This is a genomic window from Flavobacterium sp. IMCC34852, assembly GCF_030643905.1.
Lineage (GTDB): Bacteria > Bacteroidota > Bacteroidia > Flavobacteriales > Flavobacteriaceae > Flavobacterium > Flavobacterium rivulicola.
In genome coordinates this window covers 173,014-403,699 of record NZ_CP121446.1, presented here as the reverse complement: position 1 = coordinate 403,699, position 230,686 = coordinate 173,014, and the positions used below count along the sequence as shown (strand labels likewise).

Annotated in this window: 181 protein-coding genes and 2 tRNA genes (1 of these 183 cut by a window edge); 103 read left to right on the top strand and 80 right to left on the bottom strand. The window is 38.0% G+C overall.

The window, feature by feature from the left end; all coding sequences use genetic code 11:
* Positions 1 to 128 precede the first annotated feature (128 nt).
* The 3 genes from kbl to P7V56_RS01720 all read right to left on the bottom strand — a co-directional run bounded on the left by kbl (position 129) and on the right by P7V56_RS01720 (position 5,076).
* The gene (gene kbl / locus P7V56_RS01730) at positions 129 to 1,319 is read right to left on the bottom strand and encodes a glycine C-acetyltransferase (protein WP_171221396.1); all 1,191 of its coding nucleotides are present in this window, start codon (positions 1,317 to 1,319) and stop codon (positions 129 to 131) included.
* Positions 1,320 to 1,405: 86 nt separating this feature from the next.
* A complete protein-coding gene (locus tag P7V56_RS01725; RefSeq protein ID WP_171221397.1) occupies positions 1,406 to 4,558 on the bottom strand; it encodes a UvrD-helicase domain-containing protein in 3,153 nt (1,050 codons plus the stop codon).
* Positions 4,558 to 5,076, bottom strand: a complete 519-nt coding sequence (locus P7V56_RS01720; protein WP_171221398.1) for a GNAT family N-acetyltransferase — start codon at positions 5,074 to 5,076, stop codon at positions 4,558 to 4,560. The genes P7V56_RS01725 and P7V56_RS01720 overlap by 1 nt, the downstream gene beginning before the upstream one ends.
* 107 nt (positions 5,077 to 5,183) lie before the next feature.
* Between P7V56_RS01720 and P7V56_RS01715 the strand changes: the two genes are divergently transcribed.
* On the top strand, positions 5,184 to 6,389 hold the full coding sequence (locus P7V56_RS01715; RefSeq protein ID WP_171221399.1) for an MFS transporter: 1,206 nt from the start codon (positions 5,184 to 5,186) through the stop codon (positions 6,387 to 6,389).
* 101 nt (positions 6,390 to 6,490) lie between these two features.
* Positions 6,491 to 7,099, top strand: coding sequence for a superoxide dismutase (locus P7V56_RS01710; protein ID WP_171221400.1), 609 nt, complete (start codon positions 6,491 to 6,493; stop codon positions 7,097 to 7,099).
* 633 nt (positions 7,100 to 7,732) lie between these two features.
* On the opposite strand, the gene P7V56_RS01705 is transcribed toward P7V56_RS01710, so the two are convergent.
* The 4 genes from P7V56_RS01705 to purN all read right to left on the bottom strand — a co-directional run bounded on the left by P7V56_RS01705 (position 7,733) and on the right by purN (position 11,773).
* Entirely contained in the window at positions 7,733 to 9,631 is a 1,899-nt protein-coding gene (locus P7V56_RS01705) for an amidophosphoribosyltransferase (RefSeq protein ID WP_171221401.1), read from the bottom strand.
* Between the two features lie 79 nt (positions 9,632 to 9,710).
* Positions 9,711 to 10,637: a PfkB family carbohydrate kinase gene (locus P7V56_RS01700; protein ID WP_171221402.1), complete on the bottom strand. Its 927-nt coding sequence runs from the start codon at positions 10,635 to 10,637 to the stop codon at positions 9,711 to 9,713.
* A 75-nt stretch (positions 10,638 to 10,712) separates the two neighbouring features.
* Positions 10,713 to 11,192, bottom strand: a complete 480-nt coding sequence (gene rnhA, locus P7V56_RS01695; RefSeq protein ID WP_171221403.1) for a ribonuclease HI — start codon at positions 11,190 to 11,192, stop codon at positions 10,713 to 10,715.
* Positions 11,193 to 11,203: 11 nt separating this feature from the next.
* Entirely contained in the window at positions 11,204 to 11,773 is a 570-nt protein-coding gene (purN, locus tag P7V56_RS01690; protein WP_171221404.1) for a phosphoribosylglycinamide formyltransferase, read from the bottom strand.
* Between the two features lie 177 nt (positions 11,774 to 11,950).
* Here purN and P7V56_RS01685 point away from each other — a divergent pair, with 177 nt between their 5' ends.
* The 6 genes from P7V56_RS01685 (at position 11,951) to P7V56_RS01660 (ending at position 17,215) form a co-directional block, all read left to right on the top strand.
* Positions 11,951 to 12,187 carry an acyl carrier protein gene (locus P7V56_RS01685; protein WP_007137004.1) on the top strand — a complete coding sequence of 79 codons (237 nt, stop codon included), beginning with the start codon at positions 11,951 to 11,953 and terminating at the stop codon, positions 12,185 to 12,187.
* A gap of 181 nt (positions 12,188 to 12,368) precedes the next feature.
* Positions 12,369 to 13,622, top strand: coding sequence for a beta-ketoacyl-ACP synthase II (fabF, locus tag P7V56_RS01680; RefSeq protein WP_171221405.1), 1,254 nt, complete (start codon positions 12,369 to 12,371; stop codon positions 13,620 to 13,622).
* Between the two features lie 6 nt (positions 13,623 to 13,628).
* Positions 13,629 to 14,372: a ribonuclease III gene (rnc, locus tag P7V56_RS01675; protein ID WP_171221406.1), complete on the top strand. Its 744-nt coding sequence runs from the start codon at positions 13,629 to 13,631 to the stop codon at positions 14,370 to 14,372.
* Between the two features lie 113 nt (positions 14,373 to 14,485).
* The gene (locus P7V56_RS01670) at positions 14,486 to 14,971 is read left to right on the top strand and encodes an IPExxxVDY family protein (RefSeq protein ID WP_171221407.1); all 486 of its coding nucleotides are present in this window, start codon (positions 14,486 to 14,488) and stop codon (positions 14,969 to 14,971) included.
* Positions 14,972 to 14,976: 5 nt separating this feature from the next.
* Positions 14,977 to 16,407: a pyruvate kinase gene (gene pyk / locus P7V56_RS01665; RefSeq protein WP_171221408.1), complete on the top strand. Its 1,431-nt coding sequence runs from the start codon at positions 14,977 to 14,979 to the stop codon at positions 16,405 to 16,407.
* 43 nt (positions 16,408 to 16,450) lie between these two features.
* A complete protein-coding gene (locus P7V56_RS01660) occupies positions 16,451 to 17,215 on the top strand; it encodes a Bax inhibitor-1/YccA family protein (RefSeq protein ID WP_171221409.1) in 765 nt (254 codons plus the stop codon).
* Between the two features lie 51 nt (positions 17,216 to 17,266).
* Here the strand turns inward: P7V56_RS01660 and dinB are convergent, their stop codons facing one another.
* Together dinB and P7V56_RS01650 are read right to left on the bottom strand one after the other, a co-directional pair.
* Complete coding sequence (gene dinB, locus P7V56_RS01655; protein ID WP_171221410.1) at positions 17,267 to 18,349, bottom strand: DNA polymerase IV; 1,083 nt, start codon at positions 18,347 to 18,349, stop codon at positions 17,267 to 17,269.
* 1 nt (position 18,350) lies between these two features.
* Entirely contained in the window at positions 18,351 to 20,378 is a 2,028-nt protein-coding gene (locus P7V56_RS01650; RefSeq protein ID WP_171221411.1) for a site-specific recombinase, read from the bottom strand.
* Between the two features lie 89 nt (positions 20,379 to 20,467).
* Between P7V56_RS01650 and P7V56_RS01645 the strand changes: the two genes are divergently transcribed.
* Positions 20,468 to 20,935, top strand: a complete 468-nt coding sequence (locus P7V56_RS01645) for a CYTH domain-containing protein (RefSeq protein ID WP_171221412.1) — start codon at positions 20,468 to 20,470, stop codon at positions 20,933 to 20,935.
* Here P7V56_RS01645 and P7V56_RS13740 read toward each other — a convergent pair whose 3' ends face one another.
* The 11 genes from P7V56_RS13740 to uvrC form a co-directional block, all read right to left on the bottom strand.
* Positions 20,936 to 21,487, bottom strand: coding sequence for a septal ring lytic transglycosylase RlpA family protein (locus P7V56_RS13740; RefSeq protein WP_240976563.1), 552 nt, complete (start codon positions 21,485 to 21,487; stop codon positions 20,936 to 20,938). It abuts the gene before it with no gap.
* A gap of 83 nt (positions 21,488 to 21,570) precedes the next feature.
* The gene (locus P7V56_RS01635; protein WP_171221413.1) at positions 21,571 to 21,993 is read right to left on the bottom strand and encodes a hypothetical protein; all 423 of its coding nucleotides are present in this window, start codon (positions 21,991 to 21,993) and stop codon (positions 21,571 to 21,573) included.
* 82 nt (positions 21,994 to 22,075) lie between these two features.
* Positions 22,076 to 23,719 carry a glucose-6-phosphate isomerase gene (gene pgi, locus P7V56_RS01630; RefSeq protein WP_171221414.1) on the bottom strand — a complete coding sequence of 548 codons (1,644 nt, stop codon included), beginning with the start codon at positions 23,717 to 23,719 and terminating at the stop codon, positions 22,076 to 22,078.
* A gap of 94 nt (positions 23,720 to 23,813) precedes the next feature.
* Positions 23,814 to 25,055: a M23 family metallopeptidase gene (locus P7V56_RS01625; protein ID WP_370529617.1), complete on the bottom strand. Its 1,242-nt coding sequence runs from the start codon at positions 25,053 to 25,055 to the stop codon at positions 23,814 to 23,816.
* A 6-nt stretch (positions 25,056 to 25,061) separates the two neighbouring features.
* On the bottom strand, positions 25,062 to 25,997 hold the full coding sequence (locus P7V56_RS01620) for a tryptophan 2,3-dioxygenase family protein (RefSeq protein WP_171221416.1): 936 nt from the start codon (positions 25,995 to 25,997) through the stop codon (positions 25,062 to 25,064).
* Positions 25,997 to 26,773, bottom strand: coding sequence for a DUF3108 domain-containing protein (locus P7V56_RS01615; RefSeq protein WP_171221417.1), 777 nt, complete (start codon positions 26,771 to 26,773; stop codon positions 25,997 to 25,999). Before P7V56_RS01615 ends, P7V56_RS01620 begins: the two co-directional genes overlap by 1 nt.
* Positions 26,774 to 27,062: 289 nt before the next feature.
* The gene (gene hppD / locus P7V56_RS01610; RefSeq protein ID WP_171221418.1) at positions 27,063 to 28,223 is read right to left on the bottom strand and encodes a 4-hydroxyphenylpyruvate dioxygenase; all 1,161 of its coding nucleotides are present in this window, start codon (positions 28,221 to 28,223) and stop codon (positions 27,063 to 27,065) included.
* A 124-nt stretch (positions 28,224 to 28,347) separates the two neighbouring features.
* Positions 28,348 to 29,505 carry a homogentisate 1,2-dioxygenase gene (locus P7V56_RS01605; RefSeq protein WP_171221419.1) on the bottom strand — a complete coding sequence of 386 codons (1,158 nt, stop codon included), beginning with the start codon at positions 29,503 to 29,505 and terminating at the stop codon, positions 28,348 to 28,350.
* Between the two features lie 405 nt (positions 29,506 to 29,910).
* A complete protein-coding gene (locus P7V56_RS01600; RefSeq protein ID WP_171221420.1) occupies positions 29,911 to 31,392 on the bottom strand; it encodes an amino acid permease in 1,482 nt (493 codons plus the stop codon).
* An 89-nt stretch (positions 31,393 to 31,481) separates the two neighbouring features.
* Positions 31,482 to 33,695, bottom strand: coding sequence for a patatin-like phospholipase family protein (locus tag P7V56_RS01595; RefSeq protein WP_171221421.1), 2,214 nt, complete (start codon positions 33,693 to 33,695; stop codon positions 31,482 to 31,484).
* A gap of 9 nt (positions 33,696 to 33,704) precedes the next feature.
* Positions 33,705 to 35,504, bottom strand: a complete 1,800-nt coding sequence (gene uvrC, locus P7V56_RS01590; RefSeq protein ID WP_171221422.1) for an excinuclease ABC subunit UvrC — start codon at positions 35,502 to 35,504, stop codon at positions 33,705 to 33,707.
* 105 nt (positions 35,505 to 35,609) lie between these two features.
* On the opposite strand from uvrC, the gene P7V56_RS01585 reads away from it, so the two are divergent.
* On the top strand, positions 35,610 to 36,848 hold the full coding sequence (locus P7V56_RS01585) for a pyridoxal-dependent decarboxylase (protein ID WP_171221423.1): 1,239 nt from the start codon (positions 35,610 to 35,612) through the stop codon (positions 36,846 to 36,848).
* Positions 36,841 to 37,407, top strand: coding sequence for a 5-formyltetrahydrofolate cyclo-ligase (locus P7V56_RS01580; RefSeq protein WP_171221424.1), 567 nt, complete (start codon positions 36,841 to 36,843; stop codon positions 37,405 to 37,407). Before P7V56_RS01585 ends, P7V56_RS01580 begins: the two co-directional genes overlap by 8 nt.
* Here P7V56_RS01580 and P7V56_RS01575 read toward each other — a convergent pair.
* Positions 37,382 to 38,011 (bottom strand): lipoprotein signal peptidase, encoded by a 630-nt coding sequence (locus P7V56_RS01575; RefSeq protein ID WP_171221425.1) that lies wholly within the window; start codon positions 38,009 to 38,011, stop codon positions 37,382 to 37,384. The genes P7V56_RS01580 and P7V56_RS01575 overlap by 26 nt on opposite strands.
* A 188-nt stretch (positions 38,012 to 38,199) precedes the next feature.
* Between P7V56_RS01575 and P7V56_RS01570 the strand changes: the two genes are divergently transcribed.
* Complete coding sequence (locus tag P7V56_RS01570) at positions 38,200 to 39,444, top strand: LVIVD repeat-containing protein (protein ID WP_171221426.1); 1,245 nt, start codon at positions 38,200 to 38,202, stop codon at positions 39,442 to 39,444.
* 57 nt (positions 39,445 to 39,501) lie between these two features.
* Here P7V56_RS01570 and P7V56_RS01565 read toward each other — a convergent pair whose 3' ends face one another.
* The 5 genes from P7V56_RS01565 to gdhA form a co-directional block, all read right to left on the bottom strand.
* Complete coding sequence (locus P7V56_RS01565) at positions 39,502 to 39,882, bottom strand: TraR/DksA family transcriptional regulator (RefSeq protein ID WP_121312043.1); 381 nt, start codon at positions 39,880 to 39,882, stop codon at positions 39,502 to 39,504.
* Between the two features lie 12 nt (positions 39,883 to 39,894).
* Complete coding sequence (ileS, locus tag P7V56_RS01560; RefSeq protein WP_171221427.1) at positions 39,895 to 43,296, bottom strand: isoleucine--tRNA ligase; 3,402 nt, start codon at positions 43,294 to 43,296, stop codon at positions 39,895 to 39,897.
* A gap of 130 nt (positions 43,297 to 43,426) precedes the next feature.
* On the bottom strand, positions 43,427 to 44,140 hold the full coding sequence (gene recO / locus P7V56_RS01555; protein WP_171221428.1) for a DNA repair protein RecO: 714 nt from the start codon (positions 44,138 to 44,140) through the stop codon (positions 43,427 to 43,429).
* 27 nt (positions 44,141 to 44,167) lie between these two features.
* Positions 44,168 to 46,459 (bottom strand): type IX secretion system anionic LPS delivery protein PorZ, encoded by a 2,292-nt coding sequence (gene porZ / locus P7V56_RS01550; protein WP_171221429.1) that lies wholly within the window; start codon positions 46,457 to 46,459, stop codon positions 44,168 to 44,170.
* A 160-nt stretch (positions 46,460 to 46,619) separates the two neighbouring features.
* Positions 46,620 to 47,963 carry an NADP-specific glutamate dehydrogenase gene (gene gdhA, locus P7V56_RS01545; protein WP_171221430.1) on the bottom strand — a complete coding sequence of 448 codons (1,344 nt, stop codon included), beginning with the start codon at positions 47,961 to 47,963 and terminating at the stop codon, positions 46,620 to 46,622.
* 265 nt (positions 47,964 to 48,228) lie between these two features.
* Between gdhA and P7V56_RS01540 the strand changes: the two genes are divergently transcribed.
* Positions 48,229 to 49,011 carry a THC0290_0291 family protein gene (locus tag P7V56_RS01540; protein ID WP_171221431.1) on the top strand — a complete coding sequence of 261 codons (783 nt, stop codon included), beginning with the start codon at positions 48,229 to 48,231 and terminating at the stop codon, positions 49,009 to 49,011.
* A gap of 2 nt (positions 49,012 to 49,013) precedes the next feature.
* Here the strand turns inward: P7V56_RS01540 and hflX are convergent, their stop codons facing one another.
* Entirely contained in the window at positions 49,014 to 50,234 is a 1,221-nt protein-coding gene (gene hflX, locus P7V56_RS01535) for a GTPase HflX (RefSeq protein ID WP_171221432.1), read from the bottom strand.
* Between the two features lie 190 nt (positions 50,235 to 50,424).
* On the opposite strand from hflX, the gene P7V56_RS01530 reads away from it, so the two are divergent.
* Genes P7V56_RS01530 through P7V56_RS01520 form a run of 3 tightly spaced genes read left to right on the top strand, consistent with a single transcriptional unit; the run spans position 50,425 to position 59,854 of the window.
* Complete coding sequence (locus P7V56_RS01530; protein WP_171221433.1) at positions 50,425 to 57,006, top strand: choice-of-anchor J domain-containing protein; 6,582 nt, start codon at positions 50,425 to 50,427, stop codon at positions 57,004 to 57,006.
* 38 nt (positions 57,007 to 57,044) lie between these two features.
* On the top strand, positions 57,045 to 57,965 hold the full coding sequence (locus P7V56_RS01525; RefSeq protein WP_171221434.1) for a PorP/SprF family type IX secretion system membrane protein: 921 nt from the start codon (positions 57,045 to 57,047) through the stop codon (positions 57,963 to 57,965).
* Positions 57,966 to 57,985: 20 nt separating this feature from the next.
* Positions 57,986 to 59,854 (top strand): OmpA family protein, encoded by a 1,869-nt coding sequence (locus P7V56_RS01520; RefSeq protein ID WP_171221435.1) that lies wholly within the window; start codon positions 57,986 to 57,988, stop codon positions 59,852 to 59,854.
* Positions 59,855 to 59,932: 78 nt separating this feature from the next.
* On the opposite strand, the gene P7V56_RS01515 is transcribed toward P7V56_RS01520, so the two are convergent.
* Positions 59,933 to 60,403, bottom strand: a complete 471-nt coding sequence (locus tag P7V56_RS01515; RefSeq protein ID WP_171221436.1) for a DUF6252 domain-containing protein — start codon at positions 60,401 to 60,403, stop codon at positions 59,933 to 59,935.
* Between the two features lie 394 nt (positions 60,404 to 60,797).
* On the bottom strand, positions 60,798 to 63,971 hold the full coding sequence (locus P7V56_RS01510; protein WP_171221437.1) for a reprolysin-like metallopeptidase: 3,174 nt from the start codon (positions 63,969 to 63,971) through the stop codon (positions 60,798 to 60,800).
* Positions 63,972 to 64,186: 215 nt separating this feature from the next.
* Here P7V56_RS01510 and P7V56_RS01505 point away from each other — a divergent pair, with 215 nt between their 5' ends.
* Positions 64,187 to 65,302: an NAD(P)/FAD-dependent oxidoreductase gene (locus tag P7V56_RS01505; RefSeq protein ID WP_171221593.1), complete on the top strand. Its 1,116-nt coding sequence runs from the start codon at positions 64,187 to 64,189 to the stop codon at positions 65,300 to 65,302.
* Position 65,303: 1 nt separating this feature from the next.
* On the top strand, positions 65,304 to 65,984 hold the full coding sequence (mtgA, locus tag P7V56_RS01500; protein ID WP_171221438.1) for a monofunctional biosynthetic peptidoglycan transglycosylase: 681 nt from the start codon (positions 65,304 to 65,306) through the stop codon (positions 65,982 to 65,984).
* A gap of 51 nt (positions 65,985 to 66,035) precedes the next feature.
* On the opposite strand, the gene P7V56_RS01495 is transcribed toward mtgA, so the two are convergent.
* Positions 66,036 to 66,410, bottom strand: coding sequence for a DoxX family membrane protein (locus tag P7V56_RS01495; protein WP_171221439.1), 375 nt, complete (start codon positions 66,408 to 66,410; stop codon positions 66,036 to 66,038).
* A 182-nt stretch (positions 66,411 to 66,592) separates the two neighbouring features.
* Between P7V56_RS01495 and P7V56_RS01490 the strand changes: the two genes are divergently transcribed.
* Positions 66,593 to 67,393 (top strand): TIGR00266 family protein, encoded by an 801-nt coding sequence (locus P7V56_RS01490; protein WP_171221594.1) that lies wholly within the window; start codon positions 66,593 to 66,595, stop codon positions 67,391 to 67,393.
* Positions 67,394 to 67,422: 29 nt separating this feature from the next.
* On the opposite strand, the gene P7V56_RS01485 is transcribed toward P7V56_RS01490, so the two are convergent.
* The 6 genes from P7V56_RS01485 to P7V56_RS01460 all read right to left on the bottom strand — a co-directional run bounded on the left by P7V56_RS01485 (position 67,423) and on the right by P7V56_RS01460 (position 74,930).
* A complete protein-coding gene (locus P7V56_RS01485; protein WP_171221440.1) occupies positions 67,423 to 69,642 on the bottom strand; it encodes a TonB-dependent receptor in 2,220 nt (739 codons plus the stop codon).
* An 80-nt stretch (positions 69,643 to 69,722) separates the two neighbouring features.
* Positions 69,723 to 70,076, bottom strand: coding sequence for a hypothetical protein (locus tag P7V56_RS01480; RefSeq protein WP_171221441.1), 354 nt, complete (start codon positions 70,074 to 70,076; stop codon positions 69,723 to 69,725).
* Between the two features lie 113 nt (positions 70,077 to 70,189).
* Positions 70,190 to 71,179, bottom strand: a complete 990-nt coding sequence (locus P7V56_RS01475; protein ID WP_171221442.1) for an aspartate-semialdehyde dehydrogenase — start codon at positions 71,177 to 71,179, stop codon at positions 70,190 to 70,192.
* Between the two features lie 191 nt (positions 71,180 to 71,370).
* Positions 71,371 to 71,787 (bottom strand): large conductance mechanosensitive channel protein MscL, encoded by a 417-nt coding sequence (gene mscL / locus P7V56_RS01470; RefSeq protein ID WP_171221443.1) that lies wholly within the window; start codon positions 71,785 to 71,787, stop codon positions 71,371 to 71,373.
* A 73-nt stretch (positions 71,788 to 71,860) separates the two neighbouring features.
* Positions 71,861 to 74,305 (bottom strand): bifunctional UDP-N-acetylmuramoyl-tripeptide:D-alanyl-D-alanine ligase/alanine racemase, encoded by a 2,445-nt coding sequence (locus tag P7V56_RS01465; protein ID WP_171221444.1) that lies wholly within the window; start codon positions 74,303 to 74,305, stop codon positions 71,861 to 71,863.
* 4 nt (positions 74,306 to 74,309) lie between these two features.
* Positions 74,310 to 74,930 (bottom strand): thymidine kinase, encoded by a 621-nt coding sequence (locus P7V56_RS01460; RefSeq protein ID WP_171221445.1) that lies wholly within the window; start codon positions 74,928 to 74,930, stop codon positions 74,310 to 74,312.
* Positions 74,931 to 75,129: 199 nt separating this feature from the next.
* Here P7V56_RS01460 and P7V56_RS01455 point away from each other — a divergent pair, with 199 nt between their 5' ends.
* The 3 genes from P7V56_RS01455 (at position 75,130) to recJ (ending at position 78,527) form a co-directional block, all read left to right on the top strand.
* Positions 75,130 to 76,059 carry a DUF8457 domain-containing protein gene (locus P7V56_RS01455; RefSeq protein WP_171221446.1) on the top strand — a complete coding sequence of 310 codons (930 nt, stop codon included), beginning with the start codon at positions 75,130 to 75,132 and terminating at the stop codon, positions 76,057 to 76,059.
* The gene (gene rsmI / locus P7V56_RS01450; protein WP_171221447.1) at positions 76,060 to 76,737 is read left to right on the top strand and encodes a 16S rRNA (cytidine(1402)-2'-O)-methyltransferase; all 678 of its coding nucleotides are present in this window, start codon (positions 76,060 to 76,062) and stop codon (positions 76,735 to 76,737) included. It abuts the gene before it with no gap.
* An 89-nt stretch (positions 76,738 to 76,826) separates the two neighbouring features.
* Positions 76,827 to 78,527 (top strand): single-stranded-DNA-specific exonuclease RecJ, encoded by a 1,701-nt coding sequence (gene recJ, locus P7V56_RS01445; protein WP_171221448.1) that lies wholly within the window; start codon positions 76,827 to 76,829, stop codon positions 78,525 to 78,527.
* Position 78,528: 1 nt separating this feature from the next.
* Here recJ and P7V56_RS01440 read toward each other — a convergent pair whose 3' ends face one another.
* Genes P7V56_RS01440 through P7V56_RS01425 form a run of 4 tightly spaced genes read right to left on the bottom strand, consistent with a single transcriptional unit; the run spans position 78,529 to position 80,723 of the window.
* Complete coding sequence (locus tag P7V56_RS01440; protein ID WP_171221449.1) at positions 78,529 to 79,281, bottom strand: UDP-2,3-diacylglucosamine diphosphatase; 753 nt, start codon at positions 79,279 to 79,281, stop codon at positions 78,529 to 78,531.
* A gap of 9 nt (positions 79,282 to 79,290) precedes the next feature.
* On the bottom strand, positions 79,291 to 79,743 hold the full coding sequence (locus tag P7V56_RS01435; protein WP_171221450.1) for a 6-pyruvoyl trahydropterin synthase family protein: 453 nt from the start codon (positions 79,741 to 79,743) through the stop codon (positions 79,291 to 79,293).
* A gap of 38 nt (positions 79,744 to 79,781) precedes the next feature.
* The gene (locus P7V56_RS01430) at positions 79,782 to 79,955 is read right to left on the bottom strand and encodes a hypothetical protein (RefSeq protein WP_171221451.1); all 174 of its coding nucleotides are present in this window, start codon (positions 79,953 to 79,955) and stop codon (positions 79,782 to 79,784) included.
* Positions 79,956 to 79,958: 3 nt separating this feature from the next.
* Entirely contained in the window at positions 79,959 to 80,723 is a 765-nt protein-coding gene (locus tag P7V56_RS01425; protein WP_171221452.1) for an enoyl-CoA hydratase/isomerase family protein, read from the bottom strand.
* Between the two features lie 99 nt (positions 80,724 to 80,822).
* Here P7V56_RS01425 and P7V56_RS01420 point away from each other — a divergent pair.
* Positions 80,823 to 80,896, top strand: a tRNA-Ala gene (locus tag P7V56_RS01420).
* Between the two features lie 41 nt (positions 80,897 to 80,937).
* Here the strand turns inward: P7V56_RS01420 and P7V56_RS01415 are convergent.
* Positions 80,938 to 81,510 (bottom strand): DUF3109 family protein, encoded by a 573-nt coding sequence (locus tag P7V56_RS01415; protein WP_171221453.1) that lies wholly within the window; start codon positions 81,508 to 81,510, stop codon positions 80,938 to 80,940.
* Between the two features lie 87 nt (positions 81,511 to 81,597).
* On the opposite strand from P7V56_RS01415, the gene P7V56_RS01410 reads away from it, so the two are divergent.
* From P7V56_RS01410 to P7V56_RS01400, 3 genes are all read left to right on the top strand, one after another.
* Positions 81,598 to 82,173 carry a MarC family protein gene (locus tag P7V56_RS01410; protein WP_171221454.1) on the top strand — a complete coding sequence of 192 codons (576 nt, stop codon included), beginning with the start codon at positions 81,598 to 81,600 and terminating at the stop codon, positions 82,171 to 82,173.
* A 38-nt stretch (positions 82,174 to 82,211) separates the two neighbouring features.
* Positions 82,212 to 82,409 carry a hypothetical protein gene (locus P7V56_RS01405; RefSeq protein ID WP_171221455.1) on the top strand — a complete coding sequence of 66 codons (198 nt, stop codon included), beginning with the start codon at positions 82,212 to 82,214 and terminating at the stop codon, positions 82,407 to 82,409.
* Between the two features lie 123 nt (positions 82,410 to 82,532).
* The gene (locus P7V56_RS01400; protein WP_171221456.1) at positions 82,533 to 83,141 is read left to right on the top strand and encodes an FAD-dependent oxidoreductase; all 609 of its coding nucleotides are present in this window, start codon (positions 82,533 to 82,535) and stop codon (positions 83,139 to 83,141) included.
* Between the two features lie 3 nt (positions 83,142 to 83,144).
* Here P7V56_RS01400 and P7V56_RS01395 read toward each other — a convergent pair whose 3' ends face one another.
* From P7V56_RS01395 to P7V56_RS01385, 3 genes are all read right to left on the bottom strand, one after another.
* On the bottom strand, positions 83,145 to 84,713 hold the full coding sequence (locus tag P7V56_RS01395; RefSeq protein WP_171221457.1) for a S41 family peptidase: 1,569 nt from the start codon (positions 84,711 to 84,713) through the stop codon (positions 83,145 to 83,147).
* A gap of 21 nt (positions 84,714 to 84,734) precedes the next feature.
* A complete protein-coding gene (locus P7V56_RS01390; RefSeq protein ID WP_171221458.1) occupies positions 84,735 to 85,163 on the bottom strand; it encodes a deoxycytidylate deaminase in 429 nt (142 codons plus the stop codon).
* A gap of 154 nt (positions 85,164 to 85,317) precedes the next feature.
* A complete protein-coding gene (locus tag P7V56_RS01385) occupies positions 85,318 to 85,911 on the bottom strand; it encodes a HupE/UreJ family protein (protein ID WP_171221459.1) in 594 nt (197 codons plus the stop codon).
* A 149-nt stretch (positions 85,912 to 86,060) separates the two neighbouring features.
* Here P7V56_RS01385 and P7V56_RS01380 point away from each other — a divergent pair, with 149 nt between their 5' ends.
* Positions 86,061 to 86,492, top strand: a complete 432-nt coding sequence (locus tag P7V56_RS01380; RefSeq protein ID WP_171221460.1) for a tellurite resistance TerB family protein — start codon at positions 86,061 to 86,063, stop codon at positions 86,490 to 86,492.
* A 230-nt stretch (positions 86,493 to 86,722) separates the two neighbouring features.
* Here P7V56_RS01380 and fbp read toward each other — a convergent pair whose 3' ends face one another.
* Positions 86,723 to 87,730 (bottom strand): class 1 fructose-bisphosphatase, encoded by a 1,008-nt coding sequence (fbp, locus tag P7V56_RS01375; RefSeq protein ID WP_171221461.1) that lies wholly within the window; start codon positions 87,728 to 87,730, stop codon positions 86,723 to 86,725.
* Between the two features lie 107 nt (positions 87,731 to 87,837).
* Between fbp and P7V56_RS01370 the strand changes: the two genes are divergently transcribed.
* The 10 genes from P7V56_RS01370 to P7V56_RS01325 all read left to right on the top strand — a co-directional run bounded on the left by P7V56_RS01370 (position 87,838) and on the right by P7V56_RS01325 (position 100,335).
* Positions 87,838 to 88,311 (top strand): GNAT family N-acetyltransferase, encoded by a 474-nt coding sequence (locus P7V56_RS01370; RefSeq protein WP_171221462.1) that lies wholly within the window; start codon positions 87,838 to 87,840, stop codon positions 88,309 to 88,311.
* Complete coding sequence (locus P7V56_RS01365) at positions 88,311 to 89,564, top strand: aspartate kinase (RefSeq protein ID WP_171221463.1); 1,254 nt, start codon at positions 88,311 to 88,313, stop codon at positions 89,562 to 89,564. Before P7V56_RS01370 ends, P7V56_RS01365 begins: the two co-directional genes overlap by 1 nt.
* Positions 89,565 to 89,661: 97 nt before the next feature.
* Positions 89,662 to 93,060, top strand: coding sequence for a DUF8818 domain-containing protein (locus tag P7V56_RS01360; RefSeq protein WP_171221464.1), 3,399 nt, complete (start codon positions 89,662 to 89,664; stop codon positions 93,058 to 93,060).
* Between the two features lie 64 nt (positions 93,061 to 93,124).
* Positions 93,125 to 93,634, top strand: a complete 510-nt coding sequence (locus P7V56_RS01355; RefSeq protein WP_171221465.1) for a hypothetical protein — start codon at positions 93,125 to 93,127, stop codon at positions 93,632 to 93,634.
* Positions 93,635 to 93,979: 345 nt separating this feature from the next.
* Complete coding sequence (locus tag P7V56_RS01350) at positions 93,980 to 94,957, top strand: ribonucleotide-diphosphate reductase subunit beta (RefSeq protein WP_171221466.1); 978 nt, start codon at positions 93,980 to 93,982, stop codon at positions 94,955 to 94,957.
* Between the two features lie 198 nt (positions 94,958 to 95,155).
* Positions 95,156 to 97,588 (top strand): ribonucleoside-diphosphate reductase subunit alpha, encoded by a 2,433-nt coding sequence (locus P7V56_RS01345; protein ID WP_171221467.1) that lies wholly within the window; start codon positions 95,156 to 95,158, stop codon positions 97,586 to 97,588.
* A gap of 161 nt (positions 97,589 to 97,749) precedes the next feature.
* Positions 97,750 to 97,974 carry a hypothetical protein gene (locus tag P7V56_RS01340; protein WP_171221468.1) on the top strand — a complete coding sequence of 75 codons (225 nt, stop codon included), beginning with the start codon at positions 97,750 to 97,752 and terminating at the stop codon, positions 97,972 to 97,974.
* A 4-nt stretch (positions 97,975 to 97,978) separates the two neighbouring features.
* Entirely contained in the window at positions 97,979 to 98,500 is a 522-nt protein-coding gene (locus P7V56_RS01335) for an RDD family protein (protein WP_171221469.1), read from the top strand.
* A 1-nt stretch (position 98,501) separates the two neighbouring features.
* Complete coding sequence (locus P7V56_RS01330) at positions 98,502 to 98,954, top strand: GNAT family N-acetyltransferase (RefSeq protein ID WP_171221470.1); 453 nt, start codon at positions 98,502 to 98,504, stop codon at positions 98,952 to 98,954.
* A 46-nt stretch (positions 98,955 to 99,000) separates the two neighbouring features.
* Positions 99,001 to 100,335, top strand: a complete 1,335-nt coding sequence (locus P7V56_RS01325) for a deoxyguanosinetriphosphate triphosphohydrolase (RefSeq protein WP_171221471.1) — start codon at positions 99,001 to 99,003, stop codon at positions 100,333 to 100,335.
* Here the strand turns inward: P7V56_RS01325 and P7V56_RS01320 are convergent.
* Positions 100,332 to 102,125: a 1-deoxy-D-xylulose-5-phosphate synthase gene (locus P7V56_RS01320; RefSeq protein ID WP_171221472.1), complete on the bottom strand. Its 1,794-nt coding sequence runs from the start codon at positions 102,123 to 102,125 to the stop codon at positions 100,332 to 100,334. The two genes, P7V56_RS01325 and P7V56_RS01320, sit on opposite strands and share 4 nt — an antisense overlap.
* A gap of 37 nt (positions 102,126 to 102,162) precedes the next feature.
* Here P7V56_RS01320 and P7V56_RS01315 point away from each other — a divergent pair, with 37 nt between their 5' ends.
* From P7V56_RS01315 to tnpA, 4 genes are all read left to right on the top strand, one after another.
* Positions 102,163 to 102,606, top strand: a complete 444-nt coding sequence (locus tag P7V56_RS01315) for a nucleoside deaminase (RefSeq protein WP_171221473.1) — start codon at positions 102,163 to 102,165, stop codon at positions 102,604 to 102,606.
* Positions 102,607 to 102,778: 172 nt separating this feature from the next.
* The gene (locus P7V56_RS01310; RefSeq protein WP_171221474.1) at positions 102,779 to 108,454 is read left to right on the top strand and encodes an alpha-2-macroglobulin family protein; all 5,676 of its coding nucleotides are present in this window, start codon (positions 102,779 to 102,781) and stop codon (positions 108,452 to 108,454) included.
* Between the two features lie 116 nt (positions 108,455 to 108,570).
* Positions 108,571 to 110,946 (top strand): penicillin-binding protein 1C, encoded by a 2,376-nt coding sequence (gene pbpC / locus P7V56_RS01305; RefSeq protein WP_171221475.1) that lies wholly within the window; start codon positions 108,571 to 108,573, stop codon positions 110,944 to 110,946.
* Between the two features lie 168 nt (positions 110,947 to 111,114).
* Complete coding sequence (gene tnpA / locus P7V56_RS01300; protein ID WP_171221476.1) at positions 111,115 to 111,576, top strand: IS200/IS605 family transposase; 462 nt, start codon at positions 111,115 to 111,117, stop codon at positions 111,574 to 111,576.
* A 293-nt stretch (positions 111,577 to 111,869) separates the two neighbouring features.
* Here tnpA and P7V56_RS01295 read toward each other — a convergent pair whose 3' ends face one another.
* Together P7V56_RS01295 and P7V56_RS01290 are read right to left on the bottom strand one after the other, a co-directional pair.
* Positions 111,870 to 113,414, bottom strand: a complete 1,545-nt coding sequence (locus tag P7V56_RS01295) for an Rne/Rng family ribonuclease (protein WP_171221477.1) — start codon at positions 113,412 to 113,414, stop codon at positions 111,870 to 111,872.
* 404 nt (positions 113,415 to 113,818) lie between these two features.
* Positions 113,819 to 114,142, bottom strand: coding sequence for an HU family DNA-binding protein (locus P7V56_RS01290; protein WP_262886121.1), 324 nt, complete (start codon positions 114,140 to 114,142; stop codon positions 113,819 to 113,821).
* A 103-nt stretch (positions 114,143 to 114,245) separates the two neighbouring features.
* Here P7V56_RS01290 and mutY point away from each other — a divergent pair, with 103 nt between their 5' ends.
* The 4 genes from mutY to gldD all read left to right on the top strand — a co-directional run bounded on the left by mutY (position 114,246) and on the right by gldD (position 117,707).
* Positions 114,246 to 115,286, top strand: a complete 1,041-nt coding sequence (gene mutY / locus P7V56_RS01285; RefSeq protein ID WP_171221478.1) for an A/G-specific adenine glycosylase — start codon at positions 114,246 to 114,248, stop codon at positions 115,284 to 115,286.
* Between the two features lie 85 nt (positions 115,287 to 115,371).
* Positions 115,372 to 115,809, top strand: a complete 438-nt coding sequence (locus tag P7V56_RS01280; RefSeq protein WP_171221479.1) for a single-stranded DNA-binding protein — start codon at positions 115,372 to 115,374, stop codon at positions 115,807 to 115,809.
* Between the two features lie 25 nt (positions 115,810 to 115,834).
* Entirely contained in the window at positions 115,835 to 117,130 is a 1,296-nt protein-coding gene (locus P7V56_RS01275) for a gliding motility-associated protein GldE (RefSeq protein ID WP_171221480.1), read from the top strand.
* Between the two features lie 7 nt (positions 117,131 to 117,137).
* Positions 117,138 to 117,707 carry a gliding motility lipoprotein GldD gene (gene gldD / locus P7V56_RS01270; RefSeq protein WP_171221481.1) on the top strand — a complete coding sequence of 190 codons (570 nt, stop codon included), beginning with the start codon at positions 117,138 to 117,140 and terminating at the stop codon, positions 117,705 to 117,707.
* A gap of 71 nt (positions 117,708 to 117,778) precedes the next feature.
* Here the strand turns inward: gldD and P7V56_RS01265 are convergent, their stop codons facing one another.
* Positions 117,779 to 118,156, bottom strand: a complete 378-nt coding sequence (locus P7V56_RS01265; protein ID WP_171221482.1) for a heavy-metal-associated domain-containing protein — start codon at positions 118,154 to 118,156, stop codon at positions 117,779 to 117,781.
* 110 nt (positions 118,157 to 118,266) lie between these two features.
* Here P7V56_RS01265 and P7V56_RS01260 point away from each other — a divergent pair, with 110 nt between their 5' ends.
* Positions 118,267 to 119,133, top strand: coding sequence for a DMT family transporter (locus tag P7V56_RS01260; protein WP_171221483.1), 867 nt, complete (start codon positions 118,267 to 118,269; stop codon positions 119,131 to 119,133).
* Positions 119,134 to 119,256: 123 nt separating this feature from the next.
* Here P7V56_RS01260 and P7V56_RS01255 read toward each other — a convergent pair whose 3' ends face one another.
* Together P7V56_RS01255 and P7V56_RS01250 are read right to left on the bottom strand one after the other, a co-directional pair.
* On the bottom strand, positions 119,257 to 121,311 hold the full coding sequence (locus P7V56_RS01255; protein ID WP_240976567.1) for a M16 family metallopeptidase: 2,055 nt from the start codon (positions 121,309 to 121,311) through the stop codon (positions 119,257 to 119,259).
* A gap of 13 nt (positions 121,312 to 121,324) precedes the next feature.
* Entirely contained in the window at positions 121,325 to 122,650 is a 1,326-nt protein-coding gene (locus P7V56_RS01250; RefSeq protein WP_171221484.1) for a M16 family metallopeptidase, read from the bottom strand.
* A gap of 224 nt (positions 122,651 to 122,874) precedes the next feature.
* On the opposite strand from P7V56_RS01250, the gene rplU reads away from it, so the two are divergent.
* Together rplU and rpmA are read left to right on the top strand one after the other, a co-directional pair.
* Positions 122,875 to 123,285 (top strand): 50S ribosomal protein L21, encoded by a 411-nt coding sequence (gene rplU / locus P7V56_RS01245; RefSeq protein WP_171221485.1) that lies wholly within the window; start codon positions 122,875 to 122,877, stop codon positions 123,283 to 123,285.
* A gap of 24 nt (positions 123,286 to 123,309) precedes the next feature.
* Positions 123,310 to 123,570, top strand: a complete 261-nt coding sequence (gene rpmA, locus P7V56_RS01240) for a 50S ribosomal protein L27 (RefSeq protein WP_171221486.1) — start codon at positions 123,310 to 123,312, stop codon at positions 123,568 to 123,570.
* Positions 123,571 to 123,812: 242 nt separating this feature from the next.
* On the opposite strand, the gene ahcY is transcribed toward rpmA, so the two are convergent.
* A complete protein-coding gene (gene ahcY / locus P7V56_RS01235; protein ID WP_171221487.1) occupies positions 123,813 to 125,129 on the bottom strand; it encodes an adenosylhomocysteinase in 1,317 nt (438 codons plus the stop codon).
* A gap of 139 nt (positions 125,130 to 125,268) precedes the next feature.
* On the opposite strand from ahcY, the gene P7V56_RS01230 reads away from it, so the two are divergent.
* The 6 genes from P7V56_RS01230 to P7V56_RS01205 all read left to right on the top strand — a co-directional run bounded on the left by P7V56_RS01230 (position 125,269) and on the right by P7V56_RS01205 (position 131,611).
* Positions 125,269 to 125,940: a 4'-phosphopantetheinyl transferase family protein gene (locus tag P7V56_RS01230; protein ID WP_171221488.1), complete on the top strand. Its 672-nt coding sequence runs from the start codon at positions 125,269 to 125,271 to the stop codon at positions 125,938 to 125,940.
* Entirely contained in the window at positions 125,940 to 126,653 is a 714-nt protein-coding gene (locus P7V56_RS01225; protein ID WP_171221489.1) for a geranylgeranylglyceryl/heptaprenylglyceryl phosphate synthase, read from the top strand. Before P7V56_RS01230 ends, P7V56_RS01225 begins: the two co-directional genes overlap by 1 nt.
* Positions 126,653 to 127,267: a nicotinamide riboside transporter PnuC gene (pnuC, locus tag P7V56_RS01220; RefSeq protein ID WP_171221490.1), complete on the top strand. Its 615-nt coding sequence runs from the start codon at positions 126,653 to 126,655 to the stop codon at positions 127,265 to 127,267. Before P7V56_RS01225 ends, pnuC begins: the two co-directional genes overlap by 1 nt.
* Positions 127,234 to 128,835 carry a DUF4301 family protein gene (locus tag P7V56_RS01215; RefSeq protein WP_171221491.1) on the top strand — a complete coding sequence of 534 codons (1,602 nt, stop codon included), beginning with the start codon at positions 127,234 to 127,236 and terminating at the stop codon, positions 128,833 to 128,835. Before pnuC ends, P7V56_RS01215 begins: the two co-directional genes overlap by 34 nt.
* Positions 128,825 to 129,226 carry an alternative ribosome rescue aminoacyl-tRNA hydrolase ArfB gene (gene arfB / locus P7V56_RS01210; RefSeq protein ID WP_171221492.1) on the top strand — a complete coding sequence of 134 codons (402 nt, stop codon included), beginning with the start codon at positions 128,825 to 128,827 and terminating at the stop codon, positions 129,224 to 129,226. The genes P7V56_RS01215 and arfB overlap by 11 nt, the downstream gene beginning before the upstream one ends.
* 219 nt (positions 129,227 to 129,445) lie before the next feature.
* Positions 129,446 to 131,611 carry a TonB-dependent receptor gene (locus P7V56_RS01205; RefSeq protein ID WP_171221493.1) on the top strand — a complete coding sequence of 722 codons (2,166 nt, stop codon included), beginning with the start codon at positions 129,446 to 129,448 and terminating at the stop codon, positions 131,609 to 131,611.
* A 34-nt stretch (positions 131,612 to 131,645) separates the two neighbouring features.
* Here the strand turns inward: P7V56_RS01205 and P7V56_RS01200 are convergent, their stop codons facing one another.
* Positions 131,646 to 132,065: a Rieske (2Fe-2S) protein gene (locus tag P7V56_RS01200; protein ID WP_171221494.1), complete on the bottom strand. Its 420-nt coding sequence runs from the start codon at positions 132,063 to 132,065 to the stop codon at positions 131,646 to 131,648.
* Positions 132,066 to 132,224: 159 nt separating this feature from the next.
* On the opposite strand from P7V56_RS01200, the gene greA reads away from it, so the two are divergent.
* On the top strand, positions 132,225 to 132,701 hold the full coding sequence (gene greA / locus P7V56_RS01195) for a transcription elongation factor GreA (RefSeq protein WP_171221495.1): 477 nt from the start codon (positions 132,225 to 132,227) through the stop codon (positions 132,699 to 132,701).
* 56 nt (positions 132,702 to 132,757) lie between these two features.
* Positions 132,758 to 133,147 carry an HIT family protein gene (locus P7V56_RS01190; protein ID WP_171221496.1) on the top strand — a complete coding sequence of 130 codons (390 nt, stop codon included), beginning with the start codon at positions 132,758 to 132,760 and terminating at the stop codon, positions 133,145 to 133,147.
* 30 nt (positions 133,148 to 133,177) lie between these two features.
* Here the strand turns inward: P7V56_RS01190 and P7V56_RS01185 are convergent, their stop codons facing one another.
* Entirely contained in the window at positions 133,178 to 134,320 is a 1,143-nt protein-coding gene (locus P7V56_RS01185) for a sensor histidine kinase (protein WP_171221497.1), read from the bottom strand.
* A 177-nt stretch (positions 134,321 to 134,497) separates the two neighbouring features.
* Here P7V56_RS01185 and P7V56_RS01180 point away from each other — a divergent pair, with 177 nt between their 5' ends.
* The 3 genes from P7V56_RS01180 (at position 134,498) to aat (ending at position 136,517) form a co-directional block, all read left to right on the top strand.
* Positions 134,498 to 135,373, top strand: a complete 876-nt coding sequence (locus P7V56_RS01180; protein ID WP_171221596.1) for a flavin reductase family protein — start codon at positions 134,498 to 134,500, stop codon at positions 135,371 to 135,373.
* 2 nt (positions 135,374 to 135,375) lie between these two features.
* Positions 135,376 to 135,753, top strand: a complete 378-nt coding sequence (locus P7V56_RS01175; RefSeq protein WP_171221498.1) for a DUF3127 domain-containing protein — start codon at positions 135,376 to 135,378, stop codon at positions 135,751 to 135,753.
* 122 nt (positions 135,754 to 135,875) lie between these two features.
* Complete coding sequence (gene aat / locus P7V56_RS01170) at positions 135,876 to 136,517, top strand: leucyl/phenylalanyl-tRNA--protein transferase (protein WP_171221499.1); 642 nt, start codon at positions 135,876 to 135,878, stop codon at positions 136,515 to 136,517.
* A 3-nt stretch (positions 136,518 to 136,520) separates the two neighbouring features.
* Here aat and P7V56_RS01165 read toward each other — a convergent pair whose 3' ends face one another.
* The 7 genes from P7V56_RS01165 to rplM all read right to left on the bottom strand — a co-directional run bounded on the left by P7V56_RS01165 (position 136,521) and on the right by rplM (position 144,550).
* The gene (locus P7V56_RS01165; protein ID WP_171221500.1) at positions 136,521 to 137,081 is read right to left on the bottom strand and encodes a DNA-3-methyladenine glycosylase I; all 561 of its coding nucleotides are present in this window, start codon (positions 137,079 to 137,081) and stop codon (positions 136,521 to 136,523) included.
* Positions 137,071 to 137,721 carry a queuosine precursor transporter gene (locus P7V56_RS01160; RefSeq protein WP_171221501.1) on the bottom strand — a complete coding sequence of 217 codons (651 nt, stop codon included), beginning with the start codon at positions 137,719 to 137,721 and terminating at the stop codon, positions 137,071 to 137,073. The genes P7V56_RS01165 and P7V56_RS01160 overlap by 11 nt, the downstream gene beginning before the upstream one ends.
* A 2-nt stretch (positions 137,722 to 137,723) precedes the next feature.
* Complete coding sequence (locus P7V56_RS01155; RefSeq protein ID WP_171221502.1) at positions 137,724 to 141,371, bottom strand: TraB/GumN family protein; 3,648 nt, start codon at positions 141,369 to 141,371, stop codon at positions 137,724 to 137,726.
* Positions 141,372 to 141,641: 270 nt separating this feature from the next.
* Entirely contained in the window at positions 141,642 to 142,610 is a 969-nt protein-coding gene (tsf, locus tag P7V56_RS01150) for a translation elongation factor Ts (protein WP_171221503.1), read from the bottom strand.
* A 113-nt stretch (positions 142,611 to 142,723) separates the two neighbouring features.
* Positions 142,724 to 143,533, bottom strand: coding sequence for a 30S ribosomal protein S2 (gene rpsB, locus P7V56_RS01145; protein WP_171221504.1), 810 nt, complete (start codon positions 143,531 to 143,533; stop codon positions 142,724 to 142,726).
* A gap of 175 nt (positions 143,534 to 143,708) precedes the next feature.
* On the bottom strand, positions 143,709 to 144,095 hold the full coding sequence (gene rpsI, locus P7V56_RS01140; RefSeq protein ID WP_121311954.1) for a 30S ribosomal protein S9: 387 nt from the start codon (positions 144,093 to 144,095) through the stop codon (positions 143,709 to 143,711).
* Positions 144,095 to 144,550, bottom strand: coding sequence for a 50S ribosomal protein L13 (gene rplM / locus P7V56_RS01135; protein WP_171221505.1), 456 nt, complete (start codon positions 144,548 to 144,550; stop codon positions 144,095 to 144,097). Before rplM ends, rpsI begins: the two co-directional genes overlap by 1 nt.
* A 270-nt stretch (positions 144,551 to 144,820) precedes the next feature.
* Here rplM and P7V56_RS01130 point away from each other — a divergent pair, with 270 nt between their 5' ends.
* The 3 genes from P7V56_RS01130 (at position 144,821) to P7V56_RS01120 (ending at position 149,901) form a co-directional block, all read left to right on the top strand.
* Entirely contained in the window at positions 144,821 to 145,843 is a 1,023-nt protein-coding gene (locus P7V56_RS01130) for a LacI family DNA-binding transcriptional regulator (protein WP_171221506.1), read from the top strand.
* 111 nt (positions 145,844 to 145,954) lie between these two features.
* Positions 145,955 to 148,591 (top strand): DUF5916 domain-containing protein, encoded by a 2,637-nt coding sequence (locus P7V56_RS01125; protein ID WP_240976569.1) that lies wholly within the window; start codon positions 145,955 to 145,957, stop codon positions 148,589 to 148,591.
* A 224-nt stretch (positions 148,592 to 148,815) separates the two neighbouring features.
* Positions 148,816 to 149,901, top strand: a complete 1,086-nt coding sequence (locus P7V56_RS01120; protein ID WP_171221508.1) for a glycosyltransferase family 4 protein — start codon at positions 148,816 to 148,818, stop codon at positions 149,899 to 149,901.
* Here P7V56_RS01120 and P7V56_RS01115 read toward each other — a convergent pair.
* The 9 genes from P7V56_RS01115 to polA form a co-directional block, all read right to left on the bottom strand.
* Complete coding sequence (locus P7V56_RS01115) at positions 149,889 to 150,935, bottom strand: glycosyltransferase (RefSeq protein WP_171221509.1); 1,047 nt, start codon at positions 150,933 to 150,935, stop codon at positions 149,889 to 149,891. The genes P7V56_RS01120 and P7V56_RS01115 overlap by 13 nt on opposite strands.
* Positions 150,928 to 152,613 (bottom strand): ATP-binding cassette domain-containing protein, encoded by a 1,686-nt coding sequence (locus P7V56_RS01110; RefSeq protein WP_171221510.1) that lies wholly within the window; start codon positions 152,611 to 152,613, stop codon positions 150,928 to 150,930. Before P7V56_RS01110 ends, P7V56_RS01115 begins: the two co-directional genes overlap by 8 nt.
* Positions 152,610 to 153,593, bottom strand: coding sequence for a glycosyltransferase (locus P7V56_RS01105; RefSeq protein ID WP_171221511.1), 984 nt, complete (start codon positions 153,591 to 153,593; stop codon positions 152,610 to 152,612). The genes P7V56_RS01110 and P7V56_RS01105 overlap by 4 nt, the downstream gene beginning before the upstream one ends.
* Positions 153,586 to 154,293 carry an FkbM family methyltransferase gene (locus P7V56_RS01100; protein ID WP_171221512.1) on the bottom strand — a complete coding sequence of 236 codons (708 nt, stop codon included), beginning with the start codon at positions 154,291 to 154,293 and terminating at the stop codon, positions 153,586 to 153,588. The genes P7V56_RS01105 and P7V56_RS01100 overlap by 8 nt, the downstream gene beginning before the upstream one ends.
* A complete protein-coding gene (locus tag P7V56_RS01095) occupies positions 154,290 to 155,657 on the bottom strand; it encodes a B12-binding domain-containing radical SAM protein (protein WP_171221513.1) in 1,368 nt (455 codons plus the stop codon). Before P7V56_RS01095 ends, P7V56_RS01100 begins: the two co-directional genes overlap by 4 nt.
* Positions 155,654 to 156,421 carry a class I SAM-dependent methyltransferase gene (locus P7V56_RS01090; protein ID WP_171221514.1) on the bottom strand — a complete coding sequence of 256 codons (768 nt, stop codon included), beginning with the start codon at positions 156,419 to 156,421 and terminating at the stop codon, positions 155,654 to 155,656. The genes P7V56_RS01095 and P7V56_RS01090 overlap by 4 nt, the downstream gene beginning before the upstream one ends.
* Positions 156,411 to 157,874, bottom strand: a complete 1,464-nt coding sequence (locus tag P7V56_RS01085) for a B12-binding domain-containing radical SAM protein (RefSeq protein WP_171221515.1) — start codon at positions 157,872 to 157,874, stop codon at positions 156,411 to 156,413. Before P7V56_RS01085 ends, P7V56_RS01090 begins: the two co-directional genes overlap by 11 nt.
* Complete coding sequence (locus tag P7V56_RS01080; protein ID WP_171221516.1) at positions 157,867 to 158,769, bottom strand: nucleotidyltransferase domain-containing protein; 903 nt, start codon at positions 158,767 to 158,769, stop codon at positions 157,867 to 157,869. The genes P7V56_RS01085 and P7V56_RS01080 overlap by 8 nt, the downstream gene beginning before the upstream one ends.
* A 555-nt stretch (positions 158,770 to 159,324) precedes the next feature.
* Positions 159,325 to 162,183 carry a DNA polymerase I gene (gene polA, locus P7V56_RS01075; RefSeq protein WP_171221517.1) on the bottom strand — a complete coding sequence of 953 codons (2,859 nt, stop codon included), beginning with the start codon at positions 162,181 to 162,183 and terminating at the stop codon, positions 159,325 to 159,327.
* Between the two features lie 132 nt (positions 162,184 to 162,315).
* Between polA and P7V56_RS01070 the strand changes: the two genes are divergently transcribed.
* Positions 162,316 to 163,548, top strand: a complete 1,233-nt coding sequence (locus P7V56_RS01070; RefSeq protein ID WP_171221518.1) for a metallophosphoesterase — start codon at positions 162,316 to 162,318, stop codon at positions 163,546 to 163,548.
* 75 nt (positions 163,549 to 163,623) lie between these two features.
* Positions 163,624 to 163,920 carry a thioredoxin family protein gene (locus tag P7V56_RS01065; RefSeq protein ID WP_171221519.1) on the top strand — a complete coding sequence of 99 codons (297 nt, stop codon included), beginning with the start codon at positions 163,624 to 163,626 and terminating at the stop codon, positions 163,918 to 163,920.
* Here the strand turns inward: P7V56_RS01065 and P7V56_RS01060 are convergent.
* Positions 163,917 to 164,558, bottom strand: a complete 642-nt coding sequence (locus P7V56_RS01060) for a polysaccharide deacetylase family protein (protein ID WP_171221520.1) — start codon at positions 164,556 to 164,558, stop codon at positions 163,917 to 163,919. The two genes, P7V56_RS01065 and P7V56_RS01060, sit on opposite strands and share 4 nt — an antisense overlap.
* Positions 164,559 to 164,628: 70 nt before the next feature.
* Positions 164,629 to 167,907 carry a glycosyltransferase family 117 protein gene (locus P7V56_RS01055; protein ID WP_171221521.1) on the bottom strand — a complete coding sequence of 1,093 codons (3,279 nt, stop codon included), beginning with the start codon at positions 167,905 to 167,907 and terminating at the stop codon, positions 164,629 to 164,631.
* Positions 167,908 to 168,168: 261 nt separating this feature from the next.
* Here P7V56_RS01055 and P7V56_RS01050 point away from each other — a divergent pair.
* A tRNA-Gln gene (locus P7V56_RS01050) sits at positions 168,169 to 168,239 on the top strand.
* Positions 168,240 to 168,355: 116 nt separating this feature from the next.
* Here P7V56_RS01050 and P7V56_RS01045 read toward each other — a convergent pair.
* Positions 168,356 to 169,180 (bottom strand): universal stress protein, encoded by an 825-nt coding sequence (locus P7V56_RS01045; RefSeq protein WP_171221522.1) that lies wholly within the window; start codon positions 169,178 to 169,180, stop codon positions 168,356 to 168,358.
* A 171-nt stretch (positions 169,181 to 169,351) separates the two neighbouring features.
* Here P7V56_RS01045 and rimP point away from each other — a divergent pair, with 171 nt between their 5' ends.
* Genes rimP through infB form a run of 3 tightly spaced genes read left to right on the top strand, consistent with a single transcriptional unit; the run spans position 169,352 to position 173,844 of the window.
* A complete protein-coding gene (gene rimP, locus P7V56_RS01040) occupies positions 169,352 to 169,819 on the top strand; it encodes a ribosome assembly cofactor RimP (protein ID WP_171221597.1) in 468 nt (155 codons plus the stop codon).
* An 8-nt stretch (positions 169,820 to 169,827) separates the two neighbouring features.
* The gene (gene nusA / locus P7V56_RS01035) at positions 169,828 to 171,069 is read left to right on the top strand and encodes a transcription termination factor NusA (protein ID WP_171221523.1); all 1,242 of its coding nucleotides are present in this window, start codon (positions 169,828 to 169,830) and stop codon (positions 171,067 to 171,069) included.
* 36 nt (positions 171,070 to 171,105) lie between these two features.
* Positions 171,106 to 173,844 carry a translation initiation factor IF-2 gene (gene infB / locus P7V56_RS01030; protein ID WP_171221524.1) on the top strand — a complete coding sequence of 913 codons (2,739 nt, stop codon included), beginning with the start codon at positions 171,106 to 171,108 and terminating at the stop codon, positions 173,842 to 173,844.
* A gap of 37 nt (positions 173,845 to 173,881) precedes the next feature.
* Here the strand turns inward: infB and P7V56_RS01025 are convergent, their stop codons facing one another.
* Positions 173,882 to 174,271, bottom strand: a complete 390-nt coding sequence (locus P7V56_RS01025) for an SPOR domain-containing protein (protein WP_171221525.1) — start codon at positions 174,269 to 174,271, stop codon at positions 173,882 to 173,884.
* Positions 174,272 to 174,489: 218 nt separating this feature from the next.
* Here P7V56_RS01025 and P7V56_RS01020 point away from each other — a divergent pair, with 218 nt between their 5' ends.
* From P7V56_RS01020 to queG, 10 genes are all read left to right on the top strand, one after another.
* The gene (locus tag P7V56_RS01020; protein WP_171221526.1) at positions 174,490 to 175,836 is read left to right on the top strand and encodes a c-type cytochrome; all 1,347 of its coding nucleotides are present in this window, start codon (positions 174,490 to 174,492) and stop codon (positions 175,834 to 175,836) included.
* A 32-nt stretch (positions 175,837 to 175,868) separates the two neighbouring features.
* Complete coding sequence (locus P7V56_RS01015) at positions 175,869 to 178,931, top strand: TAT-variant-translocated molybdopterin oxidoreductase (RefSeq protein WP_171221527.1); 3,063 nt, start codon at positions 175,869 to 175,871, stop codon at positions 178,929 to 178,931.
* 39 nt (positions 178,932 to 178,970) lie between these two features.
* Entirely contained in the window at positions 178,971 to 180,380 is a 1,410-nt protein-coding gene (gene nrfD, locus P7V56_RS01010; RefSeq protein ID WP_171221528.1) for an NrfD/PsrC family molybdoenzyme membrane anchor subunit, read from the top strand.
* An 8-nt stretch (positions 180,381 to 180,388) separates the two neighbouring features.
* A complete protein-coding gene (locus P7V56_RS01005) occupies positions 180,389 to 180,916 on the top strand; it encodes a DUF3341 domain-containing protein (RefSeq protein WP_171221529.1) in 528 nt (175 codons plus the stop codon).
* 8 nt (positions 180,917 to 180,924) lie between these two features.
* Positions 180,925 to 181,488 carry a c-type cytochrome gene (locus P7V56_RS01000; protein ID WP_171221530.1) on the top strand — a complete coding sequence of 188 codons (564 nt, stop codon included), beginning with the start codon at positions 180,925 to 180,927 and terminating at the stop codon, positions 181,486 to 181,488.
* Positions 181,489 to 181,515: 27 nt separating this feature from the next.
* A complete protein-coding gene (locus P7V56_RS00995; RefSeq protein ID WP_171221531.1) occupies positions 181,516 to 183,048 on the top strand; it encodes a ribonuclease E domain-containing protein in 1,533 nt (510 codons plus the stop codon).
* Positions 183,049 to 183,067: 19 nt separating this feature from the next.
* Positions 183,068 to 184,255 (top strand): cytochrome c oxidase subunit II, encoded by a 1,188-nt coding sequence (locus tag P7V56_RS00990; protein WP_171221532.1) that lies wholly within the window; start codon positions 183,068 to 183,070, stop codon positions 184,253 to 184,255.
* A 22-nt stretch (positions 184,256 to 184,277) separates the two neighbouring features.
* Positions 184,278 to 186,077, top strand: a complete 1,800-nt coding sequence (locus P7V56_RS00985; RefSeq protein ID WP_171221533.1) for a cytochrome c oxidase subunit I — start codon at positions 184,278 to 184,280, stop codon at positions 186,075 to 186,077.
* 81 nt (positions 186,078 to 186,158) lie between these two features.
* Positions 186,159 to 187,181, top strand: coding sequence for a Holliday junction branch migration DNA helicase RuvB (gene ruvB / locus P7V56_RS00980; RefSeq protein ID WP_171221534.1), 1,023 nt, complete (start codon positions 186,159 to 186,161; stop codon positions 187,179 to 187,181).
* Between the two features lie 89 nt (positions 187,182 to 187,270).
* Positions 187,271 to 188,194 (top strand): tRNA epoxyqueuosine(34) reductase QueG, encoded by a 924-nt coding sequence (gene queG / locus P7V56_RS00975; RefSeq protein ID WP_171221535.1) that lies wholly within the window; start codon positions 187,271 to 187,273, stop codon positions 188,192 to 188,194.
* On the opposite strand, the gene P7V56_RS00970 is transcribed toward queG, so the two are convergent.
* Entirely contained in the window at positions 188,178 to 189,203 is a 1,026-nt protein-coding gene (locus P7V56_RS00970; protein WP_171221536.1) for a LacI family DNA-binding transcriptional regulator, read from the bottom strand. The two genes, queG and P7V56_RS00970, sit on opposite strands and share 17 nt — an antisense overlap.
* Positions 189,204 to 189,357: 154 nt before the next feature.
* Between P7V56_RS00970 and P7V56_RS00965 the strand changes: the two genes are divergently transcribed.
* The 21 genes from P7V56_RS00965 to P7V56_RS00865 all read left to right on the top strand — a co-directional run bounded on the left by P7V56_RS00965 (position 189,358) and on the right by P7V56_RS00865 (position 216,712).
* A complete protein-coding gene (locus P7V56_RS00965) occupies positions 189,358 to 191,988 on the top strand; it encodes a TonB-dependent receptor domain-containing protein (RefSeq protein WP_240976571.1) in 2,631 nt (876 codons plus the stop codon).
* A 112-nt stretch (positions 191,989 to 192,100) separates the two neighbouring features.
* A complete protein-coding gene (locus tag P7V56_RS00960; RefSeq protein WP_171221537.1) occupies positions 192,101 to 192,451 on the top strand; it encodes a glutaredoxin family protein in 351 nt (116 codons plus the stop codon).
* 3 nt (positions 192,452 to 192,454) lie between these two features.
* Positions 192,455 to 193,837, top strand: coding sequence for an MFS transporter (locus P7V56_RS00955; protein ID WP_171221538.1), 1,383 nt, complete (start codon positions 192,455 to 192,457; stop codon positions 193,835 to 193,837).
* Complete coding sequence (locus P7V56_RS00950; RefSeq protein WP_171221539.1) at positions 193,830 to 195,005, top strand: glucosidase family protein; 1,176 nt, start codon at positions 193,830 to 193,832, stop codon at positions 195,003 to 195,005. The genes P7V56_RS00955 and P7V56_RS00950 overlap by 8 nt, the downstream gene beginning before the upstream one ends.
* A gap of 1 nt (position 195,006) precedes the next feature.
* The gene (locus P7V56_RS00945) at positions 195,007 to 195,936 is read left to right on the top strand and encodes a carbohydrate kinase family protein (protein WP_171221540.1); all 930 of its coding nucleotides are present in this window, start codon (positions 195,007 to 195,009) and stop codon (positions 195,934 to 195,936) included.
* 155 nt (positions 195,937 to 196,091) lie between these two features.
* Positions 196,092 to 198,383: an NADP-dependent malic enzyme gene (locus P7V56_RS00940; protein WP_171221541.1), complete on the top strand. Its 2,292-nt coding sequence runs from the start codon at positions 196,092 to 196,094 to the stop codon at positions 198,381 to 198,383.
* Positions 198,384 to 198,465: 82 nt separating this feature from the next.
* Complete coding sequence (gene ruvA, locus P7V56_RS00935) at positions 198,466 to 199,047, top strand: Holliday junction branch migration protein RuvA (protein WP_171221542.1); 582 nt, start codon at positions 198,466 to 198,468, stop codon at positions 199,045 to 199,047.
* Between the two features lie 39 nt (positions 199,048 to 199,086).
* Positions 199,087 to 206,373 carry a T9SS outer membrane translocon Sov/SprA gene (sov, locus tag P7V56_RS00930; protein ID WP_370529622.1) on the top strand — a complete coding sequence of 2,429 codons (7,287 nt, stop codon included), beginning with the start codon at positions 199,087 to 199,089 and terminating at the stop codon, positions 206,371 to 206,373.
* A 126-nt stretch (positions 206,374 to 206,499) separates the two neighbouring features.
* Positions 206,500 to 206,880 carry a glycine cleavage system protein GcvH gene (gcvH, locus tag P7V56_RS00925; protein ID WP_171221543.1) on the top strand — a complete coding sequence of 127 codons (381 nt, stop codon included), beginning with the start codon at positions 206,500 to 206,502 and terminating at the stop codon, positions 206,878 to 206,880.
* A 73-nt stretch (positions 206,881 to 206,953) separates the two neighbouring features.
* Positions 206,954 to 207,244 carry a VanZ family protein gene (locus P7V56_RS00920; RefSeq protein WP_171221544.1) on the top strand — a complete coding sequence of 97 codons (291 nt, stop codon included), beginning with the start codon at positions 206,954 to 206,956 and terminating at the stop codon, positions 207,242 to 207,244.
* Between the two features lie 219 nt (positions 207,245 to 207,463).
* Positions 207,464 to 208,207 (top strand): deoxyribose-phosphate aldolase, encoded by a 744-nt coding sequence (deoC, locus tag P7V56_RS00915; RefSeq protein WP_171221545.1) that lies wholly within the window; start codon positions 207,464 to 207,466, stop codon positions 208,205 to 208,207.
* Positions 208,208 to 208,226: 19 nt separating this feature from the next.
* The gene (gene remB, locus P7V56_RS00910; protein ID WP_171221600.1) at positions 208,227 to 210,341 is read left to right on the top strand and encodes a gliding motility outer membrane protein RemB; all 2,115 of its coding nucleotides are present in this window, start codon (positions 208,227 to 208,229) and stop codon (positions 210,339 to 210,341) included.
* Between the two features lie 296 nt (positions 210,342 to 210,637).
* Positions 210,638 to 211,258 (top strand): fasciclin domain-containing protein, encoded by a 621-nt coding sequence (locus tag P7V56_RS00905; RefSeq protein ID WP_171221546.1) that lies wholly within the window; start codon positions 210,638 to 210,640, stop codon positions 211,256 to 211,258.
* A gap of 253 nt (positions 211,259 to 211,511) precedes the next feature.
* Entirely contained in the window at positions 211,512 to 212,414 is a 903-nt protein-coding gene (cyoE, locus tag P7V56_RS00900; RefSeq protein ID WP_171221547.1) for a heme o synthase, read from the top strand.
* Between the two features lie 2 nt (positions 212,415 to 212,416).
* Positions 212,417 to 213,007, top strand: a complete 591-nt coding sequence (locus P7V56_RS00895) for a cytochrome c oxidase subunit 3 (RefSeq protein ID WP_171221548.1) — start codon at positions 212,417 to 212,419, stop codon at positions 213,005 to 213,007.
* 43 nt (positions 213,008 to 213,050) lie between these two features.
* The gene (locus P7V56_RS00890; RefSeq protein WP_171221549.1) at positions 213,051 to 214,079 is read left to right on the top strand and encodes a cytochrome c oxidase subunit 3; all 1,029 of its coding nucleotides are present in this window, start codon (positions 213,051 to 213,053) and stop codon (positions 214,077 to 214,079) included.
* Between the two features lie 24 nt (positions 214,080 to 214,103).
* Positions 214,104 to 214,454, top strand: a complete 351-nt coding sequence (locus P7V56_RS00885) for a cytochrome C oxidase subunit IV family protein (RefSeq protein ID WP_171221550.1) — start codon at positions 214,104 to 214,106, stop codon at positions 214,452 to 214,454.
* 76 nt (positions 214,455 to 214,530) lie between these two features.
* Positions 214,531 to 215,187 carry a hypothetical protein gene (locus tag P7V56_RS00880; RefSeq protein ID WP_171221551.1) on the top strand — a complete coding sequence of 219 codons (657 nt, stop codon included), beginning with the start codon at positions 214,531 to 214,533 and terminating at the stop codon, positions 215,185 to 215,187.
* Positions 215,188 to 215,198: 11 nt separating this feature from the next.
* Complete coding sequence (locus P7V56_RS00875; RefSeq protein ID WP_171221552.1) at positions 215,199 to 215,882, top strand: SCO family protein; 684 nt, start codon at positions 215,199 to 215,201, stop codon at positions 215,880 to 215,882.
* Complete coding sequence (locus P7V56_RS00870) at positions 215,875 to 216,468, top strand: DUF420 domain-containing protein (RefSeq protein ID WP_171221553.1); 594 nt, start codon at positions 215,875 to 215,877, stop codon at positions 216,466 to 216,468. The genes P7V56_RS00875 and P7V56_RS00870 overlap by 8 nt, the downstream gene beginning before the upstream one ends.
* On the top strand, positions 216,458 to 216,712 hold the full coding sequence (locus P7V56_RS00865) for a CAMCR motif-containing small membrane protein (RefSeq protein WP_171220808.1): 255 nt from the start codon (positions 216,458 to 216,460) through the stop codon (positions 216,710 to 216,712). The genes P7V56_RS00870 and P7V56_RS00865 overlap by 11 nt, the downstream gene beginning before the upstream one ends.
* A 59-nt stretch (positions 216,713 to 216,771) precedes the next feature.
* Here the strand turns inward: P7V56_RS00865 and P7V56_RS00860 are convergent, their stop codons facing one another.
* A complete protein-coding gene (locus tag P7V56_RS00860) occupies positions 216,772 to 218,163 on the bottom strand; it encodes a DUF4403 family protein (RefSeq protein ID WP_171221554.1) in 1,392 nt (463 codons plus the stop codon).
* A gap of 164 nt (positions 218,164 to 218,327) precedes the next feature.
* On the opposite strand from P7V56_RS00860, the gene P7V56_RS00855 reads away from it, so the two are divergent.
* From P7V56_RS00855 to tsaB, 3 genes are read left to right on the top strand one after another with little or no spacing between them, the layout of a single operon-like run.
* On the top strand, positions 218,328 to 219,707 hold the full coding sequence (locus tag P7V56_RS00855) for a TolC family protein (RefSeq protein WP_171221555.1): 1,380 nt from the start codon (positions 218,328 to 218,330) through the stop codon (positions 219,705 to 219,707).
* A 3-nt stretch (positions 219,708 to 219,710) separates the two neighbouring features.
* Positions 219,711 to 221,009, top strand: a complete 1,299-nt coding sequence (locus tag P7V56_RS00850; RefSeq protein ID WP_171221556.1) for an efflux RND transporter periplasmic adaptor subunit — start codon at positions 219,711 to 219,713, stop codon at positions 221,007 to 221,009.
* Positions 221,010 to 221,012: 3 nt separating this feature from the next.
* Positions 221,013 to 221,678 carry a tRNA (adenosine(37)-N6)-threonylcarbamoyltransferase complex dimerization subunit type 1 TsaB gene (tsaB, locus tag P7V56_RS00845; protein WP_171221557.1) on the top strand — a complete coding sequence of 222 codons (666 nt, stop codon included), beginning with the start codon at positions 221,013 to 221,015 and terminating at the stop codon, positions 221,676 to 221,678.
* On the opposite strand, the gene P7V56_RS00840 is transcribed toward tsaB, so the two are convergent.
* The 4 genes from P7V56_RS00840 to P7V56_RS00825 form a co-directional block, all read right to left on the bottom strand.
* Positions 221,675 to 222,502 carry a mechanosensitive ion channel family protein gene (locus tag P7V56_RS00840; protein WP_171221558.1) on the bottom strand — a complete coding sequence of 276 codons (828 nt, stop codon included), beginning with the start codon at positions 222,500 to 222,502 and terminating at the stop codon, positions 221,675 to 221,677. The genes tsaB and P7V56_RS00840 overlap by 4 nt on opposite strands.
* Positions 222,503 to 222,580: 78 nt before the next feature.
* Positions 222,581 to 222,940: a hypothetical protein gene (locus P7V56_RS00835; RefSeq protein WP_171221559.1), complete on the bottom strand. Its 360-nt coding sequence runs from the start codon at positions 222,938 to 222,940 to the stop codon at positions 222,581 to 222,583.
* A gap of 45 nt (positions 222,941 to 222,985) precedes the next feature.
* Positions 222,986 to 225,010 (bottom strand): thioredoxin domain-containing protein, encoded by a 2,025-nt coding sequence (locus P7V56_RS00830; protein WP_171221560.1) that lies wholly within the window; start codon positions 225,008 to 225,010, stop codon positions 222,986 to 222,988.
* A 141-nt stretch (positions 225,011 to 225,151) separates the two neighbouring features.
* Positions 225,152 to 226,048 (bottom strand): NifU family protein, encoded by an 897-nt coding sequence (locus P7V56_RS00825; RefSeq protein ID WP_171221561.1) that lies wholly within the window; start codon positions 226,046 to 226,048, stop codon positions 225,152 to 225,154.
* A 130-nt stretch (positions 226,049 to 226,178) separates the two neighbouring features.
* On the opposite strand from P7V56_RS00825, the gene P7V56_RS00820 reads away from it, so the two are divergent.
* On the top strand, positions 226,179 to 230,686 hold the 5' portion of the coding sequence (locus P7V56_RS00820; RefSeq protein WP_304986232.1) for an FIDD domain-containing protein. 2,392 nt of this gene lie beyond the right edge of the window; the window shows 4,508 of its 6,900 coding nt (coding positions 1–4,508); the start codon lies at positions 226,179 to 226,181; the stop codon falls past the right edge of the window.

Genomic DNA, 230,686 nt, shown 5'->3' with positions numbered 1-230,686 from the left:
TTATTGTTAAAATATGGAAATTATATAATGAATTCGGTAAATTTTAAAAACCTGATGATAATTATTCAATAAACTTTGCTCTTTTTGTAGAACAATTAACATTGTACCGTAGAACTATCACTACTTCTTTAGATAATACGGAGTTCTTTTGCCACTTCTTCGAAGGCTTTTATAGCTTGATCAAGATGTTCTTTGGTATGTGCAGCAGAAAGTTGGACTCTGATTCGGGCTTTGTCTCTCGGAACAACCGGGAAAAAGAACCCGATTACATAGATGCCTTTTTTCAGTAATTCGTCGGCCATTACTTGAGATAATTTGGCATCATACAGCATAACCGGTACAATCGCTGAATCACCGTCGATGATATCTAAACCTGCTTTTTTCATTCCTTCTTTGAAATAGTTGGTATTCCATTCCAATTTATCTCGAAGTGTGGTGTCTTTTTCCAACAATTCAAAAACCTTGATAGACGCACCAACAATAGCCGGAGCCAATGAGTTGGAGAACAAATACGGACGCGAACGTTGACGCAAAATCTCTATAATTTCTTTTTTCGCAGTGGTATATCCGCCCATGGCGCCGCCTAAAGCTTTTCCGAGTGTTCCCGTAATGATGTCCACTCTACCCATTACGCCTTTGGCTTCCATCGTTCCTTTTCCTGTTGCTCCAATAAAACCGGCCGCATGACATTCGTCGACCATTACTAAAGCATCGTATTTATCGGCTAAGTCACAAATTTTATCTAATGGCGCTACTAATCCGTCCATAGAGAAAACACCATCGGTTACAATTAACTTGAATCGATGTCCGGCCTCTACCGCTTTTTTCAATTGGTTTTCCAAGTCTTCCATATTGGAATTTTCATAGCGGTAACGCGCTGCTTTACACAAACGAACACCGTCAATAATAGAAGCGTGGTTTAAACTGTCTGAAATAATACAATCTTCTTCTCCTAACAATGGTTCAAAAACACCACCGTTTGCATCAAAAGCTGCTGCATATAAAATAGTGTCTTCTGTTCCGTAAAAATCAGCTATCTTTTTTTCTAAAGTTTTGTGAATATCCTGCGTTCCGCAAATGAATCGCACCGAAGACATTCCGAATCCATGAGAATCCAAAGCATCTTTAGCGGCCTGAATCACCTCAGGATGTGAGGACAAACCGAGATAATTATTGGCACAAAAGTTCAAAACTGTTTTGCCGTTGACTGTAATTTCCGCGCCTTGTGGCGAAGTGATGATGCGTTCTCTTTTGAAAATACCGTTTTGTTCAATGGTATTGAGTTCATTTTGTAAGTGTTGTTGAATTTTCCCGTACATGTTGTAGTTTATGAATTTTAGTTTGTGTTTGATGTTTAGCTGTTAGCTGTTAGCTGTTAGCTGTTAGCTGTTAGCTGTAATTGAGATTACAAATTTACTATTTCCAAGCTTTCCCCAATATAAACCAAGGCTTTTTTAGTTACTTTAAAACCCATTTTTTCAATGACGTTCTGATAGTTTTCCAATTGCGTAGTGTATTTGGCCTGGTGTGCTCCGGTTTTGTAATCGAGTAAATAGATTTCTTGGTTCTGATTGATGACCATTCTATCAGGTTTGACCAAGTTGCCTTCTTTTTGAATGATGGTTTTTTCGTTTAGTATTTTGTTGCCGATGGCGAAATAAGAAGATAAATCGGGATGCGTTACGACTTGCTGAATCGTTTGCTCGACTGCTGCTTTTTGGGAAGCGACAATCAATCCGTTTTCGATGGCTTTGGTTAGGGCCAAATCGATGTCGTCTTTGGTTTTGACGAACGATAAAATTTCGTGAAGAATGTTCCCGAATTCAATCGCTTTCTGCTGTTGCGTGTTCCACATCAGACTTTCTTTTTGGGCAATTTTGATGTTTTTCGGATTCAAAGTGGCTGCCAATTGCGGAATGGTTTCGGTTTCGTCTAAAGTATCTTTGGTTTCGGATAGTTTTTTGGCTTCGCCAAATGAATAGTCGAATTTACTTTCGTCAAACCCTTTATCTTCTAAGAATTTGATAAAAAACGTCGCCATATTATTTGGGTATTCTCCAGTAGTTTTGCTTCTGCTTTGCATGCCCGAAATGATATACAACTGTTCTTCGGCACGCGTTAATGCGACATACAACACATTAATATTGTCGAGCAATTCTTCCTGTTTCTTTTGTTGGTAAATTACATTCGCCTCTTCGCCATAACCTTCTACTTTACTGCTTTTATCGACTAATGCTTTGGGTAAACCCGTGATTGCTTCATCGGCGTTGAGCCACATTTTTTCACGTGGTCCTTTGCTGTAATCTTCTTCGGCAAAAGGAAAAATCACCACCGGAAACTCCAAACCTTTCGATTTGTGAATCGTCATAATGCGAACGGCATCATTGCCTTCGGGCGACGGAATGCTGAGTTTCTCGGAATTATTGTCCCAATAAGCAAGAAAATCCGAAATCCCGGCTTGTTTTTTTAAATCGTGTTCCAAAATCAAATCGAGGAAAAACTGAATGTAAGCATTGCGTTTGTGCATCGGAATGACTTTGGCAATGATGATTTCGGTGGCTTCGTAAAGCGATTTTTTACGGATGTTTTGGAAAGAGAAATCAATTTGGAATGTCGTTAACCACTTTTGAAATTCGGGTTCCGACTTTTGTTCCATGCCTTGCGCAATGAAATCGTGAATCGGTAATTGATCTTGTTGCGAAGCCAAATAGTACAGGAAATTCGCTTTCGATTGTAAATCGTTATTGTTTTTCAGATAGCGCAAAATCTGAATGACACCTTGTACTTCCGACGAAGCGCCGAGCAACAAACTTTCAGAAGACAAAATCGGAATGCCGTTTTCGGTTAAATAATTGGCGACTTCTGTTCCGTGAGTTTTTTTTCGGGTTAGGATAACGATGTCTTTGTAGCGGAAACCGTTTTGTTTTACTTTTTCAATCGTGGCTAAAGTGGCTTGTAAATAGAGTTCGTTTTTGGCTACATTTTCTTCTTCATCGAAGTCTGCTTTTTCGACTTTTGGTACAAAAGCAATATTCACATAACCGCCCGTTTTGGTATTGAATTGTTGATGGCTGTGGTTTTGGTACAAATCTTTGTAATCTTCATGGGCAAATTCATTGGATAGAAAACCAAAGAGTTGGTTGTTGAAATCAATGATTTCGGAGTAACTGCGGTAATTGGTTCCCAAAGAAAATAACTGCTTATCCGGATTGACAAAAGGATTTTTGTCTTTACTGAGTTCGATAAATTGTTCGGCTTTTCCGCCGCGCCAACGGTAAATCGACTGTTTCGGATCGCCTACAATCATAAGCGAACCTTGTTCACCGTTCAAATCTTCGCTCGAAAGCGCGTTGTCAATCAGCGGAATCAAATTCTGCCATTGCATTTCGGATGTATCTTGAAATTCGTCGATAAAAAAGTTTCGGTATTTTTCTCCCAAACGCTCGTAAATAAATGGCGCCGGTTGGTTTTGAATTTGCTCGTTGATTAACTTATTGAATTCCGCTATCGAAAGTATATTTTGCTCTTTTTGAATTTTGCCCAATTCATTACTTACCGTATTCAGCAACGAAAGCGGCGTGATGTTTTTGAGAAACGCTTCGTAGAAATTTTTCTTTTCGAATTTTATATAAATCGAAGCTAATATTTCGAGTAAATCGGGAATGATGCTTTCGATGATTGTTCGGTCTGAAGCGGTTTTGTTGATGGCAATATCTTCAAATTGATGAAAGGTTTTATTTTTTGGGTTGAATTTTTTGTCAACGATGCTTTTCAAATGGTTTGGAAAAGTTTCTCTAGAAAAAGACTTAATATCGATTCCTTTTTTTTCAATCAACAGCAAAGCTTCCGAAGCCAATGCCACAGTTTCGGTTTCTAATTGCTCACAGAGTTCCTTTAGTTTGTTTTTGATTTCTATAAACTCGGCGATGGTTTTGTTTTGAAAATGGGTGATTTCTTCACGATTGTTTTCGTTTAGAATCAGTTTTCCGGTTTCCATGATTTCGCGTGAAATGTCCCAAGATTTATCGTCATCGGTTTTTTCCATCGTGAAATCGACCAACAAGTTGGTTAAGGTTTCATCGTTTCCGGCTTCGGCTATAATGGCGTCGACGGCTTCGGTCAATAGGTTTTCAGTATCCAATGAGACTTCAAACGTAATCGGCAAATTCAAATCGTGGGCAAAAGCACGAATGACTTTGTGTGTGAATTTGTCAATGGTAGAAATATCAAACGAAGCGTAATTGTGAATCAGGTTTTTGATGATGCTTTTCGCTTTTTCAGTAATGGTGGCCAATGATAAACCAGTTTCCAATTGAATGTCTTGCATTAATTGCAAAGCTTTGTCAGATGGTTTTTCTTTGGCAAACTCCGATAAACTTTCCACAACACGGCTTTTCATTTCGTGAACGGCTTTGTTGGTAAACGTAATAGCCAAAATATTCCGATACGCATCTGGTTTTTTGGATAAGAGAATAATTTTCAAATACTCTTTAACCAAAGTATAAGTTTTGCCCGAACCGGCCGATGCGTCGTAGATAGAGAAAGCAGTTTTCTGCATTAGTTTTTTTGGATTAAATAAACAAAATTCAACTTAGCCTCTTCGCCATAATATTCGACTTCAAATTCATCCACTTTAATGGCACCGATTTTTTCAATGGCTTTTTGCGAGCGAATGTTATGGGCGCCAATATGGAAATACACTTTATTTACCTCCTGAAAAGCATAATCGAGCATGATTTTTTTCAAAGCTTTATTGTAACCGTTGCCCCAAAATTTTCGCCCTATAAAAGTATAGCCGATTAGAATGGAGTTTTCCTTTTCATTAAAGTCATAAAACCGACTGCTGCCAACTGCTTCGTTGGTTTTAGTATCGCGAATTAAAAAGGCGCCTTTGGATAACATTGCGCCTTCAAAATAATTCTGAAAAACTTCTCTTTGGTATCGCAACTTGTTTGGATGTTGCTCCCAAACCAAAGGATCAGAAGCTATGGCATACAATTCCTCAAAATCTGTTTCTTGCAACGGAATCAATTGAATAAGTTCGTTTTTCAGATTTTTGGGTTGTAAATCAAACATGGAAACGATAGTTTTTATTTATGCTACTAATGTAATTAATTAATTCTTTATTAAGAAAAAGGAATTTTTCAATCCGTAATTTTGCGGCATCATTAAAATGTAATGCTTTGAAAAGAAATGAAGTTATTTTGGTAGCACTCATGGCGTTGCTCAATTTTACCCATATACTCGATTTTATGATCATGATGCCTTTGGGGAATATTTTGATGCCCAAATGGAATTTGACGACTTCTGAGTTTTCTATTATTGTTTCTAGTTATTCTTTGGCGGCTTTTGTGAGTGCTTTTTTTGCCATTTTCTTTGCCGATAAATTCGACCGAAAAAAATTGTTGCTTTTTGGGTATTCCGGATTTTTAATCGGAACTTTTGCTTGTGCTTTTGCCTTTGGCACTTATTCGATGATTTTAGCCAGAACCTTTACAGGGCTTTTTGGTGGTTTAATCAGTGCGCAAATCTTAAGTATTATTGCCGATGTTATTCCGTATGAGCGTCGCGGCAGAGCAATGGGCATGTTAATGGGCGGATTTGCTTTGGCTTCCGTAATTGGAGTACCGTTTGGATTATTTTTGGCCAATACGTACGATTGGTATTATCCTTTTTTAGTAGTAGCTATTTTTGGGGTATTGTTGTTGCCGTTTTTATTTCGATTTGTGCCCAATGTCAATGCGCATTTGACCAATCCGGTAAAATTGAAGGAGCGCATCTCCAATTTCTATGCTATTTTTAGCAACCAAGCCCAAATTACCGCTTTAGGCTTTAGTTTTTTATTGATTACGGGTCATTTTATCATAGTGCCGTTAATTAACCCGTATTTGGTTTATAATGTTGGAGTACCTCAAGAATACACGCCTTTGATTTATTTGGTTGGCGGAATTTGTTCGTTGATTTCTGCTCAAATTATAGGGAAATTAGCTGACAGCTACGGGAAAAGAACCGTTTTTGTTTGGGCTGCAGTGATTTCAACCTTTTTTGTGGTACTGATAACTAATATGCCGCATTGGCAACTTTTCATCGTGTTGGGTATTTTTGGATTTTGGTTTAGTTCCTCCACCGGAAGAACCGTTCCCGGACAAGCCATGATTACCCAAGCCGTAACCAGTCAAACCCGAGGCAGTTTTATGAGTTTGAATTCTTGTGTACAATCGTTGGGAACGGGTTTCGCTTCTTTAATGAGCGGTTGGATAACTTACAGCGATGCTAAATTCTCTATTCACAATTACAATTATTTAGGATATATCAGTATTACTTTGATTCTATTATGTGTCTTATTGTCTTACCAATTAGAACGAAAACTGCAATATGTTGAAGTATGATTTTTTGAAATGTTATAAATGATTGTGTGAATTTTATAAGTAAAAACGATTTATAATTTATAAATTTGAACATCAAATATTAATCTTTAAATACAATAACCATGGCTTTTGAATTACCGCAATTACCTTATGCATACGATGCTTTAGAACCACATATTGATGCCAGAACGATGGAAATACACCATTCAAAACATCACAATGCTTACACAACTAATCTAAACGCAGCTATTGCCGGAACAGATTTGGAAGGTTTAACTATTGAAAATATCTTAATCAATTTAGATATGAAAAATGCAGCCGTTAGAAATAACGGTGGCGGATTTTACAACCACAATTTGTTTTGGAGAGTAATGTCGCCAAATGGCGGCGGATTGCCAACAGGCGAATTAGCTGAAGCAATTGAAAGAGATTTTAAATCGTTTGAAGAGTTCAAAGCGCAATTTGCCAAAGCCGGTGCTACACGTTTCGGTTCTGGTTGGGCTTGGCTTTGTGTACACAAAGGAGGAAAGTTGGAAGTATGTTCTACACCAAACCAAGACAATCCTTTGATGCCTGATACAGCTTGTGGCGGATTTCCAATCTTAGGAATGGATGTTTGGGAACACGCTTACTACTTACACTATCAAAACCGTCGTCCAGATTATATTGAAGCTTTCTTTAATGTAATCAACTGGACAGAAGTGGCCAGATTATATGCTACAGAAAAATAAAAAGTAAAAGTTTTTATAAGACAAACCGATTGTGAAAGCAATCGGTTTTTTATTTGGTAATGGTATAAAAAATAAACAGGCGGAATTGCTTCCACCTGTTTGCCCCAAATCTACCATAAACTTAACCTACACTAAATACTATGGTAACGCAAATCTAATAACATCAAATAGAATATCGTGCTTTTTTAATGAAATTATATTGGAATGATAGGCAAATGAGAGTGAAATCTGTTTTTTTAGTGACTTTCAGGCCGGTAGAAAATAAAAAAGGCGAAAATTTCTTTTCGCCCTTTTTGCCCCAAATCTACCATAAACTTAACCTACTAATGCTATGGTACTTCAAATGTATAGGAGAAAGTATGTGTTTTAAAAAAAAAATAGACGAATAGCTATTTTAATCGTTAAAATCCTTTTTTGTTGATTTATCAAAGATTGGTCTTTGGTGTTGGATTTCAAGAGGGTAGAAAATAAAAAAGGTGAAAATTTCTTTTCACCCTTTTTGCCCCAAATCTACCATAAACTTAACCTACTAATGCTATGGTAAAGTCAAATGTAAGTTGATTAACAATTTTAAAACAAAAAATTCAGATGAACTGCATCAAAAATCGTTTAAAGACAAAAAATGTTAAAATTTTAGTAAGCACGTGCATCTTTCCCTTCGTAAAAATTCATAAATGCCTTGTTTACAACACGGTTACCTCCAGCAGTGGGATAGTCACCGGTAAAGTACCAATCCCCTAGATTTTTCGGACAAGCGATATGTAAATTGTCAACGGTTTGGAAAATGATTTTTACTTCGGCATTGATATCGCCCGGATGCAGCAAAGCTGCTATTTTGTTCGAAATTTCGGTATCGCTGAACGGTGCATAGATTTCGTTTACATAATTCACCACATCAGCATCTTTTAATTTTTCTTGTGATTTACATTTTTTGTAAACATCGTCTACAATTTTATAAAGATTTCGCTCTTTTAATAATTCAATTGCCGCTTGGAAAGCAATTAAGCCTTCTAATTTGGCCATGTCAATGCCGTAACAATCCGGATAACGAATTTGCGGTGCAGAAGAAACCACAACAATGCGTTTTGGATTCAATCGATCCATCATTTTTAAAATGCTTTTCTTCAAAGTAGTGCCGCGAACAATGCTGTCATCTATGATGACTAAGTTATCTGTTGGTTTGATTACGCCATAAGTCACATCGTAAACGTGCGCTACCAAATCATCGCGACTGCTGTCTTCGGTGATAAAGGTTCTCAGTTTGGCATCTTTAATGGCAATTTTCTCCGTTCTGATTTTGACCGAAAGGATTTCTTCCAGTTTTTCTTTGGTTAATGTTTTACGGTTGTTCAAAATGAACTGGTTCTTTCTTTGGTTCAAAAAATCATTCGCAGCTTCCACCATTCCGTAGAAAGAAGTTTCAGCAGTATTCGGAATAAATGAGAAAACGGTATTGTCAGTATCATTTTCAATTGATTCTAAAACGGCGGGTAAAATCAATTTTCCTAATTCTTTTCGCTCTTGATAAATTTCGGCATCACTGCCACGAGAAAAATAAATCCGTTCAAACGAACAAGCTTTTTTAATTGTAGGTGTAATGATTTCTTGCTGAGAAACATTCCCGTTTTTCTTGATAATTAAAGCATGACCGGGTTGTAATTCTTGTACTTTTTCGAATGGCACATTGAAAGAAGTTTGAATCACCGGTCTTTCAGAAGCAACGACTACAATTTCATCATCTTCATAAAAATAAGCCGGACGAATTCCTGCAGGATCGCGGAACACAAAACTATCGCCGTGACCTAATAATCCGGCCATGGCATAACCGCCATCCCAACCTTTAGAAGCGCGTTTTAATATTTTAGCAAGGTCTAATTTTTCGGCAATTACCGGAGAGGCTTCTCTTTTAGACAAACCGTTGTTTTTACATTCTTGGTACAAATCGGTTACTTCATCATCGAGGAAATGACCTATTTTTTCCATAACGGTTACTGTATCTGCCATTTCTTTTGGATGTTGGCCTAATTCTACCAAACTATTGAAAAGCTCGGTTACGTTAGTCATATTGAAATTTCCGGCAACAATAAGGTTTCGGTGCATCCAGTTGTTCTGACGTAGAAAAGGGTGAACGCTTTCAAGGCTGTTTTTGCCAAAAGTTCCGTATCGAACATGTCCTAAAAACAATTCGCCTATGTAAGGAATGTGGTCTTTTTGCAATTGAACGTTGTCTTGGTATTCGGGATGCAAAGACAGCTCTTCATTAATTCTTTCGTTGATTTGGGCAAAGATATCCTGAATCGGTTGCGCTTTGTTCGAGCGCACGCGGCTGATGTATCTTTCTCCGGGCTCGACATCAAATTTAATCGAAGCAAAACCGGCGCCATCTTGTCCGCGGTTGTGTTGCTTTTCCATTAACAGATACATTTTTTGTATGCCGTAAAAAGCCGTACCGTACTTTTCTTTGTAGAATGCTAACGGTTTTTTTAATCTTAAAAGGGCGATTCCACATTCGTGTTTAATTGCGTCGCTCATAATTGTTGTTGTGTTGTTGTAAGTTGTTTGTTTCGTGTATTTTATAATAAAAAATGCCCCGAAGTTTCGAGGCATAAAGTTATTGTAATTCTATTTCAAATTGTGTTAAAGCTTTGAATTGTTTCAATCGCTCGTTCACTTCTTCTTTTGTCAGTGAAAGCATTCTCTCAGTCCCGAATTTTTCTACACAAAAAGATGCCAAGTTGGAACCTTGAATGATAGCGGTTTTCATGGTATCAAAAGAAATATCGCCCTGTTGGGTAATAAATCCGGCAAAACCACCTGCAAAAGTATCGCCTGCACCGGTTGGATCATAAACATCAGCCAATGGTAAAGCCGGAGCGAAGAAAATATGCTCATCATGGAAAATCAACGCACCGTGTTCTCCTTTTTTAATTACCACGTATTTTGGTCCCATGGTATGAATTTTGGCTGCCGCTTTAACCAAAGAATATTCTCCGGATAATTGACGCGCTTCTTCATCATTGATAGTAATAACGTCAACACGTTTGATTACGTCTAATAATTCTGGTAAGGCACAATCCATCCAAAAGTTCATAGTGTCTAAAACTACTAATTTTGGTTTTTGGGTCATTTGATTCAAAACTCCCGTTTGTACTACAGGATGCAAGTTGCCCAACATTACTACATCGGCATCTTTAAAATGATTCGGAACAATTGGATTGAAATCAGCCAATACATTCAACTCGGTAGCCAAAGTATCTCTCGAGTTCATGTCGTTGTGATAACGTCCGCTCCAAAAGAACGTTTTGCCGCCTTTTACGATTTCCAAACCTGAAACATCAATGTTTCTAGCTGTTAATAAATCAATATATTCTTGTGGAAAATCGTCACCAACAACGGAAACAATGGCCGATTGTAAGTTAAAATGCGAGGCCGATAAACCAATGAAAGTTCCGGCACCGCCTAATATTTTGTCAGTTTTGCCAAATGGCGTTTCGATAGCGTCAAAAGCAACTGTTCCTACTATAAGTAATTTGTTCATTCTTAGGGATTCAAATTAAAGGTGCAAAGATAGGGTTTTAGTTTAAAAGTTTAAAATGGTTTAAGGTTTAAAGTTTTACAACAATTTTCCTTCTTCTCTTTCATAAAAAGTATCCACAGAGAGTTTCTCCAATCCTGAAGCATAAACCGCCAATTCATCACAACGTTCGTTTTGCGGATGGTTATTGTGGCCTTTAATCCATTTAAAATCGACTTGATGTTGGCGATAAATTTTGAGGAAACGCATCCAAAGATCAGGATTTTTTTTACCGGCGAAGTTTTTCTTTTCCCAACCAAAAACCCATTTTTTCTCGACGGCATCAACAACATATTTCGAATCGGAAATCACCAAGACTTTCATATTAGGGTTTTTGAGTTTTTCTAAACCTACTATAACTGCCAGTAATTCCATTCGGTTGTTGGTCGTATGGCGAAAACCTTCGTAAAACTCTTTTCGATAATTGGTGCCAACCATTTCCATCACTACGCCATAACCACCGTTTCCGGGATTTCCTTTGGCAGCGCCGTCGGTGTAAATATGGACTTGGTGACTCAATTGAAAAGGGATTAGGGATTAGGGATTAGGAGTTTTTCGATAACCTTCGGAAAATGTTGGTGTTCCAGTTCATGAACTTTAACAGCTATTTCTTCCGGAGTTTTGCAATCTTCGATGTTGACCGAAGTTTGAAAAATAAATTCACCTTCGTCATAATGTTCGTTAACGTAATGAATGGTGATTCCGGTTTCTTTTTCTTTATTTTCTAAAATGGCTTGGTGTACATGCATCCCGTACATGCCTTTGCCACCATATTTTGGTAATAAAGCTGGATGGATATTGATGATTTTATGGGGGTATTTTGAGATAATGTGATCAGGGAATTTGAGTAAGAATCCCGCCAAAACGATTAAATCGGGCTGCAATTCGTTTATTTTATCCAAAACAAATCCCTCATTTAGTTCAGATTTATTGAAAACAAAAGTCGGAATGTTGTGCTTTTGTGCTTTCTCTAAAACTTTGGCATGCAGATTGTTAGTAAGCACTCCGACTACAGAAAGCACATTACTGTTTTTGAAATACCAAATAATATTCTCCACATTAGAACCGTTTCCGGAAGCGAACAGCACAATTTTTTTCATTTATTCCGCAAAAATTTAGAGTACAAAAAAAAGGATATTTACGCGATTTTAAATCATAAAAATGTAAGATTTTGAAATTATTTTTTTACTTTCGTAGTCATATTTAGTAACAAAAAGGTTGTTATAAAATAAAGTTTTTTATTTTTGCCAACAATTTAAAATTAAAATTTAGAAATTATGTCAGACATTGCATCAAGAGTTAAAGCGATTATTGTAGACAAATTAGGCGTTGACGAAAACGAAGTTGTAACAGAAGCTAGCTTCACTAACGATTTAGGAGCTGATTCATTAGACACTGTTGAGTTGATTATGGAGTTCGAAAAAGAATTTGATATTCAAATTCCGGACGACCAAGCAGAAAACATTGCTACTGTAGGTCAAGCTATTTCTTACATCGAAGAAGCAAAAAAATAATAAATAAATCACCCGTGAAGAATCTGTAAGTTTTTCACGGGTTTTTATTATTTTTACTGAAAAGAATAAATCTTGATTGATATTCAATCTAAAAATATTGAAATACCCTTGTCTCTTTAATGATTAAATTTGAAGAAAACATGGGTATTATTTGTTTAAATACAATTGTAAAAAACACATTATGTCATTAAAGCGAGTTGTAGTAACAGGTTTAGGAGCATTAACCCCAATAGGGAATTCTATTGAAGAATATTGGGATGCACTGGTAAACGGTAAAAGCGGTGCCGCTCCGATTACCTATTACGATACTGAAAAACACAAAACAAAATTTGCCTGCGAAGTCAAAAACTTCAACATAGAAGATTTTATGGACCGCAAGGAAGCTCGCAGAATGGACAAATTTGCACAATATGCCATTGCTGCTAGTGAAGAAGCCATAAAAGATGCCGGAATTACCAATGACAATGTGAACAAACACAGAGTTGGGGTCATTTGGGGTGCCGGAATTGGCGGATTGGAAACTTTCCAAGAAGAAGTAATGAGCTATGCAGCCGGAGACGGAACGCCAAGATTCAATCCCTTCTTTATTCCTAAAATGATTGCCGATATTGCTCCCGCTCACATTTCGATGCGAAATGGGTTTATGGGACCAAATTATACTACTGTTTCTGCCTGTGCTTCTTCTGCCAATGCTTTGATTGATGCTTTCAATTACATTCGTTTAGGAATGTGTGACGTCATCATTTCAGGTGGTTCAGAAGCGGCTGTTACTATTGCAGGTATGGGCGGATTTAACTCTATGCAAGCTTTATCAACCCGAAATGACAGTCCCGAAACAGCCTCAAGACCATTTGATGCAACCCGTGACGGATTTGTTTTAGGCGAAGGTGCCGGTGCCTTAGTTTTAGAAGAATATGAACACGCCAAAGCACGTGGCGCGAAAATATATTGTGAAATCGGTGGCGGCGGAATGTCATCAGATGCCTATCACTTAACAGCACCACATCCTGAAGGAATTGGCGTAATTGCGGTTATGCAAAATACATTGCGCGATGCCGGAATGAAACCGGAACAAGTAGACCACATCAATACACACGGAACTTCAACACCGCTTGGAGATGTAGCCGAGTTGAAAGCAATTAGTGCCGTTTTTGGTGCTCATGCAAAAAACATCAACATCAATTCAACCAAATCGATGACGGGTCACTTACTGGGAGCAGCCGGTGCGATTGAAGCGATTGCGTCTATTTTAGCCATGAAACACGGTATTGTTCCTCCAACAATTAACCATACAGTGGTTGATGAAAACATTGATCCTTCTTTGAACCTGACTTTAAATAAAGCCCAAAAAAGAGAAGTTAATGTGGCGATGAGTAATACTTTTGGTTTTGGCGGACACAACGCTTGCGTTTTATTCAAAAAAATTGAAGACTAATATTAGATGAAAATTCTAAAAAATATATTTAATAAAAAATCCCGTTCATCAGAGGACGGGATTTTTTTTAATGAAATTCAAAAAGTAATAGGTTTTAAACCCCAATCCATCATTTATTACGAAAAAGCATTCACGCATCGGTCCACTAATCGCATGGATTTGAAAGGCAATCCGATGAATTATGAACGCCTGGAATTCCTTGGTGATGCGATGTTAAGTGCTGTAATTGCAGCTCATTTATACAACGAAGCACCGGCAGGAGATGAAGGTTATTTGACCAAAATGCGTTCTAAAATTGTCAGTAGAGAACATTTAAACGAATTGGGAAGAGACTTAAATCTAATCCGTTTTGTAGAGAGTAAAGTACCGACCCAACATTTCGGTGAAAACATCCATGGGAATATTTTTGAAGCTTTAGTCGGCGCTATTTTCTTGGATAAAGGGTATGAATTTTGTCAAAAATTTATCCAAAGAAGTGTTATTGTTCCCTATGTAGATATTGCCAAATTAGAAGGTAAAGTCATCAGCTACAAAAGTTTACTCATTGAATGGTGTCAAAAAGAAAAGAAAACTTTTCACTATGATGTTTTTGATGACAATGGGAATGACGGTCAAAAATACTTCGGCGTAAAATTGAGTATCGATAATAAAATTGTGGCCAAAGCCAGAGCAACTTCAAAAAAGAAAGCAGAAGAAAAGGCTTCCCAAAGAGCCTATTTTGCATTTCAGGAAAAAATTAACAAAAAATAATACAGATTCTCAAAAAACTACAACGTTTTCGTTCATAAAATAACGTTAACTCAATATTGAGTTGGTTAAAATCTGTGTCAGATATAGTATATTTACAACTTAAATTGCAAAATATGACTGTTCATAAATTGCCTATTGAAGAGTTTGATGAGATAGATTATCAACTGATTGCGATACATTCTCCGTTAGAAGATTATCGGTTAGCTTATTACATCAATCAAAATTTACCCATTAATCTCAAAAAAAGCAGTTGTGATATTCACATCAGCAACAAAGACGGGGAAACCCAATTAACGAGGTTTTTTTTTGAAGATGATAAGGACATAGCCTGGAGTTTGGTTCAAAATCAAAATGATGCTGTAGTTGCAGCGGAAAATAACAATCAAGGATTATTTGCCGAAAGCAGCAACGAATTTACGCCCAAAATCTATCTGATTCCCGAGTTTAAAAAAGTGGATTACTTTTTAAAAATCGAAAATGGCGAAGTAGCAGTTGATATTTCAAAAATAATCAGCAGTGTAAAAAAAATAGTCAGAGTGAGTACGGTTTACGCCGTAGAAGCTGAAAAAATAAAATCAAAAAATAATTTAATTTTTTAAGGATAATGCCAACAAGAAAAAAAACTAAAATTGTAGCCACGCTTGGTCCTGCTTGTAGTTCGAAAGAAGTGATTAAAAAAATGATTGACGCAGGAGTGAACGTATTTCGCATCAATTTCTCCCATGCCGATTATGCCGATGTAAAAGAAAGAATAGATATAATCCGTGAATTGAACGATGAGTTTGGATATACTACGGCTATCTTGGCCGATTTACAAGGTCCGAAACTTCGCGTGGGGGTGATGAAGGAAGATGTAGTAGTAAATCCGGGTGATATCATTACCTTCCAAACGGCCGAAGATGTTCCGGGAAGCAAGGAGCGCGTTTATATGAACTATTTATCTTTCCCTCAAGACGTGAATCCCGGAGAGCGAATTTTGTTAGATGACGGAAAACTCATCTTTGAAGCTTTGGAAACCAACGGTACCACCGAAGTCATTTGTAAAGTAATTCAAGGAGGACCGCTGAAATCCAAAAAAGGAGTAAACTTGCCGCAAACCAAAGTGTCTTTACCGGCATTGACCAAAAAAGACATTAAAGACGCCTTATTTGCTATCGAACAAGAAGTAGATTGGATAGCGCTTTCTTTTGTGAGAACGCCAAAAGATTTAGAAGAATTACAAGATTTGATTGCCAAACATTCTTCTTATAAAATTCCGATTGTGGCCAAAATTGAAAAACCGGAAGCGGTGGAAAATATTGATAAAATCGTAGCCTTTTGTGACGGTTTGATGGTAGCTCGTGGTGACCTTGGAGTAGAAATTCCGGCGCATGAAGTGCCATTGATTCAAAAGAAATTAATTCATAGAGCCAAAACAGCTCGTATTCCGGTAATTGTAGCTACACAAATGATGGAAACAATGATTACCAGTTTAACACCAACACGTGCTGAGGTAAATGACGTTGCGAATTCTGTTATGGATGGTGCCGATGCGGTAATGCTTTCAGGAGAAACGTCAGTAGGGAATTATCCGGTGGAAGTTATCGAAAAAATGACCCAAATCATTGAAGCGGTGGAAGATTCACCATTAATCAATGTGCCGCAAAATCCACCTCACGTTAGAACAAAACGTTTTATTACGAAGTCGATTTGTTATCACGCAGCGATTATGGCGAATGAAATTAAGGCGAAAGCAATTTCTACTTTGACTAATAGTGGTTATACGGCTTTCCAAATTTCGGCCTGGAGACCTAAAGCGCATATCTTAGTGTATACTTCAAATAAAAGAATCTTAACCCAATTGAATTTACTTTGGGGCGTAAATGCATTTTTCTATGACAAATTTGTAAGTACTGATGATACCGTAGGCGATGTTAATGATATTGCCAAAGAAAAGGGCTATGTAAAAAAAGGCGATATGCTCATCAACCTGGCCGCCATGCCGGTAGCCGATAAAGGAATGGTAAATACCTTGAGAGTCTCTGAAATAGAATAATTTTAGTATTTTTAGACTTTAATTTTTTTTAAAAACAAACACTATGAATTCAAATAATCCGTTTTTTAAAAACAAAACTTTTTCAAATACTTCTCGTGCCGATGAAGTAGTGCACGAAGCAAGAATTATTGATTACAGCCAAACCATGACCGTTTCCGGAACGATTAATAAGAGTTTCTTGATGTTGGTTTTATTGGTTGCCAGTGCTGCAATCACATGGATTATGACTTTTAATGGTCAGAATCCAATGATATTAACCATTGGCGGTGCCATTGTTGGATTCGTTTTGGTCTTGATTGCTACTTTCAAGCCACAAGCATCGACTTATTTAGCACCAGGTTATGCCATATTTGAAGGCCTTTTTATTGGAGGGATTTCGGCTATTTTTGAAGTGATGTATCCCGGAATCGTAATTCAAGCCGTGAGTTGTACGTTTGTTACGTTTATGGTTTGTTTCGGATTATACAAATACGGTATCGTAAAAGTGAATGACAAATTCAGATCGGTTGTTTTGGCAGCGACTTTAGCCATTGCGACTTATTATTTGATTTCATGGTTGTTGTCGATGTTTACCAGTTTTACACCGGTTCACCACGGGAATTCTATGATTAGTATCGGAATTAGTGTATTTGTAATTGTAATTGCCGCCTTAAATTTATTTTTAGACTTCGACCAAATCGAAAAAGGTGTTGAACAAAAAATGCCAAAATACATGGAATGGTATGGCGCCATGGGATTGATGATTACCTTAGTTTGGTTGTACATCGAATTCTTGAGATTGTTATCTAAATTGTCGAGTAGAGATTAATGCTCAACTTATATAAAAATAAACCAGCTTTCGGGCTGGTTTTTTTATGGCTTAAAACTCAAACTTCAATTGTACCACAACCGTCTTTTTGATTTCGGTATTTAAATTATTCAAAGAAATGCCAAGCAGTCGTACAGATTCTTTCATTCGTTCCTGAAACAACAGCTCTTTGGCGGTCTCTAACAGCAATCCTTTATCCGAAATAAAGTAAGGCAAAGTCTTACTGCGCGTTTGGGTTGTAAAATCGCTGTATTTGATTTTGAGTGTTACGGTTTTTCCGGAGATGTTGTATTTCTTTAATCGGTTTTCTAGCTCGTTGGCGATGCGTTCTAACTTTTCCACCATAAAGATTTCCGAAGTCAGGTTTTCGTTAAAGGTATGTTCGGCCGCAACTGATTTGGCGATGCGATTGGGTTTCACCGCACTGTTGTGAATGCCGCGAACAATGTTGTAAAAATGCAAACCGCTTTTGCTGAAATGTTCTTCCAGAAATTCGGCTGATTTTGATTTCAAATCCTTTCCTGTAAAAATGCCCAAATGGTACATTCTCTCCGTGGTAACTTTGCCAATGCCGTAGAACTTTTTGATGTCTAAGTTTTCCAAAAAAGATTCCACTTCTTCGGGATTGACCGTTTTTTGCCCGTTGGGTTTGTTGTAATCGCTGGCAATTTTGGCCACAAATTTATTCACCGAAATTCCCGCAGAAGCAGTCAAACCTACTTCTTCAAAAATACGTTGTCTGATTTCCTGAGCAATTAAAGTCGCGCTGGGATTGCCTTTTTTATTTTGGGTTACATCCAAATAAGCTTCGTCTAATGATAGCGGTTCGACCAAATCGGTGTATTCGTGAAAGATTTTCCGAATCTTTTTAGAAATTTCTTTGTAGCGGTCAAATCGGGGTCGGACAAAAATCAAATCGGGGCAATTGCGTTTGGCTTGAATCCCACTCATAGCCGATCGAACGCCAAACTTTCGCGCTTCATAACTCGCCGCTGAAACTACGCCACGAACTTCGCTTCCGCCAACAGCCAATGGTTTTCCTTTGAGTTCAGGATTGTCCATTTGCTCTACAGAAGCATAAAAGGCATCCATATCGATGTGGATAATTTTTCGATAAGTGACTTCGGATTCCATTTTATTTGTCTTTTACCGGAAAGAAAAAAGCAGTCGGACGACTTTTAAAATAAACCCAAGTCGAACTGAATAAAAAGCGCAATTCAGAGAGCGGAATATTTCGAGAACGAAAAGCCAGTCCGAGAGACAAAGAAAAACTGACCGCGAAATTGACAAAACCAATCAGCCCGATTCCGATAATTGCCCAAACAATAGTAGACCAATCCACAAAGAAATCGGCGCCGTACAAACCCAAAGCAAAATTGCCGCTGGCAAAAGTAATGTGGCGAATGTCAATGTTCAATCCGAGAAAAATGCCCAGTGAAGCCGTGCTGCCTAAAAAAACACCAAACCACCCATTGGATACCACACCGGGCCAATGGTTTTCAAACCATTTGGCAATAGCATTGGTTCTGACAATTCCTAAGTTTTGTTTTAAAACCGGATGTTCTTTGATGCGATAATACACTTGATTGTGCTTATTTCTGTTGGAAACATTCCCCGATATAATTCCGGATAAGAATAAAAATACACCTGCAATGGCTGCATGAAACAAAGCCGCAGAATGTATTGGCGACAAATCAAACAGTAGTTTTGAGGACTTTTCAAAAGCAATATTGTAGTCAAAAAAGTAATCAATCAACCAAATGCCCAACATCGAAACGGGGAAAGCCATAAAAACATTGCCTACAAAGGCTATAAATTGGGAACGGAACAAGCGCGCAAAGAGTTGGGCAAAAGAACCGTGTTTGTTTTCGGAGTTGTGGTGCTTTTTCATCCCACTTTCCAAGGCTTTTATTAAGGTTGCTGCGGTCATCGCCGGTTGTTTGGTGGCCAAAGTGTAACCCATCAAATAAATAGCGATAAAACCTAAGGAATAATTCAAGCTGTAGTAAAAAGCATGGCCAAAACCACTGGTTTCAATTTTAGAAAATAATAATTTAATGATGCACAAAATCCCTACTATGAATCCGCCACCAACCGCTGCCTTAAGCATGGCAAAATATTCAGAACGGCTTTCGGTTATGTAATGTTCTCCTGTTTTGGCAGTATGTTGTGTGATTTCATAAGATATCAATTGGGTACTTTCATTGATTAGCTGCCGTACATTGTTTTTCTGACAGTTGTATTTAATCAATCGCAATAACAATAAAATTGAATTGTTTTTTTTATCGGAAGGTTTGTTAACGACCAAAGTGGAAATCAGCACTTTCATTCGGTGTAACTGTTGGCGAATACGAAGCAAACTCTGATTTACTTTTAAAGAGATTCCAAATTTAGAACTGTTGCCAAAGGCTTTATCAACATAATCCTCACACTGTTTGTGAAGAAGCATCAATTGTTTGTAATTCAAATCTTCTGAAGCAATAAAATGATTTTCACCGTTTCTGATTTTGGCCAAAATAAAATTGAGCTCGTTCTCAAAAGCCACAAACGGACTTTCCAAATCGTCGTATTCCGGAACCATTTTGATGACATCGGTTTCCATCGCTCTGCCGCTCATTCTTTGGGAAATTAAACCCATTGCGTTCATAACTTCGGACAATACTGATTGTTCGGCGACCGATTCATAAATGGTTTCTAAACCAATAATATCAAAGAGTTTTTGTAATTCTTCAAACGGAATTCGGGCTATCCATATTGGGTCGGAACTTTTAAAGAATACTTGGTTCAGAACAAATTCCAAAGTGTCTTTTTCCGGTTGGAAAGGGAGTATTTTGGCAAAAAGGCGTTTTTTGACTTCGTAGGTAAAGTCGGAATCTCTTAAAATTCCGGTGTCAGAAAGCATTCTGCCGAATTTTCTTTGCAAAAGCACTTCGGCTAAATACAGTTTCAATTGCTCGGTCATGGCCGGATTCGCTTCTAAATAATCTAAAAGCGATTTTAAGGAAACAATATTTTCTTTCTTAGGATCATTGGGTCGAAAAAACTGCACCAAATCCACCAAAAACAACAAACGATCATTCGATTGATAACCGTTTTGGTCAAAGTACAAGCGAAATAAATCGGCTAAATTATAAATTGGCGTTTTATGGCGGTACAATTTCATTCCCAAAAATTTTGGCGATTAAGATTCTCGTAAAAATACAATTTTCAAGGTATATATTTATTAACTTGCTCCTAAAATATAAGCGAAGAATGATTGAAATAGAGCGTAAATTTTTAGTGCTTTCTAATGATTTTATTAACGAATCTTTTTCGCAAAAGCGAATAGTACAAGGTTATTTGAGTTCCAATCCCGACAGAACCGTTCGTATCCGAATTAAAGGCGATAAAGGGTATTTAACCATCAAAGGAAAAAGCAGCGCCAACGGCATGACGCGTTTGGAATGGGAAAGGGAAATCAGTTTGATAGACGCCGAAGCCTTACTGAAAATCTGTGAAAGCGGTATTATTGACAAAGTCCGTTACGAAGTCAAAGTCGGTCAACATATTTATGAAGTCGATATTTTTTCGGGAGCCAATGAAGGATTGGTTATAGCCGAAATCGAGCTCGAATCGGAATCAGAAACCTTTGAAAAACCAAATTGGTTGGGCCAAGAAGTAACCAATGACGAGCGTTATTATAACGCATATTTGAGCAAAAAACCGTTTGCTGATTGGTAGTTATTTGGGTTCTTCCACCACTTCGATTTTTACGATTACCATCCCTGATTTTTTGTTGCTGGCAATATCCATAAAAGCCCTGCGGCTTAAGTCGATTTCACGTACTTTGGAGAAAGGACCGCGATCGGTAATTTCTACTACAACTGATTTTCCGTTGGCCTCATTAGTTACTTTTACTATGGTGCCGAAAGGTAATTTTTTGTGAGCGGCGGTGTATTTATTGTTGTCAAAACGCTTGCCGCTGGCAGTTCTTCTGCCGTTGAATTTATTGTGATAGTAAGAGGCGTGAGCGTTTTTTTTATAAATTTTTAGTTTTGAATTTGGGTCAATTTGAAGCGTATCGGTTTCTTTAATCACCGGAACTTCTTTTGCCGCAACGGTGTCGGTTTTGATAACCGTTTTGGTTTTGTCTTTATTGTCTTTAACTGTGGTTGTTTTTTCTTTAGGTTTTTCCTGTGGCTTTTCTTTTTGTTGCGGATTTCGAGAAGAAAAGGCTAACAAAAAAAAGGAAGTCATCAAGACAAACAAGAAAGAGGTTATTTTGGTATTCATAAAGAATATTTTGATTAATAAATGGGTTTTTGCAAAAACCATACCTTGATAAAAAAAGTCCTTTTCAGGACTTTAGTTATTTTTTAGAACCACATTTTCCATGGGATTCGACTCAAAATCAAAAGCAATCCAATGCCGTAAAAAACAGCAATCGATTTGAATTTGGCCGTGTTAGTTTCTCCTTTTTTGTGTTTTGACCAACCTATAGTGATTAAAACAATAGCAATGATATTGATTAACGGATGTTCTAAAGAAGTTAATCGAGCAGCTGAATCTTTCATTTCGCCTAATAAAGCATGCCCAAGAGGAGAAACAAAATAAAGAATCAATCCAACTAATAATTGTACGTGAGTTGCAATCAAACCAAACAAGGCAATTTTTCGGTCTTTGGCAGTGAACTCTCTTTTTGAGGACATACCCATAAACGAATTAACAACAGCAAAAACTAATAATAACAGCGCTAAATAAGCCCAACCTGAGTGGAATTTTTGAATAAAGTGGTACATAGTTTATTTTTTAGAATAACAAATATAAAGAAAAGGCATAAAAAAACCTCACGAATTAGCGAGGTTTTGGGTTCTGTTTAAGCTATTTATTTTTTAAAAAGTGCTTTAGCAAAAATTCCGTAGAGCTGTCGTGTGGTTTCACCGTTCCGGAATGAATTTCGTCTAAGATAGAATTGGCCAATTGTTTACCCAGTTCAACACCCCATTGGTCATAACTGAAGATGTTCCAAATTACCCCTTGAACAAAGATTTTATGTTCGTAAAGCGCGATTAATGAACCCAATGATTTTGGGGTTAATTTCTCAATCAAAATAGTATTCGTGGGTTTGTTTCCGGCGAAAACTTTAAATGGTAAAAGATAGTCTGCTTTTGCGCCGGTGATATTTTGTTTTTCAAATTCGGCTTTCACTTGGGCTTCGGTTTTACCGTTTAGCAACGCTTCAGTTTGGGCAAAAAAGTTAGACATCAATTTATCGTGATGGTCTTGGTTACCGTATAAAGGTTTTACATAACCAATAAAATCCGTTGGAATCAATTTGGTGCCTTGGTGAATCAACTGGAAGAAAGCGTGTTGAGAATTCGTTCCCGGTTCACCCCAAATAATGGTTCCGGTTTGGTAGTTTACCGGTTTTCCGTCTCGACCGATACTTTTTCCGTTGCTTTCCATGATGCCTTGTTGCAAATAGGGCGCTAACTTTTGTAAATATTGGGTATACGGAATCAAAGCTTCGCTTTCGGCACCAAAAAAGTTATTGTACCAAATGCTTAATAAAGCTAAAACGACCGGAATGTTTTTATCAAAAGATTCAGTTTTGAAATGCTCATCCATTTCGTGAGCACCTTTTAATAAATTGTCAAAATGGTCGAAACCAATGGCTAAGCTGATAGACAACCCAACGGCACTCCAAAGTGAAAAACGACCGCCAACCCAATCCCACATTGGGAAAATGTTATCGGGATTGATGCCGAATTCGGTTACTTTTTGGATATTAGTAGAAACGGCAACGAAATGTTTGGCCACATCTTCTTGTTTCGCTGATTTCAAAAACCAAGCGCGAATGGTTTCAGCATTGGATAGTGTTTCTTGTGTGGTAAACGTTTTAGAAGCAATGACAAAAAGAGTCGTTTCGGGGTTGAGTTTTTTGATGACTTCATTCACGTGATCGCCATCCACATTGGACACAAAATGAACGGTTAATTGCGTTTTGTAAAACTGTAAAGCCTCAACGACCATGGCCGGGCCTAAGTCCGAACCGCCAATTCCGATATTAACCACATCAGTAAAGCCTTTACCGGTAAAGCCTTTTCTTTGTCCCGAAATCACTTCGTTAGAGAAAATTTTGATTTTATTTTTTACCGTATAAATCTCCGGAATAACATTTTCTCCATCGACTAAAACAGTAGCATTTTCGGGAGAACGCAAAGCGGTATGTAAAACGGCTCTATTTTCGGTTTGATTGATGGTATCACCGTTGAAATATTGTGCGATGGCTTCTTCCAAACGGGCTTCTTTGGCTAAGTCTTGGAGCAGATTTAAAGTCTCTGGATTGATGATGTTTTTAGAATAATCGACTAAAAAATCATGCCACTGAATGTTGAATTTTTCCGCTCTTGCAGTGTCATTGACAAACATTTCTTTTAAAGAAACGTGTTTCATTTGAGCGTAATGTTGGTTTAGTTTTTCCCAAGTGTTGGTACTTGTTGGATTGATTTGCGCTAATGCCATTTGTTTACATTTGATAGGCAAATTTACAAATATAGATTGGTAAAAAAACAGACTGTGTTTTACGCTAACGTTGTAGTACGCAAAAAAAATAAAATTATTTTCTGAATTTGGCTTCTGCAGTGCTGTCCAATACTTTTTTGAGTGGCGTAATGACTTCTAAGAATTTTTGTTTGTACTTAGCATCCATAGGTGTTGAAGTTGGTAGTTTTAAGCGCAAAGCATCTACTTGCACGCCGTTTTTCCAGAAGCGATAACATACGTGCGGTCCGGTGGCTAAACCGGTGCTTCCTACTTTACCGATAACTTGTCCTTGGGTAACTCTTTGGCCGCGACGGACCAAGATTTTGGACATGTGTAAGTATTGGGTGGAATAGGTTCGGTCGTGTTTTACTTTGACAAAATTTCCGTTTCCGGTGGTATAACCCGCTTGTTCTACTACGCCGGCAGCGGTTGACATGATTGGTGTTCCGGTTGGCGCTGCATAATCAGTTCCGTTGTGCGCTTTCCATCTTTTTTGTACGGGATGGAATCGGCTGCGGGAATATCTCGAAGTGATATTGACAAATTTTAACGGTGCTTTCAGGAAGAAGTTTTTTAAAGTTTTTCCTTCTTCATCGTAGTATTCTTGTTTTTTCGAATTTTCATTAGGAGAGAAAGGGAAAGCGTAAATTTTTTTGCCTTTGTATTCAAAAAAAGAGGCTTTTAAACTGTCAACGCCATCATAAATAGTATCGTTAATGTAGCGTTCGGTAAAAGTTAAGCCGAATTTATCGCCTTTTTGGAGCTTGAAGAAGTCGATGGACCAGGCGTAAATTTTGGCAATCTTGGAAGCTAATGCCGGATCAACGTTGTCTTTGGCCAAGGTTTCGGATAAAGAACCATTAAGCGCACCAGCGATTGTTCTCGTTTTAAAGGTCAAAGGTCTTGTTTTTTTATGGGCAACAATCGAATCTCTAAAATCGATGATATAATAGTTCATTCTATCCGGTTGGTAGATGAAATACTGTATTTTATTGGTTTTGTTTTTACTGCGAAGAATGGTGTAAGGTTTGCCTATTCTGATGCTTCTGACATCAAATGAGTCTCTTACTTTGGCTACAATGTCATACACTTCGTTGCCGTTTAAGTTTTGTTTTTCGATAAGGCTTCCGAAAGTATCTCCTGATTTTACAGTGTCATTGACCACATTAAAATCGTGCAGATTAAAGCCAAAATCCACCAATTTAGGTTTGGGCTTTTCTGCCATAAATGGTTCTTCTTTTGTTTTATCACAAGAGATTACAAAACAAAGGACAACCAAGGTCGGAAAAAGGATTCGAAAGATTTTTGACATCATACTTGCTTATAGTCCTTCGCCCCAATTTTTTAATTCTTCTTCACTCCACAATTCAGGGAAAAATATGCGGCGTTGGTATTTGGGATGCATGTATTTTTTCCAATCGCTTCCGCCGGTAGCTTCGCCTGAACCTTGACCGCTTTCGATGTATTTTTTGGCGGCGTTTAAATGACCCATTACCCAAGTGATATTTACGGTGTAATCGTAATGGCGCATGGCTTTAACTAATTCTGGATTTTGTTGGTCTTCTGACGGAAGTTGTTTGAATTTTTGCCAAATATTGATGGTGTTGTATTCTTCCATGTATCGAAGAAACTCTTCGCGGTATTTTCTTTCGAATTCTAAAATCAGGTATGATTTTTCACCGGTTTGATAATCTTTTCCGGCGGCTTGCCAATACAAGTGTTCGAAAGCATGAGAATAAGGTGTATTTCGGTCAATAGTTGCTCGGAATCTGTAATCAATTAAGTTGATTAAATCCGTTGAAGAGAATTCTATCAAGCGATATTGTGCACTTTGAAATCCGCTGGCCGGAGTTAAAGTGTTTCTGAATTTCATGTATTGTTCTACTTCCATTCCGTCGCCCATAATATCGAAAGAAGTGGTAAGCATATCAAAATAGCGGCTGATTCTTCGAAGTTTTTCAGTAAAAAAATCAGTTTTTGGTTTTTCGTTGTGACAAAGTTGTTTTATTTCCCATAAAATCATTTTGAATAACAATTCATTGACTTGATGGTACATAACAAAGACCATTTCGTCGGGCAAAACAGTTCTTTGGGTTTGCAGATTCAGAAGCGCATCGGTTTGAATATAATCCCAATAGGTTATGGGTTTAGCCCAAAGCAAACCTTCGAGATGGGTTTCGGTTTTTTGGTTTATGGCCTCAAATTTTTCTTCTAAATCAGTTAGGACTTGGTTGTAGTTTGTTGTTTTGTTGTTCATTATTTTTTTAATTTAACCATAAAAGGATTTTTTAATCCCTTGAAGCCGTCCAAATCAGCTTTGATGGAGCCAACGGCTAAACTGGCTTTGATTCGCAAAGGTATTTTATTTTCGTCATCGGATACCCAAACGGTCAGACTTTCTTCTTCTTTAAATACTCTACCTGATTGTACAAAAGGTCTAAAGATCATTGTTGATGCCGTTCCGAATTTTGTTTTTAATTGCTCTCTGCCGATAAATTTTAATTTGAATTTAAAAATTTCATCATCAAAAAACATATCTACCACGACAGATTCTCCCACTTTAAGCTTATCAATATTGGGATGATTTCTCAAATAATAAAAGGTTGATAAAATGTCTTGCACATTTTCAGTAACGGCAAATGTTTTTTCGGTATTGTTTTTATAGTTTTTAACCAATACTTTGTTAGTGGCCTGATTAAAAAAACCTTCCTGATTTTTAGTATAACCGCCTTCGTCTATTTTTCGGACAAATTGGTAGGGTTTATTGGTGATTTTGTCAAAATAAGTTTCGTAGTTGTCATCTACTTTGAAAAAGAAGCGGGACATTCCTACGGTGTAGCCTTTACCAATAACATGATATACCTTTTTATTTTCTCTAACGGCTTCTTTGATTTCCAGCGTAGCATATCCGGCGTTGATGAATCCGTAGTGGATTCTGAACTTGAACCATTCGCCAACGTCATAGGCCTCCGGTTTTTGAGTATCAAAACTGACAGTGATAAAAAACAAAATTAAAACGATAACTTTTTTCATTGAATTGTGATTTTTTAAAACTGTGATTGCAATATCTGTTCCAAAAGTATTAAAACAAAAAAACCCAATCAAATTAATGACTGAGTTTTTATGCTATTAACCAACCAAAAAACTATAAATTATGAAAATTTATCCAAAAGTTGAGGGAACCACCCCTCTTTTTTGATGCTGCAAAGATAATTCAACCAGTTGCATTATTGCAAGCAAAAAATCAACTTTAACAATAAATTAATAAAACACAGGTATTTTTAAGGCTATTTTTTAAATTATGTTTAACAAATTTTAATTTTTACAATGTTCCTCGCAACATTTGTTCCCTTTCGATAGATTCAAATAAAGCTTTGAAATTTCCTGCGCCAAAACCTCTGGCACCCATTCTTTGAATGATTTCGAAGAATAAGGTTGGTCTGTCTTCAACCGGTCTCGTAAAAATTTGTAATAAGTAACCCTCATCATCTGCATCAATCATAATCCCTAACTTTTGAAGTTCATTGATGTCTTCTTTGAATTTGCTCATATGGTCTTTCAATCTTTCCGGAATCGCATCATAATACGCTTGAGGCGGCGTGGTTAAGAACTCGATTCCTCTGGCACGCATATCGGCAACGGTAGTGATGATATCATCGGTAGCAACTGCTATGTGCTGTACACCGGAACCTTCATAGAAATCTAAATATTCTTCGATTTGTGAACGTTTTTTCCCTTCTGCCGGTTCGTTGATAGGAAATTTTATTCTTCCGTTACCATTGCTCATTACTTTTGACATCAAGGCAGAATATTCGGTAGTAATTTGTTTGTCGTCAAAGGAAAGGAAGTTTACAAATCCCATTACGTCTTCGTACCATTTTACCCAAGTATTCATCTCGTTCCAACCTACGTTACCTACCATGTGGTCTACATATTTTAAACCAACCGGCTTCGGATTGTAATCGGATTTCCATTCTTTGTAGCCCGGTAAGAATGCACCATGGTAATTTTTGCGTTCTACAAACATGTGAACGGTTTCACCATAAGTATAAATTCCGGCGCGAACTACTTCGCCGTGTTCGTCTTTTTCTACGGTGGGTTCCAGGTAAACTCTGGCGCCACGTTTGATGGTTTCTTCAAAGGCTGAGCGAGCATCTTCTACCCATAAAGCAATAATTTTTACGCCGTCTCCATGTTTTTTTACGTGTTCACCAATAGGAGAATCACTATTCAGCGCGGTTGTTAATACCAAACGGATTTTGTCTTGTTTTAAAACGTAAGAAGCGCGATCTCTCATTCCGGTTTCAAGTCCGGCATAAGCGTGTGATTGAAAACCGAAAGCGGTTTTGTAAAAATGGGCAGCTTGTTTGGCGTTACCCACGTAAAACTCTACATAATCGGTTCCTAAAAGCGGCAGAAAATCTTGTGCGCCTTCGAATATTTTTTCTAAACCGTATTCTACGGATTTTATTTCTTTACTCATGGTATTTGTTTTTGTCACGAATGCAAGGTTTTTGTATGCTTATCGTGAAGTTGTTTGTTTACTTTTTTTAGCCCCGATTGCAGCTGGCTACCATGTAGCGCGGAAAGCGGGAAACAGCTCCTAATTATTCTAACCAAGATTGATAATACTTATCGTCGGCAATTTTCATGGCTTCTTCGGTGACCATTAACGGTTTGAACGTGTCTACCATTACGGCCAATTCTTGGGTGTCTTTTTTACCGATACTTCTCTCGGCAGCTCCCGGGTGCGGACCGTGTGGAATTCCGGCCGGGTGAAGTGAAATGTGTCCGGCTTCGATATCGTTACGACTCATAAAATCGCCATCGACATAGTACAATACTTCATCAGAATCGATGTTGCTGTGGTTGTATGGTGCCGGAATGGCATCCGGATGGTAATCGTATAAACGCGGTACGAAAGAGCAAACCACAAATGCATCGGTTTCAAAAGTTTGGTGTACCGGAGGCGGTTGGTGGATTCTTCCGGTTAACGGCTCGAAGTCGTGGATTGAAAACGCATACGGATAATTGTAACCGTCGTAGCCAATAACATCAAAAGGATGTGTGGCATAAACCATATCGAAAATTTCGTCTTTCTTTTTTACTTTGATGACAAATTCTCCCTTTTCGTCATACGTTTCTAATTCGTATGGACGACGGATATCTCGTTCGCAGAACGGGGAATGTTCTAATAACTGTCCGAACCAGTTTCTGTAACGTTTTGGGGTATAAATCGGTCGGTGTGATTCTACGATGAACAAGCGATTGTCTTCGGTATCAAAATCTATTTTGTAAATGATACCTCGTGGGATGATTAGGTAATCTCCGTATTTGAAATCAATATTGCCCAACATGGTTCTCAATTTTCCGGAACCTTTGTGGATGAAAATCATTTCATCGGAATCGGTATTTTTATAGAAATACTCGGTGGTTGATTTTTTAGGTGCGGCCAAAACAATGTGACAATCCGAGTTGGTTAAGACGATTTTTCGGCTTTCCAAAAAGTCGTTTTCAGGATTGACCTGAAACCCGCGAAGGCGATAGGATTGAATGTTATTGGCTTTTGAAATCTTGGGTGCTACGCTGTATTGCCTTCTGATTTCCTTGACTTGTGTTGGACGGTGTTCGTGATAAGAATTGGTAGACATGCCGTCGAAACCAACGGTACCGAACAATTGTTCGTAGTACAAATCTCCGTTAGGTTTGCGGAAGATGGTATGTCTTTTTGGGGGAATATTTCCCAATTTATGATATAGTGGCATAATCTTTTAATTTAGCTTCGCTCAGTTCGGGCATTGCCCTCGAGTGAAAATTTGAAAATGAAATAATTTGAAAATGAATTCAAATTTGTAATTATTCGCATAAAAGAAACTTCGCTCACTCAGGATTTCTCTTGATGAGGAATTTTAAATGCGCCAATAAATCTTGCCAAGCCGAAGTCATGTCTGAGAGATTATTTGTCTTTAAGATTTTTACCTACAATGATTCCCATGCCAAAAGCGGCAATAATGGCCAATAGTATTATCATAACATGATTTTTTGCTATACAAATATCGTAATAATATAAATTCCAAAAATGATAATTATCAAATTTTTAAAAAAACAAAAAAGGATTAAAGCATTTTGAGTGATACTTTAATCCTTTTGAGGTAAATTTTATAATCGAATTATTCTTGATTATTTGGGTTGTTCAGCTTGCTTCTTTTTTTGCTGTAACCAAAGTAAACAATAAAGCCTAGGGCTAACCAACCAAGTAGTCTTAACCAATTGGTCCAACCTAAACCATAAATCATAGCCAAGCAAACTAAAATTCCTAATATTGGTACTAATGGTACCAAAGGTGTTTTGAATTCACGTTTCATATTCGGCTCTGTTTTTCTTAAAACAATTACAGAAACACAAACTAAGATAAAGGCGAATAGGGTTCCAATGCTGGTCATATCACCTACAATATCTCCGGGAACAAAGGCAGCAAAAAGGCCTACAATCACAAGGATAGCTAAGTTGGCTTTGTATGGTGTTTTGTATTTAGGATGTACTTCGCTGAAAGCTTTTGGCAACAATCCGTCATTACCCATAGAATAGAAAACTCTCGATTGGCCTAATAACATTACCAAAATAACAGAAGAGAATCCGGCTAAGATGGCCACAGTAACAAACTGACCTAACCATTCGTAACCCGGCATTGCTGAAGCAATGGCATTGGCAACAGAGGCTTCTTTTCCTCCTGTTCTGAAGAATTCTACTGATTCTAAACCGGTTAAAACGTGTGCAAAAAGAATGTACAAAACGGTACAAATAGCCAATGAGCCTAAAATACCGATTGGCATATCGCGTTTTGGATTTTTGGTTTCCTGAGCGGCTGTACTCACGGCATCAAATCCGATGAAAGCAAAGAATACTGTTCCCGCAGCACCGAGAATTCCTAAAATACCACCATAACTATGTCCGATTCCATGTTCATCAGTAAAAACGCTTGGTTCAGGAATGTAAGGCGTATGATTGGCATCATCAATAAAACTCCAACCAAAAACAATAATCATTACTACAATAGCCACTTTCACAACGACAATGATTCCGTTTACAAAAGCGGATTCTTGTGTTCCTTTGATTAGAAGTAAACTAATGGCTCCAACAATAAATAAAGCCGGTAAATTGATGATTCCGTTAACGCCATCTACAGAAGTTTGGAAAGGGGAATGACAAAACTCATACGGAATTGGGCTCACATGGAGCACATTGACCAGCAGGTTGTTGAGGTATTCACTCCAAGCAATACCTACAGTAGCTGCTCCAACAGCGTATTCTAAAATTAAATCCCAACCGATGATCCACGCCAAGAATTCACCCATAGTGGCATAGGTGTAAGTGTAAGCACTTCCGGCAATGGGAATAGAAGAGGACAATTCGGCATAACATAATCCGGCTAAAGCACAACCGATAGCGGCTACAATAAAACCAATGGTTACTGAAGGTCCGGCATTTTGAGCAGCAGCAGTGGCAGTTCTAACGAATAAACCGGCGCCAATGATAGCTCCGATTCCCAAGGCAACCAAAGACCAAGCGGTTAATGTTCTTTTCAATCCTTTTTCAGATTCTGACGCTTCTGCTAATAATAGCGCCATGGGTTTTCTTTTCCAAATTGACATAAATAGTTCGTTTAGTTAATAGCTTTCAAATATAGTTTTTTATGTTTCACGTATTGCAAAAATATATTTTTTGAGATGGAATTAAAATTTTAGAACCAAAAACCGACGCTGATAAAAGTATAGCCTCGGGTAAGTTCGGGCGACCAAGTATATTTTACTTCTACCGGACCGATGACTGATTCCAAGGCATAGCCAATGGCATAACCGTTGTAGGTGGGTTTGGAAAGCCAATTGCCTGTTCGGAACAAATCATCTTCCACATTGGCAAAATTGGCGGCAAAATTGATGTGGTTTTTTTTGAAAAACTCGTAATCAAAAGTAATACAAGACTTGATATAGCTATCAGCAGCCAAACTCAAAAAATCATAACCATAAAAATGTTTAAAGTTGTTGATTGTGTTGTAGCCATAACCACCAAGCACAAAATCAAAAAAGTGGACACTGTCATTGCCAAAAACAAATCCTAAATCAGATTGTAATTTGACCGTCGCTTTTTTGTAGAATGTTTTCACAATTCCAATTTCTCCTTTGGCGATGGAATACCGATTAAATTCTTGGGTATAATCGGAAGAATAGATAAATGATTGGATATCCCCTGAGAAGAACCATCCCTTTTTGGGGAATAATTTGTTGTCAAAAGAATCATATTTCATATACCCAAAAATGCTGGTGTAATTGCTTTTTTCGAAAGTTGGATTGGTTTCTCCCAGATTTTCGGATCTAATTTTCAGGTGTTTGAATTCCAATCCGGCGCCAATGAGAAACTTTTGTATAAAAACGGTTTGCATATAAGCTTGGTTGGTGAAATCTGAAAAGTCAATATTGATAGAGCTCAAACCCAATTGGCCTAAAACTTCTCCGTCTCTGAAATCGGTTTCTACATTGCGATTGAATTGATTGAATCTGGATTTGAGCCCGAAACTCCAATAAAATCCATTGTCAATATAGTAATCTAAATTGTAGCGAATATTATCGCCAAGTCCAACGTCAAGCGAAACAACATCGTTTTTGAAAAGCGACTTTTTCTGGGTAATGTTGGTCAATAATGCACTTTTATACAAGCCGTCGTAATGCAAACCAAATTTCAAAAAAGTTTTGGTGGTGTTTTCGGTCAGGTTTAATTTCAATTCATCGGCACCTTGATAAGGCTCAATGGTATAACTGATTCGGCTGAAATTTTGGGTTGCATTGATATTATTGATTCCGGTTTTCAAATCTTCGTAACTGATTTTTTTTCCGTTTTTAAAGCGTAGTTTACCCAATACATAAGCTCTGGTGTAATTGTCCAATTTGTTTAAACTGATGCTTTTTATGAATAAGGTGTCGTTATCGGTTAAGTGATTATTGAGTTTGAATTCATTTTCCGGGTTGGACAACTTTTTTATTTTATCTAATTCGAGCAACGCGGCTAATTCCCCTTTTTTGATGATTTCACGTCCTTGATCAAACGAAATCACGCCATAATTGGAAATGTCGGGTTTGATATAAATATCAGTGATTTTCTTTTTATCGTTCATGCTTTTGATCATGTCCAGGTTAGTGATTTGTACTAAAATCCGAGTAGCATCTTTCAACGCGTCACGATCTTTTAAATCATCTTGAACATCAACCCCAATAATAATGTCGGCACCCATTTTACGAACCTCTTCTACCGGATAATTGTTAACCACGCCGCCGTCAATTAAAACCCTGCCGTCAATTTCTACAGGAGAAAATAAGGAGGGAAAAGCAGAACTCGCTAATAAAGCTTGCGCCAAATAACCGTCTTTTAAGATGATGGCTTCTCCGGTTTCTATATCAGTGGCTAGGCATAAAAAAGGAATCGGGAGTTCGTCAAATTTTCTAACATGTCTGACTTTATGCGTTAGTTTTGACAATAAATTATAATTGTACATTCCTTTGGAAAGCGCAATGGGAATGCCGATTTTGAATTTGTGGAAAGGCAATGAGATAGCATACATTTCGTCATTTCGCTTCTCATAAAAATTTTTGGAAGAACGCGGAATGTAATCTTGCAACAATTCGTCAAAGTTAGTGTTGTAAAAAATAGAATCGATTTGAGCCGCGCTGTAACCCGACGCATACAAACCACCAACTACTGCGCCCATACTGGTGCCGCCGATGTAATCTATTTTAACTCCGGATTCTTCTAAAACTTTTAAAACACCAATATGAGCAAACCCTTTGGCACCGCCGCCACTAAGCACCAAACCGATTTTTGGTCTTTTGGCTTTAGTCGAATCTTGTGCCACAACCACTTGAAGAAAAAAGAGTCCAACAAGAAGTAGTATAGTTTTTTTCATAAATTGAGACTAGGATTTACCAATGTTGTAAAATTCGGAAATTTTTTTGGCTTTTGAGGCACCAATAACCTCAGAAATTTCTTTTTCGGTGGCCAATTGCAATCTTTTAACACTTTTAAAATGTTTTATTAAAGCCAACATGGTTTTTTCACCAATTCCCGGGATGGTTTCCATCGAAGTTTGCAAAGCCGATTTGCTGCGTTTGTCCCGATGATGGGTAATTCCGAAACGATGCGCTTCGTTGCGCAAATGTTGGATGATTTTTAAAGTTTCCGATTTTTTGTCCAAATACAAAGGAACTGAATCGCCGGGATAAAATAACTCTTCCAGTCTTTTGGCTATGCCAATGATGGCTATTTTACCACGTAAACCTAAATCGTCAATACTTTTTAATGCTGAAGATAATTGTCCTTTGCCTCCGTCAATAATGATGAGTTGTGGTAGAGGTTGCTTTTCGTCTAACATGCGTTTGTATCTTCGGTAAACGACTTCTTCCATTGAGGCAAAATCATTCGGTCCTTCAACAGTTTTGATATTGAAATGGCGGTAGTCTTTTTTGCTGGGCTTTCCATCTTTAAAAACCACACAAGCCGAAACCGGATTAGTTCCCTGAATGTTTGAATTGTCAAAACATTCAATATGTCGCGGTTCAATTGAAAGCCTTAAATCCTTTTGCATTTGTGCCATAATGCGGTTAGTGTGGCGTTCCGGATCAACGATTTGAATTTGTTTCAATTGTTCCAAACGCTGGTATTTGGCATTGCGCTGCGACAGTTCTAAAATTTGTTTTTTGTCCCCCAATTGTGGTACGGTGACTTTTATTTTGTCGCCAAAATCGAGTTCAAAAGGCAAAATAATTTCTTTAGTCGTCAGGTGAAAGCGTTCTCTTAATTCAACAACCGCTAATTCTAATAACTCTTCATCGGTTTCGTCTAGCTTCTTTTTGATTTCCAAAGTGTGCGAACGGATAATGGCACCGTGAGAAATTTGTAAAAAATTGACATAAGCCATCGTTTCATCAGAAACAATAGAAAACACATCCACATTAGAAATTTTCGGATTCAAAATCGTGGAGCGTGATTGATAGTTTTCTAAAACTTCAATTTTTTCTTTGACTTTTTGGGCAGCTTCGAATTTCATTTCCATGGCCAATTCCTGCATCAGTTTTTTGAAATCGCGCAAACTGTCTTTGAAATTGCCTTTTAGGATTTCGCGAATGGCATCGACTTGTTTTTGGTAATGTTCCAAAGTTTCATAGCCTTCACACGGACCTTTACAGTTGCCGATATGGTATTCCAAACACACTTTGTATTTCCCCGACTTGATATTGGCTTGGCTTAAATCGTAGTTGCAGGTGCGCAACGGATACAGTTCTTTAATTAAATCTAAAATCGTGTTGACTGTTTTGAAATTGGTGTACGGGCCAAAATATTCCGAACCGTCTTTGACCATTCTTCGCGTTGGGAAGATTCTGGAAAACGGTTCTTTTTTGATGCAAATCCAAGGATAGGTTTTGTCGTCTTTGAGCAGTACATTATAACGTGGTTGCAGTTTTTTGATGAGGTTGTTTTCCAACAAAAGCGCATCAGCTTCAGAGGTAACGACTATATGTTTGATTTCCACTATCTTCTTGACCAATACATTCGTTTTGGCATTGTCGTGGAGTTTGTTGAAATAGGAGGAAACCCTTTTTTTTAGGTTTTTGGCTTTGCCCACATATAAAATTTTCCCGTCTTTATCATAATATTGATAAACACCCGGACTATCGGGCAAGGTTTGGAGTTGGAGTTCTATAGATGGGATTTCCATAAAAACAAAGTTAACGGAATTCTACTTAAATACAAGAGGCGTAAAGCCTAACATTTATCATGTTTTTTCCTGGGTCAATCCTTTAGCTTTGCCAAAAAAATAGGGATGAAATTCTGGAAAAAACTGACCAACAACGAAAGAAAAGAGCGCATTGAAAAGGCATTACACAACAATGTCAATTTTTCAAAAGACACTTCCTTGGGTTATCCTGCATCAAAATTAGACAGCAGAGTATTTAACGATGACGCGCCATTTTTAAAAGACGCGCCTATTTTGCAAACATATGTAGCGAATCCGAATAACATTGGCTGTCACACTTTTGGGACTTCAGAGAAAGCCTTTAACGGAACACATGATATAGAACGTGAAGTGCTGAATGTGATAGCCGTGGATATTTTTAAGGCAGAGCCGAATGGTTTTGACGGTTACATTTCACCCGGTGGCACTGAAGCCAATATTCAGGCCATTTGGATGTTCCGCAATTTTTTCATGAATAATTTGGATGCCAAAGGAGAAGAAATTGCCATTGTGGCTTCAGAAGACACGCATTATTCGATTCCGAAAGCGTCTAATTTATTACAACTCGATTGGCTGAAAATTCCGGTTGATTTTGATACGCGTGCAATTGATAAAATCAAGTTGGAAGAAATAATCCTCAAGGCTAAAAACAAAGGCAAAAAGTATTTTATTGTCGTTTCAAATATGGGCACAACGATGTTTGGCTCAGTAGACAATCCGGAAGAATATATCACTGTTTTTGAAAAATACAATTTGCATTTCAAACTTCATATTGACGGTGCTTACGGTGGTTTTGTTTATCCGTTCAGCAACCAGCAATCGGATATTAATTTTAGTAATCCCAAGATTAGTTCCATCACTATTGATGCCCATAAAATGTTGCAAGCGCCTTATGGGACAGGCGTTTTTATTTGCCGAAAAGGCTATATCGAAAACGTGTTAACCAAAGAAGCGGAGTATGTAGAAGGAATGGATTTAACGTTGTGCGGTAGCAGAAGTGGTGCCAATGCCGTGGCGGTTTGGATGATATTATTTACTTACGGACCTAATGGTTGGTTTGAAAAAGTAAGCGTGCTGCAAATGCGAACCCAGTTTTTGTGTAACCAATTGGACGCGATGAATATTCAATATTTCCGCGAGCCGTATATGAATATCGTAACGATTAAAGCCGTATACATTCCGCAGGAAATAGCCGTGAAATACGACTTGGTACCACAGCAACACGACGAAAACAACAAGTGGTACAAAATTGTGTTGATGGATCACGTAGAAGTAGAACATTTGACTACTTTTATAGAAGATTTGATGGCTATCAATTATGCTTAAAAAAGACTTACGAAAAAAATACAAAGAACTAAGACAGCAACTTTCTGAAGAACAAACGGAAGATCAAAGTTTGGCCATCGCCAATCGCTTGTTGCAATTGGATGTTTGGGATAATACCTATTTTCATTTGTTTTTGACCATAGAAGAGCAAAAAGAAGTAGACACCGAGTTTATCCTGCAAATTTTAGCCGGAAAAGACAAAGAAATTGTGGTGGCCAAAAGTAATTTTGACACTCTAGAAATGACTCATTATTTGCTTACGGATAATACCAAGTTTCAAAAAAACGAGTACAATATCTACGAACCCGTAGATGGAATAGAAGTCCCAACTTCAAAAATTGACGTGGTTTTTGTCCCGCTTTTGGCTTATGATACAAAGGGAAATCGAGTGGGTTACGGAAAAGGATTCTACGATAATTTTTTATCGAAATGCAAGGAAGATGTAATCAAAGTTGGATTGTCGTTCTTTGAGCCTGAGGAAAGCATAGAGGATGTTTCAACAACTGATATTCGACTAGACTATTGTGTAACGCCTATGACTCTTTATAGTTTTCGATAGCCGTTCCTTTAGCGAAAGCTTTTTTGTTGAATACAATCAAAATACCAACACCGGTTGATATCGCCACATCAGCTACGTTAAAAATGGCATTGAAGAATTTGAAAGGTTGTCCACCCCAAATAGGCATCCAATCCGGGAAATGACCTTCGAAGATTGGGAAATACAACATGTCTACCACTTTTCCATGAAACCAAGTGCCATAAGGATTCTCTGTAAATAATGTGGCCACCTGATTATAGCTATGGTCAAAATAAACCCCATAAAAAACGGAATCAATAATGTTTCCGGCAGCACCGGCAAATATCAAAGCAATGGCGACCATCAAATATCTTGAGCTGTGCTTTGTACTGGCATCATACAACCAATATCCTATTCCGAAAACTGCCAAAATTCTAAAAAGAGTTAGAAACAGTTTGCCGTTTTCTCCCGGAATTTTAGTTCCCCATGCCATTCCTTCATTTTCTATCAGCAATATTTTAAACCAATTGGCTACGTCAATTTGACCTGCTTCACCATAAACAAAATTGGTTTTAATGTAAATCTTAGTGAATTGGTCCACCAATAAAATAATAGCGATGATTAAAATGGAATTGCGTAATGACATTCTTAGGGTTTTAATGGCGCAAAAATAGCAATATTATTATACAAAAAACATAATATTTTTATAGTTATAATTCTCATTCCATACAATTTACCGCTGATAACAAAAGAATTACTAATTTTACTGATGGAAGCAACCCAAGCGGTTTTTTCACATCCTATGAAACAAACCATAACCAATAAACTATTGACATGAAAAATATTTATTTATTGACCCTTTTTGCATTGTCTTTTTTGTCCTTTTCTTGTGATAATGACGATGCTGATGAGCAGGCTAAATTTGCTGTTCCGGTGATAAAATCATTGACTGAAATCAGAGCTGACATTTCGGTTACTGCTGCCAGACAAACCCAATCGAACGGAAAGATTTATGTGGCGGAAAATTATCTTTTTTACATTGCCCAAGAATCCGGGGTGCATGTTTTTAACAATTCGAATCCGGCGTCGCCTTTGAATATTGCTTTTATCAATTTGGAAGGTGTTCACGATATTTCGGTAAAAGGCAATTACCTTTATGCTGATAACTTTGTAGACTTATTGGTTTTTGATATTTCCGACATTCAGAATATCACCTTGGTCAGAACTATTGAAAATTCTGTAGCTTTTTCTCCGACCTATCCTGAAGATGCAGAGTTTTATGATTACACGGTTTACCCGACAGGAGATGAAATCATAACCGGTTTTTCCATTGAAATGAAAGACCGACCCGAAGGACAAGATCTGATTTTGGCCGGTGATGCCTTAGCTACTTTTGAGAGCTCTAATGCTTCTCAGGTTGGAACAGGCGGTTCTTATGCTCGTTTTCAAATTAATAATGATGCCCTTTACACCATTGATGCTTATAAACTAAATGTTTTCAATATTTCGGATCCGATTAATGCTTTTTTTGATAAAGAAGTGTATATGACCCAATGGTTTGGAGGTGGCGAATTTGAAACCTTATTTATACAGAAAGATATTTTATTCGTAGGTTCTACCACCGGAATGTATACGGTTGATGCTGAAGATGAATTCAACCCCTATTTTGTTTCAGGATTTTCGCACGCTACAGCCTGTGATCCTGTGGTGGTTTATCTAAACACAGCTTATATTACGGTTCGCGGCGGTTCAACTTGTGGCGCTATTGACGACCAAATCAATCTTATCGATGTCACTGATATTGCCAATCCAACTTTGCTTTCCACTTATTTATTGGATGAGCCATATGGGTTAGGGATTAAAAACAACGTATTGTATGTGGGTTGCGGCGCGAATGGATTAAAGATTTTTGACGCAGTCAATAGTGCTAATTTGACTCTGGAAAACACTTATCCCGGAAATGTAAAAGATATTATTCCGTTAGACAGTCACTTGATTGTAGTAGGGGATAATCATATCAAGCAATACAATTACGGTCCGAATTTCACTTTAACACTGATAAGCGAAATAGATTTATAATTAAAAAAGCCTCGAGAAATCGAGGCTTTTTTATACTTAGTAAAGTACAATCGTATCTTATCGTTGTAAATTTTTAGCTTCAATGCTCATCGTGGCGTGAGGAACAATTTTTAGTCTTTCCTTGGAAATTAGTTTGCCGGTTACTTTGCAAACGCCGTAGGTTTTGTTCTCAACACGAAAAAGGGCATTTTTTAAATCGCGGATAAATTTTTCTTGGCGTATAGCTAACTGTGAGTTGGCTTCTTTTGACATGGTTTCGCTTCCTTCTTCAAAAGCTTTAAACGTTGGCGATGTATCATCGGTACCATTGTTTAAATCGTTCATATAGGCGCTTTTTATCAAGTCTAAATCGGCTTTGGCTTTTTCAATTTTTGCTAAAATAATTTCCTTGAACTCTGCTAAATCAGCATCTGAGTATCTTAATTTTTCTTCTACCATAATCTTTCTTAATTATTTAGAAATTAATATTCGTGTTTTTATCTCGTCAAATTCTATTTCAGTACCATTGGAAACTTCGTTGTCTAAAACTAAGGTTTCGGTTAAGGTTTCTGATTTGATATAGTTTTCGTTTTCTTGAATGGCTTTCGCCAAAATGTCATTATGTTGTAACTGAACTTTAATTTTGTCGGTCACTTCAAATCCGCTGTCTTTTCTAAGGTTTTGGATTCGGTTGACCAATTCTCTCGCGATACCTTCGTTTTTCAATTCTTCGGTCAGTGTAATATCTAACGCAACAGTTATACCATTAGCATTGGCTACTAACCAACCCGGAATATCTTGCGAAGAAATCTCAACATCTTCTAAAGATAAAATTATACTTTTTCCCGAAATAACAAGCGTTAGTTCGCCTTTGGCATCTAATTCGTTGATTTGTTCCGGTGTAAAATTTTGTATCTCTTTGGAAATCAAACCCATGTCCTTTCCGAAACGCGGTCCGAGTGCTTTAAAATTCGGTTTAATTTGCTTCACCAAAACCCCGGAAGCATCATCTAAAAGTTCAATTTCTTTGACATTTACTTCGGCTTTTATCAGGTCGGAAACGGCCTCGATTTCAGCACGTTGTTGCTCGTCAAGTATTGGTATCATTACCTTTTGCAAAGGTTGACGCACTTTGATCATCTCCTTTTTGCGGAGCGATAAAACGAGTGACGAAACAGTCTGTGCTTTCATCATTTTACTCTCGAGCGATTTATCAACAAAGTTTTCAACTGAATTTGGAAATTTCGCCAAATGTACTGACTCAAATTCCTCTGTATGTGTTGCCTGCGTTAAGTCTCTGTAAAGTTTGTCCATAAAGAATGGCGCAATTGGCGCAGACAATTTGGCTACGTTTAACAAACAAGTATAAAGGGTTTGATAAGCCGCAATTTTATCGGTGCCGTATTCGCCTTTCCAGAATCTTCTTCGGCACAAACGAACGTACCAATTGCTCAGATTTTCCTGAACGAAATCGGAAATTGCACGAGCAGCTTTGGTTGGTTCGTAATCGGCGTAAGCTTCGTCTACGACTTTAATTAAGGTGTGCAATTCGGATAAAATCCAACGGTCGATTTCAGGTCTTTCGTTTAATGGTACTTCAGCTTCTTCGTATTTGAAACCATCGATGTTAGCATACAAACTAAAGAACGAATAAGTATTATAAAGTGTTCCGAAGAATTTGCGTCGCACTTCGGCTACACCTTCAATGTCAAATTTTAAATTGTCCCAAGGATTCGCATTGGCAATCATGTACCAACGTGTTGCATCCGGACCATATTCTGCCAATGTCGTGAACGGATCCACGGCGTTGCCTAAACGTTTAGACATTTTTTGACCGTTTTTGTCTAAAACTAAACCGTTCGAAACTACATTTTTATAAGCAATTTTATCAAAGACTAAAGTTCCAATGGCGTGTAAAGTATAAAACCAACCACGAGTTTGGTCAACACCTTCGGCTATGAAATCGGCCGGAAAATCTTTATTTTCGTCTATTTTATCTTTATTTTCAAATGGGTAATGCCATTGTGCATAAGGCATTGCGCCACTATCGAACCAAACGTCAATCAAATCGCTTTCGCGTTTCATCGGTTTGCCTGATGGAGAAATCAAGGTGATATTGTCGACCACATTTTTGTGTAAATCCACCAAATCATAATTCTCCTCGCTCATGTTTCCGATTTCGAAACCTTGGAACGGATTTGAGGTTTCTACACCGGCAGCAATGGACTTTTCTATTTCGTTATACAGTTCTTCTACCGAACCTATAATCATTTCTTCTTGTTTGTCTTCTGTTCTCCAAATTGGCAACGGAATACCCCAATATCTGGATCGCGATAAGTTCCAATCGTTGGCATTTTTCAACCAGTTTCCGAAGCGACCTTCGCCGGTGGCTTTTGGCTTCCAGTTGATGGTATCATTCAAATCAAACATTCTGTCTTTGATATCGGTTACTTTGATGAACCAAGAATCTAACGGATAATATAACAATGGTTCATCGGTTCTCCAACTGTGTGGATAACTGTGAACGTATTTTTCAACCTTAAAGGCTTTGTTTTCTTCTTTGAGCTGAATAGCAATTTCTACATCTACAGAACGCTCAGGAGCAGTTCCGGCGTCGTAGTATTCATTCTTTACGTATTTACCAGACAAATCGCCCAAACCTTGGATGAATTTTCCTTGTAAATCTACCAACGGTACCGGATTTCCGATTTCGTCTAAAACCAACATTGGCGGTACTTCCGGTGTTGCTTCTTTAGCCACTTTGGCATCATCGGCACCAAAAGTCGGCGCAGTGTGTACAATTCCGGTTCCGTCTTCGGTAGTCACGAAATCTCCTGAAATTACCCTAAAGGCATTTTCCGGATTTTGATATGGCAATACCAATGGCATTAGCTGTTCATAACGGATTCCGACTAAGTCAGCACCTTTGGCTTCGGTTAAGATTTGGTATGGAATTTTTTTGTCTTCGGCTTTGTAATTGGTAAAATCGGCCTCGCTTTCTGCTTCGAAATATTTACCGGCAAATTGTTTTCCGACTAAATTTTTGGCCAAAATCACATTAACCGGTTCGAAAGTGTATTGGTTGAAAGTTTTCACCAAAACATAGTCAATTTTTGGCCCGACTGTCAATGCTGTGTTACTTGGCAACGTCCATGGTGTAGTTGTCCAAGCTAATATGTGAATATCACCAAATCCTTGAAGGAAGCTTGGTAATGATTCGTTTTTGGTTTTAAATTGAGCTACAACGGTTGTGTCAGTTACATCTCTATAACTTCCCGGTTGGTTGACTTCGTGTGAAGATAATCCTGTTCCGGCTTTTGGAGAATACGGTTGGATAGTATAGCCTTTGTACAACAAACCTTTGTCATAGATTTGTTTCAATAGCCACCAAACACTTTCCATGTATTTGGATTTGTAAGTCACATACGGATCTTCCATATCTACCCAATACCCCATTTTTTCGGTTAGGTCATTCCATACGTCGGTGTAACGCATTACGGTTCTTTTACACGCTTCGTTGTATTCTTCGATGGAAATGGTTTTTCCGATGTCTTCTTTGGTGATGCCCAATTCTTTCTCGGTGCCTAATTCAACCGGCAAACCGTGGGTATCCCAGCCTGCTTTTCGTTTAACTTGGAACCCTTTTTGGGTTTTATAACGACAAAAAATATCTTTGATGGCGCGTGCCATTACGTGGTGAATTCCGGGTAAACCATTTGCAGACGGCGGACCTTCAAAAAACACATAAGGTGTAGCACCTTCACGAGAAGTTACACTTTGCTCAAAGACGTTATTTTTTTTCCAAAAATCAAGAACTTCCGTGGCCACAGTTGGCAAGTCAAGTCCTTTGTATTCAGTAAACTTAGTACTCATTTTTGTCATTTTCTTAAATCAGGTTGCGAAAGTAAGGAATTTTGAATAAAAGAGAGAAAAGAAGCAAGAAAAAAGAGGGCTGAGACGTGTTTTTTAAGAATAATTAAAAACAGCCTTCGTTTTTGGAAGATTAAGCAAAAACTTCCTTCAAAACTTCCAGCGATTTAGGTTTTTTGAAACCGTCGAGGTGAATGGTGTAGTAGTCTAGTAAGATTTTGAGTAATATTTGGCGTTCGATACCGGCAAAAACCTTTTGGTTGCTGTCGAATTTTAAGGAGATAAGTTTTTTGAACAGATAGGTTTCGTGTTCACTGAGACAGCTTGTGCCTAAAAACGGAGTAAAAATACCGTCATTCATTTCGAAATATTTGCCTTCAATTTCGGATGTATCGGGGTAAAATCCCAAGAATTTGGTGAATTCCAAAAGCAGAATCAGGTGAAAGTTGGCCGTTTCTTCATGATTGTCGAGCCAAAGTAGGGCCGATTCTAAAAATAGAAATAAGTTTTCATTTTTTTCCTCTTCCTGTATGCTGTGGTGGAGCATTTCGGAGAGAAAAATAACGATGGTACTTTTGATGATGTCGGTATTAATAGTTTGATAAGCGTGAGCTAATTTGATTTCTTTGAAATGTTCCAGAGTGCCTTTGTTCTTGTGGTTGGCTTCGATTTCAAGTAGCGTCAACGGTTGGAAATAGGCAATCTTTTGGTTGGATTTTTTGGTCGAAAAAGCACTTTGCACAAAATAACTTTTTAGTCCGTCACTTAGAGTAAAACACTTCACAATCAGACTTTTTTCCTGATATTTTAGAGAAGAAATGACAATCGCCTTGGTTTTGACCAACATTGGAACTTGGGATTTTAAGGTTGGATTTTACCTGATAATCATCACTTTTTTGACTGTGGTTTCTGAGGCATCTTCGGCGGCTATAAAAATCATGTAAACACCGGAAGCGACTTTGTATTTGCCAAAAGCAGTAGTATCCCATTCGATAGTTCCGCCTTCTGAAGTAGTTTCGTAAACCAAATTGCCTTCGATATCGGTGATTTTGATATTCGCATCGGCGATTAAGCCGGCTATTTTGACCGTTCCGACAAATTCAGGGCGTACCGGGTTTGGGTAAACATATACGTTTTTTAAATCGTCTGCCGGTTTGGTAGCAGTGCCTTGAAAAGAGACTAATCCTCTATCGGTAGCAAAGAAAACTTCTCCGGTTTCGGGATTGATATCGATGTCATTGATGACATTGCTGGGTAATGGGGAATTGTCTTTGGTGAAATGATAAATCGTTTCTTGTCCGTTAGGAGAAAAAAGAAAAACACCCGAATCGGCTGTACCAATCCATTTTTCATTTGAGCCGTTGACTACTATATCCGTAATAAATTGTTCGTATAAAAGTTCTTGTGCTAAATCATCTTCCAAAATAATGATGGCGTTGGCGCGCATTTGGGTTGTGCCATTATAACTGCTGGCGCTTGGTAATACGCGTAGCCCTTTGTTGGTACCAATCCAAACTTGATTTCGGTTGTCAATGGCAATGGCTCTTACGTCTTTTGAGGGAAGGTTACCTACTTCAGCACCTTCGGTTATTTTTTTAAAGACATTGGTATTTTCATTGAAGGCAATAACACCATCCAAATAGGAAGCAATCCATTTGGTTCCACTGTTGTCAATGGCTATTTTGTTCAAATGACTAAAACTGAAATTATCCAGGATATCATCCATGTTATAGGATTGCCATTGGCCATTAGTTCGGAGAACATTAAGTTGTTTTTGAACGTTGCTGTTGGTTACCCAAAGGTTTCCTGTTCGGTCAAAAACGGATTCATTTACCCTGATACCGGTTGTGGTTGCATTGTCTAAAGATTGTAATGAGCTGTTGGATGCGTTGTAAAGAGTGGTGGGAATGTCATTGGCAACTTCCAATAAACCATGGTGATAAGAGCCAATAAAGACTTGATTTTCGTTGTTGGGATTTATGGTTACTTTAGTTAAAGATTTAGCGCCTAAAACTTCGCTGTAAGGTATATTAAGCCATCCGGTTTCGGTGTATTTGCTTATTCCGAATGAAGCCAAATCAAAACCAACAAAAGTGTACGGATTATAAAAAATGTTGTAACCACCATATGTTGCCCATAAAGAGGAAGACGAGCTGTCTATGGCAAACATGTAATTTCTGATTGGTCCGTCGGGCATTATGAATTCAAAGTTTGTGGTGTTACTTAATGGTAAAGCCAGCAATCCGTTTTCTAAAGTTCCGATATAAATGGTATTATTGATTACCGTCCCGCAGGTAAATGAGACGGTTGGCGGAGAGATTTGTGCGTTCTGAACGTGAGCTATTTGGATTAAATCGGTATTGTAAACAAATACGTGGTTAGGAGAGGTGATGATTAAATGATTTGGCGTAGCCCTGATATCTAATCCGGGTTGACCTATATCAGTTAATTCCTCAAAAAAAGTGCCGTTGTATTTGTAGGCCTTGTTATTAGCATTTAACCCAATTAATTGGTTGTTGAAGGTAACTAAACCGGTCCAAAATCCACCGTCAAAGACTTGCCATTGTGCGTAATCGTTTAGGTTGGGGTTTGTGATTAAAGCTTTTCTGATACCGTGGTTTTGGGTATCGGCATAAATTTCACCATTGTAAATAGTGGTTTGATAAACTTTTATTTCCTGACCGTTTGGTCCGATAAAATAAGTATCTCCAAATTCTAAGGTAGCCAAATTGTATTGTACGATGCCAAAATCACAAGCAACATAAACAATTCCGTCTAACTCCATAAAATGATTGACTTTTTTAATATTGGCCGGGATGTTTTTATTGATGATATCTACTACATTCAACATTGATCCGTCGGTGTTGTTAATTACAATTATCAATCCGGTTTCATAGCCTACAATGGTTTTGTTAAAAGTGTCACTGTGATAGAGTGCAGAGATGGTTTGTCCCGATAAGCCATCAATAGAGTTTATAGTTTGGAGGTTATTAGTGACTGTGTTCTTAATGAACAGGGCATTTTCGGCAGCGGCATAAACCTTGTTTTCGGATTCGGAGAGATCTTTGATTTGGTTGTATGAAAAATAGCCTTTCCAATTTTGGTTTTGTTGCGCAAACCCAATTTGGAAGACAAGGATCAACAAGCATAACAGGCATTTTTTCATTTGAGAATAATTAGCATACAAATATAGTATAAACGCAAAAACTATCGTTTTGGTATTTAGCCAAAAAAAATGCCCTCATTAAGAGAGCATTTTTAAGTTTTTATTCCGCTGTCGCGCCATGAGGTTCGGCAGCGGTTTTTGGTGGTTGGTTGTATTAAAATTATACTATTCCTTGGGCTAACATAGCATCGGCTACTTTTACGAAACCGGCTACATTGGCTCCTTTTACGTAATCGGTATAACCGTTTGCATCAGTTCCGTATTTCACACAAGCAGCGTGAATGTTGGCCATAATGTCTTTTAATCGTTGATCAACTTCTTCAGAAGTCCAGCTCAAACGCAATGAGTTTTGTGACATTTCAAGACCTGAAGTTGCTACACCTCCGGCGTTAGAAGCTTTCCCGGGAGCAAAAAGAATTTTGGCATTTAAGAACACTTCAATGGCTTCAGGAGTAGAAGGCATATTGGCACCTTCAGCTACACAGATACAACCGTTAGCGACTAATGTTTTTGCTTCTTCACCGTTTAATTCGTTTTGGGTTGCACAAGGTAAAGCGATATCACATTTTACTTCCCACGGACGTTTTCCGGCTACGAATTTAGCGTTTGGATATTTGGCTACGTAATCAGAGATTCTGCCGTAGTTTACGTTTTTGATTTCCATGATGTAGGCCAATTTATCGGCATCAATTCCATCCGCATCAAAAATATAACCTGATGAATCAGAAGCAGTAACTACTTTTCCGCCTAATTGGGTTGCTTTTTGGATAGCGTATTGGGCAACGTTTCCGGAACCCGAAACCACTACTGTTTTTCCGGTGAAACTATCGCCTTTGGTAGCCAACATGTTTTGAGCGAAATAAACATCGCCATAACCCGTAGCTTCAGGACGGATTAATGAACCGCCAAAAGAAATTCCTTTACCGGTTAAAACGCCGGTGAATTCGTTTCTTAATCTTTTGTATTGGCCAAACATATAACCTACTTCTCTTCCGCCAACGCCAATATCACCAGCAGGAACGTCGGTGTCAGCACCGATGTGTTTAGAAAGTTCAGTCATAAAGGCTTGACAGAATTTCATGATTTCGATATCTGATTTTCCTTTCGGATCAAAATCGGAACCACCTTTTCCACCGCCCATTGGTAAAGTAGTCAAACTATTTTTGAAGGTTTGCTCAAAAGCCAGGAATTTTAGGATGCTTAAATTTACGGAAGGATGGAAACGGATTCCGCCTTTGTAAGGACCGATAGCGGAGTTCATTTGGATACGGTAACCACGATTCACTTGAGTGTTTCCGGCATCATCGATCCAAGTCACACGGAACATGATTACTCTTTCAGGCTCCACCATTCTCTCCAAAAGCATTTTGTTTTGGTATTTTTTATTTTGTTCAATAAAAGGAATTACCGTTTCTGCAACTTCCTTTACTGCTTGCATAAATTCAGGCTCATTGGCATTTCTTTTAGCAACCAATTCGATAAATTCGTTAATACTTTGTGACATAAAATATACTGTTTAATTTTTTTAAGAAAACGTTTTCGTAAATTCCGACAAATATACATTTTATTAAAAATATGGCGGAAAGTTTTTTAAAATTCTCAGAACTTTTGCGGTTATGTTAAGAAAATTTAAAGATAGTTGTTATAAATGTTGTCTTTTAAAACTTTTGTTGCTTTTTTTCGTATATAAATGAACAATTTTTTATTTTATTTTATAACTGAATGATGTTTTTATATATTTGTCGAGAATTGAACTTATTAGTATGCAAATGCCCAAAAAATTTATCATAACCACACTGATGTTATTTGCATTTTCAAATAGCATTTTCGCTCAATTTGGTTTTTCACATGAAATAGGAGCTATTGTAGGTCCTGTGGCTTTCCAGTCTGATTATGGAGAGCGACATGATTTCTCTACTAATGCCGGTAATACAGGATATGGAATCGGTATTATTCATTACCTGAACTTTTCATATAGAGCGGAATGTAATTGTTACACTCCCGAAACCTATTTCAATGATCACTTCAAATTGAGAAGTGAATTGTCTTACAATAAAACCGAATTGCAACATTTTGGAAGATGGGTTGATGACAGTAAAACTTCTTTAATAGCCAATCAGTTAAGAGGCATGCGCGGAAGTACTTCAGTTACAAATGTTGGAATGCAATTGGAATATTTTCCTTTAAGTATCAGAGATTTTAGTTCCACAATTGGAGCATGGGCGCCATTTATAAGTTTGGGTGGTCAGTTTAGTTTTTATGATCCCGAGGCTTATTCAACATTAGGAGATTTAAATACTCCAATTTCTACCCCTATAAAATATATGGGCGCTACCACCAACCAGGGTGGAACTGTTTGGTCAATTGTGGGAAGTGTCGGAACACGTTACAAATTAACAGAGCTTTCCGATTTGATGGTAGATTTACGTTGGCAATATTATTTTTCCAATTGGGTTGACGGGTTAAATCCTGACCCGGCTGTTTATTTAGAAAATAGGGCTAATGATTGGAATGTTTGGTTGAATGTAGGTTATATCTATTATTTACAATAGACCTAATCTTCAATTACATCTTTATAGTCTGGATACAAGAATTTATTGTAAGGAAATCTCGTGATGTGAATTTCTCTCACTGCTTCGTATACTTTTTCTCTGAACTCTTCAAAATTTTCTTTGTTAGTGGCAGAAATAAACAATGCATTTTTTTCTCCGACATTACCCATCCATGTCGATTTCCATTCTTCTAAAGTGTAATGTTTGGTAGTTTTTTCTGTAATCAAATCATCCGCCTCGATTTGTAAATGTTGGTAAGCGTCAATTTTGTTGAACACCATAATTGTTGGCTTATTATTGCTTTTGATGTCTTGTAAAATTTGGTTCACCGATTGAATATGTTCTTCAAAATCGGGATGTGAGATATCTACGACGTGTAATAAAAGGTCGGCTTCGCGAACTTCATCTAGAGTACTTTTGAATGATTCAATCAATTGGGTTGGTAATTTTCTAATAAAACCAACCGTGTCTGAAAGTAAAAAGGGTAAGTTTTTGATGACTACTTTACGAACGGTAGTGTCAAGGGTGGCAAATAATTTATTTTCTACAAAAACTTCACTTTTGCTGATTACGTTCATCAAGGTTGATTTTCCGACATTGGTGTAACCGACTAATGCAACACGAACCATAGCGCCACGATTGCTTCTTTGGACAGACATTTGTTTGTCAATTGTTCTGATTTTTTCTTTTAACAAAGCAATTCTGTCGCGAACAATTCGGCGGTCGGTTTCAATTTCAGTTTCACCGGGTCCACGTAGTCCGATACCTCCTTTTTGTCGTTCTAAGTGTGTCCACATTCCGGAGAGGCGCGGCAGTAAGTATTGGCATTGCGCGAGCTCAACTTGAGTTCTTGCATAAGAAGTCTCTGCTCTTTGGGCGAAAATGTCCAAGATTAAATTGGTTCGGTCAAGAATTTTACAATCTAAAATTTTGGAAATATTTTTTTGTTGAGAAGGCGATAATTCATCGTCAAAAATAACGGTTGATATGTTGTTCTCTTTGATGAATAAATGAATCTCCTCTATTTTACCGGTTCCCAAAAATGTCTTAGGATTTGGTTTTTCCAATTTTTGTGAAAATCTTTTAATTACTTCTCCTCCAGCAGTATAAGTTAAAAATTCTAGTTCGTCTAAGTATTCGTTTAACTTTTCTTCGCTTTGATTTTGTGTAATGATTCCAACAATTATGGTTCGCTCAAAATTGATTACTTCTTTTTCTAACATTGTGTCTTATTGAATTACAAAAATAGTGATTAGAAATTTAAGAAGGAATACAATTTGTTTACCAAATAGTAACATAACCTTCAATTATTTTGTCAAAAAAAATATAAATGTTATTTTTTTCATAATTTTTACTAAATTTGGAACTCAAAATCCAAAAAAAACTCAATTAAACAACTAAAATTTTCATTTCATGAAAAAAATTACTTTACTATTGGTGACATTATTTTTTTCTATGGTTGGTTATTCTCAATTAACGCCAGCTGTTGAAGGATTTGAGTCAACCACAGGACCTACTCCGTTACCATCGACTACATGGGCTTTAACAACGGGGAACTGGGCAGTATTTGATAACGGGGTTGGGCTTAACCAACGTTGGGGAATTAACTCCACGGCGGTTACACCACCAACGCCACCACTCGTTTATCAAGGGACAAATTCTGCTTATGTCAATAGAGAAAATATTGGCCAAGGAAACACTTCAGAAGATTATTTGTCAACACCATTGGTTAACATTCCTACCAATGGACAACTTCGTTTCTACACTCGTACTTTTACAACGGGTAATCAAGGGACTTTGTATCAAATAAAGGTAGCTCCATCAACGGCTTCGCAAACCGATCCTGCCGCCTATACTTTGGTACAACAATGGACAGAAGTTGATTTAACGACTACCTACAACATTTATGAAGAAAAATTAGTTGATTTGTCAGCTTATGCGGGTCAACAAGTTTATGTTTCGTTTGTGAAGGTTTATACACAACCCTTGACTGTTTTAGACGGGGATCGTTGGTTAATTGACAATGTTAGTATACTTGAAAGATGCTTAGACCCTATTAACCTTGCGGCTAACGGAATTACGCAAACTTCAGCTAACTTAAGTTGGGGTAATCCAAGCGGAGCGACTTCATGGGAAATTGAAGTTTTGCCTTTAGCTGGTGCTTTTACAGGATCTGGTGTAGTGTATAATGGGCTTTTACCATTTAATGCAACTGCAACTGCAACCGGAACACCTTTTACTCCTTCGACAGATTACAAATATTATGTAAGAGCTCTATGTGCTAACGGTGCGAATAGTGTTTGGGTAGGGCCGTTTAATTTTTCTACCACCTCTCCCGGGTTTAGTTGTGGAGCTCCCATTGTTATCGGATCAGTTCCTTACAGTACAACGGATAACACCGGTAACTATGGTGATACTACAGATGTTGCACAACCTGCGGCATGTGCGGGTACAGCAACCAATTATATGACAGGAAACGATGTGTTTTATTCCTATACTCCAACCACTAGTGGTGCAATTAGTGTGACTATGACGCCTACAGCAAACTGGTCAGGGATATTTGTATATCAGGGATGTCCTAATGTTGGAGTTACTTGTATTGCCGGTGTTGCTAACACTGGTGGTGCACCCAGAGTTATTCCTAGTATAGCGGTTACCGCGGGTCAAGAATATATTATTGTGATTTCGACAAATGCTGCGCCTCAAACTATAGGGTATACTTTGGTAATTCAAACAGTTAATTGTGCTGAACCAACCACATTATCAGTTAGTGGATTGACACAAACATCAGCTAACTTGTCTTGGGCAAATCCTGGAGGAGCTACTTCTTGGGAAGTAGCAGTTCAACCTGCAGGGTCACCTATTCCTTCAGGTCCAGGCGTACAAACAAATACTAATACTGCTTATCCGGTAACTAGTTTGACCGTTAATACTGCTTATCAGTATTATGTAAGAGCAGATTGTAATAATGGAACTTTCAGTGCATGGGCAGGACCTTTCTTATTCAATACTTTGTGTGATGCTTTCCCGGTTCCATTCCAAGAAGGGTTTAATACAGGGTCAACAACTGAAAACTGTTGGACAGTATTAAATTCGAATGGTGATACCGACTTGTGGAACATGAATTACGCAACAACTCCATTTGAAGGGAATCAATGTGCCGCTATTACAACTGACTTTAATGCAGGAGCAAATAACGATTGGTTGATTTCTCCACAAATTATTTTAAATGGTAACCAAAGATTGAAATTCCATTACAGAGTTCAATCTGCTGGTGAGCCAAATGATTTTAGAGTAATGTTGTCTCAAAACGGGACAAGTCCAACCGACTTTACAACAACTTTAATTCCTTTAGCATCTTACAACAATACTACTTACGTTCAAAGAATTCAAACTTTGGCAGGTATCACCGGTCCGGTAAATATTGCTTGGCACATTCCTGCAGGAGGTTTAGACGGGTGGAGATTGTTTATTGATAATGTAATTATTGAAGATATTCCAACTTGTCCAGAACCTACTTTGTTGGTTTCAAGTGGGGTATTGTCAACATCTGCTACTGTATCTTGGACTAATGGAGGTTCTGAAACAGCTTGGCAAGTTTTAGCTCTGCCTTGTGGTTCTCCTGCGCCTACAGCAAGTTCAACAGGATTTATTGATGTTACTTCAGGTCCGCCTTACACTTTGACTGGTTTATCACCAACAACGTGTTATGATGTATATGTAAGAGCGGTATGTTCTCCAACAGATATTAGCCCATGGACCGGACCTGCTTCATTCACTACTCAAGTAGCACCACCGGTTTGTGGAGGTACATTTACTGATCCGGGTGGACCGAATGGAGATTATGCAGGAAGTACAGATTCAACGGTTACTATATGTCCAGTGAATCCGGGCGATGTTGTTACCGTTACTTTTAACTCTTTTGAAACAGAGGCCAATTGGGATGCTTTATATGTTTTCGATGGGAATTCAATCACAGCGCCTCAAATTGCTAGTACTAATGGTGCAGGTAATGTGCCCGGAGGATTAGCAGGAGGATACTGGGGAACAGCTATACCTGGTCCGTTTACATCATCAAGTGCGGACGGATGTTTAACTTTCAGATTTAGAAGTGATACCTCAGTTCAAGATCCAGGATGGGTTGCTAATGTAACTTGTGGTCCTCCTCCAACTTGTAGAAGACCAACCGCAGTTACAACTTCAACAGTTACTTCGAATTCAGTTATATTGAACTGGACACAGCCTACAAACCCTGACAACAGTGTAGCTTCAGCATGGCAAGTTTTGGCTTTACCATGTGGTTCTCCTGCACCGGCAGCAGATGCAACAGGTTTTGTTGATGTGACCGCTGGTCCTCCTTACACCTTAACAGGATTGAATTCTTCAACTTGTTATGATATTTACATAAGAGCAGTTTGTAGTCCTACTGATAGTAGTATTTGGTCTGGTCCATCAACGATAACAACACAAGTAGCGCCTCCGGTTTGTGGCGGTCCATATGTTGACGCTGGTGGTCCTGCAAATTACCCAGGGAATTCAGATTCAACGGTTACTGTTTGTCCGGTAAATTCAGGAGATGTTGTAACTGTGACCTTTACCTCATTCAATACAGAGACCAATTGGGATGCTTTATACGTTTTTGACGGAAATTCAATTACTTCTCCTCAAATTGCCAGTACTAATGGAGCAGGAAACGTTCCTGGAGGTTTAGCAGGAGGATATTGGGGAAATACCATACCAGGTCCGTTCACCTCATCAAGTCCTGACGGGTGTTTGACCTTCAGATTTAGAAGTGATGGTGCTGTCAGCCTTGCCGGTTGGGTTGCTAGTGTAACTTGTGATCCGGCTCCGGAATGTCAAAGACCTAATACATTGACAGCAACAAATATTACTACAACTTCTGCTTATTTAGGATGGTCAGAGCCAAATCCGGCTATTGTACAGTGGGAAGTTATTATTTTACCATTAGGTTCTCCAGTACCATTACCTACTGCCACCGGAACAATTGTTTCAACTAATCCGGCATTGTTTACCGGTTTAGATTCAGGTACACAATACACTTTTTACGTAAGAGGAATTTGTCCGACATCAGGTACAAGTTTGTGGTCGACAGGATTTAATTTTAATACTTTGATTGAAAATGACAATTGTGATGGGGCCATATTTGCTCCGGTAAATTCTGATGCAGTTTGTCAATTAGTTACACCGGGAACTATTACAGGGGCCACGGCTTCGGTTGCACCTGGAATTGTAGCGCCATGTGTTGGAACACCTGATGATGATGTTTGGTTCGAATTTATTGCGACAAATGCTTATCTAAATGTTTCATTGCAAAATGTTGTAGGTTCAACAACCAACTTAAATTTTGCAGTATACTCAGGACAATGTGGAACTTTGACACAAGTATTTTGTAGTACAAATTTAGCGGGCGTATTGAATAACTTAACAGTAGGAGCTACTTATTACATTAGAGTATTCTCTAATTCAGCTACACCACAATCAGCTAATTTTAATTTATGTATCTCTACACCTTCAACATGTGCTACTAGCTCATCAATATGTAGTGAGGATGGTTTAAATTATGGAAATACCACAGGGGTAACAAGTTTGGGACAGATAGGATGTTTATTTACTTCTCCTAACCCAACGTTCTTTACTATTCAAGTGGTTACTTCAGGACCTATAAATTATTTATTGACGCAATCAACAACTCCTGGCGGAACACCTAATTTAGATGTTGATTACGCAGCATGGGGTCCTTTTGCTACTCAAGCTCAAGTTTGTGCGGCAATTGCAGGCGGACAAGCACCTTTAACAGGATTAACAACAGGTTGTAGTTATTCTGCAGCGCCAACAGAAAACTTTAATATACCTAATGCAGTGGCCGGACAGTTTTATGTAATTTTAATTACAAACTTCTCTAACCAACCAGGTTATATTACTTTAACACAAACTAATTTCGGCACTACTTCAGGAGCAACTCTTTGTTGTCCGGAAGCTGATTTTGCGTACTCATCATCTACTTATTGTATCGATCCAAGTATTGCTAATCCGATTCCAACTCTTCCACAAGGTTCAGTAGCCGGGGTATTCTCATTGTTGCCAAATACTCCAACAGGATTGGTATTTGCAAACACTGCAACTGGAGAGATTGATTTACAAAACAGTTTGCCAGGAAATTATGTAATAGTTAACACTTTGGCCGGAGACGTAACTTGTCCGGAAATACAATATACATTCACTTTAAGTCTTGTGCTTCCTGTGTCAGCAACCATTAGTTATAATGAAGCATTCTATTGTGAAACAGACACAATGGTTCACAATGTAAATCAATCCGGTACAACAGGTGGTACCTATTCAGCTTTACCAAACGGAGGTTTGTATATAGATGTTAATACTGGAGCTATCACGCCAAGTTTGAGTTCTCCGGGTATTTATACTGTTTCTTACACTTTGCCTGGTTCAGGTGTTTGTGTTGGGGCCAATCCATCTACTCAAGTAGAGATTGCTCCAATACCAAGTCTTACTCAGCCAGCAGATGTTCAAGCATGTAATAGCTATGCATTGCCGGCTCTATCTGTTGGAAATTATTTTGATGCGCCAGGAGGAACAGGAAATCAACTTAGTGCTGGTCATCAGGTAACGGCTACACAGACCATTTATATTTATGCGGTTAGTACTTTTGGTTGTATCAATGAAGTTTCATTTATAGTAAACATAATTACTACACCAACACCGACCGTAAATGTTACACAAACAACATGTGCTGTTCAAACAGGAACAATTGAAGTGACAAATCCAATAGGAACTAATTATGAGTACAGTATTGATGGTACCAATTATCAAACAGGTACTTCATTTACAGGTCTTATTCCTGGAACCTATAGTGTAACAACTCATGATTTAACATCAGGTTGTTATTCTCCGGCACTTCAAGTTGTAATAAACCCTGCTCCGTTTACACCAACAGTGGTAGATTTTTCATATAATCCAGCTGTAATTTGTCAAAATGCGGCGGCGACTATGTCACCTATTTTACCGACCGGATTTACAACTCCTGGTAGTTTTACCTCTCAACCTGCCGGATTAAATATTAATTCCAGTACAGGGGTAATTACCCTTGGAGTTGGCGGTTCTGCTTCAGTACCGGGTACTTACACGGTTACATACGAAGTATTGCCAAACAACGATATTTGTTTAGCAGGTGGAAGTTTTGACTTTGAAGTAGTTATTAATCCAATAATTACACCGGTAACTACTATAGGGTATGATGCTTTATATTGTTCAGACGGAGAAGATCCGCTACCTAATACAGACATACCAGGATTTACCACTGGTGGGACATTTACAGGAACTAATGGATTGTTGATTAACTCTTCAACAGGTTTAATTGATTTGTCTTCTCCAGCAGGCACTTACACTGTTACGTATACAGTTGACGATGATGCGGATACATGTAGAGTTGAAGGATCAAGTACAGCTCAAGTAGTGATTTCATCCCCAATTCAAATTGTTGCCTCCGGAGATTGTGAAGGAGTTCAATTTGTACTAACGGTATCTCCGGTAGATGGAGGGACTTTTGATTCAGGGGTTACATACAGCTGGGAAGATAGTTCTGGTAATGTTGTAGGAAGTACACAAAGTATTGTGGTTACTGCCTTAGGCACGTACACTGTAACTGTAACTTCTAACGACGGATGTCTTAACTCAGTTTCATTACCGGTTGACGCCATTACTTGTGTGATTCAACAAGGTATTTCTGCTAACGATGATGGCTTTAATGACTATTTTGACCTTAGAGGTTTCAATGTTAAAAAATTGTCTATTTTTAACAGATATGGAATGAAAGTATATTCTAAAGGAAATTATACTGATCAATGGAAAGGTCAATCTGATGATGGAGATGAACTTCCTGACGGAACTTATTATTTCGTAATTGAAAGAGATAATGGTGAGAACAGAACAGGTTGGATTTACATCAACAGAGAACAATAGGACATTATAAATTTGCATTCAAAATAAAACAAAACAAAATGAAGAAACTATATTTCATTGCAGTATTAGCTTTAGCAGTTACAGAGTTAAGAGCACAGCAAGATCCTCATTACACGCAATACATGTACAATATGAGTGTTATGAATCCGGCCTATGCAGGGTCAAAAGAGGCTGTTTCGGGAGGTTTACTATATCGTAAGCAATGGATTGAAATAGAAGACGCACCAACAACCGGAACGTTTTTTATTCATAGTCCGGTAGGAAGAAACGTAGGATTAGGACTTTCTGTTATTTCAGATAAAATTGGTCCGGTAGAAGAAAATAACTTTTACGCCGATTTCTCCTATACATTGAACTTAGGTGGTGAAAAAAGATTGGCTTTTGGTTTAAAAGCCGGTCTTACCATGCACAAAATCGATTTTAACTATATTTTCGAGACTTTACCACAACCTGTTTCGCAAGATCCGTTTAGTGCATCAAATCCTAACAATACCTTCTTAAATGTTGGTTCTGGGGTTTTCTATTACACCGATAAATACTATGTTGCTTTTTCGGTGCCGAATATGTTAAAAACTAAATATTTAGATTTTGACGGAAGACAATACGGAACCGAAGTAATGCACTATTTCTTAACAGGAGGTTATGTATTTGATATTAATCCGAATTTGAAATTCAAACCTTTCGCGATGATTAAATCATCGTTGAATGCGCCAACATCTTTTGATGTATCGACCAATTTTATGCTTTATGATAAGTTAGAATTAGGAGCAACCTATAGAGTAGAAGACTCTTTCGGGGCGATGGTTAACTTTGCAATTACACCTAGCTTAAGAGTTGGGTACGCTTACGACCACATCGTTTCAGATTTAAATACAGTAACGCCTTCTTCACATGAGGTAATGTTGTTGTTCGATTTGAACTTCCCGAAAAAAGTATCACGTTCACCAAGATATTTCTAACCTATAAAGAAACCTAAAAAATGAAAAATCTATATATAGCCTTAAGTTTTGTAGCCTTTAGTTTTACCCTTTCGGCGCAAAATAAAGATACCAAAGCAGCCGATAAATTGTTCGCTCGTTATGAATATGTTGACGCTGCCAAAGCTTATCTGAAACTTGTTGAGAACGATAAAGGGGATGCTTATGTGTATAAGCAATTGGCCGATACTTATTACAACATGTTTAACTCTACTGAAGCCGTTAAATGGTATGCCAAAGCTACTGAAACCAATCAGGACGCTGAGACTTACTATCGTTACGCTCAGATGTTAAAAGCTAATGGTAAATATGAAGAAGCCAACAAGCAAATGCAAAAGTTTGCCGCTGCTGTGCCTAACGATCAACGTGCCAAAGCTTTCAAAGAAAACCCTAATTACGTTCCTAGATTATTAGACAAAACTAAATTGTATAATGTAAACGCATCTGACATTAGTAGTGATAAATCTGATTTTGGGGCCGTACTTTATGACAACAGTTTGTATTTTGCCAGTGCTCGTAACGGTGCCCGCAAAACTTACGGTTGGACAGAAGAGCCTTTCTTAGATATTTACAAAGCTGATTATAACACTGATGGGACGATTACCAATGCAGGTGTTGTAGCTTCTTTAAATTCTAAATGGCATGATGGTCCTGTGACTATCAGTGCTGATGGAAATACGGCTTATTTTGCCAGCGAAAGCTACAAAGAGAAAGACTACGAAAAGGACAAAAAGAACAATGCCCGTTTCAGTCAGGTATATTTGTTTAAAGCTACTAAAAGTGGCGACACTTGGGGAGAGCTAACTGCTTTACCTTTCAATGACAAAACTTATTCAAGCAGCAATCCTTCTCTAAGTAGAGACGGTAAAACTTTATACTTCTCTTCTAACAGACCGGGAAGTTTAGGCGGTGTTGATATTTGGAAAGTAGCTATAAATGCGGATGGTACTTATGGCGAGCCTCAAAACTTAGGCAGCAAAATAAATACTGAAGGCAACGAAAGTTTCCCATTCATAGCCGATGATAATAAAACATTGTATTTCGCTTCAAGTGGCAAACAAGGTTTAGGGGGTTATGATGTTTATCAAGCTGATTTATCAAGCGGTGCTGAGGCTACCAACTTAGGAAAACCGGTTAATACAGAAAAAGACGATTTCGCTTTCTCTTTCAACGGGACTAAAAATGTTGGTTTCTTATCCAGTAACCGTGGCGGAAATGATGATATCTTAGTGGTAAGCCCAATTTGTGGGGTTGATGTAACTATTGTGGTTACTGATGCCAAAACAGGCGCTATTTTGGCTAATGCCAACGTATCAATCTTAGATGATAAGAAGAACGTAATCGCTACAGAAATGTCTAACGCCAGAGGCGAAGTAAAATACAGAGTAGAGTGTGACAAACCATACGTTGTGCAAGCTTCAAAAGACGGTTATGAAGGCAATACTTTTGCTGTTACACCAAGCAAAGGACCAACGGCTAAAGTTGATGCAGCCTTACAACCAATTGACGTAATTGTAACGCCTACAGAGATTATCTTAAAACCAATCTTTTTTGAATACGACAAAAGCAACATCACTCAAGAAGGTGCTTTTGAGCTAGACAAATTGGTTCAGGTGATGAAGAACAACGACAAGTTGGTTATCTTGGCTAAATCACACACTGATAACAGAGGTACTGACCGTTACAACCAAAGATTATCTGAAAGAAGAGCTAAATCAACCGAGCAATACATCATTTCTAAAGGCATTGATGCCAGCAGAATTTCTGCTAAAGGAATGGGTGAGTTAGAGCCTAAAGTGGATTGTGGTAAAGACTGTACTGAAGAGCAACACGCTCAAAACAGACGTTCAGAATTCTTGATTGTGAAGTAATTATTTACTCCTAAAATATAAAAACCCCGAACAGCAATGTTCGGGGTTTTTGTTTTATGCTTTTGCAGGATAAAATACTTATTCTATATTTTCAGCTCTAAAGCTTCCTTCTGTTACGGTAATTGTGCCACCGTTTCCGTCATCGCCTGTAAAAGAAAAAGTACCTCTAATAACGTTTGCATTCACTTCTGTAATAATCATTGTTCCTGTTTCGTTATCAGTGTATATGTCTTGGTTAAAATCACTGAAACTTCCTGCATAGGAATCAACATTAGAGGGTTCGTCAGTAATTGTGTGCGTACCTGTAGGAACATTTAAAGGCGTAAATAAGGTTACAACTTGACCTGTTTCAGAATCGTTTCCTGTGATTGATTTGGCCAAAGAATTGATAACCATAGGATCAGCAAATTCTACCCAAGTTCCGTTTACTTTACATTTTAAGTAAAAGTTTGTAGATGAACTGCTGTCGCTATCAGAACTACAGTTAAATGAAATAGCACCGGCAATTGTCAATACAATCAGCATAGCTGCTTTTTTGAATGTTTTCATAATTTAATTTTTGTTTTTAATAAATTGATTCCAAAAGTATTGGAAATAATCTGAGCCTGAAGAGGAATGTAGATTTATTTATGATATAGTTGTGTTAATTTATTTTGGAAATGGCAATATAGAGTGGCCAAAAGATTTTCAATAGTCAAGAGGTGTCTTTTTACTCATATAATAAGATTACAGATTCTGGAGAAAATAGGGTATTAAAATTCTTGATTTCACAAAAGACAAAACCTAATTAGCCCCGATTGACGCAACTGCCATGCAGTGCAAAAAGCGGGAATAGGGACACCAAGAACACCCAAGCCATTCGCTCCTAAAATTACCCATAAAAAAACCACTCTCAAAAGGAGTGGTTTTTAAACTATTGGCTAATGCCTTATTATTATTGGCTTTATTCTTTAATAAAACGTTTGGTGGTGGTTGAAGTTCCGTTGCTTACTTCGATTAAGTAAGTACCGGCTTTTAGTGAGCCTACGAATACATTGTTGTTTTCGATTTTGCCTTTTCCTAATTCTTGTCCCATTAGGTTGAAAATTCTAAATGACGCTTCACCTTCAAGGTTAGCAACGTTTAAAACATCTCCTTTTACCGGGTTTGGATATAAGTTGAAAGTAACTCTTGTGGTGTTATCTTCTAAACGAGCCGTAGCTGTGATGTTTACCGTGTAGTCTTCTACTTCACCACTTGCGAAAGTTTCACAAGACGTAGGCGAAGCATTGTACTTCATAGAAACACGCATTCTGGTTTGACCTAACAAAGCAGTAGCCGGAACGGTAAAGCTTCCTGAAACAGGAGTGCTTTTGGTTTTAGTTCTGTTGTATACTTGCTCTCCAGAGTCAAGGAAATCACCATCTTGGTTGTAATCAATCCACACTCTGTAAGCTTCGCTATAAACGGTAGCTGTCCAAGCCGGAGTGATGGTAACTGTATTAGCGGTTCCACGAACTAAGTTTGTTGAAATGGCTGTAAAGTTGCCATAACCACCATTGTTACCTGATAGGTTATTGATGGTGCCTAGTTGTACTCGGTTAATGTATTCTCTAGCAGTACTATTTCCTCTTGAAGTACAGTAAGTCACAGATGGTGCAAGCGTGGTTACATTTACTGTGTTACTGGCCGGAGAAGCATTGCCTGCGGCATCTTTAGCAATTACATAGAAAGTATAAGCGGTTGAAGCCGTTAAGCCTGTTGCAGCATAAGTAGTTGCCGCGGTTGAAGCTAAGAACGAACCGTTTCTGTACACATCATAAGAAGTTACTGCTACATCATCTGTTGCGCCTGTCCAAGACAAGTTGGTCGAAGTAGTTGTAGTTCCTGAAGCACTTAAAGTAGCAGCAGTTGGTGCCGTTGTATCAGGCGTAAGTGTAGTTACATTAACGGTGTTGCTATCCGGAGAAACATTTCCTGCCGCATCTTTGGCAACAACATAGAAACTATAAGCGGTTGAAGAAGCCAATCCTGTAGCTGCAAAAGTAGTAGCTGAAGTAGAAGCTCTGAAAACACCATCTTGGTATACATCATATCCTGTTACGCCAATATTATCTGTAGCACCCGACCAAGACAAGTTGGTTGAGTTGGCGGTAGTTCCTGAAGCACTTAAAGTGGCTGCAGTTGGAGCTGTGGTATCCGGAGCCGAATTGGTAATCGTAAAGTTAGTATTAGATACGTCAAAGAAAATATGATTGGTTCCTTTTACCATAATACGGTTAGTAGTTCCGGCAAGATTAGGAATAGTAACGGCCTGAGATCCGTCATTTGGTGTGGCAGCCAATAAAGTGTACGGATAAGTAAATCCGCCGTCAGTTGATAATAAAATATCGACATTGGCACAATTTACATTGTTTGCCGTAGTTCCTGCAACGTTCCAAGTAACCGTTTGAGTACTGTTTCCGGCATAAGTGACAGCTGTGTTTGGCACACTTACTGTAAATGGACCGGCTGTAGCGTTAACGGTAACAATCATGTCATCGCTATTGTTGGCAGCACCACCGGCTCTGTTGTCGCGAACGGTTAATCTGAAATTCATGGTTCTGGCAACAGATGGTAACGCTTCCACTAGGATTTCAGTTCCAGAAGTTGTTGTAGCACCAGTTAAAACCGATTGAATTCTGGGGAAATATCTAATTGGTGAAGTCGATGAATTGTAAGAACGGAAAGTTGGTCCGGTAGTACGAGTTGCACTTGCCGCTGAACTTGCGCCTGTAGCAGTACTAGCCGCGTTGTCAAATTGTTCCCAGTTGTAAGTTATAGCATCTCCGTCAGCATCGCTTCCCGAACCGGTTAGCATAAAAGGTGTACTTTTAGGAATGGTGTAGTCTAAACCGGCATTGGCTGTTGGAATAGCATTTCCGGTTGGGGTATTGGTTTGACAAGTTTTGTTTTTTACGTTATTGGTTATTTGTTGGATACTAACCGCGTGAAAATAAGCATCAGAATTAGGTTGAACATCCTGAGCGGTAATACCGGCATAACCCATAATAGTTGAGCCACTTCCAGGTTCCATATTAACACCTGTACCTTCATTACTCATAGAAAAAGTATGGTTCCCTCCAAATTGGTGTCCAATTTCGTGAGCTACATAATCAATATCGAAGATATCTCCTTGCGGAATCGTTCCGGAAGTAAATCCGCTTCCTTTACCTGAATTACATACACAACCAATACATCCTGCATTTCCGTTATTAGAAGCTCTTACGAATAAATGCCCAACGTCATAATTAGCCTCTCCAATTACTGAAGTTAGCGTGCTTTGAAGTTGACTGTTATAGCTTGTAGTGTAAGGATCGGTAGAAGCATTGGTGTAAATTACTAAGTCGTTATTGGCAATTAAAACCATTCTGATGGCAAAATCATTTTCAAAAACACCATTAACACGGGTCATTGAATTATTCATTGCAGCTAGTGCCAGTGCTTTTGTGCCTCCAAAATAAGCGGCATATTCACCGGTACAAGACAAAGCTAAACGGAAAGTTCTCAAAGTAGCATCATCAGCATTAGGTCTTAAATTAGTACCGTCAGTTTGTGCTACTTCATCAATAACCGAACATTCAAAAGGACTGAGAGACTGTTTTCTATCGGCTTTTCTAAAAACGGTGTAAGTTGTCAAATCTTGAGAAATCGGCTCAATAAATACAGCGGCTTTGTCAGCATTTAAAGTCATCGACTTAAACCCAAGTGGAGTAACACTAAAATAAGCAGTCGATGTAGGGTTGTCAATTCCTATACCAATATAGGATTTGATTTCAGGATAACGAGCAGCCAAAGCCGGGTCTAAAACCGAATTTTGATACACTTTAAATCTTTCCAATTGTCCTTTTTCATTCGGAATAGAAAGGGTAACTTCTGCACCTTTTGCGGGAGCAAATCGTTGTGGGGCATTCGCTAGAGTATTTTTTAATCCCTCGATATTCAGGGTTAAAAGAGTGTTTTCCGGTAATTCCATTCCGCCTTGTAACGGAATCATATCACTTTTTTTGGTGGTTGAATTCCATAACGAGTTTCCCGTTTGCGAAAAAGCTACATTACTGATAATCAACAAAGCAATGGTGAGTAGTTTGTACTTCATAATCATTTAATTGGGTTAAATTACAAAATCAAAATTATAATTATTTTTTGCATTACAATGAATAAAACGGCAAACATGCTAACAAATCGATAAACTACACAATAAGATTATGATGAATGGTCAGAAAAAATATTAAAAACATAAAAAATTCGAAAAAACCGATATAAATTATAGTGGGCAATGATGAAATAAAGTATTTTTAAAAAAAATTAATGATGCATTTTAGTTATTGGGAACTTAAAAATTGGTTTACAAATATCGACTTTGCCATTGTTGGAAGCGGCATTGTTGGACTGCATTGCGCCTTGGCATTGCGTGATAGATTTCCGGACAGTAAAATACTGGTACTCGAAAAAGGTATTTTGCCCCAAGGCGCCAGTACTAAAAACGCAGGTTTCGCTTGTTTCGGCAGTTTGTCTGAGATTCTAGACGATTTAAAATCCCACAGCGAAGAAGAAGTTATTCAGTTAATTCAAAAGCGTTGGAATGGTTTGCAATTGTTGCGTAAAAATTTGGGTGATTCGACTATTGATTTCAAACCTTTTGGTGGCTACGAATTGTTTCTCAATGACGATGAGAGCAGTTATAATGAGTGTTTGCAGAAGTTGCCTTTTGTCAACGAAATTCTAAAACCCGTTTTCAGAAACGATGTTTTTGCCAAAGAAGTAGACCGTTTTGATTTTAAAGGCATACAAGAATATTTGATTTTTAATCCCTTTGAAGCCCAAATCGATACCGGAAAAATGATGCACGCCTTGTTGCAAAAAGCAGTTGCTAACAATATCATGATTCTAAATCAAGTCGAAGTGACTTCGTTTCAAGAGCAAAATAGCAAGGTGGAAATTGCCCTTGGAGATTTTAGTTTCAAGACCAAAAAATTATTGTTTGCGACAAACGGTTTCGCCGGAAAGCTGACTAATAATCAAGTGAAACCCGCTCGAGCACAGGTTTTAATTACCGAACCGATTTCAAATTTAGATATTAAAGGAACGTTTCATCTTGATAAAGGCTATTATTATTTCAGAAATATTGATGACCGAATTCTTTTGGGCGGCGGCCGAAATTTAGACTTTGAAGGCGAAACCACCACCGATTTAAGTCAGACCGATTTAATTCAAAATCGTTTGGAGGAATTGCTAAAAGACGTAATTTTACCCAACACCGATTTCAAAATTGCTCACCGTTGGAGTGGTATCATGGGATTGGGATCGAGCAAAAGACCGATTGTAGAGCAGTTGTCTGAAAATGTCTATTGCGGAGTAAGATTAGGCGGAATGGGTGTCGCCATTGGTAGTTTAATAGGTCAGGAATTAGCAGATTTAGTCAAATAATATGATAAAAAAGATTTTTAGGTGGCTTAAAAAAGCCATGCTTTGGTTCTTGGGACTTTCCATTCTAACGGTAATTATTTTCAAATGGGTGCCCATACCTATCACGCCTTTGATGATTACTCGCGCTATCGAAAACAAAATCGACGGTAATGATGCCGTACTCAGTCATGATTGGGTTTCATTAGACCAGATTTCTCCAAATCTTCAAAAAGCTGTAATTGCCAGCGAAGACGGAAATTTTCTAAAGCATCATGGTTTTGATTTTGCAGCAATGCAAAAAGCCTTCAAGAACAACCAAAAAGGGAAAAGATTAAAAGGTGGCAGTACCATTTCTCAACAAACTGCCAAAAATGTTTTCTTGTGGCAAGGGCGAAGTTATTTGCGCAAAGGATTAGAGGCTTATTTCACCGTGTTAATCGAACTCATTTGGGGCAAAGAGCGCATCATGGAAGTTTATTTAAACAGTATTGAAATGGGTAACGGCGTTTATGGCGCCCAAGAAGCAGCCAGAGTTTGGTACCGAACTTCGGCAGCCAATCTCACCAAAAGAGAAGCTGCAGGGATAGCAGCCATTTTGCCCAATCCGAGAAAATACAAAGCGTCAAATTCGTCATCTTATATCGAACGCAGAAAAGATCGAATCATGCGCAACATGCGACATATCGGTAAAATAGAATATTAAAAAAGCCGTCTTGATAATCAGGACGGCTTTTTCGTTTATATTCAAAATCCTCTAGTAAAAAAGCGGTTTGTATTGTTGCCAATGTTTGTAGATTAAAATACCATTAAACAGTAAAATAACAACAGCAACCGGCAATCCTGAGATGCCTAAAAATAAATGAAACAGTAAAATATTGATGGATATCGGTGCCAATAATATTAAGGCAAAGGCGACCCATTTTTTTAATAAAAGCATGGCACCAATGATTACTTCCAAAACTCCTAATACCGGGAAAATGTATCCGGTGGCATTTAATGAACTCATAAAATCACCCGCTGAACCGGTTGGCGCTTCCATAGGGATAAAATTAATTAACTTGTTAGCTCCAAAAACAACAAGAGTTAATCCTAAAGCGATTCTAACAATTTTAGTAAACATTGAATTCATAAGCAGATAGTTTTGGATTAGTAATATGGTAAAAATAACATTAAAATTTTATAGTTATAGCATTAAAAAATCCAATTTATTAACACATTGTTTGTGTTTGTTAATATTCTTTGAATTTTAATAGATGCTGTAACATTTTTAAAATAATTTTACTAATCAGTACAACTAAAAAAATGACAACCATGCAAGCTCATGAAATAGATTACCATATTTATGGTGAAGAAATGCAATATGTAGAAATAGAACTCGACCCTCAGGAAATTGTCATAGCCGAAGCAGGGAGTTTTATGATGATGGATAACGGCATCAAGATGGAAACTATCTTTGGTGATGGTTCCCAACAACAATCCGGTATATTCGACAAATTATTGTCGGCCGGAAAAAGAGTGCTCACAGGAGAAAGCCTTTTTATGACGGCTTATATCAATCAAAATAATACCAAAAGTAAAGCTTGTTTTGCCTCTCCGTATCCGGGGAAAATTGTTCCGATTGATTTGAGTCAATTTGACGGTAAATTTATTTGTCAAAAAGATGCTTTTCTCTGCGCCGCCAAAGGGGTTTCAGTGGGAATCGAATTCTCCAGAAAATTAGGTCGCGGACTTTTCGGAGGCGAAGGTTTTATTATGCAAAAAATTGAAGGCGATGGAATGGCATTTGTGCATAGCGGAGGAACTTTAGCCAAAAAAGAGTTGGCCTCCGGAGAAATCTTAAAAGTAGATACCGGTTGTATAGTAGGCTTTACCAAGGATGTAGATTACGATATTGAGTTTATCGGCGGAATTAAAAATTCGTTATTCGGTGGAGAAGGATTGTTTTATGCCACACTGCGCGGACCCGGAACAGTTTACGTACAATCATTACCGTTTAGTCGTTTGGCCGACAGAATTATTGCTTCGGCACCCAAAAGCGGCGGAAGCGGCAGAGAAGAAGGAAGTTTATTAGGCGGTTTGGGCCGAATGATTGACGGAGACAATAGATTCTAAAAATAAAAAAGCGGCTCAAGCCGCTTTTTTTAAATCATAAAATTAATCCCTAAAACAATATTCCGACCCATATTAGGAATGCCGTCAGCTTTTAATCGGGACAAATGCGACACATAAGTTTTGTCAAAAACATTATTGGCATTTAAATTTAGGTTGAAATTGGTTTTGCCTAGGAGTATTTTTCCACCCAAACTCAAATTCACTAAAGTGTAATCATTGGTTTTGGTTTCAAAGGCTCCGGTATTATTTTGGTCGAATATACTCTCGATATTTAAAGTAGCAAATCCTTCTTTCCACCAGTTTTTGATTTCAAATTCACCGCGGAAAGTATTATTCCATTTATTGGCCGGAATCAAAGGCAAGTAATCTCTCCCAAAGCTTCGGGATCTTTTTTCGCCAATTACGGTTTCAAAACTACTGTACAAATGCAACCAATCTAAAGGATGCGGATGGAAGTGAATTCCGGCTTCTCCACCATACAATCGAGCATTGGCCTGAACGTAATCGTAAACATTATTGCCGTCAATTACGTTGCCGTTAGGGGAAATGAAGATGTAATCATTAATGTGATTGTAAAACCCGTTAGCAAACAATTCAAAGTGGGAACTTTTGTATTCCAAATTCAAATCGGTTTGCACGTTTTGCTCATTTTTTAAATTGGCATTTCCTATTTCGTAGCGGTTGCTGCCTTCATGCACACCATTGGAAGTCAATTCTGCCAAATTCGGCGCACGGAAACCCGAAGCGATATTCAAGCGCATCGTCAAATCTTTGGCCAAATCAGTTTTGTAACCCAAAGAGGCATTGAAACTGTCGAAGCTTCTTTCAATTCCTTCAAAATAACCTTCTTCGCCAATAATACCGTGATTTTCGGTAGTAATATTTCGGTTGTCAAAACGCAATCCGGCCTGAATCACATTTTTACCCCATTCGTAATTGGCCGTTCCGAAAATCCCAAAATCATTGGTCTTCGCATTCGGAATTAATAACTCGTCGCCAAAATTTTTATTGGTTTGATTCATTCCTTGAATTCCAACAATGGTCTCTATTTTTCCGAATTTGGGCAAATAATACTTCACATCGTAATTAAAGGTAGAAAGTTCCATGTGTAAAATCGCCACATTGCTATCTTCAAATTCGCTACGGTCGTTAAAAATATAACCCAAATCGGCATCTAATTTTGAGTTTTTAAAGTAAAAAGTATTGTGCAAACTCAAGATATGATTGTCAACACCTTGTCGAGGATAAAGAATATCTCTGCTTGTGGATTGTTCCGCTATGCCTTCTTCCGGGATGCCTAAATTCAATTGGTTGAAATTATAACGTAAAACGCTCGAAAAAACCGAATTGTTGTACCCGATTCCCGCTTTGATATCGGTTTCATTAAAACGGGTATTGGTAACGCGATCGCCATCGGCAATTTGATAATCAGCGTGTGAATTGTAACTTCCTCTGGCTAAAAATTTCCAATGTTCCCCCGAAGTTTTTAACCCCAAAGTAGTGTTGCTTCCCAAGGTATTGGAAAAAACTCTTTGGCCAAAATCGGCTTTAAAATCTCCGGCATTGGCAAATTTTTCCGGATTAAAATACAAAACACCGCCCAATGCATCTGAGCCGTAAAGCAATGAAGCCGGACCTTTGATGACTTCTACGCTTTCCACGCCGGCATCGTTTAAGCCTAAACCATGTTCTTCTCCGAATTGTTGGTTTTCTAAGCGAACGCCTTGGGTATAAACTAATACGCGATTACCGCTCAAACCGCGAATCACCGGTTTACCAATAGAAGTTCCGGTGGAAACTTGCGAAACACCCGGAATGGTAGCCAAACCTTCAACTAAGGTCGCAGCACCTTTTTGTTGTAAAGCTTTGATGTTTTGATGTTCCACTTTCATCACATTTTGGGATTGTATTTTGTTGAAAGCTGTAGAAACAATTACTTCATCCATGTGGGTAATGCTTTCTTCTAAAGTGATGTTCTGCGTGATTTCTTGGGTGGAAATAGTAACCGAAACCGTTTTTCTTTCAAAACCTACCAGCGAAAAACTGATTTTGAAATTCCCAACGGGAAGGTTGCTCAGCGTATAATTTCCGCCGTCGTTGGTGATGGTTTCTTTGTGTATTTCGGGAATCGAAACTATAACATTGGCCAAAGGTTTTTGGTCTTTATCGGTTACAGTTCCGCTGATTTTATTTTGTGCCGAAGCAACGAAAGTTAATCCAATGGTTAGGATTAGATATAATGATTTCATAAATGATATTTTATTGTAAATGAATAACAACCGAAGCTTTTTCGGTTAAGGATTTCAGAAGTAACTGAAACAAATTCGATTTAAACAATAAAAAACGGTGGTGCCCGAAGCGCAAAAAGTGAACCTCGAAACTTCTGAGTAATTTCTTTGGAATAGAAAAAAGTGTATAAAGTGGGAACTTCTTTATTTCTAAAGTCAAAAGGTTTTACAGGTGTCGAAGTATAATTGCTGAAGGCAAATTCACAGACAAAACACTTTTCTAAACCATCATGGCCATGGGTAACTTCGGTTTTGTGTTCGTGGTAAACGTGATGACACTCTTTCTCTGAAAACTGCTTTACCAAATGCTCAAAAGAGTGAATAGACTGAAAGAATATTGCGAACAATATCATCAATCCCATCAATGCATTTGTAAAAAGTAATTTTCTTTTCATGGAAGCAAATGTAGTACATTGATATAAAAAATCCGTCCGATTTTAACAAACTTTAGGATTTGTAAAATCGGACGGACTACATTATTTGTCATTCCCGTCAAGACGAGAATCAATTAAACCAGTTTATTGGCTACTAAATATTCAGCAATCTGAACCGTATTAGTTGCCGCGCCTTTTCTCAAGTTATCGGCTACAATCCACATGTTTAAAGAGTTGGGCTGACTTTCATCACGACGAATTCTACCCACAAACACATCGTCTTTGCCTTGGGCATACAATGGCATAGGATAAGTGTAAGTGTCGTTGTTATCTTGTACGGTTACGCCAGCTGTATGATGCAAAATATTTCTGACTTCGTTTACGTCAAAATCATTAGAAAATTCGACATTGACTGCTTCACTGTGTCCGCCAACAACCGGAATTCTTATAGCAGTTGCGGTAACCGCGATAGATTTGTCTCCGATAATCTTTTGGGTTTCGCGAACCAGTTTCATTTCTTCTTTGGTGTAACCATTGTCTTCAAAACTGTCACATTGTGGAATGGCATTGCGGTGGATTTGGTATTTATATGCCATTTCACCTTGCACGCCGGCATATTCATTTTCCAATTGTTGTACTGCTTTCACACCGGTTCCTGTGATGGATTGATAAGTAGAAACAATCACACGTTTGATGTTGTATTTTTTATGCAATGGTGCTAAAACCATTACCATTTGAATAGTCGAACAGTTTGGATTGGCAATGATTTTATCTTCTTTGGTCAATTCAGAAGCATTGATTTCAGGAACTACTAATTTTTTTGTCGGATCCATTCTCCAAGCGGATGAATTGTCGATTACTGTGGTTCCGGCTTCGGCAAATTTGGGTGCCCAAGCTAAAGAGGTTTCGCCACCGGCAGAAAACAAAGCGATATCGGCTTTCATGTCTACTGCTGTTTGTAAACCTACTACTTTATACTTCTTGCCCTTAAATTCGATTTCCTTTCCCACTGATTTCTCAGAAGCTACGGGAATTAATTCGGTTACGGGAAAATTTCTTTCCGCCAATACTTGAAGCATCACTTCGCCAACCATGCCGGTTGCGCCTACTACAGCAACTTTCATAAAATATAATTTAGATTTAATAAAATTTGAAGTACAAAAGTAATCAGAAAACAAAAGCTCTTTTTGTTTTTGGTATAAAAATTACTGAATTCGAAAAGCACTTCTGTAAAAAAAGAAAAACCGCTCCAATGAAGAAGCGGTTTAGTCCTGAAACCAGTTCAGGATAAATTAGAATATATAATGTAGCGGTACTACTTTTTCAGTAAATCTCTGATTTGAGTAAGCAATTCTTCTTGAGTTGGTCCTGCTGGTGCAGCCGGAGCAGCTTCTTCTTTCTTTTTGGCTTTTTCCGCAGCTCTTAGTACAGTAAAAATAAACAAAGCAATAATAACAAAGTTAATCACAGCTTGGACAAAATTACCATATGTCATTACTGCAGCGCCGGCTTTTTTGGCAGCCTCAAGGTTTTCGTAGCTTTGACCATTCAGAGCAATAAACTTAGTAGTAAAATCGATACCACCTGTAATGACACCTACAATAGGCATAATAATGTCATCAACTGCAGAACCTACAATTTTTCCAAAAGCGCCACCAATAACAACTGCAGTGGCTAAACTTAATACATCGCCTTTCATCAAAGACGCTTTGAAATCGCTAAAAAATCCCATAATTAATTTGTTTTAAATGGTTATAGTGATACTAAAATAGTTAATTTTTTAAATGATTCATATTTTTTTAAAACTATTCTCTGAAAAATACTCTTTTTACACGTTGCGAAATACCGGTCAGAATTTCATACGGAATGGTGTTCAATTGCTTCGCAATATGATTCACGGATGGATTTTCGCCAAAAACAATCACTGCATTGCCTTCTTTGCAATCGATATTTGTTACATCTACCATCAACATGTCCATACAAATACTACCGACAATTTTAGCCGGTTTATTATTGATAACCACATAACCCAAACCATTGCCCCAACTTCTGCGAATGCCATCAGCGTAACCTATAGGAATTGTCGCGATTTTGGTTTCTTTTTCTGCTATAAACCTTCTGCCGTAGCCCACGCTTTCGCCTTGGTCAATCGTTCTTATCTGAGAAATAACAGATTTTAAAGTGCCTACATTTTCCAAATACTTTTGTTCCTCTTCATCGTTGGAAATACCGTATAAACCAATGCCTAAGCGAACCATGTCATATTGCGCATCGGGGTAATTGGAAATGCCGGAAGTGTTTAAAATATGTCGGATCGGTTTTATTTTTAATGCTGATAATAATTGAGTCGACAGTTTTTCAAACAAAGCAATTTGGGATTGGGCAAAAGCATCGTGTTTCAAATCATCACTTGTGGCCATGTGTGATAATACACTTTTAATTTGAACCGTTTCATTGTCTTTTAGTATGGAAATTAATTCGGCTAAATGTTCTTCTTCAAAGCCCAATCGGTGCATTCCGGTGTCTATTTTAAGATGTATCGGGAAGTTTTTGAGTTTCTTTTGTTCGGCAATTTTTAAGAAAGCTTTCAAGCCTTTTATCGAATAGATTTCGGGTTCTAAGTGGTGCTGAATGATAGCCGGGAAACTCGTTGTTTCAGGATTCATCACCATAATCGGAACCGTAATTCCGGCATTTTTCAGTGAAATTCCTTCATCGGCGAAAGCCACACCGAGATAATCAACTTTGTGGTGTTCTAATAATTTCGCAATTTCAAATCCGCCGTTACCATAGCCAAAAGCTTTGACCATGACCATCATTTTAGTCTTCGGAGCCAATTTCGATTTAAAGAAATTCAGATTATGACTAACTGCATTCAGGTTAATTTCTAAAACGGTTTCATGGGTTTTCTCCTCAAGCATGGAGACGATTTCTTCAAAATGAAAATCACGCGCGCCTTTGACTAATATGGTTTCGTTTTCAAAATTCAATCGGTCAAATGACTGAGCAAATTCGACTACATTTTTAAACGTAACACTGTTGATGAACTTGCTTTTGTATTGAGAAATAGTCTCGCCAATGCCAATCACTCGCGATATTTTATTCGAAATAATCAATTGCGAAACTTGAGAATACAACTCTTCATTGTTCAACCCACTTTGAAAAATATCCGAGAGAATAAGCGTTTTCTTTTTGTGCTGTTTTTGGTGTTCCAAAAAGTCTAATGCAATCTTCAGCGACTGAAAATCAGAGCTGTAACTGTCATCGATTATCGTACAATTGTAAATCCCGTTTTTGACTTTCAAACGCATTTCCACCGGATACAATTGCGCCATTCGAGTTTGAATGACTTTGTGATTATAGCCAAAATAAAGCATCACCATCATGCAATGAATCGCATTTTCTACCGAAGCTTGGTCTTGAAACGGAATGACAATAGGGAAAGTATCTTCTTTATAAGTCACTTGCAATTCGGTTAAATCGCCGGTGTTTTTTTTGGTGATATAAACATCCGCACTTTTATCGTCTGAACACCAACTGAAGGTTTTTATTTTTTGGTTTACAAACGCATTAATGGTTTTATTCTTGTTCAAAATCAAAACATTTACCGAAGTAAAAAGTTTTAATTTCTCTTTTATTTTTTCGGCTACGCTGGGAAAACCTTCATCGTGTGCCGAACCGATATTGGACAAAATGCCAATCGTTGGGCGAATGATTTTTTGGAGTTTTTCCATTTCATTCATCGTAGAAATTCCGGCTTCAAAAATTCCGAGGTTGTGTTTTTCATTGATGCCTAAAATCGATAACGGAACACCAACTTGTGAGTTGTAACTTTTTGGGCTTCGGATGATATTGTAATCCGGACTTAAAAGAAAATTCAACCATTCTTTGATAATGGTTTTGCCATTACTTCCGGTAATACCAATAATGGGAAAGTCGAATAAACTTCGGTAATACGAAGCGAATTTCTGCAACGCTTCCAAAGTGTTTTCTACCACCAGAAAATTAGCTTTTCCGCTCACTTTTTCCGGAATGTGTGTCACCACAAAATGCTTTACGCCTTTTTCAATTAGTTCTTCAATATAGGAATGACCGTCATTATTGGGTCCGGAAATGGCAAAAAACAAAGTGTTTTCGCCATTTTGCAACGAGCGACTGTCGATAGAAATCGCGTCAATAACGGCTACATCATTTTGGCCGATCCAATTGGCCTTGATGATGGGAATGATATTTCTAAGGGTTTGTGTCAAGAGGTTATTCTTCTTTAGATAGGTTTTCGGCGTCTTTTACCACCATGTTTTCGCGCATGGCATTAAAATAAGCAGCGCGACTCAAAGGTTCATATTCTTCTGTTTCACCCAGCATGACCAGTTTTTCGTTGTCATTTTTTCGGAAACTGTAATGGGCTAAATTACCTGTTCGGGTACAAACGGCGTGCACTTTGGTTACATATTCGGCAGTCGCCATCAAAGCCGGCATTGGTCCGAAAGGATTGCCTTTAAAATCCATGTCTAATCCGGCAACAATCACTCTGATTCCTGAATTGGCCAAATCATTACAAACCGATATAATTTCGTCATCAAAAAACTGCGCTTCGTCAATGCCAACAACATCACAACCTTGTGCTAAAATTCGAATATTAGCCGCCGCCGGAACCGGAGTGGAACGAATTTCGTTTTTATTGTGGGAAACCACCATTTCCTCATCGTAGCGCGTATCGATGGAAGGTTTGAAAATCTCCACTTTTTGTTTGGCAAATTGAGCCCTTTTCAATCGGCGAATCAGTTCTTCTGTTTTACCCGAAAACATCGATCCGCAGATGACTTCAATCCAACCAAATTGTTCTTTATGATTTACTGTATTTTCGAGAAACATTTTGTATTTTTCTTGCGCTAAAAATGAATAGTTTTTATTACTTTGTAACGAAAACAAACGGACGTCATTTTTTTCTATTTTTACGTCGATTCAAATGTAGAAAAATTTTAATTACCGTTACTTCTTCCCAAGGTTAAATAAATGCAACGGAGGAAAATTTACAGAAAACACTAGCTTGTTCCAAATAATTTCAACACTCATGAAAAAACGATTAGAAGCCGAATTAATCAGCATTGCCCACCGAATTTTGAAACTGAAAAACAAGTCGGAAGTCGATCAATTGTATAAAGAAACCCAAAAATTATATGAAACACTAACCGTTTTAAAGTTTTACCAAGACAATTTTGAATCGGTAAAAGAGGATGTTGAGGTTGCGGTTTTGGAAGAAAAATTAGCGCAACATTCACAGGTTGAAGAAGCCAAAGAAATGGTTTTTGAAGTAAAACCGACAGAAGAACCAACTGTTGAGGAAACACAATCGGAGGTAATTGTTGAGGAAGAAACTTCAGCAGCTGAAGATTCAAACGATAGTGAATCGGAAGAGCAAACGGTAGTTTCGGAAGAAGCCGAAGAAGAAGTGGAACCTGTTTTGGATGAAGAAATGGAGGAAGAAGTTGTAACTGAGACTAAAATTGACGAAGAAGAACCGGTTTTCAAACCCATATTTGAATTGGCGGAAGAAGAGGAAGACCCGAGCGATAGCGAACTGGCAGAGCAAATTGAACCGGCAGAAACGGCTTCAGAAGTAAAACCTGACACCAAGCATGTAGCGTTGGAAGATTTATTGGGAGAAAATTATGTAGATCCTGTTTTTGTAAAACCCAATGAAGTTTCGCTCTTTGCCACAGAAACCAAAGAAGAAACTACCGAAAAACCGGCTGCATTGAACACTGCATTTTCCAAAACCATAGAGATTGGATTGAATGACAGAGTGGCTTTTGTAAACAATCTTTTTGGTGAAAGCAATGAAGATTTTAACCGTGTGATTTCGCAATTAAATACATTCGATACTTTAGAAGAAGCCAAAAATTTCTTGAATGAAATGGTGATTCCCGACTATGATTATTGGGTTGGTAAAGAAGATTATATTGAACGTTTTATGGCGGTTGTGGAGAATAAATTTAAGTAAATGTCCAAACTCTACATTGTTCCAACGCCAATAGGCAACTTAGAAGACATGACTTTCAGAGCGATAAAAGTTTTGAAAGAAGTCGATTTGATTTTGGCCGAAGACACACGCACCAGCGGAAAACTTCTCAAACATTTTGAGATTACCACACACATGCATAGCCATCACATGCATAACGAACATAAAACCGTTGAGAATTTGGTCAAGCGTTTGCAAGCCGGAGAATCAATTGCTTTGATAAGTGATGCCGGAACACCTGCGATTTCTGATCCCGGTTTTTTATTGACGCGCGCTTGTGTGGAAAATAATATTGAAGTCGATTGTTTGCCCGGCGCCACGGCTTTTGTACCGGCTTTGGTCAATAGCGGTTTGCCCAACGATAGATTTGTTTTCGAAGGTTTTCTGCCTGAAAAAAAAGGCCGACAAACTCGTTATTTGGCGCTAGCCGAAGAAAACAGAACCATGATTTTCTATGTTTCACCGCATAAATTGGTCAAAACTTTGGCCGAATTTGTACTGTATTTTGGCACAGACCGACCGGTTTCGGTTTCCAGAGAATTATCAAAACTACACGAAGAAACCATTCGCGGAACAGCCGCTGAGGTTTTAAAACACTTTGAAGCCAAACCACCAAAAGGAGAAATCGTGGCGGTCGTAGGCGGAAAAAATTTAAAGTAATTTCTTTCATCCATTTAAAATATTTTGTAGTATTTTTTATATATTTGTTTGATGATTCGTATTTCGTAATTTTCAATTCGTAATTAAACATGCGCTGGACTTTAAAACCAAAACCTTCTTCTAACAAAGTAAAAGCTTTGGCAACTGAACTCAAGGTTGACGAACTTATCGCGACCCTTTTGGTTCAAAGAGGTATTGAAACTTACGAGGATGCCAGACAGTTTTTTCGACCAAGTTTAGCCGATTTGCACAATCCTTATTTGATGAAAGACATGGATAAAGCCGTGACTCGAATTGAAGCAGCGATTGCAAATGGTGAAAACATTTTGGTTTTTGGAGATTATGATGTCGATGGTACGACGGCGGTTTCATTGGTGTCGAGTTATTTAAAAAGCTATTATCCTAATGTGGCGACTTACATTCCCGATCGTTATAACGAAGGGTATGGCATTTCGTATACAGGAATTGATTTTGCCGACGACAATGGGTTTTCATTGATTATCGCTTTGGATTGCGGCATTAAATCTATCGATCATGTGGCTTACGCTAAAAGTAAAAACATCGATTTTATTATTTGTGATCACCATCGTCCGGGGGAATTTTTGCCCGAAGCCGTAGCGGTTTTAGATCCCAAAAGAGAGGATTGCACTTATCCCTATGATGAATTGTGCGGTTGTGGTGTTGGTTTCAAACTCATTCAAGCCTTGGCCCAAAACAGAAACCAAACCATAGAAAATTTAATTCCTTATTTAGATTTGGTAGCCACAGCAATAGCGGCTGATATTGTTCCGATTACGGGTGAAAACCGGACTTTAGCTAAGTTTGGTTTGGAAGTGATTAATGCTAATCCACGTCCGGGAATTAAAGCATTAATTCAGAATGTAAAGAAAAAAGTGTTGACGATTACCGATGTTGTTTTTATCATTGCGCCAAGAATTAATGCTGCCGGAAGAATCAAACACGGGAATGAAGCCGTGGCTTTGCTCACAGAATACGACTTAGACCAAGCCGAAATTTTCGCTTCCGAAATTGAACAACACAATGCTGATAGAAAGGATTTAGACAAGCAAATTACAGTGGAAGCATTGTCGCAAATAGTCGAAAATGAGGAAACTAAAAAATTCACCACAGTTGTCTATCAAGAAAATTGGCACAAAGGCGTTATAGGTATTGTAGCCTCCAGATTGACGGAAACTTATTATCGTCCGACGATTGTGTTTACCAAAAGCGGTGACAAACTAGCAGCATCTGCCCGTTCGGTGAAAGATTTTGATATTTATAATGCGTTAGAAGCTTGTGCGGAACATTTGGAACAATTTGGCGGACATATGTACGCCGCCGGAATGACTTTGAAAGAAGAAAATTATGCCGCTTTCAAAGAAGCATTTGAAAGAACAGTCGAAGAAACGATTCACCCCGATTTATTAACGCCTGAAATTTCGGTCGATGCCGAAATTAATCTAACTGATATCAACGAGAAATTGATTAGAATTCTAAACCAATTTGAACCATTTGGCCCTCAAAATATGACTCCTGTCTTTATGTCGAAAGGGCTCAGAGATTCGGGTTATGCGAAAGGAATCGGCGCCGATGAAGATCACTTGAAACTATTTGTCAAACAATCCCGAAGTATCGGGAGTAGTCAAGGTTTTGGCGCAATTGGTTTTGGTTTAGGCAAAAAATTGGACTTGGTTAAAAATCAAAATTCGTTTGAGGCAGTGTATTGCATTGATGAAAATGAGTTCAACGGTAAGGTTTCAGTTCAGTTGCGGTTAAAGGATTTGAGGTAGATTAATACTCTTTTAATTCAAAATTTTCACCGTCAAAAACGCCATAAGTAAAATATCCAATCCAGTCACCCAAATTAATGTATTCTGAGTTTTCACCAACTTTGATAACCATCGGTAAGTGTCGATGGCCAAAGATGAGGTAATTATACTGTTTGGTTTCGAGTTTGCGTTTGGCGTATTGTACCAACCATTCGTTTTCTTCTCCTAAGAATTTTACATCGGCTTCGCCTGAAATGAGTTTATTTTTTACCGATAAATATTGTGCTAGTTTTACACCAAGATCGGGATGTAACCAACGAAACAGCCATTTGGAAAACGGATTGGTGAATACCTTCTTCATGCGTTTGTACCCCATATCACCGGGACCTTTGCCATCACCGTGACCAATCAAAAAGGTTTTGCCGTTAAATTCATATTCCTGATTGTCGTGAAACACAGGAATGTTCAATTCTTTTTCAAAATAATCGTTCATCCATAAATCGTGGTTGCCAACAAAAAAGTAAATCGGGATACCGCTGTCGCGAATTTCGGCCAGTTTGCCTAAGACTCTCACGAACCCTTTGGGCACTACGGTTTTGTATTCGAACCAAAAGTCAAACAAATCACCTAACAAAAATATAGCTTCAGCATCTTTTTTGACTTCATCCAACCAAGCCACGAATTTTTGTTCTCGCGGGAAACTCAACTCAGCAGTCGGAGCGCCAAAGTGTTGGTCGGAAGCAAAGTATATTTTTTTGTTAGAAGTTATTTGCATGAAGGTAAATTATAAATTATCCGAAGCATACCATTCGGCAAATGAAGTTTCGGTTTCTTGAAGTTTTAGCGAATGTAAAAGAATGTCTTTAGGCAAACGGCTTTTAATTTTTTGGGCAAAATCAGTGACCATATTTTCGCTGGTAGGTTGGTAACCAACTAAAATTACATGATGTCCGCGATTTTTCAATTCGGCTGCTAGTTCAATATGCGGGGTGTTTTTGTTAAAAACCGTGGCGTGGTCAAAAACATCAACAATTTCTTCTTTGACTATTTTTTTCAAATCAGAAAAGTCAATCACCATCCCAAATTTCACATTAGAAGTATCTGTTATGGGTTTTCCAATCACAGTCACCGACAATTTATAGCTGTGACCGTGTACGTTTTTACATTTGCCGTCATAGCCGTAAAGCGCATGCCCGGTTTCGAAAGAAAATTGTTTGGTGATTCTGATGTTACTCATGAAAGCAGTTTTTACGGTGCAAATTTAGTAAAATATAACTACAGCTCGTCTTGTCTTTTTTTGGCCTTGCGATAAAGTAGCCATGCCAGACCCGTTAAAACGACAAAAGGCAAAATATAGCCAATCCAAACCCCAACTAAATAGCCATTATCGGGGGCATTTTTTATTTTTTCATCGATATTAACTTGTTGAATCAGAGAGATTAAAGTCATAATTTATTTTTTAAATTCGCTTAACGCATTTTTAGTAAAGTCGGAAAGCACTAATTTACCCGAGATAGCGGCTCTTTCGTATAAAAGGGTATCCCAATTTTCGGTGCCTTCCCAGAACACTTTTTTCATTTCGGCTAAAGCATCCGGATTATAACTGGCTAATTTTTTGGCGAAAGCTGAAACAGCTTCGTCTAACTCGCCATAACTGTCAAAGATGTCAGCATAAAGTCCTTTTTCAATAGCCCAATCGGCAGTTTGCCATGTATTAGGTTGTAAAGTGAGTTGCGTCATAGCAGTTTTTCCAATTTTTCTGGAAACGGCAGGTTCAATTACAAAAGGTCCTATACCGATGGCTATTTCAGATAATTTAATCGAAGCATCTTGGTAGGCAAAAGCAAAATCGCAAGCCGAAGCCAAGCCAACACCGCCACCAACCGCTTTCCCTTGAATTTTTCCGAGAATAATTTTGGAACAGTTGCGCATCGCGTTGATTACATTGGCAAAACCGGAGAAGAATTTTTTTCCGGACTCAAAATCGGTAATAGAAAGCAACTCGTCAAAAGAAGCACCGGCACAAAAAGTCTTACCTTCACTTTGAAAGATAACCACATTAACCTCTTTATTGTGGCTCAAAGCATTTAATTCTTCCGTGAGTTTTTGCAATAAATCACCGGGAAAAGAATTACTCGCCGGATGACTGAAAGTTAGGGTTGCGATTTTATTTTCAATTTGGGTTCTAATAAACCCATTGGTGTTTTCGGCAGACATAAAAAAATATTTAGGGTAAATTTACAATAAATCTCAAAAAAGATAGGTGTTGTATTGTTTTTTGTTTGGATAAAATTATATATTTGTCGTCTCAAAAATGGGGATGTAGCTCAGTTGGCTAGAGTGCTTGACTGGCAGTCAAGAGGTCGTGGGTTCGAGCCCCATCTTCTCCACAAAAAAGCCGAAATCATTTGATTTCGGCTTTTTTTATTTTTTACTTTCCGTTTTTTAAATCTTCCGCTACTTTTTCCAATTCAGCATACCAATCTTCTCCGAATTTTCGAATCAAGGCTTCTTTGACAAATTTGTAAACCGGCACTTGGAGTTCTTTTCCTAAGGTACAAGCATCACTACAAATATCCCAACGGTCATAATTGACGGCGGCAAATTCGCTAAAATCTTTTACTCTTATAGGATATAAATGACACGAAACCGGTTTTTTCCAGTTGATGATGCCCTGGTTGTAAGCTTGTTCAATACCACAAAGCGCGGTTTTTCCGTCGAAAATTACGTAAGCACAATCTTTATTGTCAATTAGTGGCGTTTCTAAATCTTGGTCGGTTCCGACCACCCAAGTGCCTAATTTTTCTATGGCTTCTATGCCTTCTTTGCGCAAAAATGGTTTTACTTTCGGATAAATTTCTTCCAAAATTTTAGTTTCTTCTTGACTTAAAGGCGCACCGGCATCTCCATCAACACAGCAAGCACCGTGACAGGCGGAGAGGTTGCACACAAAATCTTTTTCAAGAATATCTTCGGAAACTATGGTTTTGCCTAATTGGAACATACACTAATTTTAAGAATGCAAAAGTACAAATGAAATTTGGCTTACAAGAAGTATTAAAACCTTAATTTTGCAAAAAAATAATTAGGTATGAATTTAGATTTTAGAGAAATAGCAACTACAACGATGGTGCTTTTTGCGGTGATTGATATCGTGGGAAGTATTCCTGTGATTATCGATTTGAGAACAAAATTTGGTCATATTCAATCGGAGAAAGCATCTTTGGTTTCGGCCGGAATCATGATTGCGTTTCTTTTTGTGGGAGAAGAAATTTTGAAATTGATTGGTATCGATGTCAATTCGTTTGCCGTAGCGGGTTCGTTTGTCCTTTTCTTTTTGGCTTTGGAAATGATACTCGGCATTAGATTATACCGCGATGAAGAAGCCAATTCTGCATCTATTGTACCGATTGCTTTTCCCTTGATTGCCGGTGCCGGAACCATGACTACTTTACTTTCTTTGCGTGCCGAATTTCAATCCATCAATATTATTATTGCTATTTTGTTGAACATTTTGCTAGTTTATGCCGTATTGAAATCGTCGTCTAAAATTGAAAAAATGCTCAGCAAAAATGGTTTGAACATCATCCGAAAAGTATTTGGAGTAGTTTTACTGGCAATTGCTGTTAAATTATTTGCCGCTAATGTTAAAGGACTATTTGCATAATCTTAAAAATTAGTATTTTTGTTCCATAAATTTATCTCATGAAAATTTTCACCAACATACTTATATTTCTTGCCGTAGCCTTAATATTGGTTAATATTTATTTACTCGATTTCAACAACCCGTTTGAAGGTGACAGTATGGTGGCTTTAATTGGTATAGCCGCGTCATTTTGTGCGGTCTTAATCCTTTTGATTTTTAGAATGTCAAAGAAAATCGAGGACAAACTTAAAAACTAAGGGTTTCTCAAATTCCAGAGAGGAAAATCAAAATTCAAATGTTTGAGACTTTACATTTAAATTTTGGTCCCGAAGTTTCGGGATTTGGAATTTGTCATTTTATAACTTCTAATTTTCCGGTTTATGTATGATGTTTTGATTATTGGTGGCGGCGTTTCGGGGATGTCTTGTGCTTTGATTTTAGGTTCGGCCCAAAACAAACCTTTTGCAACCGATAAAAAAATAGGCATCATTGCCCATCAAAAAGCTTCTTCACTTCAAGACGCTCTTTTTAATAACGCTTACGGAATTCCAGCCGGAAAATTAGGTTCAGAATTACTTGAGGAAAGCGTTGATCATTTAAACCAATTGTATCATCACATCGAACAAATTTCAGGCGAAAAAGTAATGAAGATTGAAGGCGAAGCCGGAAATTTTAGCGTTATCACCAATAAAACTAGTTATCAAACTAAAATCGTTGTCATCGGAATTGGCGCCGGAAATCCTTTTACCATTGAAGGTTTAGAAGAGTACATAATACCGCATCAAAAAGTGATTCCGGAGAAAAACAGAATCCAACTCAAAAATACCGACCATAAAGTAGCCGAAGGAATATTTGTTATCGGAACTTTAGCCGGATGGCGCAGTCAATTGTCTATAGCCGCCGGGAGTGGCGCAGCCGTAGCAACTGATATTTTGACTTTATGGAATGGTGGAGTTCATGTACAAGTGCACGACAGCATCAGAAAGTAAAACTTACTTCAGCACGGCTTTCAACATCGCGTCATCTTTTAAAATGATTTGATAGTATTGGTCTTCGCCAAAAAGTTGTCGGGCATATTCCGCCGTTAGGAATTTTTTCACCAAAGGTTTATTATTCGCTAATGACATTTCCAAACCGGCCTCTTTTAAATAGCTTTCGAATTTAGAAACCGTGCTTTGGTCGTTTTGCATTTTAGTTAAGAATGCCTCAAATCTTAGCCCTTTAAATGGCGCTCTGTTTTTGTCCAATTGTTCGAAAACAAAATGACTCACTAAACCTGAGCTTAAAATGTAGGCCAAACTTTCCTCGCCTTTTTTTACTTCCAAAGGCACAAAGATATCCGGAACGATACCGCCGCCGCCATAAACGATTCTGCCTTTTTTGGTTTTGAATTTTAAAGAATCCGCCACTTTGATTTTGCTTTTAGCGTATAATTCACCGTTTTCAAATCGGGCTTCGTAATCGTGATTGTATTCTTCGCCTTGTCCTTTGACATAAGGTTTTTGAATCGAGCGACCGCTTGGGGTGTAATATCTTGAAGTCGTTAAACGAACGGCCGAACCGTCTTCAAAGTCCATTTCGCGCTGCACTAAACCTTTCCCGAAAGAACGACGACCTACGATAGTTCCTCGGTCATTATCTTGTATTGCACCGGCTAAAATTTCACTGGCAGAAGCCGAGTTTTCATCGATTAAAACAAAGACTCTTCCGCTTTCAAAAATGCCTTCTTCGGTGGCAAAAGTTTTGTTGATTTCGCCTCTTTTGTTTTTGGTAAAAACGATAAGCTCTTTGTCTTTTAATAACTCATCCGCAATTTCAACGGCTTTTTCCAAATAACCGCCGCCATTGTCTCGCAAATCAATGACTAAGGTTTTCATGCCTTGTTTTTTCAATTGTTCCAATCCTACTCGGAATTCGTCATAAGTGCTTTCGGCAAAGCGATTGATTTTGATATATCCGGTAGTGGCGTTGAGTTTCAAATAGGCGTCAACACTTTTAATCGGAACCACATCGCGAATCACCGGGATTTTTAGTTTTTTATTGCTGCTTTTTCGGTAGATGGTCAATAAAACTTTTGAGCCTTCTTCGCCTTTTAATTTGTTGAACAAACTGTCTGTCGGCAATTTTCTTCCAAAGAGTTTGTCTTTATCCGCGTATAAAATGCGGTCACCGGCTAAGATACCGGCTTTTTCGGCCGGACCGTTTTCCAAAGGTTTTACTATGGTAACGGTGTCATTAAACATATAAAAATTGACACCAATACCGACAAAATCTCCTTTCATCAACTCGGCTTCTGAGGATTGTTCGCTGGGCGGAATGTAAACGGAATGCGGATCTAGATTGGCCAAAATACTGTTCACCGTTAGGTCAACAATTGAATCTGAATTAACGTCATCAACATATTCGTCATTGATAAAATCGATTAGTTTTTCAATTTTGGCTTTGCTGGCGTTTTGTTTGGAAAGAGATCGTTTCGGAAAATTGAGCATACCGCCGATGATTATTCCCAAGGCGACGCAAGAGAACAGCAATAAAGGCAAGTATTTTTCCTTAGATTTCATTTGACCAATATTATTATGAGATTAGTCTAAATTTTCGATTTGAGTTACTTCAATTCCGGCTTTTCTCAGGAAGTCTAAACCGGATTCATCGCGGTAACCGTTTTTAAAAACCACCCGTTTAATGCCCGATTGGTGAATCAATTTGCTGCATTCTTTACAAGGTGAAAGCGTGATATAAAGGGTGGCATTTTCGCAACTTTGAGTAGAACGCGCTACCTTAGAAATCGCATTGGCTTCGGCGTGTAAGACATACCATTTAGTTAAGCCTTCGTCGTCTTCGCAGCAGTTTTCAAAGCCCGATGGCGTTCCGTTATAACCATCGGAGATAATCATTTTATCTCGGACAATAATGGCACCGACTTGTTTGCGTTTGCAATAAGACAATTTGCTCCATTCGGCAGCAATTCTCAAGTAGGCAACGTCGTATTTTTTTTGTTTGGCTTCTTTCATTTATTCTGAATTTGTTTCAGAATCTTGTTCGTGCAACAAGATTACCGATAATCAAATGGTTTTTCCTTTAGCCCCGATTGTAACTAGCTACCATGTAGCGTGGAAAGCGGGAAAACGGATAGCAAATATACCCAAACCTTTCGCTTTAAAACAATTATTTAACCCAAATTTCACTTTGTAAAATCATCGGAATGACGACACCGACGATAAAGGCGGAAATGATTAAAACCCAGTCGCGTTTGGAGAATTTTAAAAGCGTTTGAACTACGTACGCCAAAAGTAAAGCAGCTATTACGACTATGATTTGGGCGACTTCAATCCCAAGCGCAAACTCGAATAACGGTAAAAGTTTGTCTGTTGGTTTACCGGAAAGAATCGTGTTGAAATAATTTGAAAACCCTAAACCATGAATAACCCCAAAGAAAACCGTAACAATGCCAATAAAAGTAATACTGCTATGTTTGCTCGATTTACCCGAAACGACTATGTTATACAAAGCGGCAATCAATATGGTTATCGGAATAAGGAATTCGACGATATCTGACTTGATGGTTATGATATTAAAAACCGAAAGAAATAGTGCTAAAGTGTGTCCTAAAGTAAAAAGCGAGACCAGAATTAAAATTCTTTTCCACGATTTGAATTCGTAAGGAACGGTTAAGGCTAAAAGAAATAAAACATGGTCGTAGGCAAAAATATCAAGCACATGTTTTAATCCGATATTGAAGTATATCCAGAAATCTGACATTGTAGTTTTGGTTGTTTGGAACGTAAACTTACAATTAATTTTTATTGAGCCCTAAAAATAAATCCTAAAATCGATGAAAAACATTTTGGAAATTGGTTTTTCAAAAAAGGAAATTGGCTTATATTTGCAGTATTAAAACCCATAAAATTATGTCAATTTCAGATTTATTTGATAGCGAGTTTAAAAGCAGAAATAAGGGACATTTTTCAGCAATCGTTCGCGTGGCTACAGCCGATGGCGATATGAGTAAAGAAGAGAAAGAATTCTTGGATAAATTGGCCGTTCGCTTAGAAATTTCCGCAGCAGAATACGAAGAGATTTTAGAAAATCCTTTAAAATATCCTATCAATCCACCGTATTTACATGCGCAAAGATTAGAGCGTTTGTATGATTTATCGCGTATGGTTTATGCAGACCACGTTCTAGGACCAAAACAAAAAGAAATCTTAACCAAGTTTGCTTTGGCTTTAGGGTTTACTCCGGGTAATGTGCCTTATATTGTTGACAAAGCATTGTCGCTATTGGTGATGGATGTGGACTCAGATACCTTTGTTTACGAAATGACACACATGAATAAGTAATGAAAGGCCTTGAGAAATCAAGGCTTTTTTTTATGACGAACTAAAGTTCGTGTACCTGACTGCCACCGGCAGTCCTCCTCTTAATATCAAATGTTTACGAAATGACACACATGAATAAATAAAAGGCAAATGGCATTGTCCAAGAGTCAACTTTAATATAAAAAGGCAGAAATGATTTATTTTCCTGCCTTTTTTATTTTTCTAATGCCTAATGCCTTTTGGCTATTGCCTTAGACATACTTCGCCATAAACTCTTCCGCCTTTTCTACCATATTATAACTTCCGCAGAAGAAAGGCACGCGTTGGTGTAATTCTGTGGGTTGAATTTCCATGATTCTTCCAAAACCATCGGAAGCTTTTCCGCCGGCTTGTTCGGCAATGAATGCCATAGGATTGCATTCGTAGAGTAAACGTAATTTTCCGTTAGGCGATTTCATGCTGGTTGGGTAAATGTAAATTCCCCCTTTGATCATGTTGCGGTGAATATCGGAAACCAAACTTCCGATGTAACGAGAAGTATAAGGTCGGTCGCCTTCTTCCAACTGGCAATATTTGATATAATCTTTTACGCCTTGCGGGAAATGCACATAATTGCCTTCGTTGATGGAATAAATGTTACCGTCTTTTGAAAACTGCATATTCGGGTGTGATAAATAAAAGGTTCCAATAGCCGGGTTCAAAGTAAAACCGTTAACGCCGTGACCGGTAGTGTAGACTAACATGGTTGAGGTGCCGTAAATTACATAACCGGCGGCCACTTGCTGGGTTCCGGGTTGCAAAAAATCGGCAGAAGTAACCGGTGTTCCAACCGGCGTTACTCTGCGAAATACCGAAAAAATTGTCCCAACGGAAACATTGACATCTATATTGGAAGAACCGTCAAGCGGATCCATCAAAACAACATATTTATTGCTGTGTGTTTTATCGGAACCGGCAACGGTAATAAAATCGTCATTTTCTTCGGAGGCAATGCCACAAACAATTTCACGGTTGATTAAGGTTTGGATAAAAACTTCATTGGCATACACATCCAGTTTTTGTTGGTCTTCCCCTTGGATATTTTGGTCACCGGCGGCACCAACTATATCGACCAAACCGGCTTTGTTGACTTTGTAATTCACCACTTTGGCGGCCAATCGGATGGAGTTGATAATTCGGGATAATTCTCCGGAGGAATACTTAAATTCTTCTTGTTTTTCGATGATAAATTCACCTAAGGTTTTGTTGCGTTCTTCCATTACGAAATCGTTGTAGTTGTGGGTGCAAATATCGCTAAATTTGCCAAAGAAAAAATGTATTTCGCAAAGAAATTATAAATTGTATTTTTGCAAAAAATTTGTACCAAATGAACATCCGAAAAGGAACTAAAGCCGACATGCAAGCCGTACTGGATTTAATCCGAGAATTGGCCGTTTTTGAAAAAGAACCCGATGCGGTTGTAGTAACCGTGGCCGATTTAGAGCGAGATGGTTTTGGAGAAAATCCTTTGTTTTACACTTTTGTAGCTGAGGTTGAAAACGAGATTGTCGGGATGGCGTTGTATTATTACCGCTATTCCACTTGGAAAGGAAGAACCATTCATTTGGAGGATTTAATTGTCAAAGAAAAAATGCGCGGTACCGGTTTGGGCTCAGCCTTGTACACTAAAATCATGGAACAAGGAAAAGCAGACAACGTTCGAAGAATCGAATGGAATGTCTTAGACTGGAACACGCCGGCAGTAGAATTTTATAAAAAATCGGGGGCGAAAGTCTTAGAAGATTGGGACGTTGTTCAAATGGACGAACAAGGAATAAATGAATATTTAACTAATTTATAATGAGAATTTTCAAATTTGGGGGTGCATCAGTTAAAGATGCTGAAGGTATTAAAAACGTATTTAGTGTATTAGAAAAAGTAGGTCATGAAGACACACTTTTGGTAATTTCCGCGATGGGAAAGACCACGAATGCTTTAGAAGTTGTAATCAAAAATTACTTCGAGAAGTCTAATGAATTGCATTCATCTTTACAAGAAGTCAAGAAGTACCACTACCAAATTTTGATGGATTTATTCGAAGACGAAGAGCACGATGTGTATTTTGCGGTAAACAGTCATTTTGCCGATTTAGAATACTTTATCCGAAGCAATAAATCACCAAATTATAACTTTGTCTATGACCAAGTGGTGAGTTACGGAGAGATTCTTTCGACCACAATTGTTAGCCATTATTTTGCGCAAGCCGGTTTGAAAAATAACTGGATTGATGTTAGGAACTTTATCAAAACCGACAATACTTACCGTGATGCCAATGTCGATTGGGAAAAAACCCAACAGTTTATTTCAAAAGGCGTTAAGAAAAAAGCGTTGAATATCACGCAAGGATTTTTAGGGTCTGACGAAAATAATTTCACCACCACTTTAGGTCGAGAAGGTTCCGATTATACCGCAGCGATTTTTGCGTATTGCTTAAATGCAGAAAGCGTAACCATTTGGAAAGACGTTCCGGGTGTGATGAATGCCGATCCGAGATACTTTGAAAACGCGATTTTGTTAAATCAAATTTCTTATCGTGAAGCCATCGAGTTAGCGTTTTACGGCGCTACGGTTATTCACCCAAAAACCTTGCAACCGCTTCAGAAAAAAGAAATTCCGTTACATGTAAAATCATTTATCAATCCGCTATTACCGGGAACCAGCGTTTCCAAAGGGAAAGATTTAGAGCCGCAAACGCCTTGTTATATTGTCAAAAGAGACCAATTATTGATTTCATTATCGTCTATCGATTTCTCTTTTATTATGGAAGAAAATATCAGCGAAATATTTGCTTTATTCCACCAATACAAAATGAAAGTGAGTTTGATACAAAACTCGGCGATTAGTTTTTCAGTAAGTGTGGAAGATAAATTTGGCAACTTCAATGAATTGAAAGCCATTTTGTCTAAAAAATTCAAAGTAGCCTACAACGAAAACGTGTCTTTGTATACCATTCGCCACTTCAACAAAGAAGCTGCAGAAATGGTAGAAAAAGGCAAAACTGTTTTGCTAAAACAAATTTCGAGAGAAACCATGCAAGTGGTGACTAAAGAATAAGCAAAGAAAGAACAAACAATTAAACCGCGAATGCTCAAAATATAGTGCGTTCGCGGTTTTTTTATATTAAAAAGCCTATTTTTACGTTATAAAGAATATGTTTAAAAAAGGGCTATTATTATTGATACTTCTCGGTTTTTCCGGTCTTTCGGCTCAGGAAATCAAATCGTTGTACCAAACCAAAAAAATAACCGTTTCCAAAGACACTATTGCTATTGAAAAAGTCAGTATCAGCCCGAGTTTCTTTAAACTGTTGAATCGGGAAGGCAAAGAAATCGACACTACTTTCTATAAAGTCGATTTTAAAACCGGGAAACTATTTTTCAAAAACGGCTTTACTGCTTCAGACAGTTTGACCGTTCGTTATTTTAAATTTCCCGAAAATTTAACCAAAACCTACAGTATTTACGACCAAAGTAAAGTGGTGCCCAACGAAGCCGGAAATCTGTATAAAATTGATCGCTCGGTTAAAAAATTCGTTCCGTTTGAAGGTTTGAATACCTCCGGAAGTATCACTCGTGGCGTAACTATTGGCAATAACCAAAATGCTTCAGTAACGTCCAACCTCGATTTACAAATCACCGGAAAAATCTCCGACAAAGTCTCGCTTCGCGCTTCGATACAGGATTCTAATATTCCGTTACAGGACAATGGTTATTCTCAAAAATTGGACGAATTTGACCAAATCTTCATCGAATTATTTACCGACAAATGGAACATTCGCGCCGGCGATTTATTCCTCGAAAACAGGCAATCGCGTTTTCTCAATTTCAATAAAAAAGTACAAGGATTGTCCACGAGATTCACATTTGGCGGCGAAGAAAACAAAACCGAAATCTTTACCGCGGCAGCTTTGGTTCGCGGACAATATGCCAAAAGTGCGTTCACCGGACAAGAAGGCAATCAAGGTCCGTACAAATTAAGAGGCAATAATGGCGAATTGTATGTCTTGGTGATTTCAGGTTCGGAACGCGTTTATGTCAACGGAATTTTAAAAAAACGCGGCGAAAACAACGATTACATCATCGATTACAATGCCGGAGAAATCACGTTTACGTCATTATTTCCGATTACTTCCGAAATGCGAATCGTCATCGAATACCAATATTCCGATAGAAGTTATACCCGATTTGTGACTTATGGCGGTGCCAATTATACTTCGAAGAACTGGAGTTTGGGCGGCTATTTGTATTCCGAAAATGATGTCAAAAATCAACCGCTGCAACAAAGTTTGTCACCCGAACAAGTCGCTGTTTTGGCGAATGCCGGTGACAATGTCAACCTGATGAATGCGCCATCAGCCTATTTGGATACTTATTCTGAGAATAAAATTTTGTACAAAAAAGTCTTCGTTAATGCCGTCGAAGTCTTTGAATATTCTAATAATCCTGATGACGAATTGTACAATGTTAGGTTTACTTTAGTAGGGAATAATCAGGGGAATTATATTTTAACCAACACCGCGGCAATCGGTAAAATTTACCAGTATGTTGAACCGTTAGGCGGCGTCCCGCAAGGGAATTACGAACCAATAACCCGTTTGGTTGCGCCAACTAAAATACAAATTGCAACCGTTTTAGGAAAATACAATCCGAATGAAAAAACGTTGGTAGATTTTGAAATAGGTGTGAGCAATAACGACCAAAATTTGTTTTCGCCTATTGATGATTCTGACAATAAAGGCACCGCCGGAAAACTAAATTTCAAGCAAAGATTATTGAGCAAAAAATGGCAAGTTGATGCTTTTGGAAATTACCAATTTGTACAAGAAGATTTCCGAACCATTGAGCGTTTGTTTAATATAGAGTTCAATCGCGACTGGAATTTGACCACTTTCAAAGGCAATCAAAGTTTAATGGTTAACGGATTAGACTTCACTTTACCCGAAAAAGGGAAACTGACTTACCAGTTCGAAAAGTTGGATTTCTCTAAAAGCTTTTCGGGAAACCGACATTTAATTAATGGCTTTTTCAAACTAAAAGATTGGAATTTGCTCCAAAACACCAGTATTTTAAACAGCGATGGCGATTATGCAAAGTCAACCTTTATCAGAAACCAATCGCAAGCCAGATATCATTTTAAAAAGAATTGGATTGGTGGAACTTTGCGTTTGGAAGACAATAAAGAAAGATTAGCAGCCACGAATCAATTGTCAACTTTGAGCCAACGATTTACCGAATACGGCGCTTTTGTAGGTCGAGGCGATAGTACCAAAGTGTATGTAGAATTGGGTTATTTGCAACGCGTAAATGACAGTTTGCAAAATGGCTTTCTGCAAAAAGTAAACACCTCGCAATCCTATTATTTAAAGTCTAGATTGATTCAAAGCGATAAATCCAATTTGGCTTTGTTTGTCAACTACAGAAATTTAAAATTTGAAGATGATACTCGAGAAAACGAGCCGTCACTCAATTCTCGATTGTTGTACAATGCTCAATTTTTTAAACAATTTGCCCAAGTTACCACAGCCTACGAGACGACTTCGGGCACTATTGCCCAACAGGAATTTACTTACCTCGAAGTAGAACCGGGACAAGGGGTTTATACTTGGAATGATTATAACAACAACGGAATTCAGGAGTTACAAGAGTTCGAAATCGCACCGTTTCCGGATCAAGCGCGGTATGTTCGGATATTTTTGCCCAATCAAATTTTTGTCAAAACCCATCAGAATAAATTTTCGCAATCGCTTACGCTCAATCCGGTTCAATGGCAAAATGCCAAAGGGGTCAAAAAAGTATTGTCTTATTTTTACAACCAAACCTCCTATTTAATAGAGCGAAAAATTCTGCGAAACGGAAATAATTTCGACCTGAATCCGTTTTCAACCCAAGACAATAATTTGTTGGGACTCAATACCAATATTCGGAATAGTTTGTTTTATAACAGGGGAAAGCAAAAGCATTCAACCACTTATACTTTCACCCAAAACAAATTACAAACCTTGCTTTCAGTTGGTTCGCAGGAAAGTGAAAACAAGTCGCATCAATTGCAGTATACGCATTTGGTACAAAAAACTTGGTTGTTTAATTTAGGAACAAAAACAACCAGAACAGCTCTTTTTTCGGAGAATTATGAAGCCAAAAATTTTGAAGTTAAAGGCTATCAAATCAATCCTAAAATATCCTATTTGTTTAACAAGAATACCAGTTGGGATGTTTTTTATGAATACCAAAATAAAGAAAATCAAATCGGGAATAGAGAGCAGTTAAAGCAAAGTCGATTGGGGACTTCCTTTTCTTTGGCCGGTGAAAAGAAGTTTACTATGAATGGGGAATTCTCTTTGTATAACAATAAATTTGTTGGTGATGCCTTGTTACCCGTGGCTTTTCAGATGCTGGAAGGATTGCAGCCGGGCAAAAACTTAACTTGGCGATTGTTGTTGCAAAAGAATTTGACCCAATTTCTAGACATCAATATCAATTACCAAGGCAGAAAAACAGAAACGAGTCAAACCATTCATACCGGTAACGTGCAGTTAAGAGCATATTTTTAAATGGAATGGTTTTTGTTTTAATTTTTTTTGTAATTTTAAATCAATAACTAATAAAGTAAGCATTATGAAAAAAGTAATTTTATTGTGTATGGTGTTCGTTTTTTCAAATACCTTTTTTGCTCAGGAAGTCAAAGTAACCGATGCGGTTAAGAAAACCAAAGCACAAGAGAAAACAACAAAACCAAAAATCACAGAAGCCGTTAAAACAACTAAAACAAAAGAAGCTTCGGGCGTTAAACTAAAAAAAGACGGCACTCCTGATGAACGCTATAAAAAAACAAATGTACCTTTAAAAAAAGACGGCACGCCGGACAAGCGTTTTAAATCAAACAATGCTTCTGAAAGAGGACAAGAGCGTTCAGCCGCCGGAAAAGCCAAAGCCGCTGCCAATAAATCAGAAGCCAAAGCCAAAAAAGAAGTCAAAGAAAGAGTATCCAACGAAAAAGCACCTAAAAAGATTAAAGACAAGGTGACCGGAACTTATAAAGGCAAAAAAGTGTATACCGGGCCAAGAGGAGGAAAGTATTATATCAACTCTAATGGTAATAAAACCTATATTTCGGAAGACAAATAAGAAATAAACGTACACTTTACTAAGAGCGGTTTTTCCAACGGAAAAACCGCTCTTTTTTTAGCGTCGAAAATTAATTTTCAGAAGAGTTCAACTGTTAAAATTTTGCCATCAGTAAATTCTTAACTTCCTTTGTTTTAGGGCTTTTTAACAATTTAAAAAAAAATAAAACACTGAAAATCAAGCAGTTGAAAATTGATTAAAAAAGTTAAACAAAACCTCAGTTTGTTAAAAACTAGAGCGGATTGTGAATAAGTTTGACTTTCATTTTCCGTTTCGTTTGACAATCTTTGTAACAGACAGATTTCGAAAAAAATCTCCCCAATAATTCAAAAAAACAATTCAAAAATGGCAACTATCGAACCAATTTTACAAGAAAACAAAAACCGCTTCGTGATTTTCCCTATCAAACATCATGATATTTGGGATTGGTACAAAAAAATGGAAGCTAGTTTTTGGACTGCCGAAGAAATCGATTTGCACCAAGATTTATCCGATTGGAATAATAAGTTGAATGCCGATGAAAAGTATTTCATCAAACACATATTGGCTTTCTTCGCCGCTTCTGACGGAATTGTAAATGAAAATCTAGCCGAAAATTTCGTCAACGAAGTACAATATCCTGAAGCCAAGTTTTTCTACGGTTTCCAAATCATGATGGAAAACATCCACAGCGAAACCTATTCGTTGCTGATTGATACTTATGTAAAAGATGAAGCCGAAAAAGCACAATTATTCAACGCTATCGAAGTATTTCCTGCTGTAAAGAAAAAAGCCGATTGGGCTTTGAAATGGATTGGTTCCGATTCGTTCGCCGAAAGATTAATCGCTTTTGCCGCCGTGGAAGGAATCTTCTTTTCAGGAGCATTCTGTTCTATTTTTTGGTTGAAAAAACGCGGATTAATGCCGGGCTTGACGTTCTCTAACGAATTAATTTCCCGTGACGAAGGCGTTCACTGCGACTTTGCCGTGCATTTACACAACCACCATTTAGTGCATAAAGTATCCAAAGCCAGAATCACCGAAATCATTACCGACGCTTTGACCATCGAAAGAGAATTCATCACCGAATCACTTCCGGTAAGTTTAATCGGGATGAATGCCAATTTAATGACACAATACCTAGAGTTTGTAGCCGACAGATTACTAGTAGAATTGGGTTGCAAAAGAGTCTACAACTCTAACAATCCTTTCGATTTCATGGATATGATTTCGCTACAAGGAAAGACCAATTTCTTTGAAAAGCGCGTGGCCGAATACCAAAAAGCCGGCGTAATGTCAAAAGATACCGAAGATCAAAAAATCAGCTTCGACGCTGACTTCTAAAATATGCAGTCGCCTAGCCCGGATGGAAGTGGCATCCTTTTTATCTCGTTCTCAAACGAGATAAAAAGATACAGCGGACAGCCGGATTAGCTTCTCATAAAACCGCAGAAGATTCTTCTGCAAGTTAAGGGATTAACAAAACAAAACAAGTAACTCGAAGTAGCGAAGGGATTCTCTATTTCACAAAACAAAACAAGTATGTACGTAGTAAAAAGAGACGGTCACAAAGAACCGGTAATGTTTGACAAAATCACGGATAGAATTAAAAAACTATGCTATGGTTTGAATGAATTGGTAGACGCTGTAAAAGTAGCGATGAAAGTTATCGAAGGATTGTACGACGGAGTAACCACTTCAGAATTAGACAACCTAGCTGCCGAAACCGCAGCCTCCATGACCGTAACCCATCCGGATTATGCCCAATTAGCGGCTCGTATTGCTATTTCCAACTTACATAAAAACACCAACAAATCATTCTCGGAAACGATGAATGAAATGTTCCATTATGTTAATCCAAGAACCAACCAACCCGCACCGTTACTTTCAGAAGAAGTACACCAAGTTATCCAAGAAAATGCCGAGTTCTTAAACTCTCATATCATATACAACCGCGATTTCAATTACGATTATTTCGGTTTCAAAACTTTAGAGCGTTCGTATTTGCTAAAAATCAACGGCAAAATCGTAGAGCGTCCGCAACACATGTTAATGCGTGTTTCTGTTGGGATTCACTTAAACGATTTGGATGCAGTAATTGAAACTTACGACTTAATGTCGAAGAAGTTCTTTACCCATGCCACGCCAACGTTATTCAACGCCGGAACGCCAAAACCGCAAATGTCGTCTTGTTTCTTGTTATCTATGAAAGATGACAGCATCGATGGTATTTACGATACATTAAAAAACACTGCGAAAATCTCGCAATCAGCCGGAGGAATCGGTTTGTCTATTCATAACGTTCGTGCCACCGGTTCTTACATCAGAGGCACAAACGGAACTTCCAACGGTATCGTTCCGATGTTGCGCGTGTTCAACGACACCGCTCGTTACGTAGACCAAGGCGGTGGCAAAAGAAAAGGAAGTTTTGCCATTTACTTAGAAACTTGGCATGCGGATATCTTTGAATTCCTCGACTTGAAAAAGAACACCGGAAAAGAAGAAATGCGTGCACGAGATTTGTTCTTCGCGATGTGGACGTCAGATTTGTTCATGAAACGTGTTGAAGAAGATGCGCATTGGACCTTAATGTGTCCAAACGAATGTCCGGGCTTGTACGACGTTTACGGGGACGAGTTCGAAGCTTTATACACTTCTTACGAAGCACAAGGCAAAGGCAGAAAAACGGTAAAAGCTCGCGAGCTTTGGGAGAAAATCCTAGAGTCGCAAATCGAAACCGGAACACCATACATGTTGTACAAAGATGCCGCGAACCGCAAATCCAACCAAAAGAATTTGGGAACCATTCGCTCGTCTAACTTGTGTACCGAAATCATGGAGTACACTTCCGAGGACGAAATTGCGGTTTGTAACTTGGCTTCTATTTCGTTGCCAATGTTTGTCAACAACAACAAATTCGACCACGAATTGTTATTCAACGTAACCAAACGCGTAACGCGCAACTTAAACAAAGTAATCGACCGCAATTACTATCCGGTTAAAGAAGCTGAAAACTCTAATATGCGTCATCGTCCGGTGGGATTGGGTGTACAAGGTTTGGCCGATGCGTTTATTTTGTTGAGAATGCCATTCACCAGCGATGAAGCCAAACAATTAAACCAAGACATCTTCGAAACCATGTACTTTGCCGCCGTAACCGCGTCGATGGAAATGGCCAAAGAAGAAGGACCATACTCAAGCTTTAAAGGCTCACCAATTTCAGAAGGTTTGTTCCAACACAACCTTTGGAACATCAAAGACGAAGAATTATCCGGTCGTTGGGATTGGGCAAGCTTGCGCAAAGAAGTGGTAAAACACGGGGTGAGAAACTCCTTGTTGATGGCGCCAATGCCAACGGCTTCTACGTCACAAATCCTTGGAAACAACGAAGCTTTCGAACCTTACACTTCCAACATTTACACCCGTCGTGTATTGTCGGGTGAGTTTATCGTGGTGAACAAACACTTGTTGGAAGACCTAGTAAAACGCGGACTTTGGAATGAAGAGTTGAAACAGGAAATCATGCGTCACAACGGTTCCGTACAACACATTGAGCGTATTCCTGCCGACTTAAAAGAACTTTACAAAACCGTTTGGGAAATGTCGATGAAAGACATTATCGATATGTCAAGACACAGAGGATATTTTATCGACCAATCGCAATCGTTAAACTTGTTCATGCAAGATGCCAACTATGCGAAACTAACGTCAATGCACTTCTACGCTTGGAAAAGCGGCTTGAAAACCGGTATGTATTACCTAAGAACCAAAGCAGCAGTAGATGCTATCAAGTTCACTTTGAACAACGATAAAAAAGCCGAACCTATCTTAGCCGAACCGGAAGCAGTAGGCGTTGAAGTAGTGGCACCAACCGAAAACGGAGAAATGACCGCTGAAGATTTTGCCGCTATGGTAGAACGTGCACGCAATGCCGCCGGCAACGGTGGAGACGACTGCGAAATGTGTGGGTCGTAATTAAAACACGGAATAAAGATCAAAGAAAAACAGCTGTCAATTGATAGCTGTTTTTTTAGTATTTTTAGGAGCTGTTTCCCGCTTTCCGCGCTACACGGTAGCCAGCTCCAATCGGGGCTAGCGAATAGTAAAAAGAAGAACTTTCGGTAAAATAAAAAATCATGTCAAAACAAAAAAAAGGAGTTTACACAGGAATCATCCAAAAAGACGAAAACGGCAATTATTTCTGTGGCGAATATTTATTGGATTATCAATACACCGAAGCGAATTTTAAAGTCGGAGACGAAATCAACATCAAATCGGTCATCGCCAATCCAAGCGATAAAAGCTACAACCAATACCCAAAGAAATCCAGAAATTTCTTTTTGGCCAACGAAAAAGAATAACCGTATGGAACAAAATCTACGAAAGCCATACCTGATTTCCGAAGCGCTTTTGGCTTCTCATGGGCAAAGGTTTGTCAATTTGCTAATCGATTCCGTGATGCAATTGCTATTGCTTTTTATCGTTTTGGTTTTTATAGTCGCCGGAATGGAACTCCAAGAAGGCAAAGCTTATCTCGATCATTTTGCCATTGATGTTTGGCAACAATACACCTTTACCGCAAGTGTTACCCTATTTTATTACAATGTCTTCGAAATATTCACCGCCAGAACCGTAGGAAAATGGATTACCCAAACCGTAGTAGTCAACGAAAACGGAGAAAAGCCCAATCACGAAATGATTTTAGTGCGTTCCCTTTGCCGATTGATTCCGCTCAATTGGTTGCCGTTCGTACTATCATTGTTCATGGGTTCGACGGCCAAAGGTTGGCACGACAGTATTTCTAAAACCTATGTAGTCGATAAAAGAGCCTTAGAGCGAGAAAAGCTGGAGTTTTACCAATCCAAATCAAATACTAACGAAGCATAAGATGATTTCAATCGTCAGAACCACTTCCGACAACAAAGATTTTGGAGCTTTAGTCCTCCAACTCGATGCCTATTTGCGAATTCTAGATGGTGATGACCACGAGTTTTATGCCCAATTCAACAAAACCAATCTGCTCAAAAACGCCTTAATTTGTTATGAAAATGAAGTAGCAGTTGGTATCGGCGCCTACAAAGAATATGATTCCGAAACCGCCGAAATCAAACGCATGTACACTTTACCCGAATACCGCGGCAAAGGTATCGCCAAAGCCATTTTAACCGAACTGGAACTTTGGGCCAAAGAAGAAGGCTATAAAACTGCCCTACTCGAAACCGGATACATGCAAAAAGACGCCATTGGTTTATACCAAAAACTCGGCTACGAAATCACCGAAAACTTCGGGCAATACATCGGTGTGGAAAACAGCGTCTGCATGAAGAAAATCATAAAATAAAACTATCTTTAACTTCTGAAACTATAAACTACAAACCACCAACACCATGACCTGGGAACAACTTTTATCTCTAAAACGCCAAGGCGATACCGGCAAAAGATTGCGCATCGAACAAGACGACACGCGTCTCGGCTTTGAGGTTGATTACGATCGTATCATCTTTTCGTCGGCTTTTCGGAGTTTGCAAGATAAAACCCAAGTGATTCCGTTATCTAAAACCGATTTCGTTCATACTAGATTAACCCACAGTTTGGAAGTTTCCGTTGTTGGTCGTTCTATTGGAAGATTGGTCGGCAAAAAAATCATCGAAAAATACCCGTATCTCAAAGAAATCCATGGGTATCACATGAATGATTTCGGGGCAATTGTCGCCGCTGCAGCTTTGGCACACGATATTGGCAATCCGCCATTCGGACATTCAGGCGAAAAAGCCATTGGAGAATATTTTGCGATTGGGAAAGGCCAACAATACAAAGACCAACTGACGCCCAAACAATGGCAAGATTTAGTCGATTTTGAAGGCAACGCCAATGGATTTTCCGTGTTAACGAGTTCGCGTCCGGGAATCGAAGGCAGTTTGCGTTTATCATACGCCACATTGGGTGCTTTTACCAAATATCCGAAGGAAAGTTTACCTAAAAAACCAACCAAAAACATCGCCGATAAAAAATACGGTTTCTTCCAATCCGACGTTGCTTTTTTCAAAGAAGTCGCCGAAGAATTAGGCATGATTTCCAATAAAACCGGAGCAGATGTCGGTTACGAACGCCATCCGTTAGCGTTTTTAGTCGAAGCCGCTGATGATATTTGCTACACCATTATCGACTTTGAAGACGGCATCAACCTCGGTTTGGTTTCCGAAGATTATGCGTTGGAATACTTAATCAAGTTAGTCAAAGACACTATTGACGCGGCGAAATACCAAACTTTAACTACTAAAGAAGACCGAATCAGCTACTTGCGTGCGTTAGCAATTGGCAACTTAATCAACGATGCCGTTCGCGTGTTTATCGAAAACGAAGAAGCGATTTTACAGGGGAAATTCCATTTTGCCTTAACCGACAAAAGCAAGTACAAAGCCCAAATGGACGACATTATCAAGCTAAGTGTGAAGAACATTTACCAAAGCCGAGAAGTCATAGAGAAAGAGCTTTCGGGTTACCAAATCATCAATAATTTGTTGGACAAATTCATCACGGCGTATAACAATACGTATGACGGTAAAGCTACAAATTACGATAAGTTATTAATGAAGATTTTACCCGAAAAACACCATTTGGAAAAAGAAAGTCTCTACGAAAGATTGCTCCACATTTGTCATTTCATCTCGATGCTAACCGATGGAAAAGCGGTGGAGTTGAATAAAATAGTTACGGCTTAATCTTCTTCCTCTTCCTCGAGTAAAGTAGAAAAAAGCGATTTCAAACCATCTACATCAATATTGCAGAATTGTTGTAGCTCGTCCACCGTACCGTGTTCGATAAAATAATCGGGTACACCACAAAGGAAGATTTCGTTGACATAATCATTTTTGGCCGCAAATTCTAAGATAGCACTACCAAACCCGCCGGTTGTTACACCATCTTCCACGGTAATGATAGTGGAGAATTTATCACAGATTTTGTGCAGTTTTTTTTCGTCCAAAGGTTTGATAAACCCAAAATGATAGTGGGCAAAGTGACCATCATCTTCTATATCAGCTAAGGCAGCAGTCACATTATCTGCAATCGTTCCGGTAGTTAAGATGGCTACTTTTTTGCCTTTTTTCAACTTCTGCGCTTTCCGAAGTTCAATTTTTTGAAAATCGCTAGGGAATTTCCAATCCGCATTTTTCCCACGACCACGCGGATAACGAATCGCAATCGGATGTTTTAATCCCAAAGAAGCGGTATACAGTATATTTTGCAAATCGATTTCATCTTTAGGCGCATAAACCATCATATTCGGAATGCAACGCAAATACGCAATATCAAAAACACCGTGATGCGTCGCACCGTCTTCACCCACTAATCCCGCTCGGTCCAAACAAAAGATAACCGGCAGGTTTTGCAAAGCCACATCGTGGATTACCTGGTCATAAGCGCGTTGTAAAAAAGTCGAATAAATGTTGCAAAAAACCACCATGCCTTGCGTCGCCATTCCGGCGGAAAGGGTTACGGCGTGTTGCTCAGCAATTCCCACATCAAAAGCCCGTTTCGGAAAAGCATCCATCATAAATTTCATTGAACTGCCGCTGGGCATAGCAGGCGTGATTCCGATGATTTTCGGGTTGGTTTTCGCCAATTCTACTAAGGTTAGTCCAAATACATCTTGAAATTTCGGCGCCAGATTTTCCGTTGCTGTTTTGTGAATTTCTCCAGTGGTAGCATCAAATTTTCCGGGCGCATGGTATTTCACTTGGTCTTCTTCGGCCTTTTGTAAACCTTTGCCTTTGGTGGTTATGAGGTGTAAAAATTTGGGTCCTTTTACTTTTTTGAGTCGTTCTAATTCGGTAATCAAAGCTGGCAAATCATGACCGTCAATTGGCCCCGAATAATCAATATTCAGCGACTTAATCATGTTGTTCTGCTTAGGGTTTTTGCCTTCTTTAACCGCAGTCAAATAGTTTTTCAATGCACCAACGCTTGGGTCAATTCCGATAGCATTGTCGTTTAAAATCACCAACAAATCTGCATCGGTAACGCCGGCATGATTCAAACCTTCAAACGCCATTCCGCTCGCAATCGAGGCATCGCCTACAACGGCTATATGGTGTTTGTTTTCGCCTTTCAATTGGGACGCAATCGCCATACCCAATGCCGCAGAAATCGCCGTAGAAGAATGGCCTACGCCAAAAGTATCATACACACTTTCGCTGCGTTTCGGAAAACCGGAAAGTCCGCCCAATTGTCTATTAGTATCGAATTTCTTTCTTCTTTCGGTCAAAATTTTATGACCGTAAGCTTGATGCCCAACATCCCAAACCAATAAATCATTGGGCGTATCAAAAACATAATGCAAAGCAATCGTCAATTCGACTACGCCCAAACTCGCACCGAGATGTCCTTCTTTTACCGAAACGATATCAATAATAAACTCGCGCAACTCTTTCGCCAATTCGGGCAATTGAGCCACGTCTAGTTTTCGCAAATCGACTGGATTATTAATATGTTGGAGCAATTTTTTAGACATGCCACAAATGTACGAATTGAAATTGTATTTTTGTTTTATGGAAAACCCTTTCACCGATGAGTATTTTATGAAGAAAGCTTTGCAGGAAGCCGAATTGGCTTTTGACAAAGGCGAAATTCCGGTCGGAGCCGTAATTGTAATCGATAATAAAGTGATTGCCAGAACGCACAATCTCACCGAAATGCTCCATGATGTCACCGCACATGCCGAAATGCAAGCCATCACTTCGGCTGCGAATTTCATCGGTGGAAAATACTTAAAAGGCTGTACTTTATACGTCACTTTAGAACCTTGTCAAATGTGCGCCGGTGCGTTGTACTGGAGCCAAATTTCAAAAGTGGTTTTCGGTGCTTCGGATGAGCAACGCGGTTTTGAAAATCTAGGTACCCAACTTCACCCGAAAACCCAAGTAATTAAAGGGGTTTTGGCCCAAGAAGCTTCCGATTTGATGGTGCGATTTTTTGCTTCTAAGCGCAAATAAAAGTTTAAGAAAAATATTCCTAAAAATATTCTACGACGTAAATAATAATTTAATATTTTTAACGTTATAAAGCTAATTGACAAGCCTGATTTTTTAAGTCCATCTCCTTTGGAGAGGGATTTAGGAGAGGCTCTCAAGGCATAAGTTCTAACAAATAATCTCTTTTTAAACGATGAAAACCAGCAAGATTCTAGGTTTGCTTGTTGCCATGTTACTATGGCAATCCTGTTCTAAAAAATCGGCTTCCGATTTTGATTCAGATCCCTCACTCTACAAAGATTACATTACAGGATTTTCATCGGGCTTCGTCTCGGTCAACTCGGATTTTAGGGTCCAATTGGCCTTCAACAAGAGCGATTGGAAACCCAATCAGGAATTAGACGAAGATTTATTCGACATTTCTCCCAGCGTAAGCGGAAAAGTAGTAGCATTATCTCCCAACACGATTGCCTTTATCCCCAAAGAAAAATTGGAACAAAACACCTTGTACCAAATCACTTTGCATTTATCCGACATCACCAATAAAGTGCCGAAAGAGCTTAAAGATTTTAATTTTTCGGTCAAAACCATCAAGCAGGATTTTATAGTGAATACCCAAGATTTGCAGTCTTACAGCAGGGATTGGTATTACTTGCACGGCAACTTGAAAACGGCTGACAATCTAAGTTTTGAAGAAGCTCAGAAAATTATCGAAGCCACTCAAAACGACAAAAAACTCAAAATCAAATTCGATAAAGCAGTTAGTACGGCAACCGATTTCAAATTCATAATCGATAGTATCCAACGTTTTGAGGACGATGGTGAAATTATCATCAATTGGGATGGAGACGATGTGGATATCGACCAAAAAGGCGTGGCCAAATTCCCTATTCCGGGTAAAAATCAGTTCAAAGTGTTGAAGATTGAAGTAGGCGATGCCAACAACCAATCGGTGCTCATTAATTTTTCCGACCCGCTTAAAAAAGACCAAGATTTTAAAGGTTTGGTAGCGATAGAAAACACCAATAATTTGAAGTTTGCTACCATGGGTAATGTCCTGAAAGTGTTTTACAATAAAGAACCCGAATCCAAAGTTGACCGTGGTGCTGCAACTGAAGCGGTAGCAGTTCAGGAAGTATATGACACAACCGCAGTAGCCATTGATACTGCAGCCGCAGCGGTTGAAGAGATCGTGGAAGCGGTTCAGTCGACTCAAGATGGTTTTTCCGGTAGTAAATTAGTAGAAGTTTTTCAAGGCATTGAAAACATCTACGGCAACAAAATGAAAAATAATTATTCGGAGAAACTGTTGTTCGAACAAGTAAAACCGGGTGTAAAATTGCTTAAGAGCGGTAACATTTTACCCAGTTCTAATAATTTGAAAATCAATTTTGAAGTCGCTAATTTAAATGCCGTTGATGTAAAGGTTTTCAAAATCTACAAAAACAACATCATGCAGTTTTTGCAAAACAATGAGCTCAACGGAACGCGTAATCTGAGACAAGTGGGACAAGCCATTGCCAAGACTAAAATCGAATTAAAACAAAACAATCTAATAGATTACACCAAGTGGAATACTTATGCTTTGGACCTTTCTAAAATCATTAAACCCGAACCGGGCGCAATTTACCGCATAGAGTTCTCGTATAAAAAAGCGTATTCGATGTACAGATGTACTTCTTCGACTACTCCGGATGATGAAGAAGACGAAGAGGGTTATTACAACCGTGAAGATGAAGAAGAGGTTGATGAAAATGATGTGAATTACAGCAACAGTGGCTACGATTACTACTACGAAGAAGACTACGAATGGCGCGAAAGTCAAGATCCGTGTTCCGATTATTATTTTTACAACACCAAAGTCGGGACCAATATTTTAGCCACAGATTTAGGAGTAATTGCCAAGCGCGGTACCGATAAATCGGTTGTGGTTGCCGTGAGTGATATCGTTTCTACCAAAGCGGTTTCGGGCGCCAAAGTGGATTTGTACAATTTCCAACAACAAAAAATAGCTTCTTCTACCACAGACAGCGATGGTATGGCTTCGTTCCGGTTGGAGAAATATGCTTATTTCGCCATTGTCAGCGATGGTGACCAAAGTACTTACGTAAAACTTGATGATGAGTTGTCTTTGTCCGTGAGTAATTTTGATGTTTCCGGCGAAACGTTACAAAAAGGACTAAAAGGTTACATCTACGGAGAACGCGGCGTTTGGCGTCCTGGCGATACGGTGTATTTGTCTTTTATTTTAAATGATAATGCTAATAAACTACCGGCATCGCATCCGATTAAGTTGAAAATGAACGACCCGAACGGCAAAACCGTTTACGAAGCGGTGCAAAAAATGAATGCGCTCAACCATTACAAATTCATCATTCCAACCGAAGCTGAAGACATTACCGGAAATTGGGAAGCAGTAATCAGTATTGGCGGCGCGCGTTTTTACAAAAGCATCAAGATTGAAACCATCAAACCGAATCGTTTGAAAATTAAAAACAGTTTTAATGAAACCATACTTTCGGCCAACAAAGAAAACGTCAATAACATTCAAGTATTGTGGTTGCATGGCGCGGTGGCTAAAGATTTAAAAACCGAAGTACAAGCCAAGTTCTCCCAACAGGTAACGACTTTCAAAGGGTTTTCCAACTATGTTTTTGATGATCCAACTAGAAGTTTCTATACGGAAGAAATCAATATTTTCTCAGGAAAAGTCAATGCTCAAGGTCGAGCTTCTATTCCCATCAAACCAACGATTCAAGGTCAGGCTCCGGGAATGTTGAAAGCCGCGTTTATTACCAAAGTCTATGAAAGCGGCGGCGATGTGAGTACCGATGTGGCATCGACTTCTTATTCGCCTTACCCAACTTATGTCGGCGTAAAATCGCCTGAACCGAATAAATACGGCATGATTGAAACCGGCAGAAACAATCGTTTTGACATCGTAACGGTAAGTGAAACCGGTCGTCCGCGTTCAGTTAAAAATTTGCAAGTTAGCGTTTACCGTTTGCAATCGCGTTGGTGGTGGGATGCTTCGAATGATAATTTGTCCAACTATAATACTTCGAATGCGACCATTGGATACAAAAATTTCTACATTAATACAGATGCGTCCGGTAGAGGAAGTATCTCCTTTTCGGTTCCCGATGAAGATTGGGGCAATTACTTAATCCGAGTAACTGATCCAACTGATGGTCATGCAACCGGAGTTAGAGTTTACATTGATATGCCTTGGTGGTCTGCCAAAAGCAGAAGTACTGATGGAGAGTCAGCAACCATGTTGCGATTCACCACCGATAAAACCAATTATGCCGTTGGCGATAAAGCCAAAATTTTCTTCCCATCGAGTGAAGGCGGAAGAGCAATGATTTCTATTGAAAATGGAACCAAAGTATTGAAAACCATTTGGGCCAAAACCAAAAAAGGGGAAACCACGGTTGAATTGCCTATCACCGGTGACATGGCGCCAAATGTGTACATCAACATTTCCTTATTGCAACCGCACGCTTCTACCAAAAACGATTCGCCTATCAGAATGTACGGCATCGTTCCGATTGAAGTAATCGATAAGAATACAGTATTGGAACCGGTACTTTCTATGCCGGATGTCTTGCGTCCGGAGCAAACCGTTAATGTCAAAGTTTCTGAAAAGAAAGGCAAGAGAATGACTTATACCATCGCCGTAGTCGATGAAGGTTTGTTGGATTTAACCCGTTTTAAAACCCCTAATGCCTGGACGAGTTTCTATACCCGTGAAGCGTTAGGCGTAAGAACTTGGGATATTTATGATGATGTGATTGGCGCTTATGGCGGAAAAGTCAACCAAGTGTTCAGTATTGGTGGAGATGCCGATGCCGGCGGTGGCAAAGCCAAAAAAGCGAATCGTTTCAAACCGGTGGTAATGTACTTTGGACCATTTGAATTGAACGGCGGTTCTAAAATCCACCAAATCAAATTGCCGAAATACATCGGTTCGGTGCGAACTATGGTCGTGGCGGCTGATGCCAAAACCAGCGCTTACGGTATGGCCGAAAAAGCCACGCAAGTCAAAAGTCCGTTGATGATTTTGGCGTCGTTGCCGAGAAAAATTTCACCTTCGGAAAAAGTAACCATTCCGGTAACGCTTTTCGCCACAGAAAAACACATCAAAAATGTAACGCTGCAAATCAAAACCAATAGTAGTGTCAGAGTGGTAGGCAACTCGAGCCAAATCGTAAAATTCACCGAACCGGATGAAAAGATGGCGTATTTCAATTTGGAAGTCGGTGCCACAACCGGCATTGGGAAAATAGACATCATCGCGACTTCGGGTAAAGAAAAATCGACTTACACCGTTGAAATTGATGTGACCAATCCAAATCCGGTGACGAATGCCTTTACCGATATTGTCATTCCGCCTAATAGTTCGAAAACCATTTCATGGAAAACCTTTGGCGTAAGCGGCAGCAACAAAGCGAAGATGGAAGTGTCCTCGGTGCCGACTGTCGATTTCGGCAGAAGATTGGATTATTTGATTCAGTATCCTCACGGTTGCGTGGAGCAAACTACTTCGTCGGTATTCCCGCAATTGTATTTGACGGAGATTATGGATTTGGATGCGACCTACAAACAAAAAATCCAGAAAAATGTCACGGCCGGAATTCAGCGATTGGGGAATTTCCAACAAGCGAATGGCGGTCTTTCTTATTGGCCGGGGAACTCCGATACGGATGATTGGGGAACTTCTTATGCAGGACATTTCCTGATTGAAGCGGAGAAAAAAGGCTATGTGTTGCCTATCAATTTCAAAACCAAATGGATTAGTTACCAACAAAAACAAGCCAAACAATGGCGCTTTGAAAAACAAGAAGGCAATGATTTTGCTCAGGCTTATCGTTTGTACACCTTAGCTTTAGCCGGTTCGGCCGATTTAGCTTCGATGAACCGATTGCGAGAAACTGTTGGTATTTCTAACGAAAGCAAATTGCGTTTGGCCGCGAGTTATGCTTTGGTTAAACAAAATAGTGCGGGCATGTCGTTGCTGAGCAAATCGTTTATTGATGAACAAGTTTCAGACAACAATTATTACCATTATTACTATGGTTCAGCCGATAGAAACCGTGCGATGGCTTTAGAAACCTTGATATTGTTAGGCCAAAAACAAAAAGCGTTTGCCATGGCTACCAAATTGGCCAAAAACCTTTCGAGCCAACAATGGATGAGTACACAAACAACCGCTTACGGATTGTATGCGATGGCCAAATTCGCCAAGTCGAATGGTCCAAAAGGCGTTTCCATTTCGTATACCAATGCCGGAAAACCGGAAGTTATTACAACCGATAAAACTTTGGCACAACGCAACTTGGCAGTTAAAATGGGCAACAATTCGGTGACGATTAAAAACAACAAAAAGAATACGTTGTTTGTTCGAGTCTTGAATAGCGGGATTCTTCCGGTGGGAAGCGAAAAACCAATGCAAAGTAATGTGAGCGCTAATGTGGTGTTCAAAGACCGAAAAGGCAAAGCCATCAGCGTTTCCAAAATTGCGCAAGGAACAGAATTTTATGCTGAAGTGACGTTGACCAACCGCAAAAACGAAAGAGTGGAAAACATTGCTTTGTCGCAAATTCTGCCATCCGGATTTGAAATTGTGAACACGCGCTACACCGATTTTGGTGATGCCACAAGCAATGTAGCCGATTATATCGACATTCGGGATGACCGAGCCAATTACTATTTCAGTTTGAAAGCAGCCGAAACCCGACAGTTCAAAATCTTGTTGAATGCTTCTTATTTGGGTAAATACTATTTGCCTGGATTGCAGTGTGAAGCGATGTACGACAACGAGTTTTTAGCGCGTACTAAAGGACAATGGGTGGAAGTGGTAAAATAAATTTAGGAGCGAAAGGTTCGGGAATTATAGGGAAACCGTGTTCCCGCTCTTCGTTCCAATTTTTGATTTCCACTACGATCGGGGCTATTGAAAAAACCATTTGAATTTTTGCCATCGTGAAAACCAAACTAAAAGCGTTACTGAAACGCTTCACAACTTACATCAAAAGCAATCCAAAGAAATCGGCGGTATTTTTTATACTGTTGTTGGTCTATTACTTTTCATTGCCAAGGGTTTTATTCGAAGAACCTTATGCTACCGTCATCGAAAGCAGTGACGGCGAATTGCTGGCGGCCAAAATCGCCCGTGATGGGCAATGGCGTTTTCCGGCACAAGACAGTGTTCCTGATAAGTTTAAAAAATGTATCGTGTATTTTGAAGACGAACATTTTTATCATCATCCGGGATTCAATCCTGTGGCGATGGTGAAAGCCTTTCAGCAAAACAGAAGCGCAGGGAAAGTCGTTCGCGGCGGTAGTACGTTGACCCAACAAGTCATTCGATTGTCGCGCAAAAACAAAAAGCGAACGTATTTCGAAAAAGGAATCGAAATGATATTGGCCACAAGATTAGAGTTCCGTCATTCGAAAGAAAAAATACTCGAATTGTATGCCGCTCATGCGCCTTATGGTGGTAATGTGGTTGGATTGGAAATGGCTTCTTGGCGGTATTTCGGAGTGCAATCGTATCAATTGTCTTGGGCAGAAAGCGCGACTTTAGCCGTATTACCCAATGCGCCGAGTTTGATTTATCCCGGCAAAAACCAAATTAAGTTGCTGCGAAAACGCAATACGTTGTTGCTCAAACTCTACAACGAAAAAATCATCGACAAGCTGACTTACGAATTGGCGGTTAAAGAACCGTTGCCGCAAAAACCGTATAATTTGCCGCAGATTGCGCCTCATTTGCTACAAAGAATCGCGAAGACCGACGAAGGCAAACGCATCAAAACCACCGTCGATATTTCGTTGCAAAACCGCGTGAACCAAATCGCGCTTCAGTATTACAACCAGTACAAACAAAACGAAGTACACAACTTGGCGATTATGGTCATTGATATTCAAAACCGCAATGTGATTAGTTATGTCGGCAATTCACCCACAGACAAAGACCACGACAAAGATGTAGATATCATAGGCGCTCCGCGAAGTACGGGTAGTATTTTGAAACCGTTGCTATTTGCCTCCATGCTCGATGAAGGCGAATTGTTGCCCAATACCTTGGTGGCCGATATTCCCACGCAAATTTCGGGCTATACACCACAGAATTTTAACCTAACGTTTGACGGAGCTGTTCCGGCGCAAAGAGCTTTATCGCGTTCGTTGAACATTCCATCCGTGTTGATGTTGCAGGAACATGGCGTGCATAATTTTTATGAATTGACCCAGAAATTAAAACTCAAAAACATTAACCAACATCCGGACCATTACGGATTGTCATTGATTTTGGGAGGCGCCGAAAGCAATTTGTGGGATTTGTGTCGCGCCTATGCGAATATGTCTTCCACGATTAATTATTTCAATCAATCGAGCGGAAAATACCGAACCCAAGAATTTACCGAGTTGAATTATGTCAACGGTTTCGAACAAGATTATGGCGAAGACAGTTTTCAGAAAAACATCTTTGGCGCAGGTTCGATTTATTTGACGTATAATGCGATGAAGGAAGTCAACCGACCGGAAGGCGACGAAGCTTGGAAGTTTTACGATTCGTCATTAGAACTCGCTTGGAAAACCGGAACCAGTTTCGGGAACCGCGATGCTTGGGCAATTGGAACGAATTCTCGTTACGTAGTTGGCGTATGGGTTGGCAATGCCAATGGTGAAGGCAGACCTGAATTGACCGGAGTGGGAAGTGCTGCACCGATATTGTTTGATGTCTTTAATTTGTTGCCCAAAAAGAAATGGTTCCAACCGCCGTTGAATGATTTGGAATATGCTGAGGTTTGTTCGCTAAGCGGTCATTTAGCCCAAGACGATTGCCCGAAAACCAAGCAATTAATCACGAGAAGAGGCAAGAAAACAACCGTTTGCCCGTATCACAAATTGGTGCATTTGGATGTTACACAACAATTCAGAGTGAACAGCAGTTGCGAAGATGTGGATAAAATTGTTTCCAAAAAATGGTTTGTGTTGCCGCCGGTGATGGAATGGTATTACAAGAGTTTGCATATTGATTACCAACCGTTGCCACCATTTCGGGAAGATTGTAAGCAAGACCAAAAAGCCGCCATGGATTTTATTTATCCCAAAACCAACAGTAAGATTTATTTGGCCAAGGATTTCAACAGTAATGTGCAGCCCGTGATTTTAAAGGTGGCGCATTCCAACCGAGAAGCCAAGTTGTTTTGGTACGTAGACAACGAATACAAAGGCACGACGCAAACGTTTCATGAAATGCAAATTACTGCCGAAACCGGGATTCATTATATTACGGTGGCGGATGAATTTGGGAATGAGATTAAGAGACGGGTGGAGATTATTAAGGATTAATAATGGTTAACAATCTTTAATAGCTTTTCCATCTTAAAAAGTACACAAAAACTGTAACAGCCAAGGCTTTAATACTTCTATTTTTGCTTTAACAAAATCCCGTTAGGGATTCAATATTGGTAGAATATTAATTAAAATTGATTAAAATCCCGTTAGGGATGATATTAAATGGCCAACACATACACCCAAATTCATATCCAATTTGTTTTCGCTGTAAAATACCGCGACGGATTAATTCATTTATCTTTTAAAGACGAATTATACCAATATATGGCCGGAATAATCAAGCATCACAAACACAAATTACTAGTAATTAACGGAATGCCCGATCACATCCACATATTGGTTGGGATGCGACCAACACAATCGCTGTCGGATTTAATGCAAGATATTAAAGGAAGCTCATCAAAATGGATTAATGAGAGAAAGTTTCTCAAAGTAAAATTTGAATGGCAAGAAGGTTATGGTGCGTTCTCTTATTCTAAATCTCAGGTTAATAATGTGATTAATTATATTAAAAGCCAAGAACAGCATCATGCCAAAAAGTGTTTTAGACAGGAATATTTAGAGTTTTTAGAATTGTTTGAGGTTGTGTATGATGAGCGTTATATTTTTAAAGATCCAATTTGATTATATCATCCCCAACGGGATTTCTTTTAAACACGTTTATTGTTGTTACCCAAATTTAATCCCTAACGGGATTTTTCTGAGATGTTTTATTGTTATAGGTTGAATCTTTTAGTAAGCAGTTTACCCTAGCCCGGATAGCAGTGGAAATCCTTTTTCGTCTTTCGGGTTTATAATTGAGACCCTTTAGTGCTGACGAAAAAGATTGCAACGTATAGCCGGATTAGCTTCTAACAAAAACAAAAAACCGCCAATCGTTATGAAAGGCGGTTTTTGTTTGCTGAATGATTCAGCCTTTATTCTTTAATTTCATTTCCTTGGTTGTCAAAGAAATGGTATTCTAAATACGTGTAAGCGTCACGAGGTATGATTTTCACCCACTTTTTATGTTCAAAAAACCATTTTGAACGTAATGATGGAAAACCTTTTTTAAGGTATGCTGCCACGAATGGGTGAACGTTAAGTTTCACACCGCTGTGGTCTTTGATAATTTTTTCGAGGGAGAAATTAATCTTATCGATAATTTGGATGGGTGCATCTACATCACCGCTCAAATTGTTCGGATTTTCTTCTCGGGTCTCTATATTTACTTCAGGTCTTACGCGTTGGCGAGTGATTTGGACTAATCCGAATTTACTCGGCGGTAAGATCTTGTGTTTGGCTTTGTCGTCGCTCATTTCTTCTCTAAGGAAGTTGAACAACACTTGGCGATTGTCCGGATTTTGCATATCGATAAAATCGACTACAATAATACCACCCATGTCTCGCAGACGCAATTGTCTGGCGATTTCGGCAGCGGCAATCATATTCACTTCGAGTGCGGTATCTTCTTGGTTAGAAGCTTTGTTAGAACGGTTGCCGCTGTTCACGTCGATAACGTGTAAAGCTTCGGTGTGTTCTATAATTAAATAAGCTCCTTTACTCATGGATACCGTGCGCCCAAATGAAGTTTTGATTTGTCGCTCAATATGGTATTTCTCAAACAATGGCACGTCTTTCGACTGGTAAAGCTTCACTATTTTTTGTTTCTCGGGCGCTATTTCGGCTAAATAGTCCTTTGTTTCTTGGTACAACTCTTCATCATCTGTTTGAATACTCGTGAAAGTATCATTGAATACATCTCGCAATATGGAAGACGCTTTGTTCAGCTCTCCCAGTATCTTGGACGGATGATGAGCGGTTGGTAATTTTTTACACATTGCAGTCCATCTATTCATTAAGTTCTGCAAATCTTTTTCTAATTCGGCTATGCTTTTGCCTTCGGCTACTGTTCTCACAATAACCCCGAAACCTCTTTGTTTGATGGATTGCACTAGTTTTTTCAAACGGTCTTTTTCTTCTTTGGATTCTATTTTTTGCGAAATAGAAACGCGGTCAGAAAACGGAACTAAAACTACAAATCTTCCCGCGAATGACAGCTCGGTGCTGATTCTTGGTCCTTTGGTGGAAATAGGTTCTTTGACTACTTGTACTAATACCGATTGATTGGCACTCAGAATGTCTGATATCGTGCCATCTTTATCAATCTCTTTCTCAAACTGGAAGTTTTTTAGGGAGAAATCTTTTAGTTTACCTGCGCTTACAAGTTTTATGAATTTCAAATAAGAAGCCAAGTTTGGACCTAAATCGTGGTAATGTAAAAAGGCATCTTTTTCAAAGCCTACGTTTACAAAAGCAGCATTTAGACCGGCAACTGGTTTTCTGATTTTGGCGATAAAAATATCACCAACCTGAAAGTTGCTTGTGTCTTCCTGTTTGTGTAATTCAATTAGTTTTCCATCTTTTAATAAGGCAAAATCTACAGCATTGTCACCACTACGGATGATTAATTCTTTATTCATGTTGTAAATTTTTATCCCGACAAAAAGCGTTCAGCTTTTGGCTTTTAGCTTTTAGCCCAAAAGGCTAATTACTGAAGGCTGTTTGCTGACGGCTAAAGTAAGGATGGATTAAACATTTAAACAGGTATTGTTTATTACCCGGTGAATTTTAGACGGTTAGATTGTTAGATTGTTAGACTTCTTAGATTATCTAAGTTGTCTAAACTGTCTAAGCAGTCTAAGTTGTCTAATCTTCGATTTCAATGAACTTTTTTTAAAAAAAGAAAAGTAGTTTAGAACTACTTTTTCTTTTTGTGTCGGTTAGCTCTCGCTCTTTTTTTACGTTTGTGCGTCGCTACCTTATGTCTTTTTCTTTTTTTACCACTTGGCATAAGCTTGTGTTTTTGTGATTAATAAATAAGTTTTTATACTGCTACTTCAGTATTGGTTTTTACTGATTCTACAAATACTTTAGCAGGTTTAAATGCCGGAATGTTGTGAGCAGGAATTTTGATAGTAGTATTTTTAGAAATGTTTCTTCCTGTTTTTTCAGCTCTTGTTTTGATGATGAAGCTACCAAAACCTCTTAAATAAACATTGTCACCAGTTTCTAATGAAGTTTTCACTTCTTCCATAAATGCTTCCACTGTTGCTTGAACATCTCCTTTTTCAAGACCTAATTTTTCTGAAATCTTCGCTACGATATCTGCTTTCGTCATTTTCTTTCGTATTTTAATATTATGTGTAATTTTTTGAGGTTGCAAATATATGAATTAAAAAAACAATATTTCAAGCATAATCTATTAAAATTTAATCACATAAAGATTTATTTTTGTAAACCTAAATTCCGCTATGAATTTCTCTAAATCATTAATCCTTTGGTATTTACAAAACAAACGCGATTTGCCTTGGCGAAATACCGTGAATCCGTACTTTATATGGTTGTCCGAAATCATGTTGCAGCAAACCAGAGTTGCGCAAGGATTGCCTTATTTTTTGCGTTTCACCAAAGCGTTCCCAACAGTTTTTGATTTAGCAAATGCTACCGAAGAAGAAGTGCTGAAACTTTGGCAAGGATTAGGATACTATTCTCGGGCTAGAAATTTACACAAAACAGCCCAACAAGTTGCGTTTGAATTCAACGGAGAATTCCCGAGAACGTATGCCGAATTATTAAAACTAAAAGGCATAGGCGAATATACCGCTGCCGCCATTGCTTCGTTCTCCTATAATGAAAGCGTTCCGGTGGTTGACGGAAATGTGTACCGAGTTTTGTCGCGCTACTTCGACGTGGAAACCGATATTGCTTCATCCGGAGCTAAAAAAGAATTTACCAAACTAGCGGCTGAGTTACTACCTCAAGGCGAAGCCAATTTGTTCAACCAAGCCATCATGGAGTTTGGTGCCTTACAATGTGTGCCGAAAAATCCGGATTGCGGAAATTGTATTTTTAGCAATAGTTGCCTCGCTTTGCAAAAGAAGAAAGTAGCGTCGCTTCCGGTGAAATCGAAAAAAACAAAAGTAAGAACACGCTATTTTAATTACTTAGTTTTTTTGGATGAAAACACCAACACTTTATTGCAAAAACGAACTCAAAAGGGCATTTGGTACAACTTATACGAGTTTCCGTTGTTGGAAACCGAAAAGGAATTGACCGAGACAGCGCTGTTGGAATTGATGCAAAACCAACCATTTGTAACCAATAAAGTGCTCAATATCCATTGGTACAATTCGGAAACCACGGTTCATAAATTGACCCACCAACATTTGAATATCAATTTCTGGAAAATAGTTGTGAAAGGAAAGCTTGAAAAAGGAATTGACTGGGAATCAGCTAAAAAAATGCCGTTTCCGATTGTTATTTATAATTTTATTGAAAAAGAAAGGTTTTGATTTTCAAAAAAAATTGTAAATTTGAAGGACTCAAGGTACTTCATGATTCTATGGATTAGAGAGGAATAAAACAAATCGCTGAAAGATGAACGGGACATTAAATAAAGTTATGCTGATAGGTCACTTAGGTGATGAAGTAAAGATGCACTATTTTGAAGGAGGTAATTGTATTGGTCGTTTTCCTTTGGCCACTAACGAGGTTTACATTAACAAGCAAACCAACGAAAAAATTACCTCTACGGAATGGCACAATTTAGTAGTCAGAAACAAAGCCGCCGAAATTTGTGAAAAATATTTATCCAAAGGCGATAAAATTTACATTGAAGGCAGAATCAAGTCGCGCCAATGGCAAGCTGAAGACGGAACTACAAAATATACCACAGAAATACAGGTTACCGAGTTTACTTTTTTAACCACCAAAAAAGAAGTAGATGGTGTAAAACCACCACAAAATTTAGAGCCAAAACCGGCATCGTTTGAAGCACCAAACACAGCAAGTCCCGAAAATGATTTGCCGTTTTGATATTGTTTAACTAACCTTTAAGCCATTGGACCCCGAGCCCAGTTTATCTTTTCTCGATACTTTAGACACTAACCTGCTTTTTGGAAGTTTTGGAATTTTCCTTTTGCTGTTTTGTTCAGCTATGGTTTCGGCATCAGAAGTAGCTTTGTTTTCTCTTTCCCAAAATGACTTGAGTAAGTTAGCAGCCGAAAACCAAAGAAAGGCAAATTTAATCTCCAAACTTTTACAGCGGCCTAAAAAATTATTGGCGACCTTATTATTGGCCAACAACTTTGTCAATATTGGCGTGGTTATTATTTTTTCATTTGTGGGTAATTCGCTTTTTGCTTCTATTCAATCGCCTTTCCTTAAGTTTGGGGTTGAGGTTGTACTGATTACTTTTTTAATCTTGCTTTTCGGGGAAGTGTTGCCCAAAGTTTATGCCAGTCGGAACAATGTGAAATTTGCCATTTGCATGGCGCAACCCTTGTATGTTTTAGACCAATTGCTTTCGCCGGTTAGTTTGCCGATGCGTTCGGTTTCAAATTATTTACACGATAAATTGGGAAGGCAAAAAAGCAATATTTCGGTAGACCAATTGTCACAAGCTTTGGAAATGACTTCTACAGATGACACTACTTCTGACGAACAGAAAATTTTGGAAGGTATTGTTTCTTTCGGAAACACCGATACCAAGCAGGTGATGAGTCCGAGAATTGATATATTTGCACTCGAAATTGAAGAAACCTTTGTTGATATTTATCCTAAAATTGTAGACAAAGGTTATTCTCGAATTCCGATTTACCGAGAAAGCATTGACCAAATTGAAGGCATACTCTTTGTCAAAGATTTGATTCCGCATATTCATAAAAAAGAATTTGATTGGAACCCATTAATGCGCGAACCGTTTTTTGTGCCTGAGAATAAAAAACTCGATGATTTGCTCAAAGATTTCCAACGGATGAAAAGTCATTTAGCGATAGTGGTTGATGAATACGGCGGAACCTCGGGTTTGGTTTCTTTGGAAGATATAATCGAAGAAATTGTCGGCGATATTTCGGATGAATTTGATGATGAAAATATTAATTTTTCCCAAATTGACGACAAGAATTTCCTCTTTGAAGGCAAAATCAATCTCAAAGACTTCTACCGAATTGTAGCCGTAGATGAAGAAGCATTTGAAGAACGAAAAGGTGAAGCAGAAACTTTGGCCGGATTCATCTTAGAAATACTCGGAAATTTTCCGAAAAAAGGGCAAAAAATTCATTTCTCAGGAGTACTATTTACGATAGAAACCGTCGACAAAAAAAGGATTAAACAACTAAAAGTAACGCTTGAATAAATAAATAATGACAAATAAAATAATAGGTTTTTTAACGGTGGTTTTGCTATTGAGTTTTACAGGTTGTAAAGATGATGCGATACCAAAACCGGCCAGCCAATTGCGATTGGATTATCCGGTAGCGCAATATGTCTCATTTAGTAATCATTGTCCGGTTGCTTTTGATATCAATGAGGATGCCATAATCAAAGAAGATAAAAATTGTGGTTTCTCTATCAATTATCCAAAAATGAAAGCAACCATTTATTTGACGTATAAAACGGTAAACGGCGACATCAATAAATTGTTGAGAGATGCGCAAAAATTAACCTATGAACACGTAATCAAAGCCGATGATATTTTGGAACAACCTTATATTAATCCTGATAAGAAAGTATACGGAATGTTTTATCAAGTTAGGGGAAATGCAGCAACCAATGCCCAGTTTTATGCCACGGATAGTACTAAACATTTTGTCACCGGTTCGGTTTATTTTTATGCCAAACCTAATTTTGACTCGATTATGCCGGCGGCAGATTACATCAAAAACGACATGCAGCAATTAATGGAAACCATCCAATGGACCCGAGACCGTTAGGCCAAATAGAGCGAAGCTAAATAAAAAAAGGAACTCAATTGAGTTCCTTTTTAGTATAATTTAATGTGATATTATTTTGCAGCAACTACTTTATAAGTTGTTCCGTCACCGGTAGCTTCTACCGTTGCGAATAATTTTTCCGGAGTTAAAACTGCGGCATCAAATTCGACTGTGGCTTCTTTTTTGTCAAAATCTACCGTTGCTTTTTGTACGCCGTTCATTTCCGCTAATTCTTTTTCAATGGTTTTGGCACAACCCATAGAACAAGTCATTCCTTCTATTTTAAAACTTGCCGTTTCGGGTTTGGCCGCTACTGCAGGAGTTTTTTGTTCGTTTGCCGTAACTTCTTGCTTGTTGTCATCAGTGGCAGGTTTACTTGCGGTATCTTTGCAGCTGAAAAGCATGGTCGAGGCAATACCCAAGGTTACTAATGATTTGGTGAAATTCATGGTGTTTGTATTTTTAATTCTTAATTGCTTGTTTGTGTGGACAAAAATAAATAAAAATTAAAGTTATTATTCTTAAAATAATTACAAAATTTGAAGTCAGATAATTGCATATGAAGTCGCCACAGTTTAAATGGATTATTTTAATTGTACTTGCCCTAATTTGGGGGAGTTCCTTTATTTTGATCAAAAAAGGATTGGTAAGTTTGAATCCGTTTCAGTTGGGTTCGTTGCGAATTATATTCTGCGCTTTGTTTCTTTTGCTGATAGGGTTTAAAAACTTGATGACGATTCCGCTGCACAAGTGGAAATTTATTGCGCTCACGTCACTATTCGGCACTTTTATTCCGGCTTATCTTTTTGCCATAGCGCAAACCCAAATCAGTAGTTCGGTGAGTTCTATACTCAATTCATTGACACCTTTAAACACTTTGATTTTGGGCGCTGTTGTTTTTGGGTTAGATTTTAAACGAACCCAAATCATAGGCGTTGTAATTGGTTTTGCCGGAACGATGTTGCTAATTTTTAATGGCGCTTCGCATCATCCGAATCAGAATTATTGGTATACGATATTGGTGTTGATGGCTTCGATTTGTTATGCTATGAATGTGAATTTCATCAAAAAATATTTATCCGATTTAAAACCTTTGACCATCACGGTCGGGAACTTTTTGGTGATGCTGTTTCCGGCTTTAATTATCTTATCTTTTACTGATTTCTTTTCGGTAGTTTCTTCAAAAGAAGTTCAGCACGCCATGATGTTTGTAGCGGTTTTAGGCATCATCGGAACCGGAATTGCCAATGTGCTTTTTTATAAGCTCATACAGATTTCTTCACCGGTTTTTGCCACTTCGGTTACTTATCTCATTCCGGTAGTGGCGTTCTTTTGGGGATTGTTAGACAATGAAATGCTGACTCCGGTTCAGTTTATTGGTGCCTTTATTATTTTGATTGGGGTTTATCTTTCGAGTAAAAAATAGAAGGCAGAAAGCAAATTTCAAATAACAGATTTTTAATTCATATAATTTTTTTTTTTAGGATTGATATAAAACAAAAAAGACCGCTATTGCTAACGGTCTTTCTCTTAATTTATATAATTTCAATTATTGAAAATCAGCATCTAAAACGCCTTCGTTGATTTTAACTTCAGACATTTTGATGTCTAATTCGAAACCAACATTCATGACAGTATTGAAAGGTACTTTAACTCCTTTTACATCTCTGTAATCGTTGTAAGAAGTTACTCGGGTTACTTTTTGTCCACCTTGTTCTTCTGTAGTAGCTTCAGCTGTTTTTAAACCGGTTTTCACATCAAAATAATGTGTTGTATCACCATCAACAACGGTGTAAGCATCGCTTCCATTCATTGGTTCTATGCCGGTAACTGTTACTCCGGCTTTGGTTGGCAATAATGTTTCGTTGAACATCACGGCACTTTCTTTCATTTTAGCCAAGTCTTCACCTTCTAAAACTTTTTTCTGCCCTTGTTGCATCATGTAGCCAGAATCGCCATTGATAACTTGTTTCATCAATGAACCCATACCGGCCATAGACAACTCAATCATCATTCGGCCTTTTGAATCAATTTTTGAATTATAAGACAAAGGCATTGGCGCTTGAGGAATTTTAGTCGAACCAACAGAAGCTATAGATTTTACCGATTTAACTGCTTTTTCTCCACCAATAGCATTGATGTAAGCATCAACCACTGTTTTTACAGTTACGCCGGCAGGAACCGGTTTTTTCATAGCCGGTTTTTCGGTTGGAACACCAAATTTATCAAAATAGAAGATTGGAATTTTTAAGTTTTCCAATCCCGTTAGTACTTCAGAAGCTTTTCCAACCACCAAAATTCTTAAGTTATCGGCTAAGAAATATTTGTTTGCTACTCTTTGAATATCTTCTGGAGTAACTGCATTAATGTTTTTGATATAGTTTTCATAGAAATCAGCCGGTAAACCTTCTGTTTCGATATTTAAAGCATAACGAGCTACAGTAGCCGGTTTTTCAACTTGCATTACAAAACGACCAACATATCCTGCTTTAACGTTATTTAAAACGTCATCTGCTACTCTTTCAGTTCTTATTTTTTTCAATTCATTTAATGCTTCTACAACAGCACTGTCAGTTACTGCATTTCTAACTTGAGTGTTGGCTTTGAATGTACTGTACATGTTTTTGTCGAAACCAACACTTGAGCGTGCACCGTAAGTCCAGCCGTGTTTTTCTCTCAAATTCATGTTCAAATAACTGTTGAAATCGCCACCAAAAACTTGGTTAGCCAAGATTACCGGGAAAAAATCGGGATCACCCATTTTTAAATTCACAGTATTTAAAATAGTGATTTCAGATTGAACCGCGTTGGGCATATCCACAAAGTTAATTTGAGAATATTGAACATTGGTTGGGTTTGAATATTCTAATCTCGGAGCCATAGCTTTAGTCCAAGAACCGAATAATTTTGTTACCATTTTCTTTACGTCTTTGGTTTTAACATCACCAACTACTACTAGGTAAGCATTTTCAGGAACGAAATAAGTGCTGTAGTTTGCTTTAACGTCAGCTAAAGAAACATTGTTGATGGTTTCTTCAGACAGGTATTCACCGGCAGGATGATTTTTACCATAAGCTAAAACTCTTTCTACTCTTCCGGCTACAGCGGTAACACTTTTTTCTTGGGTTTTTAAGCCTTCGATTAATTTATCTCTTTCTTTGTCAAATTCTTCTTGAGTGAAGTTGGGCATCAAAGCCCCTTCGGCCATCAATTCTAAAATTCTTTTGGAATGTTTTGACAAACCACTGGCAGAAGCTCCGGAAGAAAAGAAGTTAATATTAGCACCAAGAAAATCAATTTCTTCATTAAAAGCATCTTTTGGAGTTTTGGTAGAACCGTTTCCGATTAAGCTGCTGGTTAAATCGTCTACTCCTTTTTTGTTGCCCTCAGCATAAGGAGTGTTGTCGATTGTTAAGTTGAAAGATACTCGAGGTAACTTGTGGTTTTCAACCACCAAAACTTTCAAACCGTTAGGCAAAGAGAAAGTTTCCGGTTTTTTGATGTTGATGGTTGGTGCCGGACCCGGTTTAGGTTGGGTTCTGTCTTGTGCTTGCATAGTTAAAGTTAAAAACAAGCTTGATAATACTATAATTGTTTTTTTCATGATACTTTGAGTCTTAGTTTTGAGCTTTGTCTTTGGCCGGTACATAATCCAAAATCAAACGTTGATTAGGGTTTAAATACTTTTTAGCGGCATCTCTGATTTCTTCACGAGTGATAGTACGGTACATTTCGATTTCGGTGTTAATCAAGTTTACATCGCCATACAACAAATAGTAGGTCGCTAAGTTTTCAGCAACACCTTCAACGCTCGCATTGTTGTCTACATAATTACTTTCGTAAATATTTTGTAGTTTTTGATAGTCTTTCTCGGTGATTAATTCGGTTTGAAGTTTTACAATTTCTTCATCAATTTCACGAATTAAATCAGCTGAAGTATTTTCGCCTTGCGGCATTCCGTATAAAATATACTGACCGTAATCTTCTTGGCTGTAGTTAAAAGCGCCTACTTGTAAGGCCATTTTTTTATCGTCTACAATTTTCTTGTACAATTTTGAACTTTTTCCATTGCTCAAATAAGTAGAAATCATATCCAAAACTCTGGCGTCACGAGTTTTCATAGAAGGTGTTCTGTAAGAAGCCACAACCATTTCTTTTTGGATGTTAGGGTCTTCATATCTTGCCTTAATAGTTTCAGTGATTGGCGCTTCAACAAAAGTTTCTTTTTTGATTTCAACACCTCTTGGGATTGGACCAAAATATTTTTCAATCCATACTTTCGTTTGTGCAATGTCAATTTGACCTGCAACAACTAAAACCGCATTGTTAGGCGTATAGAATTTTTTGTTAAACGCTTGAAATTCTTCTAAAGTAGCAGCGTCTAAATGTGCCATTGAACCGATTGGAGCCCAACGGTATGGGTGAACTTTAAACATGTTTTTTTTCACCTCCGCAATCAATTGACCATAAGGTTGGTTGTCTACGCGAAGTCTTTTTTCTTCTTTTACTACTTCGTTTTGAGTGTCAACGCCAATTTGGTTGATTACCGGATGCATTAATCTTTCCGATTCCATCCACAATCCCAATTCGGTGTTGTTGGAAGGGAAAACTTCGAAGTAATAAGTGCGGTCTTCCGAAGTGTTGGCATTGTTTGTTCCTCCGTTTGAAGTTACAATTTTGAACCATTCGCCTCTTTTGATATTTTCGGTTCCTTCAAATAATAAGTGTTCAAAAAAGTGAGCAAAACCTGTTCTTTCCGGGTTTTCGTCTTTAGAACCTACATGGTACATTACCGAAGTAATAACCACCGGTGCAGATGGATCGTTGTGTAAAATTACATGCAGACCATTAGGTAAATCGTATTCTTCAAAAGCAACCTTTTGAGCATGCGCTGTTCCTCCAAGCATAAGCAATGAACTTAAAGCAATTAATGATTTTTTCATAAAAAATTGAAATTTTTTCGTTGATTGTTCAGTTAGTTAACTAACCTTTAGTTTTGTTACACCAAAAGTACTTTTTTTTATCCGAAAATTTAAGAATAAATCAAATTTATAGCCAGTGATTTAACTCGTTGAAAGATAGGAGTGAACTTTTTTTGTCGGAGTGTTGTGTGTAAAAGAAATAGTCGTATATTTGCGCACTTAAAAATTAATTAAACATCATTGTTATGTACGCAATCGTAGAGATAGCAGGGCAACAATTTAAAGTAAGCAAAGACTTAAAGGTTTATGTTCACCGTTTGGCTAATGAAGAAGGTTCAAAAGTTTCTTTTGACAAAGTTCTTTTATTAGACGATAATGGTAACATTACTTTAGGCGCCCCAGCTATAGAAGGTGCTTCAGTAGAAGCCAAAGTGTTACAACACTTAAAAGGAGACAAAGTAATCGTTTTCAAAAAGAAAAGAAGAAAAGGATTCAAGAAAAGAAACGGACACCGTCAGTATCTTACTCAAATTGTAATTGAAGGAATCAGTGCAACTGGTTCTAAAAAAGCAGCTAAAGCTGCAGAACCAAAAGCTGAAAAAGCAGCAGAGCCAAAAGCTCCGAAAGCAAAAAAAGCGGAAACTACAGAAGAATAATTAACATTTAAAAACTAAAACGTCATGGCTCACAAGAAAGGTGTCGGTAGTTCTAAAAATGGTAGAGAATCAGAATCGAAACGTTTAGGCGTTAAGATTTATGGTGGTCAAGCTGCAATTGCTGGTAATATCATCGTTAGACAAAGAGGTTCAAAACATAATCCGGGTGAAAACGTTTACATGAGTAAAGATCACACTTTACATGCAAAAGTTGACGGAATTGTGAAATTCCAGAAAAAAGGAGACAACAAATCATTTGTGTCTATCCTTCCATTCGAGGCATAAGAACAAACTCTTATCAAAATACAAAACCCGTTCAGCAATGAGCGGGTTTTTTGTTTATGGAGCGAACGGTTCGGGTATATTTGGTTTCCATGTTCCCGCTTTCCGCTATACTTCGCCTGCCTGCCGGCAGGCAGGCGCCGCTCCAATCGGGGCTAATTAGGATTGGTCTTTGTTTCAGCAAATAAAAAAACCCTTGCTTTTCTGCAAGGGTTTTTAAGCTATTAGCTAAAAGCTGTCAGCTATTAATATCTGTAATATTCAGGTTTGAAAGGCCCTTGAACTTCCACGCCAATATACGCAGCTTGTTCTTCGTTTAAAGTTTCCAATTCAACGCCTAATTTAGCCAAGTGTAAAGCTGCTACTTTTTCATCTAAATGTTTAGGTAACATATAAACTTCATTGTTGTAAGCAGCACTGTTAGTCCATAATTCAATTTGAGCCAAAGTTTGGTTGGTGAATGAGTTACTCATTACAAAACTTGGGTGACCTGTAGCACAACCTAAGTTCACCAAACGACCTTCAGCCAAAATTAAAATATCATTCCCGTTTACGTTGTATTTGTCTACTTGAGGTTTGATTTCTACTTTGGTGTTGCCGTGGTTTTGGTTCAACCAAGCCATATCAATTTCGTTGTCAAAGTGACCAATGTTACATACGATTGTTTTGTCTTTCATCGCCTCGAAGTGTCTTCCCACTACGATGTCTTTGTTTCCGGTAGTAGTGATAACAATATCAGCATTGCTTATTACAGTGTCTAATTTTTTCACTTCAAATCCGTCCATAGCAGCTTGTAAAGCACAGATTGGGTCGATTTCTGTAACCGTAACTATAGAACCGGCACCTCTGAAAGAAGCGGCTGTTCCTTTACCAACGTCACCGTAACCACAAACTACTACTCTTTTTCCGGCCAACATGATGTCGGTAGCACGACGAACCGCATCAACTGCTGATTCTTTACAACCGTATTTGTTGTCAAATTTAGATTTGGTAACCGAGTCATTTACGTTGATAGCCGGCATAAATAATGTACCGTTTTTCATTCTTTCGTATAATCTGTGAACACCGGTAGTAGTTTCTTCAGACAAACCTTTTATCCCCGGAATCAACTCAGGGTAACGGTCGAAAACCATATTGGTTAAATCGCCACCGTCATCTAATATCATGTTTAGTGGTTTTCTGTCTTCACCAAAGAATAAAGTCTGCTCAATACACCAGTCAAAAGATTCTTCATCTAAACCTTTCCAAGCATATACTTGAATTCCGGCAGCAGCAATCGCAGCAGCAGCCTGATCCTGTGTGGAGAAAATGTTACAAGAAGACCAAGTAACTTCTGCTCCTAGTGCAATTAAGGTTTCAATCAAAACAGCAGTTTGAATAGTCATATGAAGACATCCTGCAATACGTGCGCCTTTTAAAGGTTGACTCGCACCATATTCCGCACGAAGCGCCATTAATCCCGGCATTTCAGCTTCCGCCAATTCGATTTCTTTTCTTCCCCAAGCTGCCAAGTTGATATCTTTAACTTTGTAAGCTACATAAGGTAATGTTTGTGTACTCATCTATTGTGTATATTTGTTTTTTTAAAATGTTGCGCAAAATTACGGAATAGAAAAGAATTAAAAAAGCCTTTTTTATTTTTTTAGGGTTTGTTTAAGCGCTTAATTTTCTGAAAAACAAAGAGATAATTTAAAAATACCCATGCCGTTACTAAAAATCAAAGCTTTAAACGAAACAACACAACTATACGTTTGGAAAATCACCGAATCCTTCGATGAACTTTTTCGCTCCGTAGTCTTGAAAGATGTTTCGTTGGCCAGGTTAGAAGGGATGAAGGCGGAAAGCCACCAAAAAGGTTTTCTCAGTGTAAGACGATTGTTGATGGAAGCCGGCTACAACGATTTTGATTTGTACTATGACGCATTCGGAAAGCCTCATTTAAAAGACGGCAAACACATTTCCATTTCGCATTCCAATGATTTTTCGGTGATTGTGGTCAGCGATGTTAATGTTGGTGCCGATTTAGAAATCCTAAAAGACAAAACGGTAAAACTCGCCCCGCGATTCATGGATGTTTCGCATTTGAAAAATCTATCAGAAGATGATTTGCTGAGAAAAGCCACCGTAGTTTGGGGAATAAAAGAATCCGTGTTTAAAATTAAAAATGAAATCGGCATCAGTTTCAAAGACCATATCTTTGAAAACGATTTTAACTTAGCCGATAAAAAATGTACTGTCGAATTACGGTTCAATAACAAAGTAGAATGCTTTGACATCCTTTTTGATTTTATTGAAAATTATGTTTTTGTGTGTGCTTTTAACGCCGTTCCGTTCTCCCGAAGCTTCGGGATTGCCTCGGGTGAAAAAAAATAATGAAGAATATTTACCAAGAAATACTCAACTCCAAAAAGAGAAATCAAAAGCTATTAGCCATTCTTTTGGATCCCGATAAATTGACGGTTGACATCCTTATTGGTTTAGTAACCAAAATTAATTCGTCGCCAGCAACGCATGTTTTAGTCGGAGGCAGTTCTTTTGACGGAAATCACTTAGGCCAATTACTGTCTTTACTCAAACAAAAAACAAGTTTGCCCGTTTTACTTTTCCCCGGCAATCCAACCCAAATTTCTGGCGAAGCCGATGGCGTTTTGTTCTTGCAATTGCTCTCCGGCAGAAATCCGGATTATTTAATTGAACATCAAATTGATGCTGTCCCATTGTTGGAAAAAACCAATTTAGAAATCCTATCAACCGGTTATATCCTAATTGAAAGCGGTAGCGAAACCGCCGTAGAAAGAGTTAGCCAAACCAAGCCCTTAGCCCGAAATAATTCTGATTATGTTGCCCAAACCGCCAAAGCCGGAGCATTTATCGGTAATCAATTAATCTACCTTGAAGCCGGAAGCGGTGCACAAAATGCCGTTCCTTTAGAAATGATTTCTACGGTTGCTCAAAGAATTTCAATTCCGCTAATTGTTGGTGGCGGCATTCGTTCGAAAAATGGAATTGAGGAAGCCTTTACCGCCGGAGCCGATATGGTGGTTATTGGCACTGCGTTTGAAAATGACCCAAACTTTTTTGACTGATGCTCGAATTTTTACTTTCCCAATATAAAGACGCTTCCACTACTCAAATGGTGTTGGAGTTTCTGGTATTTGTATTCGGAATCGCCAGTGTTTTTTTGGCCAGAAAAGAAAATATATTGGTTTATCCAACCGGTTTAATAGCTACTGTTATCACAACATATTTGTTATATCAAGCCGGATATTTTGCCGACATGACTATGAATGCCTATTATTCAATTATGAGTCTTTATGGTTGGTATAAATGGACCTCAAAATCTAAAGAACCCAAATTGCAGATTACAAGAACCAATACAAAAGAAAAAATCATTGGTGTCGGATTGTTCTTTTTGACCATGCTAATTACCTTTCTGGTTTACAAGTTTTTTGATTACACACTTGAAATTCCTAATTATATTGATATTTTTACATCCGGTCTTTTTTTTACCGCTATGTGGTATATGGCATTGAAAAAGCTCGAAAACTGGACTTTATGGATTATTGGTGATATTATCGTTGTACCTCTGTTTGCGTACAGAGGATTAGGAATGTTGTCACTTCAATATTTAATTTTTACAATCATTGCCATTTACGGCTATTTAGAATGGAAGAGAATTTTACAGGAAAAGAAAGCTTAGCCAAAAATTTCGGAATAACGGAAACCGACTTTGAGCAAATCAAAGCCAAAGGGATTTCTTTTGATAAAATTGAAGCCGAATTACTATTGTTTAAATCCGGAATTCCTAAAATTTATCTCGAAAGACCGGCAACCATTGGTGACGGAATTCTAAAACTGACAAACGAGAATTTTCAGGAATACGCCAACAGTTTCGATTTAAAAAAAACCAATTTAAAGCTTAAAAAGTTTGTTCCGGCGTCAGGTGCAGCAAGTAGAATGTTCAAATTTTTGAATGAGTTTTTAAGCGATTTCGACCACGAAAACGAAACCATTAATGCCTATATCAACCGTAAAAAAGATAAAAATCTTCCCATTTTCCTGGCCGGTATAGAAAAATTCCCGTTTTATGAAGCCATTAAATCGGTTTTAAAACAACAGTATCCCGAGTATTATTCGCTGGAAAGCCACGAAAAAAGTTATCGTTTTATAAAGCTCATGCTTTCAGAGGACTATTTTGATTTTGCCAACAAACCCAAAGGCGTACTAGATTTTCACAAATACCAAACCCATATCGCTACTCCGGTAGAAGAGCATCTCAACGAATGTGCTTTTTATGCGGCTTCCAATTCGGTTTCGTATTTGCATTTTACGGTTTCAGAAAATCATGAGCAGCTTTTTAAAGAAATTATTGATAAGGTTAAAGATAAAGTCGAAAGTAATTCGGATACCAAAGTCCACGTTAGTTATTCCTACCAAAATAAAAGTACCGACACTATTGCAGTAGATATGAATAACCAACCTTTTCGCAATGAGCAAAACGAATTGGTTTTCCGTCCGGGCGGTCACGGCGCTTTAATTAATAACTTAAACGAGCTCGATGCTGATGTTATTTTCATCAAAAACATCGACAATGTCATACAGAATCACATCAACGAAATCACGCTTTATAAAAAAGGCTTGGCCGGTATTTTATTGGAATTGCAAGAAAAAGTATTTCAGATATTAAACGCCATCGACCAAAATGCAATCAGCAATCAAGACATTCCGGCCATCATTGATTTCATGCAGCAAAAACTCAATATAGATGTGCTAGATGATTTCCAAAAATACACGCTTGATTATAAAATTGATTTCATCAAAAACAAACTCAATCGCCCAATGCGTGTTTGCGGGATGGTAAAAAATGAAGGCGAACCCGGCGGCGGACCGTTTTGGGTAAGAAGTTTTAAAGGCAATGTTTCCCTGCAAATAGTGGAAAGTTCACAGGTTGATACTCATGATCAAGAGCAGAGCACTATTCTGGCCAAAGCGACCCATTTTAATCCGGTTGACTTGGTTTGTGCCACCAAAAATTACCAAGGTCAAAAGTTTGACTTAACTCAGTTTGTTGACCACAGCACGGGTTTCATCGTGCATAAAAACAACAAAGGAAAAGACCTTAAAGGCTATGAGTTACCCGGGCTATGGAATGGCGCTATGGCCAAGTGGATTACGGTTTTTGTAGAAGTGCCGTTGGTCACTTTTAATCCGGTGAAAACCGTAAACGACTTGCTAAAACCTGCTCATCAACCGCAATATGAAAACTGAGATTATACTCACCGAGCTGCAATTTAAAGCCGTCAGAAGTTCGGGCGCAGGCGGGCAAAATGTAAACAAAGTTGCTTCTAAAGTAATGCTGTCTTTTGATGTCAAGAATTCGCAAGGGTTAACCGAAGATGAAAAAACATTACTAATCACCAAATTAGCTACCAAATTAACATCGGAACAAATCTTAATTCTCAATTGCGATGAAGATCGAAGCCAACTCAAAAATAAAACCATCGTTACCAAAAGGTTTTTGACACTTATTGAATCATCTTTAATCGTTCCCAAAAAAAGAAAAGCAACTAAAATTCCACGCGCCGTAATCGAAAAACGAATCAAAGCGAAACGCAATCTCTCTGAAATTAAGCAGAACAGGAGAAAACCAAATTTCTAAAATTCATAATTTGTAATTCACAATTTGTAATTATCTTTGCCTCGTCTCAAAAGGGGTGCTCTAAATAACGAGCTGAGATTATACCCAATGAACTTAGAACAGGTAATGCTGTTTAAGGATTTGACGAAAAACTAAAGTGCACGTTAGTCAGCCGTCAGGAGTATCAATTAAATTTTTAACCAAGAATAATTACCTCTTTTTATTTGTAATCTATTACGAATGAAAACTTTATTCAACACCAGCACGAAGTTAATATTGCTTTCTGCTTTCTGCTTTCTGCCTTCTGCCATCTTTGCACAGGAGAAAACAAAAGACTCGACCAAGGTCAACCAACTCGACGAAGTCACAGTATCGGCGGTCAGAGCCAAAGGCAAAAATCCTATTACTTTCAGTAACCTTTCCAAAAAGGAAATTGCACCCAGAAATTTAGGGCAAGACATCCCGATTTTACTCAATTATTTACCGTCGGTAGTGACTACCACTGATGCCGGTAACGGAGTAGGTTATACTTACATGAGAGTTCGCGGTGCTGATGGTTCCCGAATCAATGTGACTTTAAACGGAATCCCGTTCAATGACAGCGAAAGTCAAGGAACCTTTTTTGTCAATTTGCCCGATTTTGCCTCATCCTTAGAAAGTGTTCAATTGCAACGCGGTGTCGGAATGTCTACCAATGGTGCCGGTGCTTTTGGGGCCAGTTTGAACATGCAAACCAAATCCTATCAAGAAAACGCTTATGCTGAGATTGCTAATTCAGGCGGAAGTTTCGGAACGCGCAAACACACTTTGGCCTTTGGAACCGGGTTGCACAATCATTTTGAAATGAATGTCCGATTTTCCAATATTGCTTCGGATGGCTTTATTGACCGGGCCTCTTCAAACTTGTTCGGCTACTTTTTTAATGCCAATTATGTAACCCAAACTACTTTAGTTAAAGTCCTTGCCTTTGGCGGAAAAGAAAAAACCTATCAAGCTTGGTACGGCATAGAAGATCCTGAGAAATTAGCCAATGATCGAACTTTCAATCCGGCCGGAATGTACTTTGATGACAATGGGAACATGCAATTTTATGATGACGAAACCGATAATTACACCCAAAATCATTTCCAATTGCATTGGTCCGAAAAATGGTCCGAAAAATGGATTTCCAACGCGGCTTTTCATTACACCATCGGGAAAGGTTATTTCGAACAATACCGAGAAGATGAAGTTTTAGCGGATTATAATTTGCCCGATTTTCAAGGCAATACAGTGTCTGATTTAGTTCGAAAAAGATGGTTGGATAACGATTTCTTTGGAGCAGTTTTTTCTTTAAACTACAAAACATCTAAAACCGATGTAATGCTCGGCGGAGCAGCGAATCGCTATTTAGGAGATCATTTCGGAGAAGTAGTTTGGACGCAATATTACATTCCGAATACCAATCGATATTACGACAACATTGGGAATAAAGATGACGTAAATGTTTATGCTAAAGCGGCTCATCAGGTTGGCAAACTCAATGTTTTTGCCGATTTGCAATACCGTATGGTTTTCTACCAAGCTACAAGTTTTCGCTTTAGCGATGTAAACGATTCCTTCCGATTTTTTAATCCAAAATTGGGATTGAATTTTGATTTAAACGATAAAAATTCGTTTTACGGTTATTTCGGAATCGCTAACAAAGAACCACGCCGCGATGATTACGAAAACGGCAGTGTAAAACCTGAGCGGTTGTTTGATTATGAATTAGGCTGGAAATACCAATCGGGAAAAGTAAAAATTACCGCCAATGCTTTTTACATGAATTACCAAAATCAATTGGTGTTAACCGGTGCCTTGAATGATGTAGGTTCGCCTATTTTTACCAATAGCGGAAAAAGTTATCGCGTAGGTTTAGAAGTTGAATCGGTTGTAGCCTTGACAGATAAATTAATTGTAAACCCGAATGTTACTTTCAGTCAAAATAAAAACCAAGATTTCGTATTTCAAAGAGATGGTGTTTTGCAAGATTTAGGCAATACCAACATCGCCTTTTCGCCGGATTGGGTTTTAGGAAATCGAATTACTTATATGCCTGTAAAAGACATGCAAATTTCTTTATTGTCTAAGTTTGTGAGCGAGCAATTTATGGGCAACATCGATTCTGAGCAGTCTAAACTCGACGCTTATTTTGTAAACGATTTGAATGTTTCATATGAATGGAAAATCAATAAAGGAATTAAGTCGATGGTTTTTTCCGCCTTGGTCAACAACTTGTTTAATTTGGAATACGAATCTAACGGCTATTTTTATACTTATGATGACAATTGGAGTAATCCCGGAAGTGTCACTACTATAGAAGGCGCCGGATTTTATCCGCAAGCAGGCATTAATTTCTTAGCCGGTTTGACCTTAAAACTTTAAAATAAAAAGCCGAACAATTTTTGTTCGGCTTTTTTTAGTTGGTTATGATTAAAGTGCTGCCACTAATATCAACTCGGTATTGTTTCATAGGGTATTGTTGGCCCGGACTTTGACCCGAGAATAAGTTGTAAACCGTATCATCACAATCACAGGTAGCTTCAATGCCGCTGATGGACATTGGCGTGGTACAAGAAGCAAAAGCTTGGTTTGGACAAGCCAAATCAAAAGCTACAAAACCACTACCGTTATTGAATACTACGATGCCTCTGGCGCCTTGAGAATAATCAACTACGTGATTACTGGGAAATTGTAAATTACTGTACCCCGGCAAACTCATGTTGATTTGTAAATAAACCGTATAATTCGGAATGTTGGGATTGCGGTTATTGATGGTTCCGCTATCACAGCCGTAAACAAAAGACAGCAATAACCATAGGGCGATTATCTTTTTCATATAAATTTATTGAATTACTATAGCGAAACAAATTTAATTTAATTAACTTTGACATACGTTAAACAACGTAATAAATTTGAAATAAGTTTAAAATAATATCTTTGCAAAAAGAAATCCCGTTCCGATGGGATTTTTTCTATTTATATAAATGATGAAATTATGAGTACAGTATCTTATTACACCGCTGAAGGACTAAAGAAATTGAAAGACGAATTAGAACAACTTAAAAGTATAGAAAGACCAAAAGCTTCACAAGCCATTGCAGAAGCCAGAGATAAAGGTGACTTGTCTGAGAATGCAGAATACGACGCCGCCAAAGAAGCACAAGGCATGTTGGAGATGAGAATCGCCAAGTTAGAAGAAGTATATGCTAATGCCAGATTGATTGACGAATCACAATTGGACGTTTCCAAAGCATTGGTTTTATCCAATGTGAAAATCAAAAATCAAGCGAATGGCATGGAGATGAAATACACTTTAGTAGCCGAAAGTGAAGCCGATTTAAAGAGCGGTAAAATTTCGGTAAGTTCACCAATCGGGAAGGGTTTATTGGGTAAAAAAGTAGGCGAAATTGCTGAAATCAGTGTGCCAAACGGAAAATTAAATTTTGAAATCTTAGAAATCTCAAGAGACTAATTGATTAGTATTCAGTGTTTAGTTTCTAATGTTCAGTTATTTTTTAAAACGATAGAATGAGTTCTATATTCACCAAAATAGTCAACGGAGAAATTCCGGCCTACAAAATCGCCGAAGACGACCAATATTTGGCTTTTTTAGATGTTAATCCTAATGCCAAAGGTCATACGCTTTGTATACCGAAGCAGGAAATCAATAAGATTTTCGACATGGAAGAAGCGCATTATTTGGGCTTAATGCAATTTGCCCGAAAAGTAGCCAAAGCCGTAGAGAAAACGGTACCGTGTAAAAGAATAGGCGTTGCGGTTGTTGGACTTGAAGTGCCGCATGTACACGTGCATTTGATTCCGCTTCACGATATGGATGATATGCGTTTTCAAAGAAAAGTGAGTTTGACCAAAGAAGAATTTGAAGATTTAGCCAAAGCCATTCAAAAGAATTTATAAAAAATAAAATCCCGAGCCATCGGGATTTTTTTATGCCTTTTTAAAAGTAATCTGCATCGTGGTGCCTTTGTCTATTTCGGAGTGCGCGACTTTAATTTTTCCTTTGTGGTATTCTTCTACGATTCTTTTGGTTAAAGACAAGCCTAATCCCCAACCGCGTTTTTTGGTGGTGAACCCGGGTTCAAAAACCCTTTTGAATTGGTTTTTCGGGATGCCTTTGCCGGTGTCAGCAACCAGAATTTTTACCTCCGTACTATCACTTTCAATGACTACTGATAGTTTGCCTCGTCCTTTCATAGCGTCGATGGCGTTTTTGACTAAGTTTTCTACAGTCCAACTGTGTAAAGCCGGATTTAGTAGAACCATGATGGGTTTTTCAGGTGCTTTAAAAGAGAACTCGACTTGCTTGGAGAATCTCGATTTTAAATAGTCAAAAGACTGTTCGGTTTCTTCAATAATATTTCGTTTTTCGAGTATGGGTTCAGAGCCGATTTTTGAAAATCTATCCGTAATGGTTTGCAATCGGGTGATGTCTTTTTCAATTTCAACTATGGTGGTTTCGGCCACATTATCGGCTTTCATAATTTCGAGCCAACCAATTAGAGACGATAAAGGGGTGCCGATTTGGTGCGCAGTTTCTTTAGCCATTCCGGCCCAAAGTTTGTTTTGAGTCGCCATTTTGGTACTGCGGTAAAAGTTGTACACCAATCCGCCAAAGAGAAAAATAATCAGCAGTAAAGCTACCGGATAGTATTTTAGTTTATTTAACAAAGAAGAGTCGCCATAATATAAACTATGGGTTCGGCCTTCGGAGATTTGCAGGACAATAGGGTCGTTTTGATTTTTCAGTTTTTGTAAAAAACGCTGGAGTTTGGTTTTGTCTTTAAGCACATCCTCATCAATATTTTTGGTGTTGATGATGGAATCCTTTTCGGTAACGATAATGGGAATGCTCGCTGTTTGAATGATTTGTAGTGGTAAGTCTACGTCGGTATATTGATTGGCGTTGATTAAAGTTTCTTGGGATTTGGCCCACAGTTCCATCTTTAAGCGCTCTTCGTTTTTAAAAATTTGGAAAAAAGAATAGGTGTTCCAAAGAATCAATGCCACGATGACAAAGGAAGCCATAATGATAATCCAACGGGTGATGTTTCTTTTTTCGGAAAACTGCATGCTCAAATTTTTTATAAATATAGACAAAAGCGCCAAAAGGGCAAGACGATTTTGGTTTAGCCCTGATAGTAGCGGTTACCGTGTAATAGCGAATAGCAGGAACATGGACAACAAGAATGCCCGAACCACTCGCTCCTGAAATCAATTAAAATTGTATTTTTGAAAAAAATAACAATTATGCTCAGTTTTGAACCACATACGCTTTCGCCGGCGCAATTACAAGGTTATTTGCAAAGTGCGGTAGCGCCAAGGCCGATTGCTTTTGCCAGTACGATAGACGCTAACGGGAAACCTAATTTGTCGCCTTTCAGTTTTTTTAATGTGTTTAGTTCGAATCCGCCAATCTTGGTTTTTTCACCGGCACGACGGGTAAGAAACAATACGACCAAGCACACTTTAGAGAATTGTGAAGCCACGAAACAAGTGGTGATTAATGTGGTAAATTATGATATAGTGCAACAAATGTCACTTTCGAGTACGGAATATCCTGATGGCGTAAACGAATTTATTAAGTCGGGTTTAACGATGTTGCCTTCTGATATGGTGAAACCTTATCGCGTGGCGGAAAGTCCGGTGCAAATGGAATGTAAAGTCAATGAAATTATTGCATTAGGCAATCAAGGCGGTGCAGGGAATTTGATTATTTGTGAAGTGGTGAAAATTCACATCAATGAAAATATTTTGGATGATAAGAATATGATTGATCAGAGTAAAATCGACTTGGTTTCGCGTTTGGGAGGCAATTGGTATTCGCGGTCAAATGTTGGTTTGTTTGAAGTCGAGAAACCCTTGGTAACATTGGGAATAGGCGTGGACGCGATACCGGATTTTATCAAAAAAAGTCCTGTTTTTAACGGGAATGATTTGGGTAAATTAGGAAATGTAGAAGCCTTGCCAACCGAAGAAGAAATTACTATATTTGTACAACAGAATTTTGCCGTAAAGGGTGTTTTGAGTTCGGATGACGAGCAAAAAATTCACCAAAAAGCAAAAGAATATTTGAATAATAATGAAGTACTATCAGCTTGGAAAGTACTTTTAGCAAAACAATAATTATGGAAGTTACCGGAAAAATTAAAGTGATTAATCCTGAGCAACAAGTAAGTGCCAGTTTTAGAAAAAGAGAATTAGTTGTGGCTACAGAAGAGCAATATCCTCAGTTTATCAGCATTAATTTTGTGCAAGATAAATGTGATTTATTGAACAACTATAATGTAGGGGAAGCGGTAAAAGTTTCGATCAACTTAAGAGGAAGAGAATGGGTAAATCCGCAAGGAGAAACCAAATATTTCAACGATATTCAAGGTTGGAGAATTGAAAAAATACAAGCAGAAGCTCCGGCTGCACCGGGAATGGCACCAATGCCACCGGCAGAAGCTTTTGCTCCGGCCACTAACTTTAACGAAGAAGAGCACGACGATTTACCATTCTAGAAATAGAATAAAGAACATAGAATATAGATCATCCTGATAGAAACTTAGTTTAATATCCGGGATGATTTCTTTTTTTACAGTATTGCTATTTTCTTTTTTCTATACTCTATATTCTAAAAAATATGCATTTTTTAACCAAAGATCTATACTTTCCGCCGGTCGAAGAAGCCTCTTATGAAGGCATTTTGGCGATTGGAGGCGATTTGTCTACGGAGCGTTTGCTTTTGGCGTATCGCAATGGTATATTTCCATGGTTCAATGCCGATGAACCCATACTTTGGTGGTCGCCACCGGAACGCATGGTGGTTGTGCCGCAGTTGTATAAAATTTCTAAAAGCATTCGGAATTTGTTGAACCGAAAGCAGTTTGAAGTCACTTTTAACCAAAACTTTGAAGCGGTTATCCGTAATTGTCAACAAGTAGAACGCAAAGGGCAAGACGGCACTTGGATTACGGATGACATCATAGAATCTTATACTAAATTACATGAAATGGGTTTTGTCCAATCGGTAGAAGTGTGGCAAAACGGTGAATTGGTTGGTGGTTTGTATGGCGTTGATTTAGGACACATTTTCTGTGGCGAAAGTATGTTTTCTAAAGTGTCAAATGCGAGTAAGATTGCCTTTGTGACTTTGGTACAATACTTAAAAGAGAATAATTACAAACTCTTAGATTGTCAGTTACATAATGATTATTTAGAGCAATTGGGTGCGTTTGAGATATCGCGGGAGACTTTTATTAGAGTTTTGAAGTCTGCCAACTGACCACTATTTCCTTTTCCAACAATCTTCCACATGATCATTGACCATTCCGGTGGCTTGCATGTGCGCGTAAACTACCGTTGAGCCTACAAACTTAAACCCGCGCTTTTTCAAGTCCTTGCTGATTTCATCTGAAAGTGGCGTGGTGGCTTTGATATCACTCATTTTCTTGATGTTGTTTTCAATGGGTTTTCCGCCGGTGAAATTCCAAATGTATTTGGAGAATGAACCGAATTCTTTCTGTACTTCCATAAATGCGATGGCATTGGCAATTGTGCCTTTGATTTTTAATCCGTTGCGGATGATGCCGGCGTCTTGCATTAGTTCGGCGACTTTATCTTCGTTGTATTGGGCTATTTTTTTGTAATCGAATTGGTCAAATGCTTTTCGGAAGTTGTCCCTTTTTTTTAGAATCGTGTACCAACTTAGCCCGGCTTGGAAAGTTTCCAAGACTAAAAATTCGAATAGTTTATCATCATCATAAACCGGATTTCCCCATTCGTTGTCATGGTAATCGCGGTATAAATCGTCTTTTTCGCACCAAGCGCAGCGGATTTTATTGTCCATCTTTGGCAATGTATTTTTGAATGAAATAATGTCCTAAATAAATAAACGGTGTCATGCCGACGGCAATAATTAATTTAACGGTATAACCGGTTAATCCGGAGATGATATAGGTTTTAGTGTCCATGATACCAGGCAACCAAAAGGCAATCCCTAAAACGATAAAACTGTCAAAAAACTGTGAAATTACGGTTGATCCTGTGCTTCGGAGCCAAATCATTTTATTGCCGGTTCTTCTTTTGACAAAATGAAAGAGGGTAACATCTATCAATTGAGAAGCTAAGAAGGCAATAATGCTTCCGACGATAATCAATTGGCTTTGCCCAAACACGGCATTGAATTGTTCTGAAGAAACCGAGCTGATTCCGGTAGACGGAATTTGCATGGCAAAATACAAGATAAAAAAGGTGTAAGCGATTAATCCGGCGGTGATGAAGGAAAGTCTTCGTACGCCTTTTTCGCCAAAGTATTCGTTGATTAAATCGGTCGTGACAAATACAATTGGCCATGGTAAAATACCGATACTCATTACGGCAGAGCCTACATCAATGAGTTTTCCGCCTATGAGTTCAGCTACTATGGCATTGGTAATGAAGATGCCGGCGAGTACGACATATACCGTATCTTTTTTGGATTTGAACATGGCTAATATTCGTAATTATATTGGTTTTCCCTATTTCTGTTTTTTCTGAAACTGCAGTCAGGATGGTCTTCATTGAGTGTTTCTTTCATTATTGCCGGAATCAATATTTCTACAGTGTTTTCTTCGTCAATTTCTTCTAAGATGGGCGAGTAATAAGCTTTTGGAATAATTTTTCCGTTTTCAATTAAGAAAGCCATTGAATTAAAGGATTTATTGCCTACAGTTTTTCCGTCTTTGGTGTTTTGTGTTTGATAAAAATAGAAAACAGCTTCGTGTTTGCCTTTTTTAATTTTTCTTTTTTCCAGAAATTGTATTTTGGCATTTTCTTTTAACTTGTCAAAATAAGTCATCGCGGCCAGGGCGATTTCATCATCAGTGATATCGTTTAATAATCCGAAATCGTGGTGGTCTTGCAATAGTAGGATGGTGTTGAACTTGGTTTTTGGATTTTCCAGCCTTTTTTTAATACTTTCTTTTGTTGCCGTATTATGTTTTATTTCCAATTTCAAAATTTCAAGCTGGATTTCAGGACTATCCAATTTTTTTATTTTTTCCATTAAATCAGTAACACTGCTGTTTTTTGGCATATAGGAAAGTAATGATAAATAGTTGATCAAGTCACCGTTTGGATTTTCATCTTCATCTTCATAGGCAGCATAATCTATCTCATCTTCGTTTTCCTCGACAGAAGCCTTCTTTTCTTCGCGGTTCAGGATTCTTTTGTATTCCAATTTTGAATGGGTGAGAATCAACTTTTGAAAGGCGGCAATTTTTTTAGGAGACCCTAGTTTTTTATCCAATACCGCATTACAGAATCTTACGATAAGTTCATTATATTCTTCGATACCGTAAAATTGGAAAATATCTGGGAATAATACTTTGCTGGTTTCAATATTTCGATTAAAATTCCAAAATAATTCGTTGAGTTCATAGGTGTCTTCAGAGACAGGAAGGTCAAAATCCATTAGTTTTAAGACCAAGCGATAGGAGGTCTCTGTTTTTTGAGCTGCCAAAGCATTTAATATGGCCAACTGTTCTGTTGTTTTTGTGCCTTGTGCTTTGTATTTGTTTTCGAGATAGGAAGCTACTTTAGGCAGTTTTATGTTCCCTAATTTTTCATATAAAGTTGATTTTCCATCAGAATCACTATCTCTGAATTCAAAGGTATCCAGGAAATTGGTAACTCTTTCAAAATCTGATTCTTTGAGGCTGAGTGTATGAAGATTTTCAAAAGCGATTTTGCGGATAGAATCCGATTCACTACTTGCTTCTTCTATGAACAAGGCAATTTTGTCATCAAGAATACTTTTAGCATCGGTTTTTTCAGGGACAAAAGTTGAAAATGACTTTTCTATGAAGACATCATCATTTTTATAATTGCGGTCAACCAAAGTCTTAAGTGTGATTCTCCGGTTGTTCATGAAAAAAGTTCTTAATTTTAATGCCTGATCGGAATTTTTCACACTAACCAAAGCATCAGCAACATCACAGTCAAGCACATTATTGTGTGTGAAAGTAATTCCCAATACTTCTGTTTTCTCATATTCCTTAAAATAGTTATTCCAAACAGATGTTAAAGGATCAGAATCAACCTGAATATAATTTTTTTTGTCAAGTAAGGTCTTCAAAGATTTGCTGTATTCATTTTTCAAGCTATCCATAGTTGCTACTTGAAAATACCGGTCATAATTGGTGATATCAACAGCTACAGTGTTTCCGGTATGGGATTCAAATTCTTTTGATTCAAATTCATTAGCGCCCATTTTTCCTCTATACATTAGGCCAAGATTGTCATTTTTGATACCGAGGATGGTTTGTTCGTTTATTTTTTTTGGGATTTCGATTTTATATTTGCCAACAGTGTCATTATAAACGGTGCTTTCCGCATTGGAAAATTCTTTAAAAGTGAAAGAGTCAAAAAACTTACTGCTGCTTGGCTCAGAAGCATCGACAGCCCCTAAAAGATAAAATTTGTTTCCCTGAATGATGGATTTCAACTTCACTTTGCGATGTTCATTTTCTGAAGTCGAAGTATATTCTTTGGTAGTTTCGTCAAATTGTGCCGTTTCTTTCATTTCCTGATTCATGTAAAACTCGTTTTGAATCTGTTGGTGCTGGAAGGTTCTATCGTCCATAAACTCCATATCCAAAGACGTATTTTCAATCAGGAAGTAATAACTTTTTTCAATTGGGTCATAGGCCTCAAATGTTACATCGGAAATTGATTTTTCGTTGTTGCCATATTGTACGGCAAATTCCGGCATTAAGATTGAAAATCCACCTTTCAACGGATATATTCTTTCCCAGCTATTTTTGAAGTCTTTTATTTTTAACTTCTCAAAAATAGATTGTTCGTATTGTTTTGCGTAAGTTCCGGAGCCGGAAAAACAGAAACTGACAATCTCCAAAGGTGTTACATAAAAGCGGTAGTGTTGATAATTTCCGGCTTTGCTTTTGTTTTTAACATCATAACCGATATAGGAATCTCCTTTGATTTCTTTTTTTTCTAGGATTTCACCGGGAATGAATTCATAAAGCAAACTATCAATACTTTTATGGTTGAAGTATTCATTTTTCTTTTGCATATAATTGTGTATCGGAACCCTAACCATACTCAACACGCCGCCGTTAGTAAGGTCTAGAGTGCCTTTTATTTTATCAAAACTAAAATCTAGGTCGAAATCAACAGTTTGGATCATTTTATCCGCTGTAGTTTGAGTTTTTGTTTTTGGATTGGGAAAAAACTCTTCAATGGTTTTTTTGTCGGTTTCCCCTTTTTTAGTCAGTGTCCCAATAATCGGAGTGAGTGTATATCCTTTATTAATTAATAGTTGTAAAACCCCTTCTTTTCCGCCTAAATGGGCAGCGCCAACTGCGCTAAATAAGCTTCCTTGATGAGCTAATGAATCAATGCTTTTGACCATGTCATAGTTTCGGTCAACAATCATGACTTTGTGTTTCTCCGGTTTTTCAGATAATTTACTTAAAGAATCCAGCATTACAATATCTTTTTCACGATAAATATCTTTTAAAGTATTATAGATTGATTTGCCTTTCAGTATTTTGGTAAGAAGTGCTTTCTTTTCTTCATCTTCTTCAGTATTCTCCTCTTCCTCATCCAATGTTTGGGCCATGCTTTCCAATTTACGCATGGTGATGAATGACTTTTTTGCATCTTCAAGGCCGATAGCTTTTTTGTTGTATTTTTTGGCAGTTTGGTAAATAAACATGTCCAAAACGGTATTCTCACTATAATCAGCCTGACGGCCTTCGACTCCGGATGACATTTGGTTAAACAAGTTATAATTCATGAACAATGGCATTAAATCTTGTTTTGTTACCGGTTTTAAATAAAAATTTGAATAAAATTTTGGTTTTTTTTGGGGTCTGATATTCATATAAAGATCTAACAATTCACCCCAGGAATCGGGATTACTTTCATTACTTACAATGTCAGCTTCCAATAAATGTTTGTAAAAAGCATCTGTGAGGTGATATGAAATTTTTTCATTTACGTGGAAAGTGCCATATACATACGATTTCTTTTTTAAACCATTTCCGGAAATTTCCCAAAGTAATGTTTTTTCAAACTGGGCATTGGCTTGAAAAGCAATAAGGGCAAAGAGTGCGAGTGAAAGAATTTTTTTCAAGGGATATTGTTTTGATTATAAACAAATATAAACAAAAACGTATGGGAAAATCACTATAACTATTGTTAATTTATTGAGATGTTTTGTTGTCTTTTTCTATTGAAAAGCGTTCGTGTTTTTAGCCCCGATGGGAGCGAGCTACCGTGTAGCGCGGACAGCGGGAAGATAAGTGAAAAGAAAGTAAAACGTGCTGCTCCTAAAAACAAAAAACCTCGATTCAATAAGAACCGAGGTTTTAATATGGTGAATTAATAATTTTAATTCAGGGGATTATCCCAAAGTTACTCTTTTGAAACCTGTAATTTCAACGTTGAATCCTTTAACATAATCACCTACTTTTTTACTGTCATCTTTGATGAAGTTTTGATCCAATAAGGCTTTTTCTTGGTCTAAAGTAGTGTTGTCAGAGATGAAACGTTGTACTTTTCCGGGTAGAATTTTATCCCAAATTTGTTCCGGTTTGCCTTCTGCTTTTAATTCCGCTTTAGCATCTTCTTCCGCTTGTTTTAACACTTCCGGAGTTAATTGAGAGAAAGAGATATATTTAGGAACATTTTTCAAAGTTTTCCCTAGACGTTTTGCTTCTTCATTTTCTTTTTCGATTACCGCAATACGTGCAGCCAATTCAGAGGCAACGAAAGCAGGATCGAAATCTTTGTATGATAACGTGTCAGCGCCCATAGAAGCTACTTGCATAGAGATGTCTTTAGTTAATACATCAGCGTTGGCAATTGGAGCAGAAATAGCTGTTAAGGCAGCAATTTTGTTAACGTGAACATAAGAACCAACAAAAGCACCTTCTAAGATTTCAAAACCACCGATTTCGATTTTTTCACCGATAACACCGGTTTGCTCGATTAGTTTTTCAGCCACAGTAATTCCGTTGAAATCTGAAGCTAAGAATTCTTCTTTAGAAGAGAAGTTGATAGCTTTTTCAACCAATTCTTTAGCTAAAGTTACGAAAGCTTCATTTTTACCTACGAAATCTGTTTCGCAGTTTAAAGTAAGGATGGCTCCTTTGGTATTGTCAGCATTGATAAAAGAAACAGCAGCTCCTTCAGAAGACTCACGGTCAGAACGATTAGCCGCCACTTTTTGTCCTTTTTCTCTAAGGATTTGTATAGCTTTATCGAAATCGCCTTCCGCTTCAACTAAAGCTTTTTTACAGTCCATCATTCCGGCACCTGTAGTTTGTCTTAATTTATTTACGTCTGCAGCAGTAATTGTGATTGTTGACATAATATTTTTTAATTTAAAAGTTTTTTAAAAGTAAATTACGAATTACGAATTTTAAATTACGAGTCAAAATAATCCGTAATTCTTAATTCATAATTCGTAATTATTTTTTTGTTTTATTCTTCAGTTTGAGTTTCTGTAGCTTCTACTTCAGGAGCTGCTTCAACAGCCGGTGCTTCAACAGCAGCCACTACTTCAACAGTTTCTTCAGTGTCAGTTTCAGGAGCAGCATCAGAAGTTCTGTTGGCTAATCCGTCTTTTACAGCGTCAGTTACTAAAGATAAAATTTTATCAATTGATTTTGAAGCATCATCATTGGCTGGGATAACGTAATCTACTTCACGTGGATCAGAGTTAGTATCAACCATTGCAAAAACTGGAATGTTTAATTTTTGTGCTTCTTTGATTGCGATGTGTTCTGCTTTGATATCTACTACGAATAAAGCCGCAGGAAGTCTTGACATATCAGCGATAGAACCTAAGTTCTTCTCTAATTTAGCACGTAGACGATCCACTTGTAATCTTTCTTTTTTAGACAAAGTCATGAAAGTACCATCTTTCTTCATTTTATCAATAGAAGCCATTTTTTTAACGGCTTTACGGATAGTAACGAAGTTGGTTAACATACCACCTGGCCATCTTTCAGTGATGTAAGGCATGTTACAAGCTAATGCTTTTTCAGATACGATATCTTTTGCTTGTTTTTTGGTAGCTACGAAAAGTATTTTTCTACCTGAGGCTGCAATTTTTTTCAAAGCTTCGTTAGCTTCTTCGATTTTCGCAGCTGTTTTATATAGATTGATAATGTGAATTCCATTACGTTCCATATAGATGTAAGGAGCCATGTTTGGATCCCACTTACGAGTCATGTGTCCGAAGTGAACACCTGCTTCTAATAATTCTTTAACGTCAATTTTGTTTGCCATTGTGTAATAGTTTACGTTCCGTGATTAGCAATTTTCAAGTAGTCACTTGCGTTTGTCTTGAAAATTTAGATGCTAAACTAATTCCCTTTTTACAAGGAATATCGACAACTTTGTTTTAAATTCTAATTTAATTGTAAAAAATAATCTGAAAATATATTCCGGTAAATACCGAATATTAACGTTTCGAGAATTGGAATCTCTTTCTCGCTTTTTTCTGACCGAATTTTTTACGTTCTACCATTCTTGGATCTCTTGTTAATAATCCTTCTGGTTTTAGGATGCTTCTGTTTTCAGCTTCCACTTCACACATTGCTCTTGCAATAGCCATTCTCACAGCTTCTGCCTGACCTGTTGAACCACCACCGTACACATTTACTTTTACATCAAAGTTGTCAGCGTTGTTTGTCATAGACATTGGCTGTAATACTTTGTACTGTAAAGTAGCTGTTGGGAAGTAGTTGTTGAATTCTCTTTTGTTAACGGTAATTTTTCCTGTTCCTTCTGAAACATAAACACGTGCTACTGCACATTTTCTTCTACCGATTTTGTGAATAACTCCCATTACTTAAGATCGTTTAGGTTAACTGCTTTAGGTTTTTGAGCCTCATGTTTGTGCTCAGTTCCTACAACAACATTTAAATTTCTGAAAAGCTCTGCTCCTAATTTGTTTTTAGGTAACATTCCTTTCACTGCTTTTTCTACTAGTAAAGCAGGATTTTTTGATTGCAAAACCTTTGCAGTCAAACTTCTTTGTCCTCCCGGGTAGCCTGTGTGTCTGATGTACGTTTTGTCATCCAACTTGTTACCGGTTAGGTTGATTTTCTCTGCGTTGATAACAATTACGTTATCTCCACAGTCGACGTGAGGTGTATAACTCGGCTTGTATTTTCCTCTCAAAAGCATCGCAACTTTTGAAGCAAAACGACCTAAGTTATGACCTTCGGCATCTACAATGATCCACTCTTTTCCAGAAGTGGCCTTGGTCGTAGATTGTGTCTTGTAGCTTAATGCGTCCATAATTTTTTTTTAATTAAACATTCCATTCCCAATAAAGGGAGTGCAAAAGTACAATTATTTATTAATAAAGCAAATACCATTTTTTAAATTTTTTCTCAAAGCCCTCAATTTTGCCTAAAATCCTTTAAATGAATAGCCTTAACCAAGAAAAAGTAACGGTGATTTCAACGAAAAGCTGTTCGTAATTTCGTTCTGTTATCAGCAACTTTCATTCTTGTTGTAGATGTTACAGAAGAAATTTTACTATTTTTACACTTTAACCAAGAAAAAATGAAATCTAAAGCCACCTTAAAACAAATTGCCAAAGAGTTAGGCGTTTCTGTTTCTACCGTTTCCAAAGCTTTGAACGGAAGCCCGGAAATCAGTGAACCTACCAAGCAACGTGTGCAGGAATATGCCAAACTCAAAAATTACAAGCCGAATGTAATTGGTTTGAACCTTAAAAATAGGAGAACCAAGACCATAGCCGTGATTATTCCCAATATCTTGAATTCGTTTTTTGCCAAAGTCTTTAGTGGTATTGAAAAAGTGGCAGATGAAAAAGGCTATAAGGTGATTACTTGTATTTCGAATGAATCTTTGGAAAAAGAAATCAATGCGCTCGAAATGTTAAGCAACGGAACCATTGACGGTTTTATCCTTTCGATATCTGAAGAATCTCAAAAACTACAAAAGTTTGGTCATTTTACTTCTATAATTAATGAGGGAACACCTATCGTAATGTTTGATCGTATTGCCGATGAGGTAAATTGCGACAAAGTAATTGTAGATGATTTTGAATCAGCGGTTAATGCTATGGAGCATTTGATTAAAACCGGTTGTAAAAAAATTGCCTTGCTTTCCGCCATTGACAATTTGAGTGTCGGAAAATTAAGAGCCAAAGGTTTTTACCAAGCCCTAGAAAACCATGGTTTAAAAGTAGATGAGAATTTGGTGATTTTGACTAATAATAACGAAGAATTCAATTCGAAAATAGGAGGTTTTTTTATCAAAAACAAACCAGACGGTGTTTTCGCGGTTGACGAACATGCTTCTGTAACAGCAATGAAACTCGGTATTCAAAACGGTTATAAAATCCCTCAAGATCTATCAATAATAGGTTTTGCCGATGGTGTTTGGTCTAGAAGAATGACGCCAAGTTTGTCAACGGTAAGCCAACACGGACCGGAAATCGGAGAAGTTGCCGCGCAATTGCTAATCGATAAATTAGAAAGTGAAGAAGAAACTTTTACTTACACAACCACAACCATTAAAACGGAACTGCGTCAGAGGGATTCTACCAAAAGACGATAAAGTTAAAATTAATTCATTGATGTAACAATTATTAAATAGTGATGACTATTACTTACAATCATCATCATCACTATCATGCAATCATCACCCAACTGCAAAACTCAAACTGTTTTGAGTCGAGCAAAAAAAATCAAGGTATTAGTTTTACTGGTCTTATCATTTACATCTGTCAGGGCTCAGGAAAAAAAGCCAATTGAGAAGAGAGTCTACACCACCAAGTTTTTAAAAGACACCACAGCACCCGATATTGACGGAAAGCTGAACGATGACGCGTGGAATCTTGTGGAATGGACCGGAGATTTTATAGAAAGAGAACCCGACGAAAATACACCACCAACGGAACAAACTAAGTTCAAAATAGTGTATGACCAAAAATACCTTTATTTTGCTTTCCGATGTTATGACAAAGACCCTAAAAGCATTGTAAAAAGACTTTCTCGTCGAGATGGTTTTGAGGGAGATTGGATAGAAGTCAATATCGATAGTTATAACGATAAAAGAACAGGCTTTTCCTTTACTTCTTCGGTTTCCGGAGTGAAAGGAGATGAATTTATTTCGGAGAATGGCAATAATTGGGATGGAAGTTGGAATCCTATTTGGATTTTAAAAACCCATATTGATGAGGAAGGATGGACAGCCGAAGCCAAAATTCCGCTTAGCCAATTAAAATTTGGCAACGACAAAGAACAAGTTTGGGGATTGCAAGTCCAAAGAAGATTTTTCAGAGCAGAAGAGCGTTCCGTATGGCAAAGAATTACGCAAGATGCACCCGGTTGGGTTAGCGAATTTGGTGAGCTACGAGGACTAGTCAATATTGAACCACAAAAACAATTGGAAATTCAACCTTTTGCAGTCTCCCAATTGAAAACTTATCCCAAAGAAGCAGGAAATCCTTTCAGAGACGGTAATGATACCAAAATCAATGGCGGTTTGGATGCCAAAATAGGAATTACCAACGACTTGACTTTAGACTTAACCATTAATCCCGATTTTGGGCAAGTAGATGCCGATCCTGCTGCGATTGCATTAGACGGGTTTCAAATATTTTTCCAAGAAAGAAGACCGTTTTTTGTTGAAAACAAAAATATTTTCAATTACCAATTTGCAGACGGACAAGACAATTTGTTTTATTCGAGAAGAATAGGAAGACGTCCGCAAGGTTATCCCAACACGAGTAGCGGAGAATATGTTGACATTCCCGATAACACAACCATTCTGGGTGCCGCCAAATTTAGTGGGAAAACGAAAAATGGTTGGTCCATAGGCATTTTAGAAAGTTTAACGGATAAAGAATTTGCCAAGATTGATGACAACACCAATCAAAGAGAAGTCTTGGTGGAACCGATGACCAATTATTTGGTAGCCCGAGCGCAAAAAGATTTTAACAATAGGAACAGCTATATAGGCGGTATTTTTTCGGCCACCAACAGAAATTTGGAAGGCAATCAACTGAATTATTTGAGAAAAGCGGCTTACACTGCGGGATTAGATTTTATGCACAATTGGAAGAATAGAAAGTACTACGTAAGCGGAAATATTGTGGCAAGTCAGGTTAGCGGAAGTAAAGAAGCCATCACCAGAACACAACGCGAATTAACCCACTTGTTTCAAAGGGTTGATGCCGGACATGTAAGTGTAAATGAAAACAGAACTTCCCTAACCGGAACCGGCGGAAAATTGGAAATCGGGAAATCCAGTGTCGGGAATTGGCGCTATTTTGGATTCTTTTCCTGGCGTTCGCCCGAGTTGGAACTTAATGACATCGGCTTTTTAAGACAAGCGGATGATATCAAACAAATAGGAATCCTTACGCACCAAACCTTAAAGCCAAGAGGAGCTTTCAGAAGGATCAATACAAGATTTGAGCAAATGACCACCTATGATTTTGACGGCAATCACAACAGAACACAATATTCATTAAGTTCTAATGCCAATTTAAAAAACAATTGGTTTGTCAGTTACCAACTTGAATATAAGCCAAGAATCTTCACCAATACGGTGTTGCAAGGTGGTCCAAGGTTTAGGTATTCCGAAGAGGTGATTAATTCGTTTAATCTTTCTACCGATTCCAGAAAAAAAATCCGTTTTGATTCGGGTCTGTTTTCGTCCCAAGGAAAAGACAATTCGTTTTCTTATACAGAGTTTAATACCGGAATCGCTTATCGTCCTATCAATGCATTAACCGTTTCTATGTATCCGACGTACTCTATCAGCAAAAGCAAAACACAATATGTAACCCAAACCAATTTTGGCAGTACACCAAGGTATATTATGGCCGATATTGATCAAAGAACATTGAGCGCTTCTGTTAGGGTAGATTTTAACGTCAATCCGAACCTGACGATTCAGTACTATGGTGAACCTTTTATTTCAAGAGGAAGATATAAAGACTTTAATAGGGTTACCAATCCGACCGCTGATTATTTTGGAGACCGAATAGAAGTGTTTAACTCCGGCCAAATTTCATTTGATACCACCAGTGACATTTATTCAGTAGATGAAGATCTTAATGGCGCTACAGATTATACTATTGCGAATCCCAATTTTGCGTACGTTCAATTTAGGTCTAATTTGGTATTGCGTTGGGAATACATTCCCGGGTCCGAAATATTTTTGGTTTGGTCACAAGGAACCACCGGTTTGGGGAATCCAAAAGCCGATTTGTTCAACAGTTTAGACGCTCAAATATTAGGAAGAAAACCCGAAAACATCTTTTTGATTAAAGCGACGTATCGATTTTTACTTTAAATCAAATTATTTTGGAGTAAAAATTCTAATAGGAATAAGGAGCAATTTTAAAAATGGGAGTGAAAATATAAAGTAAGTAAAAAAAAAGCAAGACAAAGACAAAGCCAAAAAAAGTCAATGAGTATGGGTTTTTTTGGTTAAAAATTTTCATGTAAATCGATTAGTGTCTCAAATTTACTTTTAAATTCTTATTTTTAACTCGAATCCATAAATTTTAAGTCCAATTGAAAAAGACACTGGTTGATTTAACTTATTATTCCTTTTCAGAGGCAAATTCTCAGAGTATTATAAGTAAATGTCAGAGCACTATTGGATTTCTTGAAAACCTGACCGGCAAATTTGCAGTTCATTTTGTGGTAAGGTCAAAAAATGAATTTCCATCCTTAGACCAACATTCGGTTCAGTACCATTTTTTTAAAGGAAGAACATTGAACAAATGGCAAATTCCTTTTAGATTCAGTAGTTACATAAAATCATGGCAACCCGATTATATTTTGGTACACGGTTTTGGGGCTGCTCATTACTTGATTTTATTAAAAATAATGTGTCCAAAATCAAAAATACTATTGCAAAGCAATGGATTTTCGCCACCGCCAAAAAGACTAAAGAAATTAGTCTATAAAATCTCAGACTACTTTATCGACGGTTATTTGTTTACCGGTTCCGAAAATGCCGAAGCATGGTATGAGGCCAAAGTGTTCAGGAAAAGCAAAGTCTTTGAAGTGATGGAAGGTTCAACACATTTTAAATTCAACGGAAACACAAACAGAAATCAAAATAGTTTTATTTGGGTTGGGCGATTAGACAAAAATAAAGATCCGATAACCATTTTAAATGCTTTTGATTTATTTTTAGAGGTTGAGTCAACTGCCAAACTCACAATGATTTTTCATGAAGGAGAATTATTAGATGTGGTAACTCAAAGAGTTTCAAATAGCGAAAACTTAAAAAAAGCAGTTGAACTGCGTGGATTTGTTGAACATCAAGAATTAGAAACCATTTACCATAACTATCAATATTTTATTTTGGGTTCGCATTACGAAGGTAGCGGTTACGCCTTGCTTGAAGCCATGGCCTGTGGCTGTGTTCCCATAGTAACCAATATTCCATCGTTCAAATATATGACAGCCAATGGTCGTTGCGGATTCCTATTTTCTCCAAAAAAGGAAGAAGAATTATTAGCACAATTGAAAAAAACTATCGTTATAAATTACAAAGAACACCAACAAAAAGTAATAGATCAGTTTAACGATAAACTGGCATTTCAAGCCATAGCCAACGAAATTGAATTAGTATTTCAGTCTTTGTAGAATGAATTATATATTGTCGAAATGGTATCTTCCATTTTGAAATGCTCTATTCTTTTAGGAATGATGGGATGATTTAAATAAATCGAGATTTTTGCTGTCAACTCTTGTTGGTTAGTGCTAAAATAAAATTGTTCCAAAGTTTCTGTTTTTTCAACCGCAATGGTACTCACCACTTGACAACCCGAATAAAGTGCTTCTTGCAATACTGTTCCGCTGCCTTCCGATTTTGAGGTGTGCAGAAATACTTTAGCGTTGTTCATGTAATTCAATACTTCTTTATGAGACAACGCCCCGGTGAAAAGGATATTATTGGTTAATCCATATTGGTTTGCTTTTGCTTTTAATTTCTCCAACTCTTCGCCTTCGCCAATAATTACCGCATTGAGGTTTTTATTCTCCAATTTGGATAGTATTTCAATAAATAAAGTGTAGTTTTTTAGTGCGCCAAGATTGCCAACACCAAGGATATCTATTTTTCTTTCACCGCTATTAAATTCGGGAAACAAATTTCTACTAATGGCAACATCAGCGATTTTGCCCACTATGATTTTGTGATTTTCATAAAAATGTTCGCTTTGTTGTAATGAAATCATCACTAATTTTTCTTTAGGGATTTTTAATAGTTTGAGATAGGCATTGTCTTTATTAATGTCTTGACCCAACATCCAAACGATAAGTTCTTTTCGGAACAATCCGCTAACTATTTTGCCGACTAATGCGCTTTCTCTGTACCAAAAACAAAGTACGCCGTCATACTCGTTTTTTCGACAAAGTTGTATGCCTTTGTAAATGCCTTTGCATAAAAAAGGAATTTTTCTTATCGATTTTCTAAACCGACTTCCGATAGGATAAACCGTAATGTTATTGATCTTATATGGTTTTGATGAAAAGGGATACATCAAACTGATGACGTCTATGGTTACATTTTTATCTTCACCAAATTGTTGGGTAAAATGAAAAATAAAAGGGACTACCTTATCTTCAGATAAGTCTTGCGGAAAAATAGGCGTTATAAATAGCAATCTTTTACTCATGTTGAATCAGATTTCCGTTTTTCAGAAGAAACTGTTTGTTGCAAAATTCCTTAATCAAATTATCATGGGAAACCGCAATAATGGTCATTATTTTATCGCTTGTCAACTGCTTTAAATAATGTAAAATAGAACTTTCAAGTTCTTTATTCAATTGGTTGGTTGCTTCGTCTAAAAGCAATATTTTGGGTTGTGCATACAAAGCCCGAGCCAAAGCAATCCTTTGTTTTTGACCGCCGGAGAGTTTTTTACTCTCTAATAACATTGGCGTGTGAATACCATCGGGCAAACTGTCAATCCAATCAGAAAGATCCAGAGATTTCAGTATAGTATTGAGTTGTTCAAAATCGATATTCTTTTTTCTCAACATCGTGATGTTTTCTAAAATACTCGCCTGAAATAAAAAAGGCTGTTGCGATACATAGCCTATAAAATCAAACAAATTTTCTTTAGAATCCACTTCTTTTCCATCAAGTGTAAGTTGGCCTTGTGCCGGAGATAAAAGTCCGGCGATTATTTGCAACAAGGTTGTTTTACCATTGCCCGATGAACCGCTTATTACTATAAAATCGCCTTTATTGATTTGTAAATCGATGTGATTTAAAAGAGTTTTATCATTAAAATTAAAAGCCACTTTGGTTAAGGACAAACTGTGCTCAAATTCATACTTTATTTGATGTTTTTCTTTTTCTTCTTTGTAGTTCAAAAGAGTATCCAACACATTGCTGTTGGCTTTGATATCGAGGTAGGCACTTAAGATTTTATTGAATGACGGTATGATTTTGATACAAGCTCCGGCAAAGAAAGACAAAAAAAGCAAATCAACAATCGAATCATTTTTGAAGAGCAAAAACAAAATTCCAAATGACAATCCGATGACAAATATGATTTCAAAATAACGCGCATTGGTTTGCTTGAAAGAGGTTAAAGAAGCCAATTGTTTGTTGTAATGTTGGCTGGAATCTTCAAATTTCTGATTGAAATTCTGCTCTGTTTTAGTGGCTTTGATGTCGATATAACCATAAAAGATATTCAGCAGATTTTTTACATTTTCCTCATATAGTTTGGAAATGGTTGTGTTTAGTTCATCTACTTTTTTCTTTTGAATTTTGATTAAAATAAAACCGATAATCACTAAAAAAATTAAAGCCGAAAGGGTAATCGCAAAATTCAAATAGAGTCCGATACCAATAATAAAAAGCACTATCAGCAATTCCGAAAAAAGGATGTAAAAGGAAAAAAGTACGTTGTTGGAAAACACCACCGGCAACTGAAAAACATCTCTGAAAAAGGCATTTTTATTCACACTGTTGTAATTTCGATAACTTTCATAAAGAAAATCCGAGATGAGCTTTTCGGATATTTTTGTCGAGATGTCGTAGATAAACCGAGATTGTTTTTGTATGATTTTAGATTGGATGTAATTTTTAATGGCATAAAAAAGAACCAATGAAAACAATAAAATTACAATGTATTCGGAGTTTAAATCTTGATGAAAATAGTGTAAGCTAACCGCGTTTAACTTCTCTTTATCCAACAGTAGGAAAACCACCGGAATTAGGTAAACAATCGAAATAAAATCGAGCAAGGTATTAACCAAAGAATACGTCAGGAAAAGCGGGAATTTAGCTTTCTTTTCCTTTGGGATTAACTGCAACGATTTTTGTAAAAGTGTTTTCAATGGTCGACTTTATATAACGGATGATTACTCAATATTCTTGCAATGGCTTCAAAATTATAATAAACCAATTTCAACTGGCCTTTAATTAAAAATATTAAAGACTTTCCAATTAAGGACCAAAGTAAGTAACCCAAATGCACTTTTTGAAATCTTTGGTGTTTGAGCATTATAAAATGCAGGGCATGTATTCGATGTCGATAGGCTTTTTCATTGGGCACTCGATTAATTTTTTCTTCGTGGTGGAGAACTTTTAAAGAAGGAATCACGGTAACCTTGCTATCCATTTCAATCAAAAAATCGTAATTGTCTCCAATACCATTTTCATAAAAAGCACTTTCAAAGCGCACATTCTTTATTTTATCTTTTCTCACCAATGACGCCATCAAGCTATAAACCGGCGTTGAAAAAAAAGGGTTTTTATAATCAATGACGATAGGCCAGCCCGATTTTGCAATTCTATTTCCTTTTTTTAGATAATTAGAAATAAAGCGTTGCGTCAAGCGGTTCCGTGAAAAATCATCTTTCTTGATTTCTGACCAAACCGATAAACCAAAAAAGGAGGCATACAGAAGCTTCCAAAAGCTTTTCTTTTTTTCGGCATAATGCCATTGATTGTTTTGTTGCTCGTAAACCAAACCTGAAACCACAATGGTTTTTGGGTGTTTCTCTAAATGAACCAGCAATTCTTCAAGATATTTTTCGGGAAGTTCAATGTCGTCGTCACACAAAAAAACATAATCCGAAGTGCTTTGCTCAATCCCAATATTTCGTTGCAAACAAACGGATGGTTTAGAATGAATGATTTGTATCCGATTTTGAACCGCTAATTGTTCTAAAGTAAGCGGATTGTCGCTAGAATCGACTATGATAATTTCTTTTGGAACATGCGTTTGTTTGGCAATCGACAATAAAACCCTATTGAGCGATTCCAATCGATTCCGTGTTGGAATAATAACACTTATGGAAGAATGACTATTCATGTTTTACAAATAGATTACCGTGTAATTTTTTTGGGTTCAATTGCATGAGAATCGTTTTCATTTCGGTAGCCGAAACCCAATTTTTGAGTTGAAATTTCAAATGCTCATTTAGAATATAATTGAAAGTGGTTTTGTCGTTGGCAAGTCGATCAATTATTTTTAAAGTATCTGCCAAAAACTTCTCCGTAAACTCAAATTCAATCATCGGAATCGTATGATGTAAATGCGACAAAATTTCAAATTCGTAACCTTCTACGTCTATTTTGCAATAATTAGGCTTTCCGTAAGTTGCTATTAAAGTATCCAAAGACTTTACTTCCACCATTTCAAAACCCGACCAATACACATCATCCGTAGTATAATTTTCAATAAACTCATCTGATAGTGTGGCAATTTCGGTGTACTTCGACAAATGCAGTTTTTTGGTTTCGTTTTGGGCACCAACAGCCAACGGATAAAAGTCAAAAGCGGAATATTTTTTTTGTAGTTCGCCCAAATTTTTAGAACAAGAATTTTGTGGTTCGAAAGCAATGACTTTTCCGCCTGCAGCCAACATCAATCGACTTTTCTTGCCTAAATTAGCGCCAATATCAAAACACAAATCTCCTTTCTTTATCAATTTAGCATAAAACAACTGCGCTTTATGGCGATGGATAAAGTTGAAGCTTTGAAGTATATTTTTGATTTTTGTCAACATCATTTATTCCACTTCATTAAACCTGTCGCCAAAATGGATTTGGTTTTCAATTTCAAGGCTTTTAAACTATTCTTCGAGGCTTTATGGAATTCAACTTCATTCACCACTTTACTCACCGCGTATTGATAGTACTTTCTGGAATAAGTACGCTCAAAATCTATATCTCTGTCGGTGGAAGTTTCCCAATCGGGTTGTTGTGTGATTTTGTGTTCAATTTCGTTGTACAAACTCGTTCCTTTGATGGGATAAGCTATGGTAATGGTGTACAAAGTCGGATTGGCTTCTTTCAAATATTGAATCGTTTCCGAAATGTCTTCTTCTGTTTCACCCGGATAACCGAGCATGATAAAGGTTCCGGTTTCTATGCCCATCGCATTCGTATCTTGAATCACTTTTTTGACTTGGTTGACATCAACTCTTCTGTCCATCGCATCGATAATGGTTTGTGAACCGCTTTCGGCGCCAATCCAAATACGGAAACAGCCCACGTCTTTCAGCAATTGTAAAATCTCGTCATTCAATCGTTCCGCTCGAGTAATACATTCAAATGGAATGATTGCGTCTTGTTTTAGTACTTCTTCGCGAAATGCAATCAGCCATTTGTGACTTACGGTAAACACATCATCCACAAACCAAAGCGCGTCGGGCTTGTATTTTTCTTTAAGCATTTTCATTTCTTCCGCCACTTGATTTGCCGGTCGGCGGCGATAACTTTGCCCGTAAACCGCCGTGCTGCACCATTTACAAGTATAAGGACAACCGCGCTGCGTGGAAATCGTCATCGAGCTTTGTCCGTGATTGTTTTTCCAAGTGTCCAAATAGTTTTGCATGTTTATAGCTTCACGATTCGGTAAAGGCAATTCGTCTAGTTCTTTGAATTTCGTTCGTGCTGTAGTTTGAATAATTTGGTCGTTTTCTAAAAATGCGATGCCGTTTACTTGATGAAAATCGCCCTGATTTATAATCGCATTATACAATTCAAAAGTCGTTTCTTCGCCTTCGCCAATGATTAAAAAATCAGCACCGGCTTTGAGATAATTTTCTACATTATAAGTCACATCAGGTCCGCCAAGCGCAATTTTTGGGAAATTATAAGTTTCAGATTTTAAAATCTTAATCAATTTAATAACTTCAATTTTGGTCATCAAATTGGTGTAAATGCAAATGACTTTGGGTTGTTTTTCTAAAATATAATCGAGTTGGGCTGACTGAGACGAAAATGTCGTGTCAAAAACGTCATTGTCAATATGCTTGCTTTTCAAATAGGCCGAAACATAAAGCAACCCTAATGGAGGATAGGGTTTCATGATCTTTTGCTCCTTAGGATCATCCGATAAATAATACGCATGGGTGAATACAATACTCATCGTTTTTGCAAAATTATAAGGTAATGATCGGCGTATTTTGAAAGCCAAGAAATGTTTTTAATGCCTCGTTCCAGTCGGTCAAGAAATCCTAAAAACCCTTTTTTGTTTTTAAAAAATCCATCCAAATATGACGGCGGAATAAAAAATCCAATCGGTTTGACCGCAACCGTTTCAAAATTTGCTTTGGCTAAATTTACGATATCTTTTGGGTTGTAGTAATAAGTGGTGACATTTTCTCCGTCAACATAGGCAATGACGCTTTCTTGTTTTCTTCGGGAAATATTTTTGAATTGGGCTTTCGTCAAAAAATAAAATTGTTCCCAAAGGGTATTTTTTGGCATAATGACCAAAGCCATTTTTCCTTTTTCAGAAAGTATAGAATCGCTATTCGCAAAGAATTTTTCCAATTCCGATTTGGATAAACAATTCAAACCACCGAAGTTGGAAAACAACAAATCGAATGTTGAACCTTCAAAAGTTTTTGTAATCGAATTGATATCAGCAACTTTAAAGTTGAGGTTGGCTTTGCTTTTCGCCACTTCAATCATTTTCGGCGAAATATCGGTAGCGGTTACATTAAAATTTTGTTTCGCAAGCCAAATCGCATCTTCACCGGTGCCGCAATTAATTTCGAGTATATTTTGAACGGAAGTTAAGTGCTTCGAAAGTTCCGCATAAACCAAAGCGCGTTGCATTTTGCCAATGTTGGTATTGGTAAATGTGTCATCATAATTGATGGCGGCTTTGTCAAAACTAGCGTCCATTTTGTTGTAGTTTTTTTAGCGAAAGCGTATCCAAAAACGCACTCGGAATATAATAACCCAATTTGGCAATCGATTTTAAATGAGAGACAGAAACACTTGAAGGTTTTGAAAATACTTGTTTCAAATTATAAAAACCCTGTTGTTTTCTAAATTCTTTGTGAACAAAACGTTGCAGTTTTCTATAATAATTGGAATTATAGGTTCCATGAAACATCATTTCAAAATCATCAGAATCGGTCCAGTTGGCTTTGAGTTTTAAATCGTCTTTGACTTTGTCATAAAACTTGGTTCCGGGCAAAGGATAAGAAACCGAAATTCCAATATTATCCGGCATCAATTCTTTAACCATCGCAATCGTTTTGGCAATGTCTTCTTGGTTTTCGGTTAGATAACCAAATTGTAGAAAGAAAGCCACGCGTATTTTCTTAGCTTTTAGAATCTTAGTCGCTTGATAAATTTGCTCTACCGTTGTGCCTTTGTCCATCGCATCTAGAATTTTTTGTGAAGCGCTTTCGGCACCAACCCAAACTTCTTCCAAGCCTGATTCGGCAAGACAATCAATGGTATCTTCTTTCAATAATAAATCTACGCGGCTTTGGATGTAATAGCTGATTTTTAGGTTTTGTTCTTTTAATTTCGAATTGAATTCCTGAACCCAATTCGGCTTCAAACCAAAAATATCATCACACATCCAAAAACGGGTCACGCCAAAATTATCCTTCAAAAACTGAATTTCATTGGCAATGTATTCCGGAGAATGCGCGTTGTAGCGATTGCCGTAAATCGGTTTCGCACACCAGTTGCATTTGTACGGACAACCGCGAGTCGTTGCGATGTTTAAAGTAAAAGGTTGACCGCTTTGTTTCCAAATGGCTTTATAACTTTCTATATCGACTAAATCCCATGCCGGCAAAGGCAATTCGTCTAAATTTTGTAGGACTTCGCGTTTGGGATTGACTTGAATTTGTGCATTCTTCTTGAAAACAATGCCTTTGATATTGTCAATAGTATTTTCGTTTTCCAGAGCGTTTACTAATTCTAGAAGCGACATTTCGCCTTCGCCTTGCAAAATATAATCGGCACCCATTTTTAGGTAATCTTGATAATGGTCGGTCGAGTCCGAACTGCAAACGATAATGGTACAATTATGAATTTTGCCCAAACGAATCATCTCAAAACAAGCTTCACGCATGTTGGTCAGACACATTTTGGTTAAATAATTAAATCCGTCGTCATAAATTACCAAATAATTGGGTTTTGTTTTTTTCAGAATGGGTTCAATAGAATTTGGACTGTCTAATAAATTGGTGTCATAAAGAGAAACATCAAAACCATTTTTTCGCATTAACGAAGCCGCATAAAGCGTTCCCAAAGGCGGAAAAGGCGTTTTGTTTTTCCATTGCTTTGGGTCGAGTTTGTAATAATAGGAATGTGAAAACAGAATGTTACACATGTTCTTTGGCTAAATTGATGTTGAAGTTATGACCAACTTCGTCAATTCGGTTATTCAAATCCAAAATGACTTTCTTTTGAAAGTGAGACGGATGGTGTTTGGAGATGTTTTTGGTTGATTTCAGTGCAATTTTAAAATCTTCTTCATTCATCATGCTGAACTTGGCTCTCCATTTTTTGAGCGTAATTGTTTTAAAAACATTATCCGCCAAATTTCCAATGGGATTGCCAAAAACAAACTCAACCGACCTAGTCACCAATGGCTTTTTGAAATTGGGCACCGAAGACAAATTGGGCGAAAATTTATTAAAATAGTCATTTACCCATCGGTTTTTTTGGTAAAAATCTTCAAAAACGGTTTTGCCTTGCATCGGAATGAGGGTTTTCATTTCGGTTGCCGTGAACCTGTTTTTTTCTTCGATTTCCAAATGACTGGTTGAAATAAAGTAGTTGATGCAGAAAAATTTACGCGAGTTGAGCAAAAACATTTTTTTGTACAACATCAAAAAGGTTCGGCAAAGCCAAAGTTTATTCGGTTCTGTAATGACAAAAAAGTCGATGTCACTTTCATGGTCGTAATATCCTTTAGAAAGCGAACCCGAAACACCAATGGCTTTCACAAAAGGAAATTTAGCAATAAACTTGGCTTTCTTTTGAGCAATTTTAAGTGCTCTGCCGGCATACATATTGCCGCGAAGTCGTTTGATTACCGAATCCAAATCACTGCCATAGACATAAAAGTCATCGACTTTGATGAGGATTTTATCGGCAATTAACTGTTGCAGTTCTTTTTCAGTGTCGGCAACAGACGCATAGTTGGTATAACTATGGATTTCTTCTATTCTTAACGGATAACGAAAGATAGAAAAATAGAGAATGGTTTTTAATGTTTCCAAAATTCATAGCATTTTTTTGGTTGATTAAAAGTAATCAATTTTTTTAATCTAATGCTTGAAATTCAGAGATGTTTGTCTGTTGATAACCTAAAAATCAACCTTATATCAGGGTTTCTCTGACTTTAGGCTAGTTTTTTTAAGCTTGAACTTAATCGAATAAATTGTATTAATGAGAAAAATTATAAAGCTTAAAATGGTCAAGAAAAATGGAATCAACGAAAAATCAGAGTTCATAAAGCTGAAAAGAGAGTATAGAATTAAGCCAAAATGTATTATGGTGAGCCAATAATTGGTTCTGACTTTAAAAAGACACAAAATGCCATACACCACTAAATAAATCGGATATAAAATAAATTGTAAAAAGTTGAAATTACTTAAATCCCATGCCCAACCTACAGTTTTATTAATTCCCCAAGTACCGGTTCCCATTGCATCTGTATTTAAAAAAATAAACAAAGCGATTACTCCAAAAATGAATGGTATAAGCAAAAGCCAAAAAAAGCGCTGTGTAAAAAGTTTTTTCAACATTATAAAACTGCTAACTGAACACTAATCCTAATGCGCCTCCAGCCAATTCTGACCCGTTCCAAGTTCTACTTCCAACGGAACGGCTAGCTTGAACGCATTTTCCATTTCGTGTTTGATTATGGGTTTGATTTTTTCTAATTCTGAGTTGTGTACGTCAAAAACAAGCTCATCATGGACTTGCAACAACATTTTAGATTGCCATTTTTCAGATGTCAGTTTCTTATGAATATTGATCATGGCGATTTTGATAATGTCGGCAGCACTTCCTTGAATGGGTGCGTTTACTGCGTTTCGTTCTGCTGCTCCGCGAACAATGGCATTGGCGGAATTGATGTCTTTTAAATAACGACGTCTGCCCAAAACGGTTTGTACGTAACCATTTTGTCGGGCAAAATCGACTTGCTCTGACATGTATGATTTTAGTTTCGGATAGGTTTTGTAATAGGCATCGATTAAGGCCGCGCTTTCAGAACGAGACAAAGAAGTTTGATTACTTAAACCAAAAGCAGAAACCCCGTAAATGATTCCGAAGTTTACGGTTTTGGCATTGCTTCGTTGTTCTTTGGTCACTTCCTCTAAAGGCACATTGAATACTTTTGCCGCCGTACTTCGGTGAATGTCTTCGTTATTTTGGAAGGCTTTAATCATATTTTCTTCCCCTGATAAAGCGGCAATAATTCGCAATTCTATCTGAGAATAATCGGCAGAAAGTAAGGTGTAATTTTCGTCACGCGCGATAAAGGCTTTTCGGATTAATCTGCCTCTTTCTGTGCGAATCGGAATGTTTTGTAAATTCGGATTATTGGAACTCAAACGACCGGTTGCGGCCACGGTTTGCATATAATCCGTATGTACTCGCTGAGTTTTGGCATCTACTTGATTCGGCAGCGCATCGATGTAAGTACTTTGCAGTTTCACCATTTGGCGCCAATCTAAAATATCTTTTACAATTTGGTGCTCATTGGCCAAATAACTCAAGACTTCTTCACCGGTGGCGTATTGTCCGGTTTTGGTTTTCTTTTGTTTGGCACCGCCGATTTTCATTTTGTCAAAAAGGACTTCTCCAAGCTGTTTTGGGGAAGCCAAATTGAATTTTTCTCCGGCAGTTTCGTAGATTTTTTGCTCAAATTCGTTGATTTCTTTTTGCATATCGACCGACATGCTTTTTAAGAAATCAACATTCAATCGAATGCCTTCTGCTTCCATATCGGCTAAGACTTGCACCAACGGAATTTCGATTTCATCAAAGAGTTTTTTGGTGCCGACTTTTTCCAAAATCGGTTGGAAATGTTCTTTAAGTTGCAGCGTAATATCAGCATCTTCGGTAGCGTATTCTTTGATGTCTTCCAAAGGCACATCACGCATCGACAATTGACCTTTCCCTTTTTTACCGATTAAGGTTTCGATGGATTTCGGCGAATATTTTAAATATGTTTCACTTAACACATCCATGTTGTGACGCATGTCGGGATTAATGAGGTAATGCGCAATCATGGTGTCAAATAATTTGCCTTTGACGGTGATTCCATAATTGGCCAAAACCTTTAAATCGTATTTCATATTTTGCCCGATTTTTTCAATGTTTTCATTTTCAAAAAACGGTCTGAATTTTTCCACCAAAGCTTGGGCTTGTTGTTGGTTTTCGGGAACAGGCACATAAAAACCTTTGCCTTTTTCAAAAGAGAAAGACAAGCCAACCAATTCAGCGTTTAGCGCATCAATTCCGGTGGTTTCGGTGTCAAAGCACACAGAGGTTTGGTTCATCAAACTTTGCAGCAACAATTTTACCGGCAAATCGCCTTGTGAAATTTGGTAATGATGCGGTGTGTTTTCTAAAGTAGCGTAATACGAATGTTGTTTGGGTTCGCCGGTTTCTTCATCGGAAAAGCCGAATAAATCAAATTGGTCTTCGTTGGTTTTTTTGGCAGGCGTCTTTTTGACAGCTTGAGGTGTTTGTCCGTTGTCGTCGCCATTGGTTTCTATCTCATCATATTCTTTTCCGGTGCCGAAAAGTTTGTCGAATTGGGCTTTCATTTGACGGAATTCTAGTTCTTGGAACAAAGCATCTGTTTTTTCTACATCGGGTTTGGATAATTCGAAATCGGTGGCGTCAAAAGTCACCGGACAATCCAATAGAATTCGGGCCAGTTTTTTAGACAAAATACCGAGTTCTTTGTTGTTTTCGATTTTGTCTTTGAGAGCGCCTTTGAGTTTGTCGGTGTTTTCCAAAAGGTTTTCCATACTGCCGAATTCCTTTAATAATTTTTTGGCAGTCACTTCACCAACGCCCGGAAATCCGGGAATATTATCGGCAGAATCGCCCATCATTCCGAGGAAATCGATAACCTGTTCCGGTCTTTCGATTTCAAATTTTTCCAATACTTCGGGTACGCCCCAAATTTCAATATCATTCCCCATACGGGCCGGTTTGTACATGAAAATATTTTCGGATACCAATTGGGCAAAATCTTTATCGGGCGTCACCATAAAGACTTGAAAGCCTTCTTTTTCGGCTTGCTTGGCCAAAGTACCAATCAAATCATCGGCTTCGAAACCGGCTTTTTCCATTATCGGAATGTGCATCGCTTTTAACAATTCCTGAATGTAGGGAACGGCAATTTTAATGGCTTCGGGAGTTTCGTCACGATGGGCTTTGTATTCTTGATACATTTCAATTCGATAATCACTGCCGCCTTTATCAAAGGCTACGGCTAAATGGTCGGGTTTTTCTCGTTTAATTACATCCATCAAAGAGTTCATAAAACCCATAATAGCTGAAGTATCCATTCCTTTCGAATTGATACGCGGATTTTTGATAAAAGCATAATAACCACGGAAAATTAAGGCATAAGCGTCGAGCAGGAAAAGGCGTTTTTGTTGTGACATTTTCGAATTAATTATAAAATGTAAAGGTAGCGAAACTTTGAATGCTGAAAAAGAGAAATATTTTAGTTAAAATTAGTTAAATCGAGCATGATAATGGGTTGATTCTTCGTTATTTTGCTGAAAATTATCGCTATGTTTCGTTGGATTTTCTTTATCCTGTTTGTTGCCATTATAGAGGTTTATGCTTTTCAAGCTTTTCGAACCATCACTAAATCGAGATGGATTTTAGTAGCTTATCAAGTTATTTCTTTGGCGGCAATTATTTACATATTTTACCAATTGTCACAATTTGACCGCAGGGTTGGGCAAAATACAAAAACACTATTGACATTCGGATTGTTGTTATTGTTGTTTGTTCCGAAAATGATACTTACTTTTTTCATGTTATTGGAGGATGTTTATCGTGTTTTTTCGGGCGTCATTACTCATTTTATGGGAGATAATGATAACGGGACTTTTTTACCAGATCGAAGACGATTTGTTAGTCAATTGGCCTTGGTTATAGCGGCAATTCCTTTTACTTCCCTTTTGTATGGAATGACTAAAGGGAAATACAATTTCAGGGTAATCAAACAAACTTTATTTTTCCCAGATTTACCCGAAGATTTTGACGGTTTTACCATTACTCAAATTTCGGATGTACACAGTGGTAGTTTTGATGATGCCGAAAAAATACAGTATGCCGTTGATTTAATCAATGAGCAAAAAACCGACATGATGCTTTTTACCGGAGATATTGTCAATACGCATGCTACAGAAATGCATCCTTGGATTGAAACTTTCAACAAAATTGACAAGCACGAGTACGGTAAATACGCGGTTTTAGGCAACCACGATTATGGTGAATACATTGATTGGCCATCGCAAGCCGCTAAAGATGAAAATTTTGAAGGCATCAAAAAATTGTATGGTGATATTGGCTTTGATTTGTTGTTGAACCAGCATACCAAAATCAAAAAGGGCGAAAGTGAAATAGCCATTGTGGGCGTGGAGAATTGGGGTAAAAACTTCAAACAAGCCGGCGATTTGCACAAGGCATCGGAAGGTTTGACTGCCGAAGATTTCAAAATTTTGATGAGTCACGATCCAAGCCATTGGGAATATGAGGTAAAAAACCACGACAAGCATTTCCAATTAACCCTTTCGGGTCATACGCACGGGTTGCAATTTGGAATAGAAATTCCGGGAATTATTCAGTGGAGTCCGGTGCAATATGTTTACAAACAATGGGCAGGATTGTATGAAAATGTGGGTCGGTATATTTATGTTAATCGCGGTTTAGGTTTTCATGCGTATCCCGGTAGAGTAGGGATTTGGCCAGAGATAACTGTTTTTGAACTAAAAAAAGGCGAAAAAGTAGCATAATTGGTTAAAAATGCTACATTTGTGGTTTAATATTTCTTTTTCTTCGGTAAAAGAAGGTAAAATTATTTTGGTTTTATGTCAAAATTTGGAGAATTAATCAATGCTCAAGTGCCTGTGTTAATTGACTTTTACACAGAATGGAACGAATCTTCAGTGTCCATGCATCCTGTTATCAGAGATGTTGCAGCTGCGCTTGGTGACAAGGCAAAAGTGATCAAAATTGATGTTGATAAGAATCAAGAGTTGGCCGATGCCTTGCGTATTAAAGGTTTGCCTACCTTGATGATTTACAAAGATGGTCAAATGGTTTGGAGACAATCGGGCGAGTTGGATGCGAATAGCATCATAGCTTTGGTTCAGGACCAACTCTAATCAATCTTTTCACAAACAAATCCTTTTTCTTTTAAGAATGCTAAAGTTTTCGGTAAAGCGTATTCCAGGTTTTTCCAAGCTTTGACGCTATCGTGAAATACGATTATGCTTCCGCTTTCAATATTTTTCAGCACATTGTCCAAACATTTTTCAGGTGAAATGGTTTGGTCAAAATCCATGCTGATAATATCCCACATGATTATTTTGTAGCCCTGTTTTCTTAAAGCTGTAGCCTGAGCAGGTTTTATTTTGCCGTAAGGCGGACGGAAAAGTTGGGAGTGTTCCGTGTTTAGTTGGCAGTTGGTTATAATTTCTGAGCACTTTTTGGTGTTTTCGATATAATCTTCCAACGAAGTTTCCCAACCTTTTAAATGATTGAAAGTATGGTTTCCGATTGAGTGACCATCATCGATTACTGTTTTAAAAATTTCAGGATGTTTTTGAATGTTATGACCGATGCAAAAGAAGGTGGCTTTGGCGTTGTGTTTTTTTAATTGTGCCAAGGTCCATTCGGTGACTTCCGGAATCGGTCCGTCATCAAAAGTGAGGAATACTTTTTTCTCGTGATTGGGAATCTCCCAGATATATTTCGGAAAAACAGTCTTGATAAACCGATTTGTTTTGACCCATAAACTCATAGGCTAAATATAAAAAAAATGCGCCAAAATGAATAATCAGATTGGCACATCTTCAAGTTTTACTTTTTGGTTATTCTAATTCTCTTCCGAAACGGGTGAATCGTTGTGCCAAAGAATTGAAAGCCGGTTTGTTTTTATTATAAAATTCTAAATCTCCGCGATCTTTCATCAGTGTCAATAAACTTCTGTAGCGTTCAATATCGGTGATAATATCAGAAGCGATTCCGTTTTGGATAGAAGGTTGAATCCCGGCGAAATAAGTTAGATTTTGTTTGTATTTAGTGAGTAGCTTTTCGAGAATTTGACGCGCTTTTGCTTTTTCTCCGATAGCGTAGTAACCACCAACAAATGGTTCTACCATAGTATAGTAGCCATAATAATCCATTGGCATTTTGGTCATAGCCATATCCAAAACTTTTTTGGCTTTATCTTTTTTACCTTCATTGATTAATTGTTCCATCAACCTGGCCATATTGGTTCGGTAAGAGATGCTGTTTTTACGGGTTTCCGGGTCGTGGTAGATGTTGGTGCTTTCGCCATTACCCCAATCCCATTTCATTACCAAATTATACATTTTATCGGTATCAATTTGGCCCATTTCATAAGGGTTATCTTTGTCAACAGTCGTTTTAACCGGTACTAATTTATATACCAAACCGTCTAATTGAAGGTAATCCTTCATCCACAAATAATCATCGTCCCCAAAACTTCCGCCGGTGAAATAAATTGGTCGTTTCCAATTGTTATTGGCCAATACATCCAACATCATTAAGCGGTTTTTGTACATTGCGCTTCCTTTGATGTCTAAATCAATATACGGAACAATAGAATCATGGTATTTTGGGTTGACTACATTGTTCTTGATGATAGTGTTTTTATCTACCGGAATTCTGATTTTATTGGTTGGGTAAAAATGGATAGTTTGTCCGTTTTGCAACTCAATGGTAGATTCCGGGTTTTTTATAAAATCAATAAAGCCTTTGATGTCCCAACGAGCATCTGTTTTCGGGATATGGGCAACATAATCTAAATTATCACCAACATATTCGCTGTGTTTGAACGAAATCGGTAAACCTTCGGCGTCGTAGGTTTTGAATTTGGCTTGATCAATATTCCAATCGGTCATGAATAATTGGGTATTGATAATCTTAATGTCCGGTCTTACTCCTTCAATTTCTTGGGCATACCAAAGCGGAAAAGTATCATTATCTCCGATAGTGAAAAGAATAGCATTCTTGTCACAAGAATTGAGGTAATTTTTCGCCATGGCAGTTGCTGTGTAGCGGTTAGAACGGTCGTGGTCATCCCAGTTTTGACTGGCCATCAGTACCGGAGCAGCCAATAGACATGCGCCAATTATTATTGGTCCAACTAATTTTGATTTAACATAATCGGATACAATTTCGTAGATGGCATAGACGCCGAATCCGAGCCAAATGGCAAAAACATAAAAAGAACCTACCAGGGCATAATCTCGTTCTCTTGGTTCAAAAGGTCTTTCGTTCAGGAATATTTTTAACGCAATACTGGTGAATAAAAACAACGCTAATAAAACATAGAAACTCTTTAAATCTCTTTGTGCGTGGTACATCAGTCCTATTAAACCGATGATAAACGGTAAGAAGTAATAAACATTTCTTCCTTTGTTATTTTTTACATCGTCGGGCAAGTTTTCTTGAGTGCCTTTGCCTAAGTGTATTTCGTCTACGAATTTTATACCGCTAATCCAATTGCCGTCTAAGTTGTCATATCTTCCTTGGATATCGTTTTGTCTGCCGACAAAATTCCATAACAAATACCTTCCGTACATGTAACCGAATTGGTACTCAATCATAAAACTGATATTGTCCCAAGTAGAAGGTTTTTCAACGACCAAATAATCGCTGTATTTTTTCAGGAAGGCCACATAGTCTTCGTTGTCAATTTGTTTTTGTTGGTAAGCGGATTTAAATTCATTGATATTCTTTTGCATTTCCTCTTTTAACTGGGCAACAGCCTGCATCACTTGTTCTTCACTTAAACTGTCTAAATCGACACCATATTGAGCCAAATCTTCCTCATAAGGGTAATTTTGATTCAAGGTGAATTTAGGAACGCCGGTAAATTGAATGTAATTTTCGATATGATCAGTACTCCAAAGTCTTGGCAGTACAGCCTTGTGATTGTCATCGGTGTTTTGTTCGGCATTTTTGTAATTGTTTACAATGACATATTTTCCGGTTTTATAATCTCTTTCGTAATTGGGTGCTTTGTCTAAATAAGGTTGGTCTTCATCCAAACCGGCAAAAGTATCGGTGTATTGCGGTCCGTAAAACAACGGATTAACACCATATTGTTCTCTGTTGTAATAGGCTAAAACTTCCGCAGCATCTGAAGGTTTGTTTTCATTAATGACCACATTGGCATTGGCACGAATCGGTAACATCATCCATGTAGAAAAGCCGATTAAGACAAAGAGTATACACAACAAAGCGGTATTGTAAAAAGGATGGCCTTTTTCACGAGTATATTTCAATCCGAAATAGAAAAAAACAACAATCAATAATACGGCAAAGATGGTTCCTGAGTTAAACGGTAAACCAATGCTGTTCACCATGAAAATCTCCATTTTTCCGAAGAAAGCCAGCGTGTAAGGCAACAATAATTTGAAAATAAACAATAATATGGCAACTATAATAATATTGGCCATAATAAAATTTTTAAGTGTGACTGTTTTCCAGTTTTTAAAGTAGTATAAAAACCCTATAGACGGAATAGTCAGCAAGGCCATGAAGTGAACCCCAAAAGAAAGTCCGACAACGAGTGATATTAATAGTAACCAACGATTTCCTTTTGGCGTATGCATGTCTTGTTCCCATCGCAATCCAAGCCAAAACAATAGTGCAATTAATAATGATGCCATGGCATAAACTTCGGCTTCAACCGCACTGGCCCAAAAGCTATCTGAAAAGGTGAAGGCTAAAGAACCTACCAGTGAACTTCCTAAAATAACTACAGATTTGTTTTGGTCTACTTCCGTGTATGAGGAAATAATTTTCTTTAACAAAATAGAAGACGACCAAAACATGAACAAAATGGTGAACGCACTTGAAAACACAGACATCATATTTACCATCAGCGCTATGGTTTCTTTGCTTGTGGCAAACATGGCAAAGAAAGCTCCGAGAATTTGGTAAAGTGGCGCTCCGGGCGGATGACCAACTTCCAATTTGGCGGCTGTAGAGATGTATTCGCCACAGTCCCAGAAACTCATGGTTGGCTCAACAGTTAATGAATAAGTGATTAAAGCAATAGTAAATGTTGTCCATCCTAAAATGGTATTCCACTTGTTGAAGTTAAAATTCATCATATAAGTATGAAATGAAGAAGGTTTATTTTTATGGTTACAAAGAAACTACTTTTTTCAACGCAATTAAACGCCGATTAACAAAATTTTCTCAAACGGATAACGAATTAATTACAAGATTATTATACGCCGACAGTCTGATTTTACCGTAGAAGAATTTAATTTTTTCGGATAATTGTTTGTGTAAAATAAAATTTGTTCTAAATTTGCACTCGCATTGAGCAAAACCCGGTATATGCTGAATAAAGCTTAATGTTGAAAAACTGGTCTATGGTGTAATGGTAACACTACGGTTTTTGGTGCCGTCTTTCTAGGTTCGAGTCCTAGTAGACCAACGATAAATCCCGCAATTCGCGGGATTTTTTGTTTATAGCTTGAACGAGAAGTCTTGAGTTTAACCAACAAAAAAGCCTCTCCATTGGAGAGGCTTTTTTGTTGCTGTAAGTTGACTTTAGATTTTAAAAGTAACTACCGGTCTAAGAGCGTGATTTACTAAATCTTCACTAATACTTCCATTGAAGAAATGCGCTAATCCTTTTCGGCCATGAGTACTCATTCCAATTAAATCGGCATCGATGTTGTTAGTAAAATTCAAAACACCGCTTTCAACATTTACATCATTGTAAATGTGGGTTGAAAACTTATTGATAGTAAAATTAGAAACAAAATCATTCATTATTTCTTGGGCCACGTGAGTAGGTTTGAAACTACTTGGCGTATTGATCATTACCAAGTGTAATTCGGCGTCAAATTTATTAGCAAACTCTACTACCTTGGCAAAAGGTTTTTTGATTTCGTCTGCAAAGTCAGAAGCAAAAACAAATTTATTTACTTCAAAATTACCGGCTTCTTTCTTAATGATTAAGACCGGAATATCAGAATTTCTAACCACCTTTTCAGCATTAGAACCGATAAACATTTCTTTAAAACCGCTGGCGCCGTGTGAACCCATTACAATCAAATCAACATCGTTCTTTTTACTGATATTCATGATGCCGTCGAATGCCAATTCAAATTGAATAATCTCTGAAACTTTTATACCTTCCAAACTCGGGTCGTCCATTAAGTCTTCTAATCGGTTGATGGCGGCATTCTTAAAAAGCATAATTTCCGGTAAATCATGACCGCTTCCAACAGCATCGCTTGCCTGATGTGGTAATTCTAACATGTGAAGCAAAAAGATTTCCCCGTTATTTTTTTTGGCGATTTGAGCCGCAACTTTCAATGCGTATCCGGCGTGTTCTGAAAAGTCTGTTGGGACTAAGATTTTTTTCATAATATAAAAAAGTAAATTTTGGATAGGATATTTTAACACAATAAAGGTATTATTTTTTTTTGATTTGGCAATGGATTTTTGATTTATAAAAAAATAACTATATTTGCAGCGTTATTTACCATTTAAAATTAAATAATGAGGGAAGCACTGCTTCCCTCTTTTTATACAAATATGACATTTAAAGAAAAAGTTACCAATTTATTAGAAGAAGGATTACTAGAAAACCCTTCGTTGTTTCTGGTAGATTTAAGCATTTCAGAGAGTTACAAAATTACCGTAACTTTGGATGGTGATAACGGGGTAACTTTGCAAGATTGTATTGATGTTAGTCGAATGATTGAAAACAATCTGGATCGAGAAGAACAAGATTTTTCTCTTGAAGTAGCTTCGGCAGGAGTTTCAACTCCGTTAAAGTTGGTAAGGCAATATAAAAAAAATATTGGTAGAACTTTAAAAGTAAAAACTGCTACCGAAACTATAGAAGCAAAATTAGAGGCAGCTTCAGAAGAAGGCATTATGCTTTCTTGGACTGCCAGGGAACCCAAAAAAATAGGAAAAGGAAAAGAAACGGTGGAGCACAAACGCGAAATTCCTTATTCAGAAATAAAAGAAGCAATTGTTATAATAATATTTAATTAAAATTTGGCATGGAAAATATTGCATTAATCGAATCATTTTCAGAGTTTAAAGACGATAAACTTATTGATCGAGTAACGCTTATGGCGATTTTGGAGGATGTATTTAGAAACGCATTAAAAAAGAAATACGGTTCTGACGACAATTTTGACATCATTATCAATCCTGATAAAGGAGATATGGAGATTTGGAGAAATCGCGTGGTGGTAGCTGATGGTGAAGTGGAAGATGAAAATCAAGAAATTGAATTGTCTGAAGCCAGAAAAATTGAGCCCGATTTTGAAGTAGGAGAAGATGTTTCAGAAGAAGTAAAATTAATTGACTTAGGAAGAAGAGCGATTTTGGCTTTGCGTCAAAATTTGATTTCTAAAATTCACGAACACGACAATACCAATCTTTACAAACAATTTAAAGATTTAATCGGTGAAATTTATACGGCCGAAGTGCACCATGTTCGCCCAAGAGTTGTAATTTTGGTCGATGATGAAGGAAACGAAATCGTGTTGCCGAAAGAAAAACAAATTCCGTCTGACTTTTTCCGCAAAGGCGATAACGTTCGCGGAATCATTGAAAGCGTCGAATTGAAAGGAAATAAACCACAAATAATCATGTCAAGAACGGCAGATAAATTTTTGGAAAAATTATTCGAACAAGAAATTCCGGAAGTATTTGATGGTTTAATTATGATTAAAAAAGTAGTCAGAATTCCGGGTGAAAAAGCCAAAGTAGCCGTAGATTCTTATGACGACAGAATTGACCCGGTAGGTGCTTGTGTTGGAATGAAAGGTTCTCGTATCCACGGAATTGTTCGTGAATTAGGGAACGAAAATATTGACGTGATTAACTATACCAACAACCTACAGTTGTATATCACAAGAGCTTTAAGCCCTGCGAAAGTTTCTTCTGTTAAAATTGACGAAGAGAAAAAAAGAGCGGAAGTGTTCTTGAAATTAGAAGAAGTTTCCAAAGCGATTGGTCGTGGTGGTCACAATATCAAATTAGCCGGATTATTGACCGGTTATGAATTAGACGTAATCAGAGAAGGAAGTGCTATCGAAGAAGATGATGTGGAATTAACAGAGTTCTCAGATGAAATCGATGGATGGGTAATCGATGAGTTTGCCAAAATCGGATTGGATACTGCCAGAAGCATTCTGAACCAAGATGTGGCCGATTTAGTGAGAAGAACCGATTTAGAAGAAGAAACCATTTTAGAAGTAATAAAAATATTGAAAGAAGAGTTCGAGGACTAATTCTTTCGCCAAAATAGATAACATTAAAAAGATTTTATGTCTGAAGGAAATATTAGAATTAATAAAGTTTTAAGGGAATTAAATATTTCTTTGGAAAGAGCTGTGGATTATCTTAAGGATAAAGGCATTGCTATTGAAGCAAGTCCAAACACAAAAATTTCCGATGATGTATATAATATTCTTTGTGGTCAATTTGCCGGAGACAAAGGAAACAAAGAAGCTTCTAAAGGCGTAAGCGAAGAAATCAGAAAAGAAAAAGAAGCCCTTCGACTTGAAAGAGAAAAAGAAATTGAGGACAAGCGTAAAGCCGATGAAGAGCGTCAACGCTTGGAGTTAATCAAAGCAAAAGCGATTGTGACTGCTCCCAAACAAGTTGGTAAAATCGATTTAGAGCCTAAAGCTCCGATTGCAGCAACTCCGGTTGAAACGCCGAAAATTGCAGCAGAACCTCAAGAAAATGTTATCAAGGCTAAAGAAGTTGTTCCATCACCAGAAGTAAAAGTGGCAACGCCAAAAGCAGAAGTTTCTCCAGATACACCGGTAGATGAAACCATCACTACGCAATACCAAAAATTGTCAGGAGCTACGCTAACAGGTCAAGTGATTGATTTATCTCAATTTAATAAACCTAAAAAGAAAAAAGAGGAATTCAAAAAGGACAACAATAAACCCGCTACTCCGAATGATGCTCAAGGCGCAAATAACAATAACGCCAACAAAAATAAGCGCAAAAGAATAGCGCCAAAACCAGGCGATAAACCTGCGATAACCAGCGGTGGTAATACTCAAGGTGGCGGAAACAAATTTGGCAATAAACCAGGCGGATTCCAAAAAGGAGCTCGTCCGGCTATCGTTCAAAAGGTTGAACCAACGGAAGAAGAGGTTAAAAACCAAATTAAAGAAACCTTGGAGCGTCTTCAAGGGAAAGGAAATAAATCAAAAGCGGCTAAGTACAGAAGAGACAAACGTGATACGCACCGTCAAAGAAATGAAGACGAAATGCAAGCCATTGAAGAAGGAAGTAAAGTTCTAAAAGTAACCGAGTTTGTTACCGTAGGAGAAATTGCTACCATGATGGATGTGCCAATCACTAAAGTAATCGGAACATGTATGTCTTTGGGAATCATGGTAACCATGAACCAACGTTTAGATGCAGAAACACTTTCTATCGTAGCTGATGAGTTTGGTTACGAAGTAGAATTTATTACAACCGATATCGAGGAAAATCTTGAAGTAGTTGCCGATAAAGAAGAAGACTTAGTACACAGAGCTCCGATAGTAACGGTAATGGGTCACGTGGATCACGGTAAAACTTCATTGCTGGATTATATTCGTAAAACAAATGTAATCGCAGGAGAATCAGGAGGAATTACACAGCACATTGGCGCCTACGGAGTAGAATTAGACAATGGTCAAAAAATTGCTTTCTTAGATACACCGGGTCACGAAGCGTTTACCGCCATGCGTGCTCGTGGTGCTCAAGTTACAGACATTGCTATCATTGTGATTGCAGCGGATGATGACATCATGCCACAAACCAAAGAAGCCATCAGTCACGCTCAAGCAGCTGGTGTTCCTATGATATTTGCTATCAATAAAGTCGATAAACCGGCAGCAAATCCGGAAAAAATTAAAGAACAATTGGCCGGTATGAATTTATTGGTGGAAGATTGGGGAGGAAAATACCAATCCCAAGATATCTCTGCCAAAGCCGGAACCGGTGTAAAAGAATTACTTGAAAAAGTGTTATTAGAGGCCGAAATTTTAGAATTAAAAGCGAATCCTAATAAACCCGCTCTTGGAACTGTGGTAGAAGCATTCTTAGATAAAGGTAGAGGTTATGTGTCAACCGTTTTGGTACAAGCCGGAACTTTGCGCGTAGGAGATTATGTTTTGGCCGGAAAAAATCACGGTAAGGTAAAAGCCATGCACGATGAAAGAGGTCATAATATTTTAGTGGCCGGACCATCAACGCCAATTTCCATTTTAGGATTAGATGGTGCACCAACTGCCGGTGATAAGTTCAACGTATTTGAAGACGAAAGAGAAGCCAAACAAATTGCAGCCAAACGTACGCAATTATTACGTGAGCAATCGGTTCGTACCCAAAAACACATTACGTTGGCAGAGATTGGTCGTCGTATTGCTTTGGGCCAATTTAAAGAATTGAACATTATCTTAAAAGGAGACGTTGACGGTTCGGTAGAAGCGTTATCTGATTCCTTCTCTAAATTATCTACAGAAGAAATTCAAATCAGAATCATACACAAAGGAGTTGGTGCTATTACTGAATCTGACGTATTGTTGGCTTCAGCTTCTGATGCGATTATTATCGGATTTAATGTTCGACCTTCCGGAAATGCGAAGCAGTTGGCAGATAAAGAGGAAATCGATATCCGAAACTATTCTATTATCTATGATGCTATCGACGACTTGAAAGACGCGATGGAAGGTATGTTATCTCCGGAGATGAAAGAAGAAATCACCGGTACTGCGGAAATCCGCGAGATTTTCAAAGTATCCAAAGTGGGAACTATTGCAGGTTGTATGGTTACTGATGGTAAAATCTTCAGAAACTCTAAAATCCGCTTGATTCGTGAAGGAGTAGTAATTTACACGGGTGAATTAGCCACCTTAAAACGTTTCAAAGATGATGTGAAAGAAGTGGCTAAAGGCTACGATTGCGGTATGCAAATTAAGAACTACAATGATATTCATGAGTTCGATGTAATCGAAGCATTCCAAGAAGTGGAAGTGAAGAAAAAATTAAAATAATATCCCAAAAAAAAGTCCCGATCAATCGGGACTTTTTTTATTTATTAGGTTTAATCAAAAAAGCATTCGGATACTTTTTCTTTAATTCGTTAAGGTTTTTTTCGGCTTCAATACGAGTTTTAAAATTGCCAACCCAAACCTTGTAAGCCGGGGTGCTGAAAACTATAGTGGCATCAATATTTTTATTTTCCTTTTTAAAATCGATCAATGTTTTTTTAGAGTTTTCACTGTCGCCATTGAAGATTTGAATTTTGTACCGATCATTGATGGTGATAGAACTGTTTATTTTTCTTTTTTCATTTAGCAATTGCTCAAATTTCGGGTCTTGACTTACCACAACTTTTTTATCCTGACTAAAGGTTTTTTGAGATAAAAATAAAACTCCTAAGGCAGTAAAAATAAGCTTCGCTTTGTGGAAATATTTCATAATGATTTGATTTTTATACAAATGTAAAATTTAAAAAATTAAACAAAAGACAATTTGTTATTTAGAATTAATATAAATTGGTATTTAAGATATATTTAAGGTTTTGAGAATAGTTCATAAGTCGTATTTTTGTGCAAGTTTTTAATAAAGCGTCGATTTTTAACTGAAATTGGTTCAGAAAAAATCATGCCAACATTAGTCGATAATCATTATATTATATGAAAAAAATGGGTAACCATAATTCGATTTCAAGGAAAATAGTCTTCAGTTTAGCGCTTATGCTAACATTCTCCTTCACTTCATTTTCACAAGCAACACCGCCGGCAACCGACCCAGCAGCAACAGCTCCTGCAACCGATGCGCCTGCGGCAGCAACTGCAGGAGGTGATCCGGTAGCCGGAAAAGCTTTGTTCAACGCCAATTGTGCAGCATGTCACGCTCTTGATAAAAAGATGACCGGTCCGGCATTGAGAGGTGTTTCTGCTAAGTATGACATGGCTTGGATTTACAAATGGGTAAACAACAGTTCTGCCTTAATCAAATCCGGAGATGCAAAAGCCATCAAAATTTTTGAAGAATACAACAAGTCAGTAATGACTGCTTTTCCTCAATTGTCTACAGCTGATATTGATAATATCATTGCTTACACTAACGAGAAAAAAGCAGAAGCCCCAGCAGGAATGGCCCTTGACAAAGGAGGTTTAAAAGCAGACAATGCTGGTGGGATTTCTAATGATGTTATTCTTGGCGCTTTAGCTTTGGTGATGCTAATGTTGGTTGTTATGTTGTTCTTTGTGAACAATGTGTTGACTAAAGTAGCTAAATCAAACGGGATTGAAGTAGCTCAAAAAGAAGCATCATTACCAATTTGGAAAGCATTTGCTAAAAATCAATTCTTGGTTTTTGTATCAGCGGTATTCTTACTGCTGTCAAGCGGATACTTTGTATACGGCTGGATGATGCAAGTGGGCGTTGACCAAGATTACGCACCAATTCAACCTATTCACTATTCACACAGAATTCACGCCGGAAGTAACGGCATCGATTGTAAATACTGTCACTCTGCAGCCAGAGTTAGTAAAAATGCCGGTATTCCTTCGTTGAATGTTTGTATGAACTGTCATAAAAACATTTCTGAAGTTGCGGATACTACAGCTACTCCGGAACACTCTAAAGCATTCTATGACGGAGAAATCCAAAAGTTATATGATGCTGTAGGTTGGGATAAATCAACTCAAAAATACACCGGAAAAACAAAACCTGTTAAATGGGTTCGTATTCACAACTTGCCGGACTTTGCTTATTTCAATCACTCACAACACGTAACGGTTGCCGGTATTGAATGTCAAAAATGTCACGGTCCTGTTCAAGAGTACGAAATACAAAAACAATTTGCACCATTAACTATGGGTTGGTGTATCAAGTGTCACCGTGAAACTGATGTTAAGATGGAAGGCAATGCTTATTACACTAAAATTCACGAAGAACTTTCTAAAAAATATGGCGTAGAAAAATTGACTGCGGCGCAAATGGGAGGTTTAGAATGTGGTAAGTGCCACTATTAATCAAATTATTAAGAAGCTAATATTTATATACGATGTCATCGAACAAAAAATACTGGAAAAGTGTTGAGGAGCTAAACGAAAATAGTTCTATTGTTGAGGCGCTTAGAAATAATGAATTTGTGGAGCCAATTCCAACAGATGAATTTTTATCAGACAAAGATTCATTATCTTCTTCTTCAACAACTCGTCGTGATTTCTTGAAATACGTTGGATTCAGTACAGCTGCCGCTACTTTGGCTGCTTGTGAGGGTCCGGTACACAAATCTATACCTTACGTTTTACAACCGGAGCAAATTATTCCGGGTGTTGCAGATTATTTTGCAACAACTATGTTTGACGGTTTTGATTTTGCTAATGTGTTGGTAAAATCAAGAGAAGGTCGTCCGATCAAAATTGAAAATAACACTATAGCCGGTGCTAAGTTTACTGCCAATGCCAGAGTTCACGCTTCTGTATTGTCATTATATGACAGCATGCGTCTTAAAGTGACTAAAGTGGGTCAAAAAGATGCTTCATGGAAAGAAGCAGATTCAAAAATAAAAGCAAGTCTGGCAGAAGCTAAAGCTAAAGGCGGACAAGTGGTTTTATTAACAAATACTTTGGCAAGTCCATCAACGGAAAAGTTAATCGCTGAATTTATTGCTCAAAACCCAACGGCTAAACACGTGGTTTACGATGCGGTTTCAGAATCTGCCGCTTTAGATGCTTTTGAAGCGGTTTATGGTGAAAGAGCTTTGGTGGATTACGATTTTTCTAAAGCCAACACTATTGTATCTATTGATGCAGATTTCTTAGGTGATTGGCAAGGTGGAGGATTCGACAGTGGATATGCGCAAGGTAGAATTCCACAAAAAGGAAAAATGTCTAAACACTATCAGTTTGAAGCCAATATGACTTTGTCAGGTGCTGCTGCTGATAAACGTGTACCAATGACGGTAGCTAACCAAAAATTAGCTTTAGTTAAAATATATAACATCGTTACCGGTGCTTCAGTTGGTCTTGGAAAAGTAGCTAATGAAGAAGAAGTGGTTAAAGCAGCTCAACAGTTGAAAGCGGCCGGTTCAAAAGGACTTTTGGTTTCCGGTATTCAAGATAAAAATGCACAGTTATTGGTTTTGGCTATTAACCAAGCTTTATCAAGTGAAGCTTTCTCAACGGTAGGAACACGTCAAATCAGAAAAGGTTCTGATGCTAAAGTAACTCAATTGTTAGCAGATATGAGTGCAGGAAGCGTTCATACTCTAATTATGAGTGGTGTGAATCCGGTTTACACTTTGGCAGGTGGAAAAGCTTTTGCTGAAGCATTGAAAAAAGTTAAATTATCGGTAGCCTTCTCTTTGAAAGAAGACGAAACGGCTTCGCTTACCAATATCGCTGTTCCTGCTCCTCATTATTTGGAGTCTTGGAATGACTTAATGTTGACCAAAGGTACTTATTCATTGGTTCAACCAACGATTCGTCCGTTATTCAGTTCAAAACAATTCCAAGAAGGATTGTTGTCATGGACAGGTAACTCAGCCTCTTATTACGATTACATTAAAGCTAACTCAGCTGCTTACTTAAACGGATTGACTTGGAATAAAGCGGTTCATGACGGTGTTGTTGCAGGTGTAGTTTCTGCTGCCGCAGGTGGTTCAGCAGATTATTCAGCAGCAGCTAATGCTTTGGCACAATCAAAACCGGCTAACGGATTTGAATTGGTATTGTATACTAAAACCGGTATGGGCGATGGCCAACAAGCCAATAACCCTTGGTTACAAGAGTTTCCGGATCCAATTACTAGAGTATCTTGGGATAACTATATTACGGTTTCAAAAGCGGATGCCGACAAAAAAGGACTGGTTAATGAAATCGTAGCTAATGGTGGTTTAAACGGAAGTTATGCTACGGTAAAAGTTGGTGATACTTCTATCACGGCGCCGGTAATTGTTCAGCCGGGTCAAGCCGTTGGGACTATCGGTTTGGCTTTAGGGTACGGTAAAAAAGCCGCTTTAAAAGAAGAAATGCAAGTAGGTGTTAACGCTTACGCTTTATATAATAACTTTAATAATGTACAATCAGCCACTTTAACTAAGGCGGATGGTGAGCATGAATTTGCTTGTGTACAATCGCAAAGAACCTTAATGGGTAGAGGCGATGTTATTAAAGAAACTACTTTAACTGTTTTCACTGCTAAATTTGATGAACCTGAAGTTTGGAATCCAACACCAATGGTTTCATTAGACCACAAAGAGGTGGCGGCAACCTCAGTTGACTTATGGGAATCATTTGATCGTTCGGTAGGACATCACTTTAACTTGTCAATTGATTTGAACGCTTGTACCGGTTGCGGTGCTTGTGTGATTGCTTGTCATGCAGAAAACAATGTTCCGGTGGTTGGAAAATCTGAAGTAAGAAGAAGTCGTGATATGCACTGGTTGCGTATTGACAGATATTATTCTTCTGAAGAAACTTTCGCACAAGACAACGAGAAAAAAGAAAGCTTCAATGGTTTATTTGGAGAAAAAGGATCTTTAGGCGGATTTGGCCAAATGGAAAATCCAAGTGATAATCCACAGGTTGTTTTCCAACCGGTAATGTGCCAACACTGTAACCATGCACCATGTGAGACAGTATGTCCTGTAGCGGCTACTTCTCACGGTCGTCAAGGTCAAAACCAAATGGCATACAACAGATGTGTGGGTACTCGTTACTGTGCTAACAACTGTCCTTACAAAGTGCGTCGTTTCAACTGGTTCTTATACAGCAATAATGAGGAGTTTGATTTCCACATGAATGATGATTTAGGAAGAATGGTTGTGAATCCGGATGTAAACGTTCGTTCTCGTGGAGTTATGGAAAAATGTTCGATGTGTATCCAAAAAACACAATTGACTATACTAACCGCAAAACGTGAAGGCAGAGAAGTAGGTGTGGAAGAATTCCAAACGGCATGTTCTTCTGCTTGTACTACGGGTGCTATGGTATTTGGTGATGTTAACAACAAAGAAAGTAAAGTTGCTAAGTTAGCCGAAGATAATAGAATGTACCACCTATTGGAAAGCGTTGGAACAAAACCAAATGTTTTCTATCACGTAAAAGTTAGAAATACCTAGTATCAAAAAATAATTAATTAAGAAACAATATAAAGGATTATGTCGTCTCACTACGAAGCACCCATTAGAAAACCTTTAGTTATAGGTGATAAATCTTATCACGATGTAACAGTAGATGTCGCTGCGCCTGTAGAAGGTAGAGCCAACAAACAATGGTGGACAGTATTTTCAATAGCATTAGCAGCGTTCCTTTGGGGAATAGGTTGTATAGTCTATACCATCTCTACCGGAATAGGAACATGGGGATTAAACAAAACAGTTGGTTGGGCCTGGGATATCACTAACTTCGTTTGGTGGGTAGGTATCGGTCACGCCGGAACTCTAATCTCTGCGGTATTATTGTTATTCCGTCAAAGATGGAGAATGGCCATCAACCGTTCTGCGGAAGCCATGACCATTTTCTCGGTAATCCAAGCCGGTTTATTCCCAATCATTCACATGGGTCGTCCTTGGTTGGCTTATTGGGTAGTGCCTATTCCAAACCAATTTGGTTCATTGTGGGTTAACTTCAACTCACCGTTACTTTGGGACGTATTTGCGATTTCCACTTATCTTTCAGTATCATTAGTATTCTGGTGGACAGGTTTATTACCGGATTTCGCGATGTTGAGAGACAGAGCCGTAACTCCTTTCACTAAGAAAATTTACTCTATCCTATCTTTCGGATGGAGCGGAAGAGCAAAAGACTGGCAACGTTTTGAAGAGGTTTCTCTTGTATTGGCCGGTTTAGCAACACCATTAGTACTTTCTGTACACACTATTGTATCCTTTGACTTTGCTACTTCGGTAATTCCGGGATGGCATACGACTATCTTCCCTCCGTACTTCGTTGCTGGAGCGGTATTCTCAGGATTTGCGATGGTAAATACTTTACTTATCATCATGAGAAAAGTATCTAACCTTGAAGCTTATATCACCATACAACATATCGAATTGATGAACATTGTAATCATGATTACAGGTTCTATCGTTGGGGTTGCCTATATTACGGAGTTATTTGTAGCTTGGTATTCAGGAGTAGAGTATGAGCAATATGCTTTCTTGAACAGAGCAACCGGTCCTTACTGGTGGGCTTACTGGTCGATGATGACTTGTAACGTATTCTCTCCACAGTTCATGTGGTTCAAGAAATTAAGAACCAGTATTATGTTCTCTTTCATTATCTCGATTGTGGTAAATATCGGTATGTGGTTTGAGCGTTTCGTAATTATCGTAACCTCATTACACAGAGATTATCTGCCATCATCTTGGACGATGTTCCAACCGACATTTGTAGATATCGGAATCTTCATCGGTACGATTGGTTTCTTCTTTGTATTATTCCTTTTATATGCCAGAACATTCCCTGTGATTGCTCAAGCAGAGGTTAAAACAATCTTGAAATCATCAGGAGAGAATTATAAAAAACAGAGAGAATTAGAAGGTCATAATCATTCAGATAAACATTAATATTTGCTATGAGTAGTAATAAAGTTATACACGCAATATACAATGATGATGATGTATTAATGGATGCGGTTCACAAAACCAGAGCAGCTCATCATCATATTGAGGAAATTTTCACTCCTTTTCCGGTTCACGGTTTGGATAAAGCAATGGGATTGGCGCCAACAAGATTGGCTATCTGTGCCTTCATCTACGGATGTATCGGTTTAACCGTGGCAACCACCATGATGAATTATATCATGATTTCCGATTGGCCACAAGACATCGGAGGAAAACCAAGTTTTAGTTATATTCAAAATATGCCGGCTTTCGTTCCGGTAATGTTTGAGATGACCGTATTTTTTGCTGCCCACTTAATGGTAATTACTTTTTACATGAGAAGTAAATTGTGGCCATTTAAACAAGCAGAAAACCCGGATGTAAGAACTACTGATGACCACTTTTTAATGGAAGTGTCTGTTCATGATAATGAAGCAGAATTAGTAAAATTCTTCGAAGGAACAGGAGCAGTTGAAGTAAAAGTAATTGAAAAGCATTAATTTTAGATATGAAAAGTTTACTTAAAATAGCATTTGTGTTTGGTAGCATGGTTTCTTTATCTTCTTGTAAAGATGATTTAAAACCCAACTATCAATACATGCCAAATATGTACGAATCTGTGGCTTATGAAACCTATTCTGAGTCAGATGCTTTCAATTCACCAACTGGTGAAAAAGGAAAGGAAGGACAAATTCCTGCTCAAGGTTCTATCAAAAGAGGATTTGTTCCTTATGAATATCCAAATACTCCGGAAGCCTTAGCCGCTATTAAAGCTTTGAACCCAAAATCACCTCTTGATGCAACTCAAGTGGATATGAAGAAAGGTGAAGAACTATACGGTATCTATTGTGCCATTTGTCATGGTGCTGAAGGAAATGGAAAAGGGAAGTTGGTTACTCAAGAAAAATTCTTAGGGGTTCCAAGTTATGCAGACAGAGTAATCAACGAAGGAAGTGTATTCCACGTAGTGACTTACGGTTTGAACTCAATGGGTTCCCATGCTAACCAATTAAGTCAGGAAGAGCGTTGGTTGGTTGCGGCTTATGTAATGCAACTTAAAAGCAAATTATAATTGTAGAACAAACAGATTCTTATAGATATGTATACATTTTCAAGTAAATTAAAGACCTTTTCCTTTGTCCTAATGATCGTAGGTGTTCTTGGGATTGGTTATGGTTTTTTAACTGCACCTAAAGATATTCAAGAGGTTGAGGCTATTTTGAAAGCTGAAGAAGCTGCACATCACGGTGGTGGACACGGAGCGGCTACTGCTCATGAAGCACCTGCTGAAACGACAACCGAGGCTCATGCTGAACCCGCAAAAAATGAAGCTGAAGCAGCTGTTGCTACAACCGAAGAGGCTCATGCTGAACCTGTAGCTAAAGACTCTGCCACAACATCACATGACACTACTGTTGTAGCAGAAACTCATGCAGCACCTGCAAAAGAAGAAGCTCACACGGAAACTGCTGCTCATGATACCCACGCAACTGCAGGACATGATGACCATAAAGAACACTTAGAACACGTTTTACACCAATTACAAAACAAGCCTTGGGCTGCCTTGTATGTTGCTTGTCTTTTCTTTATGTTGATTGCTCTAGGAGCTTTAGCTTTCTATGCTATCCAACAAGTGGCACAAGCAGGTTGGTCTCCGGTTTTATTCAGAGTAATGCAAGGAATTACAGCTTACCTTTTACCGGGTTCTATTATCTTATTTATCTTATTGTTATTATCAGGTTTACATTTCAACCACTTATTCGTTTGGATGGCTGATGGGGTAACCGATCCGAAAAGCGCTAACTATGACCATTTAATTGCTGGTAAAGCAGGATATTTGAACTTCCCGTTCTGGATTATCAGAGCCGCCATTTTTATCTTCGGATGGAATTTATACAGATACTTATCCAGAAAGAATTGTTTGGCACAAGACGAAGCTACAGACAATTCATTTTACAAGAAGAATTTCAAAATGTCAGCGGCATTCTTAGTATTCTTCATCGTTTCTGAATCTATCATGTCTTGGGATTGGATTATGTCCGTTGACCCACACTGGTTTAGTACTTTATTCGGATGGTATGTGTTTGCCAGCTTCTTTGTAAGCGGTATTACTGCTATCTCAATGGTTACCTTGTATTTAAAATCAAAAGGTTATTTAGAGAATGTTAACTCAAGCCACATCCATGATTTGTCAAAATTCATGTTTGGTATTAGTGTATTCTGGACATACTTATGGTTCTCTCAATTCATGTTGATTTGGTATTCTAATATACCGGAAGAGGTAACATACTTCAAAACCAGAATAGAAGATTTTAACTTGCCGTTTTTCGGAGCAGTTGCTATGAACTTTATTTTTCCATTCTTGGTTTTAATCAATACTGATTTCAAACGTATTTCATGGATTATAGTAATGGCCGGTATCGTTATTTTATTCGGACATTATGTGGATTTCTTCAATATGATTATGCCGGCAACGGTAGGTGACCAATGGTTCATCGGAATCCCGGAAATTTCAGCAATCTTATTCTTCTTTGGATTATTCATCTTTGTAGTATTCAATGCCTTAACTAAAGCACCATTGGTACCAAAACGCAATCCGTTTATCGAAGAAAGTAAACATTTTCATTATTAATATTTAAAGTAAATTACAAATGACAACTCTTTTGGTACTTATAGTTGTAGTTTTATTAGCAGTTGCCTTATGGCAGTTAACAAAAATATTCGACTTAACTCAAGTTGGTGGAAATGTGAATGACACGCAAATAGCAAACGATAACGATAACAAAGTTAACGGTTACTTGATGTTTGCTTTTTTAGGATTTATTTACCTAACCACTATCTACTGTCTTTTAAACTACAGCCACTTTCCATTAATTGGCGACTCAGCTTCGGCACACGGACCTGAAGTTGACAACTTGATGATGATTTCAATGGTTTTAATCTTTTTTGTACAAACCGTTACTCAAGCTTTATTACACTATTTCGCTTTTAAATATAGAGGAAAAGAAGGACAAAAGGCACTTTACTTCGCCGATAACAACAAATTGGAATTTATTTGGAGTATCATCCCTGCAATTGTTTTAGCCGGATTAATTCTATACGGGTTGTATGCTTGGACAAACATTATGTTTGTAGATGAAAAAGACGAAGAAGATGCTATCGTTATCGAACTTTATGCACAACAATTTAAATGGGAAGCCAGATACGCCGGAGCAGATAATGTTTTGGGTAAAGCTAATGTAAGATATATTGAAGGCGTAAATACCTTAGGAGTTGATTTGTCAGATCCAAACGCTCAAGATGATTTTACCTCTGCGGAATTACACATCCCGAAAGGAAAAAGAGTCATCTTCAAAATGCGTTCTCAAGACGTTTTGCACTCCGCTTATATGCCTCACTTTAGAGCTCAAATGAACTGTGTGCCGGGAATGGTAACCGAGTTTTCGTTTATCCCTACTTTGACTACGGCCGAAATGAGAGACAAACCGGCAATGATTGAAAAAGTAGCCAATATCAACTCAATTAGAGCTAAGAAAAGCGAAAAGTTAGTAGCCGAAGGGCAAACAGCATTAGATCCTTATACATTTGATTACTTATTATTATGTAATAAAATTTGTGGAGCTTCTCACTATAACATGCAAATGAAAGTAGTTGTTGATACTCCGGAAGATTATCAAAATTGGTTGAAAGAAAATGCGCCAAAAACTATCGTTCAAGCAGTGAAAACAGCTACAGCAGAAGCTAAAGCTGCCGAAGCTCCGGTACAACCAACTAAAGATTCTACCTCTTCTAACAGCAAAGACACTACTGTAGTGGCTCAAGCAGTAATGAAAAATTAATAAAATTTAAAAGTTTACCTATATGTCAGCAGAAGCTCACAATCACGATCACGGTCACGACGAACACGAACACCACCATAAAGACACGTTCATTACTAAATACATTTTTAGTATTGACCACAAAATGATATCCAAACAGTATTTGATTACCGGTATCATTATGGGTGTAATTGGTGTTGGGATGTCAATGCTTTTCAGAATGCAGTTAGCATGGCCCGAAGAATCTTTTAAAATTTTCAGCTTTTTCCTCGGAGAAAGAATGGCTCCGGGTGGCGTAATGAACAACGAAACCTATTTGGCTTTAGTTACCATTCACGGTACCATCATGGTATTCTTTGTATTAACTGCCGGTTTGAGCGGTACTTTTAGTAACTTGTTGATTCCGTTGCAAATTGGTGCACGAGACATGGCTTCAGGATTCCTAAACATGGTTTCCTACTGGTTATTCTTCTTGTCAAGTGTGGTCATGGTAATTTCCTTATTCGTAGAATCCGGACCGGCATCAGCAGGATGGACGATTTATCCGCCATTAAGTGCCTTGCCTCAAGCCATGTCAGGCTCTGGAGCCGGAATGACTTTATGGTTGGTTTCTATGGCTATTTTCATTGCTTCGTCTTTATTAGGTTCTTTGAACTATATCGTTACGGTAATTAACTTAAGAACCAAAGGAATGTCAATGACAAGATTGCCACTTACCATTTGGGCTTTCTTTATCACAGCTATCATCGGGGTTATTTCTTTCCCGGTATTATTATCAGCTGCCTTGATGTTAATCATGGACAGAAGTTTCGGAACTTCATTCTTCTTGTCTGATATCTACATTGCGGGAGAGGTGTTACATTATCAAGGTGGTTCACCGGTATTGTTCGAGCACTTGTTCTGGTTCTTAGGTCACCCTGAAGTATACATTGTATTATTACCGGCTTTAGGAATTACTTCTGAAATTATTGCCACCAACTCTCGTAAGCCAATCTTTGGTTACAGAGCGATGATTATGTCAATTATTGCCATTGCATTCTTGTCAACCATCGTTTGGGGTCACCACATGTTTATCTCTGGGATGAATCCGTTCTTAGGTTCGGTATTTACCTTCACAACTTTGTTGATTGCAATTCCGTCTGCGGTAAAAGCATTCAACTATATCACAACACTTTGGAAAGGTAACTTACAGTTAAACCCTGCCATGTTGTTCTCTATCGGATTGGTTTCTACCTTCATCACCGGAGGTTTAACCGGAATCATCTTAGGAGACAGTACACTTGATATCAACGTTCACGATACTTACTTTGTTGTAGCTCACTTCCACTTGGTAATGGGTATTTCTGCACTTTACGGAATGTTCGCCGGTATTTACCACTGGTTCCCTAAAATGTTCGGAAGAATGTTGAACAAAAACTTAGGATATGTTCACTTCTGGGTAACTGCAATCTGTGCTTACGGAGTATTCTTCCCAATGCACTTCATCGGAATGGCCGGTTTACCAAGAAGATATTACACCAATACTAACTTCCCGTTGTTCGATGATTTACAAGATGTAAACGTTATCATTACAACGTTTGCCTTAATCGGAGGTGTGTTCCAATTGGTATTCTTATACAACTTCTTCAGTAGCATTTTCTACGGAAAAAGAACGGTTCAAAATCCATGGAAATCAAACACTTTGGAATGGACTGCGCCAATCGAGCACATTCACGGTAACTGGCCTGGTGCCATTCCTGAAGTTCACAGATGGCCTTACGATTACAGCAAACCGGGTCATGATGACGATTTTGTACCGCAAAACGTACCTATGAAACCGGGAGAAGAAGTATTACACCACTAATTCTTACTTAAAATATAGAAAAAGCCTTTCCTGACCGAAAGGCTTTTTTATTAGCAACCAACTTTGTTATATATTTGTGAGATGAATGAAAATTTAGATCCAACCAACCACCGTTTTAACCCGGAAGAAATCGACCTCGAAAAAAAGTTGAGACCGCTTAGTTTTGACGATTTTACCGGTCAAGAACAAGTATTGGAAAATTTAAAAGTGTTCGTAGAAGCTGCAAACCTAAGAGAAGAAGCACTCGACCACACGCTTTTCCACGGACCGCCGGGATTAGGTAAAACCACTTTGGCTAATATTTTAGCCAATGAGTTAGGGGTTGGAATCAAAATCACTTCCGGACCGGTTTTAGACAAACCCGGTGACTTAGCCGGATTACTGACTAATCTCGAAGATAGAGACGTCTTATTCATTGATGAAATTCATCGCTTAAGTCCGGTTGTTGAAGAGTATCTATATTCAGCCATGGAAGATTTCAAAATAGATATCATGATTGAATCCGGTCCCAATGCCCGTAGTGTCCAAATCAATCTCAATCCATTTACTTTAGTTGGTGCCACCACGCGTTCGGGATTACTTACTGCACCCATGCGAGCGCGTTTCGGAATCCAAAGCCGTCTCCAATATTATAATACCGAATTGTTAACCACCATCGTCCAACGTAGTTCAAGCATCCTAAAAATGCCGATTACCATGGAAGCGGCTATCGAAATTGCCGGACGCAGCCGAGGAACACCACGAATTGCCAATGCCTTGTTACGTCGGGTACGCGACTTCGCCCAAATCAAAGGTAACGGTAAAATCGACATTGAAATTGCCCGTTTTTCCCTAAAAGCATTACACGTTGACGCTCACGGTTTAGATGAAATGGACAACAAGATTCTAACCACTATCATCGAAAAATTCAAAGGAGGACCGGTGGGTTTATCTACTTTGGCCACAGCCGTTTCGGAAAGTGGGGAAACCATCGAGGAAGTGTACGAACCATTTTTAATCCAGGAAGGATTCATTATCAGAACGCCGCGAGGAAGAGAAGTAACCGAGAAAGCCTATAAACATTTGGGAAAAATCAATACCAATATTCAAGGCGGACTTTTTTAGGGCATTACCCTTCGGGTCGGGTTTTCCGCACTCGCTTTTTTTGCTGCACAAAAAAGAGCTCAAACAATCGCTCCAACCCCTAATGCAACATGAACGCTAACAAAGAAAAATACACCCAATTCATCAAAGCCGAAGCCAAACGCCTGGGGTTTATGTCTTGCGGAATTTCCAAAGCGGGATTTTTAGAAGAGGAAGCACCAAGATTGGAACAGTGGCTTAACCAAAACCACCACGGCGAAATGAAATATCTCGAGGACCATTTCGACATGCGGTTGAATCCCACTTTACTGGTTGACGGCGCCAAAAGTGTCATTTCTTTGTTGCTCAATTATTATCCGCCCGAAGAACAAATTGTTGGCAGTTACAAAATTTCAAAATACGCCTACGGAAAAGATTACCACAATGTTATCAAGAAAAAACTAAAGAAGTTATTGCGCAGTATTCGAACTGAAATCGGAGAAGTTCCCGGTCGCGCCTTTGTTGATTTTGCCCCCGTAATGGACAAAGCTTGGGCCGCCAAAAGTGGCCTCGGTTGGATGGGTAAAAGTAGTAACTTATTGACCCAACAAGTAGGCTCTTTTTATTTCATAGCCGAACTGATAGTCGATTTAGAATTAGAATACGATAATCCCACAACCAATCATTGCGGTACTTGTACCGCTTGTATAGACGCTTGTCCGACACAGGCCATCATTGCACCATACTTGGTTGACGGCGGCAAATGCATCTCTTACTATACTATTGAACTAAAAGAGCATATTCCTTTAGAAGTAAAAGGGAAATTAGACGATTGGATGTTTGGCTGTGATGTCTGTCAAGACGTTTGTCCGTGGAATAAATTTTCAAAACCACATCAGGAGCCTGCGTTCCAAGCTTATCCTGAATTATTGTCTTATACCAAAAAAGACTGGGAAGAAATCACCGAAGAAACCTTTGCTAAAGTATTCCCCAATTCTCCATTAAAAAGAGCCCAATGGGAAGGCGTCAAAAGGAATATTAATTTTTTGAAGTAGATTCTCTTTCAATAATGTCCGTTTCCAATTCAATAGTTCTGGGTTGAAATGGCAGTAACTCTTTCTTAGTGCTAATCTCCTCCAACAATAATTTAAAGGATTGAACACCCATTTCAAAACTGGGTTGGTCCACAGTGCTCAATTTAGGTGTAATCACTTGCGACATAAACCAGTTACTAAAGCCTATGACTTTTACTTGTTCAGGAACTTTAATGCCAACCTCATTGAAATGGGCCAAAACCCCAACAGCAACCAAATCGGTAATCACAAAGATACCATCCACATCCGGATGGTCGGTCGCAATTTGTTTGGCAAACTCAAGACCTTCTTCAAAAGTCACATTTTTACAAGTGTAAACCAATTTGGAATCGAATGGAATATTGTTTTTTTCCAATGCTTTTTTGTACCCTAAAAAACGATCAATCGCATTTTGAGGATTCACCGGTCCGCGAATATGAGCAATTTTTCGGCAGCCTTTTTGAATCAAATGGTCAACCGCATTAAAAGCAGCTTTCTGGTCATTGATAATCACTTTGGAACATGGAATCAGTTTGGAAATTTTGTCAAACATCACAAAAGGAACTTCTTTGCGAAGTATTTCTTTGATGTGCTCATCATCGTTAGATTCATTTGACAGGGACATGATAATACCGTCCACTCTTTTATTCATCAAAAGCTCCACTTGCTTTTTTTCCAACTCTAAAGATTCATTGGATTGGAGTATAATGACCAAATAACCATTCTTTTCGGCTTCATCGATAATTCCGTTGATAACATTGGAGAAAAAATGATGGACAACCTCTGGGATAATTAACCCAATGGTACGAGATTCTTTGGTTCGTAAATTAACCGCAAAACTGTTAGGAGTGTAACTGAGAGACTGCGCCAAATCTAAAACTGCCTTTCTCGTTTTCGGACTGACATCAGGATAATTTTTCAATGCCTTAGAGACCGTAGTAATAGATATTCCTAAGGTTTCAGCAATTTGTTTCAAAGTAATGTCTCTCATTTAACAAATATCATAAAAAAATCCCAATCTTGTATCGAAAACGTTTTCGGTATTTTCGAAAACGTTTTCGATGACGATTTATTAAAATTTTGTTAACTAAAAATATAATTTCGAAAAATAAACCAACAAAAATTACTAATCAAACAAATTACAAATGATGAAAAAAAGTACTTTATTTTTGAAGAAGATGTTGTTTTTAGTGGCTTTGCTACTATTCAACCTTTCTTTTTCACAAAGCAGTAGCTTGTCAGGAAAAGTTACCGATGCCAAAGGAGAAGCCGTAGTAGGTGCCAACGTGGTATTGAGTAGCGGTTCCAAATCAGCGTCAACCAATGCCGAAGGAATGTATTCCTTTTCGGGATTGACCGATGGTTCGGTTACAGTAACGGTTTCTTACATTGGCTTTGCTACTGAAAAGAAAACCGTGGATGTAAAAGGAAACACCACTATGGATTTCCAACTACAAGATGATTCTAAAGTATTAGAAGAAGTAGTGGTGACCGGTGTGGTTAATCCAAGAGCCAAAATCAAATCAAGTGTTTCCATCACTACTCTAGATGTGAAACAAGTAGAACAATCGGCGCCAAGATCAACAGCCGAAATCTTCAGAACCATTCCGGGGATTCGCTCTGAGTCTTCCGGTGGAGAAGGGAATGCCAACATCTCAGTTCGCGGGGTGCCAATTTCTTCTGGGGGTTCTAAATATTTACAAATTCAAGAAGACGGCTTACCGGTATTATTATACGGTGATATCGCTTTTGCTACAGCAGATATCTTTACCAGATTTGATAGAAATATTGCCAAAATCGAAGCCATTCGTGGAGGCTCTGCTTCTACCTTGTCGTCTAATTCTCCGGGTGGTATCATCAACTTTATCAGCAAAACCGGTAAAACCGAAGGCGGAAGTATGGTAACCAGTTTTGGTTTAGATTACAGCGATTTCAGAACTGATATTGAGTATGGTGCTCGTATCGGAGACGGTTTATATTTCCACGCCGGTGGTTTTTACAGAACCGGTGAAGGGGTTAGAAGTCCGGGCTTCACAGCCAACAACGGGGGACAATTTAAAATGAACATTACTAAAGAATTCGACAACGGTTCAGTTACAGTATATGCTAAATTTTTAAACGACAGAGCAGCGGCTTACATGCCGATGCCAATTAAAGTAACCGGTAGCAATGCCAGCCCGAATTGGAGCAGCATCAGCGGATACGACGCTACTTCAGGAACACAACAGTCACCTTACTTAATGCACAATGTTGGGTTAGACGGCGACGGAAGTTTAAGAAGAGGCAATGTAGCCGATGGAATGCACCCGGTTTCTAAAACCATCGGGGCTTCAGTTAACTTCGAATTAGCCGAGGGTTGGAAAGTTACCAATAACGGTCGATTCTCTTCAAATAGCGGACAATTCATCACGCCATTCCCGGCCGAAGTAGCTTCTGCAGCCACTATTGCTAACTCTTTCGGTGCTGGGTCAACATTGACTTATGCCAATGACGGAACTGCTTTCAACACACCAAATGGTTTAGTGTCAAGAATTCACATGTTTGATGTGGAGTTAAACAATTTCAACAACTTCATGAACGATTTAAGAATTACTAAGAAATTTGATAAAGTTGGGGTAACTGCCGGTTATTTCAAATCGATTCAAAATATCTCAATGTCATGGTTGTGGAACTCTTACTTACAAGAAGTATCGGATAACAATCCGAGATTAATCAATGTAACTGATGCAGGAGGAAATTTACTTTCTACTAACGGATTATACGCTTACGGTGTTCCGGCATGGGGTAACTGTTGTACCAGAAACTATGATACACAATATAATGTTTCTGCACCCTACGCTAACGTGTCTTTTGAGGCTACCGATAAATTGTCGTTAGAAGGAGGAATCCGTTTTGACATGGGACAAGTGAATGGTTCATTTGCTGGTTCTTCACAAACGACTTATGACATCAATAATGACAACGTAATTTCTGCACCGGAAACCAGCGTGTCTGCTATCAATACCGCTAATACTACCGCTGTTGATTACGATTACGATTATGTGTCTTATTCATTAGGAGCTAATTATTTAATCGATGCACGTCAGTCAGTATTCGCTCGTTACAGTAAAGGAGCTTCCGCTAAAGCTGATAGAATTTTATTCTCAGGCTTAGATTATTTGGACGGAGACAAAATCAACTCTTTGGATTATTTAGCGCAAGCGGAATTAGGATACAAAAGAAAATTCGACAAAGGATATGTTTACGCAACATTCTTTAGCTCAACCACTACGGAAGAAGGCGGATTTGAAGCTACTTCTAACAGTATCATCGAAAACGATTACCGTTCGATGGGTCTTGAGTTAGAGTCTTCTTACAATGTAAACAATGATTTGAACTTACGTGGTGGATTTACCTATACTAAAGCTGAAGTTACTTCGGGAGCTAATGACGGTAACGAACCAAGAAGACAACCAAAAATGATGTACAACTTCATCCCAACTTATAAATTCGGAAAAGCCAACAATACTTTTGGATTAAGTTTCATCGGTCAAACCAAAGCGTATGCTCAAGACAACAACGAATTGGTGATGAACGGATTTGTAATCGTAAACGGATTTGTTGAAGTAGGCATCACCAAAGGTTTATCTTTAAACATTGCCGGAAACAATTTATTCAACACTTTGGCCATTACAGAAGCTGAAGAAGGAAGCATAACTGCCAATACCACTAATATCGTTAGAGCAAGACCTTTGCCGGGAAGATCACTTTCTATGGCCTTGTCTTACAAGTTCTAAGCAACCTATTTCATGTTTAATTTGAGTAATTCCTATACCATAGTTTTATGGTATGGGAATTATTTTTAACCAAAGAATTTCTACCTTTAGTAGATTCTTAAAAGTTGTTCCAATGAAAAAGTCAGTCGCTCTTTTGTTCTTTTTGATGTTTTTTGTGAGCAATGGGATATCGGCACAGGAAAGTAAAACCATCATTACAAAATCTGAAAAAACAGTAATGATTGTTTACGGCAGTGACGAATGCCATCATTGTACCGATACCAAAAAATACCTCAAAGAAAACCACATCGAATTCGTTTTCTATGACATCGATAAAAATCAGGAAGCGTTAAAAGAAATGTTGGTCAAACTCAAAAAAGCCAACATCAGTACCAATAACTTGTCAATTCCTGTTATTGATAAACAAGGGGTGATTTTTACCAACAATATTCCGTTTGAAGAATTCCTCAAGAAATTAAATTAGATGATGAGCAAAAAAATAAACCTAAGCTTTTGGCAAATTTGGAACATGAATTTTGGTTTCTTCGGAATCCAATTCAGTTTTGGTTTGCAACAAAGTAACATGAGCGCCATTTATAAATATTTGGGTGCCGATGAAGGAAGTTTACCCATGCTATGGCTTGCCGGCCCAATTACAGGATTGATTGTTCAGCCTATAGTCGGAGCGATAAGTGACGGAACATGGTCTCCCAAATTCGGACGCAGAAAACCCTTTTTCTTAATTGGTGCTTTGCTTTCTAGTATTGCTTTATTATTGATGCCTTATTCGAATACGCTTTTTATGGCGGCCAGCTTACTTTGGATTTTAGATGCTGCCAATAATGTAGCGATGGAACCTTACCGTGCGTTTGTTGCGGATAAATTAAATGACAAACAAATGTCACTAGGTTTCTTAATGCAAAGTTTCTTCACCGGTTTCGGAATCACTTTGGCCAATTTTACGCCTGCCATTTTAGTTTCACTAGGCTTTTTAGCCATCACTGATAAAATGGAAAACGGTATTCCAACCTATACTTATTGGGCCTTTTTTATCGGTGCTTTTGCATCCATTTCCTCCGTGTTATTATCGGTCATGACCACCAAAGAATACCCGCCAACGGAAGAAGAATTGGCGTTAATCCAAGAAAAGAAAAAAGAAAATATTTTTAAAACGGTATTGAATGACATAACAGAAGCCTTCAGAACCATGCCGCTGACGATGAAGCAACTCATACCGGTAAAGTTTTTTACTTGGTATGCCATGTTTTGTTATTGGCAATATATCACGTCTTCGTTGTCACTTTCCTTATTTGGTACAACCGATCAAGCTTCAGCGGAGTTTTCCAAAGCGCAATTATTAACCGGTAGTCTCAACGGAACGTACAATATTATCTGCTTTATGGTCGCCTTTTTATTGGTGCCATTAGCTTTAAAAATTGGGGCCAAAGGGGTTCATTTTATGGCTTTAACTTTGGGTGGAATCGGATTGTTGTCTATTCCGTTGCTCAATAATACCGATGTTTTGTTTGTGATGCACAATCCTTTCGGCGATAACATTCCGGTAACCACTATTTTTCTGTATTCCTTCGGATTAGGGATTTCTTGGGCGTCAACCATGGCCATGCCTTACCAATTGTTAGCCGGTTCGATTCCCAAAGAGAAAACCGGAGTTTACATGGGTATTTTTAATATGTTTATTGTAATTCCAATGGCTATTCAAATCTTAACCATGCAATATTTTGTATATGATTGGTTAGGTAATAATCCAATGAATGTTATAAAATTAGCAGGGTTATTTTTAATCATAGCCGGTGTTTTGACACTCTTCATTACAGTCAAAAATAAAAACCAAATTGTACAAAGTGAATAATATCGCCTACCATAAAGCTGTTGATTTGTTATACGATGTTGCCTCGCCTCATGGTTTTTTGGCCAGTGCCGAAAATACGACCAATTACAAAAGGGTTTGGGCGCGAGACGGCGTGATTTGTGGTTTGGCGGCTTTGGCTTCGGGTGATGAAAAATTGATTGCAACTTTTAAAAGCACTCTAGATACTTTGGCTAAACACCAACATCCCATTGGTACAATTCCTTCCAATGTTTTAATGACTGATGGGAAAAGCGAAGTGAGTTATGGAGGTTTGGCCGGAAGAGTGGATGCGGTAACTTGGTTCATTATTGGGGTTTGTCAATATGCTTATTACAAATGCGATGCTGCTTTCGTATCCCAATACCATTCCGAAATCGAAAAGGGTTTCGGACTTTTAGACGCTTGGGAATTCAATAACAAACACTTAGTTTATGTGCCGCTTTCGGGAAATTGGGCCGATGAATACATCACCGATGGTTATGTTTTATACGATCAATTGTTACGTGTTTGGGCTTTAAAATGCTATAATTATTTTGCCAAAAGCGAAGCTATCAACCAAAAGATTGAAAGGATAATTGCTCAAATAGAAATCAATTTCATGCCCGATACCAAAGGAGAGAAATACCACGAACGAGCGTACCATGAAATCAATTTTCAAGATTATATGCCATGCTCGTTCTCTCCGTCGGGTTATAAAACACAGTTTGATGCTTTTGCCAATTCCTTGGTAGTTTTGTTAAACATAGGTTCAGTAGAATTTCAAAATAAGATTTTAAATTATGCCGATAGTTTAGCTTCACAAACCAAGTTGGGTTTATTGCCGGCTTTTTGGCCACCCATTTTTGATACAGATGAACATTGGCATTTGCTTAAAAACAATTGCAAATACGAGTTTCGAAATTATCCTTACGAATTTCACAACGCGGGCAGTTGGCCCATGGTAAATGGCTTTTATGGTTTAGCTTCGGTAAGTAAAGGAGAAAAGAACAAAACAGCAGTCATTTTAGAAAAAATAAACGAAGCCAATGCCTATAAAGATTTTTCGTTTTATGAAAACTTCAATACCCAAACTACAGCACCTAATGGAGTTTCGTTTTGTGCTTGGAGTGCTGCAGCAACGGTTTTAGTACACCAATCATTACATCATAATTTTAAATTTTTAGTTTAAATTGAAAACCATAGATATCATAAGTATAGGCGAAGTGTTGATAGATTTTATCGGTCATGAAGTCAATACATCCATTAACAGAACCAAAGATTACCACCGCTTTTTAGGTGGTTCACCCACCAATGTCGCGGTAAATGCCTCACGTTTGGGATTAAATGCCGTTCTCGTGGCTTCTTGCGGTCAAGATGGTTTGGGCGATTATGTCATCCGAAAATTGAAAGCCAATCATGTGAATACGAATCATATCGGAAAATCGGAAACGGTTCCGACATCCGTAATTTTTGTCTCAAAATCAACTGAGACGCCCGATTTTATTCCGTACCGTCAAGCTGATTGTGAAATTTTCGAGAGTCAATTACCCGATAACATCATAGCCGAAGCCAAAATATTTCACACCACTTGTTTCGCTTTAAGTAAAAACCCGGCAAGACAAACCATTTTAAATCGGGCCCAAAAAGCCAAAGCCTTAGGATTACAACTTAGCATCGATATCAATTTCTCAGAGCGCATTTGGCCCGACCGAGAAGAAGCTAAAAGTGTGCTCAGGGAATATTTGGCCAACGATCCGCTAGTAAAATTGAGCGAAGACGATTGTTACCGCCTTTTCGCCGCCGTAAAATCGGAAGAGTTTATTTTTGATTATTTCCACAGTTTAGGTGCTTCGACCATTTGTTTGACCAAAGGGAAAAACGGGGTAGTAGTTTCAGATATAAAGCAAGGCTTGTTTTTTCAAAAAGCCATTCCTATCGAAGAAGTCAAGGACACTACCGGCGCAGGGGATGCATTCTGGACCGGATTTTTATATGCCCAATTGCATCATAAAAATATTGAAGAAACCATAACAGTAGCTCAAAAATTAGCGGCGATTAAACTCCAAAATGTAGGTCGATTGCCCGATAATATCAATATCAAGGAATTGATTCAAGAATAATTACCAACCACAAATTTAGTTAGTTAAATTGAGAAAAGGCCGTATCGTAACAGTGCGGCTTTTACTTTTTTAGATTGTTCAAAAAGAAATGGTCAAAAATTTCCTTTTTACACTGATACTTTTACCTTTGTAAGTCAGAACAAAACTAACCTATAATGAACAAATACAGCAAGCGACGAGAAGCACTTTTGTACCATGCCAAACCTACGCCCGGTAAAATTCAAGTAGTGCCTACCAAAAAATACGCAACACAAAGAGATTTGTCCTTGGCTTATTCTCCCGGTGTGGCCGAACCTTGTTTGGAAATTGCAAAAGACGTTAACAATGTATATAAATATACTGCTAAAGGAAATTTAGTAGCCGTAATCAGTAACGGTACCGCTGTTTTAGGTTTAGGTGATATTGGTCCGGAGGCTTCAAAACCGGTCATGGAAGGCAAAGCGTTGCTCTTTAAAATCTTCGCAGGTATAGATGTTTTTGATATTGAAGTCGGGACCAAAGATATAGACGCTTTTATCGAAACCGTAAAAAATATTGCCCCAACTTTCGGAGGGATTAACTTGGAAGACATCAAAGCACCCGAATCTTTTGAAATTGAAAGACGCTTGGTCGAAGAATTAAATATTCCGGTAATGCACGATGACCAACACGGAACGGCCATCATCTCCTCGGCAGCTTTGTTAAATGCGTTAGAGTTGGCCAAAAAGAAAACCACCGATGTCAAAATTGTGGTTTCCGGTGCCGGTTCTGCGGCTTTGGCTTGTGCTAATTTGTATATTTTATTGGGCGTTAAACCCGAAAATATCATCATGTTCGACAAAGACGGTGTGCTTTCACCGGAAAGAACCGATTTGTCAGATTTACAAAAAAGATACACTCATGGTCAAGCCGGAACCACTTTAGCACAAGCTTTGGTTGGGGCCGATGTTTTTTTAGGCTTATCCGCCGGAAATATCATGTCGCCGGAAATGCTTTTAGGGATGGCCAAAAACCCAATTGTTTTTGCCATGGCCAATCCGATTCCGGAAATTGACTATGACCTAGCGGTCAAAACCCGTAAAGACATCATTATGGCTACCGGACGTTCGGATCATCCTAATCAGGTGAATAACGTTTTGGGCTTTCCTTATATCTTCCGCGGTGCTTTAGATGTTCGTGCGACCAAAATTAATGAAGAAATGAAAATGGCAGCGGTACACGCATTGGCCGAATTGGCCAAAGAACCTGTGCCCGAGCAGGTGAATATCGCCTATGGCGAAACCCGTTTGAACTTTGGGAAAGAGTATATTATTCCAAAACCATTCGACCCAAGATTAATTACACAAGTTGCGCCGGCAGTGGCGAGAGCCGCCATGAATTCGGGTGTGGCTTTAAATCCGATTACCGATTGGGATAAATATGAAGAAGAGTTATTAGAGCGTTTAGGGTCCGATAATAAAATGGTTCGTTTATTAACCAATAGAGCTAAAACCGATCCAAAACGAGTAGTTTTTGCCGAAGCCGATCATTTAGATGTATTAAAAGCGGCCCAAATTGCTTACGAAGAAGGCATAGCTCATCCTATTTTGTTAGGAAACAAAGAATTGATTTTAGAGTTAAAAGAAGAATTGGGTTTTGATGCTGATGTGCCTATTTTTGATCCAAAAACCAAGGAAGAAGACAAGCGCCGAATGAAGTATGCCGATATTTATTGGAAGTCGAGACAACGCCGAGGCATTTCTTTGTTGGATGCTCAAAAATGGATGAGAGAGCGCAATTATTTTGCGGCAATGATGGTTAATGAAGGCGATGCTGATGCCATGGTTTCAGGTTATTCAAGAAGTTATCCTTCTACGGTGAAACCTTTGATGCAATTGATTGGTAAAGCACCCGGAATTACTTTGATTGCGACCACCAATATGATGATGACCAATCGCGGACCGATGTTTTTATCGGATACAGCGATAAACCCAAATCCAACCGCGGATGAATTGGCCAAAATTGCTTTGATGACCGCCAAAACAGTTCGCATGTTTGGGATGGAACCGGTTATTGCCATGGTTTCGTTTTCTAATTTTGGTTCTTCTTCACACGAAAGTGCTACCAAAGTAAGAGAAGCCGTTGCCTATCTGCATAAATACTATCCGGATTTAATTGTTGACGGTGAAATCCAAACCGATTTTGCTTTAAATCCCGAAATGCTCAAAAACAAATTCCCTTTCTCTAAATTGGCCGGTAAAAAAGTGAACACTTTGGTTTTCCCTAATTTGGAAGCGGCTAATATCAATTACAAATTGTTGAAAGAACTCTACAAAGTAGATTCTGTAGGGCCGATTATGTTGGGAATGGAGAAAGCAGTTCATATTTTTCAATTGGGCGCCAGCGTAGAAGAAATGGTAAATATGGTAGCGGTTTCGGTGGTTGACGCTCAGGAAAAAGAGAAGAGAAAAAAAATGACAGCCAAATAGTTTTTGTAATATTGTTCAGATATTGCAAAGAGATGATGTCAGTTGAAGAATTTTGCTATATTTGGAATAGATTTCAATTAAAATGATTGCACATATTCAAGGAAAACTGGTAGAAAAAACACCAACAGAAGTTGTGATTGACTGCAATGGTGTAGGCTATCATATCAATATTTCTCTTCATACGTTTTCTTTGCTTCCTAATACCGACTTTATTAAGCTTTTCACTTATCTCCAAATAAAAGAAGATGCCCATTCGCTATTTGGTTTTGTCGAAAAATCCGAGAGAGAATTATTTAAGTTGCTGTTATCCGTGTCAGGAATAGGCGCGAGTATTGCCCGAACCATGTTATCTTCTTTAGAGCCTAAGCAAATTATCCACGCCATAGGAAGCGCAGATGTGGGAACCATTCAATCCATCAAAGGTATTGGGAATAAAACGGCTCAAAGGGTGATCTTGGATTTGAAAGAAAAAGTGTTAAAAATCTACGACTTAGACGAAATATCCGGAGCACAACACAATATTAACAGAGAAGAATCGTTATCTGCTTTGGAGGTTTTGGGTTATGTTAGGAAAAATGCCGAAAAAGTGGTGGATAAAATCATCAAAGAAAACGCTGAAGCCACCGTTGAAACAATAATTAAACAAGCATTAAAAAATTTATAATTCTTGGAAACAATATACGCTACGAAATCATTCTTTAACTTGAAAAAAATCCTTTTGGGAGTGATTTTGCTTATGGGAGCAACCGGATTTTCTCAAGTTACTCCAACGCCAACTACACCACAAGACAGCACAGGATATTCAACCGGAAGACTTGAAATTAAAAATCCAAACAGTATCGTAAACGCTTATAAATATGACCCGGTGACCAATCGGTATATTTACACCAGTACTTTTGAAGGTTTTAATATCAATTATCCACTCATTTTAACCCCAAAAGAATATCAAGAATTAGTCCTTCGCGAATCCATGCGAGAGTATTTCAAGAAAAAATCAGACGCCATCGACGGTAAAAAAGACGGCAGTGAAGCCGATAAAAAAGATTTATTACCAAGATATTATGTGAATTCAGGGTTTTTTGAAACTATTTTCGGTGGAAATACCATCGACGTAAAACCAACCGGTTCTGTCGAAATGGACCTGGGTGTACGTTATACCAAACAAGACAATCCGGCTTTTTCGCCCAGAAACAGAGCACAAACTACCTTCGATTTCGACCAAAGAATCAGCATGAGTTTGATGGGAAAAGTGGGTACGCGTTTGAATGTAAATGCGAATTACGATACCGAATCGACTTTTGCTTTTCAAAACCTAATCAAATTAGAATACACCCCAACCGAAGACGATATCATTCAGAAAATTGAAGTCGGAAACGTGAGTATGCCGCTGACCAATTCATTAATTCGCGGTGCTCAGAGTTTATTTGGGGTCAAAGCCCAATTGCAATTTGGTAAAACCACTGTAACCGGAGTTTTTTCGGAACAAAAATCACAAACCAAATCGGTTATGGCACAAGGTGGCGGAACCATTCAGGATTTTGAAATCTTCGGATTGGATTATGATTCAGACAGGCACTTTTTCTTGTCGCAATATTTTAGAAATAAGTATGATGAAGCGCTTCAAAATTATCCGTTAATCAGTAGCCGAGTTCAAATTACTCGAATAGAAGTATGGGTAACCAACAGACAAAATCGCGTTAGTACCACAAACAATAACTTAAGAAATATCATTGCGCTTCAGGATTTAGGAGAATCCAGATTGAGCGGTTTTACCGATGACAAAATTGTAGCCGTTGAGCAAAACGAAATTGATAACAACAACTTCTTTTTGAATACAGCTATTGATGCACCTTCAGACAATAAAAACAACAAGTACGACCCGGGATTGATTGTAACCGGTGGTGGTATTCTTAATACGAATATTCGCGACATTGTGACTTCTTCCGAAGGGTTTACTTATGCACCGGTAATTTCGCCAACACCCGAATCTATTGCTGATGAAGGAACCGATTATTCTAAGTTGGAGAATGCCAGAAAATTAGCGCCCAACGAATTTACTTTTCACCCTCAATTGGGTTACATTTCCTTGCAACAACGCTTGGCCAATGACGAGGTTTTAGCAGTGGCTTACCAATATACCATTGGAGATGACGTATACCAAGTAGGAGAATTTGGTACAGACGGAGTTGATGCCACCATAGTCGATGAAACAGACCCGGCCAATCAAACCGTTTCTTCTCAAAGTTTGATTTTAAAAATGTTGAAAAGTAATTTGACCAACGTTCAAAAACCGGTTTGGAACTTGATGATGAAAAACATCTACCAAATTCCCGGAGCTTTTCAATTAGAGCAAGAAGATTTCAGACTGAATATCTTGTATACCGATCCTTCTCCAATCAATTACATTACGCCGGTTCCCGGAACTACTTTTCCTTCAACGACTGACCCTAATATGTTAGTGGCAGAAACGCCGTTGTTAAAAGTCTTCAATATAGACCGACTCAATTACAACAATGATCCGCAAGCCGGAGGTGACGGATTTTTTGATTTTATGCCGGGACTGACTGTTGACCAACAAAACGGACGAATTATCTTTACCACTGTAGAGCCTTTCGGAAAATTGATTTTTGACAAATTAAAAACACCCGGATCCGCCGAAAATTATTATGGCGATCAAAATAGTTCTATTGACTATAATCCGAACCAACAGAAATATGTTTTCAGAAGTATGTACTCAAGTACCCAAGCCGGTGCTTTACAAGATGCAGCTAAGAATAAATTCCAATTAAAAGGAAGATTCAAATCAGCGGGAGGTGATGGTATTCCTATCGGTGCATATAACGTTCCGAGAGGTTCGGTAGTAGTTACTGCGGGCGGAAGAGTTTTACAAGAAGGTATAGATTACAGTGTGAATTACCAAGCCGGTAGAGTTCAAATTTTAGATCCTTCACTACAAGCATCAAATACTCCTATTCAGGTTTCTGTTGAAAATAATGCGACTTTTGGCCAACAAACCAGAAGATTTATGGGGATCAATGTTGAACATAAGTTTTCTGAGAAGTTTTTGGTTGGGGGTACTTTTATTAAAATGACCGAAAGACCATTTACCCAAAAATCAAATTATGGTCAGGAATCTGTTAACAATACTATTTTTGGATTCAATGCCAATTATTCAACAGAGATTCCTTTTTTGACCCGATTGGCCAATAAGTTGCCAAACGTTGATACGGATGTTCCATCCAATTTATCGGTAAGAGGTGAAATCGCCTTTTTACAACCCAATACTCCAAAAGCCGATCAGTTTCAAGGAGAAGCTACTGTTTATGTAGATGATTTTGAAGGCTCTCAGACGACCATTGATATGCGTTCACCTTTGTCGTGGACTTTATCCAGTGTACCGAAATGGCAATCGGGTGTTCAATATCCTGATTTTGGAGCAACGTCAGCGGATTTGGAATATGGATTTAAAAGAGCCAAATTAAATTGGTACACCATTGATCCGACCATTTATGTTCAAACACCCGGTGATATAGGTCAGGACGGAATTTCTTTAAACAGTACCCGAAGAATTTTTAACAGAGAATTATTCCCTAATGAAGAACTCAGTGTAGGTCAAACGACTGTGATTAATACTTTAGATTTAACTTATTACCCACAAGAAAGAGGACCTTATAATTTCAATCCTGAAGCATTGAGTCCGTCAGGTTTTTTAAACCCTGAAAATAATTTTGGGGGTATTACTCGCGCCATAAATTCAACCAATTTTGAGCAAAGCAATGTAGAATACATTCAGTTTTGGGTGATGGATCCATATTACGATCCGGCCAATCCTACAGCTGTTCCGAGCAATACCAACGTGGGTCAAGTTTATTTTAACTTAGGGGAAATATCAGAAGATATATTGAAAGATGAACGCAAGCAGTATGAAAATGGTTTGCCATCCAACGCTACTTCTACGGCATTGACCAGCCCGACAGTTTGGGGTAGAGTTCCTTCTTCACAATCTCTTATTTATGCTTTTGATGTAGATGGTGCCAATAGAGCTGCTCAAGATGTTGGTTTTGACGGGATCAATGATGATGCGGAAAGAAACTTGGATGATATTGGCGGTTATGCAGCCTTGTCGGATCCGGCAGCAGATAATTACCAATACTTTTTAAGCGCACCGGGAACTAGTGTTCAGGAGCGTTACAGGGATTACAATGGTATTGAAGGAAATTCACCGGTGAGTGTTTCGGATACCAACAGAGGTTCAACCACAATTCCGGATGTAGAAGACATCAACCGTGACAACACCATGAATACGGTGAATGCTTATTATGAGTATAAAATTGATATTCAACCCAATATGGTAGTGGGGCAAAATTTCATAACCGATGTAAGAGAAACAGAAATTACTGATTTGCCCAATGGTACAACCACCAGTGCTCGTTGGTACCAATTCAAAATTCCGGTGACACAGCCCGAGAATGTAATTGGTAGTATTTCCGATTTCCGTTCAATCCGATTTATGAGAATGTTTATGACCGGATTTACCGGACCTATAACACTTCGTTTTGGAGCTTTGGATTTAGTGCGTGGGGAATGGAGAAGATATGACCAATCATTCCAACCAACAGATAGTGAACCGGATGACGACAATACTAATTTTGACGTTTTGGCTGTAAATATTCAGGAAAATGCACAACGACTCCCAATTCCTTATGTGTTACCTCCGGGTGTCGTAAGGGAAGAAGTAAATAATAACAATCAAGTAATCAGTCAGAATGAGCAATCATTATCGTTAAGAGCCTCAGGTGACGGATTGGAAGTTGGCGATTCCAGAGCGGTGTTTAAAAATGTACAAGTTGATATGCGTCAGTTCAATAAATTGAGAATGTTTTTGCACGCAGAAGCATTGCCAACAGACGCATCGCCGCTTCAAGACGGACAAATGGCTGCTTTTATCAGATTCGGGAATGACTTTACCAATAACTACTATCAAGTAGAAATTCCGTTGAAGGTTACAGTTCCTTCAGCAGGTTCATCGGATCCCGAATTAATCTGGCCGGAAGAAAACGAAATCAATTTAGCGATGTCTTTATTGACCAAGATGAAAGTACAAGCGTTGAGTTTTGATTTTACCTCTTTACCACCTTCAGCCGATGGAGTGTATTATCCGGATGATAATACTACCGATGGTGACGGTGATGATATTTTAAGATTAGGAATCAAAGGAAATCCAAATTTTGGTTTGGTCAGAACCTTAATGGTTGGGATTAAAAATAATCATACAGACAGGGTTAGAGGAGAAGTTTGGTTCAATGAATTGCGCATAGCCGATATGAACAATGAAGGTGGTATGGCTGCAGTTTTAAATGTGGATTCAAATATGGCAGACTTCGCCACTGTTTCTGCTACCGGTAGAATGAGTACCATAGGTTTCGGAGCTTTAGAGGAAGGACCAAACGAAAGAAGCAGAGAAGATGTACAACAGTATAATATTGTAACCAATTTTAGTTTGGGTAAATTATTACCTAAAAAGTGGGGCATCAATTTGCCTTTCAACTATGCTGTTGGAGAGGAAACCATTACGCCTGAATATGATCCTTTCAACCAAGATATCAGATTAGAACAGTTAATCAACAATACTACTAACGCCGCAGAAAGAGACAATATCAGAAACCGTGCGATTGATTACACCAAAAGAACAAGTATTAACTTTATCGGGGTTAAAAAAGAACGCGCTCCTGAGCAAAAACCACGCATTTATGATCCGGAAAATTTAACGCTTTCTTATTCATACAACGAAGTGGAGAAACACAATTATGAAATTGAAAACTTTATCGACCAACAAGTTAGTACCTCGGTTGATTATACTTATGCCTTCAAACCTAAAACGATTGAACCGTTTAAGAAAAGCAAGTTTTTGAAAAAAAGTGAGTATTGGAAAATGTTGAGTGATTTTAATTTCAACTATCTTCCGGCTAGTATTTCATTCAGTTCCAATATTATAAGACAATACAACAGACAGCAATTCAGACAAGTGGATGTGGAAGGAATTCCGTTAGATCCATTGTTCAGAAGAAACTATATGTTTAATTACCAATATGGTTTTAATTACAATATTACCAAAGCTTTAAAAGTAAACTTCACAGCCGCCTCACACAATATTGTTCGCTCTTATTTAAATGAAGACAATGTGCCGGATAACAGTTATACTATTTGGACCGATTTTTGGAACATCGGTACGCCAAATCAACACAACCAACAGATTGTAGTAAATTATGATCTTCCCATCAATAAACTACCTTTCTTGTCTTTTGTGAAATCCACTTATTCTTATACCGGTGATTACAGTTGGCAACGCTCTTCTTTAGCTTTGGCTTCAGTAAGCTTAGATGGAGTTGACTATAATTTAGGAAATACCATTCAGAATTCAGGGTCACACCGATTGAATACTGCTTTCAATATGGAAACTTTCTATAAGTATATCGGCTTGGGTAAAAAACCGGCTACTGCACCTGCAAGACCTGCTGCTATTCCTAAACCGGGAGAAAAAATCACCAATACCAAAGCACAACCTGCCGGTAATACCAATGTCTTTTTAGACGGATTGAAAGGCGTGCTGACCAGCATCAAGAATGTTCAGATTAACTACACCCGAAATGAAGGAACTATGCTTCCGGGATTCTTACCGAGTTTAGGTTTCTTTGGTTCGGCTAAACCGAGTTTAGGATTCGTCTTTGGAGCTCAAGATGACATTCGTTTTGAAGCGGCCAAAAGAGGTTGGTTAACCACCTATCCCGATTTCAACCAAAATTACACACAAGTAATCACCAAAACCCTAGAAATGACGGCTAATGTGGATTTGTTTCCGGATTTCAAAATCGATTTAACCGCCAACAGAACTTATGCTGAAAACTTCTCCGAACAATATGATGTAGATCCGAATACCGGTTTGTACAATCCTCGTTCCCCGTACAGTTTTGGTAATTTCTCCATCTCAACTATGATGATTGCTACCTCATTCAGTAAAAGTGACGAAAACGGTTCGGCTACGTTTGATGAGTTCAGAAATAACCGTTTGATTATTGCCGACAGATTAGCGGCACAACATTATGGTGGCTTACCGATTCCAAGATATGGTGATGCAATTCCGTTGCCTTCAGATCCTAATTACGATTTTTATGTAGCCAATGCGGATTATCCGATAGGTTTCGGGAAAAATAACCAGGCAGTATTGGTCCCTGCATTTTTAGCGGCTTATACCGGTGCTTCGGCCGATGGTGTCTCTTTGGGAGCATTCCGTAACGTTCCTATTCCAAACTGGAATGTTAAGTACAGCGGATTAATGCGTTATAAATTCTTTAAAGATACTTTCAAACGTTTCTCAATCCAACATGCTTACCGAGCATCTTATACCATAAATTCTTTCCGTTCTAATTTTGATTACAGCGCTACTAATAATGGTCAAGATAATGGCGGAATTGGTAACTTCTACAACAAAACCATTATTGCCAACATCAACTTGGTAGAACAATTCAATCCGTTGGTGCGACTTGATTTTGAAATGAAAAACTCTTTCAAGATTTTGGCGGAAATGAAAAAAGACAGAAGTTTATCAATGAGTTTTGATAACAATTTGTTGACTGAAGTGCAAGGACACGAATACATTCTTGGTTTGGGATACCGATTTAAAGATGTGATTTTCTCTTCTCAATTGGCCGATGACCCATCCGGTATCATCAAAAGTGATATCAATGTAAAAATTGACTTCTCTTATAGAAATAACAAAACCATAGTGCGTTATTTAGATTATGACAATAACCAATTAGGTGGTGGACAAAATATTTGGTCAGCCAAGTTAACTGCCGATTATTCGTTTAGCAAAAACCTGACAGCCATTTTCTTCTATGACCATTCATTCTCTAAACCGGTGATTTCAACGTCGTTCCCGTTAACGAATATCAGAACCGGATTTACTATGCGTTATAATTTTGGAAATTAATAAAGTTTTGAGTCAAAGATTTTAATAATCTCTGTAGAAATTATACTTTTGACGAAATTTAAATACAACACAAACCCGAGGCAAAAGCCTGTACAAGCTAAGCATCGGAATAAAACAAACAAACCAATGAATATACCAAGCAATTTAAAGTATACCAAAGACCACGAATGGGTTTTGATTGATGGCGATGTAGCTACAGTAGGAATTACAGATTTCGCCCAAAAAGAATTAGGTGATATCGTTTATGTTGAGGTGGAAACCTTAGACCAAACCTTAGATAAAGATGAAGTTTTCGGAACGGTTGAAGCAGTAAAAACAGTCTCTGATTTGTTCTTACCACTTACCGGAGAAATAGTCGAGTTTAATGATGACTTAGAAGTAAACCCAGAAAACGTGAATTCAGATCCTTACGGAAAAGGCTGGATGATTAAAGTAAAAATTTCCAATCCGGCAGAAGCTGACGAATTGCTCTCGAGTGATGATTATAAAGCCTTAATCGGTGCTTAAAAAAACAATACTAAGTCTGGCCATTGGCTGGACTTTTTTAATAGCTGTTTTGTGTTTGGTCAAATTTGGTGATTTGCCAAAAATTACAATCTCCGGTTATGACAAGTACGGACATTTTTTCTTTCACTTTGTTTTTACCTTGCTTTGGGGATATTATTTTTTGCTCAAACAACAACAGTTAAGTTTCAGAAATTTGCTCGGCATTGTAATAGTTTCTCTTGCATACGGTATTCTAATCGAGTTTTTACAAGAAAACTTTACCCAAACAAGACAAGCGGATGTGTTGGATGTATTGGCCAATTTTACCGGCGCCGTTACTGCATTGTCAGTTTTTGTTTTTCTGAAAAAAATTAAGAAAGTTTAGAACAGACTCTCTGGATAAAAACCCTAAAAGCCCGTCCCGTTTTTTTAAGAATGAGACGGATTTTTTTTTACTTTTATGGCATGAAATCGCTACTAACAAAAAGTTTGCTGTAAACAATTGAAAAACATCGAACACCAACGATGAATAAAATCAGTGTGAGATAAACATTATAAAAAAGGAGATTTCATATATGACCACTGACAAATAGATTTTCCATAGATGAATATAAAACAGTATCTCGACTCTACTTATTTGAAAACTGCTATTCAAGCAGGTTTGTCGGAAACAGAAAACACGACCATAGTTCGGGGTTTTATCCAAGAAGCTATTGAGGAAGGTTTCAAATTAATCATGGTCAGACCGGATAAAGTTAAGCTGGCTAAAGAAATGATTGTTAAAGCCAATTCTAAATTGCTTATAGGTACTGTTATTTCTTTTCCTGAAGGGACTAATAGCATTGAAGCAAAATTAGCTGAAGCCCAACAGGCCATTCAAGACGGTGTAGATGAAATTGATTATGTTTGTAACTATGAAGCTTTCAAAGTCGGCAATACAGAGTTGGTTAAGTCTGAAGTATTACTCGGGACCAAATTGGCTTTTGAACACCACAAAGTAGCCAAATGGATTATAGAAGTGGCCGCTTTAACAGACGCTCAAATTATCCAGATTTCGGCCTTGATAAAAAATGTAATTATCGCTAATTTCAAAGAAGATTGCTACCCGAATGTTTTTGTAAAATCCTCTACAGGCTTCTATAAAACGGAGAATAATTTGCCCAATGGCGCTACTTTTCCGGCCATTATCATGATGCTTGAAAATGCTTCACCATTACCGGTCAAAGCTGCCGGCGGCGTTCGTACCTATGAAGAAGCGGAAGAGATGATTCGTTTGGGTGTAAAAAGAATTGGCACTTCTGCCGCTAAAACTATTGCTCACGGCGAAACCGCTTCGGGTAATTATTAATAGTATTATTCCATAGATGATGAAAAAGATATTTTCCTTTATATTGCTGTTCTCTTTAGTTTCTAACGCCCAGGTAAGACAAAAAAACACAGAGCGATTTCCGGTATTTCCGGCTTGTGAAGGTATGGAGTTTTCAGCTCTGGAGACTTGTTTTTATAACGAAGTGCAAACTTTTGTTTACAACAAATTCAAGGTACCCGAGCATTTAAACCAGAGCAATTTCAAAGGAAATGTTATCGTACTTTTTGAAGTAACCAATCAAGGTAATTTCAAGGTGATTTATGTTGATGCCGTTGATGAAACTTTGGTTGCCGAAAGTAAAAGGGTTTTTGAGCAACTGCCTAAAATCAGTCCGGCCACTTACAATGGTCAACCAACCTATGCCAAATACACTATTAAAATCGCCATTCCACTTCAAAGCGTGGCAGAAAGTAAAGCATTGAAAGAAGCACAAATAGAAGCAGAAAAAACGTCCTCGGTATATAAACCTAATGATAAGTTTTTAACTGAATTGGATAGTATCAAATATAAAAAATTCGATAATCCTCAGTTTCAAAGTCATCTCAATATCCCCTTTTCACACAGTTATTATGCACAGTTTGATGATGAGATGAATCAAGTTGGCGCCAATAATCATACCGCATCCAAACCTTTTTCTTATGCAGAGGTTTCTAAGTATTATGATTTGGCTGCCGAAAACAAAAAACTGTCTAAAAACAAGCAAGGTTGGTGGGGCAAAAAGTTTTGGAATGAAAATTTGGTTGAAGTGCAAGGCGAAGACTATTGGTTTACTCTAAATCCTATTTTGGATTTACAATTCGGAAAAAGTGACCCAAGCGTATCAAGCTATACTTATGTTAATACCCGCGGAATTCAGTTCAATGGAGGTTTAGGCAAGGAAATCAATTTTACCACTACCGTTTATGAAAGCCAAGGTCGTTTTGCTGATTATTTTAACCGTTATGCTGAATCAATTGCACCGGCAGGCGGAAATCCGGCTATTATTCCTGGAATCGGTATTGCAAAAAGCTTCAAATCGGACGCCTATGATTTTCCTTTGGCCGAAGCTAATTTGGCTTATACACCAAGTAAATTTATCAATATGAATTTGGGTTACGGTCGTAATTTTATAGGTGATGGCTATCGTTCTCTTTTGTTAGGCGATGGTGCGAGTCCGTATCCTTATTTTAAACTGAATACTTCTTTTTGGAAAATAAAATACACCAACATTTACACTTGGCTAAAAGATGTTAGGCCCGAGGTTACGCTTGACAGAACTTACGCAACCAAGTTTGCTGCCAGTCATTATTTGAGTTTAAATGTGACCAAAAGATGGAATATCGGTTTGTTTGAATCGGTGGTTTGGACCAATAAAAATAACCGTGGGTTTGATATGAGTTTCGTCAACCCGATTATTTTTTACCGTTCGGTAGAGTTTGCTTCTTCGGCTAGAAGTGGTAATGCTTTATTGGGTTTGACATCCAAATTAAAATGGAACAATCAAATTCAGTTTTATGGGCAATTCTTGTTGGATGAATTTTCTCTAAGCGATGTCAAAGCCGGGGATAAGAGTTGGAAAAATAAATTCGGGTACCAATTGGGCGCTAAATATTTTAATGCCTTCAACATCAAAAACCTTTTGCTGCAAGCTGAATACAATGTGGTTCGACCTTATGTATATGCGCACAGTGAAGCGATTACCAATTATGGTCATAACAATCAAAGCTTGGGCCACCAATGGGGTGGAAATTTCAGAGAATTGATAGCCATTGCCCGTTACCACAACGGACGCTATTTTGCCGATGCTAAAATTACCGTTGGCAAACGCGGATTAGATTTTAATAACGAAACCAACACTTATAATTACGGCAGTGATATTTACAGAGACTACGATTTAGAAAGACCATATGATACCGGTGTGGTTATTGGTCAAGGAAATAAAACCAATGTTTTCATTGCTGATTTACAAGCCGGATACTTAATCAATCCAAGTACAAATATGAAATTTTATGGTAGTTTAATCTACAGAAATTTTACGCCGTCAACCGAAACAGCTTTAGCGGTTAAAGAAAGCACTACTTGGTTTTCTATTGGATTGAGATGTGATATTTTCAACTGGTATTTTGATTATTAGACCATTTTTTCTTTTAATTACTTCTTGAGGCTTTTTTAAAAGAAGCTTACGCCATTATTTTGTTAAATGCCTAATTGTTAGGCGGTAATTATTTGTTTCCATTATTCAAACGATTGTTAAACTAATGCTAAAGTTGTTTTGGTTTTAATATTTTGTTTAACTTTGAGTCGAAATAATTAAACAAAAAATATTTGTTTTTTATCCCGAATCGATTTCCTACTAGTTTTAAAACCAATATTAATTGGTCATAATTTTTGAAAAAAACAATTTCAATACTAACATTAAAACTATTCACTATGAAAAACAAAAACTTTAAATTAATGGCAACTTTAAAAGCATTTGCATTGGCTGCTTTTATTTCTTTCAGTTTTGCATCTTGTTCTCCGGATGAAAATACTGCGGATGACACAACGGCTTCAAAACTTACCATCAAAGAAACTTTAGATGCGCTGAATCGTGCTCCGGCTCCCGGTCAAGCCTCTATTGCCGGAATAGCTGTTGATGCGGGATTCAACGAATTGGTTTCTGCTTTGGTTTATGTAGATACAGAATTGGATGCCGGATTAGTAAACCTTTTTGCCAACGGAACCGATCAATACACTGTATTTGCGCCAACAGATCAAGCTTTTCAAAATTTGTATGCGGCATTAAATGTTGACAGTATCACTGACTTACCAGCGCCATTGGTACGTGACGTTTTATTGTACCATGTTATAGAAGGTAGACGTGCCGCCAACAGTGTGGTGCCTAAAAGAGGAACACGTGAAATAACAACCCTTTTAGGAAGTTCATTCTCGGTAACACCAAGCGGTGCTATTAATGCCATTGGAAATTCAGCCAATATTACAGCGGCCAATATTTCTGCATCAAACGGAATTATACATGTAATTGACACTGTAATATTACCGATTAATTAAAATTAGGGTTATAATTTAATTTTGAAAAGAGATCAACTACCGTTGGTCTTTTTTTATTTATAAAAGTACAAGAATGGCTTCCCTTATAGCCCCGATGGCAGTGACTACCGCGTAGTGCGGACAGCGGGGAAATGGATAACAGGTACACAATGACCATTCGCTCCCAAACTTAAAAAGCATAAAATATATCTTCAATATTTTTTTGCCAAATCGTTTTCTATAAAGTACCTTTGCAGCAGTTTTACAACGATTGATGAACGCGACTCCAACTACATTTTCTCTTAAACAAATTGCGATTGATTTCAAAGAAATCACTAAAGCAGGTTTAGCTATAAGTGTAGTTTTTTCTTCTATAGCGGGTTATTTGCTTGGCGTTGCTGATTTTCATGATTTGAAAGTATCGACTTTATTGATGTTGGCCGTTGGCGGTTACTGTATGGTTGGTGCCTCTAATGCTTTTAATCAGGTTATCGAAAAAGACTTGGATGCTTTGATGGACCGAACCAAAAACCGTCCGGTCGCGTCGGGCAGAATGTCGCCCAATCACGCTTTGTTTGTGGCTAGTTTGCTGACGATTATCGGTTTGATTTTATTGTACATGATTAACCCGAAATCGGCCATGTTTGGTGCGATTTCTATCTTTTTATATACGAGTATTTATACACCGTTAAAAGTGCATACACCGTTATCGGTTTTTGTGGGTGCTTTTCCGGGAGCGATTCCGTTTATGTTGGGTTGGGTTGCTGCTACAGACCATTTTGGGATTGAGGCGGGAACACTTTTTTTAATCCAGTTTTTTTGGCAATTTCCACATTTTTGGGCCATTGGTTGGTTCTTGTATGAAGATTATGAAAAGGCCGGTTTTTTTATGTTGCCAACCGGTAAAAAAGACCAGTCTACCGCTTTGCAAACCATTTTGTATTCGGTTTGGTTGTTGGTGGCTTCTTTGCTTCCGAGTTTAGGGTATACCGGGCGATTATTTATTTCGCCGATTGCGGCAGGAATTGTATTTTTGCTTGGCATTTGGATGATTTATTATGCGGTAAAATTATACCAACTCAGAACAGCCAAAGCTGCCAGAACACTGATGTTAGTGAGTGTTTCTTATATTACTTTGTTACAAATAGTTTATATTACGGATAAATTTTTAAGATAGTTATGGCTACAACAACGATGTCAGCTGACGAACACAAAGACAGAACGGCGCGTTCCAAAAAATTACTTTTATGGTTTGCCATGGCCAGTATGACCATGATGTTTGCCGGTATTACGAGTGCTTTTGTAGTGAGTAAGTCAAGAGAAGATTGGATGCAGGATTTCCAAATGCCTTCGGCTTTTTACTTTAGTACTTTGGCAATTATTTTATGTAGTGTTACTTTTCATTTGGCTAAAAAAGCCATCGAGAAAGACAATCGCAGTGCTACGGGTAATTTTCTTTTGTTGACTTTAGGTTTGGGAATTGCCTTTGTGGTTTTACAGTTTCAAGGCTTTGAACAATTAATAAAACAAGGATATTATTTCACGGGACCGGAGAGTAACATCGCCACTACTTTTCTCTATGTAATCGCTGTGGTACACTTGGCTCACTTGGCCGGAGGAATGATTTCGCTTTTAATCATAATTTATAATCATTTTAAACAAAAATACAATTCAAGTCAATTGCTTGGAATTGAACTAGGTGCAATGTATTGGCACTTTCTTGATTTCTTGTGGATTTGCTTGTTTTTATTTTTATATTTCTTTAAATAAGAAAAAAAATCTAAATTTGGGAACTTTTTAACTAATAACTTTTATGGGAGCTACAGTTACTACTGCAAACACAAACGAAAATACTTGGGGTGGCGGAAATGAGCCAATGGGTGCCAGTTATGGTAAATTGATGATGTGGTTTTTTATCGTATCGGATGCCTTAACTTTTTCCGGATTCCTTGCCGCATACGGTTTTTCAAGATTTAAATTTATTGATAATTGGCCAATTGCCGACGAAGTGTTTACCCACTTCCCATTCATGCACGGGGTAGATGCGCCGATGTATTATGTGGCCTTGATGACTTTTATCTTGATTTTTTCTTCGGTAACCATGGTATTGGCTGTGGATGCCGGACACCAAATGAAGCAAAAGAAAGTGGCATTTTATATGTTGTTGACTATTGTTGGTGGTTTAATTTTCGTTGGTTCTCAAGCTTGGGAGTGGAAAAACTTCATCAAAGGAGAATTTGGAGCTATTGAAACCAAAGGTGGAAGTATCATCCAATTTGTGGATAAAACCGGTAAAAGAGTAAAATTAGAAGAGTTTGCCGTTGTATTGCCGGAAACCAGAGAACAACACAAACGCAGTAACGGTATTTGGTTTACCGATGAGGCAACGTTACCGACTTATTCTGTAGCCGAAGTTCAAGCCGGTTTCAAAGCGAACCCTGATTTATTAGTAAGAACTGAAAAAATCTACAGAGATACTAAAGAAGACAGAGAAAACAAATCACTGCAACAAGGATTAAATCACAATAAAAAACGTGAAATTTTAACCAGAGAAGCTTCTGAAGCTATGGTGGCCAATGCGCATTTGGTGGTTGAAGGCGCTAACCTGCAAAGAAATGAATACGGAAGTAAATTGTTTGCCGATTTCTTCTTCTTTATTACCGGATTCCACGGATTCCACGTATTCTCGGGAGTAATTATCAATATCATTATTTATTTTAATGTTCTTTTGGGAACTTATGAAAAAAGAAGAAGTTATGAAATGGTCGAGAAAGTGGGTCTTTATTGGCACTTTGTTGACTTGGTTTGGGTATTCGTATTTACATTCTTCTACTTAGTTTAATCGCTGTTAAAAAATTATATTATCATGGGACACGAGCACGTATCAAATACTAAAAGAATCTGGCAAGTTTTCGGAATTCTATCTATAGTAACAATAGTTGAGGTTTATTTAGGAATCTTAAGACCGGATGTTTTGGTCATGAATGATTTCATTTCGATGAACCTTCTGAACTGGATTTTCATTATTTTAACCCTTTACAAAGCTTACAAAATCACCTGGGTTTTCATGCACATGGAAGGTGAAAAAGCTAGTTTGCGTTGGGCTGTTGTAGCCACCGTTATTTTCCTTGTATTATATTTACTTTTTATATTGTTAGTCGAAGCAGATTATATCTACGGGATTTTTAAAAATTCTACTATTAAATGGAATTTTTAACATTATATTAATTCAAAAAAAATCCCGATTCACTCGGGATTTTTTTATTTTTGTACTGCTGATTTTCACAATCCTAATGAAAAAAAATCTTGTCCTTTTCATCTTGTTTATTTTGCCCATTGTAGCTTATCTTTTCTTTGCTTCGGGCGTAAATAGTTTTATTACTTTACCAACCATTACGTCAAATATTCCCAATGTTGATGCCCAATGGAAATCACTAAACGGGGAAAAGGTCACCTTAGACAAAAAGATTACGATCTTGGGTTTTGCAGGCCAGGATATTTTAGCCAATAGCGGTAATTTTTTTACACTCAATCAAAAAATTTACAATAAATACAGAGAGTTCAAAGACTTTCAGTTTGTATTCGTTGCACCTTTAGGAACAGAAGACCAAGCCCAAAGACTTTTAAAAGAATTGGGAAAGATTAGCGATGTATCAGGTTATCATTTTGTTTTTACCACACCGGAATCGATCAAAGCCTATCATGCTAATTTGAAACTACTCGGTAAATTAGACAATCAATACGGAACGCCTTATGTTTATATTGTAGATAAGAAAAGAAGTTTACGCGGCAGAAAAGGCAAAAGTGATAAAGGAAAACCTGAATATAAAGAAGGTTACAACACTACTTCGGCGGCCGATTTACACAATGATATGATGGATGATGTGAAGATTATTTTAGCCGAATACCGATTGGCATTGAAACGAAATAATGCCGACAGACAAATTTAGAGATTACACTCATGAAGAATAAATCATACATAGGTTTATCGTTTATCGTTTTGATTTTCGGGATTATTTTTATTCCGAAAATCATCAGTAGAATCAAGAACGGTACGGTAGTTCAAGGAGAAAGAATTGACGCAGTTTCCAATCACAAAACAGCAGAAAACGGTTTGCTGACTATCGGTCCGGCACCGAGTTTTGAACTGACCAACCAAAACAATAAAAAAGTTTCCAATGAGACTTACAGAGGCAAAGTTTATGTGTTGGAGTTCTTCTTTTCAACTTGCCCTTCTATTTGCCCGGTGATGAATAAAAATATGGTTAGCATACAAAATGAATTTTTTGGAAATCCTAATTTCGGAATTGCCTCCATTACTATTAATCCGGAGTATGATACTGCCGCTGTTTTAAAAGAACATGGCGAACTCATCGGTGTTAAATCTTCCAATTGGCACTTGCTTACCGGAGATAAGGAATACATTTTCAATATTTCCAACAAAGGATTTAATATCTATGCCGGAGAAAACAATAAAGTGGCCGGTGGTTTTGAACATTCAGGACTTTTCGCTTTGATAGACAAAGAAGGCAATATACGTTGCCGAAAAGACAAATTCGGGAATCCTATTTTGTATTATGACGGTTTGGAAAAAGAAGGCGTAAAAGCCATTACAGAAGACATAAAAAAATTATTAAATGAATAATCAAGAGAATCAAACATTAGAGCGAAAATTCAGAGGTTCCATTATTGCCGTTTCTATTATTATTCCGATAGCAGTTGCGGTTTTGTTTTCGGTTAAATTAAAAGACTTCGGAATCGATATTGAACCCTTAAGCTTTTTACCGCCAATTTATGCCTCCATAAATGCAGCAACCGCTTTGCTTTTAATTATGGGTGTAATGGCTATAAAAAACGGCAACAGAAAAGTCCATGAAAGACTAATGACTTTGGCCATTGCGTGTTCGGTAGTTTTTTTGGTGATGTATGTGGCTTATCACATGTCGGCTGATTCTACAAAGTATGGAGATATCAACGCTGACGGACTTTTAGATGACACCGAAATAGCCAATGCCGGTTGGATGCGAAGTGTTTACTTTTTTATTCTGATTTCACATATTGTGTTATCTGTCGCTATTATTCCTATGGTCTTGTTTACTTATGTAAGAGCATTAGCGGAGCGTTTTGATAAACATAAAAAACTAGCTAAAATCACTTTTCCACTTTGGTTGTATGTGGCTGTTACCGGTGTAGTAGTTTACTTGATGATTTCACCTTACTATGCAAACTAAAGTAAAAAGGGATAAGAGAAAAGGGATAAGTCAAAAATTAGTGTGGCTGACTTTTGCCTTATGCTTTATGCCTATGGTCTCTTTTTCGCAATGCGCCATGTGCAGAGCCGCTTTAGAAAGTACAGGAGATAACAGCAAAGTGGAAGCCGTAAATGACGGTATTGTATTCCTAATGGCAATTCCCTATATCATTGTGGCGGGAATCGGTTTTGTGGTTTACAAGATGTATTACAAAAAAAAGTAGATGATCATTTACTATCGATTGGTAACTGAACACTGCCAACCTAACACCGAACACTAAATCTACTCCATGCCGTCAATTTTCACACTCATTTTTCCGGTAGTAGTGATGAAAGCAATGATGGCTTTGTCGGTAACTTCTACTTTTTCAAATTCAAAATCATTCATCGTTCCGTTTACAAAAACACCTTTCATGGGCGAATAATTGCTCAAATAAGGCAATAGACTTTTTTTTCCTTCATCCAAATTCTCTTTGATAGAGTAACGACAGTTTTCCTGAATTTTTCTCAAAATCACGCCTTGCAATAACCAATTGGCGGTTTTGGTCAATAACCCTTTTGAATTCAAAACATAATCCATTTGGTCAAAATAAATTTCTTTGGTAATTGCATTGTAATTCGGAATACCCGATAAATAAATCGACCCGTTGATGCTGCCACTCATGTCTAATTGGATGATAATTTTACCGTCTTTTTGCCACAAGGCTACATTCTCAACGATTATTTTTCTACTACCCGAAGCAAATTCTTTGCCTTTGAAATTAGCCGTAATAATTTGGGAAGCACTTTCATAGGTAGAAATAGCCGCCACATTGGCTGAAACGGTATTCGGAATTTTAGTCACGGCTTTGAATTGAATCGCGTCTCTTTCAAAAGTGTTTTTTGGTTTCAAACCCACCATCGTTTGCATATTGCACTTTAGTCCCAAATCCATTTTGATTTGACTTTTTTCTAAAACCGCATCGGTAACATACACTTCAATCGGAATGAGTTTGAACCAAGTTTGGTATTGCTCGCTAGTGATAAATGGCGTGCTCATATTTTGCAATACATCCAAAACATAAGGCTTAAAATCACAAGAGTTTTCAATAGCTTCGTCGATTTTTTTTGCCACTTTCGATTTAAAAATAGAAAGCGTAGGATTGATGATATAAGTGATGGGCACATATTTTCCGGCAACCAATATTGTCGGACTTTCTGACCATTCGAAATCTTCAATTTTTGACGTAGTGGATAATTTCCAATTCGACAATCGAACATCGCTTATCATGGTAATGGTGCCGTTTAAGTTAATTTCTCGGGTGTCATTTAATCCCATAAAATCAGTCCCGTATTTTATTTTGGCCCAAATTTTCAAAGGCATAACGGTTTCAATTTTACCGTTTTTTTCTGCCAATTTTATAGGCGCGGTTTTCCAAATTTTCATTTCGGTTTTGTCATCGGCCAAATTGGAATCGTCATAAATCTGACCGCTCAAGGTTTTGTTTAGTTGGCTTTCTATTTCCTTCAGAGAAATCTCTAAAGGCATATTGACAAAGGAAGTTTTGGTTTTGTAAACCATCGGCGCATCATTAGAAGGCAAAGGTTTTAAAGCTTCAATTTTTTGAGTAGTAGAACAACTGTTCAAAACCATTGAAAACACAAATAAGAAAAGAATTGATTTTATGGCAGACATAAACAAAATATTTTTTTGTCAAAAATAAATGTAAATATTGTAACCAACTGTAACATTATTAAAAAAAGAGAGTCTAAAACATTGCGTTAGTTTATAAGAATTAAAAGCCAAAAATAATATCTTTGTTTACTCAAGAAATTAAGGTTTTTGCAACCTGCTTTACTATGAAAATACTATTAAAAAAACATTTTTTACTCGCCGCAATATTGTTCTCAGTATTCAGTTCTTTGGCACAAACCAAAAAGTGGACGATACAGGAATGTGTTGAATATGCTTTAAAAAACAATATTTCCATCAAGCAATCTGAGTTAGATATAAGATTGGCTGATATTGATAAAAAAGCGGCTGTGGCCAGTTTCTTCCCGAATCTCAATGCCAGCGGTTCCCATTCTTGGAGTATTGGGGCCAATATTAACCCGGTAACCAATGCGCGTGAAAATCAAACCACCCAATTTACCCAAATGAGTTTGAGCTCAAGCGTTGATCTTTACAATGGGTTGCAAAATCAAAATCGTTTACGAAGAGCTAAGTTAAGCCAATTAGCCGCGCAATACCAACTGACCAAAATGCAGGATGATATTTCGTTATTTGTGGCCAATGCTTATTTGGATATTTTATTCAACCGTGAAAATTTAAAAGTGCAACAAGGGCAATTAGCCAATGACGAAAAACAATTGGTTCGCTCCAAAGAATTAGTAGACGCCGGAATGGTGCCACGCGGTGATTTATTAGACATGAAAGCTACGGTTGCCGCCGATAAACAAAAAGTAGTCGCCGCAGAAAATGCCCTTTTAATTTCCAGATTGAGTTTGGCGCAATTGCTTCGTTTGGAAGATTTTGCCAATTTTGATATAGCCGAGGTTGATATGGAAGCCAAAGCCAGTCCGGTAATGTCTGAAACGCCCGAAGCTATTGTCAGCAAAGCCAATGAAGTTAGGGTAGAAATTAAAATAGCCAAAGCCAATTTGGATTTGGCCGAAAGAGACATCAAAATCGCTAACGGTGCTTTACAACCCAGTGTTTCATTAGGGTATAATTTTGGCACCAATGCCAGTTATTCCGACAGAATAATCGGCGTTGATCCTAATGGTGTACCGATTATAGCCGGACCACTGCCGGTTTTTGACCAGTTCAGCAACAATAAAGGACACAATTTCGGAGTACAATTGAATGTGCCAATCTTCAATGGGTTTTCAGCCAAGAATGCGGTGGCGAGATCCAAGGTTGCTTATGAAAGATCAAAAAATGCTTTTGACCAAGCCAAATTAGATTTGGAAACCAATGTCTACAAAGCCATCACCGATACCAAAGGTGCACTCAACACCTATGAAGCTTCGATTGCCACTTTTGAAGCCCGACAAGAAGCGTTTAATTATGCCAAAGAAAAATTTGCCGTTGGGATGATGAATACCTTCGATTACAATCAAGCACAAACTTTATTTATCAATTCACAATCGGATGTGATCCGTGCCAAATACGATTACATTTTTAAAACCAAAGTGGTTGAACTTTATTTTGGAATCCCAATCATACAAAAACAATAAATCATGTCAAAAAAGAAACTATATTGGTTAGGCGGAATAGTCCTATTGCTGTTAGTAGTGTTAGTTGTTCTAAAGAAAAACGGTGTAATCGGTGCCGATGAAAATATAACCGAAGTTGAAACCGCCAAAGCAGATGAAATTACCATTATCGAAACGGTTTCGGCTACGGGGAAAATCCAACCCGAAATTGAAGTAAAAATCTCCTCGGAAGTTTCGGGAGAAATTATTGACTTGCCGGTTAAAGAAGGCCAAGTAGTAAAAAAAGGACAGCTTTTGGTTAAAATCAATCCCGATTTGTACACTTCTGGATATAACAGAACGATTTCTAATTTGTCGGGAACCAAAGCCGGTTTGAGTCAAGCCGACGCTGCGTTTAAAGAAGCTAAAGCCAGTTACGACAGAAGCAAAACCCTTTTTGACAAAGGTATTATTTCCAAATCGGAATGGGACAAAGCCGTGGCTACTTTTGAAAGTGCCAAAGCCAGTAAAGAATCGGCTTACTACAATGTACAAAGCGCGAATGCTACCGTAAAAGAAGCCAAAGACAACTTGGGCCGAACCACTATTTATTCACCGGCAGACGGAACGATTTCTTCGCTTGGGGTTGAATTGGGTGAAAGAGTTTTGGGAACCCAACAAATGACCGGAACAGAAATCCTTCGCGTAGCCAATTTGGATAACATGGAAGTAGAAGTCGATGTAAATGAAAATGACATCGTAAAAATCAGCATAGGCGACAGTACTAATATTAGTGTTGATGCCTATTTGAAGAAAGAATTTAAAGGCATTGTTACGAGTATTTCTAACTCGGCTAGCACTTCTACTACCGCAGACCAAGTGACCAATTTTAAAGTAAAAGTCAGAATTCTAAAAGAATCTTATCAAGATTTATTAGAAGGAAAACCGGCTAGTTTTTCTCCGTTCAGACCCGGAATGACCGCTACCGTTGATATTATTACCACCCGAAAAGAAAAAGTAATTGGTGTGCCCATTAGTGCTGTTTTGGTAAAATCGGATACGACTGCTACCAAAAGTTATGAAGTGAAAGACGAAAGCGAAGAGAAAAAAGTGACTGCCAAAAGCGATAAAAAATTTGAATGTGTTTTCGTGAAAGAAGGCAACAAAGCCAAAATCAGAGTCATCAAAACCGGTATTCAAGACGACACCAATATTGAAGTGGTTTCGGGCTTGAAGAAAGGCGATGTGGTAATTGTCGGACCTTATACTACAGTAACCAAAGACCTAAATTCGGGTGACAAAGTGAAGCTCAAAAACGCTACCGATAAAAAGAAAGAAGAATAAATTTTGGCTTACATATTAAATATTGAAACGGCTACCAAGAATTGCTCGGTTTCTTTAGCCAAAGACGGGCAAACCGTTTTGTGCAAAGAAATCGCGGATCAAGGGTATTCTCATGCTGAAAAGTTGCATGTTTTTATTGAAGATATTTTAAAGGAAAGTCAGATTGATTTCCGCAAATTAAAAGCCATAGCGGTGAGCAAAGGACCGGGTTCTTATACCGGCTTACGCATAGGTGTTTCTACGGCCAAAGGCTTGTGTTATGCGCTCGGAATTCCGTTGATTGCGGTAGATACTTTAGCCGTTTTGGCCCAAAAAGTAACCCAAAATGATGGTTTGATTGTGCCTATGCTTGATGCTCGAAGAATGGAGGTTTACAGCGCCGTCTTTAATGCCAATCACCAAAAAATCATGGAAGTACAAGCCGAAGTTTTAACCAACGACAGCTATGCTGAAATGACTGAAACCATTTATTTTGTGGGTGATTGCCAAGAGAAATGCCAAACGGTTTTGACCAAAGAGAACTTTGTGTTTTTACCCGAAATTGTATTTCCTTCTGCCAACGAAATGAGTCCGATAAGCTTTGAAAAATTTACCCGGAATGCCTTTGAAGATGTAGCTTATTTTGAGCCTTTTTACTTGAAGGATTTTATGCTGACTAAGAAAAATTAGGCCTTCGAAGATTCTCTCACATAAGGTTGCGTCACTATTCCTGCCGCATCAAAAGCTTCTTTACAATTTTCTAAAACATCTGAAGCCATGGCACCAAAATCGGCATTCTTTGCCCAAGGATTGATGGCTAAAATGATGGCGGAATCAGTCAAACTTTTAACGGCCACGGTAGGTGCCGGATTCTTCAATACTTTCGGATGGTTTTGCATCACTTGCATCACGATGTCTTTAGCAGTTTTGATATTGGTATCATACGAAAGCGAAAAAACCAAATCCGCTCTGCGATTGCCTTGCATCGAATAATTAATGATTACACCATTTGATAAAATCCCGTTGGGCACAAAAATCGTTTGGTTGTTTCCCGTAATTAATTTAGTGACAAAAATTTGAATTTCGAGTACGGTTCCAATAACACCTTGCGCTTCGATGGTATCGCCCACGCGAAAAGGTTTGAACAAAATAATCAGCATGCCGCCGGCAAAATTGGAGAGTGAACCTTGTAAAGACAAACCAATCGCCAAACCGGCCGCACCCAAAATTGCTACAAACGAAGAAGTTTCAATTCCCAATTTGGAAATAAAACTCACAAAGAGTAGCAACCGCAAAGCCCAAAGCAAACTATCGGCCAGGAACTTTGACAGCGTTGGGTCGAGCTCTCTTTTGATCATAATTTTTCTTACCAGGCGATTGATAATGCGAATGGCATACAAACCAACAAATAGAATGATTAGTGCCGAAATAAGTTTCGGAGAATAATCAATTAATAAAGAGGTAAATTGTTCTACGTATTCGGCAAAAGAGCGAATCGAAAGCGAGCTGTTCATAGTCATAGTGTAAAAAAAATCCCGTCCCGAAGTCTCGGGAAAGGATATTATTGGGTGCAAAAATAATAATTTTTAAAATTAATCGGCGTCTTCTTCTATGCGATTTACCGTTTCTTTAACGGTATCTTCTGCTTCTGAAGAGGCATCACCTGTAAAAGAGCTTATTTTTTCTTTTACGGTTTCAGTAGCATTATCAGTGAATTCACTTATTTTTTCTTTAGCACTTTCTACTACATTTTCAATAGTTTCTGTGGCTTGCGGTACATATTCGCTTATTTTTTCTTTGGCGGTTTCTACTAATTCTTCTACTTTATCTACTACCGGTTCGGCCATATCTTTTACTTTTTCAATGGCATCATCCGCAAAATTTTGTGTTTGCTCTCCGGTCTGTGTTTTGGCACCGCCAAATAATTTTTTAAAAAAATCTCCAAATCCCATATCAGTTGTTTTTATTGGTTAATAATAACAATATTACGATTTTTTCTAAGAATTTAGTGTTATTTCTTTGATAATTTCTTGTAAATCAGTGGTTGGCAAATCGCAACTTTTGTTTTGACACAAATACAATAAGCTTTGATTTTTTACAAAACGATGCTCTAAAAAAGGAAGTTTAGAATCAGCAACAGTTCCTGCTGTAACAATATTCGGCAAATATTGTTGGTTGATTTGGGCTAAATAATCAAAAGCTTTTTCACCACAAATGGCCAATTCTTTATTTTGTTCCGAATAATTTAAGAGCAGGTTCAACCAGTTCGAAAAGGCCGAAGGATAATCAATGGTTGGGATGATATTTTGCACCATTTTTTCCGCTATCGATTCGTAATAACTGTGATTGAAATAAATACTTAATCGAAATAAATTACTTCCCATTACAGAGTTTGCGGCAGGAATCACATTGTCTTCCACTTCAAAATACGCGGTGATTAGCGCTTCGTCTGTTTTGGATGTAAACGAAAAGAATTCGGCGTTGGAGTCATAGAAATTATCAAAGCTATAATCTGTTAACTGTTTGGCATTTTGCAACCAATGTTCGTCTAAAGTTGCTTCGTATAAAGTTATAAACCCTTGAATCACATGAGCATAATCTTCTAAATAAGCATTGATGGTAGCTTTTCCATTTTTATAAGTTCGGAATAAATGGCCTTCTGAACTCCAGAGATTCTTGGTGATGAAATGGGCATTTTGTAAAGCAATGTCTAAATATTTTGGGTCGCCCAATGCTTTGTATGCTTCGACAAAACCTTTGCCCATAATGGCGTTCCAAGAAGTCAGGCATTTGTCGTCCAGTCTTGGTTTGCTGCGTTTTTCTCTTTCCGTATAAAGTTTTTGTTCCCAATTTTTTTTCTTTTGTGCCAATGTTTCTAAAGGCATATTTTGCTTTTCGGCGATTTGTGCCAATGTTTGATTTTGAATCAAAACATAATTGCCATGTTCCCAATGCCCGAATTCATTGATATTGAAAACTTCCGAAAACAAGTCGAAATCTGCTCCGAGTAATTCTTGTAATTCTTCTTTGTTCCAAACATAAAACGCGCCTTCTTCCAAATGATTTTCGGCATTTAAACTGTCGGCATCGAGTGCGGAATAGAAACTTCCTTCAGTCGTCAGCCATTCTTTTTCGACGAAGGTCAAAGTCTTTTCGATGACTTCTTTATAGAGTGGATTTTGGGTTAGTTTATAAGCATTGGCATAAAGCGAAACCAATTGGCCATTGTCGTACAACATTTTTTCAAAATGCGGCACATGCCATTTCATGTCAACGGAATAGCGTGAAAATCCACCATCAACGGTGTCGAATAAACCGCCATAAGCCATTTTGGTTAAGGTTAGGTTGACAAAATCCAGTAAGTTTTGGTTTTGGGTTTGATAGGCGTAACGCAACAGGAATTCGTAATTGGTGGGCATCATGAATTTGGGCGCACGAGCCATACCGCCGAAGTCCCAATCGAAACTTTTTTGCCATTTTTGGAGTAAGGTTTTAAGGATGTCAAAATTAAAATCGGAAGGTGATTCGGTTTTCGGAATGACGCTTATGGATTGCAGTCCTTCATGGAGTTGTTGCGCATAATCGTATATGGTTTCCGGATTTTGGGTGTAAATTTCCTGAAGTTTTTCGAGCGAATTGATCCAATCATTTTTTCTGAAATAAGTTCCGCCCCAAATAGGTCTGCCATCGGGTAAGGCCACCACGTTCATAGGCCAACCACCGCGACCGGTCATGACTTGTACAGCTTTCATATAGACAGCATCGATATCCGGACGTTCTTCTCGGTCGATTTTGATATTGATAAAATGTGCATTCATCACCTTGGCCACGTCTTCGTCTTCAAAACTTTCGTGTTCCATGACGTGGCACCAATGACAAGCGGAATAGCCAATGCTGATTAGGATGAGTTTATTTTCTTTTTGGGCTTGAGCCAAAGCGGTTTCGTTCCAGGCTTTCCAATGCACGGGATTGTTGGCGTGTTGTAAAAGATATGGACTGGTTTCCAGATGTAGTTCGTTCATAGCAGTTATTTTAGCCCGGATTGGAACGGCATCCTTTTGCGCAGCAAAAGATACAGAAGAAAGCCGGATTAGCTTCAAAAATTAATAAAAAAAGCGCCCAATTTGGACGCTTAAAGTTAGTTTTTTATTTTGAATAAATACTTATCCGTTAAGTGCTTCGACCACAATGTCTTTGTCGTTGAGCATGTCTTTGAGCATGTTTTCGATTCCGTTTTTAAGGGTGAAAGTCGAGGAAGGGCAACCGTTGCACGAACCTTGGAGTACTACTTTTACGCGTTTGTCAGTTTCGTCATAGGAATCAAAAAGAATGTTTCCGCCATCGGCAGCTACAGCCGGTTTTACGTATTCTTCTAAAATATTGATGATTTGTTGGGAAGTCACATCGAGGTGGTCGAAGTTTTTGATTTGTTGTTTTTCTTGTTTGGTGTCATTAACGGCTACTGTTTCGTCGATAACCGTTCCGCCGTTTTCAATGAATTGTTTGATGAAAGTGCGCAATTCTAAGGTGATTTCGTCCCAAGAAGTACTGTCGTATTTGGTTACCGAGATGTAATTTTCGGTAATAAAAATTTCTTTGACATAATGAAATTTGAACAATTCCTGTGCTAGTGGAGAAGCTTGAGCTTCATCGATATTTTTGAATTCGAAGGTCGATTTGGTTAGGCCTTTATTGACCACAAATTTCAGCGAAGCCGGATTGGGCGTGGTTTCGCCGTAGACTGTGATGGCCTGTTTTTTGGTTTTATTTTCGTTGGGCAACACGATAACACCACCTTTGTTGACGAAATCTTCAATTTGTTCGGCTACGGCATCTTGAACATCTGACCAATCGACGATGCTGAATCTTTCGATGGCGATAAAATTTCCGGAGATGTAAACGGTTTTTACAAAAGGTAGGTAAAAAAGTTGTTGGGCCAATGGAGAATTTTTGGCTTCGTCTATGTTTTTAAATTCGAAGTTTTCATTTTGAGTAATAAAATCAGGGAATTCAAATTTAATTATTGTTGGGTTTTGAGTTTCTTTTATGGCGATTTTCATTGAAATAGTGTATTTTTCTGCAAATTTAACAAAGTTATTTTCTGTGAATACTTATATTTGGAGATTTAAACAATAAATTAACATTAAGTGTTGTTCTTCATGGAGGAGAATGCTTTTAAATTTCGTCTACATGAAACGAATTTTATTATTTATTCCGATTTTCTTATTGACATTCAAATCGTTATCTCAACCGATAACAGTCGACAATTCTACCTATACAGTTCCGCAATTGGTTCAGGATGTTTTATTTGCTTCCGGATCTGTTGGTTCTTCTTGTGTAGGAACAATCAGTAATATTACTTGGAGTACCGGAAGTGGTGCCAGTAATGGAACTAGTTTTGGGTCTTCAAACGGGATAGGTTATTTTCAGAATACCAATCCTAATTTTCCTTTGACTTCGGGAGTTATTTTGAGTACCGGTAATGCCATGAGTGCACCGGGACCGAACACCACAACATTGAGTGACGGTTCAAATGCTTGGCCAGGAGATACTACTTTGTTTAATTACATCACCGGTTTGGGGATAGATCCCGGATTGACAGATTATAATAACGCAACGGTTTTAGAGTTTGATTTTACACCGTTGACCAATCAGATGAGTTTTGATTTCCTCTTTGCTTCTGAGGAATATGGGACGTTTCAATGTGCCTATTCAGATTCATTTGCCTTCTTTTTGACCAATGTTACAGCAGGAACGGCCACTACAAATTTGGCATTAGTACCCAGTACCACGACACCTATTTCTGTAGTAACCATCCGCGATGATGCGCACAATGGAAATTGTGCTTCTGCCAATCCAAGTTATTTCGCAACTTTTAACGGTGGTGCTAATGCAGCCAATTCTGCAACTAATTTTAATGGTGAAACGGTACTTATGACAGCTACTTCTGTGGTTATTCCTAATAATGTTTATCACATAAAATTAGTGATTGCCGATAGAAATGACAATTCATACGATTCAGCGGTTTTTCTTGGTGGCGGTAGTTTTGATATTGGTTCAGCCAGTTTGGCCGGAATAGATGAGTTTGACGGGATTGATGATTTTACAGGTCCAAATGCTATTTGTGGTTCGGAAACATTAACGATTCAAGCAGGAGCCACTTCCATAGTTGGAGCTACTTATGCTTGGACATTTGGAGGGAATCCGATTCCGGGAGCAAATTCTTTTACTTACACTATTACCCAAGAGGGAGATTATTGTGTTACAATCACTTATCCTAGTGGTTGTGAACAAACAGATTGTTTGGTTGTAGAATATATTCCTTCTTTGGCAATTGGTACTCCTAATGATTTGACTGTTTGTGTGCCGCCTTTTAATTTAGAGGATAATACGCCGGTAATCGTGAATGGATTGAGTAATACTGTAACATATCACCATTCTCTATTTGATGCCCAGCAATTGGCTTCACCAATAACCAATACGACAAGTTATAATGGATATAACGGTGAAATAATTTATGCCGCTCTTGAAGATGATATGACAGGTTGTATCACAACAACGCAATTTACTCTTTATATCTCACCTGCTTTGTGTGCAGAGCCTAATCCTTTTACGCCGCCTAATTTAACTTTGTGCGAAAGCAGTTTCGGAAGCGGTACGGCAATTTTTGATTTTACACCACAGACACCATTGGTATTAGGTTCAACTTACAATGCGGCCGATTACACGGTGACTTATCATTTGAATCAAACGGATGCAGACAACGATGCAGCAGCAATTAGCCCGATAAATGCTTTTAGTGGAACCAATGGCCAAACAATTTTTGTGAGATTAGAAGAAAATGCAGATCCAACCAGTTTTGGGACTACTAGTTTTCAATTGTTTGTTAATCCATTACCAACAGCAACCATATCAGGTTCTACGGCAATTTGTTATGGTACTTCGACAGGCATTACTTTTAACGGTACGCCAAATACTATTGTGACTTATAATATCGACTCTAATCCTAATCAAACAGTCACTTTAAATGGTTCCGGTACTGCTTCGGTAGTTACGCCTAATCTTACTGCCAGCTCGACTTATACCTTAGTAAGTGTTTTGAATCCTGCAACGAATTGTTCTCAATTGATAACCGGTTCAGCAACTGTAACCATAAATCCTTTACCAACGGTGACCATTTCAGGAACAACTTCGATTTGTTCAGGAACAACTTCGGTTATTTCTTTTAATGGTACACCAAATGCAATTGTTACTTACAATTCGGATTCCAATCCAAGTCAAACCATAACTTTAAATGCAGCAGGTAATGCATCAGTGACCACTCCGATTTTAACGGTTTCTTCGACCTATAATTTGATTAGTGTTCAAAATCCGACAACAAACTGTGCCCAGCCACAGTCCGGATCCGCAGTAGTTACAGTGAATCCATTGCCAACAGCTACGATATCCGGAACAGCTACAGTATGTTCAGGGGATACAGTTACTATTTCATTTAGTGGTACACCAAATGCTGTTGTGACTTACAATGTCAACTCGGGCACAAATCAAACTATTGCCTTGAATGGTAACGGGAATGCTGTCTTTACTTCGGCACCTTTGTCAGCGTCAACAACTTATAATTTAGTTAGTGTTACAAATCCCTCAACTACTTGTTCTCAAACACAAACCGTTTCTGCGGTGATTACTGTAAACACAGCGCCGGTAATCAATACTCCGGCTGATTACGTGGTTTGTGATGATAGTAACAACAATGATGGTTTTAATTGTAATTTCGATTTGAATACTATAATCAACCAAGTGAATGGGGGAAATCCTAATATTGTAGTTACTTTCCATGAAACGTTGACCAATTCACAAACCGGTGCTAATCCATTGGTTAGTCCGTATTGTAATATTGATCCGGGATTGCAAACTATTTATGTAAGAGCTTACAATAACGGTTCGCCGGCATGTTATAGTAATACCACATTTAATTTAATTGTCAACCCACTACCATTAGCCAATCCGGTGATTACGGATTATGAGTTGTGTGATTACGCCAATCCGGGCGATGGTATTGAAGTGTTTACTTTGAATAGTAAAGATGCAGAGATTGCCAATGGTCAGACCAATGTTACCATAGGATATTATTTGACTCAGAGTGATGCTCAGACTCAAACGAGTCCGCTACCGAACTTGTACACTAACATTAGTAATCCGCAAGAGATTTGGATAAACATCAGTAATAATACCACAGGGTGTAGTTCGGTGAGTTCGTTTAATTTGGTGGTAAATCCTTTGCCATCGGCGACTACACCGGATCCTATCTTCCAATGTAGTAACGGAGCCACGACACAGGCTTTGTTTGATTTGACCATAAATGAAGGCGTTGTTACAGCAGGGAATACTTCACTAGTTAGTGTTACGTATTATAACTCTTTGCTTGCGGCCCAAAATGAGTCAAGTCCGATAGTTACCCCAAGTACATATACCGGAACAGATAACGAGATAGTTTATATCAGAGTAGAGGATAATGTTACGGGTTGTTATTCAACCACTACGCAATTATTAAGAGTAACCCAAGGCCCTATTGCCGTTACTCCACAAGCGTTGCATTATTGTGATCCTAATAATGACGGATTTGGCGTGTTTGATTTAGCCTCAGCCACTGCAGAAATAGCCGGAGGCGTTTGGCCACTAACGGGAGTTTCGATAAGTTATTACGAAACCCAGACCGATGCTTTGATAGGCGCAGTACCATCACTTGCGAGTCCTTATGACAATATCAATCCATGGACACAGACGATTTATGTCAGAGTGTTTTATACCTTGACCGGTTGTGCCAATTATGTTGAATTACAATTAATAGTTGACCCAACCCCTGAGGCGACTGAGCCGGATGATTATGCGCTTTGTGATTACACAGGCCAGACTGGTTTTGAGAGTTTTGATTTAACTACAACGATACCACAGGTTTTAGGGTCTATTGATCCTACTACGGTTACGGTTACTTTCCATACGACTTTTGCCAATGCGCAAGACGATGCTAATGCTATTGGCGGTGTGACGAATTACATCAACCAAACGCAGTGGAACCAAACAGTGTATGTTAGAGTAGAATTTAATACCACAGGTTGTTATGACATAGTGGAGTTAGACTTGATAGTGAATCCGCTACCGAATGCTACCCAGCCTAATTATGCTCAATACACTTTGTGTGATTACAATGGCTCGATAGGTTTTGAGACTTTTGATTTGGCTTCTCAAGTAGCTGCTGTTTTATTAGGTCAGACGGGAATGTCGGTAACTTTCTATCCGAGTTTGACAGATGCAGAGAATGATACCAATGCGATCAATGTTTCTCATCCTGATTTACAGTATCCGAACCAAATTATTTATGTACAGACTTTAGGTATTCGTATCACCAATAGCATCACCGGATGTTACAGCATCTCTACGATGGATATCAGAGTAGTTCCATTGCCAACACCAATTCCGCCAACAGCGCCTTTCACGATTTGTGATGAGAATCAAGATGGCTTTTCCGGATTTGATTTGACGAGCTTAACAACGGACATTTTACAAGGTGCACCCTATATTTTGACTTTCCATGAGACCTTAACCGATGCACAACAGGGTAATACCCCAATTGACACGAGTGTTCTTTATAACAATATCAATCCTTTTGTACAAATATTATACGTAAGAGCAGTTGATCC

Bases quoted from the DNA above. Each gene is read 5' to 3' on its own strand.
- kbl (WP_171221396.1), bottom strand. From the start codon at position 1,319: ATGTACGGGAAAATTCAACAACACTTACAAAATGAACTCAATACCATT.
- P7V56_RS01725 (WP_171221397.1), bottom strand. From the start codon at position 4,558: ATGCAGAAAACTGCTTTCTCTATCTACGACGCATCGGCCGGTTCGGGC.
- P7V56_RS01720 (WP_171221398.1), bottom strand. From the start codon at position 5,076: ATGTTTGATTTACAACCCAAAAATCTGAAAAACGAACTTATTCAATTG.
- P7V56_RS01710 (WP_171221400.1), top strand. From the start codon at position 6,491: ATGGCTTTTGAATTACCGCAATTACCTTATGCATACGATGCTTTAGAA.
- P7V56_RS01705 (WP_171221401.1), bottom strand. From the start codon at position 9,631: ATGAGCGACGCAATTAAACACGAATGTGGAATCGCCCTTTTAAGATTA.
- P7V56_RS01700 (WP_171221402.1), bottom strand. From the start codon at position 10,637: ATGAACAAATTACTTATAGTAGGAACAGTTGCTTTTGACGCTATCGAA.
- purN (WP_171221404.1), bottom strand. From the start codon at position 11,773: ATGAAAAAAATTGTGCTGTTCGCTTCCGGAAACGGTTCTAATGTGGAG.
- P7V56_RS01685 (WP_007137004.1), top strand. From the start codon at position 11,951: ATGTCAGACATTGCATCAAGAGTTAAAGCGATTATTGTAGACAAATTA.
- fabF (WP_171221405.1), top strand. From the start codon at position 12,369: ATGTCATTAAAGCGAGTTGTAGTAACAGGTTTAGGAGCATTAACCCCA.
- rnc (WP_171221406.1), top strand. From the start codon at position 13,629: ATGAAAATTCTAAAAAATATATTTAATAAAAAATCCCGTTCATCAGAG.
- P7V56_RS01670 (WP_171221407.1), top strand. From the start codon at position 14,486: ATGACTGTTCATAAATTGCCTATTGAAGAGTTTGATGAGATAGATTAT.
- pyk (WP_171221408.1), top strand. From the start codon at position 14,977: ATGCCAACAAGAAAAAAAACTAAAATTGTAGCCACGCTTGGTCCTGCT.
- P7V56_RS01660 (WP_171221409.1), top strand. From the start codon at position 16,451: ATGAATTCAAATAATCCGTTTTTTAAAAACAAAACTTTTTCAAATACT.
- dinB (WP_171221410.1), bottom strand. From the start codon at position 18,349: ATGGAATCCGAAGTCACTTATCGAAAAATTATCCACATCGATATGGAT.
- P7V56_RS01650 (WP_171221411.1), bottom strand. From the start codon at position 20,378: ATGAAATTGTACCGCCATAAAACGCCAATTTATAATTTAGCCGATTTA.
- P7V56_RS01645 (WP_171221412.1), top strand. From the start codon at position 20,468: ATGATTGAAATAGAGCGTAAATTTTTAGTGCTTTCTAATGATTTTATT.
- P7V56_RS13740 (WP_240976563.1), bottom strand. From the start codon at position 21,487: ATGAATACCAAAATAACCTCTTTCTTGTTTGTCTTGATGACTTCCTTT.
- P7V56_RS01635 (WP_171221413.1), bottom strand. From the start codon at position 21,993: ATGTACCACTTTATTCAAAAATTCCACTCAGGTTGGGCTTATTTAGCG.
- pgi (WP_171221414.1), bottom strand. From the start codon at position 23,719: ATGGCATTAGCGCAAATCAATCCAACAAGTACCAACACTTGGGAAAAA.
- P7V56_RS01625 (WP_370529617.1), bottom strand. From the start codon at position 25,055: ATGATGTCAAAAATCTTTCGAATCCTTTTTCCGACCTTGGTTGTCCTT.
- P7V56_RS01620 (WP_171221416.1), bottom strand. From the start codon at position 25,997: ATGAACAACAAAACAACAAACTACAACCAAGTCCTAACTGATTTAGAA.
- P7V56_RS01615 (WP_171221417.1), bottom strand. From the start codon at position 26,773: ATGAAAAAAGTTATCGTTTTAATTTTGTTTTTTATCACTGTCAGTTTT.
- hppD (WP_171221418.1), bottom strand. From the start codon at position 28,223: ATGAGTAAAGAAATAAAATCCGTAGAATACGGTTTAGAAAAAATATTC.
- P7V56_RS01605 (WP_171221419.1), bottom strand. From the start codon at position 29,505: ATGCCACTATATCATAAATTGGGAAATATTCCCCCAAAAAGACATACC.
- P7V56_RS01600 (WP_171221420.1), bottom strand. From the start codon at position 31,392: ATGTCAATTTGGAAAAGAAAACCCATGGCGCTATTATTAGCAGAAGCG.
- P7V56_RS01595 (WP_171221421.1), bottom strand. From the start codon at position 33,695: ATGAAAAAAACTATACTACTTCTTGTTGGACTCTTTTTTCTTCAAGTG.
- uvrC (WP_171221422.1), bottom strand. From the start codon at position 35,504: ATGGAAATCCCATCTATAGAACTCCAACTCCAAACCTTGCCCGATAGT.
- P7V56_RS01585 (WP_171221423.1), top strand. From the start codon at position 35,610: ATGAAATTCTGGAAAAAACTGACCAACAACGAAAGAAAAGAGCGCATT.
- P7V56_RS01580 (WP_171221424.1), top strand. From the start codon at position 36,841: ATGCTTAAAAAAGACTTACGAAAAAAATACAAAGAACTAAGACAGCAA.
- P7V56_RS01575 (WP_171221425.1), bottom strand. From the start codon at position 38,011: ATGTCATTACGCAATTCCATTTTAATCATCGCTATTATTTTATTGGTG.
- P7V56_RS01570 (WP_171221426.1), top strand. From the start codon at position 38,200: ATGAAAAATATTTATTTATTGACCCTTTTTGCATTGTCTTTTTTGTCC.
- P7V56_RS01565 (WP_121312043.1), bottom strand. From the start codon at position 39,882: ATGGTAGAAGAAAAATTAAGATACTCAGATGCTGATTTAGCAGAGTTC.
- ileS (WP_171221427.1), bottom strand. From the start codon at position 43,296: ATGAGTACTAAGTTTACTGAATACAAAGGACTTGACTTGCCAACTGTG.
- recO (WP_171221428.1), bottom strand. From the start codon at position 44,140: ATGTTGGTCAAAACCAAGGCGATTGTCATTTCTTCTCTAAAATATCAG.
- porZ (WP_171221429.1), bottom strand. From the start codon at position 46,459: ATGAAAAAATGCCTGTTATGCTTGTTGATCCTTGTCTTCCAAATTGGG.
- gdhA (WP_171221430.1), bottom strand. From the start codon at position 47,963: ATGTCACAAAGTATTAACGAATTTATCGAATTGGTTGCTAAAAGAAAT.
- P7V56_RS01540 (WP_171221431.1), top strand. From the start codon at position 48,229: ATGCCCAAAAAATTTATCATAACCACACTGATGTTATTTGCATTTTCA.
- hflX (WP_171221432.1), bottom strand. From the start codon at position 50,234: ATGTTAGAAAAAGAAGTAATCAATTTTGAGCGAACCATAATTGTTGGA.
- P7V56_RS01530 (WP_171221433.1), top strand. From the start codon at position 50,425: ATGAAAAAAATTACTTTACTATTGGTGACATTATTTTTTTCTATGGTT.
- P7V56_RS01525 (WP_171221434.1), top strand. From the start codon at position 57,045: ATGAAGAAACTATATTTCATTGCAGTATTAGCTTTAGCAGTTACAGAG.
- P7V56_RS01520 (WP_171221435.1), top strand. From the start codon at position 57,986: ATGAAAAATCTATATATAGCCTTAAGTTTTGTAGCCTTTAGTTTTACC.
- P7V56_RS01515 (WP_171221436.1), bottom strand. From the start codon at position 60,403: ATGAAAACATTCAAAAAAGCAGCTATGCTGATTGTATTGACAATTGCC.
- P7V56_RS01510 (WP_171221437.1), bottom strand. From the start codon at position 63,971: ATGAAGTACAAACTACTCACCATTGCTTTGTTGATTATCAGTAATGTA.
- P7V56_RS01505 (WP_171221593.1), top strand. From the start codon at position 64,187: ATGCATTTTAGTTATTGGGAACTTAAAAATTGGTTTACAAATATCGAC.
- mtgA (WP_171221438.1), top strand. From the start codon at position 65,304: ATGATAAAAAAGATTTTTAGGTGGCTTAAAAAAGCCATGCTTTGGTTC.
- P7V56_RS01495 (WP_171221439.1), bottom strand. From the start codon at position 66,410: ATGAATTCAATGTTTACTAAAATTGTTAGAATCGCTTTAGGATTAACT.
- P7V56_RS01490 (WP_171221594.1), top strand. From the start codon at position 66,593: ATGCAAGCTCATGAAATAGATTACCATATTTATGGTGAAGAAATGCAA.
- P7V56_RS01485 (WP_171221440.1), bottom strand. From the start codon at position 69,642: ATGAAATCATTATATCTAATCCTAACCATTGGATTAACTTTCGTTGCT.
- P7V56_RS01480 (WP_171221441.1), bottom strand. From the start codon at position 70,076: ATGAAAAGAAAATTACTTTTTACAAATGCATTGATGGGATTGATGATA.
- P7V56_RS01475 (WP_171221442.1), bottom strand. From the start codon at position 71,179: ATGAAAGTTGCTGTAGTAGGCGCAACCGGCATGGTTGGCGAAGTGATG.
- mscL (WP_171221443.1), bottom strand. From the start codon at position 71,787: ATGGGATTTTTTAGCGATTTCAAAGCGTCTTTGATGAAAGGCGATGTA.
- P7V56_RS01460 (WP_171221445.1), bottom strand. From the start codon at position 74,930: ATGTTTCTCGAAAATACAGTAAATCATAAAGAACAATTTGGTTGGATT.
- P7V56_RS01455 (WP_171221446.1), top strand. From the start codon at position 75,130: ATGAAAAAACGATTAGAAGCCGAATTAATCAGCATTGCCCACCGAATT.
- rsmI (WP_171221447.1), top strand. From the start codon at position 76,060: ATGTCCAAACTCTACATTGTTCCAACGCCAATAGGCAACTTAGAAGAC.
- recJ (WP_171221448.1), top strand. From the start codon at position 76,827: ATGCGCTGGACTTTAAAACCAAAACCTTCTTCTAACAAAGTAAAAGCT.
- P7V56_RS01440 (WP_171221449.1), bottom strand. From the start codon at position 79,281: ATGCAAATAACTTCTAACAAAAAAATATACTTTGCTTCCGACCAACAC.
- P7V56_RS01435 (WP_171221450.1), bottom strand. From the start codon at position 79,743: ATGAGTAACATCAGAATCACCAAACAATTTTCTTTCGAAACCGGGCAT.
- P7V56_RS01430 (WP_171221451.1), bottom strand. From the start codon at position 79,955: ATGACTTTAATCTCTCTGATTCAACAAGTTAATATCGATGAAAAAATA.
- P7V56_RS01425 (WP_171221452.1), bottom strand. From the start codon at position 80,723: ATGTCTGCCGAAAACACCAATGGGTTTATTAGAACCCAAATTGAAAAT.
- P7V56_RS01415 (WP_171221453.1), bottom strand. From the start codon at position 81,510: ATGTTCCAATTAGGCAAAACCATAGTTTCCGAAGATATTCTTGAAAAA.
- P7V56_RS01410 (WP_171221454.1), top strand. From the start codon at position 81,598: ATGAATTTAGATTTTAGAGAAATAGCAACTACAACGATGGTGCTTTTT.
- P7V56_RS01405 (WP_171221455.1), top strand. From the start codon at position 82,212: ATGAAAATTTTCACCAACATACTTATATTTCTTGCCGTAGCCTTAATA.
- P7V56_RS01400 (WP_171221456.1), top strand. From the start codon at position 82,533: ATGTATGATGTTTTGATTATTGGTGGCGGCGTTTCGGGGATGTCTTGT.
- P7V56_RS01395 (WP_171221457.1), bottom strand. From the start codon at position 84,713: ATGAAATCTAAGGAAAAATACTTGCCTTTATTGCTGTTCTCTTGCGTC.
- P7V56_RS01390 (WP_171221458.1), bottom strand. From the start codon at position 85,163: ATGAAAGAAGCCAAACAAAAAAAATACGACGTTGCCTACTTGAGAATT.
- P7V56_RS01385 (WP_171221459.1), bottom strand. From the start codon at position 85,911: ATGTCAGATTTCTGGATATACTTCAATATCGGATTAAAACATGTGCTT.
- P7V56_RS01380 (WP_171221460.1), top strand. From the start codon at position 86,061: ATGTCAATTTCAGATTTATTTGATAGCGAGTTTAAAAGCAGAAATAAG.
- fbp (WP_171221461.1), bottom strand. From the start codon at position 87,730: ATGGAAGAACGCAACAAAACCTTAGGTGAATTTATCATCGAAAAACAA.
- P7V56_RS01370 (WP_171221462.1), top strand. From the start codon at position 87,838: ATGAACATCCGAAAAGGAACTAAAGCCGACATGCAAGCCGTACTGGAT.
- P7V56_RS01365 (WP_171221463.1), top strand. From the start codon at position 88,311: ATGAGAATTTTCAAATTTGGGGGTGCATCAGTTAAAGATGCTGAAGGT.
- P7V56_RS01360 (WP_171221464.1), top strand. From the start codon at position 89,662: ATGTTTAAAAAAGGGCTATTATTATTGATACTTCTCGGTTTTTCCGGT.
- P7V56_RS01355 (WP_171221465.1), top strand. From the start codon at position 93,125: ATGAAAAAAGTAATTTTATTGTGTATGGTGTTCGTTTTTTCAAATACC.
- P7V56_RS01350 (WP_171221466.1), top strand. From the start codon at position 93,980: ATGGCAACTATCGAACCAATTTTACAAGAAAACAAAAACCGCTTCGTG.
- P7V56_RS01345 (WP_171221467.1), top strand. From the start codon at position 95,156: ATGTACGTAGTAAAAAGAGACGGTCACAAAGAACCGGTAATGTTTGAC.
- P7V56_RS01340 (WP_171221468.1), top strand. From the start codon at position 97,750: ATGTCAAAACAAAAAAAAGGAGTTTACACAGGAATCATCCAAAAAGAC.
- P7V56_RS01335 (WP_171221469.1), top strand. From the start codon at position 97,979: ATGGAACAAAATCTACGAAAGCCATACCTGATTTCCGAAGCGCTTTTG.
- P7V56_RS01330 (WP_171221470.1), top strand. From the start codon at position 98,502: ATGATTTCAATCGTCAGAACCACTTCCGACAACAAAGATTTTGGAGCT.
- P7V56_RS01325 (WP_171221471.1), top strand. From the start codon at position 99,001: ATGACCTGGGAACAACTTTTATCTCTAAAACGCCAAGGCGATACCGGC.
- P7V56_RS01320 (WP_171221472.1), bottom strand. From the start codon at position 102,125: ATGTCTAAAAAATTGCTCCAACATATTAATAATCCAGTCGATTTGCGA.
- P7V56_RS01315 (WP_171221473.1), top strand. From the start codon at position 102,163: ATGGAAAACCCTTTCACCGATGAGTATTTTATGAAGAAAGCTTTGCAG.
- P7V56_RS01310 (WP_171221474.1), top strand. From the start codon at position 102,779: ATGAAAACCAGCAAGATTCTAGGTTTGCTTGTTGCCATGTTACTATGG.
- tnpA (WP_171221476.1), top strand. From the start codon at position 111,115: ATGGCCAACACATACACCCAAATTCATATCCAATTTGTTTTCGCTGTA.
- P7V56_RS01295 (WP_171221477.1), bottom strand. From the start codon at position 113,414: ATGAATAAAGAATTAATCATCCGTAGTGGTGACAATGCTGTAGATTTT.
- mutY (WP_171221478.1), top strand. From the start codon at position 114,246: ATGAATTTCTCTAAATCATTAATCCTTTGGTATTTACAAAACAAACGC.
- P7V56_RS01280 (WP_171221479.1), top strand. From the start codon at position 115,372: ATGAACGGGACATTAAATAAAGTTATGCTGATAGGTCACTTAGGTGAT.
- gldD (WP_171221481.1), top strand. From the start codon at position 117,138: ATGACAAATAAAATAATAGGTTTTTTAACGGTGGTTTTGCTATTGAGT.
- P7V56_RS01265 (WP_171221482.1), bottom strand. From the start codon at position 118,156: ATGAATTTCACCAAATCATTAGTAACCTTGGGTATTGCCTCGACCATG.
- P7V56_RS01260 (WP_171221483.1), top strand. From the start codon at position 118,267: ATGAAGTCGCCACAGTTTAAATGGATTATTTTAATTGTACTTGCCCTA.
- P7V56_RS01255 (WP_240976567.1), bottom strand. From the start codon at position 121,311: ATGAAAAAAACAATTATAGTATTATCAAGCTTGTTTTTAACTTTAACT.
- P7V56_RS01250 (WP_171221484.1), bottom strand. From the start codon at position 122,650: ATGAAAAAATCATTAATTGCTTTAAGTTCATTGCTTATGCTTGGAGGA.
- rplU (WP_171221485.1), top strand. From the start codon at position 122,875: ATGTACGCAATCGTAGAGATAGCAGGGCAACAATTTAAAGTAAGCAAA.
- rpmA (WP_171221486.1), top strand. From the start codon at position 123,310: ATGGCTCACAAGAAAGGTGTCGGTAGTTCTAAAAATGGTAGAGAATCA.
- ahcY (WP_171221487.1), bottom strand. From the start codon at position 125,129: ATGAGTACACAAACATTACCTTATGTAGCTTACAAAGTTAAAGATATC.
- P7V56_RS01230 (WP_171221488.1), top strand. From the start codon at position 125,269: ATGCCGTTACTAAAAATCAAAGCTTTAAACGAAACAACACAACTATAC.
- P7V56_RS01225 (WP_171221489.1), top strand. From the start codon at position 125,940: ATGAAGAATATTTACCAAGAAATACTCAACTCCAAAAAGAGAAATCAA.
- pnuC (WP_171221490.1), top strand. From the start codon at position 126,653: ATGCTCGAATTTTTACTTTCCCAATATAAAGACGCTTCCACTACTCAA.
- P7V56_RS01215 (WP_171221491.1), top strand. From the start codon at position 127,234: ATGGAAGAGAATTTTACAGGAAAAGAAAGCTTAGCCAAAAATTTCGGA.
- arfB (WP_171221492.1), top strand. From the start codon at position 128,825: ATGAAAACTGAGATTATACTCACCGAGCTGCAATTTAAAGCCGTCAGA.
- P7V56_RS01205 (WP_171221493.1), top strand. From the start codon at position 129,446: ATGAAAACTTTATTCAACACCAGCACGAAGTTAATATTGCTTTCTGCT.
- P7V56_RS01200 (WP_171221494.1), bottom strand. From the start codon at position 132,065: ATGAAAAAGATAATCGCCCTATGGTTATTGCTGTCTTTTGTTTACGGC.
- greA (WP_171221495.1), top strand. From the start codon at position 132,225: ATGAGTACAGTATCTTATTACACCGCTGAAGGACTAAAGAAATTGAAA.
- P7V56_RS01190 (WP_171221496.1), top strand. From the start codon at position 132,758: ATGAGTTCTATATTCACCAAAATAGTCAACGGAGAAATTCCGGCCTAC.
- P7V56_RS01185 (WP_171221497.1), bottom strand. From the start codon at position 134,320: ATGCAGTTTTCCGAAAAAAGAAACATCACCCGTTGGATTATCATTATG.
- P7V56_RS01180 (WP_171221596.1), top strand. From the start codon at position 134,498: ATGCTCAGTTTTGAACCACATACGCTTTCGCCGGCGCAATTACAAGGT.
- P7V56_RS01175 (WP_171221498.1), top strand. From the start codon at position 135,376: ATGGAAGTTACCGGAAAAATTAAAGTGATTAATCCTGAGCAACAAGTA.
- aat (WP_171221499.1), top strand. From the start codon at position 135,876: ATGCATTTTTTAACCAAAGATCTATACTTTCCGCCGGTCGAAGAAGCC.
- P7V56_RS01165 (WP_171221500.1), bottom strand. From the start codon at position 137,081: ATGGACAATAAAATCCGCTGCGCTTGGTGCGAAAAAGACGATTTATAC.
- P7V56_RS01160 (WP_171221501.1), bottom strand. From the start codon at position 137,721: ATGTTCAAATCCAAAAAAGATACGGTATATGTCGTACTCGCCGGCATC.
- tsf (WP_171221503.1), bottom strand. From the start codon at position 142,610: ATGTCAACAATCACAATTACTGCTGCAGACGTAAATAAATTAAGACAA.
- rpsB (WP_171221504.1), bottom strand. From the start codon at position 143,533: ATGGCAAACAAAATTGACGTTAAAGAATTATTAGAAGCAGGTGTTCAC.
- rpsI (WP_121311954.1), bottom strand. From the start codon at position 144,095: ATGGGAGTTATTCACAAAATCGGTAGAAGAAAATGTGCAGTAGCACGT.
- rplM (WP_171221505.1), bottom strand. From the start codon at position 144,550: ATGGACGCATTAAGCTACAAGACACAATCTACGACCAAGGCCACTTCT.
- P7V56_RS01130 (WP_171221506.1), top strand. From the start codon at position 144,821: ATGAAATCTAAAGCCACCTTAAAACAAATTGCCAAAGAGTTAGGCGTT.
- P7V56_RS01115 (WP_171221509.1), bottom strand. From the start codon at position 150,935: ATGAGTAAAAGATTGCTATTTATAACGCCTATTTTTCCGCAAGACTTA.
- P7V56_RS01105 (WP_171221511.1), bottom strand. From the start codon at position 153,593: ATGAATAGTCATTCTTCCATAAGTGTTATTATTCCAACACGGAATCGA.
- P7V56_RS01100 (WP_171221512.1), bottom strand. From the start codon at position 154,293: ATGATGTTGACAAAAATCAAAAATATACTTCAAAGCTTCAACTTTATC.
- P7V56_RS01095 (WP_171221513.1), bottom strand. From the start codon at position 155,657: ATGAGTATTGTATTCACCCATGCGTATTATTTATCGGATGATCCTAAG.
- P7V56_RS01090 (WP_171221514.1), bottom strand. From the start codon at position 156,421: ATGGACGCTAGTTTTGACAAAGCCGCCATCAATTATGATGACACATTT.
- P7V56_RS01085 (WP_171221515.1), bottom strand. From the start codon at position 157,874: ATGTGTAACATTCTGTTTTCACATTCCTATTATTACAAACTCGACCCA.
- polA (WP_171221517.1), bottom strand. From the start codon at position 162,183: ATGTCACAACAAAAACGCCTTTTCCTGCTCGACGCTTATGCCTTAATT.
- P7V56_RS01070 (WP_171221518.1), top strand. From the start codon at position 162,316: ATGTTTCGTTGGATTTTCTTTATCCTGTTTGTTGCCATTATAGAGGTT.
- P7V56_RS01065 (WP_171221519.1), top strand. From the start codon at position 163,624: ATGTCAAAATTTGGAGAATTAATCAATGCTCAAGTGCCTGTGTTAATT.
- P7V56_RS01060 (WP_171221520.1), bottom strand. From the start codon at position 164,558: ATGAGTTTATGGGTCAAAACAAATCGGTTTATCAAGACTGTTTTTCCG.
- P7V56_RS01055 (WP_171221521.1), bottom strand. From the start codon at position 167,907: ATGATGAATTTTAACTTCAACAAGTGGAATACCATTTTAGGATGGACA.
- P7V56_RS01045 (WP_171221522.1), bottom strand. From the start codon at position 169,180: ATGAAAAAAATCTTAGTCCCAACAGACTTTTCAGAACACGCCGGATAC.
- rimP (WP_171221597.1), top strand. From the start codon at position 169,352: ATGACATTTAAAGAAAAAGTTACCAATTTATTAGAAGAAGGATTACTA.
- nusA (WP_171221523.1), top strand. From the start codon at position 169,828: ATGGAAAATATTGCATTAATCGAATCATTTTCAGAGTTTAAAGACGAT.
- infB (WP_171221524.1), top strand. From the start codon at position 171,106: ATGTCTGAAGGAAATATTAGAATTAATAAAGTTTTAAGGGAATTAAAT.
- P7V56_RS01025 (WP_171221525.1), bottom strand. From the start codon at position 174,271: ATGAAATATTTCCACAAAGCGAAGCTTATTTTTACTGCCTTAGGAGTT.
- P7V56_RS01020 (WP_171221526.1), top strand. From the start codon at position 174,490: ATGAAAAAAATGGGTAACCATAATTCGATTTCAAGGAAAATAGTCTTC.
- P7V56_RS01015 (WP_171221527.1), top strand. From the start codon at position 175,869: ATGTCATCGAACAAAAAATACTGGAAAAGTGTTGAGGAGCTAAACGAA.
- nrfD (WP_171221528.1), top strand. From the start codon at position 178,971: ATGTCGTCTCACTACGAAGCACCCATTAGAAAACCTTTAGTTATAGGT.
- P7V56_RS01005 (WP_171221529.1), top strand. From the start codon at position 180,389: ATGAGTAGTAATAAAGTTATACACGCAATATACAATGATGATGATGTA.
- P7V56_RS01000 (WP_171221530.1), top strand. From the start codon at position 180,925: ATGAAAAGTTTACTTAAAATAGCATTTGTGTTTGGTAGCATGGTTTCT.
- P7V56_RS00995 (WP_171221531.1), top strand. From the start codon at position 181,516: ATGTATACATTTTCAAGTAAATTAAAGACCTTTTCCTTTGTCCTAATG.
- P7V56_RS00990 (WP_171221532.1), top strand. From the start codon at position 183,068: ATGACAACTCTTTTGGTACTTATAGTTGTAGTTTTATTAGCAGTTGCC.
- P7V56_RS00985 (WP_171221533.1), top strand. From the start codon at position 184,278: ATGTCAGCAGAAGCTCACAATCACGATCACGGTCACGACGAACACGAA.
- ruvB (WP_171221534.1), top strand. From the start codon at position 186,159: ATGAATGAAAATTTAGATCCAACCAACCACCGTTTTAACCCGGAAGAA.
- queG (WP_171221535.1), top strand. From the start codon at position 187,271: ATGAACGCTAACAAAGAAAAATACACCCAATTCATCAAAGCCGAAGCC.
- P7V56_RS00970 (WP_171221536.1), bottom strand. From the start codon at position 189,203: ATGAGAGACATTACTTTGAAACAAATTGCTGAAACCTTAGGAATATCT.
- P7V56_RS00965 (WP_240976571.1), top strand. From the start codon at position 189,358: ATGATGAAAAAAAGTACTTTATTTTTGAAGAAGATGTTGTTTTTAGTG.
- P7V56_RS00960 (WP_171221537.1), top strand. From the start codon at position 192,101: ATGAAAAAGTCAGTCGCTCTTTTGTTCTTTTTGATGTTTTTTGTGAGC.
- P7V56_RS00955 (WP_171221538.1), top strand. From the start codon at position 192,455: ATGAGCAAAAAAATAAACCTAAGCTTTTGGCAAATTTGGAACATGAAT.
- P7V56_RS00940 (WP_171221541.1), top strand. From the start codon at position 196,092: ATGAACAAATACAGCAAGCGACGAGAAGCACTTTTGTACCATGCCAAA.
- ruvA (WP_171221542.1), top strand. From the start codon at position 198,466: ATGATTGCACATATTCAAGGAAAACTGGTAGAAAAAACACCAACAGAA.
- gcvH (WP_171221543.1), top strand. From the start codon at position 206,500: ATGAATATACCAAGCAATTTAAAGTATACCAAAGACCACGAATGGGTT.
- deoC (WP_171221545.1), top strand. From the start codon at position 207,464: ATGAATATAAAACAGTATCTCGACTCTACTTATTTGAAAACTGCTATT.
- remB (WP_171221600.1), top strand. From the start codon at position 208,227: ATGAAAAAGATATTTTCCTTTATATTGCTGTTCTCTTTAGTTTCTAAC.
- P7V56_RS00905 (WP_171221546.1), top strand. From the start codon at position 210,638: ATGAAAAACAAAAACTTTAAATTAATGGCAACTTTAAAAGCATTTGCA.
- cyoE (WP_171221547.1), top strand. From the start codon at position 211,512: ATGAACGCGACTCCAACTACATTTTCTCTTAAACAAATTGCGATTGAT.
- P7V56_RS00895 (WP_171221548.1), top strand. From the start codon at position 212,417: ATGGCTACAACAACGATGTCAGCTGACGAACACAAAGACAGAACGGCG.
- P7V56_RS00890 (WP_171221549.1), top strand. From the start codon at position 213,051: ATGGGAGCTACAGTTACTACTGCAAACACAAACGAAAATACTTGGGGT.
- P7V56_RS00885 (WP_171221550.1), top strand. From the start codon at position 214,104: ATGGGACACGAGCACGTATCAAATACTAAAAGAATCTGGCAAGTTTTC.
- P7V56_RS00880 (WP_171221551.1), top strand. From the start codon at position 214,531: ATGAAAAAAAATCTTGTCCTTTTCATCTTGTTTATTTTGCCCATTGTA.
- P7V56_RS00875 (WP_171221552.1), top strand. From the start codon at position 215,199: ATGAAGAATAAATCATACATAGGTTTATCGTTTATCGTTTTGATTTTC.
- P7V56_RS00870 (WP_171221553.1), top strand. From the start codon at position 215,875: ATGAATAATCAAGAGAATCAAACATTAGAGCGAAAATTCAGAGGTTCC.
- P7V56_RS00865 (WP_171220808.1), top strand. From the start codon at position 216,458: ATGCAAACTAAAGTAAAAAGGGATAAGAGAAAAGGGATAAGTCAAAAA.
- P7V56_RS00860 (WP_171221554.1), bottom strand. From the start codon at position 218,163: ATGTCTGCCATAAAATCAATTCTTTTCTTATTTGTGTTTTCAATGGTT.
- P7V56_RS00855 (WP_171221555.1), top strand. From the start codon at position 218,328: ATGAAAATACTATTAAAAAAACATTTTTTACTCGCCGCAATATTGTTC.
- P7V56_RS00850 (WP_171221556.1), top strand. From the start codon at position 219,711: ATGTCAAAAAAGAAACTATATTGGTTAGGCGGAATAGTCCTATTGCTG.
- P7V56_RS00840 (WP_171221558.1), bottom strand. From the start codon at position 222,502: ATGAACAGCTCGCTTTCGATTCGCTCTTTTGCCGAATACGTAGAACAA.
- P7V56_RS00835 (WP_171221559.1), bottom strand. From the start codon at position 222,940: ATGGGATTTGGAGATTTTTTTAAAAAATTATTTGGCGGTGCCAAAACA.
- P7V56_RS00830 (WP_171221560.1), bottom strand. From the start codon at position 225,010: ATGAACGAACTACATCTGGAAACCAGTCCATATCTTTTACAACACGCC.
- P7V56_RS00825 (WP_171221561.1), bottom strand. From the start codon at position 226,048: ATGAAAATCGCCATAAAAGAAACTCAAAACCCAACAATAATTAAATTT.